Origin of the sequence: Nocardioides sp. YIM B13467, assembly GCF_042788075.1 — a bacterium.
Lineage (GTDB): Bacteria > Actinomycetota > Actinomycetes > Propionibacteriales > Nocardioidaceae > Nocardioides.
In genome coordinates, this window is sequence record NZ_JBHZPJ010000046.1 from 3,672,596 (window position 1) to 3,898,448 (window position 225,853).

The window sequence follows — 225,853 nt, forward strand, 5'->3', positions numbered from 1 at the left end:
ACGCCTTCCCTGCCAGGAACCCCGCCGCGTACGGAAGCGCTTCACGTCTGAACCACGTCTCGGGAAGTGCGGTATCGAGGTCCTCGATGCGATCGAAGCCCACCGAGACCTCGGCGTAGACGATTGGATTGATGACCACCTCGCCGGCATCCGCCGCTTGGGCGAGTTGTTCCTCGGACCAACTCGCCCACTTCTCGTCCTCGGTGACGATGTCGAGAATCACGTTGGTGTCCACCAACGTCACCGTGCCGCTGTTACTCCCCACGAAGAAGTTCCATCAGTTCATCCGTGCTCTTCGTGGTCGTCGCGGCCCCTCGCATCCGGCTCACCAGCCGCTGCCCTCGGGTCTGGCCTCCCGCACGAGGCACGATCCGAAGCGTGTTGCCATCCTCGACGATGTCGACCTCGTCGCCTTCGGTGAATCCGTGCTTCTGGCGCAGGTCGGCCGGGATGGTGACTTGTCCTTTGCTGTTCAGCCTCATGACACCTCCTGACACGTAATACGTGTATTACACGATACGCCGTGATCCTGGGGATGTCACGGGCACGGCTCTCTGCGTTACCGCTCGTGTTGGGGCTCATGGTCTTCACATGGGCCCAGCCATTTCGAGGGCCATCATGCTCGATATCGTCACGGCATGTCTGATGCTCTCGAGGTGGCGGCCGAGGTTCTCGGAGTGGACCGGGTAGAGCAGGTGGCAGAGCTCGGCGGAAGCCGTCGGAGTGTCGTACGCAGGGTGCGATCGGGGGCGCGCACCTTCATCGTCAAGGAGTACCTCCAGCCGGACGAGATGACGTGGTCGCGTGAGGCCGCCGGGTTGAAGGCCGCCGCCGGGGTCCGTGCGCCGCGGCTCATCGGGCTCAGCGCAGATCCGGCCGTGGTGGTGATGTCCGACCTCGGTTCGGGACCCAGCGTCGCCGACGCGCTCCTGGGTTCTGAGCCTGGCCTGGGACGTGACCAGATCCTGGCTTGGGCACAGGCGATCGGTGAGCTCCAGGCACACACGGCGGACCGGCTGGACGTCTTTCGAGAGGCGCTGGCCGATGGCGTACGAACCGACGTCACAGTGGGCCAGGTCGAGAACCTCGGCAGCACCCTCCGGACACTCTGCGTGGCGAACGGACTGCCGTGGGTCGAGACCGTTCCGGATGCGATTCAGGAGATGGTCGCCCCGCTGCGTACGGGCTCTGATCTGGCGTTGACTCCCAGCGATCCCTGCCCGGACAACAACCTGAACGGCCCGGACGGACTGTTGCTGCTGGACTTCGAGCACGCCGAGATCCGACACCGTGCTTGGGAGGCGGCCTACCTAAGAGTGCCTTGGCCGTCGTGCTGGTGCGCGTGGCAGGTTCCCGACGGCGTGTCTGCGCTGGCTCTGAAGGCATATCTCGATGCGGCGTACGGCAGTGATGGTCCTCCTGTGACGTTCGAGGCTGACCTGGATGCGGCGACGCTGCTGTGGTGCATCCTCTCGGTGAGTTGGTTCCTTCCCGCCGCACTCGACGCGAACAGCGCCCACAACGCAGATGACGATCGGATGCCTGGGCGGTGGACGTTGATCCTCGCCCGTCTCACTCTTGCCGCCCGCGTCTCCGGCTCGGAGTCCGTGACGACTTGGGCGGAGTCTCTGAGAGCAGCGCTTCTCGCGCGATGGGGATATCGCGCCCTTCCCCTGGCGCCAGCGTTCCGCTGACTGCCGGAGGCGGTAGGACGCCGTCCAGCGCGTGGCGCTGTGTAAGAACACCCGTGTCAACGGGTCTAGCCTTCTGCTATGCCCACTCTTCGCTCCGCAACCTCGACCTCGGGCCGCAACATGGCGGGTGCCCGCGCGCTGTGGCGCGCCACCGGCATGACCGATGACGACTTCGGCAAGCCGATCATCGCGATCGCCAACTCGTTCACCGAGTTCGTGCCCGGCCATGTCCACCTCCGTGACCTCGGCAAGATCGTCGCCGAGAAGATCCAGGAGGCCGGGGGAGTAGCGAAGGAGTTCAACACGATCGCCGTCGACGACGGCATCGCGATGGGCCACGCCGGGATGCTCTACTCGCTGCCGAGCCGCGAGCTGATCGCGGACGCGGTCGAATACATGGTCGAGGCGCACCGCGCCGACGCGATCGTGTGCATCTCCAACTGCGACAAGATCACCCCCGGGATGCTGCTCGCCAGCCTGCGCCTCAACATCCCCGTCGTCTTCGTCTCCGGCGGCCCGATGGAGGCCGGCAAGACGGTCGCCGTCGAGGGCCTGGTCCACGACAAGCTCGACCTGGTCGACGCGATGGTGCTCTCGGTCAACGAGGCGGTCAGCGACGAGCTGCTCGACACCGTCGAGCGCTCCGCTTGTCCGACCTGCGGCTCCTGTAGCGGCATGTTCACCGCCAACTCGATGAACTGCCTCACCGAGGCCATCGGCCTCAGCCTGCCGGGCAACGGGTCGACCCTGGCCACCCACGCGAAGCGCCGCGCGCTCTTCGAGGAGGCGGGACGTACGATCGTCGAGCTGTGCCGCCGCTATTACGAGGAGGGCGACGAGTCCGTCCTGCCACGGAACATCGCCAGCCGCAGCGCCTTCGAGAACGCGGTCGCCCTCGACGTGGCCATGGGCGGCTCGACCAACACCGTGCTGCACCTGCTCGCGGCCGCGCGTGAGGCCGAGCTCGACTTCAACGTGCACGACATCGACGCGATCTCGCGTCGGGTGCCGTGCCTGAGCAAGGTCGCGCCCAACAGCCCGAAGTACCACATGGAGGACGTCCACCGCGCCGGCGGCATCCCGGCCCTGCTCGGCGAGCTGCGCCGCGGTGGCGCGCTCAACGAGGACGTCCACACCATCCACTCCGACACCATCGACGAGTGGCTGGGCACCTGGGACATCCGCGCCGAGAACCCCAGCCAGGAGGCGCTCGACCTCTTCCTCGCCGCGCCGGGCGGGGTGCGTACGACCGAGGCGTTCTCCACCGAGAACCTCTGGGCGAGCTTGGACACCGATGCCGCCGAGGGCTGCATCCGCGACTTCGAGCACGCCTATTCCGAAGACGGCGGACTGGCGATCCTGTCGGGCAACATCGCCCCCGACGGCTGCGTCGTGAAGACCGCGGGTGTTCCCGACGACTGCCTGACTTTCACCGGCACCGCGATCGTCTTCGAGTCCCAGGACGCCGCGGTCGAGGGCATCCTCGCCAAGAAGGTCGAGGCCGGCCACGTCGTGGTGATCCGCTACGAGGGCCCGAAGGGCGGGCCGGGCATGCAGGAGATGCTCTACCCGACCTCGTTCCTCAAGGGCCGCGGTCTGGGCCAGAAGTGCGCGCTGATCACCGACGGCCGTTTCTCCGGCGGCACCAGCGGCCTCTCGATCGGCCACGTCTCCCCGGAGGCGGCCGGCGGCGGTCTGATCGCCCTGGTCGAGGACGGCGACCAGATCTCCATCGACATCCCGAACCGCTCGATCTCCCTCGACGTCGACGGCCTCGTCCTCGACCAGCGTCGCGCCGCTCAGGAGAAGCGGGACAAGCCCTACACCCCGGCCAACCGGGACCGGAAGGTCTCCGCGGCGCTGCGGGCGTACGCCTCGATGGCCACCTCCGCCTCCGACGGCGCCTACCGCCTCGTGCCCGAGTAAACGGGCGTGGGAAAGGTTCATGCCCGCGTCGAGGGCCGGCTGCGGGAGTTCGTCGATCGCCAGGTCGTCTTCTTCGTAGCCACCGCAGCGCTCTCCGAGGAGGGCCACGTCAACCTGTCGCCGCGGGGGATCCCGGGCACCTTCGGGATGCTCGACGAGCTCACCTTCGCGTGGGTCGACGGCACCGGGAGCGGCAGCGAGACGATCGCGCACCTGCGTGAGAACGGCCGGATCACGGTGATGTTCTGTGCCTTCGACGGGGCGCCGAACATCGTCCGCTTCCACGGGCGTGGCCGGGTCGTGACCCGCTACGACGAGGAGTACGCCGACCTGGCCGGTCGCTTCACGGACCTTCCCGGTGCCCGGGCGGTCGTCGTCGTGGACATCGAGCGGGTCTCGGACTCCTGTGGCTTCGCCGTCCCGCTGATGTCGTACGTCGGCGAGCGCGACCTGCTCCCGGCGTACTTCGAGCGCAAGGGGGTCGAGGGGTCGGCCGAGTATCGGCGCCGGAAGAACCTCGCCAGTCTCGACGGGCTCCCGGCGTTCGACTTCGACCCGGAACCTGAATAGCCGTCTTCGCGACTGTCGAAACCGGCGGCAACCGTTCGTGGCATGGGTGAGGGGCCGACACGGCGGCCCACCTGATGCGGGAGTGGTTGCGATGTCGGATCAGAAGTCGGATCGATGGAAGCGGAATCTGCTGGTCTTCCTCGGCGGCCAGACGGTGTCGTCGTTGGGATCGATGATCGTCGGGTACGCGGTGATGTGGCACCTCACCGTCGAGACCGGATCGGCCGCGGTGCTGACCCTGAGCGTCGCGGCCGGGATGCTGCCGCAGGCGGTCGTGTCGGTCTTCGGCGGCGTATGGGCCGACCGGCACTCGCGCAAGCTGTTGATCGTCGGGGCCGACTCGGCGATCGCGGTGGCGACCTTGGTGCTCGCGCTGCTGATGCTGAGCGGCGTCGGTGACCTGTGGATGATCTTCGTCGCGATGGCGGTCCGCTCGGCGCTGGCCGGGATCCAGGGGCCGGCGGTCAACGCCATGCTCCCGCAGATCGTCCCGGCCGAGCACCTGATGCGGGTCAACGGCGCCCAGCAGACGATCCAGTCGGGGATGATGCTGTTCGCGCCCGCGGTCGCCGCCGCGGTCTACGCGAGCACCGGCATCGTCGCGGTCTTCTTCATCGACGTGGTGACGGCCGTGGCCGGCGTACTCCTGCTGCTTCTGGTGCCGGTGGCGCGGATGGTCCGCTCGCCAGGCTCGTCAGGACCGGTGAGCTACTTCGGTGACCTCCTCGCCGGGGTGCGGTACGTCAAGGGGAACGCCTCCGTGCGCTGGGTGATGGGGCTCGTGGCCGTCGTCATGTTCATGGCCGGCGCCCCGGCGCACCTCACGCCGCTGATGATCACGCGCAGCTTCGGCGACGAGGTCTGGATGCTGAGCGTCAACGAGCTGTTCTGGAGCGTCGGGATGGTCCTCGGCGGCGCGATGATGGCCGTCTTCGGGCCCCGGGTGAAGCGCCGGGTGCGGCTGATGGTGGCCGCCTCGGTCGGTGTCGGGGTGCTCGTCATCGGTCTGGGCGTCTCGACCGACTTCTGGATGTTCTCGGTCGCCGGCCTGGTGATCTGCATCCTCTTCCAGACGCTGCTGGTGCCCGCCGCGACGGTCCTGCAGGAGCAGGTCGAGGATTCGATGCGCGGCCGGGTGTTCGGGTTCTACGGGATCGTGATGTCGGTGTCGATGCCGGTCTCGATGATCGTCTTCGGGCCGCTCGCGGACAGGTTCGCGGTGGAGTCGGTGATGGTCCTCGCAGGCGTGCTGCTCCTGGGCTGCCTGGTCGGGATGCTCGCCCTCGGCAGCGCTCGGCGCTCGCTCGCCACGGTGGACGCGGCCGCTTCCTGAGCGCAGCCTCCTGAGGAACGGTCACGGCGGTCGGAGACAATGACCGCCGTGACCGATTTCTCCTATCCCGTGGGCAGCGTCGTCGAAGCCTGGGAGCCGCGGCCGTGGCCCGAGCCGGTGACCCTCGAGGGGAGCTACGTCCGGGTCGCGCCGCTCTCGTCGGCGCAGTACTCGGACCTCTACGCCGCGGTCTGCGGCCCCGACGATGCCGACCTGTGGACCTACCGGCCGATCGCGATGCCGACCTCGCTGCAGGACCTGTGGATGCACCTGGCCGGGCTCGTCGACGCGGCCGACGTCGTGCCGTTCGCGTTCGCCCCGTTGGAGGGGGAGCGGGAGGGCAGGGCGAGCGGGGTCGCGGGCTACCACGCGATCAACCCGGCGAACGGGAGCATCGAGGTGGGCGGGGTGCTCTTCGGGTCCGCGTTGGCCCGCACCAGGGCGGCGACCGAGGCGATCCACCTGCTCATGCGGCACGCGTTCGACACGCTGGGCTACCGGCGCTTCGAGTGGAAGCTCGACTCGCTCAACGAACCGTCCCGGCGGGCCGCGGAGCGGCTCGGGTTCAGCTACGAGGGCCGGTTCCGCAGCCACATGGTGGTGAAGGGCCGCAACCGGGACACCGACTGGTTCTCGGTGACCGCCGAGGAGTGGCCAAAGGTTCGGGAGCGCCACGAGCGCTGGCTCGATCCCGCGAACTTCGACGTGCAGGGGCGCCAGCGCACCCGGCTCCGGGCCGGCTAGGAGCTGCGTACGCACGATTGCGTACGCGGCCCCCGCTCCTGAGCCGATGTGCGGGCGGCTCGCGCGCAGCAGTCTGGAGGGCATCGAGAAGCCCTACAGACAGGACACGAGCAATGAGCATCAACGAGACGGTGGCAACCCTCGCCGTGACCGGCGACAACTGGGGCCCGTGGCGCGAGAACGGGCCATGGCAGGACGGGGGAGGGCCGCCGGCGTTCTGGCCGATCTTCCCGATCCTGTGGTTCCTGGTGATCGCGGCGATCATCACCGCGGTCGTTCTCTTCAACCGCAAGCGGGTGGCCGAAGGGCCGCGGCGTGCGGGCGAGGCGAGGCTCGCCGAGAGGTACGCCGCGGGCGAGATCGACGAGAACGAGTACCGCGCTCGCCGTGACGTCCTGCGTGAGAAGCCGGGCCGGCCCAAGGAAGCCTGACAGTGGAGGCCTGACGCCCTCGCTGGTCCATGGCAGTGTGGCTGCCATGGACCAGCGCATCAGCTTCATCACCCTGGCCGTCGCCGACGTGGCGGCGAGCCGTGCGTTCTATGTCGACGGCCTCGGCTGGACTCCCGAGATGGAGGCGGACGGCGTGCTCATGATCCGCGTCGGTGGGCACGTCATCCTCTCGCTGTGGGACCGGGGCGAGTTCGAGGAGGAGGTCGGCACGATCGCCGTCGCCGACGGCGTGGCGCCGTTCACCCTGGCTCACAACGTCGCCACCCGCGAGGAGGTCGACGGCGTCCTCGAGCTCGCCCGGTCGCTCGGGCGGCACGCTTCGGCCGCCGAGGAGCGGGTCTGGGGCGGCTACACCGGCTACTTCGCCGACCCCGACGGCGTGCGCTGGGAGATCGCCTACAACCCCGGCCCGGTGGGGCAGACCGTGCTGCCCTGACCGCGGACCCTCAGTCCGCGAACCCGGGCAGGTACTCCTCGAGGATCTCCCGGAACGGCGCCTCCGCGTTGAGCTGCGCCAGCACCCCGAGACCACCGAGCCAGACCCGGTGGATGAGCAGGTAGGACGGCGGCAGGTTGAGCTTGAGGCCGACCGTGTAGGCGGGATCCTTGGGGTCGTTGATCCGCTTGAACTCCTCGCGCATCCACTCCCGGGTGAACCGGAAGCGCTCCTCCAGCGCCGGGGTCACGAACGGCGCCAGGTAGTCGAGCACGTGCTGCGGCTCGACCTTGATGCCCTCGCGGATGAAGCCCACCTCGCGCAGGCCTGCGACCAGGGCGTCCGCGTCGCCGGTCGCGGCGATCCGGATCAGCCGCCCCATCGGCTCGGGGAAGCCCCGCTCCGGGAGCCGCGCGGCGAGCCCGAAGTCGAGCACGGCCATGCGGCCGTCGGGAAGGACCCGGAAGTTGCCCGGATGCGGGTCGGCGTGAAGCATCCCGGTCAGCCCGGGCGCGGAGAACCAGAACCGGGCGAGCAGCTCGCCGTAGTGGTCGCGCTCCTCGGGAGTGCCCTCGGCGATCACCTTCGCGATCGAGCCCTCCGACTCCACCCACTCGGTGACGAGCACGCTCGGCCCGACGGCGACGACGTCGGGGACGTCGATGAGGGGGTGGGATGCGTAAGCCTCGGCGAAGACGTGCTGGGCCTCGGCCTCCTTCGGGTAGTCGAGCTCCTCGACGACCCGCTCCTGCAGCTCGGCGACCAGCGCCTTGACGTCCATCCCGGGAACCACCGCGTTGCCGATCGCCGCCACCCGGCCGATCTGGCGCAGGTCGGCGCGCAGCGCCTCATCGGCGCCCGGATACTGCACCTTCACCGCGACCTCGCGACCGTCGGCCCACCGGCCCCGGTGCACCTGCCCGATCGAGGCAGAGGCGGCCGGCTCCTCGGACAGCTCGACCAGCTTCGAGGCCCAGTCCGGTCCGAGGTCGCGGGCTAGCAGGCCGCGTACGATCCCGGTCGGCATCGGGGGAGCGGAGTCCTGGAGCCGGGTGAGCTGGGCGCGGTAGTGGGCCGCCTGCGACTCCGGCAGCGCCGCCTCCATCACCGAGAGCATCTGCCCGAACTTCATCGCGCCGCCCTTGAGCTCGCCCAGGGTGCGGAACAGCTGGTCGGCCGTACGCTGGTGCACATCGGCCAGCACCGCCTCGGCGGGCTTGCCCCCGATCCGCTTCCCGAGCCCGAGCGCCTTCCGTCCGGCGTACCCCATCGGCAGTGCGGCCAGCTTCGCCGTCCGTGTCGCCGCTCGCCGCGGCAGACCCTTCGACGACCCCTCCGCGTCACTCATGAGGCTAGTGTGCCTGTCGGCTGCAACTTGCACATCGCGAAGTAGCCTTCCCGCATGACCTCTGAGCTGACGATCGTGACCCCGCTCGACCCCTCCGGGGAGGACCCGTTCGGCTGGTTGGAGGAGGTCGAAGGGGTCGAGGCGCTGGCCTGGGTCCGGGCCCGCAACGAGGAGGCTCACGCGAGCGTCGGCGCCGATCCCGTCTTCGCCAAGATCGAGGCGCAGATCCTCGAGGTGCTCGACTCCGACGACCGGGTGCCCGAGGTCTCGCGCCTCGGCGAGCATCTCTACAACTTCTGGCGCGACGCCGACCACGAGCGCGGCGTCTGGCGGCGCACGACGCCGGAGTCCTACCGCACCGAGGACCCCGAGTGGGAGATCCTGCTCGACCTCGACGCGCTCGCCGAGGAGGAGGGCGAGAGCTGGGTCTGGCACGGCGCCTCGGTGCTCCGGCCCGAGGCCGGCGAGCCGTGGCGCAAGGTGCTCGTCGACCTCTCCCCGGGCGGCTCCGACGCCGACGTGACGAGGGAGTTCGACCTGGTCACCAAGGCTTTCGTGAGCCCTGCCGACGGGGGCTTCACCCGCGCCGTCGAGCAGGGCGGCGCCAAGGGCGCGCTCTCCTGGTGCGGACCCGACGCGGTCTACGTCTACACCGACTTCGGCCCGGGCTCACTGACCCCGAGCGGCTACCCGCGGATCGTGAAGCTGTGGCGCCGTGGCACCCCGTTCGAGGACGCGGCGGTGGTCTACGAGGGCACCGACGAGGACATGTACATCTCCGCCCGCCGCATCCACACCCCCGGCTTCGAGCGCGACCTGGTCAGCCGCTCGATCGCGTTCTACAAGTCCGAGACCTACGTCGCCACCGATCCCGGCACCCCCGAGCAGACCCTCACCAAGCTCGACATCCCCGACTCCGCCGAGGCCGGCTTCCACCGCGAGTGGCTCGTCATCGAGCTCCGCGACGAGTGGACGGTTGCCGGGACGTCGTACGCCGCCGGCTCGCTGCTCGTGACCGACGCGGAGCGGTTCCTGGCCGGTGAGCGCGACCTCACCGTGCTCTTCGAGCCCACTCCCCAGACCTCGCTCGCCGGGGCGACCTGGACCCGCAACCACCTCGTCCTCAACGTGTTCGAGGACGTCAAGAACCGGCTCCATGTGATGACGCCGTCGGCGACGGGGGAGTGGACGCGCTCGGACTTCCCCGCGACAGACCCGGTGGCCGCGGTCGGCACTCGTGCCGTCGACGCGGTCGAGTCCGACGAGGTCTGGGTCGTCTCCAGCGGCTACCTGACCCCGGCGACATACGGGCTGACCGAGATCGGCGCGGAGACGATCGAGCCGCTCAAGTCGGCGCCGGCCTGGTTCGACACCGAGGGGCTCCGCGCCGAGCAGCGCTTCGCGACCTCGGCGGACGGCACCCGGATCCCCTACTTCATCGTCGGTGCCGTTGCCGCCCTCGACGGCGGCAACGGTCCGGCCCCGACGCTGCTCTACGGCTACGGCGGCTTCGAGATCCCGATGACGCCGGGCTACTCCGCCGGTGTCGGCCGGTCCTGGCTCAGCGAGGGCGGCGTCTACGTCGTCGCCAACATCCGCGGGGGAGGGGAGTACGGTCCAGCCTGGCACCAGGCGGCGCTGAAGGAGAACCGGCACAAGGCGTACGAGGACTTCGCCGCCGTCGCCCGTCACCTCGTCGAGACCGGTGTGACCGACGCCCAGCACCTCGGGATCCAGGGCGGCTCCAACGGCGGGCTGCTGACCGGCAACATGCTCACCCTCTACCCCGAGCTGTTCGGAGCGGTCGTGATCCAGGTGCCGCTGCTGGACATGAAGCGCTACTCGCATCTTCTCGCCGGAGCCAGCTGGATGGCCGAGTACGGCGACCCGGACGTGCCGGAGGAGTGGGAGTACATCAGGACCTTCTCGCCCTACCACCTGCTCGACGGCGCCAGGACCTACCCGCCCGTCCTGCTCACCACGTCCACGAAGGACGACCGGGTCCACCCCGGCCATGCCCGCAAGATGGCCGCGCTCCTGGCCGCCACCGGCAAGGACGTCACCTACTACGAGAACATCGAGGGCGGACACGGCGGCGCCGCCAACAACGCCCAGTCAGCCCACCTCTCGGCCTTCGCCTGGTCCTTCCTCCGCGAGCGTCTCGGACTCGGCTGAGAGCTCGAGGACCACGACCGGGGTGGGGTGCGAGCGGCGGGCGGCGAAGTCGTCCAGCTCGCCCCACCCGTCATCGGTGGCGGCGAGCAGGTCCCACAGCCGCTCCCGGTCGGGCCCGGTGGCCTCGCGGGCACGCACCCGCTGCCGGCCGTCGACGGTCTCGACGACGGCATCGGGGTGGGCCAGCAGGTTGAGCCACCAGGCGGGTGCCGGGTCGGCCCAGCCGTTCATCGCCAGCGTGACGTAGCTGGACCCGTCGGGGATGTAGGACACGATCACCGAGCGCTCCTGCCCGGTGCGGCGCCCGACCGTGGTCAGCCGGAGCATGCCGGCTCGGTCGGGGCGCGGGCGGCGCAGGAAGCGCGCCCCGCCCGCGGCGTACAGGCGGCGGTGGATCCACCACGCGCTGCGGATGAACCAGCGGGGCGGCAGCCATCCTGATCTGGGTTTCTCGTCGGTCGACATCGGTGCCTCCATGGGGCAGTCGGACCCGAGAACCACGTGTCCGGCCAGCGTATCGACCGTCGCGGGCCGGTCGCCTCGGTGAGAACCCTGAGATCCGCCCCAACCGAACGACTGACAGATACTGGGACGGTGATCTCAGATCATGGGACGCGCGATAGGGTGAGGTGACACGGCGCGACACATGGGGTTAACGTGTGGGCATGCTGAACAGCATTCTCGTACTTATCAGGCGCGTCGCCTAGGAGCCACTGGCCCCAGACGACGCGTCTCCCTCCGTTGCCCGCCGGGCCGGAGGGTTTTTTGTTGCACAAGCAACCCGTGCACAAGCAGCCCACGAGATCCCATGAGAAGAAGCTCCGATGAGTAGGACGGCGGACATGAGCGAGCAGATGACAGGCGCACAGAGCCTGATCAAGTCGCTGGAAGCAGCGGGGGCCGAGAACATCTTCGGCATTCCGGGAGGAGCGATCCTTCCGGCGTACGACCCGCTGATGGACTCGAAGATCCGCCACATCCTCGTACGTCACGAGCAGGGCGCCGGCCACGCCGCCCAGGGCTACGCCGCCGCGACCGGCAAGGTCGGGGTCTGCATGGCCACCAGCGGCCCGGGCGCGACCAACCTGGTCACCCCGCTCGCCGACGCCAACATGGACTCCGTGCCGATGGTGGCCATCACCGGCCAGGTCGGCGCGGCGATGATCGGCACCGACGCCTTCCAGGAGGCGGACATCCGCGGCATCACGATGCCGGTCACCAAGCACAGCTTCCTCATCACCGACCCCGCGGAGATCCCGCTGCGGGTCGCTGAGGCCTTCCACCTCGCCTCCTCCGGGAGGCCGGGTCCGGTCCTCGTCGACGTCACCAAGTCGGCGTTGCAGGCCACCACCACCTACCGGTGGCCGACCGAGCTCCACCTGCCGGGCTACCGCCCGGTGACCAGGCCGCACGCCAAGCAGATCCGCGAGGCGGCGCGCCTGATGCTGGAGGCCAAGAAGCCGGTCCTGTACGTCGGTGGCGGCACCATCCGCTCCGGCGCTCACCGCGAGCTGCTGCAGCTGGCCACGCTCACCGGGATCCCGGTCGTGACCACCCTGATGGCGCGGGGCGCCTTCCCCGACTCCCACCCGCAGCACCTCGGCATGCCGGGCATGCACGGCACCGTCCCCGCCGTCGCCGGACTGCAGAAGTCGGACCTGATCATCAGCCTCGGCGCCCGCTTCGACGACCGCGTCACCGGCAACCTGGACTCCTTCGCCCCCAACGCCAAGGTGATCCACGCCGACATCGACCCGGCCGAGATCGGCAAGAACCGCTACGCCGACGTCCCGATCGTGGGTGACGTGCGTGAGGTCCTCACCGACCTGATCGCGGTGCTCACCGCCGAGAAGGAAGCTGGCAAGGAGGGCGACTACGAGGGTTGGGTCGCGTTCATGGCCGGGATCAAGAAGGCGTACCCGCTCGGCTACGACCTCCCCGCCGAGGGCCTCTCGCCGCAGTACGTCATCGAGCGGCTCGGCAAGATCTCCGGCGAGGAGACGATCTTCACCGCCGGTGTCGGCCAGCACCAGATGTGGGCCGCGCAGTTCATCGGCTACGAGCACCCCAACACCTGGATCAACTCCGGCGGTCTCGGCACGATGGGCTACTCCGTGCCGGCCGCGATGGGCGCGAAGGTCGGCTGCCCGAACTCCACGGTGTGGTCGATCGACGGCGACGGCTGCTTCCAGATGACCAACCAGGAGCTGGCCACCTGCGCGATCGAGGGCATCCCGATCAAGGTCGCGATCATCAACAATGACAACCTCGGCATGGTGCGCCAGTGGCAGACGCTCTTCTACGGCGAGCGCTACTCCAACACCAACCTGCAGTCCCACGGCCAGCCCAAGCGCATCCCTGACTTCCCCAAGCTGGCCGAGGCCATGGGCTGCGTCGGCCTGGCCTGCGACTCCGCCGACGACGTCGACGCCACCATCGAGAAGGCCATGGAGATCAACGACATGCCCGTCGTCGTCGACTTCCGGGTCAACAAGGACGCCATGGTGTGGCCGATGGTCGCCGCCGGCTCCTCCAACGACGAGATCCAGTACGCGCGCGACCTCGCGCCCGAGTTCGACGAGGACGACCTCTGATGAGCATCCAGCCCGTGAAGACCGGGGGCAAGCACACGCTGAGCGTCCTGGTCGAGAACAAGCCCGGCGTCCTGGCCCGCGTGGCCGCGCTCTTCTCGCGCCGCGGCTTCAACATCGAATCCCTTGCGGTGGGGCCGACCGAGCACGACGAGCTCTCCCGCATGACGGTCGTGGTCAATCTCGAGAACACCCCCCTCGAGCAGGTCACCAAGCAGCTCAACAAGCTGGTCGAGGTGATCAAGATCGTCGAGCTCGAGCCTGAGACGCGCGTTCAGCGCGCCCTCATGCTGGTCAAGATCACCGCCACCACGGAGACCCGCAGCCAGGTGCTCGACACCATCCAGCTCTTCCGGGCAAAGGTCGTCGACGTGTCCACCGACACCGTCATCGTGCAGCTCGCCGGCAACACCGGGAAGCTCAACGACTTCCTCCGGGTCATCGAGCCCTTCGGCATCCGTGAGCTTTCCCAGTCCGGCATGGTCGGCATGGGCCGCGGCTCCCGGTCGATCTCCGAGCGCAGCCTGCGATCCGTGGCAGTGCCCGCTCCGCCTTCCGCGGTCTGAACCCCAACAAACACAACCTCTAAGGAGAAGCCCTCGTGGCTGAGATTTTCTACGACGACGACGCCGACCTCTCGCTGATCCAGGCGAAGAAGGTTGCCGTCATCGGTTACGGCAGCCAGGGCCACGCCCACGCGCTCAACCTGCGCGACTCCGGTGTGGACGTGCGCATCGGCCTGCAGCCCGGTTCGAAGTCGACCCCCAAGGCCGAGGAGGAGGGCTTCAAGGTCCTCGCGCCGGCCGACGCCGCCGCCGAGGCCGACGTGATCGTCATCCTCGCCCCCGACCAGCACCAGCGTGGTCTCTACAACGACCAGCTCGCGCCCCACGTGACCGCCGGCAAGACCCTCGTCTTCGGCCACGGCTTCAACGTGCGCTTCGGCTACATCAAGGCGCCCGAGGGCGTCGACGTGATCCTGGTCGCCCCGAAGGCCCCGGGCCACACCGTCCGTCGTGAGTACGTCGCCGGCCGCGGTATCCCGGACATCATCGCGGTGGAGCAGGACGCCTCCGGCTCCGCGTGGGACCTCGCGAAGTCGTACGCCAAGGGCATCGGCGGCACCCGCGCCGGTGTCATCAAGACGACCTTCACCGAGGAGACCGAGACCGACCTCTTCGGCGAGCAGGCCGTGCTCTGCGGCGGCGTGTCCCACCTGGTCCAGGCCGGGTTCGAGACGCTGACCGAGGCCGGCTACCAGCCCGAGATCGCCTACTTCGAGGTGCTCCACGAGCTCAAGCTCATCGTGGACCTGATGTGGGAGGGCGGCATCGCCAAGCAGCGCTGGTCGATCTCCGACACCGCCGAGTACGGCGACTACGTCTCCGGCCCGCGCGTCATCGGCCCGCAGGTCAAGGAGACCATGCAGCAGGTGCTCGCCGAGATCCAGGACGGCTCCTTCGCCGCCCGCTTCATCGCCGACCAGGACAACGGTGCGGCTGAGTTCCAGAAGCTGCGCGAGGAGGAGGCCGGTCACCCGATCGAGGCCACCGGCAAGGCCCTGCGCGCCCACTTCTCGTGGAGCCAGTCCGACGACGACTACACCGAAGGCTCAGCCGCCCGCTGACCCGCTGTTCGTCAAACCCAAGCCGAGTCGGCGCGTTCTAACGCGCCGACTCGGCTGGATTTGTGGTCAGCTTGCGCCGACTCGGCGGGTTACTTGACCTCGGACTTCAGCACGAGGCGGAGGCCGACGAGTGTCGGGATCACGAGCCAGATCAGGCTGGCGACCCCCAGCTGCGCCCACATCTTGGCGGTCGTCTCGGAGTAGAGGTTCATGGTCGCCCAGTTGAGGTCGAACCAGTTGGCGTGCTCGGCCCACCAGGTGTTGGTCGACGCCAGGGCCGAGGAGACGGTGGGGAGGACGAGTGAGTAGACGAAGAAGGCGACGATGGCTCCGGGGGAACTGCGGAAGACCATGCCGAGCATGAAGCCCATGAACATCCCGATCTCTTGGACCAGGGTGACTCGCGCGAGCTCGCCGAAGGAGAGGTTCCAGACCGCGTCGAGGTCCAGGACGGCTGCGGCGCCGAGGTAGCCGAGCGCACCGACGACCGCCGCGACCGCGATGGAGACGACGCCGACCACGGCGGTGACCAGCGCCTTCGCGGCGATGACGCGGCCTCGTCCGGGGACCAGGGTGAAGGTGGTCAGGGAAGTGCGGGCGCTCCACTCGCTGGTGACGGCGAGCACCGCGATCATCGGCAGGATCACCGACATCGGGATTCCCCAGGCGGTGGCGAAGCTCTCGTAGTCGAGGTCGCCGGCATCCACGAAGATGATCATCGCGGCCGTCGCGGCCAGGGCGAGCACGACCAGGCTTGCCATCAGCCAGAACCCGGATCGGGTGTCGAACATCTTGCGCAGCTCGATGCCGGCGATGCGACCGAAGGGGATCGGGGCGGGCACGGCCCGCTCGCGGCGTACCGCGGCTGGGGTGGCCGGCTCAGGGGCGAGGGTCGTGGTGGTCACGCTGCTTTCCCTTCCGGGTTCTCGAGGTGGTCGCGCTGGGTCTCGGCGGTGAGCTGGAGGAACATCTCCTCCAAGCCGGTGCCGTCGGCGGCGCGGAGCTCGGTCAGCACGAGCCCGGTGTCGAAGGCGATCTGCCCGACGGTGGCGAGGTCGGCGTCGCTGCGGACGGCGCCCTCGGTGGTGATCTCGGCGGTGTGGCCGGCCCGCTGGAGGGCCCGGCCGAGCGAGGTGGGATCACTTGAACGGGCGTACGTCTCGCCGCTGGCGAGCAGCTCCTGCTTGGTGCCCTGCGCCACGATCCGGCCGTTGCCGATGACCACGATGTCGTCGGCGATCACCTCGATCTCGTGCAGCAGGTGCGAGGAGAGCAGCACGGTGCCGCCGTCGTCGGCGAAGCCTCGCAGCAGGTCGCGCATCCAGCGGATGCCGGCCGGGTCGAGGCCGTTGGCCGGCTCGTCGAGGATGAGCACCTCGGGGTCGCCGATCAGGGCTGTCGCGATGCCGAGCCGCTGCCGCATCCCGAGGGAGTAGTTGCGTACGCGACGCCCGGCCTCCTCCTCGGTCAGGCTCACCCGGTCGAGGGTCTCGGCGACGCTGGACTTCGGCAGCCCCATGGTGCGGGCGGCCAGGGTGAGGATCTCGCGGCCGGTGCGGCCGCCGTGCTGGGCGGAGGCGTCCAGCAGCACCCCGACCTCGCGACCGGGGTTGGGCAGCTGGGAGAAGTGGCGGCCCAGCAGGTGGGCGCTGCCGGAGGACGGATCGGTGAGTCCGACCAGGATGCGCATGGTCGTGGACTTACCGGCGCCGTTGGGGCCGAGGAAGCCGGTCACCCGACCGGGCTCGGCGGTGAAGGTCACGTTGTCGACGGCCGTGAACCTGCCGTACCTCTTGGAGAGGGCATCGATCTGGATCATGCTCCGAGCCTGGTGCCAGGCGCCCCTCGGGCGCGTCGGGCAGATCCCTGGCGGGTGCCTGGACCTTCCCCTGATCTCCCCTGAGACCGCCTCGGGGTAGATCAGTCCGCTGCGGAATGTTTCGTACCGAACGAAACGTTCTGAGGGCATGCGTATTGATGTCTGGTCCGACGTTGTCTGTCCCTGGTGCTACATCGGCAAGCGCCACCTCGAGGAAGCCCTGGAACGCTTCGAGCACAGCGACGACGTCGAGATCGTCTACCACTCCTTCGAGCTCGACCCGAGCGCGCCGCAGGTGCCCGTCGAGACCACGGTCGAGGCCCTGGCGAAGAAGTTCGGGGCCTCAGTCGACCAGGCCCGCGAGATGATGAAGCAGGCCAACGTGCCCGCCGCCGCGGCCGGGCTCGAGTTCCGTCACGAGGACACCCCGCACGCGCGCACCATCGATGCCCACCGGCTGCTCCACCTGGCCAAGGCCGAGGGCAAGCAGGCCGTGCTCAAGGAGGAGCTGCTCGCTGCGTACTTCACCCGCGGTGAGTCGATGGGCGACCACGCCGTCCTGAAGCAGGCCGCGGTGAACGTCGGCCTCGACGCCGGCCGGGTGGACGAGGTGCTCGCGAGCGACGAGTTCGCCGGCGACGTGCAGGCCGACATCGACCAGGCCCGCGCCTACGGCGCGACCGGGGTGCCGTTCTACGTCGTCGAAGGGAAGTACGGCGTCTCCGGCGCCCAGCCGACCGACCTGTTCAGCCAGCTCCTGGAGAAGGTGCACGCCGAGACCAAGACGGCGCTCACCATCGTCGGCGACGGCGACGCCTGCGGTCCCGACGGCTGCGCGATCTGAGCCGCCGGGCCGGAAGGACCTAGCGCTTGGTGGCGAGCAGGACGCTGGTGTCGGCGGCGACCATGACCTCGACGGTGGTGAAGCGCTCGTCGGTGAGCCAGGACTCACGCAGGCTGTCGACCCGGCCGTACACGATCGGCGGCCACAGGTCGGTGGGGATGAGGTCGTCGATGACGACGATGCCGCCCTCCTCGACGAGGTCGGAGAGCTGGTCGGGGGAGACCCCGCCGGGGGTCTCGGCGTCGAGGAAGAGCAGCGCGAACGGGCCGCGGTCGCGCAGGATGCCCCAGTCGGCGGCGATCACCTCGACCTGCGAGTCGTCGGCGAAGATCTCGGCGGCCTCCTTGGCGAGGTGCTCGTCGAGCTCGGCGGAGACGATGTGGGCGGCCTCGCCACGTACGCCGCTTCGCAGCCAGGCGGTGCCGACGCCGCACCCGGTGCCGAACTCCGCCATCGTGCCGCTCCGGGTGGCCGCCAGAGTCGCCAGCAGCCGCCCGGTCTCGTTGCGGCAGAACGACACATAGCCCGCGCGGCGGGAGACATCGAAGGCGCGGGTCACGATGTCGGGAAGCTCTGGGGGTGCACTCACAAGGGCCAGTCTTCCCGATATCGCGTGTGAGCGCGCGCACGGGTGTCTCGGATGGCGGACCATTCGTCCAGATCTGCTCTCTGGAAGCGTCTGCCGGGTTAACGTCAGAACACCATGCGGAGCATTTTTCTCGTACTCGAGTGCCGCGACGGGGCCCGGCGGTAACGACCGCAGGAGAAGCCACCTCGTCGCGGTGGCTTCCGTCTTCTAAAGACCCCGGCTTCTCTCCCACACCCTCTGTTACCCGAAGTGTGAAGGAAGAAGTCATGTACGCGATGTATCCGGAGAGCCCCGCCGATCACAACAAGTGGGGCCGCGAGTGGGGCCCGGCGAGCCACGACCCCGACAACCCGCACAGCGTCGAGAACACCATCGCTGCGGTGCAGCAGGCGCTCGACCTGCGGGACAACGGCGGCCAGCTGCCCGACGACAACTAGTCTCGCCGTATGTCTACGACCAACCTCGCAGTGATCCCCGGCGACGGCATCGGACCGGAGGTGACCGCCGAGGCGCTGAAGGTGCTCGAGATCGCCTCTCCGGTGAAGTTCGAGCAGACCCGCTACGACCTCGGCGCCGAGCGCTATCTCGCCACCGGTGAGGTGCTCCCCGAGTCCGTTCTCGCCGAGATCAAGGAGCAGGACGCCATCCTGCTCGGCGCGATCGGCGGCAAGCCGAACGACCCGAACCTGCCTCCCGGCATCCTGGAGCGCGGGCTGCTGCTCAAGCTCCGTTTCGAGCTCGACCACTATGTCAACCTGCGCCCGTCGCGACTCTTCCCGGGGGCGATCTCCCCGCTGTCGCCGGCCGTGCTCGACAAGGGCGAGATCGACTTCGTCGTGGTGCGCGAGGGCACCGAGGGGCTCTACGTCGGCAACGGTGGCGCGATGCGGGTCGGAACCCCGCACGAGGTCGCCACCGAGACCTCGGTCAACACCGCCTACGGCGTGGAGCGGGTCGTACGCGACGCCTTCGCCCGCGCCCAGGCGCGCCCGCGCAAGAAGCTGACCCTGGTCCACAAGACCAACGTGCTCGTCAACGCCGGCTCGCTGTGGTGGCGGATCACCCAGCAGGTCGCCGAGGAGTTCCCCGACGTCACCGTGGACTACCTCCACATCGACGCGGTGATGATCTTCCTCGCCACCGACCCGGCCCGCTTCGACGTGATCGTCACCGACAACATCTTCGGCGACATCATCACCGACCTCGCCGCTGCCATCACCGGCGGCATCGGCCTGGCCGCCTCCGGCAACATCAACTCCTCCCGGGAGTTCCCCTCGATGTTCGAGCCGGTCCACGGCTCCGCCCCCGACATCGCCGGCCAGCAGAAGGCGGACCCCACCGCGGCCATCCTGTCCGGGGCCCTTCTGCTCGAGCACCTCGGTCACCCCGAGGCTGCCGCCACCATCGACGCCGCCGTGCTCGCCGACCTCTCCGAGCGCGGTTCCGAGCCACGTACGACCTCCGAGGTCGGCGACGCGATCGCCGCCCGCGTAGCCGGCTAGACGCTCATCCCCAAGGGGCCGGGCGCAGAGTTTCTGCGCCCGGCCCTTCGTCTGTCCTCATCACTTACGTCTCTCTCGCAGAACAGGACTAATCTCATGGTCATGGAGATCAGCACCACATTGTCGACCCAACCGGCCACCGACAAGCAGCTCGCGGAGGTCCTGGCGAACCCAGGCTTCGGCAACCATTTCACCGATCACATGCTCACCGTCGAGTGGACGCCCGAACAGGGCTGGCACAACGGTCGCATCGAGGCGTACGCCCCGATCAGCCTGGACCCGTCTGCAGCCGTGCTGCACTACGCCCAGGAGATCTTCGAGGGCATGAAGGCCTACCGGCACGCCGACGGCTCGATCTGGTCGTTCCGGCCAGAGGCCAACGCCGCCCGGATGGCCCGCTCCAGCGAGCGGCTCGCGCTGCCCGTCCTCGAGATCGAGGACTTCGTGCAGACCGTCTTCGACCTCGTCAAGGTCGACCAGCGCTGGGTGCCCGAGGCGTCCGAGACCGACGAGAAGAGCCTCTACCTGCGGCCCTTCATGTTCGCCTCGGAGGCGTTCCTCGGCGTGCGCCCGGCCCAGCACGTGACCTACATGGTCATCGCCTCGCCCGCCGGCTCCTACTTCAAGGGTGGCGTGAAGCCGGTGCGGATCTGGCTCACCGAGGACTACACCCGCGCCGGCCGCGGCGGCATGGGCGCGGCCAAGACCGGCGGCAACTACGCCTCCTCCCTGGTCGCCCAGGCCGAGGCCTCGGCCAACGGCTGCGACCAGGTGGTCTTCCTGGACGCGCAGGAGGGCAAGTACGTCGAGGAGCTCGGCGGCATGAACCTCTACTTCGTCCACGCCGACGGCCGGATCGTCACCCCCGAGACCGGCACGATCCTCGAGGGGATCACCCGCGCCTCCATCATCGAGCTCGCGGGCAAGCTCGGCTACACCGTCGAGGAGCGCAAGTTCGCCATCGACGAGTGGAAGGCCGGCGTCGAGTCCGGCGAGATCACCGAGGTCTTCGCCTGCGGCACCGCCGCCGTCGTCACCCCCGTCGGTGAGCTCGTCTACAACGGCGGCTCCATCGCCTCCGCCGGCGAGGGCGAGGTCTGGAAGACCATCCGCAAGCAGCTCGTCGACATCCAGTTCGGCCGGGCCGAGGACACCTTCGGCTGGATGCGCAAGATCGTCTAGCGAAGACGTCGGCCGAGAGGTCACGTACGCAGGTCGAGGCGTCACTCCCGCGAATCGACATGGCAGATCGGTGCCATGTCGGCCGACGGGAGAGACGTCTCGGCCGACGGGGGTGACGCCTCGGCCGGTGTCGGCTGCGGCCGATAAGGTTTGTCTCGTGACGACAGCCCCTCGCCGTCTGCCGGCGACCCAACGGGACACCGTTGGTGACTACGACCTGCTCTCTCTGCTGGGGCAGGGCGGGATGGGGCGGGTCCATCTGGCCAGCCACCGCACGAGCGGTGAGCGGGTGGCGCTGAAGGTGCTGCGTACCCAGTTCGTGGGGGATGAGGAGGGCCGCCATCGGCTCGCGCGCGAGGTCTCCTCGCTGCAGCGGGTGCGGAGCAGGTGGGTGGCCGGCGTGGTCGGCGCCGACCCGTGGGGTGAGGTGCCGTGGCTGGCGACCCGCTACGTCCCTGGGCCGACGCTGCACGACAAGATCGTCAACGAGGGCGTGCTTTCGCGCGAGGAGGTCGAGCAGCTGGCCAGCGACCTGGCCGAGGGCATCGCCGACTGCCACGCCGTCGGCGTCCTCCACCGCGACATCAAGCCGGCCAACATCATCATGGAGGGGCGCACCCCGATCCTGATCGACTTCGGGCTCGCCCGCGTCGCCGACGATCCGAAGATCACCGTGACCGGCCTGTTGATCGGCACGCCCGGCTACCTTCCGCCCGAGATCGCCGTCGGCGACCCGGCCACCCCGGCCTCGGACGTGCACTCGTGGGCCTCCGTGGTGGCGTACGCAGCGACCGGCCGCCCGCCCTTCGGCGAGGGCAACTCGATGAAGCTGATGGACCGCGCCCGGCGCGGTGAGCACGACCTCGAGGGGGTGCCGCAGCCGCTGCGCGGGCTGCTCGGCCAGGCGCTCTCACCCGACCCCGCCGACCGGCCGACGCTGGACGAGGTGCGCGAGTGGCTGCGTACGCCGCGCCGGCCGTTCGTGCACCGGCCGGTCGAGCAGCTCTCGCTGAGCGACCGGGCCGAGCGCGAGAAGGCCACCACTCCGGCCGCACCGTTCCCCCCGGTCCGTCAGCTCGGGCCGCGCAAGGACAGCGGCCTGGAGAAGCTGCGCCGTGGGGCGATCTGGCTCGGTCTGCTCGCCTTCGCCGTCGGCCTGATCGCCGCCTTCCCGAGCGTTGGCTTCTGGACAGTGCTCGGCGCGGCGTGGGTGATCCGCGCGGGCACGCTGGCTGCCGGTGATCTGCGTCGATGGCGGTGGTATCGCGGTCGTAAGTGGCATGACGCGCCCCGGCTCCTGATCGGCGCCCCGTGGCGGCTGGTCCGCTCGCTCCCGAAGACGTTCGTCGTCGGGGTGTGGGGCTTCGGGTTCGTGGTGGCGGCGGTGCTGATCGGCTTCGCCCTGCAGCTCTCCCTCGAGGCGGCGCTGGGGCTCGCCGGCCTGGCGTTCGTCGTCGCGCTGTGGACCGGCTCCGGGCGCGACCGGCTGCGGGACCCGGTGACCAAGGCGGTCCACCGGATCTCGGCGCGATGGGTGCCGTGGATCCTCGGGTTCGCCGTGGTCATCACCCTGGCGCTCTTCCCGATCCAGACCCTCGCCGAGGAGGGCTCGCAGTTCTCCGGTGGCGACGAGCCGTGGTGGGTCGAGCTCCTCGGCTGGTGAGACGCCCGTCCCATGGAGAAAGATTTCGTGGCAGTATCAGGGCTATGACGACGTACGTCATCATCATTCGCTAGCGCGTCGAGCCTTGCCCGACGCGCCACCCTCTCGTTCCCGAGAGGGTTTTTTGTTGCCCAGCCCAGCCCAGCCCGAGGACCCGAGGACACAGAGCCATGGAATTCCACGTCTACGACACCACCCTGCGCGACGGTGCGCAGCAGGAGGGCCTGAACCTCAGCGTCGCCGACAAGCTCGCGATCGCCCGGCACCTCGACGGTCTGGGCGTCGGGTTCATCGAGGGCGGCTGGCCAGGTGCGAACCCGAAGGACACCGAGTTCTTCAAGCGGGCCGTCTCCGAGCTCGACCTCAAGCACGCGCGGCTGGCGGCGTTCGGGTCCACCCGCCGGGCCGGCGTGAGGGCTGCTGACGACCCCCAGGTCGCCGCGCTCCGCGACTCCGGGGCGTCGGTCGTCACCCTCGTCGCCAAGTCCCACGACCGACATGTCGAGCTCGCGCTGCGCACCACGCTCGAGGAGAACATCGCGATGATCCGCGACACGGTCTCCCACCTGCGCGAGGAGGGCCAGCAGGTCTTCCTCGACGCCGAACACTTCTTCGACGGCTATCGGGCCAACCGCGACTACGCGCTGGAGGTCCTGAAGACCGCCTACGAGGCGGGTGCCGACGTGGTCGCGCTGTGCGACACCAACGGCGGGATGCTGCCGGGCTGGGTGGCCGACGTCGTCCACGACGTCCGCGGCGCCACCCAGGGTGCGGTGGGGATCCACTGTCACAACGACACCGGGTGCGCGGTCGCCAACTCGCTGGCCGCCGTGGACGCCGGCGCGATGCACGTCCAGGGCTGCATCAACGGCTACGGGGAGCGTACGGGCAACGCCGACCTCGTCTCGGTGGTCGCCAACCTGCAGCTGAAGCTGGGCCGCGAGGTGCTGCCGACGGGCCTGCTCGGCGAGGCGACCCGCGTCGCCCACGCGGTGGCCGAGGTGACCAACGTGCCGCCCGCGGGCCGGCAGCCCTACGTCGGTGCCTCCGCGTTCACCCACAAGGCCGGGCTGCACGCCTCCGCGATCAAGGTGGACCCCAACCTCTACCAGCACATGGACCCGGCCGGCGTCGGCAACGACATGCGGCTGCTGGTCTCGGACATGGCCGGGCGGGCCTCGATCGAACTGAAGGGGCGCGAGCTCGGCTACGACCTCTCCGACGACCGCGACCTGGTGACCCGGGTGACCGAGCGGGTCAAGGAGGCCGAGCAGCGTGGCTACACCTTCGAGGCCGCCGATGCCTCCTTCGAGCTGCTCCTGATCGAGGAGGTCGAGGGCGCCCGGCCGTCCTTCTTCGACGTCGAGTCCTGGCGGGTCATCTCCGAGGCCCGCGGTGGCGGCCCGGAGACCAGCTCGACCACAGAGGCGATCGTGAAGATCCACGCCGACGGCGTACGGCATGTCGAGACCGGCGAAGGCAACGGCCCGGTCAACGCGCTCGACCAGGCGCTGCGGGCCGCGATCACGCGTGCCTTCCCGGTGGTCGCCGACTTCGATCTGATCGACTTCAAGGTACGGCTCTTCGACCAGGGACACGGCACCGACGCGAGGACGCGGGTGCTGATCGAGACCTCTGACGGCTCGACGTCGTGGACGACGGTGGGGGTCGGGTCGAACGTGATCGAGGCGTCGTGGGAGGCGCTGGTCGACGGGCTCACCTTCGGTCTGCGCCGGCATGTGGGCGAGACCACACCTTCGGAGGCCGCTGTCACGGAATGAATCCCCCGGACGCGGGCGTTGAACACTTCAACATTGAACTATCCGCGTCCTACGAGGAGAACCCGTGACCGACACCCGTATCGCCGTACTCGTTGGCAGCCTGCGCGCCGACTCCATCAACCGCAAGCTCGCCGAGAAGCTGGTCGCCGAGGCGCCTGATGGTGTCGTCCTGGAGATCGTCGACGGGCTGGCGGACGTGCCGTTCTTCAACGAGGACCTCGAGGCCGACCCGGGCGAGGCCGTGAGCCAGCTCCGCAAGGTGATCGACGAGGCCGACCGCGTCCTCATCGTGACCCCGGAGTACAACGGCACGATGCCCGCCGTCATCAACAACGCGATCGACTGGCTCTCGCGCCCCTACGCCGCCGGCGTGCTCAAGGGCAAGATCCTCTCGGTCGTCGGTGTCGCCCCGACCCCCTACGGCGCCAAGTGGTCCCACGCCGACGCCGCCCGCTCGGCCGGCATCGGCGGCGCCATCGTCGTCGAGGACGCCATCGTCTCCCAGCCGGTCCACGAGATCGACGTCTTCACCGACGCCGAGGCCCAGGCCCGCTTCCGCGAGGCCGTCGAGAAGCTCGCGGGCTTCCAGGCGTAACGAGCGAGGCCGAGCGCCGAGCTTGCTCGTGTGCTCGTGCCGAGCGAGCGAGCGAGGCGCGCAGCGCCAGCCCGCCGCTGCCTGAGCCCCAACCTGCAGCACCACGAGGGCAGGTCTCTGCGGGGGGAGACCTGCGCTTGGTGATTTATCGCGTGCGTGATGGGCGATTCGGCCGTACGTTGCCCGCATGAGTGGACCCGTGAAGCAGCTCCGTCTGGTGGTCGAGGCGAAGGACTACGAGGAGGCGGTGGCCTTCTACCGCGACACCCTCGGCCTTCCCGAGCAGGCCGCGATCGAAGGTCCGGGCGGCGCCCAGGTGACGATCCTCGATGCCGGCCGGGCGACGCTCGAGCTCGCCAACCCCGCCCAGCACGCCTACATCGACGAGGTCGAGGTCGGGCGCCCGGTGGCCGGGCATGTGCGCGTGGCGTTCGAGGTCGACGACTCCGCCGGTGTCGCTTCCCGGCTCGTGGAGGGTGGTGCCGCGCTCGTCTCGCCACCGACCCGCACTCCGTGGGAGTCGCTCAACGCGCGCCTCGACGGCCCCGCCGACCTGCACCTGAGCGTCTTCCAGGAGCTGGGTGAGCCCGTCCTGGCGCCGGACTACCCGATCACCACCGAGCGGCTGTCACTGCGGCCGATCGACGTCGAGCGCGACCTCGACGACCTGCACGCCTATCTCTCGCTCGAGGAGGTGTGCCGCTACATCCCGCCGGTTCCGCGTGACCGCGAGCAGCTGCGAAAGGCGTACGCACCCGAGAGGCGTCTCTCCGTCCTGCGCCGCGAGGGTGAGGTGCTCTGTCTCGCCGTCGAGCACGAGGGCCGGCTGATCGGCGACGTGGTGCTCTTCTGGCACAGCAAGGAGCAGCGGTCGGGGGAGATCGGCTATGCCTTCAACCCCGAGTTCAGTGGCCGCGGCTTCGCCACCGAGACCGCACGGGCGCTTCTGGGCCTGGCGTTCGACGGGCTCGGCCTGCACCGGGTGACCGCCAGGGTCGACGACCGCAACACCGCCTCGGCGCGGGTGATCGAGCGGCTCGGGATGCGGAAGGAAGCGGTCGAGCGTGAGGCCGAGTGGTTCAAGGGCGAGTGGACGACACTGGTGCACTACGCGATGCTCGAGGACGAGTGGCGCTCGGGCCACTAGTCTGCAGGGGTGGCCGAGCTTCATGATCTGACCGCCCTGGAACAGGGAGAGCTGCTCCATCGATGCGAGGTCTCCCCGGGAGAGCTCGCCGAGCACTACCTCGACAGGATCGCCAGGCTCGACGACGTCGGCGCCTTCGTCACCGTGGCCGAGGAGCGGATCTCGACCTGCGCTCGTGAGCTCGCGGTCAAGCCGGTCGGCGCCTCACCGCTGTGGGGCGTACCCACCGCGATCAAGGACCTCAACCTCACCCGCGGGGTGCGTACGACCTTCGGGTCGGCGGCCTTCGCCTCGTTCGTCCCTGACGTGTCCGACAACGTCACCTTGTCCATCGAGGCTGCGGGGATGATCTCGCTAGGGAAGACCAACACCCCCGAGTTCGGCTCGCCCTGCTACACCGAGCCGGACGTGGCACCGCCCGCCGTCACCCCCTGGGACCGTACGCGGATCGCCGGCGGCTCCTCCGGAGGTGCTGCCGCGGCGGTCGCCGCCGGGCTGGTGCCGGTCGCGCAGGGCTCCGACGGTGGCGGCTCGATCCGGATCCCGGCCTCGTGCTGCGGGCTGGTCGGGCTGAAGCCCACGCGCGGGCGAATCTCTCCGGCGCCGATGTACGGCGACGCTGCCGGACTCGCCACCGCCGGTCCGATCGCTCGCTCGGTGCGGGACGCGGCGGCCTTCCTCGACGTGCTCGCGGGGCGGCGTACGGGTGATCCGTTCTGGGCTCCTGACGAGCCGCTTCCGTTCCTGGACGCGTGCGAGCGGCCGCCGGGTCGGCTGCGCATCGCCCGCTTCATCGAGCCGTTGATCGCCCCGACCTCGGTCGACCCGGAGTGCGTCGCCGCCTGGGAGAACGCCTCGTCGCTGCTGGAGTCGCTGGGCCACGAGATCGTCGACATCCCGCGGCCGCTGCCGGTCGAGGCGGTCGCGGTGTTCGAGACGGTCTGGGCCGTCGGGACCGCCATGTCGGTGGTCAACCTCACCCCGGACCAGCGGGCTCAGATCCGTCCGCTGACCCGCTGGCTCACCGAGCGGGGGGAGGCGGTCAGCGGGCCGGAGTTCGGGCTGGCGATCGCCGAGCTGCGCCGGTTCGCCGCCGGGGCGCTGGAGGCGCTGGCGCCCTACGACGCCGTGCTCACCCCGACCCTGGCGACCCCGCCGCCGAAGGTCGGCGAGATCCGCGATGACGCCGACCCCGCGGGCGACTTCCAGGCGCAGAAGGAGTTCACCCCCTGGACCTCCGCCTGGAACGTCACCGGCATGCCCGCCATCTCCCTGCCTCTCCACTGGACCCCGTCCGGGCTTCCGGTCGGAGTCATGCTCGCCGCCCGCCCCGCCGAGGAGTCCCTCCTGCTCTCCCTCTCTGCCCAGATCGAGGACGCCGCCCTCTGGGACCACCGCCTCCCGCCCGGCTGGTGACTCCTGGCCGAAACCGCACAAATGGCGTGGGGGGGGGGGGGGGGGGGGGGGGGGGGGGGGGGGGGGGGGGGGGGGGGGGGGGGGGGGGGGGGGGGGGGGGGGGGGGGGGGGGGNACCCGCTCGATCTTCTCCGCTGCGAGCGGAGTGCCGTCGGCGACGCACACCTGACCGGCGTGGATGGAGCGGCCGATGCCGACGCCGCCGCCGTGGTGGATGCTCACCCAGCTCGCGCCGGAGGCGGTGTTGAGCAGCGCGTTGAGCAGCGGCCAGTCGGCGATCGCGTCGGACCCGTCCTTCATCGCCTCCGTCTCGCGGTAGGGCGAGGCCACGGAGCCGGAGTCGAGGTGGTCGCGACCGATCACGACCGGCGCCGAGAGCTCCCCGGAGGCGACCATCTCGTTGAACTTCAACCCGGCGAGGTGGCGCTCCTTGTAGCCCAACCAGCAGATCCGCGCCGGCAGGCCCTCGAAGTGCACCTTCTCGCCCGCCTGGGTGATCCAGCGCTTGAGGCCCTCGTTCTCGGGGAAGAGCTCGACGATCGCCCGGTCGGTCTTGGCGATGTCCTCGGGGTCACCCGAGAGCGCCGCCCAGCGGAACGGGCCCAGACCCTCCTCGAAGAGCGGGCGGATGTAGGCGGGGACGAAGCCGGGGAAGGCGAACGCGTTCGCGAACCCGCCCAGACGGGCGCCCTCGCGCAGCGAGTTGCCGTAGTCGAACACCTCGGCGTCACGGCTCATGAAGCCGACCATCGCCTCGACGTGCTTGGCCATCGAGGCCTGCGCCTTCTCCGTGAAGTCGTCGGGGTCCTCCGCGGCACGCTCCGCCCACTCCGAGACCGTGTACTCCAGCGGGAGGTAGGAGAGCGGGTCGTGCGCCGAGGTCTGGTCGGTGACGATGTCGACCTCGACCCCCCGCGCCAGGACCTCCGGGAAGACCGCGGCACAGTTGCCGACGAGACCGATGGAGCGCGGCGTACGCGACTTCTTGGCCTCCTCGGCCTGGGCCAACGCGTCGTCGAGGGAGGCGGCGACGGTGTCCATGTAGCCGTGGTCGACACGGCGCTGGAGGCGGGACGCGTCGACGTCGACGACGATCACGACCCCCTCGTTGAGCGTGACTGCGAGCGGCTGGGCGCCGCCCATGCCGCCGGCGCCGCCGGTCAGGGTCAAGGTGCCGGCCAGTGTGCCGCCGAAGCGCTTCCGCGCGATGGCGGCGAAGCACTCGTAGGTGCCCTGGAGGATGCCCTGGGTGCCGATGTAGATCCACGAGCCGGCGGTCATCTGGCCGTACATCGTCAGGCCGAGCGACTCCAGCCGCCGGAACTCCGGCCACGTCGCCCAGTCGCCGACGAGGTTGGAGTTGGCGATCAGGACCCGGGGTGCCCACTCGTGGGTGCGGAAGACGCCTACCGGCTTGCCGGACTGCACCAGCAGCGTCTCGTCGGCCTCGAGCTCGTCGAGGGTGCGGACGATGGCGTCGTACGCCTCCCAGGACCGCGCGGCGCGGCCGGTGCCGCCGTAGACGACCAGGTCGTCGGGGCGCTCGGCCACCTCCGGGTCGAGGTTGTTCATCAGCATGCGCTTGGCGGCCTCGGTCTGCCAGTTCTTGGCGGTGATCTCGGGGCCGCGCGGTGCGCGGACAGTGCGTGGTTCGCTCATGTCGCTCATCACATCACTGAAGTGAGCGAGCGCGCACGGGAAAGAAGGGTGCCGTCGGCGACGAGGCCGACGACCGACCTGATGTCCGGGGCCAGGAACCGGTCCGGGCCGGGCGTGGGGACCAGCTTGCGGACCTCCTCGACCAGCGCGGCGCCCACCGGGCCGGGACGCTCGGGTGCGCGCATGTCGATCGCTCGGGCGGCGGTGAGGATCTCGATGGCGACGACCTGCTGAGCCCCGGTGATCGCGCGGCGGAGCTTGCGGGCGGCGTTCCAGCCCATCGAGACGTGGTCCTCCTGCATCGCGGAGGTGGGGATGGAGTCGACCGACGCCGGGACGGCGAGCCGCTTGAGGTCGGAGACGATGCCGGCCTGTGTGTACTGCGCGATCATGTGCCCGGAGTCGACGCCTGGGTCGTGAGCCAGGAACGGCGGCAGCCCGTGGTTGCGCGACTTGTCGAGGAAGCGGTCGGTGCGGCGCTCGGAGATCGAGGCGAGGTCGGCGGTGGCGATCGCCAGGAAGTCGAGTACGTAGCCGATCGGTGCGCCGTGGAAGTTGCCGTTGGACTCGACCCGGCCGTCGAGCGTGACCACCGGGTTGTCGACGGCGCTGGCGAGCTCGGTCTCGGCCACCCGGGCGGCGTGGGCCATGGTGTCGCGCACCGCGCCGTGGACCTGGGGCGCGCAGCGTAACGAGTAGGCGTCCTGCACCCGGGTGAACCCGGTGCCGCGGTGGTCGGCGACGATGCCGCTGCCCGCAAGGACGGCACGGATGTTGGCTGCCGAGGTCGCCTGGCCGGCGTGCGGCCGCAGGGCCTGGAGGTCCTCGGCGAAGACGCTGTCGGTGCCCTGGAGGCCCTCGATGCTGAGCGCTCCGGCGATGTCGGCGGTGGCGACCAGATCGTCGAGGTCGGCGAGCGCCAGGACGAGCATCGCCAGCATCCCGTCGGTGCCGTTGATCAGCGCCAGCCCCTCCTTCTCGCGCAGCTGCACCGGGGTGATCCCGGCGGCCGCCAGCGCGTCGGCGCCGGAGACGAGGTCGCCGTCGGCGTTGCGTACGTCTCCTTCGCCCATCGCCGCGAGCGCGCAGTGCGCCAGCGGGGCCAGGTCGCCGGAGCAGCCGAGCGAGCCGTACTCACCGATCACCGGCGTGATCTGGGCGTTCAGGAGCGCGGCGTAGGTCTGGGCGACCTCGGGGCGCACACCGGTCCGCCCGGTGGCGAGGGTCGAGAGGCGCAGCAGCATGAGGCCGCGTACGACCTCCTTCTCGATCTCCGCTCCCGATGAGGCCGCGTGCGAGCGGACCAGCGAGGCCTGCAGCTGCGCGCGGTGCTCAGGCGGGATCGAGGTGTTGGCCAGGGCGCCGAACCCGGTCGAGATGCCGTAGTGGGGCCGGGTGTCGTGAGCCAGCGACTCGATGAGCTCGCGGCTCGTGGCCATCGCGGTCAGCGACTCGTCGGTGAGGGTGATGGGGGTGTTGTGACGGGCGACGGCGACTACCTGATCGAAGGTGAGGGCACCGACCCCGACGGGAACCGTGGTGTAGGTCATGACCAGAGTGGATCACATCACATTCAGGCGGGTGAGCACAGGCCGTTGTCGGCGGCGTCCTTCTCCTGGTCCTCGGGGCTCACCGAGTCGGCCGGAACCTCGTCCGGTGAGGCGCTGACCTCGGGATTTCCCGGTGTGGCAGAGGTCGTGGGCGAAGGGGCGGCGGAGGCCGTCGCATCATGGAGCGGACGGTCCTCGAGCATCCGCTCCCACAGCTCGTCGGCCTCCGGGAGGATCTCGAGACGGCCCCAGTTGGGGTCGCCGGCGGGGTAGGCCCGGTTGGGTACGGTCTCGAACTCGATGCCCGACGGATCCAGGTCGCGCATCTCGCCGGCCAGGTCGGCCAGCCCGGCGACGGAGCCGATGTCGGTGGTGATGCTCTTGGAGAGCTCGGTCGCGAACGTGGCCAGGCGACGCGGGCGGGTCAGGGTGCCGGCGGAGAGGACCTTGGTTGCGAGGGCTGTGAGGAAGTACTGCTGACGTCGCATCCGGCCCAGGTCGGCGTTGGGGGTCGAGGAGCGGTTGCGTACGTAGTCGAGGGCCTGCTTGCCGCGCAGGTTGTGGGTGCCGGCGGGCAGGAAGATGTTGTGCTCCTCGTCGTCGATCGCCTCCGGGATGCAGATCGTGACCCCGCCGACGGCGTCGACCATCCCGCGGAACCCGGCGAAGTCGAGCGCGAGGTAGTGGTCGATCGGGATCCCGGTGAGCAGCTCGGTCTGGCGGGCGGCGCAGATCGGGCCGCCCAGGGAGTAGGCCTCGTTCCACATCACGCCGCTCGCCTCGGGGATCGTGGTGCCGTCCGGGGCGGTGCACTCCGGCCGATCGACGAGCGCGTCGCGGGGGATCGAGACGCCGTAGGCCGAGGTCCGGTCGGCGGAGACGTGCAGCAGGATGGTGCTGTCGGAGCCGCCGGAGCCACCCTCGCCGTCGATCGAGCAGCCCTCGCAGTCACGTCCATCGGTGCCGAGGATCAAGATGTTGAGCGGCTGCTTGGGGCCCTCGTCCTTGTTCTCCGGCTCGTCGACGAGGTGGTGGATGTCGCCGCCCGAGCCGAGGTTGCGGTTGAGGTGGTCGTAGAACGCCCAGGTGCCGATCCCGGTGCCGACCGCCAGGAACAGCATCGTGACCACCACGGTGAGCACGACCGTACGTGTCCCCGACCTCGTTTCGGTCCTCATCACCCTCCCTCGCCCGTCCGCCTGAGCGGACCGTCTGCGTGTGCAGCCCACACAGGTTGTACGCGCCAGTGAGCCGAGAGGTTGCTGCTTCAGGTAACGGCATTGTGAAACCATGAGGAAGGCACTGTCCGAAAACCGCGCGTAATTTCGTTCCGAACGCGGCAACATGGTGGACATGGATGGGACGATGAGCGTGAACGGACTCGACTTCGAATCGTGCTACCGCGCTGTTCGTTCGCGCGACCGGCGCTTCGACGGCATCTTCTACACGGCGGTCGCCTCGACCGGGATCTACTGCCGGCCCTCGTGCCCGGCGCGGACCCCGGCGCTGGTGAACGTCTCCTTCCACCGGACCGCCGCGGCTGCTCAGGCGGCCGGCTACCGGGCCTGCAAGCGCTGTCGCCCCGATGCCACCCCGGGCAGCCCGGAGTGGGACGTGGCGGCGACCCTGGCCGGGCGCGCGATGCGGCTGATCGCCGATGGCGTCGTCGACCGGGAAGGCGTCGAGGGGCTGGCTCGCCGGGTCGGCTACTCGCCGCGCCACCTGACCCGGCTGCTGACCACCGAGCTCGGCGCCGGTCCGTTGGCGCTGGCCAGAGCACGCCGAGCGCAGACCGCCCGGACGCTGGTCGAGACCACCGAGCTCGGCTTCGCGGACATCGCCTTCGCGGCCGGCTTCTCGAGCGTACGTCAGTTCAACGACACCGTCCGCGAGGTCTACGCGGCCTCGCCGACCGAGCTCCGCGGTCGCCGCGGATCGCGGCGCCGGGCCGACGGGACGATCGCGCTGCGGCTCGCCGTCCGGACCCCGTTCGCGGGTCGGGCGCTACATGCCTTCCTGCGCGACCACATGGTGCCGGGGGTCGAGGTCGCCGGGGTCGACGGCGGGCGGCGATGGTTCGCCCGCACGCTCGACCTGCCGAACGGGCCCGGCACGCTGCGTCTCGAGCTCGCCGACATCCCCGAGGGCGAGACCGGCTTCGTCCACGCGACCTTCAAGCTCGCCGACCTGCGCGACACCACCGCCGCCGTCGAGCGTGCCCGCCGGCTGCTCGACGCCGACTGCGACCCGCGTGCGGTCGGCGACGTCTTCGTCGGGGACGAGGTGATCGGCCCGCTGGCCCTGGCCCTGCCGGGGCTGAGGGTGCCGGGCACCGTCGACGGGGGCGAGCTCGCGCTGCGTACGATCGTGGGGCAGCAGGTCTCGGTCGCCGGCGCGCGCACCGTGCTGGCGGGGATCGTCGCCGAGCACGGCCGCCCGATCGCGACCGACATCGACGGCCTCACCCATCTGTTCCCGTCCGCTGATTCCTTGGCCGCCGCCGACCCGGCCGGTATGCCGATGCCGCGCTCGCGTGGGCGCGCGGTCACCGGTCTGGCCGCGGCGCTCGCCTCCGGCGAGCTCCAGCTGGACCGCGGCACCGACCGCGACGTCGTACACGAGCAGCTGATCAGCCTGCCCGGGGTCGGTCCCTGGACCGCCGACTACGTCGCGCTGCGTGCTCTCGGCCATCCCGATGTCTTCCTGCCGACCGATGTCGGCATCAAACGAGCGCTGGAAGTGCTCGGTGCGCCCGCGGCGGATGTCGCCGCGTGGCGGCCGTGGCGCTCGTACGCCCTGCTCTACCTGTGGACCTCACTGACTGCTTTGGAGAAACTGTGATGTGGACTCTCATCGACTCACCCGTCGGCGAGCTCCGGCTTGTCGCGCACGACGGCGCGATCACCGCGATCGACTTCATGCCGGCCGACTATGCAAAGGGCCGGGTGCTCGGGGACCGGTCCGACTCGGATCCGCTGTTGCTGGAGTGTGCCCGGCAGCTCGCCGAGTACTTCAAGGGTGACCGGACGACCTTCGACCTCCCGCTGGCGCCCTCGGGCACCGCGTTCCAGACGCGGGTCTGGGAGCAGCTGCAGCAGATCGAGTACGGCACGACCGCCTCCTACGGCCAGATCGCCGGCCGGCTGTCGCTGACCGGCCACGGCGCCCGCGCCGTCGGGCTCGCCAACGGCAGGAACCCCATCCCGATCGTGATCCCGTGTCACCGTGTCGTCGGCGCGGACGGCTCCCTGACCGGCTACGCCGGTGGCCTGGACCGCAAGACGACCCTGCTGGGCCTGGAGAGCGGCGTCCTCTTCTGATGCCGAGACTGCAGTTGTGGGGTCCGAGACCGCAGTTGTGGCGTACGTCGGTGGCGGCTGCCGCGCTCGTGGCTGCCCTGGCCGCGTGCGGCGCAGGGGAGCTTGCCGAACCCGCGGAGCCCGCAACCAGGGAGAGCCGGAGCGAGGCCGAGAACGCGCTGCTGGTCAACGGCCAGGCCAGGTGTGACCACGACGTGTCGAGCGACGAGGCGAAGGACACGATCGAACGCGTCGGCGGGCTCCAGCAGCCGACCTGGTCGGTGCGGTTCGCCGAGAGCACCGCGGCCGGAGTCGTCGTGCTGGTCACCGGCGACCTCGAGGACGCCCAGCCCCCGCTCTTCGACGACTACCGCGTGGCGGTGATCGTCGCCTCGGCCGAGGACCAGACGCGTACGGAGGACTTCAAGGCCGTGCGGGACGCGGTGCGGGAGATCTGTGGCTGAGGTGTTGCAGGGATACCCGGTTAACCGGTGAAACCTGCACTTCTCCGGCGTTGCAACACCTGAGAAGTGCAGGAATACCCGGTTAACCGGGTATTCCTGGGGCTGGAGTGACAGTCGTTACTCCGCAGCCGCGCGCCGCAGCGACTCCGAGAGCCGATCGGCGGCGGCGAGGACGGCGGGCGCGTGCATCTTGCCGGGCTGGCGGGTGAGGCGCTCGAGGGGGCCGGAGACGGAGACGGCGGCGATGACCTTGCCGCCGGGGGAGCGGACGGGAGCGGAGACCGAGGCGACGCCGGCCTCGCGCTCGCCGATCGACTGAGCCCAGCCGCGGCGGCGGATGCCGGAGAGGGCGGCGGCGGAGAAGGCGGCGTTCTGCAGGCCGCGGTGAAGGCGCTCCGGGTCCTCCCACGCGATCAGTATTTGAGCGGCCGACCCGGCACGCATCGTCAGCTGCGAGCCGACGGGGATGGTGTCGCGGAGACCGGAGGGGCGCTCGGCGGCGGCGACGCAGACACGGAAGTCGCCCTGGCGCCGCCACAGCTGCGCCGACTCACCGGTGATGTCGCGCAGACGTGCCAGGACGGGCCCGGCGGTGGCCAGCAACCGGTCCTCGCCGGCGGCGGCGGAGAGCTCGGCCAGTCGCGGACCGAGAACGAAGCGGCCCTGCATGTCACGGGCGACCAGACGGTGGTGCTCGAGGGCGACCGCCAGACGGTGTGCGGTCGGGCGGGCGAGACCCGTCCCGGCCACCAGGCCGGCCAGGGTCGCCGGGCCGGATTCGAGAGCTGTGAGCACAAGGGCGGCCTTGTCGAGCACGCCCACACCGCTGGAACTGTCCATATCGCAAGACTAACTTCTCAGAACCTGAGATGCAACGTTACGCTCGGAGAAGCAGACTGGAAGTGGCGGATCTGACATTGCGATTCAACGCTCGAACCGCCACCGGCCACTACAGACCAAAGATGCCAGATGGAGAACGTGTCATGGGCAGGACCTTGTCGGAGAAGGTGTGGGACGAGCATGTCGTCCGGTCGACCGCGGGAGAGCCCGATCTCCTTTACATCGACCTTCACCTCATCCACGAGGTGACGAGTCCGCAGGCCTTCGAGGGCCTGCGCCTGTCCAACCGCAAGGTGCGCCGCCCCGACCTCACCATCGCCACCGAGGACCACAACGTACCGACCCTCGACTGGGACAAGCCGATCGCCGACCCGGTCAGCCGCACCCAGGTCGAGACGCTGCGGAAGAACGCCGAGGAGTTCGGCGTACGTCTTCACCCGCTCGGCGACGCCGAGCAGGGGATCGTGCACGTGGTCGGGCCGCAGCTGGGGCTCACCCAGCCGGGCATGACCATCGTCTGCGGTGACTCGCACACCTCGACGCACGGTGCGTTCGGTGCGATCGCCTTCGGCATCGGCACCTCCGAGGTCGAGCACGTGCTGGCGACCCAGACGCTGATGCAGGACAAGCCGAAGACCATGGCTGTCACGGTCAACGGCACGCTGCCCGACGGCGTCAGCGCCAAGGACCTGATCCTCACCCTGATCTCCAAGACCGGCACCGGCGGTGGCCAGGGCTACATCGTGGAGTATCGCGGCGAGGCCATCCGTGAGCTCTCCATGGAGGCTCGGATGACGATCTGCAACATGTCGATCGAGTGGGGCGCCAAGGCCGGCATGATCGCCCCCGACGAGACGACATTCGCCTACATCAAGGACAAGCCCGAGGCTCCGAAGGGCGCCGACTGGGACCAGGCCGTCGCGCACTGGGAGTCCCTGGTCACCGACGAGGACGCCGTCTTCGACAAGGAGATCGTCCTCGACGCAGCCGAGGTCACCCCGTTCGTCACCTGGGGCACCAACCCGGGCCAGGGCGTCCCGCTGGGTGCCGCCGTTCCGAGCCCCGACGACTTCGAGGACGCCGACGAGAAGATCGCGGCCGAGAAGGCCCTGACCTACATGGGTCTCGAGGCCGGCACGCCGATGCGCGAGGTTCACATCGACACCGTCTTCCTCGGTTCCTGCACCAACGGGCGCATGGAGGACCTGCGTACGGCCGCCGACATCATCCAGGGCCACCATGTCGCGGAGGGGACCCGCTTCCTGGTCGTACCCGGCTCGGCCAAGGTGCGCCTCCAGGCCGAGGAGGAGGGTCTGCACAAGATCTTCCTCGACGCCGGCGCCGAGTGGCGCGGCGCGGGCTGCTCGATGTGCCTGGGCATGAACCCCGACACCCTCGCCCCCGGCGAGCGCTCGGCCTCCACGTCCAACCGCAACTTCGAGGGTCGCCAGGGCAAGGGCGGTCGCACCCACCTGGTCTCGCCGGAGGTGGCCGCCGCCACCGCCGTACGCGGCACCCTCTCCTCGCCCGCCGACCTGACTCTCGTGGAGGCCTGACATGGACAAGTTCACCACCCACACCGGCGCCGGTGTGCCGCTGCGCCGCAGCAACGTCGACACCGACCAGATCATCCCCGCGGTCTACCTCAAGCGGGTGACCCGCACCGGCTTCGAGGACGGCCTCTTCGCCGCCTGGCGCAACGACCCGACGTTCGTCCTCAACAACGAGGCGTACGCCGGGGCCTCGGTCCTCGTCGCCGGCCCCGACTTCGGCACCGGCTCCTCGCGTGAGCACGCCGTGTGGGCCCTGATGGACTACGGCTTCCGCGTGGTCATCTCGAGCCGCTTCGGTGACATCTTCCGCGGCAACTCCGGCAAGGCCGGACTGCTCGCGGCGAAGGTCGACGAGAAGGTCGTCCAGAAGCTGTGGGACTACCTCGACGACAACCCCGGCGCCCAGATCACCGTCGACCTGGAGTCGCGCACCGTCCGTGCCGGCGAGGGCCCCGACGCCATCGAGGACTCCTTCGACATCGACGACTACACCCGCTGGCGCCTCCTCGAGGGCCTCGACGACATCGGCATCACCCTCTCCCACGAGGACGACATCGCCACGTACGAGGCGACCCGGCACTCCTTCAAGCCGGTCACNTCGCGGCTCGACCGACGCGGGTCTGGCTCAGCTGAGCCCTGCGCGCCGCAGCGCATCTGCCATGGCGCTGTTGGCCGGGGCGGAGGAGCCGCGCCCGGCACCCTGGCCGCCACGGTTGCCACCGGGACGCCCGCCGCCCTTGCCGCCGCCGTTGCCCTTGGGGCCGCCCTTGCCCTGGCCACGCTGGCCACCGCCGGGGCGGCCGGAGCGGCCGCCGGACTCGCCCTTGGCGGGAGCTTCCGCGGGGGCGTCGTCGTTGAGCCGGAGCGTGAGCGAGATCCGCTTGCGGGCCTCGTCGACCTCCTGGACCTTGACGCGCACCACGTCACCGGAGCGGACCACGTCGCGCGGGTCCTCGACGAACTTGTCCGACATCGCGGAGATGTGGACGAGGCCGTCCTGGTGGACGCCGATGTCGACGAAGGCGCCGAAGGCGGCCACGTTGGTGACGGTGCCTTCCAGGACCATGCCGGGACGCAGGTCGGCGATCACGTGCACCGACTCGGAGAAGGTCGCCGTGCGGAACTCCGGACGCGGGTCGCGCCCGGGCTTCTCGAGCTCGGCGAGGATGTCGGTGACCGTCGGCAGGCCGAACTTCTCGTCGACGAACTCCGACGGCTTCAGCGACTTCAGCGCAGAGGTGTTGCCGATCAGCGACCCGATGTCCGCCGACGCCTTGTCCAGGATGCGGTTGACCACCGGATAGGCCTCCGGGTGCACGCCGGACATGTCGAGCGGGTCGTCGCCGCCACGGATCCGCAGGAACCCGGCCGCCTGCTCGAACGCCTTCGGGCCGAGCCGCGCCACCTTGGTGAGCTCGCGGCGGGTGCGGAAGGGGCCGTTGGTGTCCCGGTGCGCGACGATCGCCGAGGCGAGCGACTCGGTGATCCCCGAGACCCGGCGCAGCAGGGGAGCCGAGGCGGTGTTGAGGTCGACGCCGACGCCGTTCACGCAGTCCTCGACGACGGCGTCCAGGGACTTGGAGAGGCCGTATTCGGGCAGGTCGTGCTGGTACTGCCCGACGCCGATCGACTTCGGCTCGATCTTCACCAGCTCGGCCAGCGGGTCCTGGAGACGGCGCGCGATCGACACCGCCCCACGCAGGGACACGTCGAGATCCGGAAGCTCGGCGGAGGCGTAGGCCGAGGCGGAGTAGACCGAGGCGCCCGCCTCGGAGACCATCACCTTGGTCATCTTCAGGTCCGGCAGCAGCTTGAGCAGGTCGGCGGCGAGCTTGTCGGTCTCGCGCGAGGCGGTGCCGTTGCCGATCGCGATCAGGTCGACGGAGTGCTTCTTCGCCAGCTTCGCCAGGGTCGCCAGCGATCCGTCCCAGTCGCGCCGCGGCTCGTGCGGGTAGACCGTCGAGGTGTCGACCACCTTGCCGGTCGCGTCCACGACGGCCACCTTCACGCCCGTCCGGATGCCGGGGTCGAGGCCCATCGTCGCCCGGGTGCCGGCCGGCGCGGCCAGCAGCAGGTCGCGCAGGTTGTCGGCGAAGACCGCGATCGCGGCCTCCTCGGCGGCGGTGCGGATCCGGGTGCGCATGTCGAGCTCGAGGCGGAAGAGGATGCGCGTACGCCACGCCCACCGCACCGTCTCGGCCAGCCACTTGTCTGCCGGACGGCCGGAGTCCGTGATCCCGAAACGAGAGGCGATCGAGCGCTCGTAGTCGGTCACCTCGCCCGGCTGCGGCTCCTCGGCGTAGGGGGAGAGGGTGACGTCGAGAACCTCCTCCTTCTCCGCACGGAGAACGGCCAGGGTGCGGTGCGAAGGCAGCGACGCGTACGCCTCCGAGAACTCGAAGTAGTCGGAGAACTTCGCCGCCGCCGGGTCGTTCTCGCGGCCCTCGCGGACGCGGGTCACCAGGCGACCCTGCTTCCACATCCGCTCCCGCAGCGTGCCGATCAGGTCGGCGTCCTCGCCGAACCGCTCGACCAGGATCGCGCGGGCGCCGTCGAGCGCGGCCTTGGTGTCCACGACCTGCTCCCCGAGGTACTTCTCCGCCTCGACGACCGGGTCCAGCGACGGGTCGGCCAGCAGAGCGTCGGCCAGCGGCTCGAGCCCGTTCTCGCGGGCGATCATCGCCTTGGTGCGACGCTTCGGCTTGAACGGCAGGTAGATGTCCTCCAGCCGCGCCTTGGTGTCGGCGGCGAGGATCGAGGCCTGCAGTTCGGGAGTGAGCTTGTCCTGCTTCGCGATCTCGGCGAGCACGGCGGCACGCCGCTCCTCCAGGTCGCGCAGGTAGCCGAGTCGCTCCTCCAACGTACGCAGCTGGGCGTCGTCGAGGCCGCCGGTCACCTCCTTGCGGTAGCGCGCGATGAACGGCACCGTCGAGCCCTCGTCGAGCAGGGCGACCGCTGCGGTCACCTGCGCCGGGCGCACCCCGAGATCTTCGGCGATGCGGGCCGGGATGGCGGCCATCGAGTCTGCGAGCGTCGGAGCTGATGGGGTTGTCGTCACGGAGCGCCATCCTGCCGCATCCCACCGACATGGTTTCAACAAGGCCGACGAGGCACAGGCGCGACCGGCCCGAACGTGCCCGGCCGGCCCCTCCCCGATACGCTCGGCCCCATGACGCAGCGCACGTTCGTGATCCTGAAGCCCGACGCCGTCCGCCGGGGCCTGGTGGGGGAGATCCTGTCCCGCTACGAGGCCAAGGGCCTCTCGATCGTGAAACTGGAGCACCGCACCATCGACGCGGGCATGGCCGACGAGCACTACGCCGAGCACGTCGAGCAGCCGTGGTACCCGCCGCTGCGTGACTTCGTCACCTCCGGCCCGCTCGTCGCCGCCGTCCTCGAGGGCGACGAGGCGATCGAGGTCGTCCGCGCGCTCAACGGTGCCACCGACGGTCGCAAGGCCGCCCCGGGCACCATCCGCGGCGACTTCTCCCTCTCCAACCGCGAGAACCTCGTCCACGGCTCCGACTCGCCCGAGTCGGCCGACCGCGAGATCAAGCTCTGGTTCGGCGCCTGAGACGACCGGAGAGCCTGACCCGAGATCGCGCCGGTGGCCCCACCGGCGCGATCTCTCATTTTGCCCTGAAGGCCGCTTTCGCGGGCCTCTGTCAGCCGTTCCGCAACACCCGGTGAACACAGGCATCCCCTGGTTCGGCGACGTGGATGCACCCCGTATCGTTGCGGTTTCGGCGAGCCTCTCCGGATTGAGGCTCGGACCTTCGTAGCCTCGTCGGGAGGCCCGCATCCTGCAGCACAGATCCCCGACGCGGCGCCCCGGGAACGCGAGGACGCATGGCGAGCATCATTGGACGTGACATGGCGGTGGACCTCGGCACCGCAAACACACTCGTCTACGTCCGCGGCAAGGGTGTCCTTGTCGATGAGCCGAGTGTGGTCGCGCTCAACAAGAACACCGGCGAGATGGTCGCCGTCGGCCATGAGGCCAAGAAGATGCTGGGACGTACGCCTGACGACATCGTCGCGCTGCGACCACTGAAGGACGGCGTGATCGCCGACTTCGAGGCGACCGAGCAGATGCTCCGCTACTTCATCCATCAGGTCCACCGCCGCCGCTACTTCGCCAAGCCGCGGATGGTCATCTGCGTCCCGTCCGGGATCACCGCGGTCGAGATCCGCGCGGTGAAGGAGGCCGGCTACCAGTCCGGCGCTCGGATGGTGAACATCATCGAGGAACCGATGGCGGCCGCGATCGGCGCCGGGCTCCCGGTGCATCTGCCGACCGGTAACATGGTCGTCGACATCGGCGGCGGCACCACCGAGGTCGCGGTGATCAGCCTCGGCGGCATCGTCACCTCGCAGTCGATCCGCACCGCCGGCCATCAGCTCGACAACGCGATCATGACCTGGCTGAAGAAGGAGCACGCGCTGCTCCTGGGCGAACGCACGGCCGAGGAGGTCAAGATGACCCTCGGCTCGGTCTGGCCGCTGCCCAACGAGCCCGAGGCCGAGATCAGGGGACGAGACCTGGTCAGCGGCCTGCCGCGCACCGTGACCGTCTCGAGCGCCGAGGTGCGCAAGGCGATCGAGGAGCCGCTCCACGACATCTTCGACGCGGTCCGCTCCACTCTCGACCAGACGCCGCCCGAGCTGGCCGGCGACATCATGGACCGAGGCATCGTGCTGACCGGCGGCGGTGCCCTCCTGCGCGGGCTCGACGAGCGCCTGCGCCACGAGACCGGCATGCCCGTCCACGTCGCCGAGTCTCCGCTGACCTCGGTCGCGATGGGCGCCGGTCGCTGCGTCGAGGACTACGACGTGCTCCGCCCCGTCCTGGTGAACGAGAACAGGAGATGGTGACGTGTCGTTGCTGAGCCCCCGCCCCAGCGAACGTCTGCGCAAAGGGCTGGAACAACGCAAAGGCCCCAAACCCATGGCCCGTACGCCGCGGGAGCGGCTCAACCGCCGCGGCAGCCTCGAGACCAAGGCCGGTGGGGGTGGTCCGAAGCGCTCCTGGCTGATCGCGCTCGTCCTGTGCTGCGCGACGCTGGCCACGCTCGACCAGACCCCCGTCCTGGAGCCGGCCCGCGCCGCGGTCGGCGAGGTGATCTCCCCGCTCGAGACCGGCGCGGCGATGGTGGCCCGCCCGTTCACCGACATCCCGGAGTGGTTCGACACCCGCGACGATCTGCGCAACCGGGTCGCGAAGCTCGAGGCCGAGAACTCCACGCTGCGCCGCCAGGTCGAGGTCACCGACTACGGCCGCGCCAAGCTCGCCGAGTACGAGTCGATCACCCGTGCCGCCGAGGACCTCGGCTACGCCATGGTGCCGGCTCGGGTCACCGCCTACGGCCCCGCCCAGACCTTCAACCGCACCGTCACCATCGACGCCGGCAGCGCCGCCGGGATCAGGTCCGACATGTCGGTCGTGACCGGCGACGGCCTGGTCGGCAGGGTCCTGCGGGTCACCAAGACCTCGGCGACGGTCCTGCTGATCGTCGATGCCGCCTCTGTCGTCGGTGGCCGCGTCGGCGGTGCGGACCGCAGCGGCAAGAAGTCCGGTCAGGTCGGCATGGTCCGGGGCTCCGGCGCGGTCGCCGGAGGCGCCAACGCCGGACTGCTGACCCTCGACCTCGTCGACCAGTCCACCACGCCGCTCAAGGGCGACACGGTCATCACCTGGGGTGACGGCCGGGCCGCTCCGTACGTCTCCGGGCTGCCGATCGGCGAGGTGACCGACAGCTTCGAGAGCGTGCGTGACTCCTCGCAGACGGTCCGGATCAAGCCGTACGTCGACTTCGGCTCGCTCGACGTCGTCGGTGTGGTGGTGCCCAACGACACCATGAGCGACCGCGCCGTCATCACACCGGAAGGAGAGTTGCGATGAGCGAGATGGAACGTCGTGCCTCCGGCGCCGCTCCGGTGCTGCGCAACGTCCTGGTCGGCATGCTGGTCGTCATCGCCGTCGTCCTCCAGTTGAGCGTGGCGCCGGCCTTCGCCATCCGCGGGATCACCCCTGACCTGGCGCTCCTGGTCGTCCTCGCGGTCGCGCTCACCCGTGGCGGGCAGGCCGGTCTGGTGACCGGGTTCGCCGCCGGCGTACTCCTCGATCTGGCCCCGCCCGCCGACCACACCGCGGGCCGCTGGGCACTGGCGCTGCTCATCGTCGGCTACGTCGCCGGCCGGGTCCGCGAAGGCAGCATCGACGAGGGCAGCATCCACGGTGGCCCGGGCCGTCCCAACGCGATGACCGTGATGGCCACGGTGGCCACCTGCGCGTTCATCGGGGTCAGCATCTTCGCGGTCAGCGGCCTGATCCTCGGTGAGGCGCCGCTGACACTGCTGCCGACCGTGGCGATCAGCGTGGGCTACGACCTCCTGCTGGCGCCGTTGCTGATCCCGGCGCTGCTGTGGCTGATCGGCAAGGGAGATCTCTAGTGCCGAGTCGACTCTCCACCGCGCAGGTCAGCCGGCTGCGGCTGATCGTGATCCAGGCGCTCGTCTTCTCGCTGCTGGCCACGCTCGGGGTCAGGCTCTTCTACCTGCAGGTACGCCACGGCGACGCCTATCAGGCCGCCGCGGCCTCGCAGTCCAAGCGTGAGATCGTGCGCCAGCCGGTGCGCGGCATCATCGTCGACGCCCAGGGCCGGCCGATGGTGACCAACCGCTCCGCCTGGGTGGTCAGCCTCGACCTGGGCGTGCTCGACGGGCTCGATGACGACGACAGGAAGACGCTGATGGCTCGCGTCGCCAAGGCCGTCGACGTGTCCCCGAAGAAGCAGAACGAGGCGATCGCCAACTGGTCCGGCACCCGCTACCAGCCGGTCCCGATCGCCACCGACGTCTCCGAGTCGACCGCGCTGCGCATCCTCGAGCAGCCCGAGGACTTCCCCGGGGTGGTCGCGGAGAAGCAGACCCTGCGCTCCTACCCGAGCCCCTTCGGCATCAACGCCGCCGGCGTGCTCGGCTATCTCTCCCCGATCACCGAGGACGAGAACGACAACGCCAAGGAGCGCGGCGACGAGTCGCTCAACATCACCTCGATGGTCGGTCGCTCCGGTGTCGAGAAGGAGTACGACCAGTGGCTGCGCGGGATGCCCGGCTACGACACCGTCACCGTCGACTCGCTCGGCCGAGAGATCGGGCGCGGCGACTCGGTCGCCTCCCAGCCCGGCGACACGCTGGTGACCAGCATCGACGCCAAGGTGCAGGGCCGTGCCGAGAAACTGCTCGCCGAGTCGATCGAGACCGCGCGCAACACCTTCGACAAGATCTCCGGCCGCAACTTCGAGGCCGACTCCGGCTCGGTCGTGGTCATGGAGGCGCAGACCGGCCGACTGGTCGCGATGGCCAACCAGCCGACGTACGACCCCGAGGAGTGGGTCGGCGGGATCACCCAGAAGCAGCTCGACAGGCTCTACTCCGAGAAGGCGGGCTACCCGCTGTTGCCACGGGCGACGCAGGGTCAGTTCGCGCCGGGTTCGACGTGGAAGCCGTTCATGACGGTCGGTGCGCTCAACAACGGCTACAGCCGCGACACCCTGCTCAACTGCTCCAGCGGGCTCCAGGTGGGCAACCGGGTGTTCAAGAACTACGAGTCGGGCGCCTACGGGTTCATCGACTTCGCCAAGGCGCTCCAGGTCTCCTGCAACACGTTCTTCTACCAGGTCGGCGTCCACTACTGGCAGAAGTACGGCTCCAACCCCGCCGACGTCAACGCCAAGGACCCGCTGGTGGAGACCGCCAAGGCGTTCGGCTTCGGCAAGCGCACCGGCATCGACCTGCCGGGGGAGTCGACGGGCCGGATCGCGGACCGGAAGTGGAAGGCCGAGTACTACCAGGCCATGAAGGGCTACTACTGCCGGATGGACGAGAAGAAGAACGCCCCCACCGACTTCCTGCAGCTCTTCGCCCACGAGTTCTGCATCGAGGGCAACTACTACCGCACCGGCGACGCGGTGAACTTCTCCATCGGCCAGGGCGACACCATGGTCACCCCGATCCAGCTCGCTCGGGCCTACGCGTCCCTGGCCAACGGCGGCACCCTCTACGAGCCCAGGATCGGGAAGGCGGTCGTCAGCGGCGACGGGACGGTGGTCGAGAAGATCGATCCCAAGGTCGCCGGCAAGGTGAAGATGTCGGCCAAGAGCATCGACTACGTCAACGAGGCGCTGCTCGGCACTCCCCAGTCGGGCTCCCTGGCCTGGAAGTTCGGCGGGTTCCCGCTCGACGAGGTGAAGGTGCGCGGCAAGACCGGCACCGCCGAGGTCACCGGCAAGCAGACGACCGGCTGGGTCGCGACGTACAACAAGAAGTACGTCGTCATCATGACGATCTCCCAGGGTGGCACCGGCTCAGGCTCGGTGGGCGATGCCGTACGCAAGCTGTGGGAGACGCTCTACGGGATCGAGGAGGGCGGTGCCGAGGTGCGGCCCGACAAGGCCGCGATCCGGGGCATCGACCCACCCAGGAACCTGCCCGCATTCGGCGCCGACGGCTCGATCGTCGCCCCGAAGGACTGAGGGGTTGAGGGGCAGAGCATGAAGAACGACGTGATGGCCTTCGTACGCCGCATCGACCTGGTCCTCCTGGGCGCGGTGCTGGTCCTGGTGTCGCTCTCGGTGCTGCTGGTCTGGTCCGCGACCATCCACCGGGACGCGATCACGGGTGGTGACACCACCGCCTACCTGCGCAAACAGGCGATCAACGTGGCCGCCGGGCTGGTGCTGATGGTGGGCGTTGTCGCGACCAACCACCGCTGGGTCCGGCTCCTGACGCCCGTCGTCTACCTGGGCGCGGTGGTGGGCCTGGTGCTGGTGCTCGTGATGGGCTCCACGGTCAACGGGTCGAAGTCGTGGGTGGTCCTCGGGCCGGTGCAGGTCCAGCCCTCGGAGCTGGCCAAGCTGGCCGTCGTCATCGCGATGGCGCTGGTCCTGGCCGAGCGTAGCGAGGGCCGCTGGCGGGCACGGGTGTCGCTGGGCGACGTGGTTGCGATGATCCTGGTCGCGGCGGTGCCGATCGTCCTGGTCCTGCTGCAGCCCGACCTCGGCACCACGCTGGTTCTCGGTGTGACGGTCTTCTGCGTGCTCGCGGCCGCGGGCACACCGCGGCGATGGCTCGCGCTGCTGGCGTTGACCGGCGTGGCGGGTGCCACGACGGTGGTCGCGACCGGGGTGCTGAAGCAGTACCAGATCAACCGGTTCATGGCGTTCACCGATCCGTCGCTGGATCCTCGCGGGGCCGGCTACAACGTCCAGCAGGCGCGGATCGCGATCGGCGACGGCGGCATCTTCGGGCAGGGCCTGTTCCAGGGCTCGCAGGCCCGTGCGGGCTTCGTCCCCGAGCAGCACACCGACTTCATCTTCACGGTCGTGGGGGAGGAGCTCGGGCTGGTCGGCTCGCTGCTGGTGATTGGGCTGATCGGTGTCGTGCTGTGGCGCGGACTGCGGATCGCGGCGCGTACCGACGACCTCTTCGGGCGGGTGGCGGCGGCCGGGATCGTGTGCTGGCTCGGCATCCAGAGCTTCCAGAACATCGGCATGTGCCTGGGCATCATGCCGGTCACCGGGGTCCCGCTGCCCCTGGTTTCCTACGGCGGTTCCTCGATGATCGCGGCGCTGCTGGCGGTGGGTCTGCTGCTCGGCATCTCGGCCCGTTCGCGGCGCACCGGTCTGGACCGGTCCGGACCACTTCAGGACCTCCGCTCGCGTGATCGCCTGCAGGTTGCTGCAGTGCGAAAAGATGTCGCGTTTCATCGAAATTAAACTCGATTACGTTCCCTCCCGGTTGCCCTACAGGGCATCTGTTACCCCTTGCAGCCCTCATCCCGAGGCTGCTTGACGACGGGAGCAGTAATCGTGAACCGACCCCACAGAATCCAGCGCCTCGGCGCACTGGCAGCAGCGACGGTCACCGCCGTCGGTGCCGCTACCACCATCCTGGCCATGTCCGGTCCCGCCGGCGCAGCCGACAGTCCGGCACCGCTGATCGGTGCCGAGAAGTCGACGGCCATCGACAACTCCTACATCGTCGTGATGAAGGGCAGCGGTGCGGCGGCCAAGGCCAACGCCGCCGACGCCCGGGCGCTCGCCAAGGAGAAGGGTGGCTCGGTGAAGTACGCCTACGACAAGGCGATCACCGGATTCTCCGCCACGCTCGACGCCGATGCGCTCGACGCGCTCCGCAGCAACCCCGATGTCGACTACATCGAGGCCAACCAGGTCGTGAAGGCCAGCGGCGACCAGGCCAACCCCACCTGGGGGCTCAACCGGATCGACCAGCGCAACCTGCCGCTGAACTCGAACTACCACTACGACTACACCGGCTCGGGTGTGAAGGCGTACATCATCGACACCGGCATCCGTTCCGCGCACGCGGACTTCGGCGGCCGGGTGACCTCCGGCTACACCGCCATCGGGTCCAGCACCGAGGACGAGAACGGCCACGGCACCCACGTCGCCGGCACCGTCGGCGGGTCGACGTACGGTGTCGCCAAGAACGTCACCCTCGTGCCCGTCCGCGTGCTCGACGCCTCCGGGTCCGGCACGACCGCCGGTGTGATCGCGGGTGTGAACTGGGTGACCTCCAACCACACCTCCGGTCCGGCGGTCGCCAACATGTCGCTCGGCGGCGGAGTCTCCTCGACCCTCGACTCCGCGGTCTCCAGCTCGATGGCGGACGGCGTCACCTACGCCGTGGCCGCGGGCAACGACTCCGGTGCGAACGCGTGCAACGGCTCGCCCGCCCGGGTGGCCGGAGCCCTGACCGTCGGCTCGACGACCAACACCGACGCCCGGTCGAGCTTCTCCAACATCGGCTCGTGCGTCGACCTGTTCGCCCCGGGCTCCTCGATCACCTCGGCGTGGCACACCTCCAACACGGCGACCAACACGATCTCCGGTACGTCGATGGCGACCCCGCACGTTGCCGGAGTGGCAGCTCTCTACCTGCAGGCGAACCCGACGGCATCGGCCTCCGCCGTCGCCTCGGCGATCAACTCCAACGCCACCACCGGCGTGGTCACCTCGCCCGGGACCGGTTCACCCAACCGCCTCCTCTACTCGCTGTGGAGCGGTGGCACGGACCCGACGGACCCGCCGACCACGGGCAACCTGCTGACCAACCCGGGTTTCGAGTCGGGCGCGACCGGCTGGAGCGCCTCCTCGGGCGTGATCGACAGCTCGAGCAGCGCCCCGGCGCGTTCGGGCTCCTACAAGGCGTGGCTGAACGGCTACGGCTCCACCCACACCGACAACCTGTCGCAGTCGGTCACCCTGCCCACGACCGGCAAGACCCTGTCGTTCTACCTGCGGGTGATCACCAACGAGACGACCACCTCGACGGCCTACGACAAGCTGACCGTCAAGGTCGGGTCGACGACGCTGGCGACGTACTCCAACCTGAACGCGAGCTCGTCGTACTCGTTGAAGTCGTTCTCGCTCGGGTCCTTCGCCGGCAGCACCGTCACGCTGACGTTCACCGGCACCGAGGACTCCTCGCTCGGGACCAGCTTCCTGATCGACGACACCTCCATCGCCTGATCTCGGGCGCTCATCTGAGGGCCTGACCTGAGGCCTGACCACGCCGGGTCGCTCGCGTAACGCGGGCGGCCCGGTGTGTTGGTTACAAGCCATTTTCCTGGCTTGTTTATGGCCTGTTTATAGGCGTTCACCTTTGGTATCTGCACGTTGCTGCAATGCGAAGAGTTGGGTCGTTACGGGTCCTACGTAACGTGATTACGTGGTTGACCGAACGCTTCGGGTTGCGGCCGTAGGGAGGGCGCAGGGCGTTCGGCCGGCACGTGCGACGTCTGCGCGTGGGACCACCTACAGGCGGTTCCCAAGTCCGGTGCAATGAATGGTTGTGGCCCCATCGGGCCGCACGATGACGGGAGTCAGTTCGTGAACCGAACCATCAAGAACCGGGCCTTCAAGGCACCGGCAGTCATCTCCGCCGTAGCTGTTGGAGCAGCAGCCTCGGCGATCGCCTTCACCGTCCCGGCCGGTGCCGCGGACAGTCCGGCACCGCTGCGCGGCGCGGACGCCTCGACCGCAATCGAGGGTGAGTACATCGTCGTGATGGAGAAGCAGGGTCGCAGCGACGTGGCCAGGTCCGAGGCCAAGTCGGTACGCAGCGACGCCCGCGAGGCCGGGGGAGACGTGCGGGAGGTCTTCAACACGGCGTTCAACGGCTTCTCGGCCTCGCTCGACAAGGACGCGCTCGAAGAGGTCCGCTCCAACCCGGACGTCGCCTACGTGCAGGCCAACCACCGCTACACCACCCAGGGCGACCAGGCGGACCCGACCTGGGGCCTGGACCGGGTCGACCAGACCGCGCTGCCGCTCGACAAGAACTACCACTACGAGCAGACCGGTGCCGGCGTGACCGCCTACATCATCGACACCGGCGTCGCGACCGACCACTCGGAGTTCAGCGGCCGGATCGGTGAGGGTTTCGACGCGGTCGACGGCGACACCGACCCGACCGACGGCAACGGCCACGGCACCCACGTCGCGGGCACCGTCGCCGGCACCACCTACGGCCTGGCCAAGGAGGCCACGATCGTTCCGGTCCGCGTCCTCGACGACCAGGGCTCCGGCACCACCGAGGGTGTCGTCGCGGGCATCGAGTGGGTCACCGAGAACCACACCGACGGCCCGGCCGTCGCCAACATGTCGCTCGGTGGCGGCAACGACGCCGCTCTCGACGCGGCCGTCCAGGCCTCGATCGCCGATGGCGTGACCTACGCCGTCGCGGCCGGCAACGAGAGCTCCGACGCCTGCGGTTCCTCGCCGGCGGCCGTTCCGGAGGCGATCACCGTCGGTGCCACCGACGACACCGACGCCGCCGCGGACTTCTCCAACATCGGTGAGTGCCTCGACATCTTCGCCCCCGGCGTCGACATCACCTCGGCCTGGAACGACGGCGCGACCAACACCATCTCCGGTACGTCGATGGCGACCCCCCACGTCGCCGGTGCCGCCGCGCTCTTCCTCGAGGCGAACCCCTCGGCCACCCCGGCCGACGTCGCCACGGGCCTGACCGGCGCCGCCACCCCCGACGTGGTCACCAACCCGGGCACCGGTTCGCCGAACCTGCTCCTCACCACGCTGTTCTGAGCCACCGGCTCTGAGCTCAGGGTGTTGGGGCCGTCCGGGAGGGGCGGCCCCAACACCTATTTTGTTTCCGCTCCGATCGCCTCGATGCTGTGTGAGACTCCAGCCTCGTGTCTGATTCGATGAGCGGGCTCAGTTCCCGTCGCGTGTGGTTCGGGTGGCTGGCGGTCCTCGCGGCAGTCGTCGCGCCGCTCGTCACCTACCAGCTCGGGCAGCATCACGCCCAGGCCCAGCCGGAGCCGGCGAACTGTGTGGCCGGAGATCCGGTCATTTCGTGCGAGCTCGACGACGGCTGGACCGTGGGGGTTCCTCCGGACGTGTTGTGGGGTGACTCCGCAGGCGTAGACATGGACGGCCGTCCGGCCTGCCTTCAACCCGGCGACCGTATCCGGACGACGCTCTGGGTGGTGCCGGTCGAGGTCGATGGCATGGAGTGGCGACAGGTTCTGCGCGTGGAGTGCTGATCCGCAACCGGTGAGGGTTGCGGGCATCCCGTCCTCGCGACGCCAGGTTTGGTGGGGGAGTCAGGGAGCGGCGTACGCTTGGGGTTGATCGTTCCCGAGCTTTGAGGTGCCCATCGTGACCGTCGCCCAGAGCGACCTCGTTCCTGAGTCTGTCTTCCCTCGGCTGGAGCCGCGCCTCGCGCTGGTGTCCAAGCCGATCCAGTACGTCGGTGGGGAGCTCAACTCGACCGTCAAGAAGTGGGACGAGGTCGAGGTGCGGTGGGCGCTGATGTACCCCGACGCCTACGAGGTCGGCCTGCCCAACCAGGGTGTCCAGATCCTCTACGAGGTGCTCAACGAGCGCGACTGGATCGCCGCCGAGCGCACCTACGCCGTGTGGCCCGACCTCGAGAAGATCATGCGCGAGGGCGACGAGCAGGGGCCGATCCCGCAGTTCACCGTCGACGCCCACCGTCCGGTGAAAGCGTTCGACGTGTTCGGGCTCTCGTTCTCGACCGAGCTCGGCTACACCAACATGCTCAACGCGCTCGACCTCGCCGGGATCCCGCTGCACGCGGTCGACCGCGGCGACGACGACCCGGTGGTGCTCGCCGGCGGCCACGCCGCGTTCAACCCCGAGCCGATCGCTGACTTCCTCGACGCTGCCGTGCTCGGTGACGGCGAGGAGGTCGTGCTCAAGATCTCCGAGGTCGTGCGCGAGTGGAAGAAGGACGGTCGCCCCGGCGGCCGCGACGAGCTGCTGCGGCGGCTGGCCGTCTCCGGTGCCGTCTACGTGCCGAAGTTCTACGACGTGAACTACGCCGCCGACGGCCAGATCGAGGCCGTGGTCCCCAACCGCCCCGACATCCCGTGGCGGGTGCGCAAGCACACCCTGATGGACCTCGACGCCTGGCCCTACCCGCGGAATCCCTTGGTGCCCTTGGCTGAGACCGTCCACGAGCGGTTCTCGGTGGAGATCTTCCGTGGCTGCACGCGTGGCTGCCGCTTCTGCCAGGCCGGGATGATCACCCGCCCGGTGCGCGAGCGCTCGATCACGACCATCGGCGACATGGTCGAGAACGGGATCCGGAAGTCCGGTTTCGAGGAGGTCGGCCTGCTCTCGCTGAGCTCGGCGGACCACACCGAGATCGGTGACGTCGCGACCGGCCTGGCCGACCGCTACGAGGGCACCAACGTGTCGCTCTCGCTGCCCTCGACCCGTGTCGACGCCTTCAACATCACCCTGGCCAACGAGTTCTCCCGCAACGGCCGTCGCTCCGGTCTGACCTTCGCCCCCGAGGGTGGCTCGGAGCGGATGCGCAAGGTGATCAACAAGATGGTCACCGAGGAGGACCTGATCCGCACCGTCGGTGCCGCCTACTCCCACGGCTGGCGCCAGGTGAAGCTCTACTTCATGTGCGGCCTGCCGACAGAGACCGACGAGGACGTCCTCCAGATCGCCGAGCTCGCGAAGAAGGTCATCGCCAAGGGCCGCGAGGTGTCGGGCCGCAACGACATCCGCTGCACTGTCTCGATCGGTGGCTTCGTACCCAAGCCCCACACCCCCTTCCAGTGGGCCTCCCAGCTCGACCACGAGACGACCGACGAGCGGCTGCAGAAGCTGCGCGACGTGGTCCGCGCCGACAAGAAGTTCGGCCGCGCGATCGGTTTCCGCTACCACGACGGCAAGCCCGGCATCGTCGAGGGCCTGCTGTCGCGCGGTGACCGTCGGGTCGGCCGGATCATCGAGCACGTCTGGCGCGACGGCGGCCGCTTCGACGGCTGGAGCGAGCACTTCTCCTACGACCGCTGGATGACCGCCGCCGAGACCGGTCTCGCCGGCACCGGCGTCGACCTCGACTGGTACACCACCCGCGAGCGTGAGTACGACGAGATCCTCCCGTGGGACCACCTCGACTCGGGCCTCGACAAGGACTGGCTCTGGGCCGACTGGGAGGACGCCCTCGCCGTCGCCGACGGCGAGGACATCGAGGTCGAGGACTGCCGCTGGACCCCCTGCTACGACTGTGGCGTCTGCCCGGAGATGAACACCGACATCCAGATCGGCCCCACCGGCAAGAAGCTGCTGCCACTCTCGGTCGTGTAGTCGGATTCCTGTCGGATCAGTCGCTGATTGAACCGGTGGAGGGAAAGACGTTGCCGGCTATGCAGGTCCGACTCATGAAGCTCACCTCGGTGGCGTCAGACTCCCGGGTCGAGGCACGCCGCTACGGTGAGGGGATGGCGGCGGTGGCCTCCACCTCGATGAGTACGTCGGGGCGGAAGAGGCCGGCGACCTGCACCAGCGAGCTGGCCGGCGGGTGTGCGAGGTCGACGAACTCGTCGCGTACCGACCGGATCAGCGGCAGCTCGGTGGTGTCGACGACGAAGTAGGTCAGCTTCACCACATCCGCCCAGGCTGCGCCCGCGGCGGCCAGGGCCACGCCGAGGTTGACGAAGGTCTGCCGGGTCTGCGCCTCCCAGCCGTCGGCCACGGCGCCCTCGTCGGTGACGCCGACCTGGCCCGAGGTCACGACCAGCCGGGCGCCGGGGTCGGTGATCACCGCGTGGCTGTAGCCGGCGGGTGCGGGAAGGTCTTCGGGGGTCAGGAACTCCATCCGCTGAAGGTAGACCCGACTCGGTCTCTTTGGCGACCGGTTACCCGCCGCTCAGCCGACCGGGTGGACCCAGCGGCGCCACTCGGCCTGCGACTCGTATCCCGAGCTCTTCCACAGCGACTGCCCCAGGTCGTTGCCCTCCAGGACCATCGCGTCGATCCGGCCCGCGCCGAGCGCCACGAGCCGGGTCTCGGCGTGGGCCAGGAGGCGGCGGGCCAGCCCCTGGCGGCGTACGTCGGGATGAACCGCCAGCCGGTAGAGGTGGGCGCGCCAGCCGTCCCAGCCGGAGATCAACGAACCGACGACCCGGCCCGCCTCGGTGACCGCGACCGTGCAGGCCTCCGGGTCGCGCAAGATCAGCGTCTCGACCTTCACCGCAGAGTCCGTCGGCCGCGAGTCGTTCTCCGCAGCCACCTCCCACAGCTCGAGAAGTGCGGGGACGTCAGCAGCAACGGCTGGGCGCAACTCGATCACGGCGGGAAGTCTCCCACGCCCTCGCTCGAGCACCGGTAGGTTGCCGCCATGTCGGACAACAGCGCACTGGCACGTAGATATCTCCAGCTCCTCGATGCTCGGGACTGGGGCGCCTTGGCGGCGGTGCTGGACGAGGACGTCGTCTACGACATGCCGCAGACCCGCGAGCTGATCGTCGGGCGCCAGTCGTTTCTCGAGTTCAACCAGACCTACCCCGGCGAGTGGCGCCTCAGCCCGAAGATCGTGATCGCCGACGACGATCGGGCCGTGGTCTGGTTCGACTGGAGGATGGGGGAGGAATCGGGTGAGTCGCAGACGTTCCTCGAGGTCCGTGGCGGCCGGATCACCCGAGTGACCGACTTCTGGCCGGAGGCGTACGACCCGCCGGAACGCGCCGTATCGGTCGAGCGCTACTGACGCGCCGGCCCGGCCGTCCTACCCCGAGGCTGGAGCCTCAGCAGTCCGCGGCGCCGCGCATGGCGAAGTCGATGCTGACGGCGTGGTGGTCGGAGAGGCCGGTGGGGGTGACGTTGCCGTCGCCGGCGGAGAGCCAGGAGTTGGGGAGCAGGTAGTCGACGCGGCCGCCGCCGTCGTGGCTGGCGCCGAGAGAGGCGCCGGCATCGGAGAGCGTGGCCAGTGCGGCGCCCAGGACGCTGGAGCCGTCGCCTGCGTTCAGGTCGCCGCCGAGGAGCTTGGCGCCGTCGTAGGCGTTCACCTTGGACATCACCGCACCGATCTGGGCCTGCCGCAGCGAGTCGGAGGTGTGGTCGAGGTGGGTGTTGAAGACGACCAGGCGCTGGCCCTCGACGATGATGTTCGCCCGGAGCACGCCGCGCTGCTCCTTGCCGTCGCGGTTGGGCAGGTGGGTATTGCCGGACTCCGCGATGGGGTAGCGCGACAGGATCGCGGTGCCGTAGCCACCGCGGTCGGTGATGTACGCGTTGGCGCCGAAGACCGACTGCATCCCCAGGTGCGAGGCGATGATCGCCGGCTGGTCGACGTTGCCGGAGCGGCGGCGGTTCTGGTCGACCTCCTGGAGGAGTACGACGTCGGCGCCAGAGGCCCGGATCACGCTCGCGATGCCGCCGAGCTCGCCGGGGGAGACCCGGCCACCCTTGATGTTGAAGGTCATCACGGTGAGGTTGCGCGGGACCGCGCACGGGTCGATCTTCGGCTTCTTCGGGGCCTTGTCGATCGCCGGCGGTGCGTCCAGCGTCTTGAACTTCGGCAGCGGCTCCGACAGCGCCGAGGCGGAGGCCGACGGGCTGGGCACATCGGGATCGGCGCTCGGCGAGGAGGAGGTGTCCGCGGAGGCCTGCCTGGAGTCGCTCAACCGGGGCGCGAGGACGGTCAGCGCGGCGATGGCGCCGACCGTGAGGACCACCGCGAAGATCGGCAAAAGCTCCTTGAGGCGTACCGAGAACTTCCTGGCTCTGTGGTGGGTCACCGCGCGAGTCTCCCATTTTTCGTGCGCGAACCGTTACAAAGCGTTCGCCTTCCATTCGCCGGATGGGTGATCGCGCCCGAGGACCGACATAATCGACCTCGTGCGTCAACAGCCCGAACAGCAGGCCCCGCCGGTCCAGCGTCTCCGCATCCGCTACGCGAAGCGCGGCCGGCTCCGGTTCACCAGCCACCGCGACTTCAGCCGCGCCTTCGAGCGCGCGGTCGCCCGGGCTCGGATCCCGGTGGCCTACTCCTCGGGCTTCAACCCGCACCCGCGGATCTCCTACGCCGGTGCGGCCCCGACGGGTGCGGCGAGCGAGGCCGAGTACGTCGAGCTGGGACTGCGGGAGACGGTCGACCCGGCCGCGACCAAGGCTGCCCTGGACGAGGTCATGCCCGACGGTCTCGACCTGCTCGACGTCGTGGACACCGCCACCTCGCCCAAGGGCGCTCTGGCCGACCTGCTCACCGGCAGCGAGTGGATCATCGACCTCCCGACGGCGCCGGAGGCGGCGGCTGCGGCTGTCGAGGCGTTCCTCGGGGCCGAGGAGGTCATCGTGTCCCGGATGACCAAGAAGGGTCTGCGTGAGTTCGATGCCCGAAGCGCGGTCGTTCGCCTCGGCTCGGCGCCTCGTGAGGGTGGCTCCCGGCTGGAGCTCCTGCTCAAGCACGGCACCCCGACCGTACGTCCCGACGACGTCGTCACCGGCCTGGAGCGCATCGGCGGCCTGAAGGTCGGACCCGAGCACGGCGGACTGCCGCTCCTGACCCGGCTCAGCCAGGGAGTCTTCGACGAGGCTTCCGGCACGATCGGCGACCCGCTCCACTAACGTGCCTTGGATGAGGCTCTGCCGATGAGAATGGTCACCGACCGTGAGCGCCGGGCGAGACTGGTCCGCCGGCACGGGATCGCCCCCGACCACAGGTACGCCGACGTGGCGACCGCGACGCAGGCGATGACCGCCTGGCACGCGACCGAGGCCGCGACCGTCCACCTCGCCCTGCACGCCCGGGTCCACGACCTCCGCGTCGAGGACGTCGAGCGGGCGCTCTACGAGGAGCGCTCGCTGGTCAAGCAGCTGGCGATGCGGCGTACGCTCTTCGCCTTCCCGCGCGACCTGCTGCCGGCCGCGCTGGGGAGCGCCTCGGCCCGAGTGGCCGCCCAGGAGGAGAAGAACCTCTACAAGTGGCTGACCTCCGGTGGTATTCACGAGGACCAGGACGGCTGGATCGAGAAGGCGTACGCGGCGACGCTGGCCGCGCTGGCCGACGGAGAGCCGCGGACCACGACGCAGCTGCGTGAGCTGGTACCGGAGCTCGACGCCCGCTTCCGGATGGGCACGCCCGGCAAGAAGTGGGGCGGTGAGTTCGCGATCGGCCGCTGGGTTATCGGCACCCTCGCTGCGCAGGGTCGGCTGATGCGGGCGACCAACCTCGGTCACTGGCGGCTGAACAAGCCTGCCTGGACGCTGACCGAGTCGTGGCTCGACGAGGTGCCGGTCCCGCTCGCGCCCGCCGAAGGCTATGCCGAGCTCGTCCGCCGCTGGCTGGGGACCTTCGGTCCGGGCACCGAGGCCGACATGGTCTGGTGGCTCGGGTCCACGAAGTCGGCCGTGCGGGCCGCGCTCGCCGCGGTCGGTGCCGTGGAGGTCGGGCTCGAGGGCGGTGGCACGGGATGGGTCCTTCCGGACGACCCGATCGCCACCTCACCCGAGCCCGAGATCGAGCCCTCGGCCGCGCTGCTACCCACGCTCGACCCCACCGTCATGGGTTGGAAGGAGCGCGGGTTCTATCTGGACGCCGAGGATGTGGCCTACCTCTTCGACTCCAACGGCAACGCCGGCAACACCGCCTGGTGGGACGGCCGGATCGTGGGGGCCTGGGCGCAGGACGACGATGGCCGGGTGCACCCGATCGTGCGCCACGACATCGGCGGGGCCGGTCAGAAGGCACTGGTGGCCGAGGCCGAGCGGCTCACCGAGTGGCTCGACGGTGTCGTGATCGTCAACGTCTACAAGTCGCGCCAGATGAAGGAAGCGACCCTCCCCTGAGTCTGGTTCGTGTCCGGATATCGATCTGTTGACAGGGTGTATGCGATACTCCGAGACGACTGCTCAAACAATCGGGCCCGCCCCGAGGAATGGACAGTCCGACGACGCCTCGCCGGCGTGGGTCCTCCGGGGCCGCACTCCGGCACACAGGAGGTAGGGCGTCACCAGACCGCGACGCAGGCCTAGCAGGTCAGTGAGAGCGACTCGCCCGGGAAGGTCCCGGACGGCCGAGCGACCGCGGCAGGTGACGAACCGCTGCCTGTGACGCACCGCTGCGGAGGATGCCGCCGCCCTGACAAGCTTTGCGCCGCGACGCGGCTGCTACGTGGAAAAAGTTCGATACTGCGCAGCGCCCGTTTCCCGGCACCTGACTATCCGGCACCTGTGAAGGTCCTGGATGAGGAGAACGGCATGGCCGACGAGACCACTGTCGAGAACACCGAGAACGACGCTGAAACAGCGCAGGCTCTGGTGACCGACACCCCCACGACCGACGCGGAAGCGACCGGCGAGACCACTCCCGCGAAGAAGACCGCGGCGAAGAAGACCACGCGAAAGCGCACCACCAAGAAGGCCGCAGCTGCGGCCCCGGCCGAGGCTGTCGAGGCCCCCGCCGAGGAGACCGCCGAGTCTGCTGAGGCAGCCGAGGCCCCCGCCAAGAAGACGGCGGCGAAGAAGACGACCCGGAAGCGTACGACCAAGAAGGCTGCCGCCCCCGTGCCGGCCGAGGTCGAGACCCCCGAGGCCACCACCGCACCGGAGGGCGAGTCCTCCGAGACCCCCGAGGCTCCCGCCGAGACCGTCGAGGCTCCGGCCAAGAAGACGGCGGCGAAGAAGACCGCCGCCAAGCGGACCACCGCGAAGAAGACGGCCGCCAAGAAGGCCGCCGCGCCCGTCGTCGAGCCCGTCGAGACCCCCGCCGAGGAGGCTGCCGACGAGACCCTCGAGGAGACCGAGGCCGAGCAGGCCGGTCCGCCGGCCCCCGCGGTGCTGTTCCAGGCGCCGACCAAGACGACCACCCGCCGGCGTACGCGCAAGACGGCCGAGCCGAAGGCCGTCGCGGAGCCGGTCGAGACGACCGGAGCGAGGTCGAGCGGCGAGCTTGCTCGTCCGCTCGCGCCGAGCGAGGGAGTAATCGCGCGAAGCGCGAAGGCCGCTGTCGAGACGCCCGCCGAGGACGAGCCGGCAGCCAAGCCCGCCATCGAGCCTGCCGCCGAGGCTGCGAAGGAGGAGGCCCCGACCCGGACCCGCAAGCGCAGTTCGCGCGGCGCGGCCCCGGTCGAGGAGAAGGCCGCCGACGAGGAGCCCGAGGCCACCGACACCGAGCCCGAGCCCGAGCCCGAGATCGAGATCGAGTCTGAGAGCGGCAACGAGTCCGACGAGAGCTCGGCCGACGACGGTGAGGGCGGCGGCAACGGCCGTCGTCGCCGCCGCCGTGGCGGCCGCCGTCGTCGCAAGGGTGCCAACGGTGACACCGACGGCTCCGACGCGTCCGACACCGAGGACAGGTCCGAGGACGCCGAGGCCGAGAACGACGACGCCGGCAAGGACGCCGACGCCGACCAGGGCGAGGGCAGCACCTCCTCGCGCCGTCGCCGTCGCCGTCGCCGGGCCGGCGAGGCCTCGGGCGACGCCGCCACCGGGGACGACCCGGAGAACACCGTCACCAAGGTTCGCCAGAGCCGCACCGGTGATGACCAGATCACCGCGCTGGCGGGCTCGACCCGCCTGGAGGCCAAGAAGCAGCGCCGCCGCGAGGGCCGCGAGGCCGGTCGTCGTCGCGCCCCGATCGTGAGCGAGGCCGAGTTCCTGGCCCGCCGCGAGTCGGTCGAGCGGGTCATGGTGATCCGTGAGCGCGAGGACCTCACCCAGATCGCGGTGCTCGAGGACAAGGTGCTCGTCGAGCACTACGTCGCCCGCGAGAGCCAGACCAGCCTGATCGGCAACGTCTACCTGGGCCGTGTCCAGAACGTGCTGCCGAGCATGGAGGCCGCGTTCATCGACATCGGCAAGGGCCGCAACGCGGTGCTCTACGCCGGTGAGGTCAACTGGGCCTCGCTCGGCTGGAAGGAGGGCCAGCCCCGCAAGATCGAGTCGGTGCTGACCTCCGGCCAGAAGGTGCTCGTCCAGGTGACGAAGGACCCGATCGGCCACAAGGGCGCCCGCCTGACCTCGCAGATCTCGCTGGCCGGCCGCTTCCTGGTCTACGTGCCCGACGGCACCACCTCCGGCATCTCCCGCAAGCTGCCCGACACCGAGCGCAACCGCCTCAAGACCCTCCTGAAGGAGATCGTCCCCGACACGGCCGGCGTGATCGTACGCACCGCTGCTGAGGGCGCTGCCGAGGACGAGCTCACGCGTGACGTCGAGCGGCTCAAGGCGCGCTGGGAGGACATCGAGAAGAAGGCCAACGGCAACGCCCCGCAGCTGCTCTACGGCGAGCCCGACCTGACCCTCAAGGTCGTGCGCGACCTGTTCACCGAGGACTTCGCCAAGCTGGTCATCTCCGGCGACTCGTCGTGGGAGACCGTCAAGGACTACGTCCAGTCGGTGGCCCCCGACCTCGAGGAGCGCGTGGAGAAGTACGACGGTGAGGCCGACGCCTTCGCCGCGTACCGGATCGACGAGCAGATCGCGAAGGGCCTGGACCGCAAGGTCTGGCTGCCCTCGGGTGGCTCGCTGATCATCGACCGCACCGAGGCGATGACCGTCGTCGACGTCAACACCGGCAAGTTCACCGGCTCCGGGGGCAACCTGGAGGAGACGGTCACCAAGAACAACCTCGAGGCGGCCGAGGAGATCGTGCGCCAGCTCCGGCTGCGCGACATCGGCGGCATCATCGTCGTCGACTTCATCGACATGGTCCTCGAGTCCAACCGTGACCTGGTGCTTCGTCGCCTGGTCGAGTGCCTGGGCCGCGACCGGACCCGTCACCAGGTCGCCGAGGTCACCTCGCTGGGTCTGGTGCAGATGACCCGTAAGCGGATCGGCACCGGCCTGCTCGAGGCCTTCTCCGAGAACTGCGACGCCTGTGGCGGCCGTGGCCTGGTGATCCACGAGCACCCGGTCGAGGCCGGCAAGTCCTCCGGTGTCGCCCCCGACGAGCCGCGTTCGCGCCGTCGCGGTGGTCGCGGTGGCCGCGGCAAGGGCAAGGACGAGGCCGGCTTCGAGCAGCGCGCCGAGCCCGCGGAGGAGTCCGCCAAGACGCCCACGCCCGCCGAGTTCGCCGCCATGGCCGGACAGAGCGACGGCGTGGAGAAGACCGACGAGCCGGCTGCCCAGGTCGTCGAGCCCGTCGAGACCCCCGCTGAGCCCGCCGAGGCTCCCAAGGTCACGACCCGCACCCGTTCGCGTCGGTCCAAGGCGTCGGCCCCGGTGGCCGAGCCGGTCGAGACCCCTGCTGAGTCCCCGGTGGCCGAGCCCGTCGAGGCCGCGTCCGAGCCGGCGGCGGTCGAGGCTCCGAAGGTCACGACCCGCACCCGCTCGCGCCGGTCCAAGGCGTCGGCCCCGGTGACCGAGCCGGTCGAGACGCCCGCCGAGACCCCGGCCGCCGAGACTCCGGCCGAGCCGAAGACCCCGGCCGAGCCGGAGGCCCCGAAGGTCACCACGCGTACGCGCACCCGTCGTGCCGCCACCACCGGCCGTCCGGTCCTGGCCGCCGTCGTCGGCAGCTCGACCGCGTCGAAGCCGGAGCCGGCGCCGTCCGAGCCGGTTGTGTCCGAGCCGGTTGCGATCGAGCCGGTCGCCGAGGAGGAGCCCGCTCCCGTGGCCCCGGCCGTCGAGCCCGAGGCGACCGAGCCCGAGTCGAAGCCGGAGCCGATCGTGGCCGAGCCGGTTGCGGCCGAGCCGGTCGACTCCAAGCCCAAGGTGGTCACCCGGCAGCGCCGCGGCGCCCGCCGCGAGGTCGTGAGCACCGGTGAGGGCGCGGTGATGACCGCGACCAAGTCCGAGGCGCCGGTCGTCAGCAACGGCGCCGCCTCGACCCCGGCGCCGAAGGTCGTGACCCGCACCCGCGGTGGCGCCAGCCGAAACACCGCGCAGTCCGAGACGAGCGAGTAACCGCCCGAAGGGCGGACGACAGCTGATCCAGCGACGACGCCCCGGTATCCGCGAGAGCGGGCACCGGGGCGTCGTGCTGTCTGCTCAGTCCTCCCAGATCTCGAGAGTCTTCCGCGCGCCGACCGCGTGCAACGACGCCAGCGCCTCGGCGTACGGCTCGGTGAACTCAGGGGAGTCGACGAGGTCGCCGAAGAGGTCGGGGTCGCGGAGGAAGGCGAGCGGGTCCTCGCGCTGCGCGATCGCGCGGGCCGTCACGTCGGCCCGGCGCCGGTCGACGATGTCGATCGGCGCGCCCTGCTCGTCGACGCCCTCGGCGTAGCGGGCCCAGGAGGCGACGACGAGCGCCGATCGGCGGACGGATCCTCCCGAGGCGAGCTGGGCCGAGATGACGGGTACGAGCCACTTGGGGATCCGGTCGGAGCTCTCCGCGCACAGCCGCGCCAGGGTGTCGCGGATGTAGGGGTTGGCGAAGCGGGAGATCAGCTCCTGCTGGTAGCCCGGCAGGTCCACCCCAGGCACCTGCGGCAGGGTCGGGGTGCCCTCCTGCGACATGTAGCCGAGCAGGAAGTCGACGAACAGCGGGTCCGTGCAGACCTCGTGGGCGTAGCGGTAGCCGGACAGATAGCCGAGGTAGCACAGCGCCTGGTGGCTGGCGTTGAGGAGCCGCAGCTTCATCAGCTCGTACGGCTCGACATCGGGCACCATCTCGACCCCGGCCAGCTCGAACGGCGGCCGTCCCTGGGGGAAGCGATCCTCGAGCACCCACTGGGAGAACGGCTCGCTGACCACCGGCCAGGCGTCCCCGATCCCGAACCGCCAGCCGACCTCCTCGACGTCGGCGTCGGTGGTGGCCGGGGTGATCCGGTCCACCATCGAGCTCGGGAAGGCCACCTCGGACCCGATCCAGTCGCCCAGGGCCGGGTCGCGCAGGGACGCGAACGCCGACAGCATCGCCCGGGCGACCTCCCCGTTGCCAGCGATGTTGTCGCACGACATGACCGTGAACGGAGCCACCCCGGCGGCACGACGGCGCGCCAGCGCCTCCACGACATACCCGAATGCCGTGGTCGGCACGGCACCTGGCTTCAGGTCCGCCTGGATGGCGGGGTCGGAGGCGTCGAAGCCGCCGGTCGCCTGGTTGACGTGATAGCCGCCCTCGGTGATGGTCAGCGACACGATCCGGATCCGCGGGTCGGCGAGGAGCTCCAGCACGTCCGCGGGGGAGTCGGGCGCGAAGAGGTAGTCGATGATCGAGCCGATCACCCGCCCCCGCACGCTCCCGTCCGGCGCCCGCTCGACGAGGGTGTAGAGATGGTCCTGCACGGCGAGAGCATCCCGCATGCGTACGTCCTGGGGCATCAGCCCCACCCCGACGATGCCCCAGTCGCGGACGCCCGATGCGAGCAGGTCGTCGACGTAGCGCGCCTGGTGGGCGCGGTGGAAGCCACCGACCCCGAGATGCACGATCCCGGGGGTGACGGCGGTCCGGTCGTAGGCAGGGACCGCAACGGCCGCCGAGAGCTCGCCGAGCCGGGCTGTCGTGAGTCGCGGGTAGGTCACTTGATGGTGCTCGCTCACTTGACCGCCCCGAGGGAGAGTCCCTGCACCAGCTTGTCCTGAGCCGCGAACCCGGCGATGAGCACGGGCAGCGAGATCAGCGTCGCCCCGGCGGCCAGCTCGGCGAGGTAGGCGTGCTCGGTCTGGATCAGGGTGTTCACGTAGACCGGTCCGGTCTGCGCGGCGACGCTGGTGAGCACCTTGGCGTAGAGCTGCTCGTTCCAGGCGAAGATGAAGCAGATCAGCGAGGTGGCCGCGACGCCGGGCATGGCGATCGGGGCCACGATGCGGGTCAGGATGCGGAACGTGCCGGCGCCGTCGATCGAGGCCGCCTCGATGATCGCGGGCGGCACCTCGACCAGGAACGAGCGCATCATCCAGACCGCGATCGGCAGGTTCATCGCGGTGTAGATCAGGATCAGGACGATCACGTTGTCGGGCATGTTGATGACCTTCGTCGTGAACAGGTAGAGCGGCAGGATGCCCGCGACCATCGGCAGCATCTTGGTCGAGAGGAAGAAGAACATCACGTCCGACCACTTCTTCACCGGCCTGATCGCCAGGGCGTACGCGGCGGGGATGGCCAGGGCGAGCACGAGCAGCGTCGAGATCACGCTGGTGATCACGGAGTTGATCAGTGCCGGGGTGATCGGGTTCGCGGAGGTGAACAGGCCGGTGTAGTTGTCCAGCGTCAGCGGCGCACCCCAGCTGGGCGGGTACGTCTGGGCGTCCTGCGGTGCGTGCAGCGAGGTCAGGACCATGTAGAGGATCGGGATCACGAAGATGATGCCGATCAGCCAGGCTGCTAGCGGGATGGCGATCTTCGCCACCCGTTGCCGGTTCCAGGTGTTCATCAGCTCTCCTCCTCGAGCAGGGACGACACCACGCGCAGCGCGAAGGTCGCGATGATCAGTGAGCCGATGACCACGACGACGCCCAGCGCGGAGGCGACCCCGTAGTCCTTGGCCGAGTAGAACGTCTCGTAGACGGCGTAGGGGATGTTGGTGGAGTTCAGCCCACCGGTCATACCCAGGACCGAGTCGAAGTTCTGGACGATGAAGATCGTGCCGAGCACGATCGAGAGCTCGAGGTAGCGGCGTACGTGGGGGAGCGTCATGTGCACGAAGGTCTGCCACCCGTTGCAGCCGTCGATGCTCGCCGCCTCCAGCACCTCGGGGTCCTGCGACTGCAGGCCGGCGAGCAGGATCAGCATCATGAACGGCGTCCACTGCCAGATCAGCTCGATCTCGATGGCGAGCTTCGGATGGTCGGTGAGGAACGCGATGTCCTGGGCACCTGGCACCCCGAGCTGACCGAGCACACCGTCGACCAAGCCGAACCCGGTCATCAGGATGCCGTTGCCCCAGAAGACCGCGGCCGCGATCGGCACGATCAGGAACGGCGCGATCATCATCGTGCGGACCAGACCGCGGCCGATGAAGGCGTGGTTGAGCAGCAGCGCGATCCCGAGGGCGAGCACGGCGCTGACCCCGACGACGACCACCGTCATCTCGATCGTGTTCAGGACGGCCGTACGGTAGGCCGGCGTCGTGAACACGGTCTTGAAGTTGTCGAAGCCGGCGAAGCTGCGCCCCGGCGCGTCGGGCTGAGCGCTCCAGTTCATGAACGACATCACCAGTGTCGCCACGAACGGCAGCTGCGTCACCACGATCAGGAAGACCAGTGCGGGCAGCAGCGGCGCGCGAAGCTTCCAGGACTCCCGGCCCCATTTCCTGTACGCCGCGGGCGGCCGGGTCGCCGTCGGCTCGGTCGTTTCGCGGAGTGGTGCGGTCACGGTGGCCATCACTGCTTCTCCTTCTGGACGTCGCCGTACGCCTGGGCGAGCGACTGACAGCGGTCGAGTGCCGCGTCGGTGGTCTTCGAGCCCGAGATGGCGCTGCTGAGCTGTTTGGCGCACTCGGTGCCGAAGTCGGTGAAGCTCGGAACCCCGACGAACTGGATGCCGTTGTAGGGCCGCTTCTGGACGCCGGGGTTGTCGGCCTGGGCGTTCTTGATCGCATTCATGGTGGGGGTCGCGAAGGAGCCGGCCACCTCGAGGTAATCGGGGTCCTCATAGGTCGAGGCCCGCTTGCCCGCGGGAACGTTGGTCGGCCCGCCGGTGTCGTTCTCGGTGTCGGCCATCACCAGCTGCTCGTACTCCTTGCTGGAGGCCCAGGCGACGAACTTCTTGGCGTCCTCCTGGTGCCGAGACGCCTTCTGGATCGCCCAGGCCCACGTGTAGAGCCAGCCGGCGTTCTCGGTCTGGTCGTGCGGGGCGGCGACGTAGCCGACCTTGCCCTTGACCGGCGACTCCTCGGCCTCCAGCGACCCGGCACCGGAGGTGGCGTCGTACCACATCGCGACCTTGCCCTGCTGCATGGCGTTGAGGCACTGCGGGAAGCTGAAGGTCGCGGCGCCGGCCTCGCCGTGCTCGCGGACCAGGTCCACGTAGAAGTTGGCCGCCTTCTTGAAGCCGCCCTTGTTGACCTGGGCGTTCCAGTCCTCGTCGAACCAGGTGCCGCCCATGGTGTTGACCACCGTCGTGATCGAGGCGAGGTTGTCGCCCCAGCCGGCCAGGCCACGCAGGCAGATGCCGCGCATGTCCGCCTCGGCCTCGTCCATCTGGGCGGCGAAGCCGGCGACCTGCTCCCAGGTCGGGTTGGCCGGCATCTCGATGCCGTGCTTCTCGAACAGGTCCTTGCGGTACATCAGGAACGAGGACTCGCCGTAGAAGGGCTGGCCGTAGACCTTGCCGTTGGCCGAGAGCGCCTCGGTCATGGGCGGCAGGATGTCGTCCTGGTCGAACTCCGGGTCGTTCGCGATGCTCTCCATGTCCGAGATCCAGCCGGCCTCGGCGTAGTAGGGGATCTCGAAGTTGGACAGCGTCGCCACGTCATAGATCCCGGACTGGTTGGCGAACTCGGTGCTCGCGGTGTCGCGCATGTCCTGCTCGACCTTGACCACGAAGTTCACCTCGATCCCGGTCTCCTCGGTGAAGTGCTCCGCGGTGAGCTCCTGGAGCTCGAGCATCTGGGGGTTGTTGACCATCAGCACCGTGATGCTGTGCTCACCCGCGCTCGTCCCGCCGGCGCCCAGTCCGCCGGTCCCGCATGCCGTCAACAACACGGTGGTCAATGAGAGCGCTGTCAGCGCTGCGGAGGTCCGTCTCCGTACCCGCATCGATCTGCCTCCTCGCAGTGTGACTGTCGTCACGGACCACGATGGCGTAATTCTCGCCGGACCCCCTAGCCCGGTCGCTGCGCCCGAAGCGCCCGGTTGCTGCCCGTTCTCAGGCCCGTACGACCCGCGGTCCGAGCGCCGAGAACCGGCGGGCCTCGGAGGCCGACAGCTCGGTGCCGGTGATGAGCAGCTCGAAGTCGCGTACGCCCGCGAAACGGCACAGACTGGAGGCCCCGAACTTGGTGTGGGCGCCGAAGAAGATCCGCCGCCTCGATCGTTCGATGGCGGTGCGCTTGACCGCGGCCACCGACGGGTCCTGGGTGGTCAGGCCCTGCTCGCGGGAGATCCCGTTGGCGCCGATGTAGGCCAGGTCGATCACCAGGTCGGCGAGCATCCGGGTCGCCCACTGGTCGACGACGCCTCGGGTGATGGTGCGGACCCGCCCGCCCAGGATGATCACGGTGAGGTCCGGGTCCGCGGAGAGACGGGTGGCCACCGGGAGCGAGGGGGTGATGATCGTCGCGGGCCCCTGGCCGAGGAGCTCCTCGGCGAGGAACTGCGGCATCGTGCCCTCGTCGATGTAGATCGTCTCCGCGCCGTGCCGGTGCTGGAGAGCGGCGCGAGCGATCCGGTGCTTCTCGTCGACGTCACGGCCCGCGCGGAACTCGAGGGAGGTCTCGAAGCTGCCGCTCTCCAGGGCGACCGCGCCACCGTAGACCCGCTCCACGACGCCGCGGTCGGCGAGCACCTTGAGGTCGCGCCGGATCGTCTCGACGCTCACCCCGAGATCGGGCGCGAGATCGGTCACCGACACCCGGCCGGTCGTGCGTGCGCGCGCCAGGATCTCCTCCTGCCGGGCCTGGTTCGCGAGCGACGGTTCGGTCGACGTCATGGGCGCCATCATGCCCGGAATCGTGCCCGGTTCGTAGGGGTTGCCGCCGAACCGGGCGCCCGGTTGGTGCGATCGGGGCCCTCTGGGGCACCATGTCGCAGGCATCCATCGCGACCCTGTCAGGTAGACGGTGTCGCGGCGTTTTGCGGCTACCTCGCCGCGTACGTAAGATTGAATCTCGGCGTGCGCAGTGCGCCGTTCCTGCAGGCATCTGCTGGCACCTATCGCTTCGGGGTCCGGTCTGCCTTGCCGCGGGTCGACACAAGACTTTGAGTTCGGAGCAATGAAGGAGACCGCGGTGTACGCGATCGTGAAGGCTGGCAGCAAGCAGCAGAAGGTCGTTGTCGGCGACGTCATCGAGATCGACCGCCTCGACGGTGAGAACGGCTCGGCCGTCTCGCTGCCCGTGGTCCTCCTGGTCGACGGCGAGAACGTGACCTCGACCGGCCTCGACAAGGCTTCGGTTGCTGCTGAGATCGTCGGTGCCTCCAAGGGCCCGAAGATCATCATCCAGAAGTACAAGAACAAGACCGGCTACAAGAAGCGCCAGGGTCACCGTCAGAAGTACACCCAGGTCAAGGTCACCGCGATCAACGCCTGATTCCGGCGTTCTAGAGACACTTAAAGGACTGAGAAGATGGCACACAAGAAGGGTGCGGCAAGCACCAAGAACGGTCGCGACTCCAACGCTCAGCGCCTCGGCGTGAAGCGCTTCGGCGGCCAGGTCGTCAGCGCCGGCGAGATCATCGTCCGCCAGCGTGGCACTCACTTCCACCCCGGCACCAACGTCGGCCGTGGCGGCGACGACACCCTGTTCGCCCTGCAGCCGGGCGCGGTCGAGTTCGGCAAGCGCCGCGGCCGCCGCGTGATCAACATCGTTCCGGCTGACGCCTGATTCGATAGCACTTCTGCGAAAGGGCGCTCCCCGCTGGGGGAGCGCCCTTTCGGGTTTTGGTCGTCTCAGAGCTCCGTCGCGCGCTGTGCGATCGCCTCGAAGGTGTCCCACGGGACCTCCCAGCGGGTCCCGGCACGCGGCCAGTGGATCGCGATGTCGGTGATCCCGATCTCGGCGTAGGAGCCGGCGAGGTCCTCGAACGCGTCGGCCGACTCGGTCCACGGCTCGTCGGTGAAGCCGGACATGAAGAGCTTCGGCATGGCGTCGTAGTCCCGGCCGGCCTTCTCGCAGGCCGTACGGAGCATCTCGAGCCGCTGGGCGACGTACGCCTTCGGGTCGTCGCTCTGTGGATTGGCGATCCACCCGTCGCCGACCTCGGCGGCGAGCCGGATCCCGCGCGGGCCGTTGCCGGCCAGCCACAGCGGGGTGCGGGGCTGCTGCACCTGGCCGGGGGAGACGGTGACCTCGTGGGTCTGCCAGTGCTCACCGTCGATCGTCACCGGCGAGTCGCGCAGCAGCTGGTCGACGGTGCGGGTCCACTCCGCGAACCGGTCCGCGCGCTCGCGAGGCGTGAACTCCCGCCCGAGCACGTCCCCGTCGGAGGTGTGGTCGTCGCCGCCCGCACCGATGCCGATCGTCACCCGCCCACCGGAGATCCGGTCGAGGCTACGGATCGCCGCGGCGGTCGGGATCGGCGTACGGAAGTTCGGGGTGGTCACCAGCGTGCCCAGCCGGATCGTGGAGGTCAGGGCGGCCGCGGCCGCCATCGACGTGAACGCCTCCTCCCACGGGCTGTGCCCGCGCCAGGCCAGGTGGTCATAGACCCACGCCGTCTCGAACCCGAGCTGCTCGGCCTGCACCCAACGCTCGCCCATCGTCGGCCAGTCCTCGATCGGCCACATCACTGTTCCCACACGCATGCGCACAGTCTGCACCCGAGGCCGCGACGCGTCGCGCGGATAACAGGTGTGGGGCGTGCCGTCGGTAGGCTGGAGCCATGGCTGTACCCACCTTCGTCGACCGCGTCACCCTCCACGTCGAGGCCGGTCGCGGCGGACACGGGGTGGCGTCGGTTCACCGCGAGAAGTTCAAGCCGCTCGGCGGTCCCGACGGCGGCAACGGCGGCCCGGGCGGATCGATCATCCTGCGCGTCGACCCTGACGTGACCACCCTGATCGACTACCACCACAGTCCCAAGCGCAAGGCCCCCAACGGCGGCCAGGGCGCCGGTGACCACAAGAACGGCGCCCACGGTGAGGACATGGTGCTTCCGGTCCCCGACGGCACCGTGGTGACCGACATGAACGGCAACGTCCTGGCCGACCTGGTCGGCCCGGGCTCCGAGCTGGTCATCGCCGAGGGCGGCCGTGGCGGGCTCGGCAACGCGGCACTGGCCTCCTCCAAGCGCAAGGCCCCCGGCTTCGCGCTCCTCGGTGAGCCGGGCGAGGCCCGAGAGATCGGGCTGGAGCTCAAGGTCGTCGCCGACATCGGCCTGGTCGGGTTCCCGAGCGCCGGCAAGTCGTCCCTGATCGCGGCGATCTCGCGCGCCAGGCCGAAGATCGCCGACTACCCGTTCACGACCCTGGTGCCCAACCTCGGCGTCGTGAAGGGCGGCGAGATCACGTTCACCGTCGCCGACGTACCGGGCCTGATCGAGGGTGCCGCCGACGGTCGCGGCCTCGGCCACGAGTTCCTGCGCCACATCGAGCGCTGTGCCGCGCTCGTCCACGTCATCGACACTGCGAGCATCGAGCCGGGCCGCAACCCGATCGACGACCTCGACGTCATCGAGAACGAGCTCTCCCGCCACGGCGGCCTCGAGGACCGGCCCCGGCTGGTCGCGTTGAACAAGGTCGACGTCCCCGACGGCCGCGAGATCGCCGAGATGACCATCGGCGAGTTCGAGAAGCGCGGGATGAAGGTCTTCGAGATCTCCGCGGCCTCCGGCGAAGGCACCCAGCAGCTGATCTACGCGATGGCCGAGCTGGTCGCCGCCTCCCGCAAGGACGTCCCCGTGGTTCCGCCGACCCGGATCGTGCTGCGCCCCGAGGGTGCCGAGGGCAAGAACGGCTTCACGGTCAAGGTGTCGAAGAACGGCGAATACCTCGTCCGTGGCCCGCAGCCCGAGCGCTGGGTGCGCCAGACCGACTTCGAGAACGAGGAGGCCGTCGGCTACCTCGCCGACCGCCTCAACCGGCTCGGCGTCGAGATGCGCCTGGTCGAGCTCGGCGCCCAGGAGGGCGACACCGTCATCATCGGCGACCCGGCGAACGCGGTCGTCTTCGACTTCCGCCCCTCGATCGAGACCGGCGCAGAGATGCTCGGCCGCCGCGGCGAGGACCAGCGCTTCTACGAGGAGCGCCCCGCTGCCGCCCGGCGACGCGAGATCGACGCCGGGATGGAGACCAAGGAAGAGTACGAGGCCCGCGCCGACGTCGCCCGCCGGCTGCGCGACGGGGCCGGGCCGGTGGCGTACGAGATCGGCGGGGACGAGGATCCGGACGCGGACTGGGCCGAGGACGACCCGTCGGCGGAGTCGGGACGGTAGCGCCCGCTCGACCAGCGGAAACGTGCGGTTCGACCGGTGCGGGCGCAGGTAGGATCCGGCGCAGCGGAGAGTAAGGCTGACGTACGAGGGGGATCGGTGCAGCGCGAGGTCGTGACCGGGGCACGCCGGATCGTGGTCAAGGTCGGGTCGTCCTCGCTGACGACTGCCGCAGGAGGCATCGACCCGGCCCGTCTCAGCGGGCTCGTGGACGTACTCGCCAAGACGCGGGCCGCCGGACAGGAGGTCGTCCTGGTCTCCTCGGGGGCGATCGCGGCAGGGCTGTCGCCGTTGGGGTTGGCCAAGCGTCCGCGGGCGCTGGCCAAGCAGCAGGCGGCGGCGAGCGTGGGGCAGGGGCTGCTCGTTCACCGCTACACCGACGAGCTCGCCCGGCACGGCATCATCGCAGGTCAGGTGCTGCTCACGGTCGATGACCTGAACCGGCGGGCCCACTATCGCAATGCCGACGCGACGCTGTCGAAGCTGCTCGACCTGGGTGTGCTCCCGATCGTCAACGAGAACGACACCGTGGCCACCTCCGAGATCCGGTTCGGCGACAACGACCGGCTCGCGGCGCTGGTGGCCCACTTGGTCAAGGCCGACCTGCTGGTGCTGCTCAGCGACGTCGACGCGCTCTACGACGCGCCGCCCTCCCAGCCTGGCTCGGAGCGGATCGACGAGGTCGCCTCGCTTGCCGACCTCGCCGGGGTGACCATCGGCAAGGCGGGCGCCGCCGGCGTGGGCACCGGTGGCATGGTGACCAAGCTGGAGGCCGCCCGGATCGCTGTCGACGACGGTGTCCCGGTCGTGCTGACCTCGGCCGCTCAGGCAGAGTCCGCGCTCGCGGGCGAGCCGGTCGGCACCCTGTTCCATGCCGTCGGCAAGCGGCGCCCGGCGCGGCTGCTGTGGCTCCAGCACGCCACCGAGCCGGTCGGCTCGATCACCGTCGACGCCGGTGCGGTCGCCGCGATCAGTCGCCGCGGTGCCTCGTTGCTCGCCGCGGGGGTCACCGGCTCCTCCGGGGCGTTCCATGCCGGTGACCCGGTCGACGTCATCGACCCGTCGGGCGTGGCCGTCGCGCGCGGCCTGGTGAACTATGACGCCGACGAGATCCCGCGGCTGGCCGGACGTTCCTCCGGCTATCTCGAGGCCAATCTGGGCGCTGCGTACGCTCGGGAGGTCATCCACCGCGACGACCTGGTGGTGCTGTGAGCGAGCGCCGGCGAGCGAACCAGATGATCAACACGGGGCCGGCGCCGTACTCTGGCGCTTGCGCTACGGCGGTGGCCCCGTGAGCAGAGCCCGGTGGGTGCCCCTGGCGCTGGCATGGGGAGTGCTGGTCCTCTGTGGCCTGCCTGCGCTGGCGATCACGTTCTCCCGGGCGCTGGCGAGCACGGACCTGCGTGCGGTGCGCCTGGCCGCGTTCGCGCCCTTCGGCGTCGGGTTGTACGCCCTGTGTCTGGTCGCGGTCCTGGTGCTGGTCTGGCTGGCCACTGGTCCCGGGCGGGTCCGGCTCGCGGTCGTCGCCGGGGTCGTCGCGCTGTTGCTGGCGGTGCACCTGGCCTGGCAGGCGCCGCTCTACGCGGGATCCCGCGCGACCAGTGCCGGCGAGCCGCTGACCGTGATGACCACCAACCTTCTCGAGGGCAAGGGCGACACCGACGCCGTGGTCGAGGCGGTGCGCGCGCACAAGGTCAACGTGCTCGCGATCCAGGAGATCACCCCGGAGGCGTTCGCGAAGCTGTCGAGGACGCTGCGCGACCAGCTGCCCTACCGGATCGGCGAAGCCGCCCCCGGCACCATGGGCACGATGATCTTCGCCGACCAGCCGATCACCAAGTCGCGCCGGATCGAGACGGCGATGGGGTCGTGGGTCGCCGACGTGGGGGAGCGGCGGGTCGTCGTCGCGCATCCGGCGCCGCCCACGCTCGCATCCTGGCCGGCCGAGCAGGAACTGATGATCGAGGAAGCGGCCGCGGAGAAGCCCGACCTCGTCCTGGGCGACCTGAACGCCTCGCTCGACCACCACACCGTCCGGCGGCTGCTCGACGACGCAGACCTGCAGGACGCGGCCCGGGCCAGCAACGCCGGATGGCAGCCCACCTGGCCGACCGAGGGGTTCGCCGGCGTACCTCTTCCGCCTTCGACCGCGATCGACCACGTCCTGATCGGGGATGACCTCGTCGCGCTGGCGACGAAGACGGTCGAGGTGCCGGGCTCCGACCACCTGGCGCTGGTCGCCTACCTCGGTACTCCCGAGGAGTGACCGCTCGGCCGTTCCGCTAGTTTGTGCGGATGCGTGAATCGGGTTCCCCTGCCTGGCAGGAGTGGGAGCAGGAGCTCGCCAGAAACGGGCGGGTGGAACTCAAGGTAGGCAGGCGCCAAACCTGGCTGCTCTTGCTCGGGGCGATCGGATTCACGGTCATTGGCCTCGTGATAGCTCTGAACGCGACCGCACTTGACGAACAGCTGGCTGGGTGGATGAGCGTTGCGTTCTTCGGAGTCATCGGCATTCCGTTGTTCGTGGTGCAGCTCCTGCGGACGATTGCGATCGTTGTCGATGAGACGGGCATACATCCGGTGCCCGGAAGGCTCCACGGCAGTCTGATCCGCTGGCCGGAGTTGGTGCCGTGGTCAGAGATCCGGCACGCGTCGGTGTTCGAGATGGCCAGTACGAAGGTCGTGATCCTGCATGTCACCGAGGCGTTCGAAGCAGAGTATCTGGCTCAACTCGGCCCCCTGGCGAGGAGGATGATGGCCGCACAACGGCGGTTGCGAGCTGGGCCGAGCCTGGCATTGCCAGGGCCGCTCCAGGCCGGCGCCGAGAACGTCGCGGCATGGATAGTGCATGGTGCCTCCCGCCGGTCGGCGGGATAGGCGATGGTTCCCACCGCTGTCGACGCGTCATCACTGCGGAGACCCGGTTCCGGTCAAGCCAGAGTCGGTCTCGCTAGGGGTGGGCAGGTGACGGGTCCAGGGCATGTCGGCCGACGACCTCGCTGACGCCGGACTGCGAACGGCCAACATGTTCGAGAACGACGACTAACCGCCGCGGCGGTGACCGAACCATTGCTCCGCGCCGAAGGCCTCGAATCGCTCCACCTCGACGAACCCGAGCCTGCGGGCCAGGCGTAGGGAGCGTTCGTTGGCCACCTGGGTGGTGAGCACGACCGGCTCGCCCGGGAGCGTGGCCTCGATCCAGCCGAGGGCCGCCCGGGTCGCTTCGGTCGCGATGCCCGCGCCCCACGATGTCGGAAGAAACTCGTAGCCGAGCTCGACCTCGTCGCCGTCCTCGCGTACGTGGTGCGCCCACGCCCGGTCGCGGCGCTGGATCGTGATCCTTCCGATGAACTCGCCCGCGTGCTCGACGGCGAAGATTCCGGGCCTGGTGTTCGGATCCTCGGGGATCAGCTGCTCCAGCTCTTCTCGGGTGTGCTGCGGGCCGCCGAGGTACGCCTGCACGGTCTCGTCCGAGAGGAGGCTGGCCAGTCCTGGTCTGTCTTCGGGCTTGGTGTGCCGGAGGATCAGGCGCTCGGTGACGATCGGGTCTGGGGGCCAGGGGACGTCGCCGAGGGGTTTCATGCTCGTGGACGGTAGCTGGGTTCGGGGTTGGTCAGGGGCTTTTGGTCGTACGTGGGTGGTGGTTCAGTTTTGTCGCGTGCTGTGCTTCTTGGTTGGGGTGGGCCGCCGACCCGTTCTTTGAGGGTCTTCTCGATCTGGTCCGGCGTCAAGGACGCCCTTCGGGCGCCGGCTTCGCCGGCCGCTTCGCGGTCCTGGACTCCGGACCAGATCGAGAAAAGATTTGGCTGGCTATCGGGGCGGCNAGCTGCTCCGTGAGATCGCCGAGATCGGCCGCGACCCCGTTCGCGGCGGCTACTCCCGGCATGTCTACGAGCCGGCAGAGCTGGAGCTGCGCGAGTGGTTCCGGCGTACGTCCGCAGACCTCGGGCTCGAGGTCGAGACCGACCGCAACGGCAACATCTGGGCCCATTGGGGCCGCGGGGACGGGGCGATCGCGATCGGCTCCCACCTCGACTCGGTGCCGGGCGGGGGCGCCTACGACGGCCCGCTCGGGGTCGCCTCCTCCCTGGCCGCGGTCTCGGCGCTGATGGAGGAGGGCTACGTGCCTGCTCGGCCGGTGACGATCGCGGCGTTCGGCGAGGAGGAGGGCTCACGGTTCGGCATCGCGTGCCTGGGCTCGAAGCTGATGACCGGTGCGCTTCCCGGCGCGACGGTGGCCGCGCTCACCGACGAAGCCGGGGTGACGTACGCCGGGGCCTGCCGGGCCGACGGGATCGACCCGGCCGGGCTCGGCCGCGACGAAGAGCGGCTGGCGAGCCTGGCGGCGTTCGTCGAGCTCCACGTGGAGCAGGGGATCGGGCTCGCCGATCTGGACGCTCCGGTCGCGGTGGCCTCCTCGATCCTGGCTCATGGCCGCTGGAAGCTGGTCTTCTCCGGTGAGGGCAACCACGCCGGCGCGACCCGGATGCGCGACCGGCGCGACCCGGTCGCCGCGATGGCTGCCGCGGTCCTGGCCGCCCAGCGCATCGCGTCGGCCCATGACGGTGCCGACGCCGCCCGGGCCACGATCGGCCGCCTCACCCCGATCCCGGGCGGCACCAACGTCATCGCCTCCCGGGTGGATGCCTGGCTCGACGTACGCGGCGACACCGACCCGCAGACCCGAGCCCTTCTCGAGGAGATCCTGACGGCCTCCCACGCCTCCGCGGAGGAGCACGGCTGCACCCTGGAGGTGACCGAGGAGTCCTACGTCTCCACCGTCCACTTCGATGCTGACCTGCAGCAACGCCTGGTCGGCGCGCTCGGCGGGGTTCCGGTGCTCGCCACCGGCGCCGGCCACGACGCCGGCATCCTCGCCGCCGAGATCCCCACCGCGATGCTCTTCACCCGCAACCCCACCGGCGTCTCCCACTCCCCCTACGAGACCGCCACCGACGAGGACTGCCGCGCCGGCGCGAGGGCGCTGACCGAGGTCGTCCGGCTGCTGGCGAGCGAGCCCCGCGGATGACCCGGATACATGCCGAGCGGGCGCTGGTCGAGGGCCGCGAGCTCATCGATGTCGTGATCGAGGTGTCCGACGGCCGGATCACCGCGATCACCCCGGGCGGGAGCACCGAGGCCGCCGACCTCCGCCTCGGCACCGTGCTCGCCGGCTCCGGCAACGCCCACTCCCACGCGTTCCACCGCGCACTGCGCGGCCGGACGCACGACCAGGGTGGTGACTTCTGGCGCTGGCGCGAGCAGATGTACGCCGTCGCCGACCGCCTCGCTCCCGAATCCTACGAGCGCCTGGCCGAGGCCGTCTTCGCCGAGATGCTGGTGACCGGCTGGACCACCGTCGCGGAGTTCCACTACGTCCACCACCGCCCCGACGGGACGCCCTACGAGGACCCCAACGCGTTCGGGACCGCACTCACCAGGGCCGCGAGCACCGTCGGCATCCGGCTGACCCTCCTCGACACGCTCTACCTGACCAGCGCCCCGGGCAATCCGCTCCTCCCCGAGCAGCGCCGCTTCGGCGACGGCTCGGCAGAAGGGTGGCTGGGTCGCTGGCACGACCTCCGAGCGGGGTGCGGCATTTTCCCGCCATGGCGGGAAAATGCGTGCGCCAGCGCGCCGGAGACCGAGCAGAACCCCGCCATGGCGGGAATTTGCCCGATCACGATCGGCGCAGCGATTCATTCGGTGCGAGCCGCCTCGCCCGATGACATCGCTCATGTCGCCGCTCACCTCCCACCCGATGTGCCCCTGCACATCCATCTCTCCGAACAGCCCGCGGAGAACGAGCAGTCGCTCGCGACGTACGGGCGGACGCCCACGCAGGTCCTCGCCGACGCCGGCGCCCTCTCCCCGCGCACGTGGCTGGTCCACGCCACACACCTGACCGACGCCGACATCGCCCTCATCGCCGAGAGCGGCGCCGGGGTGGTGATGTGCCCGACCACCGAGGCCGACCTCGGCGACGGCATCGGACCCGCCCGCGACCTGGCCGACGCAGGAGTACGCATCGCGCTCGGCTCCGACCAGAACGCCGTCATCGACCCCTGGCTGGAGGTGCGCGGCCTGGAGGCCGGCGAGCGGCTCCGCAGCCGGCAGCGCGGACGCTTCTCCCCCGCCGACCTCGAGACCGCCCGCGCCGGCTCCGGCTACGCCGCCTCCGGCCTCCCGGGCGGCCTCCGGATCGGAGCCTGCGCCGACCTGGTGGAGGTCGACCCCGATTCGGTACGCACCGCCGGAGCCGCCCTCGACCAGCTCGCCCTGGTGGCGACCGCCACCGACGTACGTCGCGTCGTGGTCGGCGGGCGCCTGGTGGCCGAGGACGGCCGCCTGGCGGACGGTCGCGACCCGGCTGTCATGTTCACAGAAGCCTTGAAGGAGCTCGGATGAGCGAGCGTCAGCGAGCGACCAGTCGGCCTTTCATCGGGCCGCGTCCGTATTCTGGCGCTTGCGCGACGGAGGTGGCCCGATGAGCCTGTTGCTGACCAACATCGGCGAGCTGACCACCCACACCGAGGAGCACGGCACCCTCCACGACGCCGCCGTGGTGATCGAGGAGGGCCGCATCGCGTGGATCGGCCCCGCCGACCGCGCCCCGGCCGCCGACACGGCGGATGACCTCGACGGTCGCGCGGTGCTCCCGGGCTGGGTCGACTCCCACACCCACCTGGTCTCGATGGGCGACCGCGCCGAGGAGTTCATCGACCGGATGGCCGGCCGACCCTACGAGGCCGGCGGGATCATGCGTACCGTCGAAGCCACCCGAGCCGCCACCGACGACGACCTCCGCGCCCGGGCGCGCTGGCTGCGGGAGGAGGCGTACCGCGGCGGCACCACGACGATCGAGGCCAAGACCGGCTACGGCCTCGACCTCGAGACCGAGCAACGGCTGGCGCGGATCAGCGCCGAGCACGCCGAGGTGGTCACCTACCTCGGCGCTCACGTCGTCCCCGCGGGCGTGGACCGTCGCGCCTACATCGACCTCGTGACCGGCCCGATGCTCGCCGCCGTCGCGCCCTATGCGACCTACATCGACGTCTTCTGCGAGCAGGGCGCCTTCGACGTCGAGGAGTCCCGCGAGATCCTCGAGGCGGGCCGCGCCGCCGGCCTCGGCATCAAGCTCCACGGCAACCAGCTCGGCGAGTCCGGCGGCGTCCGGCTGGCCGTCGAGATGGGCGCGAGGAGCGTCGACCACTGCAACCACCTGAGCCCGACGGACGTCGATGCGCTCGCCGGGTCGGACACCGTGGCCACGCTCCTTCCCGCCTGCGACCTCTCCACCCGCGAGCCCTTCCCCCCGGCGCGCGAGCTGGTCGACGCCGGCGTCACGATCGCGATCGCGTCCAACTGCAACCCCGGCTCGTCCTTCACGACCTCGATGGGGTTCTGCGTCGCCACCGCCGTCCTCCAGCAGCGCCTGACCTTCGAGGAGGCCCTCTGGGCGGCGACGGTCGGCGGCGCCACCGCGCTCGGCCTCGACGACTCGGCGGGACGGATCAGCGAAGGCGGCCGCGCCGATCTGCAGGCGCTCGACGCCCCCTCCGCCAAGCATCTGGCCTACCGGCCCGGGGTTCCCCTCACCCACAAGGTCTGGAGCAGCGGCAACCCGGTCTGACTCACCCGCGCCGCTTGCCGATCACGACCAGGTAGCGGCAGGGCTCGTCGGTCGGGTTGACGAAGACGCAGTCGGCGGGCGGCCCCAGTTGCAGGCAGTCACCCGCGTCGAGCTCGTGGACGAGGTCACCCTCGACGAACCGCAGGTGCCCCGAGAGTACCCAGATCTGCTGCTCCTTGAAGTGGTACGCCGAGGCGGGCGAGGCCACCGACGCACCGGCCGGGAACTCCACCTCGACCAGCTCCAGGATCCCGCGCGCGGGCGGCGAGACGGCGCGGCGTACGTAGCCGGTCTCGGGGTCCGTCCACTCGGTCTGCTCCGAGCGCCGGGCCACGCGCACGGCATCCCCCTCGGCCCGCGCGATCAGCTCCGACAGGGTCAGCTCCAGCGCCCCGGAGAGCCGGGTGAGCAGGACCGCCGTCGGCTGTGCCTCGCCCCGCTCGATCTTCGAGATCATCGCCCGGGAGACCCCTGACGCCTCCGCGAGCCCCGCGACGGTCATCCCGAGCGACTCCCGCGCCGACCTGATGTTGGACGCCAGGGCCTCACCGAACTTGTCACTATCGTCAGCCACGTGACTACTATAGGAGACATGCCTCCTGCCTGGACCATCCGCCACGCGACGCCGGCGGATGCCGCCGCCTGCGCGGCGATCTACGAGCCGTACGTCCGTGACACCGTCATCTCCTTCGAGACCGAGCCGCCGACGGCCGAGGAGATGGCGCGTCGCATCGAGTCGTCCCTTGCCGAGCATGCCTGGCTGGTGCTGGAGACCGAGGGCGAGGCCGGGCCGGAGGTGCTCGGCTATGCGTACGCCACCCAGCACCGCACCCGCGCCGCCTACCGCTGGGCCTGCGACGTGTCCATCTACCTCGACCGGGACCGGCGTGGCAACGGCGCCGGCAAGGCCCTGTACGCAGCCCTCTTCCCATACCTGAAGGAGCGAGGCTTCCGTCGCGCGCTCGCCGGGATCGCCATCCCGAACGAGGCCAGCCTCGGGATCCACCGCTCGTTCGGCTTCACCGAGGTGGGGACGTACAGAGGGATCGGCTGGAAGTTCGACGCCTGGCACGACGTCACCTGGATGCAGCTCGACTTGGACCCGGAGAACCAAGAAGCCCCGAGTCTGTGACTCGGGGCTTCCCGTGCGTTGTACCCCCGACCGGATTTGAACCGGCGTTACCGCCGTGAGAGGGCGACGTCCTAGGCCGCTAGACGACGGGGGCTTGCACCTCCTGCGATGACCTTTCGGCCTCGCGGGCAGGAGAAACATTACCGGATGACCTGGCGATCCCCCACATCGGGAGCCCCTCCAGCAACAGTCACAACCACACCCACAGCAGAAATGGCGAAGAGCCCCGAGTCAGTGACTCGGGGCTCTTCCTGCGTTGTACCCCCGACCGGATTTGAACCGGCGTTACCGCCGTGAGAGGGCGACGTCCTAGGCCGCTAGACGACGGGGGCTTGCAGCGGGTGAAACCTTAGCGAACCGCTTCGGTCACTCCCAAATCCTCCGGAGAGGATCCGCTGGGCTACTAGGACTCGAACCTAGAATAACTGGACCAGAACCAGTCGTGTTGCCAATTACACCATAGCCCATCGTCTTGGTTGACTTAGCCTGAGAGGCCGCCAACAAGAGCGATCCGGCCCTCGGGATTTCTCCCTCGAACCGAGAGGAAACATTACCGGCGAGGGCCCCAGGCTACGAAATCGGCACGCCCGCTGGGCCCGATCACGGGCTCTTCGTCGTGGTCGAGAGGCCGGCTGACCGCGCAGCCCACACGGTGAGCGCCAGGAAGACACCCGACTGGACCAGGGTGACCGGGATCCGCCACCACGAACCCTCGCTGGTGTTGAGCACCGTCGAGATGTCGCCGAAGGCCACGGCCATTCCGAGGCTGACGAAGTTGTTGAGGACATGCATCGCGATGCCTGCCTCGATGCCCCCGGTGGCGATGACGCAGATGCCGGCGACGATGCCGAAGGCGAACCGGTCCAGGAAGAGCGGCAGATCCTGGGACCCGTGGGCGAACGCGAACAGCAGCGCGGTGATCGTCACCGAGACCGTCCGGGCGCCCAGCATCCCGCCGAAGAGCGATCCGAAGGTCTGGAAGATGTAGCCGCGGAAGAGGTATTCCTCCCCCGCCGCCTGCAGCGGGGTGAGGAGCACGATCACGAGCACAAAGTCGCGCATCGTGCTCGTCCAGGGGTTGAGGGTGCTGGCGCCGAGATCCTCTCCCGGGATCGGCAGCCGGGAGGCGATGACGACGGTGACCACCATCGTGATCGCCGCGATCCCGAGGCACTGCAGCAGCCATCGCCAGCGGATCCGTCGTTCCACCGAGGCCAGCCACCCCGGTCGCAGCCCGTGCAGCGCCCAGCACAGCAGCATGGCCGCCGGGATCGCTCCGGCCAGAGACAGCAGCAGGAACGCCAATGACTCCGGCGTGACGTTCTCCACGTCGGCCACACGGACCATCCCGTTGGAGACGTCGTCGCCGGCGAGGACGAAGAAGACCTCGAACGCGGCCAGCACCACCGCCGGCGAGACGAAGAAGACACACAGTCCGATCAGGATGAGTCCGATCAAGGGTCGCCCCCAGCCACTGCGCCCGCTTCGCTGTACCTGGTAGTACGCCAATCCCGAGGGCGGCTCCACGACCGTGCTCATCCTGCCCGTCCCGCCACGCTCAGCTCCTCCCGAGAACCGCCTTCAGGCGCCCCAGCGTACGCTCCCGACCGAGCAGCTCCATGGATTCGAACAGTGGCGGGCTGATCCGCTTGCCCGTCACCGCGACCCGCACCGGGCCGTAGGCCTTGCGCGGCTTGAGCCCGAGACCGTCGATCAGGGCCGCAGTCAACGCGTCCTGGATCTCGGCCGTCGACCACGCGTGGAGCCCCACGAGCGCGTCGTACGAAGCCCGGACGACACCCAGGCCCTCCTCGTCGAGCAGCTTGGCGGCGTCCTCCTTGTCGAGCGCGAAGTCGGCCTCAGGGACGAAGAGGAAGCGCAGCATGTCGGAGGCCTCGCCCAGCTTGTTGATCCGCTCGGCGACCAGCGGCATCGCGGCCTCGAGCATCTGCGCGTCGGCATCGTTGACCGGGTCGCTGATGATCCCGTCGGCCTTGAGGTAGGGAATCACCCGGTGGGTGATCTCCTCGACGGGCAGCAGCCGCATGTGGGAGGCGTTGATCGCCTCCGCCTTCTTGATGTCGAAGCGGGCCGGGTTCTTGACCACGTCGTGGATCTCGAAGGCCTCGACCATCTCCTCCATGGTGAAGATGTCGCGGTCGGCCGCGATCGCCCAGCCGAGCAGCGCCACGTAGTTGAGAAGCCCCTCGGGCAGGAACCCCTCCTCGCGGTACTTCAGCGCGTGCGCCTCCGGGTCGCGCTTGGAGAGCTTCTTGTTGCCCTGGCCCATGACGTACGGCAGGTGGCCGAACTCCGGTGCACGCTCGGCCAGGCCGACCTCGACGAACGCGTCGAAGAGCGCGATCTGCCGGGGGGTCGAGGACAGCAGGTCCTCGCCGCGGAAGACGTGGGTGATGTTCATGGTGGCGTCGTCGACCGGCGCGGTGAGCGTGTAGAGCGGGTCGCCGTTGGCACGCGCGAGCGCGTAGTCGGGGACGTGCTTGGTCTCGAAGGTCACCTCACCGCGGACGAGGTCGTTGAAGGTGATCGATCCGTCGGGCATGCGGAACCGCGGGACCGAGGAACGGCCCTCGGCCTCGTACGCCTTGATCTGGTCCTCGCTCAGGTCACGGCAGTGGTTGTCGTACCCCTGGGCCGGGGCCTCGCCCTTGATCCCCTCGGCCTTCGCGGCCTTATAGGCGGCCAGGCGCTGCTCGTAGCGGGCGGTGGTCTCCTCGCCGGTGCAGTAGCACTCGTAGACGTGGGAGGAGGCGCGCAGCCGGCCGAGCGCGTCGGCGTAGATCTCCGAGCGCTCCGACTGGCGGTAGGGGCCGTAGGGGCCGCCGACCTCGACGCCCTCGTCCCAGTCGAGGCCGAGCCAGCGCATCAGGTCGATGAGCCCGTCGTAGGACTCCTGGGTGTTGCGCGCCTTGTCGGTGTCCTCGATGCGGAAGACGAAGGTGCCGCCGTGGTGGCGGGCGAAGGCCCAGTTGAACAGGGCGGTACGGACCAGGCCGACGTGGGGCGAGCCGGTCGGCGAAGGTGCCATCCGGACGCGGTAGTCCTTCGGCTCGAGTGTCTTGTTCAACGCTGTGCCACCTTGTTGGTCAGAGCTCCGAGCCCCTCGACGAAGATCTCGATCTCGTCGCCGGGCTCCATGGGGCCGACACCCTCGGGGGTGCCGGTGAGGATCACATCGCCCGGCAGCAGCGTCATGACGCTGCTGATGTGGGCGATCAGCTTCGGGATGTCGTGGACGAGGTCCTTCGTGGACCCGTCCTGGACGACGTCACCGTTGAGGAAGGTCTGGATGCGTACGCCGGCAGCGAGCTGCTCCGGCTCGACGTCGGTCTCGATCCAGGGGCCGAGCGGACAGAAGGTGTCGTAGCCCTTCGCCTGGGAGAAGTGCTTGAGCCGCCGCTGGATGTCACGCGCGGTGACGTCGTTGGCGACCGTCATCCCGTAGATGACGTCCTTCACCTTCTCCACCGGGACATCGCGGCAGATCCGGCCGATCACGATCGCGAGCTCACCCTCGAAGTGGAGGTCCTCGACGTTGCTCGGTCGCTGGATCGCGTCACCCGGACCGCAGACCGCGGTGTTGGGCTTGATGAAGAAGAGCGGCTCCTCCGGGACCTCGTTGCCCAGCTCGGCCGCGTGCTTGGCGTAGTTGCGGGCGACCGCGACCACCTTGCTGCGCGGGATAACCGGCGCGAGCAGCTTGACGTCTTCGAACTTGTGGACCTGATCGGTGATGTTGACACCCGAGAACAGCGGGTCGCCCTGGAGCGCGACGACGGTCGCGTCCTCGCTGAGCTGGCCGTAGCCGTCGAGGTCCCCCATGACGACGCCGAACTGGGGCTCGCCACCCTTGGTCGTGAATCTGGCGATGCGCACGTGCTGAGCCTATCCGGACCCGTCGCCACGATTCACTTCACTATGCGCCGCCTTCGTAGGCTTGTACGTCGTGGAGGTGCTGTCGCGTTCGGAGTGGACCGCTCGCGCGGCCGCTCACCGGGCGCGCCTGGCGCCCTATGTCGAGCCGCATCTCGCCCGCCGTGGCGCCCGGGTCAAGCACCCGGTCAACGACTTCCTCTTCACCTACTACTCCTACCGGCCGGCCCAACTGCTGCGCTGGCACCCGGGGTTCGGAGTGAGCCTGTCGGACGCTGCGGAGTACTCCTCGCTGCGCGGTTATGCCGACGGCACCGTCTCTCCCGACTTCCTCGCCGACAAGCGCCTGCTCGTCGAGACCCTCCTGAAGCTCCTGCGTGCCACCGCCTCCCGAGACGCCAACTTCGGCTGCTTCGGCCTCCACGAGTGGGCGATGGTCTACCAGTTGACCCCCGAACAGGTACGCCACGCCGACTGGCCGCTGCGGCTCGGGACCACCGGCACCGACCGCGTGGTCGAGTCCCACCGCATCGCCTGCAGCCACTTCGACGCGTACCGCTTCTTCACTCCCCCGGCCGCACCTCTCAACACCCTCTCGCCGCGATCCGACGACCGAGCGGCCTTCGAGCAGCCGGGGTGCCTGCACGGCAACATGGACCTCTACAAGCACGCCTTCCGGCTCTCGCCGCTGGTCTCCTCCGACCTCATCGCCGACTGCTTCGAGCTCGCCTGGGACATCCGCACGATGGACATGAAGGCCGCCCCGTACGACCTCTCCGAGCTCGACCTCGACCCGATCCGCATCGAGACCGCCGCCGGGAAGCAGGAGTACGCCGCCGCCCAGCGCGCCTTCGCCGAGCGGGCCGCCCCGCTCCGTGAGCGCCTGATCGCCGAGTGCGAGCGGCTCATCGACGCGTAACGGACGTCACACACGGTGCGAGCCTGCTCCCGCCGTGACCTCGAAGGACGGGTTACGTTAAGCCCACAATGGCCATCCTCCCCCACCCCCGACAAGCTGCCGCCTCGATCGCCACCACGGTCGGCGCCGCCGCGGGGAACGTCGCGCACTCGCTGCTCTACGGCGGGCTCGCCGACCTCCGGCCGATGCCGCGCACGTTGATCGACGACGGCAACCGACGCGAGCTCTACCACTACCGACCCGTGGCAGGGACGACGCCGGAGGGCGACCCGGTGCTGCTGGTGACGCCGCTGGCGGCGCCGGCGATCTGCTACGACCTGCGGCGTGGCTGCTCGGTCGTCGAGCACCTGGTGGGGACGAACCGGCCGACCTATCTGGTCGAGTACGGCGAGGTGAACTTCGCCGACCGCAGTCTCGGGATCGAGCACTGGATCGCGCACGTCGTGCCGGAGGCGATCCGGTCGGTCTCCGAGCACGCGGGCGGGCGGCCGGTGCACGTGGTCGGCTGGTCGCTGGGCGGCATCTTCACGATGCTCGCCGCCGCCGACGCCCCCGACCTCCCGATCGCCTCGCTGGCGGTGCTCGGCTCGCCCTGCGACGTACGTCAGGTGCCGTTGATCGCGCCGCTGCGGCCGCTGCTCAACCTGCCGCCTGGCAACCTGGTCACCACCGCCTACCAGGCCTTCGGAGGCGCCCCGAAGCCGCTGGTCCGGTGGGCTTTTCAGATCTCCTCGGTCGACAAGATGTTCACCAAGCCGGTCGCGAAGCTCTCCAACCTGGCCGACCGCGAGTTCCTCGCCCAGCTCGAGGCGGTCGACCGGTTCACCGACAACATCATCGCCTACCCGGGGCGTACGTTCGGGCAGCTCTACCACCACTTCTTCCGCACCAACGCGCTGTTCAGCGGGCAGATCGACATCAGCGACGACCACTCCGTCTACCTGCGCGACGTCAAGCAGCCCACCCTCGTCGTCGCCGGCGCCAACGACGGCATCGGTCCCGTCGCCTCGGTCCGGCCGCTGGTCGACCTGCTCACCGGCGCCGAGGAGCTCCGCTTCGAGATCGTCCCCGGCGGCCATCTCGGCCTGCTCACCGGCCGCGCCGCCCGGGACAACACCTGGCCCCTCCTCGACGAGTGGTTCACCCAGCACGACTGATCCGGACCGTCTGAGTGTCGGTGGCGGGTGGCAGGGTGTGCGCCATGCCGAACCCACCCGCCGAGGCGACCGAAGAGCACTTCCGCAACGAGGACTGGTACGCAGCCGACCTCACCGGCGCGCGGTTCGTCGACTGTGTCTTCACCGATGTCGACCTGACCGAGGCGACGACGTCGGCGGCGCTCTTCGAGAACTGCACGTTCCACGGCGGCCGGTTCAACGCCTCGACCCACGTCGGCTCGGCATTCGTCGGGTGTGACTTCCGGCGGACGAACTTCTTCGACTCGACGTTCGAGGGGTGCAAGCTCAGCGGGAGCGAGTTCTCGAACTGCACCCTGCGGCCGCTGAAGGTCACCGGCGGCGTGTGGCGCGGGGTCTCACTGCGGGGCGCGAACCTCGCTCGGCTCGACCTGTCCGGAGTGGACCTGCGCGACGCCGACCTGTCGCTGGCCGACCTCACCGACGCGGTCCTGCGAGACACCCGGCTCGACGGAGCCACGCTCCAGGAGACGACACTGCACGGTGCCGACCTCCGCGGGGCCGGGCTCGACCGCGTCGACCTCACCGCCGCATCGCTGCGCGGCACCAAGCTCGACCTCGCCGGCGCCGTGATGCTCGCCGAGCTGCACGGCGCGGAGGTCGAGACAGCGTGAGCACCGATAGGTTGTCCACCATGTCTCGTGGAGCGATTCGCGTCGCGTTGGTCGCGCTCATCGCCGGCCTGCTGCTGGTCCCCGGTGCCGCGCGTGCATGCGCGTGCGGAGCGGCGTACGTCCCGGAGGGGCACACCGTCGAGGCCGGGGAGGAGATCGCGTTCCTGAGCTGGGCGGACGAGGGCGAGCGGGAACGGCTCGAGATGCTGCTCGGAATCACCACGGAGACGCCCGACCTCGCGGTCCTGGTGCCGACGCCGACCGTCCCAGACGTCACCCAGGGAGACCCGGAGCGGTTCGACGAGCTGGCGCGGCTCACCACCCCGCCGCCGGAGAAGGACTGGTCGCTCTTCGACGAAGACGGAGCCGGGGCGCCGCCCGGAGCCGCTCCCGACGTCATCTCACGGACGGTGCTCGAGGACGTCGTCGCGACGGTCATCGAGGGCGGCGACGCGAGCGGGGTGGCTGCCTGGCTGCGTACGAACGGGTATGCGGCCAAGCCGGAGCTCGAACCGGTCATCGCCGACTATCTCGAGGACGGCTGGCGGTTCACGGCGGTCAAGATGCGCGGCGACCAGCCGTTCGACGGGTACGCGGACCCGATCGTGCTCACCTTCGACACCCCGACCCTCGTCTATCCGATGCGGCTCAGCTCGGTCGCCGACGACATCGGTGAGGTCACGGTCTTCACCCTCGACCGCACGTTCCGGTCGCCGGTCGCCGCCTGGGCCACCTCGGATGAGCCCGAGGCCGCGGTGGAGCTGGTCGAGGAGGGTGTACACGACGACGTACTCGACAACCTGGTCGAGCGGGGCGAGAACCGGCTGTCCAAGTGGACGTTCTCGATCGAGGACCCGGCTGCGTTGACCAGCGACCTCGAGCTCGCCCGGGAGCCGGAGATGGCGGAGACCTTCGCGCCGGCGGCGACCGAGTCGGCGCGAGACGCCGAACGGAACCTCTCCCCGTGGGTGGCCGTGCTCAGCGGAGCGCTCGGCCTCGTCGTCGGGGCCGGGGCGGTCCTGCTGCTGCGCAGGCGCCGGTCCTCAGCGATCGGCTGAGGCCTCGCGGACGGCCTTGGCCATCGAGATGCCGGCTGCGATCAGGCCGAGGCCGGTGACGAAGTCGTCGGTGTCGCGTACGTCGTCCTCGATGGCGCCCGCGGCGGCGGCCTGGAGATGGGTCTGCTCGTCGACGGCGTGGCCGTAGACGAAGTGGAGCAGGGTGCGGGCGGCGACGGGGGCGAGATCGCCGAGGCCGCCGTCGTTCAGCGCGGCGACGAGGTCGTCGTGGGGCTGGGTCGCGCCCAGCCCGAAGGCCCAGACGGTGGCGACGACCTCGGCGCCGTCGCGGTAGGCGAGNGATGCAGGGTCACTGGGTTCGCGAGCTGCGCCCCGATCCCAACCGTCCGTACGACACGGTTTGCAGTCGCGAAACCATCGAGAAGGCTGCCGCCCAGGTCGGGACGGGTCCGGTCGAGTGGGCGATCCAGGTCGGCCGGGAGATGGCGATCCGAGTCGTCGACGAGATGTCGGTCCTCGGAACCGGCGAGAGCGCGATCCACTCGATGCGCTTGGGGACCGAGTCGTCCACCATCCGTACGCTCGTCTGCATCGACGCAGGGCAGGTCGCCGAACAGGGAGCGACTCCCGAAGTCGTCGAGCAGATGCGCGACTACGTCCACCGCCGAATCCCGCTTCCCGCCGTGTGGGCTGCCATACGAGACGGCCACTCTTGGCTCGCCGACTACTACATGGCGGCTTGCCGTGACCTGGTGCCTCCCGACGAGCAGGCGGTCCAGTTCGAACTCATCTCCCGCGTGCTCTTCGACTTTGTGAACCCGTTTGCGAACGGGGTCGGCGACGCCTACACAGAGGAGTACGAGCGTTGGGTCAGCAGCGCCAACGCGGCGCGCGACGAGGCAGTCCGCGCCGTGCTCGACGGAGACGAGGTCGACCTACGCAAGTCCTCGCGGCTCTTGAGCTATGAGATCGAACATCGCTATCACCTGGCGCTGGTGATGTGGGTACGCGATCCGGATCCGCACGACACCACGGCGTTGCAGACCCTGGGTCACCAGGTGATGGACCGGATCGACGCCTCGCAGAATGTGCTGATTCCGGTCGGACAGAGCGAGGTGTGGGCATGGGCAGGGAGCGCGACCAGACTCATTGACCTCAACGAAATCGTCGAATCGCTGGGCGTCCCCGGGCTCGGGGTGGCAGTGGGCCGCGTCGGCCACGGGGCCGACGGTTTCCGGGCGAGCCATCGGCAGGCACAAGAGGCGGCGCGCGTCATGCGCATACGAGACGGCGACCTGGGCGAAGCCGTCGCCTTCGACGACGTGAGCCTGGTGGCCCTGCTCACGCGCGATCCCATCAACGCTCGGGCCTTCATGCACGATGAGCTTGCCGGCCTGATTGCCGACGAAGCACACGTCGCAGACCTTCGCGAGACCGTTCTCGCCTACTTCGAATGCAAGCGCAGCCCACAGTCGACCGCTGCGAGACTGTTCGTCGCGCGCAACACCGTGGTCTACCGCCTCAAGAGGGCCGAGGAGTTGTTGGGCCGGCCGATCGATCACCGCGAGGCCGAGCTCTGGACCGCCCTCCTCCTCGCCAGAGTCTACGGCCCGGACACCGCTCGACATTGAGCAGCGTCTCGGCCGCAACGCCCAACTCGTCGACCTTGTCGACACCGCGAGGCGCTGCTCAGCGCGCGGAACAGCTGTCAACGGCGCAAGCGCGTTGCACTCTGCGTCCTACCCGATCGAATCACTTTGGGACTTCCGAGCAAGAGACATCCGTCACACCTGAGGTGAACTCGATGTGTGAACAACTACTCGAACTTCGCACAGCAGCCCGCCGGCTCCCCCTCGCCCTCGGTCGCATCGGCGCCCGGGAACGACCTCGCAACGCGCGACGCACTCATCGCGAACAACGGCGATCGCGCCGTTCTCATCAAGGGCGGAACGATCCTCACCCAGGACGCGAGCCACGGGAACCTCGAGTCAGCGGACGTGCTCATCCGCGACGGGAAGATCGCTGAGCTCGGGGTCGGCCTCGACGATGCCGACGCGATCGTCGTCGACGCCTCGGCGATGATCGTCCTGCCCGGGTTCGTCGACTCCCACGTGCACGCGTGGGAGGGGCAGCTGCGAGGTTCGGCGCCCACGCTCGACTTCGGGTCGTACCTGGGCTACACCGCATTCGGATACGGGCCTCTGTACCGGCCCCACGACAGCTACGTGGGGAACCTGATCACGTCGCTCGTCGCACTCGACTCCGGCATCACGACGATCATCGACAACTCGCACAACTCGCTCACCCCCGATCACTCCAGCGCCGCGGTGGAAGGCCTGCGTGACGCTGGGATCAGGGCGGTCCACGCCGTCGGCGCACCGGTTGCAGGCCCGCCCGAGAACTGGCCGAAGGATGTCCTGCGGCTCCGCTCGGAGTACTTCAGCTCCAACGACCAGCTCCTCACCCTTCGACTGTTCGACCTCTACCCCTCCGCCGAGCTCTGGGAGTTCGCCCGGTCCGAAGGCCTGTGGGTCTCTCACGAGATGGGCGCCCACATCGAGAACGTCGACGACGTGTTCGCCGAGCTGAGCGCACGGGGACTGCTCACCGCCCAGCACACCTACAACCACTGCTTCGATCTCTCGGACAAGGTCTGGGAGATGCTGCGAGAATCCGGCGCCAGCGTCAACCTCGCGCCGCGCTCCGACGCCGCTTTCGGGCTGGGCACCTCGACGCCGCCGATCGACAAGGTCCGCGAGATGGGCATCATTCCGGGACTGAGTGGTGACAACGAGGTCAGCTACGGCCTCAGCATGTTCGCCGAGATGCAGATCCTCCTCAACGGCCACCGTGGCCGGACCTTCCGCACTGCGCTGGTCGACGGCGCGGATGCTGCTCCCGAACACCTCACCCCGGAAGAGGTTCTCACCTACGCGACCATGGGCGGTGCGGCGAACGCCGGCCTCGCAGACCGCGTGGGGTCACTCACGCCGGGCAAGGCCGCCGACGTGGTACTCGTCAGGGCGACTGACGTCAACACCGCTCCGCTGTCCAACCCGGTCGCGACCGTCACGGCGTTTACGCACGCAGGCAACGTGGACACCGTCTTCGTCGCCGGCTCGGCGCGCAAGTTCCGCGGCGAGCTGCTCCATCACGACTTCGCCCAGGTCCGCGCCCTCGTCGAGGCATCGAGGGACTTCCTGTTCGAGGCCAACGCAGGCGCCAGCGAGGCGTCCGCATGACGCAACACTGACGAGACGGGCTACCGATCACGAAACGATCGGTAGCCGGCGTGTATCCCATCGACACAAAGCTGGACACACCCTCTCCGAGAGCCGTAGGGAGGCTCACCATGGCATGGCACACATCAACGACGCCGGTGGATCGGCTCACCGACCTTCTGAGCAAGATCCGCCACCAAGGCGGCACCGTCGTCCGATGCCAACGCATGCTCCACTGGGATGCTCATCACCTGGGTCACCCGAACGTGACGCCGTGGTCCCGGCTCGCTCGATCGCCCAGACCGGGCGGCAACATCGCCATTACCAAGGGACAAGGGCTCCGTGCGGGTCGTGCGGGTCGGGCGGGTCATCAACCGTACTGGGACGATTCGGTCCGGCTTCCTCGTTCGTGCTGGGCCGCGAGCCCTCAGATGGGGGCAACCTTGGTGCCGCGCGCGAGAGCGTCCTCCAAGATGACGTTGGCCGCGGCAAGTCCCTCTGGGTCGATGCCGGTCTCCGCGCCGAGCTGATGGAACAGACTGACGAGCCGTTCGGTGGCGACGTTGCCGTGTGCTCCCGGCGCAAACGGGCAGCCGCCGTAGCCGCCGAGCGCGCTGTCGAAATGGCGGACTCCTGCCGCGAGCGCGGCCTCCGCGGTTCGCAGGGCCTGGCCTTGGGCGTCGTGCAGGTGGAGTCCGATCTCCGTGTCGGGGTGCTCAGTTCGCACCGCATGGACGGCGGTGATCACCTGGTCGGTTGTCGCGATGCCGATGGTGTCGGCCATCGAGATCCGCTCCACGCCCATCGCTGCCATCTGGTTGGCCACCCTCATCAGCTGATCCAGCGGCACTGGGCCGTCGAAGGGGCAGACGAAGGCGGTGGACACCCCGGCGATGATGGGAATGCCCGGAAACTCGGCCACAGCTTCGTGAAGCTGCTCGAGCGCAGCCTCCGAGCTGCGACCGGCGTTGGCTCTGCTGTGGGCGTTGCTCGCCGAGGCCGCGATCTGGATCGCATCGACACCGCTTGCGGCCGCGCGGCGCACACCCTGAGCGTTGAGCGCAAGCGCGATCCGACGCACTGGAATGTCGGCGGTCTGGGCGACGACCTCGGCCGCGTCGGCCATCTGCGGAACCCGCGCCCCGTTGACGAACGAGGTGATCTCGAGCTGAGAAACGCCAGCACCGTGGAGGGCCCGGGCGATGCGAGCCTTGTCGCCGGTACTCACGATGACGTCTTCGTCCTGCAGGCCGTCACGGAGGACTACGTCGGTGATGGTGACCACCATGTCAGATCACTCCTCGTGCGCGAAGTTCTTCGATTTGCTCACTGTTTCGCCCCAGCGCGGCGAGGATGTCCTCGGTGTGCTGGCCGAGGGAGGGGCCGGGACTGTTCACCGATCCAGGCGTGGCCGTCAGGTGCGGTACGACAGCCGGCATGGTGACCGTTCCGAGTGCCGGGTGCGCGATCTCGACAAGAGATCCACGCTCCTGCACGTGGGAGTCAGCGAAGACGTCGGCCATGCTGTTCACACGGCTGACGGGAACACCTGCTTGATCGCAGAGCTTCTGGATCTCGTCCCCGGTTCGTTCGCCGAACCACTGCTCGACCACGGCGTTGACCTCCCTGCGGTTCTCCACCCGTGCCCGGTTCGTGTGGAATCGGGGGTCAAACGGCATCTCGGCCCTGCCCATCAGCTCCGCCAGCCGATTGAAGGTCCGGTCGCTGCTGGTCGAGAGCACCATCCAGACATCGTCGCTGCCCTTGAACAGTCCGCACGGGACACTGGCGGGGAACTGATTTCCCTGCCTCTCGGTCAATGTTCCGAGACGGTCGTACTGCGCGATCATCCCCTCGAGGAAGCGCAGCAGCGACTCGTAGAGCGCAACGTCCACCTCCTGAGCAGGCCCGCCGGCGACATCGCGATGGTGCAGCGCCACCAAGGTCCCGAAGGCGGCGAACAGTCCGGCGACGTAGTCCACCAGCGAGATCGGCGGCAGGACCGGCTCCCTGTCGGGGAAGCCCGTGCCGTAGACATAGCCCGTGAACGCAGTGGCTGGAGTGCCGTAGCCCGCCATCTGCGCATTCGGGCCTGTCTGCCCGAAGCCGCTGACGCGGGTGATGACCAGATCGGGGTTCGCGGCACGCAGATCCTCGACGGCGAGCCCCCACCGATCGAGCGTTCCCGGACGAAAGTTCTCGATCAGGACGTCGTGCTCGGCGACCAGCTCGAGAAAGATGTCTCGGCCCGTCTCGGTACGAAGGTCCAAGGTCATGGACCTCTTGTTGCGGCCCATCGAGGCCCACATCAGCGGCTCGTCGCCGTCGAAGGGATTCATCATCCTGAGCGGGTCGCCCACACCCGGCATCTCGACCTTGAGCACCTCCGCACCGAAGTCTCCGAGCAAGGTTGAAGCGAACGGGCCGGCAAAGACGTTGGCAGCCTCGAGAACGCGTAGACCAGCCAGCGGACCGTGGGCGGCGGAAGGCTCCGTCGGGAGAATCGACATCGGCGCTCCTATCATTATATGAGAGTGACCTGTCAGATATTGACAGGCTACGCGCGCAAAGGACCTCCTGCAAGCCTTGCCCGACCCCGAGGCATCCACTCACCACTTGCCTTCGCATCGCTTGCCAGCGTGTGGCGCGCGCCATAGAGTGACCCACGTCACTCCACATGGTGACTGATCGCTCTCATTATATGAGACTCTCACCCAGTCCGGAGGTACGCATGGTCTACTTCGTCTCCATCGCCGTCCTGGCGGCGCTCTTCGCCATAGCGACGACGCGGCCCATCAATATGGGACTCCTCGGGTTCGCAGCCGCCTTCATCGTCGGCGGGGCTGCATCTGGCTTCTCGGCCGAGGAGGTGATCTCGTACTTCCCGGGCGACCTGTTCGTCATCGTTGTCGGGCTGACGCTGCTATTCGGTATCGCCCGCGCGAACGGAACAGTTGACTTGATCATGAGGAGTTCGCTGCGTCTCGTGCGGAGCAGACCGTGGGCCATCGTGTGGCTGATGTTCTTTCTCGCCGCCGTGCTGATGGCGCTCGGCTCGCCGATGGCTGTGGCGATGCTGGCACCGATCGCGATGCCGTTGGCCCGGCGGTACAAGATCGACCCACTGCTGATGGGCATGATGATCAGTCACGGAGCCCTCAGCACGGCGTTCTCCCCGATCACCGTCTATTCGGCTGGTGTCGGCACGGTCGCAGGCGACCTGGGTATCGACGTGCCACCGTTGACGCTCTTCTTCGTTCCGTTCACTCTGAACGTGGTGTTCGCCGTTGCTCTTTTCGCCGTACGAGGCAGGGACCTGCTCCGCAGCAGACCTTCCGCCGACCCTACGAACGGCAGCCACGACGACGGCAGCAGCCCTCTGGCACGGGGGCGTGGCGCCGCAGGTGGCGACCTCGAGGATGCAGCCGGAAGCGATCGAAGTTCCGCTCAGCTCGTTGCGACCTTGCAGCCGACGGTCACAACGGAGCCAGCTCCCACCTCTTCGAGCACGAGGTGGGAGCCGGTGGTCACACTTCTCAGCATCGGCGTCCTCTTGGTCGCGGTGCTGAGCGGACTGGACGTGGGCGTCACATCCATGTGCCTGAGCGCCTTCCTCCTGCTCATCGCGCCACGTCGCGCCGAGGCAGCCATGGGATCGATCGCGTGGCCGGCGACACTCCTCGTCTGCGGAGTGGTGACCTATATGGGCGTCCTGACCGCCAACGGGACGATCAACTTCGCCGGCGAGAAGGCGACCGAGCTTCCTTGGCCGCTGCTCACCGCGCTCGTTCTGTTCCTGGCCGTCGGCATCATCTCCGCGGTTGGCTCCTCGATCGGCATCATCCTCATCTCGCTGCCGATAGCCGCGCCCTTGCTCGCGACCGGGGACCTCCCCGCAGTCAGCTTCATCGCAGCGCTCGCGTTCTGCGCAACCGTGGTGGACGTCAGCCCGTTCTCGACCAACGGTGTCATCGTGCTCTCGAGCGCGGAGGTGGAAGATCGTCGCCGCCTGCAGCGCCGGATGCTCTGCTACACCGGATACGTGGTCGTCGCCGCCCCGATACTTGCGCTGCTCGGCGTGGTCGTGCCGACCTCACTGTGAGTAAGTCCCGCCAGCGGTTCGACACGCCGTCCCCAGGCCTCCGCCCCCGAAACACACAAGCGATGCGCGAGAGCGCTTACCCCAACCGGTAACCTCCCCGGTGTGGATGAGGCAAGGCAGGAAAGGCGAGTGGGGGTCCTCGACAAGGGGGTCGCCATTCTCGACCTGTGCGAGTTCAACCCCTCGACAGCCACAGAGATCGCCAAGGCCCTCGGTATGAGCCTTCCCACGGCGGCGCGGCTCGCCAATGCACTCCTGGGCCATGGGCTGCTTCAGCGCTCGCCCGACGGTCGCTTCCATCTGGGGCCCAGATTCTTGACCACGCGCATGGTCGAGGTCGCTACTCCGTTGCTCGAGCACCTCTCACATCGGATCAACGAGACCTCGATGCTCTGGGTCGCCCGAGGCGACCAGCGCGTGTGCAGCGCCGAGGTCAACGCCAGCCATGAACTACGGGCACACTTCCAGCCGGGTACGGCCATCCCGCTCGCCCACGGCGGGTCGGCTGCGCGGGCCCTCCAGGGCGACATCAACAGCGAGGGCTGGGCCGAGTCCGTCCAAGAGCGCGCGGCCGGACTCAGCAGCGTCAGCGCTCCAGTGATCAGTGACGGCGCCTATCTCGCGGCAGTCTGCGTCGTCGTGCCGGTGTCGCGTATCGATTCCTCGCCTGGCCAGATGTACGGCGCCGAAGTCGTCGAATGCGCCAATCGGATCACCGCCCTTCTCACCTGAGGTCAGCTGGCGTGGGGTCGCCGGCCGAGGCGACACGGGCCGGATCCCCGGGCGGGGTCACGGTCGCAGCCCGCGCTCGAAGACCTCGAGCGCGGTCGCGATCGCGGTCCTGACCTCGTCGACGCTGAGCCGGCTCTCCGGCGGACCGAGAGCGAGGGCCACGGCACCGGGCCACGCGCCGAACAGGAAGTAGGACAGCAGGCGCGAGTCGAGCCGGCGCATCTCTCCCGCGTCGACGGCCGACTGGATCTGGACCTCGAACTCCGCCCGCAGGGCTTCGATCAGATCCTCGACGCGTTGATCGATCGGCGACGTCGAGGTGCGCAGGGTCCGCGCGACGAGGTAGCGCAGCATCGCCGGATGCTCGACGAGGATCTCCAGGTAGGCCGACCCCGAGGCCATGACGCGATCGAAGGCCGACCCATCGGCCTCGTACGCCTGCTGCATCCCCTCGATCGCGTAGCCGGCGATGCGCTCGACGGCGGCCGCGACCAGCTCGTCCTTGGTGCCGAAGTGGCCGAAGACCGACGCGCGCGACACTCCCGCGCGGCGGGCGATCTCCGCCATAGAGACGGCGTCTATGGAGCTGGTCGCAAGGACGGTCTCCGTCGCCTCGAGGATCGCCGAGCGGGTCCGTTCCTGGCGTGCTGCACCTCGGCGCGCCGAGGTCTGGGTGCCGGGATCACCTGCCATGCCCCCATCGTAGGGGAGGCGTCGAACCTATTTTGGACCCACAGTCCAAATTGGACATATGATGCCGATATGTCCATCACTCGCAGGGATCTGTGTGCGCGCTCGGCCTGGATCGCGACAGCAGTCGTGGTGCTCCTCTACGCCCCCATGGCGCTGGAGTTCACGGCGCGTCTGTTCACCGACGACGCGCCCCGGCTCTGGGACCACACGTTCGCGGGCGTCGTCGGCGAGCGACAGGCGCTCGGGCCGGGCTCGATCCACGAGGTCCAGCACGAGAACTACGGGCAGCACCGCACGGTCCTTCTGGCACACACCACCGTCGGCGCGCTCGCGATCTCGCTCTCCGTCTTCCAGCTCTCACGCCGCAGCCGGACCAAGATCGCCGTCCACCGGCAGGTCGGCCGCGTACAGTGCTCGCTGGCTGTCGTCTCGATGATCGGCGCGATCACCTACCTGCTCCTCGTCGGCCCGGACGGGACCTTCGACGGCCCGGCGTTCTACCTGCAACTGTGGGCACTGGCGATCGGCACTTTGGTGGCCACGCTGCTCGGCTGGCTCGCCATCCGGCGTGGCCACCTGTCCAGCCACCGGATCCTGATGACGTACGCCTTCGCCCTGCTCTGCACGGCGCCGTTCCTCCGCGTCCTCTACCTGCTGTTCGGCCTTGCCTGGCCGGACTCGACCCAGCTGGTCACGAACCTCGCCGGCGCCAGCGTCCTGGCCGTATGGGCTCCGATGGCGGCGGCCTTCGCGTCACGCCGAGTGCCGGTCGCCCGCAGGCGCGAGCAACTCACCCCGCTGCCGGGGCCGGCGCTCGAACGGGGTGCGCTGGTTGTGTCCACGATCGGTGCCGCCGCCCTGACCGTCGGGTACGCCGCGGCCTTCGACGGCCTCGACCGGATCACGATCACGGCCATCGTTGCGAACGCCCTGGGCATCGCGCTCACCGCCCTCAACCTGCGGGAGGCGGACGACCGCACCGCACGCGAGGAATGGCGCATCCATCACACCGCGATGCTGGCGGGCCTACCGCTGACCGCCTTGCTGTGGCTGACGTACACGGTGCCCTTCACCACGGAGCAAGCCTTCTACGGCGCGATCCTGACCGGACCGGCGGTGGCACTGTCCGCCGCCGTCGGCCTGGTCGCTTGGCGTCGCCGCATCCCCGCCCGCCGACCCGCCGCGGCGGTCACAGCGTGAACGAGCGCCGCTGACGTCACCTCACTCCCCCGCCGGATAGGGCGACTCGGCCAGCAGGCCGGCGAGGTGGGCCAGGTTGCGGGCCAGGGTCCTTGTCGTTCCCGCGGTGGTCTCCGGTGTCGGCTTCTTGTCCTTGTAGTCCACACCCTGCATGGCCTCGCCGACCCAGTAGGTCGCCGCGCCGGCGGGGATGGTGAAGCCGACGTCGCTGAGGGCTTGGCAGAGCTCGGCGGTGACGTGGTGGGCGCCGTCCTCGTTGCCGACGACGCCGATCCCGGCGACCTTGTCGTAGGTCAGCATACGGCCGGCGTCGTCGGTCTCGCCGAGCTCGGCGTCGAGGCGCTCGAGCACCATCTTGCACACCGAGGACGGCTGGCCCAGCCAGATCGGGGTGACCAGCACGAGCACGTCAGCGGCGAGCATCCGCTCGCGCAGCTGGGGCCACGCATCACCATCACCCTCGTCGGTGGTCACTCCGAAGCGGACGTCGTGGTCGACGACCCGGACCACCTCGCCCTTCACCCCGTGGTCCGTGAGCGCCGAGAGGATCTGGGACCCGAGCAGCTCGGAGCTGGACTCGTCGGGCGAGCGTTTGAGGGTGCAGTTCAGGATCAGACAGGTCGGTGACGTCATGACACCAGGTAACCCGCGGGCTCGATCGTCATGCGCTGATCACGGTACGCCCCACCCGCAGGTGCGGGTCCTGATCCGGGCGAGCTGGTCGAGACGTCCGTCGTCCTCGATGACGGCACGCTGCGCTGCCACCCGGCCGGCTGACCTCGTCGTCGCCGCCGTGGAGAACGGTGAGGATGACTGGTCCTTCGGTGGTGGCGAGGCCCAGTTCCTCACCGCAGCCCCGTGAGGGCCCGACGAGGTGCAGCGCGGTGACGGAGTGTGTCGTTCAGTGGCCGCGAGCGGCCGGGTCGTTCGGATGTGATGCCACCGCGGTGACGTCGAAGGTCATCCACGGGGACAGCGGCAATGTTTCCAGGACGTTCGCACGCAGGTCCGCCTCGTCGTCGGCGACCCACAGGCCGATGCTCCGCATCTCGCCGATCGGCCGCCAGAGCCGAACGAGGTGGCCACTCAGCGCCAGCTCCGCAGCCCGGGCCGCCTCAGCGGCCCGACGTCGATCGACTTCCGCCTGCGGGGTCCCGTCAGGGACCACGGTCGTGATCTCAACGATGAACTCAACCATCGGTCGTCTCCTTTCTCAGGCTGCCCGTCCGGACTTGAGAAGCCGGGCGATCTCGACCACTCGCTGGGCCTGGTGCTTGGCCGATGCCCGGGTGACGTCACCGACCGGATTGGTCCCCTGGGCATCCACGTGGGACGTTCCGTACGGGTTGCCGTCGTCGTACTTGACCGGGTCGGTGAAGCCGGGCGCGACGAGGATCCCTCCGAAGTGATGCACCGAGGTGTAGAGCGACTGCAGCGTCGTCTCCTGGCCTCCATGGAGGCTGGAGGACGAGACGAACCCGCTGTAGACCTTGTCGACCAGCTTGCCCTCGGCCCACAGCCCACCGAGCGTGTCGATGAACTGCTTGAGCTGTGCGGAGACGTTTCCGAACCGGGTCGGCGTGCCGAAGAGGACGACGTCGGCCCACGCGACGTCTTCCGGTGACGCCTCCGGGACATCCGACGTGGTGGCGTGGTTCGCTGCCCACGCTGGATTCGACTCGATGGCCGAGAGCGGGGCAAGCTCCGGGGCCTTGGTGAGGCGCACCTCGGCGCCGGTGGCCAGCAGTCCCTTCTCCAGCTCGCGTGCGACCTCGGCCGTGGTACCGGTCGAGGAGTAGTAGACGATCGTGACCTTCACGTTTTCAGACATGGGGTGAGTCCCTTCTCTCAGGGCCGGCTCATAGTTGACCGACCGTCTACTAAACGTAGAGGACACGGCCCTATTCCCGCCGCCGCCGATTTCAGTGCACGCCGCGCGCCGTCGCGCTCCCCCGCTCGGCAGTCGGAGCGCAGGTCAGCGGCGTCCGCCCTACAGCTGAGCCGACTGCCCTGCAGGCAGGGCGATGCCCATCAGTCGCAGACTGTTGCCCCAGAGGGCGTCGAGCTCACCAGGGTCGTTGAACAGCTTGGCGAAGAGCACGAGCCCCTCGAGCTGGGCCACGATCGACTTCGCAGCCAGCCGCGCGTCCACGAGCTCGATCTCGCCGGCGTCCACCGCAGCGGCCAGGTGCTCGGCGATGATCTGGACCTGCTCGTCGAAGATCTCCTGGAGCCTCTTCTGCAACGAGGGGTTGATCGCGCTGACTTCGAGGGCGAGATTGCCGAACAGGCAACCCGTGACCGCTCCAGTCCCGCGCAGTGCCGACGCCTGCATCTGTGCGGTTGCATCGAAGATCCCCCGAAGACGCTCCAGCGCCGTGCCCGATCCCGCCAGGATCGCGGTCCACTCTCCACGCTGCCACACCCAGTGAGCGTCGACGACGGCCAGCGCCAAGGCCTCCTTCGACGGAAAGAAGTAGTAGAACGAGCCCTTCTGCACACCGGCGCGGGCGGCGATCTCCGCCACGCCGACGGAACTGTAGGGCCGCTCGCCGAACAACTCGGTGGCTGCAGCGACGAGCCGCTCGCCCGCATCAGAAGTCCGTCCCACGCTGCCGATTGTAGACCGACCGCCTAGCGGAATAGTTGACCGACCGTCTATGTTCTTGTCGCCATGAGCACACGAAAGGTCGCCATCATCACCGGCGCTTCACAAGGAATCGGAGCCGCGCTCGTCGCGGCCTATCAGGACCTCGGCTACGCAGTCGTCGCCAACTCTCGATCCATCGAGTCGGCCTCGACCGACGACATCCAGACCGTCGCCGGCGACATCGGCGACATCACGGTCGCGCAGCGCGTGATCGCGACGGCAATCGAGCGGTTCGGTCGGGTCGACACGCTGATCAACAATGCGGGCATCTTCGTCGCCAAGCCGTTCACCGACTACACCGTCGAGGACTACGAGGCGATCAAGCGCACCAACTTGGACGGCTTCTTCCACATCACGCAGGCGGCGCTCGGACAACTCCTCGAGCAGGAAGAGGGCGGGCATGTGGTCAGTGTGACCACCACCCTGGTCGAGAGCGCATCCGCAGCGGTGCCCTCGGTCCTGGCGTCCCTCAGCAAGGGTGGGGTCGCGGCCGCGACCAAGTCGCTCGCCATCGAGTACGCCGGCCGAGGCATCCGGGTGAACGCGGTCTCGCCCGGCATCATCAAGACACCCATGCACTCACCCGAGACCCATGGCTTCCTCGCCGCACTCCACCCTGTTGGAGCGTTGGGCGAGATCGACGACGTGACCCGCGGCGTGCTCTACCTGGAGCAGTCTCCGTTCGTCACGGGCGAGTTCCTCCACATCGACGGCGGCCAGAGCGCCGGCCACTGAGCGTCCCACCTCACCCGAAGGAGAACCTCCATGACCAGCGAGACCCTCAGCGCGGAGCACGAACTGCGCACCGTGCTCGACCAGTGGGCCACAGCTGTCGCCGAACACCGGCCGACCGATGTCGCCGCCCTCTTCACCGAGAACGCGCTCTTCCAGGGCTTCGACCCCGCTCCCGGTGTCGGGCGCGACTACATCAGCCACTACTACGCCAAGCAGCCGGTCGGTCTACGAGCGGCGTACGAGCTACTCTCCACACGCGAGATCGCCCCGGACGCCCTCGCCGGGTATGCCCGAGTGCTGTTCACGCGGCCCGATGGGGACGTGACGGTTTACCTCACCGTCATCGCACAACGTGGACAAACCGGCTGGACGTTGAGCCACTACCACGTCTCCAAGCTGATTCCAGGCTGATCTACTGGCGCTCCCCACATCGGCTGCCGCGGCGAGGTCGCCTGCCAGGAGGACACGGCGGGTGTGGGGTTCACTGGCCTCGTCGAGGGCTGCCGCTGATCGCCGTCAGGCCCTGATGACGGTACGCCCCACCCGCAGGTGCAGGTCCTCGAGCCGGGCGAGCTGGTCGTCGGCGCGGCGGATGAGCTCGTCCAGCCGCAGCGGGTCGACACGTACGTCGTCCTCGGTTGCGGCGCGCAGCAGCTGCCACCCGGCCCGCTTCGCGGTCACTGCGTCACGCAGTGCCTCGATCTCGAACAGGTCCGAGAGCGGCGAGCGACGCACCAGTCGGCCGTTCGGCTTGAACCGGCCGGCGAACTCCACCGCCCGACCCGTCGTCGCGGCGATGCGCGACGGGGTCGCTCCGGTCGCCTCGATGATCTGCCGCAGGTACTCCCGGTCCTCGTTGATCTCGGTCGCCAGCTGTCGTACTCGGGCGGCGACGTCGGTATCGGAGTGCGAGCGGGCGACCCGCTCGAACATCGCGACCCCAGCGCTGGACCCTGCCCAGTGGTGCTGCAGGTAGGCGTGCAACATGTCGTCGTTCATGGCTGCTCCTTCTCTGGACGTCAGGGACGTAAGGGCGGGAGCTGGCTGCCCGCCTTCGTCGGGATCCCGGAGAGGACAGCCTCGAGCGCGTCCATGGCCGAGTGGCGCGGTCGCCAATCGAGCTCCAGCTCAGCGCGGGCGGTCGACATCAGGGGCAACTGCATGACCGCGCCCAGCAGGCTGCCGGGGACCTGCGCCAGCCGTGCGTGCCAGGCCGCATCCAGGCCGTGACGCATGGCCGCTGAGGGGACCTCGACCGTTCGAGCACCGAGCAGCTCACCGATCTCGTCGCGGCGGATCACCCCCGCACCAGCCAGGTTGAACGCGCCCGTCACATCGGTGGTCGCCGCGGTGGCCAGAGCCCGGCCGATGTCGCCGGCGTGGACCGCCTGAAACCGCAGGCCTGCGGGTACCGGCACCATCGGGATCCGCCGACGGTCCATAAGCGCGGGCCTGGCCAGGGCGCCGCCGAAGATGCGCCGTTGCTCGCTGGCCGCGGAGCGCTGGAAGACGAACGCGGGCCGAACCCTGACCAGACGGACCTCGGGGTGGTTGCAGGAGAAGGCGTCCAGAGCCCGTTCGACGTACGCCTTCTCCCGGCAGTATGCGGCGGCAGACGCCCCGTCGGTCTCCCAGGTCTCGTCGATCGGATCGTCGTGGTAGACCGGTGAGTAGGCAGCTACCGATGAGGCACACACGAGCGCCGGGACACCTGCCCGGGCGACGGCCTCGAGAACCCGGCGGGTGCCGACGGCGTTGGTGGCCCAGGTCTCTTCGGGGCGGTGCGTCGGCTGGAACTTCCAGGCGAGGTGCACGACCGCGTCGGCACCCTCCACCACCGGCTCCAGGTTGGCCGTCGACACATCGGCAACACGCCATTCGACGGAGGCATGGGGACTGGACCGAGGGCCGTCCGGAGCGCGGCGCGCGACGGCCACGACCTCGGCGGCCCCGTCCGCGGTGAGTGCCCGGATGGCGGCGCTGCCGAGGTTTCCCGACGCACCGATGACGACCACCTTCATGTTGTCCACGACCTCCCTGCGGTCGGCCCGACCGCGGTGTGAATCTCACCGGTACCCACCCCGGGCAGGTTCAGCACTCCCCTCCTGCCCGGCTCGAACCGCCGGATCCGGGTGACGCGCAGGCAGATCGATCCGACGGAGGCATCTCCACCTACCAGCCGAGCGTGCGTAGAGCCGCCGACCTGCATCCGATGAGCTCAGGTGAGGCCCGGGAAGACCGCCGCTGCGGTGGACACTCGGATGACGTCGCGGAGGAACCGGGGGCCGACGCGGCGGTCGCCGGCGGAGCGGATGCGCTTGATGAGCTTGCTCTGGAAGCGGTCGATCTCCTTCTGCTCCAGCGCCATCCAGTGGTCGCTCGTACGCCGGTGGGGATCGACGTCGAAGCGCTCGTCGATGGACTCGGCGACGGTGGACAGGGTGGTCGGGAAGACGTCGAGGAGGCGCACCGGTTCGCCGTCGACGAGCGGAAGGCACTTCAGCGGCCGTGGTCGCGAGAAGGCCGGGTGGGTCACGGTCGCGGGGACGACCAGGCCGGGCTGGGCGAGCTCGAGATCGATGAAGTCGTCGCTGCACCACTCCAGCCAATTGGGCACCACGACCGTCACCGTGACGTCCCGTGCCGATCTCGAGCAGCGCGTTGGCGACGGATGTCGGCCCATTGACTCACAACGCCAACGCGACTGCTACGACATCGGAAACGTGCTCCAACGTGGTCGCAATCTTTGCTGCCGCCCTACCTCAAGCGGGCCAAATGCAGCGAGCTCATCGGTACGCTGCGACGCCGACAGGCGGGTGCGGAACGCCTGTTCCGGTCGGTCCTGACAACGGCGGGCGGGGGACGATGCCCAGTGGCAAGGCTTGCGATCGCCTTGTTCGCGGCAACCGCCAGCGGCGCATTCGGCTACGGACTCTGGCAGAGGCACCGCCGTCGGTTCGAGGCGCGCAGGACGAGCGAAACGCGAGCATGGGCTCAAGAGCTCGAAGTCGAAATCAGCAAGCTCAAGGGGCAGATTGACGCGTCGCGCCGTGACAGCCTGACCGGCCTCTTGACGCGCGATCAGTGGGAAGCCGACACCACCGCGCTGCTGGCCAGTGGACATGCACGGGCGGTGCTCTGGATCGACCTCGATCGGTTCAAGGAAGTGAACTCGACGTTCGGCCATCTCGCCGGAAACGCCGCGCTTGCGGAGATCGGCAAGCGCCTGCGCAGCCGGGACGACGGCAGCCTGGCGGGACGGTTCGGAGGTGATGAGTTCGTCCTCGTTCTCCCCTATCCGCCGCCGGACGCGCAACTCGAACGACTTGCAATGGAGCTAGGCAAGCCGATCACCGTAACAACGCCCCTGGACCAGACCCCGAGGACGGTGATCCTGACGGCGTCAATCGGTGTCGCGGTGTGGACCTCCGCGGTGCCTCCTGGGGTACCGCTCCTGTTGGACCTCTCAGACCGCGCCATGCGCGAGGCAAAGGAAACGGGCAGCTGCGTGACGATGGTCCATGAGGCCTGATCCGCCACCAGGGTGGCATCGCAGGCTAGCCGGCGGCGAGGTAGTCGCGGAGGCTCAGAGGATCACGCCCGGTGAGAGTGGCTACGGCGGTGCTGACTCCGTCGAGCTGCCCTGCGGCGATCGCGGTGTAGGTGGAGACCCAGGCGTCGTACTGCCAGTCGGGCGCCTCCCAACGGCGACGCGACGTGTAGGCCTCCTCGATCGTCTCGTCGTGATAGCGCACCTCACTCCCACGATGCTCGGTGAGGATGTCGGCGACCTCGCTCATGGTGAGCGCCTCGGGGCCAGTGAGGTCGTAGGTGAGCCCTCGGTGATGCTGCGGCGCCGTGAGCGTGGCCACCGCGGAGCGCGCCACGTCGGCTCGTGCGACCGCCGCGAAGCGCCCGTTGCCGGCCGGACCCCGGATGACGCCGTCCTCGCCGACCAACGACGGGAGGAAGTCGAGGTAGAAGTTGTCGCGCAGCAGGGTGTAGCCCATCCCGCTCGCCTTGATCCGCTCCTCGGTCGCGAAGTGGTCGCGCGCGAGCGTGAAGACGGCATCCGGCGCGGCACCGAAGAAGGAGGTGTAGACGATGTGCTCGACCCCGGCCGACGCGGCGGCGTCGACGAAGGTGAGGTGCTGTTCCAGGCGGTCGGCCGACTCGGCGGCCGAGACCATGAGCACGGTCTGTACGCCCTCGAGAGCCCTCACCGCGGCCTCTCTGTCGCCGTAGGTGACCGCGAACGCGTCGGCTCCGGGGATGTCGGGGGCTCTGGCGGTGTCCCGTACGAGAAGTCGGAGTGTCGCGTCTGAGCCGCCGAGCGCACGGGCGACGGCACCGCCGACGTAGCCGGTGGCCCCGGTGACGGCGATGGTGGTCGTCATTCCACGTCGTCCCTGAGCGCGGCGAGGGCCTCGTCGGCGTGGATCTCGGCCTTGAGCATCCCCTCGACGACCGTCTTGATCCGTCCGTCGGTGCCGATGGCGAAGGTCGTACGCTGCAGCGGCCCGAGCTTGCCGAGGAGGCTGGGCTTCACCCCGTAGAGCTCGGCGACCGCCCCGGCGGGATCGGAGAGGACCGGATAGTCGAGGTCGTGGTTGGCGGCGAAGCCGGCCTGCTTCTCCACGCTGTCCTTGCTGATCCCGAGCCGGTGGGCGCCGAGCGCCTCGAACTCCCCGGCGAGATCACGGAAGTGGCAGGCCTCCTTGGTGCACACCGCCGTCTCGGCGGCCGGGTAGAAGAAGATCACCACCGGGCCCTTCTCGAGCAGCGGGGAGAGCGTGACGGACGTACCGTCCTGGGCGGGGAGCGTGAAGTCGGGCGCGACGGCACCGGTCTCGAGCGGCATGGCGCCAACCTACCCGGCCGGACCTGCCGGTGACGCGGCTCAGCGGATTGACGCGAGGGACAGCACCCGGATAGGTTGATGAACATGTTCAGTGAACATGTTCATCAACGGCGGCCTGCCGCATGAAACGCCAGGAACGGCGGGCGGCCACACGTCAGCACGTGCTCGCGGTGGCTGCGCAGATGTTCGAGGAGCGCGGGTTCGACTCGACCACTGTCCGCGACATCGCCCAGGCCGCAGGCGTCAGCGTGGGCACCGTGATGGCTGTCGGAGACAAGTCGGCGCTCTTGGTCGAGGTCTTCGACGGTCGCATCGGCGAGGTGCACGAGAAACGCGACACAAAGGCCTCCGTGGCCCCCGACGGGGACGCCGTCGGCGCGTTGCTCGACATCTTCGCCCCCTTCGTGGAGATGTTCGCCGCCAACCCCACCCTCGCGCAGGACTACGCCGCTGCACTCGTCAGCGGCAAGCATCGGGCAGGCGTGTTCCACGACCTCGCAGCGACGTTGCGGCGCGAGATCTCCCAGACCCTGCAGCAGACCGGCCTCAATCCCGAGGTCGCGGATCAGACAGCCATCGCCGTGCACCTCGCGTATCTCGGCACGCTCTTCATGAGTGCCGGGACGGGCGACCCGAACGACCCGAAACCCGGCGAGGACTTCGTCGCCGTCCTGCAGCACCTCGCCAGCGAAAGGCCGAACCGTGACCCTCATTCCTGATCCCGACTGGCCACAGCTGCTGCTCGCCGGGCTGCTGGCTTTCGACGTGGCCCTGTCCCTGCGGCCTGCCGGATTCATCCGGACCTGTCTCAACGGCGTCGCGTTCCCCGAGGACTACTGGTGGGCGCTCATCGCCATCAAGTCGCTCGCCGTGACCGGTCTGCTCGCCGGCATCTGGCACGAGGGCATCGGCTTGGCCGCGAACGTCGGCGTCGTCGCGTACTTCCTCGCCGCGGTCGTCGCGCACGTTCGGGCACGGTTCCTCGGCTTCGAGCTCTGGATCAACTGCCTGGGCTTCCTCGGCATCGCCATCGGCGTGCTCGTGCTGTCCTACACCACCGTCGTGTGACGCGGTGACGCGCTCGTTGCCCGTCCCCCGACGGTCTGCCACTCCCCTTGGCCTCGAGGTCGAGGCGACCGCCGGGAAAGGGATCCTGGGAGTCCTGAGGTCACCAGGTGACCTAAGGACTCCCAGGTCGCGTCGTCCGCTAGCGGTTTCGGAGCCAGAACGCCCCGGACGCGTCGGCGTACGTGTAGGCGTCACCCGCGTAGTACAGGCGGTAGTTGCGCGAGCTGGGCGGGTTCCACACGATCGCGACGGTGCCGCGCTTCCCTGCCTGCCCCGACGTCTTCGCCGACTTCACCGTGCGCCAGACGCCGTCCTTCTTCACCTGCAGCTTCACGGTCTTCCCGACCTGCCGGACGCCGTTCCTGGTGAGCGTGCCGGTGACCTTCCACGAATGGTCGCCGGACTTCGTCTTGCCGGTGTAGGCGATCTGCGAGGCACGGCGGGTGTTCGAGACGGTGAATGTCTTCGTGGCGGTCCGCTTCGTTTCGGCGAACGTCGCCCAGTCCGTGACCGTCACGATGGCCTGCGCGGTGTAGGTGCCTCGTTTGTCGAGGTAGTGGCAGAACATGGACCCGTCGAGGGTGAACGTGTACGTGCCGTTGGCCGTCACCGACCTGTAGTCGAAGTTCATGTCGACGATGGGCCTGTCGGGGGCGGTGACGCGCAGCTCGACGTCGATGTCACCACCTTCGGCACCGAGGCCGCTGACGGGAACGGTGACCTTGTAGTCGTTGCCGTAGTAGCAACCGGTCCCGTACGAGGGGAACTTGAACGACGGGGCCGACACCGTGACCGTTCCGATCGAAGCGGATCGCCGAGTGCGTCGGCCGGCATCAGACCGGCCATCGACCGTGGGCCCTTTCTTTACCCAGCGCGCCGGGACGGCGGCGTTCGGCAAAGATGTACCCAACGCGGGGTACGAGTCGGCACTGCACCAGCCCGCGGCCGTACCGGGGGAATTCCGACGTTCCCTGACACCGAGGGTCCGGCCACGGCACTATGTCGGGCATGCCCGCCAGCCCGACCCTCCCGCTCGGCGTACGGATCGGCTACGGCTCCGGCTCCGTGGCGACCGGCACTTTCGGCACGATCCCGGGCCTGATGCTGCTCCCCTACCTGACCGACAGCCTCGGCATCGCCGCCCTGGCCGCGGGGTTCATCGTGTTCGCGCCGAAGGCGTGGGATGTCGTGCTGAACCCGATCGCGGGCCGGATCAGCGACCGGACGGTGGACCCACGAGGGCCGCGGCGGCCGTGGCTGCGCCGGGCCGGGATCGCGCTGGCGGTGACGTTCGCGCTGCTGTTCGCGGCACCGTCGATGGCGACCGGCCTCGAGGCGCTGTGGGTGCTGGCCCTGTTCCTGGCCTGCGCGACGGCGTACGCGTTCTTCCAGGTGCCCTACGTCGCCATGCCCGCCGAGCTGACCGAGTCCTATGACGAACGCACCCGGCTGATGACCTGGCGGGTCGCGATCCTGGCGCTCACCATCCTGCTCGCCGGCGCGACCGCGCCGATGATCCGGGACGCCGTCGGTGGCCGCGACGGGTACCGGGTGATGGGCGTGGTGATGGCTGTGCTCATCCTGGCCGGGGTGTTCAGTGCGTACGTCGGCACCCGCCGGGCGCCGGTCCACACCGTCCAGCCGGGGGCGGGCAGCCTGCGCGACCAGCTGAGGATCGTCGCGGCGGCGCCCGACTTCCGCCGGCTGCTCATCACGTTCGTGATCCAGGCCGTCGCGTTCGGCGCGATGCTCGCCGGCGTCGACTACCTGGCCGGCGATGTGATCGGCCGCGACGGCGCGGCGACGATCCTGTTCGTCTGCTTCGTCGGCCCCGCGCTGCTGCTCACCCCCGCGTGGGCGGCGCTCGGCGCCCGGATCGGCAAGAAGAACGGGTACGTCGCCGCCTCGGTCGTCCTCGCCGCCGGCGCCTTGCTCGCCTCCACCGCGCAGACCGCCCCGGTGGCGCTGGTCTATGCCGCGGTGGTGCTGGTCGGGACCGGGTACGCCGGGTGCCAGGTGTTCCCGATGGCGATGCTCCCCGACGCGGCCGCTGTCGACGCCAGGCGCAGCGGGTCGAGCCGGATCGGCGTCTACACCGGCGTCTGGACCGCCGGCGAGACCCTCGGGCTCGCGCTCGGGCCCGGGGTCTACGCCGCGGTGCTCGCGCTCGGCGGCTACCGCTCCTCGACCGGGAGCGACGTCGCCCAGCCGGACTCGGCGCTGACCGCGATCACGCTCGGTTTCTCGGTGCTGCCGGCCTGCCTGGCTCTGCTCAGCCTGCTGTGGCTGCGGCGCTACTCGCTCACCGCCGCCGACGTGGACGGAGACGTCGACGGCGACAAGGATGGGACCGTGACCGTATGACCGACGCCTTGACCCAGCTCCGCTCGATGCAGGCCGCCGACCTGCCGGTGCACGGCGGCCGCACGCTCGCCTACGTCTACGACTCCGGCCTGCCCGACATCGACCGGATCGGCCGCGAGGCGGTGGCGGCCTACGCCGGTTCGAACGGCCTGGACCCGACCGCGTTCCCGAGCCTGCTCCGGATGGAGACCGAGGTGGTCGGCATGGCCGCCGACCTCCTCGACGCACCCGAGACCGTGGTCGGCACGGTCACCTCCGGTGGCACCGAGTCGGTGCTGCTCGCGGTGCAGGCCGCGCGCGACGCCCATCCCGGGATCGAGCGGCCGCGGATGGTGCTGCCCGCGACCGCGCACGCCGCCTTCCACAAGGCGGCGCACTACTTCGGGGTTGAGCCGGTGCTGGTGCCGGTCGGGCCTGATTTCCGGGCGGATCCGGCGGCGATGGCCGCGGCGATGGACGAGCGCACCGTGCTGGTCGTCGCCTCGGCGCCGTCCTATGCGCACGGGGTCGTCGACCCGGTCACCGCGATCGCGGCCGCCGCGGCCGAGCGCGGGATCCGCTGCCACGTCGACGCGTGCATCGGTGGCTGGGTGCTGCCCTACGCGACGCGGCTGGGGCGGGACGTACCGGTCTGGACCTTCGCGGTCGAGGGTGTCACCTCGATCTCCGTCGACCTGCACAAGTACGCCTACGCCCCCAAGGGCACCTCGGTGCTGCTGCACCGCACCCCGGAGCTGAGGCGGCCGCAGTTCTTCGCCTCGGCCGCCTGGCCGGGCTACACCATGCTCAACTCCACGATGCAGTCGACGAAGTCGGGCGGACCGCTGGCCGGCGCCTGGGCTGTGCTGCGCTCGTTGGGCGATGAGGGGTACGAGCGGCTCGCCCGAGACGTCTTCGAGGCGGTGGACCGGATCCGCGACGGGGTCGGCGACATGCCCGAGCTCGCCGTGGTCAGCACTCCCGACTCGACGCTTCTCGCGCTCACCACCGACGGCAGCTGCGACCCGTTCACGGTCTGCGACGAGATGGCGGCGCGTGGCTGGTACGTCCAGCCGCAGATGTCCTTCGCCGGCTCCCCCGCCACGATCCACCTGTCGGTGAGCGCGGCGACGCTACCCCACGTACCGGAGCTTCTCGCCGCTCTCGGCGAGGCGGTCGCGGCCGCCGTGGCGGCGGGCCCGGTCACCGTCGACCCGGCCGTCGCCGCGTTCATCGGCGATCTCGACCCGTTCTCCTTGTCCGAGGAGGACTTCGACGGCCTGCTGCTCGCCGCCGGGCTCGTCGGCGCCGACGGCGCAGAGGGCGACCTCGCGCTGCCGCAGCGGATGGCCGAGGTCAACGCGATGCTCGACCTGGCCTCCGCCGCGATGCGCGAGGCGCTGCTCGTCGCCTTTCTCGACCGGCTGACCCGGCCTACTCGGCGTCGCTGAGCCGGCGCTTCCTCCGGGCCAGCATCAGGATCAGGCTGAGCACGATCGCGGCGACGATGCCGCTTCGAATCTGTACGTCTCGGGACCTGACGGCCACCTGCGCACGCTGCTTCACCTCGTGAGCCTTCTCCTTCCCGCGCGTCTTCACATCCAGCCGCGCGGCGAGCTCGTCGAGGGTGTCGGCCATCTCGTGTCGGGTGGTGTCCAGCTCGGCCTCGAGGGCGGCGATGCTGTCGTCGCCGCCTTCGACGGGCCGGGGCACATGGTGCTGCGTCATGGCGTACTCCTCGGGGTGTGGTCCTCGGCGTGGCGGTGCTTGACGGCCTCCACGTCCCACCTGAGGTTCTCGGTGGCGCGTTCGGGCTTCATCGGGGTTCCCTCGGAGACCTGCTTCTTCCCGAACAGGGCGACGCCGCCGGCGATGACCAGGAGCACGACTCCGACCAGCACCGCGGCCAGCCAGGCGTCCATGACCAGCGCCAGGGCGAGGATCGTCGCGGCGATCAGGACCCCGACGCCGTAGAGAGCCACCAGGCCGGCGGCGCCGAACGCCCCGGCCCCCTTGCCGGCGTGCTTGGCCTTCTCGGTCAGCTCGACGCGGGCGAGCTCGAGCTCGCCTCGCACGAGGCTGGACATCTCCGTGGAGAGTCGCGAGACCAGCTCACCCATCGATGCGTCGGTCTGATGATCGGTCTGCGTCACGACTCCCACCCCCGCGGCATGTCGGTCACCGGATCCGTGGTGGTGTGGGGACGCGGGGCGCTCGGCGTCGTCTGGGGAGTCGAGGTCGATGCCGAGGACGACGGGGTGTCGCCAGGCATCTTGTCCTGGATGGTGTGCCGGACGGACTCCGTCCTCTCCTCGGCCACGACTCGGGCGCGGTGCGCCGTCTCCTGGACCCGCGGGTCGTGCCACAGCTGCTGCGCCTTGGCGGCGATGGTGTCGTAGCGCTCACGTCCAGCGCGGGCGCCGAGGACGTAGCCGATACCGAAGGCAGCCAGCAATCCTGTTTTCTTGAACATGTGTTCCTCCTCATCGCTGTACACCTGGCCGGTACCCAGGTGGCGAGGAGATACGCGGACGGCCCTAGCCCGGCGGGTCGAAGGTGAGCAGGACGAGTGCGAGCCGGGCCAGCTGGGTCTCCAGCGGCTCGCGGCTCGAGTTCGGCTGATGCAGCGCCCAGTCGTAGACGATGGCGGTCACCGCTCCCACGAGTGCCAGCGCGGCGAAGCGCCAGTCACGATCGAGGATCTCGCCCCGGCCGACGGAAGCGGAGCACTCGGTGCCCACGATCTCGACCAGGGTCTCGCGGTAGTCGAGCCGAAGCTTCTCGATGCGTGGGCTCGCGCCCATGATCTCCACGAACGCGATCCGGGCGACGCGCGGGTCCTTGAGCATCGGGTCGAGATAGGCCAGCACCGCTGCCGGCACCCGCTCGAAGATCTGCTCGCCGGCGGTCGCCGCCAACGACGCGGCCACTCGGGCGTAGGAGTCGGCGGTGATCCGGTCGTAGAGGTCGACGAAAAGATCCTCCTTGCCGGGATAGATCTCGTAGAAGTGCCTCGTCGACACCTTCGAGGCGGCACAGACACCAGGGATCGTGGTCGCCGCGTAGCCCTGCGTGCCGATGATCTCCTTGGCGGTCTCCAGAAGCCGCTGGCGGCGCTGGGCGTCACGCTCCTCGCGGGTCAGCCCGCCGTACGAACGGCCCTCCTGCGCCATCAGCCGGGCGACCCGACCGAGCAGACGAAGGGGGCGGCATCGGCCGGGTCGAGCGCGTTCTCGACCAGGTGCCAGACGTTGGTGTCGTAGGCCTCGCCGATGTGGCCGACCGGGTCGTGCGGGCAGACGTCCTGCACATAGGTGTTGGTGACGCCCGGCTCACGCACGAACGCGGTCTCGGTGGGCGTGACGAGCTCGTCGTACCTCGACTGGATGATCGTGTACGTCACGCCGGGCTGCGCGATCGGACCGCTCGTCAGGGTGCGCACGGCACTGCCGTCGGTGACCAGCTGGGTGCAGGCGATGCAGCCGAAGGTGGTCAGGACCTGTCCGGCCAGCTCGTCTGCGCCCAGGGCCATGCCGAGCCGGTAGAGGCCGGCGAAGGTGGTGCCGTGGGTCGGCGGCGCGATGGCGACGACCTTGTCGATCCGGTCGGAGATCCCCTGGGTCTTGGTGACGTAGAGCGTCTGGAAGCCTCCTTCGGAGTGGCCGACCAGGTCGGCCTTCGCAGCGCCGGTCTGTGCCAGCACCTCCAGGACGAAGGCCTTGATCTGAGCCGCCGACCTGGCGATGTCCCCCACCCCGCCGACGAACGGGCCGTACGCACCGGTGCCGTAGGTCAGGCTGTAGGTGCAGTAGCCCTGCGCTGCCACGTCGGCCTGGAGGAAGTTGAGGTCCTCGTCCTTGTTGGCTCCCAGGCCGTGCAGGAAGACGACCGGGTTGGGGTGGTCGGCCGATGGCCGGCACGCGGCGTCGTTGACGCCTCCCGCCGCCTGCGCCGGTGGGGCGATCAGCAGGGTCGAGGCCGCGAGCAGCACCACGACGGCACGGATGACAGCAGAACGCTTGACCATGACAGACCACTTCTCTCCAGGCGAACCGGACAACGCCGACCCTAAGACGACCCAGCGAATTTGACAATGCTCATTTTCAGATGGATCGGCGACGAGGTGTCACAGACGGCGACCCTGCCCGGTCAACTGGGTGTGCACACTTCGATATCGCGACGCCGGGCATGGTCCTCGACCATCACGCTGAAGCTCGTCATGGCCATCAGCGGCCTGATGTTCATCGCGTTCGTTCTCGGTCACGTCTACGGCAACCTGAAGGCGTTCAGCGGCCACGATGCGTACAACGAGTACGCCGAGCACCTGCGCACCCTGGGCGAGCCGATCTTCCCCCGCTCCGGACTGCTCTGGATCATGCGCGTCGGGCTGATCGGCGCGCTGGTGGCGCATGTCTCCAGCGCGATCGTCCTCGCGCGACGCGCCCGCCGCGCAGGGGGCCGCTACGCCGCCCGGCCGCCGCGGCGCGCCTCGTCGCTCGCCTCGCGCACGATGCTCACCGGTGGCCTGGTCATCTTCCTCTTCCTCGGGTGGCACCTGGCCAACTTCACGATCGGCAAGGTCAACGTACGCGGCGGCCCGACGAACGACCCGTTCAACCTGGTGGTCGACACGTTCAGCGTCTGGTGGTCCACCGCCCTCTACCTCGCCGCGATGCTCGTCCTCGGGATGCACCTGTGGCACGGCACCTGGAGTTCCCTGCAGACCCTCGGCTGGACGCTGACCGCCGAGCGGCGTCAGGCGGCGAAGGCGGCCGCCATGGCCGTCGCCGTCCTCGTCGCCGGCGGCTTCTCGCTCTCTCCCATCGCCATCCAGCTCGGCCTCATCGGGCCGTGAACGTGGCTCGGTCCGAGGTCTCTCGACCTGCGAGTCGATCGGTCCACTCCCGCATCACCGCGGGGTCGGTCGGGCGGGTGAGCAGGCTGACCACGACGTACGCCACGGCGCTGACCGCGAGGCCCGCGTAGACCGGCTCGTTGGCGAGCACGTCGCCGACGATCGCCATCGTCCCCAGGGTCGCGGCGGTGCCGGCGGCCATCGCCACCACCGCCGCAGCACCCGTCGCGCGGCGCCACACGAACCCACCCAGGATCGGCACCAGCAGACCGCCGACGAGGATGTCGTAGGCGATCGTCAGAGCCGAGACGACGTCGTCGAGCAGCGAGGCGATCACGACGACGACGGCGCCGATCGCGACGACGTAGATCCGGTTGGCGAGCACGTCGTGCTCGGGGTTCTCCGCGTCGTCCTGGACCCGCGCCGGGGTGCGTCCGACCAGCCGGGCGAGCAATGGCTGCACGTCGGCGCGGGCCACCGTCGCGGTCGCGATCAGGGCACCCGAGGCGGTCGACATCATCGCGGCCACGGCGGCTGCGAGCACCAGGCCGGTGACGCCGACCGGGAGGATCGACTCGGCGATGGTGGCGTAGACGTCATTGCGGTCCTCGACCGTGACGAACGTGGAGGCCGCGGTGCCGATCAGCGCGCCGGCCACACCGTAGAGCAGGCAGTAGACACCAGCCGCGGTGCCGCCCCAGCGCGCCACCTGCGGCGAACGGGCGGTGAAGACCCGCTGCCAGATGTCCTGCCCGATCAGCATCCCGAAGGTGTAGACGACGATGTAGGTGATCACGGTGCCGGTGCCGATCGCGCCGAGGTCGAAGACGGAGTCCGTCGCCCGGGCCTTGATCCCGTCGAGACCGCCGGCGTGGTTCCAGGTGAAGGGCAGCAGCAGGACGAAGATGCCGACGGTCTGCAGGACGAACTGCACCATGTCGGTCAGCGTGATCGACCACATCCCGCCGATGCTGGAGTAGATCACCACGATGACGCCGCCGATCAGCACGGAGACGACCCGGTCGGTGCCGAACAGGAGGTTGAACACCGTCGCGTACGCCATCGTGGAGGTGACCGCCAGCATCAGGGTGTAGGCCACCATGACCACGCCCGAGGCCGCGGTCGCCCCGACCCCGTAGCGCAACGCCAGCATCTGAGCCACGGTGAAGATCCGCAGGCGCTGGATCTTCCCGGCGAAGAACAGGCTGAGCGCCAGGACACCGAGGGCGATCGCCGCCACCAGCCACGCCCCGGAGAGGCCGAACTCGTAGCCGAGCGCGACCCCGCCGACGGTGGAGGCTCCGCCGAGGACGAGCGCCGACAGGGTGCCGGTGTAGAGCACCGGACCCAGTCGGCGGCCGGCGACGAGGAAGTCGGAGCTGTCCTTGGTCCGGGACTTGCCCCACCAGCCGAAGGCGACCATGGCGGCGAGGTAGATGACGATGATGGCGAGATCCATGAGAGGTCCGATCAGCTGGGGGCGAACATACGGAGGACGGTCGGAAGAACCACGACAGCGGGGCCGCTGGTCGTGTAGGTGCCGGCGACGATCTCGCCGACGGTCTCGGGGGTCGCGGCGTGGACGGGGATGCCGAACGCCTCGGCGAGGAGGACGAAGTCGGGCCGGGCGAGCTCCGTGGCGGTGGCGGCGCCGAAGGCCCCGGTCATGTACTCGCGCAGGATCCCGTAGCCGCCGTCGTCGATGATCAGCCAGGTGACCTCGGCGTCGTGCTGGCGGGCGGTGGCGAGCTCGGCGATGGAGTACATCGCGCCGCCGTCGCCGGTGACCGCGAACGTACGCCTTCCGGTTCCGACCGCTGCGCCGATCGCTGCGGGGAAAGCGAGGCCGAGACCGCCGGAGGCCTGTGCGGTGTGGAAGCCGCCGGTGCGTGGGTCCCAGGCCGACCAGGCCCAGTACGCCGCGATGGTCATGTCCCAGAAGGTGTCGGTGTCCTCGGGCACGGCCGCCCGCAGGTCGGCGAGCAGCCGCTGCTCGGCGGCGAGGTCCTGGGCGTCGAGCCGAGCCTGGACCCGGGTACGCAGATCCTGGGCGACCCGGGCACCGGACCGCTTCGGTCCCGGCTCGGAACCGGCGCCGGGAAGCGCCGCGGCCAAGTCGGTGAGGGCCGCGACGGCGTCGGCGTGGACGCCGAGCACGTCGTGGTTGGAGCCGAGCACGCGAGCTTCGGCGTCCACCTGGATCACCCGGCCCCGTGGGGCGAAGGTGCCGTAGTTGCTGGTCACCTCGCCGAAGGAGGTGCCGATCGCGAGCAGGACATCCGCGTCGTCGAGCAGGTCGGTGGTGAACCGGTCCTCGATCCACGCGCCAGCGCTCAGCGGGTGCGTGAGCGGGATCGAGCCGTTGCCCCCGGAGGTCGAGACCACCGGCGCGTCCAGGGACTCGGCGAGAGCGACCAGCGCCCGCGGGGCTCCGGCGGAGCGGCGTACGCCTCCCCCGGCGAGGATCACCGGGCGCTGGGCCGCGGCCAGCAGCCGGGCGGCCTCGGCAGCGACCTCAGGCCGGGGCCGGCGCGGCACGGGCACCGCTGCGGTCAGACCGGTCACCGGCGGCACCGTGACGTCCTCGAGGAGGACGTCCTGCGGGATCTCGACCCACACCGGTCCGGCTGGTGCCGCCTGGGCGGTGGCCCACGCATCGGCGAGCACGCCGGGAATGGCGGCCGCGTCCCGGACGACGGCCGTGGTCTTGGTGACGTTGCGGGCGCTGGCCTGTTGGTCGTCGAGCTGGTGCAGGTAGCCCTTGCGAGCACCGCCGAGCCCGTCGCGCGGGATCTGGCTGGTGATCATCAGGATCGGGACGCACGCGGCGTACGCCTCCTGGAGCGCGCCCAGCGCGGTGAGCGCCCCAGGTCCGGTGGAGCAGAACACCACGCCGACCTCGTCGGTCGTACGAGCGTATCCGTCAGCAGCGAAGACCGAGTTGTTCTCCACTCGGGAGGAGACGAAGGACAGGTCGCTGCGGCGGATGGCGTCGAAGAGACCCAGAGCGTGCTGGCCCGGGATGCCGAACACGTGCGTCGCGCCGAGAGCGGTCAGGCTCTCGACGGTCACGTCGCCGCCGTTGCGTCTCGTCATGCCTGACCCGCTGTACCAATTGCCTTGGGCTCCGCGGCGGCCTTACGCATCGCGAGCAGCGAGACCAGGTCGTAGGCCACGTGCGAGGCCGCGACGCCGGTCAGCTCGGCATGGTCGTACGCCGGGGCGACCTCGACCACGTCGGCGCCGATCAGGTTCAGGCCGACGAAGCCGCGCAGGATCTCCAGCAGCTCACGGGAGGTGAGCCCGCCGGCCTCGGGGGTGCCGGTGCCCGGGGCGTGCGCCGGGTCGAGGACGTCGATGTCGACCGAGACGTAGACGGGCCGGTTGCCGACCCGCTGCTTGATCTTCTCGACGACCTCGTCGACGCCCTGCCGGAAGACGTCCGAGGAGGTGACGATCCCGAAGCCGAAGCGGCGGTCGTCCTCGAGGTCCTTCTTGCCGTAGAGCGGTCCTCGGGTGCCGACGTGGCACAGCGCCTCGGTGTCGAGGATGCCCTCCTCCACGGCCCGCCGGAAGGGGGTGCCGTGGGTGTACTCGGCACCGAAGTAGGTGTCCCAGGTGTCCAGGTGGGCGTCGAAGTGCACCAGCGCGACGGGTCCGTGGCGCTCGGCGGCGGCACGCAGCAGCGGCAGCGCGATGGTGTGGTCGCCACCGATCGTCACCAGCCGGGTGCCGCCGGCGGTGAGCTCGAGCGCCGATGCCTGCACGGTGTCGAGCGCCTCGTCGATGTGGAACGGGTTGGCCGCGATGTCCCCCGCGTCGACCACCTGGGCCGAGGCGAACGGCGAGACGTCCAGCGCCGGGTTGTAGGGACGCAGCAGGCGCGAGGACTCCCGCACGTGCGAGGGGCCGAAGCGCGCACCCGGCCGGTAGGAGACGCCGGTGTCGAACGGCACTCCGACGACCGCGATGTCGGCGTGCTCCACCTGGTCGAGGCGGGGTAGCCGCGCGAACGTCGCGAAGCCGGCGTAGCGGGGGTTCTTGGAGGCGTCGACGGGCCCGATGGGCATGGGTGGTTCTCCTTGCGTGGTGCGGTGTGGCGGGGTGGTTCGGGTCAGCGGTCAGCTGACGACGGTGGCGGCCGGTGCCGGCCCGTCGTCGACCGAGATGACCGGGGTGTTCGCGGGCGGTCCGGTCGGGACGAGCCGGGATCCCTCGGGGCCGTAGGCGTCCCGCGGCTCGGGGAAGGCGAAGAGCAGGCCCAGGTAGAGGAGCGCGCCGAGCCCCATGCCGAGCGGGATGGAGATGTCGACCCCGCCGGGGATCAGGGGCGCAGCCGGCCCGACGAACTGGCCGGGCAGGTTCACGAAGGTGAGCGCGACGGCGGCCGCGATCAGCCAGGCGGCCAGGCCGCGCCAGTTCCAACCGTGGGCGAACCAGTAGCGGCCCCCGCGCTGACGGCGGTTGAAGACCTGCAGCGAGTCGGAGTCGTACCAGCCGCGCCGGACGTACCAGCCGATCATCATCACCATCATCCAGGGCACCGTGCAGCTGACGATGAGGACGGCGAAGGCGGAGATGCTGGAGACCACGTCGAAGACGAACCGGCCGATGAAGATCACCCCGATCGCGAAGACCCCGATCAGCACCGTCGACTGGACGCGGCTGAAGCGCGGGAAGACGCTGGAGAAGTCCAGCCCGGTGCCGTAGAGCGCGGTGGTGCCGGTCGACATGCCACCGATCAGGGCGATCAGGGCGACCGGAACGAAGTACCAGCCCGGCGCGATCGCGAGCAGGCCGGAGGCGTACGCACCGGAGGCGAAGATCTCGGGCTCGCGGGCGGCGATGATCGTCATGGTGACCAGCCCGAAGCAGAACGGTACGAGGGTGGCGATCTGCGCCAGGAACGCGGCGGCCATCGAGGACCGTCCAGAGGTCTCGCGCGGGATGTAGCGGGCCCAGTCGCCCAGGAAGGCGCCGAAGCTGACCGGGTTGGACATCACGATCAGCGCTGAGCCGACGAACGCCGCCCAGAAGCCGGGCTCGCCGAACGCCTCCGAACCGGAGCCGAACGCACCGGCGTAGCCGGGGTCGAAGTCGCCGGCGAAGGCGACGATGCCGAGCAGGAAGAGCAGCGTCGCGGCGATCACGGCGACCTTGTTGACCAGCAGCATGAACCGGAAGCCGTAGATGCACACGACCAGGACGAGCACGGCGAAGAGGCCGTACGCCAGCGCCAGGGTCAAGTCGTTCTCCGGCAGCCCGACCGCGCGGTTGGCGCCGCCGACGAGCACGTCGCCCGAGCTCCACACCGAGATCGAGAAGAACGCGAGCGCGGTGAGCAGGGAGAGGAACGAGCCGACGATCCGGCCGTGCACGCCGAGGTGGGCCGAGGAGCTGACCGAGTTGCTGGTGCCGTTGCGCGGGCCGAACAGCGCCATCGGGGCGAGGACGACGGCACCGAGCAGCAGTCCGAGCAGCGTGGCCAGCAGGCCGTGCGCGAAGGAGAGCCCGAAGAGGATCGGGAAGCTGCCGAGCACCACGGTGGCGATCGTGTTGGCGCCGCCGAAGGTGAGCCGGAACAGGTCGAGCGGGCGGGCGCTGCGCTCGGGGTCTGGAATCGGCTCGACGCCGTGCTGCTCGACCTCGGTGACCTTGGGCGGCTGCTGGTGCGGGGTGCTGGTGATCGGGTCCATGGTCACCGGGTCTCCTGGGATGCGGGTCGAGTGGGCCGAGACCTGCGTCACTGTAGGAGCACCCGGAACGCCGCCGCAATCGTTTCGTTCTTAACCTGGCTGTAATAGCTGTCGATATGCCGGTCAGAGTCGGAGGATCCGTCATAATGGCATCAGATCCATCTCCCAGAGGATCGATCCGACCCTGGAGACGCTCTCAAAAAATGTCGAACGAAATCACGCCCGGCGTCCTCGACAGCACCGATGAGGCGATCCTCGTCCTGCTCGAGGAGGACGGTCGCCTCACTCACCGCGAGATCGCCGCCCAGATCGGCCTCTCCCGATCGGCCGCGGCCACCCGCGTCCAGCGGCTGCTGTCCGAGGGGCACATAGACGTCCGCGGCGTCGTTCACCCGGCGGTTCTCGGGCATGACGTGCTCGCCCACGTCTCGGTCACCGTGGACGGCTCCGCGTCCCAGGTCGCACAGGCCGCCGCGGCGCGCGAGGACACCACCCTGGTCTCGATGACCAGCGGCCAGCACGCCCTGGTCCTGGAGCTACGGGCGAAAGACATCGGCCGCATCGACGACGCCCTTGCCGAGGTGCGCGCGATCGACGGCATCGTCACCACCGAGACCCTGCTCTACACCGAGGTCATCCGCGACGTGGCCGCTCCGGTCGGCCCCGCGCCCGCGGCCGGGTCGCTCGACGAGACCGACTACGCCCTGCTGCGCGCCCTGCAGACCAACGGCCGCGCCTCCTACGTCGACATGGCCGCGGCCGTCGGCCTCTCCCCCGCCGGCACCCGCCGGCGCGTGGTCCGGCTGCTCGACGGCAACGTCGTCCGGGTCGGCGCCGTCGTACGCCACTCGGGTCAGGAGCGGCGTACGGCGACCGGGATCGGCCTCCGTCTCGACGGCGCCGCCCACCGTCCGATCGCCGAGCAGCTCGGCCGGCTCCCCTCGGTCACCTTCGTGGCCCGCACCCTGGGTCGCTACGACGCCCTGCTCACGGTCCACACCGCCACCTCCGGCGACCTCGTCGTGGTCCTCGACCACATCCGCGAGCTCGACGGCGTCCGCGAGGTCCAGACCTGGAGCCATCTCCGCTTCGTCAAGGAGACGTATGCGTCCCTGAACCTCGGCGCTGGCGCTCCCCGGTCGGGACCATGAGTACGACGCCCGCCTGGGCGGCCTCTCAGCTGGTTCGGTAGCGGCCCGGAGTGGTTCCGATGATGCTGGTGAACGCGGCGATGAAGCTGCTGGGGTTGGCCCATCCACAGGCGTGGGCAGTATGAGTGGCATCGTGGCCCTCGGCGAGGAGCACGAGCGCGTGGTAGATGCGTAGCTGCGTACGCCACTCATAGAAGGTCATTCCGAGCTCGTCGCGGAACAGGCGGCTGAGGGTACGAGTGCTGGCGCCGATCGCCGTCCCGAGCTCGGCCAACGTGGCGTTGTCCGCCGGCGTCTCGTTCAGCATCCGGGTGATCGCCTGCAGTCGGTCGTCCCGCGGCTCCGGCAGTTGCAGCGGCTGTTCGCCCGTCTCCCGGAGCTCGTCGACGAGTACGCGAAGGAGACGGGCTCGTGCGGAACGGCTGTACGCCGACGCGGAGTCGTCGTAGCTGCGTGGACCGGTCAGGGCGAGCAGGACCTCGCGAGCGAGGTCGGAGGCCAGGAACACGGCCGGACGATCCTGCACGAGCTGTGCAAGGGACGGCGTGAGAAAGACGATCCGCATATCGGTGTCGCCGTGGGCGCGGTGGTAGTGGGTGAACTCAGCAGGTGTCCACGCGACCCGGTTGGCGGGAACAATCGATGTCCCGCGCTCGGTGTGAACCGTCAGGACGCCGCTGGCCGCGTACACGAGATGTCCCTGCGCGTGCGATTGGACTGCACTCGTTCCGCCGGACGGCCAGAGGTGACGCCCGGCGGACGGCCACACGTGCGACGTCGCTCCGGCGGTTGGGCGAGGTTGGCGGGGAACGGGCATCGACTGGCATTCTACCGGTGGCAGGCCACGCATCGAACTGACGAGACTTTCTCCATACCGAGTTCATCTCAGAGATGGAGAGACCCATGACGACATTCGTCCTCGTACCCGGCGCCTGGAAGGGTTCCTGGTCGTTCGAGGCGGTGGTCCCGCTGCTGGAGCGTGCCGGCCATACCGTGCACGCCCTGACCTTGACCGGCCTGCGGCCGGACGACGACGACGCAACGGTCGCGACCGCCAACCTCGACACCCACGCCGACGACGTGCTGCGGCGGCTCGATCGCGCCCACATCACCGACGCGACGCTCGTCGGCCACAGCTACGGCGGGATGGTGACCGCCGCCGCGGCCGATCGCGCGGGCAGCCGGATCTCACGGCTGGTGCAGCTCGACGCCTACGTCCCGCGCGACGGCGAGTCGTGCTGGTCGTCCACGAACGAGCACTTCCGGGAAGTGTTCGCCGCCGGCGCGGCGGCCACCGGCTATGCCGTCCGACCGCCGGACGGCGGCGATCCGCGTCGCCGCCCCCATCCCCTCGCCTCGTTCCTGCAGACGATTCGGCACACCGGCACGCTCGCCCAGGTCCCCCGCCGGGAGTTCATCTACTGCTCGGGATGGGAAGACCGCACGCCGTTCGCTGAGCTCCGCACCCGGCTCCAGGCCGATCCCGACTGGACGATCCATGACCTCCCCACCGGTCACGACGCGATGCATGAGGCCCCGGAGGCCGTTGCCGCACTCCTACTCGGCGGGTGAGTCCAAGGTGTCTAGTCAGCCTCGGAGATCTGGCGCAACGTGGCGACGATCTTGCACTCCGGCCAGTACGTCGCGTGCAGCTGCGCGAACTCCCGCTGCCCGGCGATCGCCTCCTCGAGGGTGTCGTAGCGCGTCAGCGCCCAGCCGCCGACGACCTCCTTGGCCTCGGCGTACGGGCCGTCGACCCGGGTGACCTCGCCCTTCTCCACCAGGAAGTTCACCGCGTCCTCACTGCCGTAGAGACCTCCACCGTCGAGGAAGTGGCCAGCCGCCGCCTGCTCGCCGATGTAGTCGTCCATCGCCTTGTACAGGGCCTCCGGCGCCGGGCCGACTCCCTCTTCCATCCTCACGAAACCCATGAAACGGGGCATGATCTGCTCCTCAATTCGGGGCCAACCGCTTCTCGGTGGCCGACACATGTGCGTCGAACCACATCGTTCTCCTTCGACATGGACATCGGAAGAACTTTCCACCGGCCTCGAGGCCGCCGACATGCCGGCGCTCAGGCGTTGGCGGTCTCGGACTCGGGCGCCGGCTCCTGCGTCGGGGCGATCTTGCCACCGGCCTTGCGCACCGCGATGGCGACGATGACGGCGGCGACGGCGAAGAGCAGGCCGTAGGCGAGGACCGACTCGGCGTCGAAGTTGCGCAGCAGCGTACGTCCGTTGGTGATCAGGATGATGCTGCCGACCAGGCCTCCGAGGATGGGCAGCGAGAGGTGCTTGACGAGGTAGGCGGCGAACGGGGCCGCGATCACGCCACCGGCCAGGAGGCCGGCGATGACGCGCCAGTCGAGCGCCTCTCCAGCCAGACCGATGAGAAACCCGACACTCGCCGAGAGAGTTGTGACGAACTCGGCGGTCGAGACCGAGCCGATCACCTTGCGCGGGTGCAGGGTGCCGCTGGAGATCAGGGTGGGCGTGGTCACCGGACCCCAGCCGCCACCACCGGTCGCGTCGATGAACCCGCCGAAGAGACCCAGCGGCGCGAGCAGACCGAGCCCCGGCCGACGGCCCGGGATGAAGACCGGCGGCTTGCCGAAGACGAAGCGGGCGATGATGTAGATGCCCAGAACGAGCAGCAGGCCGGCCACCCAGGGCGTGGCGCTCTCGGTGGAGATGCTGGAGAGGACGGTCGCGCCGGCGAAGGCTCCGATGCCGCCCGGGATCGCGATCTTGGCCACGACCTTCCAGTCGACGTTGCCGAGCCGCCAGTGTGAGACCCCCGAGACGAACGTCGTGCCGACCTCGGCCAGGTGCACCGACGCCGAGGCCACCGCAGGCGCGACACCTGTCGCGACCAGCAGCGTGCTGGAGGTGACGCCGTACGCCATGCCCAGCGAGCCGTCGACCGCCTGGGCCGCGAGACCGACGAGAGCGAAAATGATGAGCCGCTCCATGCGGACCTCCTCTTTGTGATCGAAAATGGCGAGGTAGTAATGTAACGCTATTTACTACACATAATTGGATCGGGGTGCTGAGGCGTTTCGATGGGCGGACGGGCGGAACCGCCTTGCCTCGCTGGTCGAGCCGCCGGAGCCGCTAGGCGGAGGCGTGTCGAGACCAACACGGTCCGCTTCTCGGGGAAACCTCGCTTACACGACCGTGTTTTCGTTCCAAGGTTCGCCGCCGACCCTTGCTTTGAGTGTTTCTCGATCGCGCACCGCGTCAAGGACGGGCCTCCGGCCCGCCGCTTCGCGGTGGCCTTCGGCCATCCTTGACTCGGCACTCGATCGAGAAAGATTTCGCCTATAACGGGGCGGCGGCGAGAGAGTGGCGCGGAGTTCACGTTGCTTGTTCACTGACCGCGTAACTGTCATCTGACCTGCTTAAATAGGTCGCGGCGGGGTGCCAGTTCGCATATAATAAGGCGCATGTACGAGACCATCGACCACCTCCTCGCCGGGCCGCCTTCGGGTGCGTCCGAGGCTGAGTTGGTCGACTGGATTGCTGGTCTCGAAGCGGTCAAGTGCACTGCTGAGGCGGTGCAGGCAGAAGCGGCGGTACGTTTGGAGGAGGCCGTCCGGGCACGCCAATTAGAGGCCGGGGTGCCCGCCCGCAAACTCGGCGAGGGCGTGGCTTCCCAGGTTGCGCTGGCGCGGCGGGTCTCGCCCGAGAAGGGCGCCAAGCTGCTCGGGCTGGCGAACGTCCTGATCGCCGAGATGCCGCACACCTTCGCCCTGATGAAGGCCGGGCTGTTCTCGCAATGGCAGGCCACCATCCTCGCCCGCGAGACTGCCTGCCTCTCGGTGGAGGACCGTCGGGTCATCGACCACCAGCTTTGTGCCACCGGTCCGGGCGGGGAACCGGCTCGTGCGGTGTCGATGGGGTTGCGGCAACTCGAGAACGCCGCCAAGAAACTCGCCATCACCCTCGACCAGGAATCCGTCGTCGCCCGCGCCGCCAACGCAGTGGAAGACCGCCGCGTCAGCCTCCGCCCGGCACCCGACACGATGACCTGGCTCGGTGCCCTGCTCCCGGTCAAGGACGGTGTCGCCGTCTTCGCCGCGCTGGACCAGGCGGCGAAGGCTGCACACGCAGCCGGCGATGAACGGACCCGTGGCCAGGTCATGGCCGACACCCTGGTCGATCGGATCACCGGCCGCGAGGCCGGCGGGAAGCCTCGCATCGAGGTCAAGATCGTGATGACCGCCGACGCCCTCACCGGCGACGCCGATCAACCCGCCCTGGTCGAGGGCTACAGACCCGTCCCCGCCGCCTGGGCTCGTGACGCGCTGAACGATGCCGAGGTGTTCGTCCGGCGCCTGTTCACCGACCCCGCCGGGCGGCTGGTCGCGATGGAATCACGCGCCCGCAAAGCACCCGACGGACTGGCCGACTTCATCGCAACTCGTGACGGCGGGATCTGCCGCACCAACGGCTGCGACGCCCCGATCCGCAACATCGACCACGTCGAGCGCTATGCCGACGGCGGCACTACCAGCGCCGAGAACCTGCAGGGTCTCTGCGAAAGATGCAACCAAGCCAAGGAAGCCCTCGGCTGGCAAGCCAGACCAGGACCCGACGGCACCATCATCACCATCACACCCACGGGCCATACCTACACGAGCCCGCCACCCGACGCCTGGCCACCGGATCCACCATCCTTGTCGCCGGCGGAGTTCAGGCTGCGCAACGTACTTCGCGACCACACCCTCGCGGCCTGACCCAATGTCGCGCTCAGGCGAGGGGGAGGAGGTCGCGTTCGGCGAAGACCTTCTTGGCGGTGAAGGTGGCGTTCAGGGCGCGGGGGAAGCCGCAGTAGACCGCGGAGTGGAGGAACGCCTCGATGATCTGTTCGGGGGTCAGGCCTACGTTGAGGGCGGCGTTGATGTGCACCTCGAGCTGGGGCTCGCAGCCACCGAGGGCGGTGAGCATGCCGAGGGTGACGAGCTGTCGGTCCCGCGGCTCGAGGCCGGGGCGGGCGTAGATCTCGCCGAAGCCCCAGGCGACGACCTGGTGGCCGAGCTCCGGGGCGATGTCGGCGAGGGAGTCGATGACTCGGGCACCGGCCTCGCCGTCGATCGCGTCGAGGATCTGGCGGCCGTGGTCGTTGCGGGCGGCGCGGGAGATGGGGTCCTGGGCAGGGTTCTCGAAGGTCATGCCGCGCACGCTAGGAGTTGGAGCGCACTCGAAGTCAACGGACCGACGCGGGCCTCAGGAGGCGTACGCGATCTGCTCCTGGATCTCGAAGCGGAGGCCGTCGGCGGCGGCGATGTAGACGTCCTGGTCCACGAGGTTGCCGTGCATGCGCATCAGGCCGCGGGGGCTGGAGTAGCTGTGGTGGTCGGTGAGGCGCAGCGCGGGCTCGACCTCGAGCCCGCCGCAGGCGTCGCCGATCTGGCGCAGGAACATCAGCGACTCGTAGCAGGACTCGCCCACTGCGTTGAGGGAGGGCGCGTACTCGCCGAAGCGACGGTGGTAGCGATCGGCCAGGCCGGCCGATTCGGGGGTGTTGAGGCCGTCGAAGTAGGCAGCGGCGGCGAAGACGTTGGCATTCGCGCCGAGGCCACCGGCGAGCAGAGTGTTCTCCTCGACCGCGGGGCTCAGGCGCGTCAACGACGAGCTCATCCCGGCGGCGGCGAACTGGCGGTTGAAGTGAACCGCGTCCTGCCCCATCAGCAGCATGATCACCCCGTCCTGCTCGCCGCCGTCGAGGCCACGCAGCACGCCGGTGAAGTCGCGGGTGCCCAGCGGGACGTACGTCTCGCTCACCACCTCCGAGGGCGACCCGCGCAGCGCGGCCCGGGCCGTCGATCCGGTGACGCGTGGGAAGACGTAGTCGTTGCCGACCACCGCCCAGCGGGAGACGCCGTGGTTGGCGCGCATCCAGGCGGTGGCGGGGAGCAGCTGGTTGACCGGTCGCTCGCCGATCATGAAGACCCCAGGAGTGTCGTCGCCGCCCTCGTGCATGGCCGCGAAGGCGTACAGCACCCGGCCGCCGACGCGGGCGGTGATCGCTTGGCGTACTGCGGAGATGTGCCAGCCAGCGATCGCGTCGACCCGGCCGAGCTCGACGAGCCGAGCAACCTCGGCGGCGACCTCGTGGGGAGCTCGCCCCGCATCGATCGCGACCAGCTCGACCGGCTTCCCGGCGATCCCGCCGCCGGCGTTGAGCTCCTCGGCGGCCAGCTCGCCGCAGGCCAGGCAGCCGGGACCGTAGATTCCGGTCGGACCCTGCATCGGCACCACGAACGCGATCGAAAGGGCCCCAGGCGGACGCGGTGCGAGGCCCAGCAGGGCATGGGACGCCGGGGTGAACGACGGCGGAGACATCGGCACCTGCTCCCAGACGAACCAGACCAGCTGAAGCGGACGGATGACTCACCATTGAGCCGATGGTTAGGGTACGGGAGTCGGGCCCTCGGCGCAGCGGGCATCCAGCAGACATTCGTGGGAGGACGCCATGGAGGTGGCCGAGACGGCCGTCACGGATCTGCGTTGCTCGGATCTGGCGGTGCTGCTCGCCCAGGCACAGCGCCGGATCGAGCGAGCGCTCGCCGAGGCGTACGCCGAGTTCGACATCACCGCGGAACAGTGGCGCATCCTCAGCGTGCTGCTCGACGATCCGGGCCAGACGATGACGCGTCTCGCCGACGGTGCCGCACTCCCGGCCGGCACGCTGACCAGGCACGTCGACCGGCTGGTCGAGCGCGGGCTGGTGCTGCGAAAGGTCCATGCCGAGGACAAGCGCCGCGCCGTGGTCGCGCTCTCTCCGGTGGGCGCCTCGGCGGCCCGGGAGATCCGCTCTCGACAGCAGTCCGAGGCCGTCGCGCAGGTCGTCCGCGACCTCCGGACGGTCCTCGACGGCCTCGCCTGAGTAGACGTTTCCGTCTGGAAACAAATCCTCACAGGGTCCGATACATCCGCGAAACAACCCGTCCCTAGATTCCTTCCATTCGAGAGCAATTGTCCGATGGAAGGACCCCCATCCCGTGCGTACGAAATTCTCGAGCCGCCTCCTCGCGGCCAGCTCGGTGCTCGCCCTGGGCATGACCGCGACCGCCTGCGGCGGCGCCAAGACCGGTGACACCGCGACCAGCGAGAGCTGCGTCGACACCAGCGGCGACACCATCAAGATCGGCTTCCTCAACTCCCTGTCGGGGACGATGGCGATCAGCGAGACGACCGTCTTCAAGTCCCTGTCCATGGCGGCCGAGGAGATCAACGCCGACGGTGGCGTGCTCGGCAAGAAGCTCGAGATCGTCAGCGAGGACGGCCAGTCCGAGCCGACCGTCTTCGCCGAGAAGGCGACCAAGCTGATCCAGGACGACTGCGTCGCGGCAGTCTTCGGCGGCTGGACCTCCAGCTCGCGCAAGGCGATGCTGCCGGTCTTCGAGGGCAACGACGCGCTGCTCTTCTACCCGGTGCAGTACGAGGGCCTGGAGTCCTCGCACAACATCTTCTACGCCGGCGCGACCACCAACCAGCAGATCATCCCCGCCCTCGACTTCCTCAAGCAGGAGAAGAAGATCGAGTCGATCTTCCTGGTCGGCTCCGACTACGTCTTCCCGCGCACGGCGAACAAGATCATCAAGCAGTACGCAGCAGCCAACGGCATCGAGGTCCTCGGCGAGGAGTACCAGCCCCTGGGCTCGACCGACTTCGGCACCGTCGTCGACAAGGTCAAGGCCGCCGGCGCGGACGCGGTCTTCAACACCCTCAACGGCGACTCCAACGTGGCCTTCTTCAAGGAGTACAAGGGCAAGGGCCTGACCGCCTCGGCGATGCCGGTGCTCTCGGTCTCGATCGCTGAGGAGGAGGTCCCGGGCGTCGGCGTGGGCAACCTCGAGGGGCAGTACACCGCCTGGAACTACTACCAGACCATCGACAGCCCGGCGAACCAGAAGTTCGTGACCGACTTCAAGGCGGCCAACGGCGCCAAGGCGGTGACCTCCGACCCGATGGAGGCGGCCTACACCTCGCTGCACCTGTGGAAGGGCATGGTCGAGAAGGCGGACTCGTTCGCGGTCGAGGACGTCATCGACGCCTCCGACGGCGTCACCTACGACGCTCCGGAGGGCACCGTCGAGGTCGACGGCGAGAACCACCACATCGCCAAGACCGCGCTCATCGGCCAGGTGAACTCCGAAGGGCTGATCGACACGGTCTGGTCGAGCGACAAGCCGATCGAGCCGGACCCCTACCTGAAGTCCTACGACTGGTGGAAGAACTAGCCCGTTGGACGCGCTCCTCGCCCAGGTCTTCACCGGCATCTCCGCCGGTGCGGTCCTGCTCCTCATCGCCCTCGGGCTCACCCTGACCTTCGGTCAGATGGGCGTGATCAACATGGCCCACGGCGAGTTCATCATGGCCGGCGCGTACACCGCCTATGTCGTCTCGACCATCGTCGCCAGCACCGAGCTGAGTCTGCTGATCGCGCTCCCCGTGGGGTTCGTGATCGGCGGGCTGCTCGGGCTGGCGCTCGAGGCGAGCGTGCTGCGGTGGATGTACGCCCGACCACTGGACACGCTGCTGGTCACCTACGGCGTCGGCCTCGTCCTGCAGCAGGTGGCACGGGACATCTTCGGGGCTCCGGCCAAGGAGGTGCCCGCGCCGAGCTGGCTGGACGGGTCCATCCCGATCCTGGGCTACGACTTCCCGCTGACCAGGCTCTTCATCATCGTCCTGGCCGCGGCGTGCGTGGCCGCGCTGCTGGCGGTGCTCCGGTTCACCGCCCTCGGGCGGCAGATCCGGGCGACCGTCGGCAACCGCGACCTCGCCGAGACCATCGGCATCTCGACCCGCCGCACCGACCGGGCCACCTTCTTCATCGGGTCCGGCCTGGCCGGTGTGGCCGGGGTGGCGCTCACGCTGCTCGGGTCGACCGGCCCCAACCTCGGCACGTCCTACATCGTGCAGGCGTTCCTGGTGGTCGTGGTCGGCGGCATCGGGCACCTCAAGGGCACCATCGTCGCGGCTCTCGGGATCGGCCTGCTGCAGGCGTTCCTCGCCCACGCCCTGACCGGCTCGGTCGCCCAGGTGATCGTCTTCCTGGCGATCGTCGCGTTCCTGCAGCTGCGCCCGCAGGGCATCCTCTCGGTCCGGACCAGGAGCCTGGCATGAAGACCCCGAAGATCAAGCACAGTTATCCGTACGTCGGCTGGCTGCTGCTCGCGGTCGCCCTGCTCGTCCTCGCCCCCGCGGTCCTGTCGGACTTCCGCCTCGGGCTGCTCGCGAAGTACTGCTGCTACGCCATCGCGGCGGTCGGCATCGGTCTGGCCTGGGGCCGTGGCGGGATGCTGGTGCTCGGCCAGGGGCTCTACTTCGGTATCGGTGCCTACGCGATGGCGATGCACCTCAAGCTCGCCGACGCCGGTCCCGGCGGGGTGCCGGACTTCATGGCGCTCTACGGCGACGCCACGGTGCCGGGATGGTGGGAGCCGCTGCGCAACGGCGGGCTCGCGCTGGTTGTCATCCTCGTCCTCCCGGCGCTGGTGGCGGGCCTGCTGGGGCTCGCGGTCTTCAAGCGACGGATCAAGGGGGCGTACTTCGCCATCCTGAGCCAAGCGCTCGCCGCCGCCTTCGCGATCCTGCTCGTCGGCCAGGTGAAGACCACCGGCGGTGCCAACGGCCTCAACAACTTCCAGGGCTTCTTCGGGTACGCCCTGTTCGACCCGGCCAACAAACGGATGCTCTACTTCATCGCCGCCGGGATCCTGCTGATCTCGATCCTGGTGATGGCCTGGCTCTACAGCACCCGCTTCGGTGAGCTGCTGGTCGCCGTCCGTGACGGCGAGGAGCGGGTGCGGTTCCTCGGCACCGACCCGGCCAACGTCAAGCTCGCGGCGTACGTCATCGCCGCCGTCCTGGCCTCGATCGGCGGTGCGCTCTTCGTCCCGATCGCCGGGATCGTCTCGCCCGACGACGTCGGCGTGGTCGCCTCCATCGGGCTGCTGGCCGGGGTCGCGCTGGGCGGGCGGGCCTCGCTGCTCGGTCCGGCGGTCGGCGCGCTCCTGATCGGGTACGCCGAGACCTCGCTCTCCGAGGCCTTCCCGGGGTCGTGGTCGTACTTCCAGGGTGCGCTGTTCGTGCTGGTCATCCTGCTGTTGCCGGGTGGGCTGGCTCAGCTGCTGGGGCTGGTGAAAGGCCTGTTCTCGCGGCGTTCGGAGCCCGAGAGGTCCGAGGAACCCGAGTCGCGAGTGGCTGAGGAGGTCACGGCATGAGCACGGAGACGCTGGAGGTCAGCGACCTGCGGGTGGAGTTCGACGGGTTCGTGGCGATCGACGGGGTCTCCCTGACCCTGGAGCCGGGCCGGCTGCACTTCCTGATCGGCCCCAACGGCGCCGGGAAGACGACGCTCGTGGACGCCCTGACCGGGCTCGCGAGCGGAAGTGGTGAGGCGCGCTATCGCACACGCGACCTGCTTTCGCTGGCATCGCACCGGATCACCCGCCTCGGGGTGGGACGTACGTTCCAGACCGCCACGGTCTTCGAGGAGCTCAGCGTGCTGCAGAACCTCGACATCGCCGCCGGCGTGCACCGGGCGCGGTGGCGACTGATGCTGCCGCGGCGGGGGACACCGGAGCAGGTCGCCGGGGTGCTGGAGACCGTGGGGCTCACGGACCTGGCGGACCGGCCCGCGGGCGTGCTCTCGCACGGGCAGAAGCAGTGGCTGGAGATCGGCATGCTGCTGGTGCAGGACTCCTCGGTGATGCTGCTCGACGAGCCCGTCGCCGGGATGTCGGCCGAGGAGCGGGAGGCGACCGGGGAGCTGCTGCGCCGGATCAGTCCGGAGCGGACGGTCGTGGTCATCGAGCACGACATGGACTTCGTCCGCCGGTTCGCTGACATCGTGACCGTGCTGCACGCGGGGAAGGTGATCGCTGAGGGAACCGCCGCCGATATCAGGGAGGACGCCGAGGTGCAGCGGGTCTATCTGGGTGACACCGTCGCCGCGGTCACCGAAACGACAGGGGAGGACGCCTGATGCTGAGGATCGAGTCGGTCACCGGCGGCTACGGCCGCACCACGGTGCTCCACGAGGTCAGCCTCGAGGTTCCGACCGGCGCCGCGGTAGCGCTGATGGGACACAACGGCGCCGGCAAGACGACCCTGCTCAAGGCGGCGGTCGGGCTGGTCCGGGCCAAGAGCGGCCGGGTGCTGCTCGACGGCGAGGACGTCACCGCGCTGAGGCCGAGCGCACGCGTCAAGCGGGGCCTGGGCTACGTCCCGCAGGGCCAGCAGAGCTTCGGCGACATGACCGCGCTGGAGAACCTCCAGCTCGTCGGCGACCGCGCCGGGATCAGCGAGATGCTCGACCTGTTCCCCGCACTGAAGGACCTGCTCGGCAGGCGCGCCGGGCTGCTCTCCGGCGGTCAGCGCCAGCAGCTCTCGATCGCGCGTACGCTGCTGACCAGGCCGCGGCTGCTCATCCTCGACGAGCCGACCGAGGGCATCCAGCCCAACGTCGTCGCCGAGATCGAGCGGGTGATCGCCGAGCTCACCGGTCGCGGCGACCTCACCGTGCTGCTGGTCGAGCAGCATGTCGGGTTCGCGCTGCGTACGGCCTCTGCCTACTACATCCTCGAGTCCGGCCGGATCACCGCGCGCGGTGACGGCGGCTCCGAGGCGCACGATCACGTCCGATCCCAGCTGGCCGTCTAGGCCGGCCGTCCAGAGAGTTGGCGAGATGCATCTGACCCCGTCCGACACCGAGAAGCTGCTGCTGTCCGTGGCCGGCATGGTCGCTCGCGACCGGCTCGCACGTGGCGTGCTCCTCAACTACCCCGAGTCCGTCGCCCTGCTCTCCACCTGGGTGATCGAGCGCGCGCGTGAGGGCGCCCTGGTCTCCGACCTGATGACCCAGGGCCGCGCCGTGCTGACCCGCGAGCAGGTCATGCCCGACGTGGTCGACATGCTCGTCGAGGTGCAGGTCGAGGCGACCTTCCCCGACGGCCGCAAGCTCGTCACCATCCACCAGCCCATCGCCTGAAGCGGAGACCTCCATGCAGTCCAGCGGTCCCGGAGCCGTACGCGTCGCCGACGGCACCATCCGGCTCAACACCGACCGGAGCGAGGCGAAGCGGCGTACGTTGGTCGTCCTCAACACCGGCGACCGGCCGGTCCAGATCGGCTCCCACATCCATCTCGCCGAGGTGAACTCCGCTCTCGACTTCGACCGCGAGGCGGCCGAGGGGTTTCGGCTCGACATCCCCGCCGGCACCTCGCGCCGGTTCGAGCCGGGTGCGTCGCGTGAGGTCGCGATCGTCGCGTTCAAAGGCGCTCGCGTCGTGCCCGGCATCCAGATCAAGCCCAGTCAGATCAAGGAGGCGTGATGGTGGAGATCAGCAGGACCGAGTACGCCGCGCTCTACGGCCCCACGACCGGCGACCAGGTGCGGCTCGGTGACACCGACCTGTGGATCGAGGTCGAGGACGACCTGACCGCCGGCGGCGAGGAGTCGGTGTTCGGCGGCGGCAAGTCGATCCGTGAATCGATGAACCAGTCCACGGTGCCGTCGTCCGAGGGTGCGCTCGACACGGTGATCACCAACGCGCTCGTGCTCGACCACTGGGGCATCGTCCGCGCCGACGTCGGGATCCGCGGCGGGAGGATCGTCGCCCTGGGCCGCTCCGGCAACCCCGACATCGCCGACGGCGTCCACCCCGACCTGATCATCGGACCGGGCACCGACGTGGTCAGCGGCGAGGGCAAGATCCTCACCGCCGGAGCGATCGACGTCCACGTACACCTCCTCTCACGGTCCCAGATCGTCGAGGCGATCTCGACCGGGACCACCACCATCGGCGGCGGAGGCACCGGGCCGTCGGAGGGGTCCAAGGCCACCACGGTCACGGGCGGGCCCTGGCATCTGGAGACCGTCCACCGCGCGCTGGACGACATGCCGGTCAACCTGCTGCTGATGGGCAAGGGCAACACCGTCTCCGCGGCCGGGCTGGCCGAGCAGGCGCTGGCCGGAGCCGCCGCCTACAAGGTCCACGAGGACTGGGGATCGACCCCGGCCGCGATCGATGCTGCCCTCAAGGCCGCCGACGAGCACGGGCTGCAGGTCGCGCTGCACTCGGACTCGCTCAACGAGGCGGGCTACCTGGAGTCGACGGTCGCCGCGATCGCCGGCCGCTCCATCCACGCCTTCCACGCCGAGGGCGCCGGGGGAGGGCACGCGCCCGACATCCTCTCGGTCGCCTCGCTGCCGTACGTCATCCCCGGCTCCACCAACCCGACCCTGCCGCACACCGTCAACACCGTCGCCGAGCACCTCGACATGCTGATGGTCTGCCATCACCTCAACCCGCGGGTGCCCGAGGACCTGGCCTTCGCCGAGTCCCGGATCCGGGCGACCACGATCGCCGCCGAGGACGTACTGCACGACCTCGGCGCGCTCTCGATCACCTCCTCGGACGCGCAGGCGATGGGCCGCATCGGCGAGGTCGTCTGCCGCACCTGGCAGGTCGCCCACGCGATGAAGGCCCGGCTCGGCTCGCTGGGTGGGAAGGCGGACAACATCAGGGCCAAGAGGTACGTCGCGAAGTACACGATCAACCCCGCCATCGCCCACGGGATCGCCGCCGAGGTCGGCTCCGTGGAGCCCGGCAAGATGGCCGACTTGGTCCTCTGGGACCCGCGGTTCTTCGGCATCCGGCCCGAGGTCGTGATGAAGTCCGGCGCCCTGATCTGGGGCGCCCTCGGCGACCCGAACGCCTCGATCCCGACCCCGCAGCCGGTGCTCATGCGACCGACGCTGGTGGGCCCGGGTGCGGACCACGCGGTCTCGTTCGTCGCGCCGTCCGCGCTGGACGCCGGGCTCACCGAGCGCCTCGGCCTGCGCCGCCGCCTCGTCGGGATCGAGCCGACCCGGGAGATCGGGAAGGCGCAGATGATCAACAACTCCGCGACCCCCGAGATCCGGGTCGAGCCGGAGACGTTCCGCATCCACGTCGACGGCGAGCTGATCGAGCCCGCCCCCGCGACAGAGCTGCCGCTGACCCAGCTCTACTCGATGTTCTGAGCGCGATGTCAGACGATCTGCTCACGATGCTGTTGGCCGACGCCCGCCTCCCGGTCGCCGGCCACACCCAGTCCGGCCAGCTGGAGGCAGCCGTACGCTCCGGGCTCACGGGCGAGCAGGTGCCGGTCTTCATGCGGTCGCGACTGGCCAGCGTCGTGCGCGTCGAGGCGGGCACGGCGGTGGTGGCGCTGCACCGGCTGCGCGCCGGTCTGCCGCTGGAGCCGGTCCTGGACGCCTGGGCCGCGCGCACCCCTGCAGCCCCGATGCGAGACACCTCCCGCACCCTCGGCCGCGCGCTGTTGCGGCTGGTCAGGCGCCTCTTTCCAGACTCGCCGCACGTCGCCGAGGTGGTCGGCCTCGAGCGGCCCTGCCGCCCGATCGCCCTGGCCGCGGCTGCCGCCAGCGGCGGCATCGCGCCTGCCTCGCTGGGCCGGCTGGTGGCGTACGACGACCTGCAGACGGTCGCCTCGGCATCCCTCAAGCTGCTGCCCCTCGACCCGCTCGACGCCACCTCGTGGGTGCACGAGCTGCTCCCCGAGGCCGAGCGGCTCGCGACCGAGGTCGCTCCGCTCACCGAGCCCCACCACATCCCGGCGCCCAGCGCGCCCCAGCTAGACCAGTGGGCCCAGACCCACGCCCACACGACCAGGAGGTTGTTCAGTGCCTGAAAACGCGAAGAAGGACGACAGGGGACTGCGGATCGGAGTGTGCGGTCCCGTCGGGACCGGCAAGAGCTCGCTCATCGCGCTGCTGTGCCGTGAGCTGTCCGCCGATCTGGAGATCGGTGTGGTCACCAACGACATCTACACCGACGAGGACGCCCGCTTCCTCCGCTCCGCCGGCGTGCTCGACCCGGCCCGCATCCGGGCCGTCGAGACCGGCGCCTGCCCGCACACCGCGATCCGCGACGACGTCACCGCCAACCTGATCGCCGTCGAGGAGCTCGAGGAGGAGTTCGCGCCGCTGGACGTGGTCCTCGTCGAGTCCGGCGGCGACAACCTCACCGCCACCTTCTCCCCGGCGCTGGTCGACACCCAGATCTTCCTGATCGACGTCGCCGGTGGTGGCGATGTCGCCCGCAAGGGAGGCCCCGGCATCGAGCGCGCCGACCTGCTCGTGGTCAACAAGACCGACCTGGCCCCGTACGTCGGTGTCGACCCGGTCGCGATGGTCTCCGACGCGGGCTCGGTCCGCGAGGGCCGTCCGGTCATCGCGCTCTCCCGCACCGACCCGGCATCCGTCGAGGCGCTGGTGACGTGGGTGAGATCCGAGCTGGCCCGGCACCGCGGTGGCGCCCTGGTCCCGGCCGACCCGGGCCCGATGGCGCCCCACTTCCACGCGGACGGGACCAGCCACGTCCATGACCATGACCACCAGCACGCCTGACCTGGCCAGCGGCTCCCTGACCCGGGTGCGGGTCGGGGCGGTCGACGGCGGCCGGGTGCGCGTGGAGACCGACATCACCGGACCCTCGACGGCGCCGGCCCTGCGGCCGATGCTGCTCTCCAGCGACGCCCGCTCGGCGCGGATCTCGCTGGTCCCCGACGGGGCGATGCTCCTCGCCGGCGACCAGGTCATGGTCGAGGTCGAGGTGGGGGAGGGCGCCAGCCTGACCCTGGTCGAGCCGGCCGGGACGGTCGCCTACGACATGGACGGCGGCCACGCGTCCTGGACGGTCGCGATCACCCTCGCCGCGAACGCCAGCCTGGTCTGGGCCGGGGAGCCCTTCGTGGTCTCCGCCGGCGCCGACGTCACCCGCGACACCCGGGTCACCCTCGCTCCCACGGCGAGGCTCGCCCTGCGCGAGACCCTCGTCCTCGGCCGCCACGGCGAGCGCCCGGGCCGGGTGGCCACCACCTGGTCGGCCCATCAGGACGACGGGCGCCCGCTCCTGGTCGAGTCCCTCGACCTGGACGCGAGCTCGTTGACCCCCGGAATCCTCGGCCCCCACCGAGTGCTCGCCTCGGTCACTGCGCTCGGCCGAGACGTACGGCCCGACGCCTGCCCGGACGGCAGGCTCGACCTGGAATGCGGCGGCACCCTGTGGCGCCACCTGGCCGGGGAGACCCACGAGGTTCCGGCGGGGCCCTGGGAATGCGTCACGACTGGTTGATGTTTCAACGGGCGTGACTGACATCGAGTTCGGCCTGGACACCTTCGGCGGGGTCACCCGCGACGCCGAGGGCAAGCCGCAGCACCACGCGCAGGTGATCCGGAACATCGTCGAGGAGGGCGTGCTCGCCGACCAGGTCGGTCTCGACTTCTTCGGAGTGGGCGAGCACCACCGCCGTGACTTCGCCGTCTCCAGCCCGGAGATGGTGCTCGCCGCGGTCGCCTCCCGCACCGAGCGACTTCGGCTCGGGTCCGCGGTGACCGTGCTCAGCTCGGACGACCCGGTGCGGGTCTTCGAGCGGTTCGCCACCCTCGACGCGGTCTCCCAGGGCCGCGCGGAGATCGTCGCCGGTCGCGGGTCGTTCACCGAGTCGTTCCCGCTGTTCGGCTTCGACCTGGCCGACTACGAGGAGCTCTTCGAGGAGCGGCTCGAGCTGCTCTCCGCCCTGCTCAAGGAGGAGAAGGTCACCTGGGAGGGCCGCACCCGCGCGGCACTCACCGACCAGGAGGTCTTCCCGCGCACCGAGAACGGCTTGACCGCGTGGGTCGGTGTGGGCGGGAGCCCGGAGTCTGTCGTACGCACCGCCCGCCACGGCTTCGGCCTCTTCCTGGCGATCATCGGCGGCCCGGCCGACCGGTTCGCGCCCTACATCGACCTCTTCGAGCGTGCCCAGGACGAGTTCGGGGTGTCGCGGCAGCGCGTCGCCGTCCACTCGCCCGGGTTCGTCGCGGCGACCGACGAGCAGGCCCGCGAGACGGTCTACGAGGGCTGGCTGGCCATGCGCACCCAGATCGGTCGCGAGCGCGGCTGGCCGCCGCCCTCGCCCGGCGACTTCGAGCGCGAGATCGAGGGCGGGTCCCTCTACGTCGGCTCGCCGGAGACGGTCGCGCGGAAGCTGGCCGGCACCATCAAGGTGCTCGGCGTCGACCGGTTCGACCTGAAGTACGACCAGGGTCAGGTGCGCCACGAGGACCTGATGGGCTCGATCGAGCTCTACGGCACCCAGGTCGTGCCGCTCGTCAAGGACATGCTGGGCTGACCTCGACGGTCTCGACGCGCGTCGCCACCACCTCGCCGGCATGCAGGACGGTCCGCGAGGTGGGGCTGGCGGCGATGGCCGCAGCAGGAGCCGGCACGTCGAGGACCAGCAGGTCCGCCGGAGCGCCGACGACGATGCCGTACGCATCGAGCCCGAGCGCCCGCGCGGCCGCATCGGTGACCAGGTCGAGCGCCACCGTCAGGGTCTCGTCGGTCCGGAACCCGGACTGGTAGGCGACCTGGCGTGCGATGGCGAGCATGTCGCCGTCGCCGTAGGGCCACCAGGCGTCGCGGATGTTGTCCGAGCCGGCGAGCACCGTGGTGCCCTCCTCGCGCAGCGCCAGCACCGGCGGCATCGGCCCGGCCGGGCCGTTGGTGAGCACCGAGACGCCCGCCTCGGCGAAGAGCCCACCGACCCGGCGAGCCTCCTCGAGCGGGATCGAGCCGAGGCCGTACGCGTGGCTGAGGTTCACCTTTCCGCCCAGTCCCTCGGTGCGGGTGCGGGCGGCGATCAGCTCGTACTGGCGTACGGCGCTCGCGCCCAGGTCGTGGAGGTGGATGTCGACGCCGGCGCCGTGCCGGGCGGCGAGACCGAAGACGACGTCGAGGTGGGCGCCGGCGTCGCCGTCGAAGCCGTCCGGGTCGAGCCCGCCGACGAGGTCGGCGCCCGCGGTCAGCGCCTCGTCGAGAAGCTTCTCGGTGCCGGGCGAGGTGGTGATCCCGCTCTGCGGGAAGGCGACGATCTCGATGCGCAGCCGGTCACGGAGCGCCTCGCGCACCTCCAGGACAGCCTCCAGCCCGGCCAGGCCGACCTCGGGGTCGATGTCCACGTGCGTACGCACCGTCCCGGTGCCGAACGAGATCATCTGCTCCGCGAGCGCGCGAGCACGCTCCACCACGGGCACGCCGACCTCGCCGCGCAGGGTGTGCTCGGCCGCGACCCGCTCGCGGACGGTCGTGCCGGGGCGGTGCGGCTGCCAGCCGGAGCCGACCAGGGTCTTGTCCAGATGGGCGTGACCGTTGACGAGGGCGGGCAGGAGCAGCCCGCCACCCAGGTCCAGGTCTCCCTCGGCCACGGTGGAGGAGACGGGCGAGACCGCCGAGATCCTGCCGTCCGTCACCGCGACGTCGACCCGGGAGCCATCCGCCAGGGTGGCGTTGCGAAGTGTCCTGCTGCCGGTCATGAGGTGACCTCCATGGTCTGCGTACGGATGCTTCGTTGCTCGTGCACGAGCGCCCCCGACCGGATCGAGGCCAGGACCGAGGGCACCTGCAGTGCGACGAGACGGGGGTCCTCGGTGTCCAGGACCACCAGGTCGGCGACGTCGCCCACGGTGGTTCCGTGCGGGGCTCGTCCGAGGATCCCGGCCGGGTGCTCGGTGATCGAGGCGACGAGCAGGTCCAGCATCTCAGGACCGACCAGCTGCCGGGTCAGCCCGGCGGTCCACGCGGCCTGGAGCAGGTTGCCGTTGCCGTAGGGCGAGAAGGCGTTGTGCAGGTTGTTGTTCGAGACCGCGACCCGCACTCCGGCGACGTGGGCACGCTCCAGCGGAGCCAGGCTGCGGCTGCCGGGCTCGCCGGCTCCGCCGAGGTAGAGGTCGGTCGCCGGCATGACGACCAGCGAGATCCCGGCCTCCGCCATCAGGGCGTACGCCACCTCCTGCTCGTCCACGGGCATCGCCGCCAGCTTGGTGACGTGCCCGATGGTGACCTGGCCCTGCATGCCGAGGGCGCGGGTGCGCTCGGCGACGGCCGCGACCATCGACCCGGACGGGTCGTCGTCGAAGTCGAGGTGCAGGTCGACGGGGAGCCCGAACCGCTCGGCCAGGCCGAAGACGGTGTCGAGGTGGGCCTCCTGGTCGTCGTCGACGTAGGGACAGCCGCCGACGACGCCCCCGCCATGCCGCAGCGCGGCGCTCATCAGCGCGGTCACCTCGCGGGTGAGCCCGTTCTGCGGGAAGACCGAGAGCTGCAGGTCGATCCGCTCGGCGTTCTCCTCGCGCAGCGCGATGTGCAGGTCGAGCATGTCGAGCCGGATGTCGGCGTCGATCTCGACGTGCGCCCGCGCCGCCACGACCCCGTGGCGCACCAGCGACTCCACGCCCCGCCGGGCGCCGACCTCGACGATCCCCGCGGGCTGCGTACGCCGCACCTCCTGCATCAGCGCGATCGCCGGGCCCACGCCCGGGCCGGCGGGCTCGAGCCCACCGGCGCCGAGCAGATGGGCCTTGTCGAGGTGGACGTGGGCGTCGACGAAGGCGGGCATCACGACCGCCCCGGCGGCGTCCAGCACGGTCTCCGGCCCGATGGGGGACGGGCCGGAGACCGTCGAGACGGTCCCGCCGTCGATCCTGAGATCGACCAGGCCGGCGGGCGTACGGGCCCCGAGAATGCGAGCGATCACAGTGCTTGCTCGATCTGGGGTCAACGCTTGATCTCGGGGTCGATGTAGTCGTTGGTGACCAGCTCGTCGCCGGTGATCTCCGGGACGTCCTTGCCGCCGTCCTTCAGCACCGCGGTCATCGTCTCGATCACGCTGTCGACGCGCGCGACGTCGAAGCTGCCGTACGCGCCGTCCGGGCCGTTCGCGACGAGTCCCGCCTCGACCTGGACCTTCACCGAGTTCTCGTTGCCGCCGGGGGTGATCGGGGGACCGTCCTTGATGGCGTCGGCGATCTCGATCAGGGTGTCGTTGACCGGCTTCGGGTCCTTCAGGTAGTCGATCTCCGACTGCTGCAGCAGCGGCACCAGCTCCTTCAGGCACGGGCTCAGCGTCTCCTCGTCGTCCGCCCGGACCGCGTACGCCTGCTGGTAGACCTGGTAGCCGGCGTCGTCGAGCATCAGGTGGGCGGTCGGCTTCGCCCACTCGGCGACGTCGTGCTCCCAGCGGTAGGGCTCGTTGCTGACGTAGCCCTGCTGGAACAGCGCGCCGCCGTCGGCGACGAACCGGCTCGGGCTGCCGTCGAAGGAGCCGTCGAGCTGCTTCTCGTCGACGAGGCCCTCGTGCACCAGGTAGTCGACCCAGCTGACGCCCTGGGCGTGCAGGACCGGCGCGCCGGTTGCCTTCACGTCGTCCCAGGTCTTGACCTCGGGGAACTTGGCCGGGTCGAACATCACCATGAACGGCGACTTCTGCATCATCGTGAACACCCCGCGGGTGGGGAACTTCTCGTAGTCGCGGATCGCGATGTCGGTGGCGACCACGCCGAGGTCGATGGTGTCGTCGGTGTACATCTGCGCGGTCACCGGCTGGCCGCCGATGAACGGCCCACCGAGCCGGATCTCGGCGGTGACGCCGGTGTCGCCGATCTCGCCGACGTAGGCGCCCAAGTCGTCGTCGATCTCGCCGTCGGGGCCGATCAGGTTGTAGGCGGGGGAGCGCTCGGGGGTGGCGTACCAGTCGGTCTGGATGACCACGGTCGCCGGGCAGACTGCGGCGAGCGATCCCTTCGGGGCGTCGGGGTCGCCGATCGCCTCCTCGCTGCCACCGCAACCGGTGAGCGCGAGCGCGGCGAGGGCGGTGGTTGCGGTGATCCGGGTCCAGCGGGCGTACGTCATGGGGTTCTCTCCAGTGTGGGGGTCAGCGGCGAGGTGAACGGTGGGCCTCGACGGCGCGCAGGACGGCGCCGAAGAGCAGGAAGAGGGCGATCCCGACCAGCGAGGAGGCGGCCAGGGCGGCCATCATCAGATCGGTGTCGAGACTCTGCCGGTAGGTGTCGATCAGCCGGCCGATGCCGGGCTGTCCCTGCCGGAAGAAGAAGTCGGCGATGATCGAGCCGACCACGGCCATCCCGGCCGAGATCCGGAAGCCGGCGAGCGCGGCCGGAAGCGCGGCGGGCAGCTGCAGGTGGATGAGCCGCTGCCACCGCGAGGCGCGGAAGAGCGAGAACTGGTCGTGCAGGTTGTCGTCGACCGAGGCGATGCCGAACATCGTGTTGGTGATGATCGGGAACAGCGAGTGCAGCACGCACACGACCAGCCGCGAGGTGAACTCGTAGCCGAACCAGAAGCCGAGCAGCGGCACCATCGCCAGGATCGGGATGGTCTGCAGGATGACGGCATAGGGGTAGAACGACGCCTCCGCCCAGCGGGCCTGGCTCATCACGATCGCGAAGAAGACACCGATCGCCATCGCCAGCAGCAGACCCACCAGGGCGACCTTCGTGGTCGACCACAGCGCGGTGAAGATCTCGGTGCGGCCGGCCTGCTCCAGGAAGCCCGCCTCGAGCACCTCCCAGGGAGAGGGCAGCAGGAACTGGCGGGTGGGGGAGAGGAGCTGGGTGCTGACCAGCGTCCACACTCCGAGGACGACCACCAGGGTGAGGACCGGGGCGACCCAGCGTACGGTCCGGCTGCCGTGGCCCGGATCGAAGCGGAGGAACGGGACGGTCGCCAGCCGGCGGGTCTCCGGCTGGGTCTGGACCAGCGTGGTCATGCCGCCTCCTCGGTGCTGCGGTGGGCGCCGGCGAGCGCGTCGGAGACCTGGCGGCACAGTTCGGCGTACTCGCTGCTGAAGCGCAGCCCCTCGGGGCGGGGCCGCGGCAGGTCGATGCGTAGGTCGGCGACGATCCGTCCCGGTTGGGAGGAGAAGACCAGCACCCGGTCGGAGAGGAAGACCGCCTCGGGGACCGAGTGGGTCACGAAGATCCCGGTGAACGGGTCGGTCGCCATCAGGGTGTCGAGCTGGCTGTTGAGGTCCTGGCGAGTGATCTCGTCGAGGGCGCCGAACGGCTCGTCGAAGAGGAACAGCTCCGGCCGCTGGACCAGCGAGCGAGCGATCGAGACCCGCATCCGCATCCCACCCGACAGCTGCGCCGGCCGATGGTCCGCGTACGCAGCCAGCCCGACGACCTCGAGCGCCGCGCGTGCCCGCTCCTCGGCCTCCGCCCTCTTGGTCCCGGCCAGCCGCAGCGGGAGGACCACGTTGCCCAGTGCCGTACGCCACGGCAGCAGCGTCGCGTCCTGGAAGACGTAGCCGACCTCGCCGTCGCCACGCTCGACGCTGCCGCTGGTGGGCAGGTCGAGGCCGGCGACCATGCGGAGCATCGTCGACTTGCCGCAGCCCGAGGGCCCGACGAAGGAGACGAACTCGCCGGCGCGGATCTCGAAGCTCGCCTCGGCGAGCGCGGTGGTGCCGTTGGGGAACGACCTGGTGACGCTGTTGCCGGCCACCAGCACGGGCGGCTCCGTATACCGTTCGATCATTCTTGTATACAAACAGCGGGTGGTTTCGTCCCCGTTTCAGATGACGGCCGGTCTGGTTACGCCAGCTTCAAGGCGAGGTCAGGGGCGCTGGCGCTCCGCGCGGGCCACCAGCAGGTCGACGAGCAGGTCGGCGTCACGGGTGACATCGGCGCGCATCGACGACTCGGCCCGCTCCTGGTCGCCGGCCAGGATCGCCTCGGCGATCTCCTGGTGGTGCTTCCACGACTGGTCCGAGCGCTCCTCGAGCTGCATCTCGAAGACCCAGCGCACCTGCATCCGCAGCGACCGGGTCATCTTGGCGAGCTCGTCGTTGCCCGAGGCGATCCCGACGGCGTCGTGGAACCGCGCGATCAGCTCCGGCAGCGCGGCGTAGTCGCCGGTGGCGGTCGCCCGGGTGCCGAGCTCGAGCACCTCGGTCAGCTCCGCGCCCTGGTCGCCCCCGCGGCGCCGGGCCGCGAGCCCGGCCGCGAGGACCTCGAGGTTCTCCCGGATGACCATGAGCTGCCGGGTCCGCTGCGCCGAGGGGAACGCCACCGTCGCGCCGCGTCGCGGGACGGTGTCGACGAACCCCTCCTGGGCCAGCACGTGCAGGGCCTCCCGCGCTGGGACGCGGGAGACGCCGTACTCCGTGGCGAGCGCCTGTTCACGCAGCCTGTCGCCGGGAGCCAGCTCGCCGGCCATGATCTTGCGACGGATGTCGCGGGCGACCACCTCGCGCAGCGGCTGCCGGGTGGCCGGGTCCGGCGCCAGCTCGTCCATCAGCCGATCCAGCTCGAGATCGGGTGGATCGCGAAGTAGATGGCGAACATGGCCGCGACCAGCCACATCAGCGGGTGCACCTTCTTGGCCTTGCCGCGGACGACCTGGATGAGCACGTAGGCCAGGAAGCCGGCGCCGATGCCGACCGAGATCGAGTAGGTGAACGGCATCAGCGCGATCGTCAGGAACGCGGGGATGGCGATGTCCGGGTCGGCCCAGTTGATGTCCTTGACCTGCTGCATCATCAGGAAGCCGACCAGCACCAGGGCAGGCACCGCCGCCTCCGACGGGATCACCGTGACCAGCGGAGCCAGGAAGGTGGTGAGCAGGAAGAGCACGCCGGTGACGACCGCGGCCAGACCGGTGCGGGCGCCCTCGCCGACGCCGGAGGCGGACTCGACGTAGGAGGTGTTGGAGGAGACACCGCCGGCGCCACCCGCGGCGGCGGCCAGCGAGTCGACGACCAGGATCGAGCGCGTACGCGGCGGGGTGCCGTCCTTGCGCAGCAGCCCGGCCTCGGAGCCGATCGCGGTCATCGTGCCCATGGTGTCGAAGAAGTCGGCGAGCATGAGCGTGAAGATCAGCAGCACCGCGGTCACGATGCCGACGCTCTCGAAGGAGCCGAGGAGGTTGAACTCGCCCAGCGTCGCGAACGAGGGCCAGTCGACGATCTTGTCCGGCATCGCCGGCACGTTGAGCGACCAGCCGGTCGGGTTCTCGGCGCTGCTCGCGCCGAGGTCCGCGATGGCCTCGACGATGATGGCCAGCACCGTGGTCGCCGCGATCGAGATCAGGATCGCGCCCCGCACCTTGCGCACCCACAGGGTGATCACCAGGGCCAGGCCGATCACGAAGACCAGCACCGGCCAGCCTGCGAGCTGCCCGGTCGGGCCCAGCTGAACCGGGACGGTGGTGTTCGCGGCGTCGGGGATGCGGCGTACGAACCCGGCGTCGACGAACGCGATCACCGCGATGAACAGGCCGATCCCGACCGAGATCGCGGTCTTGAGCTCGCGTGGGACGGCGTGGAAGACGGCCTCCCGGAACCCCGTCAGGACCAGCACGAGGATCACCAGACCCTCGATCACCACCAGCCCCATCGCGTCTGCCCAGGTCATCTGGCCGGCGATCGAGAACGCCACGAACGCGTTGAGCCCGAGCCCGGTCGCCAGGGCGAGGGGGTAGTTGGCGACGACGCCCATCAGGATCGTCATCACGCCCGCCACCAGCGCGGTTCCGGCCGCGATCGCGGCCAGGTTGTCGCCGCTGGTGCCGCCGAGGAGGTTGCCGTTCACGTCCTCCGCGAACCCGAGGATCAGCGGGTTCAGCGCGACGATGTAGGCCATCGTGAAGAACGTGACCACGCCACCACGGACCTCCCGACCGACCGTGGAGCCGCGGGCGCTGATCTGGAAGAACCGGTCAAGAGCGTTGGAATGTGTCGGGGTCGAGATGCTCACAACCGCATCTTCGCAGATGTGGGCCGCTGGGCTTTGACCTCCCGGCGACGGGCAGCCCCGCGGCATTAAGGTGAGCGGCTCAGGGTCCGCTTCTGCGTTCGGACGCGAGCGGCCGGTGCGCAACCTTCGACCGAGACGGAAGGAACCCGACGTGAGGACCGGCCAGAGAATGACCGTCGAGGAGATCGACTCCAAGGAGCCTGACTCCTTCGGCAACGGTGTGCTGACCCGACGTCACCCCGAGTTGATCGCGAAGGTGCGATCGAGCATCCCGTACCCGCCGGCGGTCCAGCGCAATCTCGACCAGCTTGGTGTGGCGATCCGGGACGTTGTGCCGCCCTTCACCGAGCCTTCCGCGGACCGACTCGCATGGGAGGCCTGGGCGGCCCCGTACGTCGGTCGCCCCTGGCTTGAGGTCCCGTTCCTGTGGGCGGAGTCGTACTTCTACCGGCTTCTGTTGCAGGCCACCGGCTACTTCGGCGACGGTCCCTGGGCTGGTGTCGACCCGTTCAAGTCGCAGAAGGATGCTGAACTCGTCTCGGGCGAGCTGGTTCGAGACCTGGACCAGCTCGCGGGCATCGTCACAGCCCCGGAAGAGGAGGGGCTGCACCTCGCTCTGCTCGCGTCGTTGTGGGGAAATCGATCCGACCTCGGGTTCCGGCTCTCCAAGCCGCGATCGGCCGACGCCGCGCAGGTCGACGATCTCATCGTCGACGACGCCAACGAGGTCTGGTCCCATCTGAGTGAGCACGACGCGGGCAGGGTGGACCTGATCGCAGACAACGCCGGCCGCGAGCTTGTCTCCGACCTGCTGCTCATCGACCGCCTCTTGAGCACACGTCGGGCGTCGCGGGTGGTCCTGCACCTGAAGCCGCAGCCCTACTTCGTCTCCGACGCCACCGTCCATGATCTGCTCACGATCCTTGGCCACCTCAGCCGCCACACAGGCGCGGTGGCCGCCATGACAGCACGACTCACGGCTGCGATCACCGACGGGCGGATCGCGATCCAAGCCCACGCGTTCTGGTGTAGCCCGCTGACCTTCCACGACATCCCCGACGGCCTCGCTGGTGCGCTCGAGGAATCCGAGCTCGTGATCATCAAGGGCGACCTCAACTATCGTCGACTTGTCGGCGATCGACACTGGCCGCCCACCTCGAGCTTCTCCGACCTCGTCGAGCACTTCCCAGCGCCGCTGGTGGCGCTACGGACACTGAAGTCCGACCTGGCTGTGGGTATCCCGGACGATCGGCTCGCGCTCCTGGAAGCGCACGAACCTGGCTGGCGCACCGACGGGACCCACGCGGTGATCCAGGCACGTCTCTCGTAAACCATCGATGGCCCATCACGGCGTGGTCGAGCTTGCCTTCGAGAAGGAGTCCCCGGAAGACTGGTCAGTCGGTGTGGTAGATCGGGAGGTCTGCCTCCGTGGTTCCCCAGGAGTGGTTGGGGTCGGGACCGACGTCGATGCGAACGGTGCCGCCGCGGTTCATCACCGACTCGGGCAGCCACGACAGCGTGCGCGGCGTGCCGTCGAGGGTGACGGACTGGACGTAGATGTTCTCGGCACCGGCGCCGGGGGACTCGATGGTGATGTCGACGCCGTTCCCGCGGTGGACCACCACCCGCTCGAAGACCGGGCTGGAGAGCAGCATCTCGGCTCGGGCGGGGTCCTGCGGGTAGATGCCCATCGCGGAGAAGACGTACCACGCCGACATGGTGCCGAGGTCGTCGTTGCCGGGCAGGCCCCGTGGGCCGCTGCCGTAGGCGAGGTCGGCCATCGCCCGCACCGTCTCCTGGGTCTTCCAGGGAGCGCCGAGCGCGTTGTACATCCACGGGACGTGGATGCCGGGCTCGTTGGTCGGGTCGTAGCGCAGCGCGTCGCCGCCGGTGTACTGCCAGGAGCCGTCGGCCTTGTGGAAGAACGCGTCCAGCCGCTGGATCGCCCGCTCCCGCCCACCGACGGCCTCGGCCAGCCGGCCGACGTCGTGCGGCACCATCCAGGTGTACGTCGCGCTGCTCCCTTGCGCGAAACCGGTCTGGGTCGACGGGGTGAAGCCGGGCACCCAGCTCCCGTCGGCGTTGCGGGCCTGCTGGTAGCCGTCCGTGGGCGTCGCGACCGGATTGAAGGTGTGCTGCCACCAGCCGGCCCGTTCCATCAGCGAGTCGGTCTCGGCTCGGTCGGCATCGAGGCGGCGGCCCCAGTCGGCGAGAGAGTAGTCGGCGACGGCGTCTTCGAGTGTCTCCGCGGCGCCGCCCCAGCAGCGGCAGGTGTCCTGGGGCGCGTAGCCCTTGGCGAGGTAGTCGGCCAGGTTCGGCCGCTGGCCGATGCACTGCCCGGGGCAGCCGTAGCTGGACAGCCCGTCGGGATGCGGCACCGTGGCCTGGCGGACCAGGGAGTCGTAGGCGCCTCGAGCGTCGAAGTTGCGCACCCCGAGCGAGTAGAAGCCGGCCAGCGTGGGCGCGCTCGGGTCGCCGGTCATCACGTGGGTCCAGCCGCTCAGGTGGACCCAGCGGTCCCAGACGCCGCCGTGCTGGCGGGAGTAGGCGTGCAGGGAGCGGGCGAAGTCACCGGCCACCCGCGGCTCCAGGAGCGCGAGCAGCTGGGTGTGGGCCCGGTACTGGTCCCAGCCGGAGAAGTTGCCGTACTGCGCCTGCTGGCCGCGCTCGATCCGGTGGACCTCCTGGTCGCTGCCCCAGTAGGTGCCAGCCACGTCGGAGATGACGTTGGGCTGCAGGTAGGAGTGGTAGAGGCCGGTGTAGAACGCCGTCCGCTCGTCCGCGGTGCCGCCGGCGACCTCGATCGAGGAGAGCGCCCGGCGCCACTCCGCCCTGGCATCGGAGGCGACGGAAGAGACGGTGTCGCGCCGGCCGATCTCGGAGGCCAGGTTCTTCTCGGCCGCCGCCAGGCTGGTGTAGGAGATCCCGATCCGCATCCGCACGCTCTGGTCGCGGCTGGGGTCGAACGAGACGTAGCCGCCGGAACCCTGCCCCTGGCGGGCGGCGCCGGTCTCGTAGCCCTCGCCGCCGCGCGCCTCGGTGCTGCCCGGCTGGAGCTCGCCGTTGACCCAGGTGCCGTGGCCGGTGAAACCGCGGTCGAACTGCGCGGTGAAGTAGAGCCGGTAGTAGGAGCGCTTGTTGCTGCCGCCGCCGTTGCCGCGTCGCCCGCAGAAGGCGCCGGTCAGCACCGAGCCGCTCACGGTCCGCTTCGCCTCGTCGATCCGCGTCACCGCGGTCTCGCTGCCGTTGAGCGAGTTGGACGTGCGGAAGAGCAGGTTGGCCGGCTTGTCTGCCGGGAAGGTCAGGTCGCTGACCGCCGCCCGGGTGGTCGCGGCGGTGTCGACCTCGGCTCCGTTGGCCAGCCCCAGCCGGTAGCGGCCCGGCTCGGCCAGCTCGTCGGCGTGGCTGAAGTCCGAGGCGTACGTCGCATCGGTCACGTCCGCGGTGGGCGAGCCGGTCATCTCGCCGGTGTGCGGGAAGATCGGCACATCGCCCGCGGCGCCGGGGTGGCAGCCCGCGCCGTTGACATGGGTCAGCGAGAAGCCGCGCAGCCGCGTGGTGTCGTAGGAGTAGCCGTTCGACGCGGCGGTGTTGGTCTGATCGCCCGCCGTGGAGGTCGGGCTGAAGGAGAGCATCCCGAAGGGGCGTACGGCTCCGGGGTAGGTGTTGCCGCCGTTCGACGACCCGATCAGCGGGTCGACGAGCGCCACCGGATCACCGGCGGGCGGCGCAGCGGCCCGCGCCGCCGAGAACGGAGCGAACGCGCCGCCGAGCAGCGCGAGGGACAAGGCACACGTCGCGAGAACCCGCATGGCGGAGAACGATTCCAGAGGAACGTCCTCCGCCATGCGGGTTCAGGTGAGCCCGGAATGAACTCAGGCGGTCCACTCGGGGTAGTCGGTGTAGCCGGCCTCGGCGCCGCCGTAGAAGGTCGACAGGTCGGGCTCGTTGAGCGGAAGGCTCTCCGCCAGGCGCCGGGGCAGGTCCGGGTTGGCGATGAACGTACGTCCGAACGCGGCTCCGTCGATCAGGTCGGCCTCGAGCAGGCGGGAGGCCTTCTCCGGGGTGTAGGCGCCGGCGGCCACGATCGGGCCGGGGTGCGCGGCGCGCAGCTGCTTGCGGTAGTCGTCGGTCAGCTCCGGACCGCCGGCCCAGTCGGGCTCGGACAGATGCAGGAAGGCGATGCCGCGCTTGCCGATCTCGGCGGCCAGGTAGAGCCCCATCTCGGCACCCTCGGGGTCCTCGAGGCCGTTGAAGGGGCCGATCGGGGAGATCCGGATGGCGACGTGCTCGGCGTCCCACTCGGCGATCACCGCGTCGAGAACCTCGAGGGTGAGGCGGGCGCGGTTGGCCAGCGAGCCGCCGTAGGAGTCGGTGCGCTCGTTGCTGCTCGCGCTGGAGAACTGGTGCAGGAGGTAGCCGTGTGCGGCGTGGATCTCAACGAGGTCGAAGCCGGCCTCGCGGGCGTTGCGGGTGGCGCGGCGGTAGTCGTCGATCAGATCAGCGATCTCGGAGGTCTCCAGGGCGCGGGGCGTGGGGCAGTTGACCCGGATCGGGGAGCCGTCCTCGCCGCGTACGGTGGTGCGGTTGCGGTAGGGGAGCGCGGAGGCGCTGACCGGGAGGTCGCCGTCGTGGAAGGACTCGTGGGAGACCCGGCCCACGTGCCACAGCTGCGCCGCGATCCGGCCGCCGGCCTCGTGGACGGTGTCGGTGACGTGCCGCCAGCCCTCGACCTGCTCGGCCGAGTAGATGCCCGGGGTGTCCATGTAGCCCTTGCCCTGCGGCGAGATCTGGGTGCCCTCGGAGATGATCAGCCCGGCCGAGGCGCGCTGCCGGTAGTAGTCGGCCATCAGCGGGTTGGGTACGTCGCCGGGCCGGCTGGCGCGCATCCGGGTCAGTGGCGCCATCAGGACGCGGTTGGGGAGGGTTGTCGAACCCAAGCTCAGCTGCGAGAAGAGTGAAGTCACATCGCGCCTAACTGAGCGGTTGCTCATATTGTTCCCGACGACGCCGGAGCGGCCGACCCGGCGATCACCAGCGCGCCCATGACGCCCGCGTTGTCGCCGAGCTCGCTGGGGACCACGTCGAGCGCCGCGGCGGTGTCGGGCTGGGTGAAGCGGTCGATCGAGTCCTTGATCCCCATCACGAAGGACTCCGACTGGCGCATCGTGTCGCCCACCACGATCAGCGCCGGGTTGAGGTGGTTGCAGAGGTCGGCCAGGACGCGCCCGACCGCGCGGCCGGCGTCGTCGAGGATCCGGTTGACCCGGATGTCGCCCTCCTGGGCGAGCTCGAGCAGGCGCTCGACGGTGAGCGTCTCGTCATAGGCGGGCTGCAGCAGCTCGACCAGCCGGGAACCGCCGAAGGCCTTCTCCAGGCAGCCACGGTTGCCGCAGCGGCAGATCGGGCCGTTGTCCTCGAAACGTACGTGGCCGATCTCGCCGGCGATCCCGGTGATCCCTCGGTAGAGCTTGCCGGCGAGGACCAGGCCGGCGCCGATGCCGCTGGACGCCTTGACGTAGATGACGTCGTCGACGTCTCGGGCGGCGCCGTACTCGATCTCGGCGAGCGCGCCGAGGTTGGCGTCGTTCTCGATCTGGACGGGCAGGCCGATGCGACGGGCTAGCTCCTCGCCCGGGGCCAGGTCCATCCAGTTCCCGAGGATGGGAGAGACGACGATGCCGCTGTGCGGGTCGACGGGGCCGGGGATCCCCATGCCGACGCCGAGGACGCGGTCCTTCCTCGGGTCGATGCCCACCTCGGCCAGGCACTCGCGCACGAGGGCTGCGGCACGGTCGATGGTCTCGACCGCGGAGTTGTCGACGTCGAGCCGGATCTCGTGGTCGATCAGCGGCTTCGCGGTGAGGTCGGCGACCGCGACCCGGACGTGGCGATGGCCGATGTCGACACCGATGAGCGTGCCGGGTGAGCCGCTGATGGTGAGGAGCGACGGCGGTCGCCCGCCGCCCCGGGCCAGTGCGGCACCGGTGGTCTCGACGATCTGCTCGGAGGCGAGCAGCTCCTGGACGATGCTCGACACGGTGCTGCGGGAGAGTCCGGTGCGCTGGGCGAGCTCGGCGCGGCTGACCGGCGCCGAACGTCCCAGCAGGTCCAGAACCTGGGAACGGTTGGCGACGCGCAGCCGCGATTCCGGAGTGGTCATGGGCGTGACTGTAGGTGATTCTGTCGATTTGCGACAGATCTCAGGTTGAAAACGTCCTGCGTTATGCGTTGACTGGACAGAACGGAGAGGCGTACGTTTGCCCGGCACGCGACCGCGAGTAACCCAGATCACACACCGACGTGGCGGTCGCGCAACCGGAGGATCAAAGATGAACGCAACGCGTAAGGCCCTGGCCGCCGGCCTGGCCGCCCTGAGCCTGCTGGCGGTCTCCGCCTGCGGCAGCGACAACGAGAGCGGCAGCACCGATGAGGTGGAGGTCTTCACCTGGTGGGCCGAGGGCAGTGAGAAGGCCGGGCTCGACGCCTTGGTCAAGGTGTTCGACGAGCAGAACCCCGACCTGAAGTTCGTCAACGGCGCCGTCGCCGGTGGCGCCGGCAGCGACGCCAAGAACGTGCTCCAGTCCCGCCTGCAGAACGGTGAGCCGCCGGCCACGTTCCAGGCGCACGCGGGTGCCGAGCTGACCGACTACATCAACGCCGGCCAGATCGAGGACCTCACCGACCTCTACGAGGAGAAGGGCTGGAACGAGCAGTTCCCGGAGGGCCTGCTCGAGCGCCTGACCCAGGACGGCGGCATCTACTCCGTCCCCTCGAACATCCACCGCGCCAACGTGCTCTGGGCCAACCCGGCCGTCCTGGAGAAGGCTGGCATCGAGGCCAACAAGACGTACGACTCGCTCGACGCGTGGATCGCCGACCTGAAGAAGATCAAGGCCAAGGGCATCATCCCGCTCTCGATCGCGACCGACTGGACCCAGGTCCACCTGCTCGAGACCGTGCTCCTCGCCGATCTGGGCGTCGAGGCGTACAACGGTCTGTGGGACGGCACGACCGACTGGGCCGGCAGCGAGGTCGAGGCCGCACTGGCGGACTACAACACGCTCCTCTCGCTGACCAACACCGACCGCCAGGGTCTCGACTGGCCGGACGCGACCCAGCTGGTCATCGACGGCGAGGCCGCGTTCAACGTCATGGGTGACTGGGCCGAGGCCGCCTTCCAGGAGCAGAAGAAGACGCTCGGCACCGACTACACCGCGGTCCCGGTCCCCGGCACCGAGGGCGTCTTCGACTTCCTGGCCGACTCGTTCACCATGCCGGTGGACGGCCCCAACCCCGAGGGCACCGAGGCCTGGCTGGACACCATCGCCAGCGACGAGGGCCAGGTGGCCTTCAACAAGGCGAAGGGCTCGATCCCGGCCAGCACCACGGCCGACACCGCGGACTTCGGTGAGTACCAGCAGACCGCGATCAAGTCGTGGGGTGAGGACGAGATCGTGTCCTCGCTCGCCCACGGCGCTGCGACCTCCGTCAACTGGCTGACCGACGTCACCGCCGCCGTCGCGAAGTTCGGCAGCAACAAGGATGTCGCCGAGCTCCAGGAGGGCCTCGTCGAGGCTGCCGAGGACAACAAGCCCGAGTGACCGAGGCTCTCCCGAGCCTGACGAGATCATCTGGTCCGAGGGGCTGCGGCCGCACCATCTGCCGTGGCCCCTCGGCCGCCCCTTGTGAAAGGACGGACACATGTCCTCCACGGTGCCCAGCGCCGTCAAGCGGCCACGACGGCCCAAGGGCCGCATCGGCGGCCACGGGTGGGTCGCACCCGTACTCCTGATCCTGCCGACCGTCATCGTCATCGGTGTCTTCGTCTACGGCCTGATCGGGTCCAACATCAACACGTCCCTGCAGGACCGCCACAGCATCGGGCCGTCCCAGGGCTTTGCCGGTCTGGACAACTATCGCGACCTGTTCGCCGACGACGACTTCATCTACTCGCTGCGCAACCTGCTGCTCTACACCGCGACGTTCCTCGTCGGCACCCTGTGCCTGGGGTTCCTGTGGGCGTGGCTGCTCGAGCGCAAGGCTCGCGGCGAGTCGCTGTTCCGGGCCATCTATCTGTTCCCGATGGCGGTCTCGTTCGTCGCCTCCGGTGTGGTCTGGCGCTGGCTGCTCAACAACGCCGAGGGTGACCGTGCCTCCGGCCTGAACCGGCTCTTCGACACCCTCCACCTCGACTTCCTGCAGAACCCGTGGTGGACCCACGAGCGGTGGGGTATCCTCGCGATCGCGGTCCCCGCGATCTGGCAGCTCAGCGGCTACGTGATGGCGCTCTTCCTGGCCGGCTTCCGCGGCATTCCCGAGGAGCTGCGCGAGGCGGCCCGGATGGACGGTGCCTCGGAGTGGCAGCTCTACCGCCACGTCATCTTCCCGCAGCTGAGCCCGGTCGCCCTCTCGGCGATCATCATCATCGGCCACATGTCGCTGAAGGTCTTCGACCTGATCATGGCCATCGCGGGCCAGACCAACTACACGACCCAGGTGCCGGCCACCCAGATGTGGATCGAGTTCACTCGCGGCGACTACGCGAAGTCGGCCGCCATCGGCACGATCCTGCTGGTGATCGTGGCCATCCTGATCGTTCCCTACCTCGTCTCGACCTACCGTCAGGAGCGCCGCCGATGACTACTGATGCCATCCCGGCAGCCGTCGCGAGCAAGATCCCGGGCGAGCGTTCGCGCGGGATCTGGCGCGCCGTCAAGTACGTCCTGCTGATCACCTTCGCGCTGATCGTCCTGCTCCCGGCGTACGTGCTGCTCGTCACCAGCTTCAAGGGGCTGGGCGACGCGACCCCCGCCAACGCCTGGAAGCTCCCCGAGTCCTGGGAGACGGCCGGCTGGGCGCGCGCCTGGGAGCAGCTCGGGCCGGCCCTGGGACGTACCTTCGCCATGGTCATCCCGGCCTCGATCATCTCCTCGGTGCTCGGCTCGATGAACGGTTTCGTGCTCTCGAAGTGGCGCTTCCCGGGCGCCGACGTGGTGTTCACCCTGATCCTGTTCGGGATGTTCATCCCCTACCAGGCCGTGATGGTTCCGCTGGTCCAGCTGATGAGCAACCTCGGTGTCCCCTCGGGCGTCCCGAGCCTGATCGTGCTGCACGTGGTCTACGGCCTGCCGATCACCACGTTGATCTTCCGCAACTACTACGCGGGGGTCCCGGTCGAGCTCGTCGAGGCTGCTCGGGTCGACGGCGCCGGCATGCTCCGGACGTACGCCTCGATCATCCTGCCGATCTCCGCGCCGGCGTTCGTGGTGGTGCTGATGTGGCAGTTCACCTCGGCGTGGAACGACTACCTGTTCGCGCTCTTCTTCTCCACCTCGCGCAACGGGCCGGTGACGATCGCGCTCAACTTCCTGGCGAGCGGTCAGCTGCAGGACTACTCCGCCAGCATGGCGGGCGCGCTGATCGCGTCGGTCCCGACCCTGATCATCTACATCCTGCTCGGCCGCTACTTCGTGGGCGGGCTGATGGCAGGCTCGGTCAAGGGATGATCGATGCGGACGCCGAGTGCCGCCGGCTGGCCGGGTTCGCCCGGCCGTCGGCGGCCTCGCCGGCCGGCTTCTGGTGGCTGGACGAGTCGGGTCGCCCGGACCCGGCCGAGCCGGTGCACACCTGGATCACCGCCCGGATGACCCACGTCTTCGCCCTTGCCCACCTGCGCGGGGAGGTCGACGACGCCGCCGACGTCGCCGCCCACGGCATCCGGGCGCTGTCGGGCGCGCTGCGCGACGACGAGCTCGGTGGCTGGTACGCCTCGGTCTCGGCCGAGGGCGAACCGGTCGGCACCTTGAAGGAGGCCTACGCCCACGCCTTCGTGATCCTGGCCGCGAGCAGCGGCGTCGCGGCGGGCGTACCCGGTGCGGACGCGCTGCTCGATGAGGCGCTCGGGGTGATGCAGCAGCACTTCCTCGACGACTCCGGCCGGGTGGTCGACAGTCTCGAGCGCGACCTTCGTTCGGGGGAGGCCTACCGGGGTGCCAACTCCAGCATGCACACCGTGGAGGCGTTCCTGGCCGCGGGCGACGTCACCGGCGACGCGGCCTGGCACCACCGGGCGCTCGCGATCGCCGAGCACCTGATCCATGGGGTCGCCCGCTCCCACGCCTACGACCTTCCCGAGCACTTCGACCTCTCCTGGTCACCGCTGCTCGACTACAACGCCGACCGTCCCGGCGACCCGTTCCGACCCTACGGCTGCACGCCCGGGCATCTGCTGGAGTGGTCCCGGCTGCTCCTGCACCTGGACGCCTCGTTGCCGGATCCGCCCTCGTGGCTGGTCGAGGACGCGCGGGCGCTCTTCGCGCGCGCGGTCGAGGTCGGCTGGGTCGACTCCGGCGACGGGCCCGGATTCGTCTACACGACCTCGTGGGACGGGACGCCGGTGACCCAGCTCCGACTGCACTGGGTGGCCGCGGAGGCGCTCGCCGCCGCCGGCGCCCTGCACACCCGCACCGGCGAGGCCGGCTATGACGAGTGGCGCAAGCGGTTCGAGGCGTACATCGAGACCCACCTGATCGACCGCGAGCTCGGCAGCTGGCACCACGAGCTGGACGAGCACAACCGTCCCTCGCACGTGATCTGGCATGGCAAGCCCGACGTCTACCACGCCTACCAGGCCCTGCTGCTCGCCCGGATGCCGCTGGCGCCGGTGCTGTCGGTGCAGCTGGCTCGGCTGGGTGAGGGTCAGGCAGCCTGGAACGAGCGCCGGGAGAGCCCGAGCCCGTAGCCGTCCAGGGTCGTGGTGACCGGGGCGGTCGGGTCCGTGGCCGCGCCCAGGGTGACGAAGAGCGGGGTGAAGTGCTCGACGGTCGGGTGGGCGTACGGCATGCCGGGGGCGGCGGTGCGGAACCTGGCCAGCTCGGCGACGTCGCCGCGGTCGAGGGCGTCGGCGGCCCAGGAGTCGAAGTCGGAGGACCAGCCGGCGGGCTTGTTCTCGGTCATCATCTCGCGGGTGATGAAGGGCAGCCCGTGGGTCATGTGGCCCGAGCCCACGACGAGCACGCCCTCCTCGCGCAGCGGCCGGAGGCGCTCGCCGAGGGCGAGCAGCTTGTCGGGGTCCTCGGTGGGCAGCGAGAGCTGCACGACCGGGATGTCGGCGGCCGGGTACATGATCTTCAGCGGCACCCAGGCGCCGTGGTCGAGGCCGCGGCGGGTGTGCTGGTGGGCGGTCTCGGCGTCGGGCATCAGCGCCGCGGTGGTGCGGGCGAGCTCGCTCGCGTCCGGGGTGTCGTAGCGCACCGAGTGGTAGATCGGGTCGAAGCCTCCGAAGTCGTAGACCAGCTCGTCGGGGCGGGTCGCGCTGATCGAGAGCGGCGCCGACTCCCAGTGGGCGGAGATGACCAGGATGGCCTTCGGTCGGGGTAGCGACCGCGCCCAGGCGTGCAGCGGGTCGAGCCACTCCGGGCTCTGCAGCGGCAGCGGGCCACCGCCGTGGGACAGGTAGAGGCTCGGCAGCGGCCCGTCGGCCGGCGTCCAGACGCGATGCGGGTCGGCCGCCTCGCGTGCCTGGACCGTCCGCAGGTGCTGGGCGAACGGATGCGTCTGGGGGAGGCGGGCATCCGCGGCGGCGGTCGTGCTCTCGGGTGCGGTGGTCATGGCGGGCTCCTGCGGTTCGACCAATAGTTGTTGCTTGAACTAACTCTAGGCGACCGTTGTTTGTTCCGGGCAACTTTCTGCGGCACACTCCCTGGCGTGGAGGGCAACTGGCTGTCGCCGGCGGAGCGGGTGGCATGGGTTCGCCTCATCGCCGTGCTCGAGCTGCTCCCGGGGGCTCTCGACTCCCAGCTGCGTCGGGATGCAGGCCTGACCCATTTCGACTACGGCGTGCTGGCCATGCTCTCCGAGGTGCCCGACCGGACCCTGCGGATGACCGAGCTGGCCGGCTACACCAACTCGACGCTGCCGCGGCTCTCCAACGTCGTCAAGCGCCTGGTCGACCGCGGCCTCATCGAGCGCCACACCTGCCCGGGCGACCGCCGCGCGACCAACGTACGTCTCACCGAGGCCGGCCACGAGAAGATGGTCGCCTCCGCCCCCGGTCACGTGGACGCGGTGCGCGAGTACGTCTTCGACTCGCTGAGTCCTGAGCAGGTGGGCCAGCTGGCCGAGATCGCCGGGACCATCCTCGATCGTCTGGATCCGACCGGTGCGAGGAGACCGCCCATCGACCCCGAGGCGGGTTGAGGATCCGCGGAGGGGTGGGCGTCCGCGCGTCGGGTCAGTTTAGGCTACCCTAACCTTGTGAACCGTCGTTTCCGCATGGCCCCGCTCGCGGCCGTCGCCGCCTCCGCCGCTCTCGTACTCACCGCGTGCGGCGCCTCCACCGACGCCTCCGAGGGAGACGGGGCCGGCTCCGGTTTCGTCCATGAGGACGCTCGCGGCAAGACGGTCGAGATCGACGGCAGCCCGAAGACCGTCGTGGCCCAGGCGAGCGCCGCGGCGGCGCTGTGGGACAACGGCTACCAGGTGGCCGGCGTCTACGGCGACCTGCCCGAGCCGCCGAACTACCTGACCGGCAACCTCGACGTCTCGAAGACGAAGGTCCTCGGCAAGGCCTGGGGTGAGTTCAACGTCGAGGAGTACGCGGCGATGAACCCCGACCTGCTGATCGACATGACCTTCGACGGCAAGACCCTCTGGTACGCCGGTGAGGTCGAGAAGCAGGTCGACAAGCTCGCCCCCACGCTGGCTATGCCGCTGACCGGGCTCTCGGTGACCGAGCAGATCGAGGCGTTCCACGCGCTGGCCGAGGACCTCGGCGCCGAGCCGGAGATCGAGGAGGCCAAGGCCGAGTTCGAGGACGCCGTCGCGCGGATCAAGGCGGCGGTGAAGAAGAACCCCGACCTCACCGTGGTCGCGGCTTCGACCTACGGCGAGGAGATCTACTTCGCCAACGCGCCCGAGCACCCCGACCTCGCCTACCTCGCCGAGCTCGGTGTGAAGTTCCCGAAGGTGAGCCCCGACGAGCAGGGCATCTTCGAGCCGGTCAGCCTGGAGAACATCAGCAAATACCACGCCGACGTGCTCCTGGTCGACGCTCGCGACCCCGGTGGTCTCGAGGAGCTGAAGACGAAGGACATCTTCAAGCGGCTGCCTGCCGTCGCCGGTGGCCAGCAGGACCTCTGGTACCCCGCTGCGCCCTACAGCTACCAGGCCTACGCCGAGGTCTTCAGCGGCTACGCCGACCAGCTCGAGGCCGCCCAGGTCCTCGAGCAGAGCTGACGGGCACGACGTGCGTCTCAGTGACCTCGCCTCGGGCGAGGCCGTCACGGCGCGCGCGGACCACACCAGGGTGCAGGTTCCGCGTGGACCCGCGCCCCTCGCCCTCCGGGTGACCGCGGCGGTCGTGGATCTCGGCCTCGTGGCCCTCCCGCTGGTCCTCGGAGCGCTGGTCGTGCACTCGCTGCGTGACGCGAACGGCGGCGGCACCGTGGATCGGGTGGTCTTCGGCGGCTTCGCTCTCGCCGTCGCGGCAGCCGTCATCGTGTGGAACCGCGGGTTCGCCCAGGGCCGGCGGGGAGCCTCGACCGGCAAGACCTGGCTCGGGCTGATCGCCCGAGGCCACGACGGCCGTCCCCTCGGCGTACGCCGCAGCCTCCTGTTCGCGCCGCGAGAGATCGTGCGCCGGGTCACGGCGATGGACGAGGGCTTCGCCGAGATCGAGGTCGACCTCACCCCGGCGAAGCTGCGGTTGCGCCGGATGACCGGCCTCCTCGCGCTGCTGGTGATCCTGGCGGTCCTGCTCCTGGCGAGCGTCGCCGTCGGTTCCCGGCCGCTGGGCTTCGGCGAGATCTGGCACGGTCTCCTCCCGCCCTACGCCACCACCCCGACCGAGGCCGACCTGATCGTCCGCGACCTGCGTACGCCCCGCACCCTCCTCGGCCTCGTCACAGGCATCGCGCTCGGCCTCGCCGGAGGGCTCATCCAGGGGCACACCCGCAACCCGCTCGCCGACCCCGGCATCCTCGGCGTCAGCGCCGGCGCCGCCTGCGCGGTGGTTCTGGCGATCACGTTCCTCGGCGTGACGAGCCCGGTCGGCTACATCTGGTTCGCGCTCGCGGGCGCCCTGATCACCAGCCTCGCCGTCTTCGGACTCTCCGCTGTCGGGAGCGGCAGCCCTTCACCGGTCTCCCTCGTGCTCGGCGGCGCTGCGGTGGCGGCCTTCCTCTCCGCCGTCACCTCCGCCGTGGTGCTCCTCGACCAGACCACCCTCGACGCCTACCGCTTCTGGATCGTCGGCTCGGTCGCCGGCCGAGGGCTCGAGATCCTGGTGCCGCTGCTGCCGTTCTTCGCCCTCGGCTTCGTGCTCGCCATGGTCAACGCGCCCGGGCTCAACGTGCTCAGCCTCGGTGAGGAGGTCGCCCGCTCGCTCGGCACCAACGTCGCGCTGAACCGCACCCTCGGGATCACCGCGATCACCCTGCTCGCCGGCGCGGCCACCGCGGCCTGCGGGCCGATCGCGTTCATCGGCCTCGCGGTGCCTCACATCGCGCGGGCGTTCACCGGGCCGGACTACCGATGGCTTCTGCCGTGCTCCGCCCTGATCGGCGCCATCATGCTCATCACCTGCGACATCCTCGGCCGGGTCGCCGCGCGTCCCGGAGAGCTCCAGGTCGGCATCGTCCTCGCGCTGGTGGGCTCGCCGTTCTTCATCGCTCTCGTACGCCGTCGGAAGCTGGTGACCCTGTGACGACGACGCTCGTGCCCGGTCGTCCGCGCTTCGGGTGGGGGCCGGTGACGATGGTCTGGCGCCCCCGCCTGGTCGCGGTGAACCTCGGCCTCCTCGTGCTGGTCTTCCTGCTGGTGTGCTTCAACGTCGGCCAGGGCGACTACCCGATCAGCGTGCCGGACACGGCCAAGGTGATCCTCGGCGGCGGGAACGACGCCGAGCGCTTCATCGTCTGGGACCTGCGCCTGCCGCGCTCTGTGGTCGGCCTCCTCGTGGGCGCCGGCTTCGCGATGTCGGGGGCGATCTGGCAGTCGATCACCCGGAACCCGCTGGCGAGCCCGGACCTGCTCGGCATCACCGCGGGCGCCAGCGCCGGTGCGGTCGCTGTGATCGTCTTCGGCGGCACCGCCTTCCTGGGCACCACCATCGGGGTGCCGGCGGCAGCCATGGCGGGCGGACTGCTGACCGGGGTCGTGATCTACCTGCTCGCCTGGCGCCGGGGGATCGAAGGTTTCCGGCTGGTCCTGATCGGGGTGGCCGTCAACGGCATCCTGCTCGCCCTGACCAACTGGATGCTCGTCATCGGCGAGGTCTGGGACGCCCAGGAGGCGACCGTCTGGCTCAACGGGTCGCTCAACGGCAGAGGCTGGGACGACGCCGTGCCCGCCGCCATCGCGGTCGGGGCCATCGGCACGGTCGCCCTGGCCTCGACCTTCCAGCTCTCCGCGCTCAAGCTGGGCGACGACACCGCCCGCGCCCTCGGCGTACGGGTGCAGCTCAGCCAGTCGGTCCTGCTGATCGCCTCGGTCCTGCTGGCCGCCATGTGCGTCACCGCGGCCGGCCCGATCGGGTTCATCGCCTTCGTCGCACCCCAGGTCGCGCTCCGCATCGCGCGCACCCCGGGGCCGCCGCTGCTCGCCTCGGCGCTCACCGGCGCCGCCCTGGTCGTCGGCAGCGACTACGTCGCGCGCGTGCTCCTGCCCGTCGAGCTCCCGGTCGGGATCGTCACCACCGCCATCGGAGGCCCCTTCCTGATGTATCTGATCATCCGCACCAACCGGAGGCTGTCGCGATGACGAACCACCAGATCACGGCCGAGGACCTGGTGCTCGCCTACGGCGACCGGGTCGTCGCCGACGGTCTCACCACCGAGATCCCGTCCGGCAAGGTCACCACGATCATCGGCCCCAACGGCTGCGGCAAGTCGACCTTCCTGCGGGCCGTCGCGCGGCTGCTCAAGCCCCGCTCCGGGCAGGTGCTGCTCGACGGCAAGGCGATCACCTCGATGCGTACCCGTGAGGTCGCGAAGGTGCTCGGCATGCTGCCGCAGTCGCCCACCGCGCCCGAGGGCCTGACCGTCGCCGACCTGGTGGCCAAGGGGCGTCACCCGCACCAGTCGTGGCTACGCCAGTGGTCCAGCGACGATGAGACCGAGGTCGACGCGGCGCTTCGGCTGACCGGGATGCAGGAGCTCGCTGCCCGCCCCGTGGACGAGCTCTCCGGCGGGCAGCGCCAGCGGGCGTGGATCTCGATGGCTCTGGCGCAGGAGACCGACATCCTGCTGCTCGACGAGCCCACCACGTACCTCGATCTGGCTCATCAGGTCGAGGTGCTCGACCTCGTGGACAAGCTCCACGCCGACCTGCAGCGCACCGTCGTCATGGTCCTCCACGACCTCAACCTGGCGGTCCGCTACAGCGATCACCTGATCGTCATGCGCGAGGGGCGCATCGTCACCTCCGGCCCGCCCGACGAACTCATCACCGCAGAGCTGCTCCGCGACGTCTTCGGGCTCGACAGCCAGGTGCTCGCCGACCCGGTCTCGGGCCGCCCGATGATCGTCCCGATCGGCGTACGTCGCGCCGCGCCCAGCGTCCAGCACTGAACGTGCCCCGGAAGACCGGGGAATGATGAAAGGAAACCACGTGCGCAAGCACCTGTCCGGCGTAGCTGCCATGCTCGCCGCCGCCCTCGTCCTCACCGCCTGCGGCAGCAGCTCCTCGGGAGAGGAGGCCGCCGCCGAGACCCGCGAGGTCAAGCACGCCAAGGGCGTGGCCGAGGTGCCCGTGGCCCCGAAGCGGGTCGTGGTCCTGGACACCGGGGAGCTCGACGACGCACTTGCGCTCGGCGTGAAGCCGGTCGGTGCCGTACGCGTCGACGTGGCCACCGGCTTCCTCAGCTACCTCGGCGACCAGACCGAGGGGATCGAGGAGGTGGGCACCATCTCCGAGCCCAACCTCGAGAAGATCGCGGCCCTCGACCCCGATCTCATCCTCTCCAGCACGGTCCGTCACGAGGCGATCTACGAGCAGCTGAACGCGATCGCCCCGACCGTGCTCGCGCCCGACCTCGGCGACACCTGGAAGGACAACTTCCTGCTGTACGCCGACGCGCTCAACAAGACCGCTGAGGCGAAGAAGATGCTCGCCGACTTCGAGAGCGACGCCGCCGCGCTCGGCGATACCGTCGGCACCGGCGAGACCGTGTCGATCGTCCGGTTCCTCCCCGGCCAGATCCGGCTCTACTCCGACAAGTCCTTCTCCGGCGTCATCCTCGACGACATGGGCCTGACCGTTCCGGAGCAGGCGGTGGGCGAGGACACCTACCTCGAGATCTCGCCCGAGCAGGTCACCACCGCCCAGGCCGACCATCTCTACGTCAGCACCTACGGGCCGGAGGGCGACACCGACAAGGCCAAGGTGCTCGGCGGGCCGCTGTGGCAGCGGATCCCCGCGGTCGAGTCCGGTCAGGTCCACGACATCAACGACGACCTGCTCAGCGGCATCGGCATCCAGGCCGCGCAGCAGATCCTCGCCCAGTTCGAGAAGGAGCTCGGCTGAGCTGACCACGCGGACGCCGGTATCGAGTCGCAGTGAGCTGCGCTCCATACTGGCGTCCATGCGGTTCGATGAACGCTATATCGCCCGGGTAACCCTCGATCCCCGCCATGACACCGGGCGGTATCCGTTCACCCTGCCGGTGGTCCGCGAGCTGGCCGGCGGCGACGGGATCGACTTCGACGAGCGGGTCACCTTCCTCGTCGGCGACAACGGCACCGGCAAGTCCACGATCATCGAGGCGATCGCGGTCGCGTCGGGGTTCAACGCCGAGGGCGGCTCCACCTCGTTCCGCTTCGCCACCCGCGCGAGCGAGTCTTCCCTCGCCGACTACATCATGATCCAGCGCGGGCTCAAGCGGCCGCGCACCGGCTACTTCCTGCGTGCGGAGTCGTTCTACAACGTGGCCACCGAGATCGAGCGCCTCGACCTGGATACCTCGGACGCCTACGGCGGGGTCTCGCTGCACGAGCGCTCCCACGGCGAGTCGTTCCTCGACCTGGTGATGCACCGGTTCGGGCCCGGCGGGCTCTACATCCTCGACGAACCCGAGGCCGCGCTCTCGGTCAAGGGCTGCCTGGCGCTGGTCGCGCGCATCATCGAGCTCGCCGACGAGAGGTCCCAGTTCATCATCGCCACCCATTCCCCGGTCCTGCTCTCGGTGCCCGGAGCGAGGATCCTGCAGTTCGACGAGGACGGGCGTATCGGGCAGGTCTCCTATGACGACGCCGAACCGGTCAACCTGACTCGTCGGTTCTTGTCGGACCCGTCGCGGTATCTGCGGTACGTCCTGGAGGACTAATGGCATGGCCGCGGTTTCTGTGGTGCTGGTGCCTTGTGCCTGAGTTCCAGCGTGGGTGGGGCCAATACGTGTTTGGGTTGGGAGATTTAGAAGCAGGGTGTCTGGGTGGGGTGCCATTTGGCTGTCTTGCGGGCTTCCAGCAGCGGTCTGGCTTCGGCTTGGGATACCTGTCCCTGATTGGGTTCATTGGGTTTGGGTTGTGTGGTAGGCTCGGCGCAGGCGTAAACGTGAAGGCCGACCACCTCGAAAGAGGCGTGCCCTATCCATCCGAGACACAACGGGTGCGGGGTAATCCAGGGGAACCAGGGGCGTGAACGCTGAGCTGCGAGGGTAAGTAATAGCCCGTACTGCCGGGCCTCCGAGACCAGCGAACCAACCGGGATTCTGCACAGGCAGAAACCCTTGAGTTCGTACGTCGGGAGGTGACCGTGATGACCACGCTGCAACAACCCCAACACCCTGTGCTCGAGGCCGTGGTCGCAGTCACCACTTCGCTTGGTCTGGTTGCGGACGCGAATCCGGCGTTCATGGCCACCGATCAGAAGGCCGCCACGCTACTCGAGATCGCCCGCGCGAAAGCGCAGTTGGCTGAGCTCGAGCTCCGGGTGCTCGCGGCCGCCGATGATGTGGCCGCCGAGTCCGCGGCACGGGATGTGGCGGCGTGGCTGCATCACCACACCCATCAACGCCCCGAGACCCTGCGCGCCGACCTCCGGCTCGCCCAGGCCCTGGACCGTTCCTACGGGCTGGTCGCGGCCGCGATGCGCGCCGGCGCCTGCAACCCCGCCCAGGCCCACGTCATCGTCGACGCCCTCGACGACCTCCCCGCCGACCTTGATCCGGAGATCAAGACCAAGGCCGAAGAGACCCTGGTCGGCTACGCGACCCGGTTCGACCCCACCCAGCTGCGCCGCCTCGGACGCCGGATCCTCGATGTGATCGCCCCCGAGATCGCCGAGGCCGAGGAAGCCAAACGGCTCGCTGCGGAGGAGGCCCACGCCCGGAAGAAGACCCGGCTGGCGATGCGGCGGCTCGGGGACGGCACCACCCGGATCTCCGCGGTCATCCCCGATGCGGCCGCGGACCGGCTGGCCACCAACCTGGAAGCCTTCGCATCACCCCGCCGTGATGACGGCACCCGCACCGAGACCGGTGAGTACCTGCCCTACGACCGGCGCCTGGGCCGGGCGTTCTGCCAACTCCTCGAGACCCTCGACCCGGCCCGGCTCCCGATCCACGGCGGGGATGCGACCACCGTGATCGTCACGATCGATATCGACCAACTGCGCAAGGAAGCCGGCATCGCCCAGATCCTCGGCGGCACCCCGATCACCGCGGCCGAAGCCCGCCGGCTCGCGTGCACCGCGAACGTCATCCCGGCCGTCCTCGGTGGTGACTCGGAGGTCCTCGACTTCGGACGCAAGGAACGCTTCTTCACCGCCGCCCAACGCCGAGCCCTGCTCCTGCGGTCGGCGACCTGTGAGGCCGAGGGCTGCGACATCCCCGGCACCTGGGCCGAAGCCCACCACCGGATCGAATGGGCCCAAGGCGGCCTGACAGACCTCGACAACGCCGCCCTGCTCTGTGCCCATCACCACCACCGCGCCCACGACACCGCATATCTCCACGAACGCCTACCCAACGGCGATGTTCGCTTCACCAGACGCAGATAGGCCGACTCATCGAGCAGAATCATCGCGACCCGTCGGCTTCGAAGCGGCGTGGCTCCAGCATGCCTTCGCGACGCGGTAATGCCGAAGCGCCCTTTGTCCGCGCCCTCGCCTCGCGGCGGCGCCATTGTTCAGCAGCCTCCTAGGGCGCGCTGATCAAGTCCGATCCGTCCAGATCAGCGATGAGCGGAGCGCTGCGAGTCTCAACGTCGGTGGCGCAGCGTAACCTCCGCCCAGTGGCAGTGAACAGGACTCCAGGACCCCGCGTCGTGATGATGTGCGGGCCAGGTGGTGCAGGAAAGACCACATACGCCAAGCGCCTGGAGCGCGAGAGTTGGACGCGTTTGTCGTTCGAGGTGGAGTTCTGGGATCGCGGAATCACGACGATGCCCTCCGCCGAAGTGGTCGCCGAGGTGGCAGCAGACCTGAAGGCGCGCTTGCTGCGCCATGTCGCGGTGGGGAACGATGTCGTGCTCGACTTCGGATTCTGGTTCCGGCGACAACGCGATGAGTACCGTGCACTGCTCGCACCCCAAGGCATCGTGCCGGAGACTGTTTACATCGCGACGAGTCTCGAGACCATCCTGAGCCGAGTCGGTGACCGACTCGGCAGGTCGGCGGACGATTGGCCGCTCACCGAGAAGACGGCGACTGAATACTTCGAGAGGTTCGAGCCGCCGACGCCCGAGGAGGGACCGCTCAAGGTGGTCCGCCAGGCAGTGTGAGTGCGGTTCGCACGCTGGGCTGAGGACGGCACCTGGTTGAAGGCTCGGACCCACGAGGTCGGTCCGAGCCTTCAACGTTTCCACACCCGCCCAATCGCGCGCCCGGCGTCAGGCCAGCTGGGTCACCTCGCGCCGGAACGGCACCTCGTCGTTGGAGGGCAGGACGGCGTCGAACTCCTCGGCCGCGCGCCGGCCGGACCAGACGGCGGCCGCGATGGTGCCGGGGCCCCAGGAGTCGCCGATGCCGCGTACGGAGGCGAGATCGCCGGCGTCGCGACGAGCGACGAGGTCGAGGTAGAGCTCCTCGCGCGGAAGGCGGGCGGTCACCATGACGACGGCGTCGCAGTCGAGGTCACGCTCGACGCCGGCGTAGACGTCCTGCACCCGGACACCGCCGGCCCCGACGGACATGACCGCGTGGTCGGTCACCCGGGTGATGCCGTTCTCGATGAGGCGTCGCTGGATCCGGTTGATCTCGAAGGTGTTGTTGGTCCACGACGACACCTGCGCACCGGTGGTGACGATCGAGACGTCGTAGCCCTTCTGCGCGAGCAGTTCGGCGAGGACACCTCCCAGGTAGTAGTGGTCGTCGTCGTAGACGACGACCTTCTTGCCGTCGGGCAGCCGGCCGGCGAAGAGGTCGTCGGGCCCGAGCACCTGCATGCCCTCGGCGATCGGCATCGCGGTGGTGTGGAAGCGGGCGACGCCGTCGGTACGCCAGGTAGCACCGGTCGCGGTGATGACGTGCTCGAAGCCGAACTCGACGATGTCTTCGCCGGTCATCGGACTCTCGCGGTAGATCTCGACGTTGGGGAGGTCGGCGAGGACGGCCTCGCGGTACTCCTTGACCCGGCCCCAGGCCGACAGACCCGGCAGCTTCGACTCCGCCGTCACCCGGCCGCCGAGGTCGCGGCCGGCCTCGGCCAGCACGACGTCGTAGCCGCGTACGCCGAGCGCCCGGGCCGCCTCCAGGCCGGACGGACCGGCGCCGACGACGAGGATGCGGGAGTCGCTCTCCTTGGCGCGGATCCGCTCCGGGTGCCAGCCGCGGCGCCACTCCTCCCCCATGCTCGGGTTCTGGGTGCAGCGGATCGGCGACATGGTGAGGTCGCCGGAGACGCAGATGTTGCAGCCGATGCACTCGCGGATCAGGTTGAGCCGGCCGTCGCGGATCTTGTTCGGCAGGAACGGGTCCGCGATCGACGGGCGCGCGGCGCCGATCAGGTCGAGGATGCCGGCCTTGACCTGTCGCACCATCGCGTCCGGCGAGGTGAACCGGCCGACGCCGACGACGGGCTTGGAGGTGAGCTTCTTCAGCCCGGCGACAAACTGCTCCTGGCGGCCCTCGGGAGCGAACCGCGAGGTGACCGAGTCGCCCTCCCAGCTGCCCATCGCGAAGTCCCACAGATCCGGCAGCTCGCCGAGCTCGCCCAGCACGCCCTCGATGTCCTCGCGGGTGATGCCGCCGTCGATCTCCTCCTCGACCGTGATCCGGCAGGCCACCGCGGCCCGGCCGGCGACCTCGTCGATCGTGTCCTCGAGGAGCTCGCGCAGCAGTCGCATCCGGTTCTCGAGCGAGCCGCCGTACGCGTCGGTGCGGTTGTTGTAGCGCCGCGAGAGGAAGTGGTGCGGGGTGCCGTAGCCGTGGGCGCCGTAGACGTAGACGACGTCGTAGCCGGCCTCGAGGGAGCGGCGTACGGCATTGCGGTGCCAGCGCCGCAGGTCCTCGATGTCCTGCAGCGACATGGCCCGGGCCTGGACCGGCGCGATGGTGTCGGGAGCGACCGGGAGGTGCGCGGGCCCGAGCGGGGTCTCGCGGCTGAGCTGGTTCGGCGCGTTCATGCCGTTGTGCGCCAGCTCGATGCCGGCCAGCCCGCCGCCCTCGTGGATCGCGTCGGCGATCCGGGTGAGCGCGGGCAGGTCCTGGTCGTCCCAGATCCGCAGCTCGATGAACGGAGCGATGTCGGAGGTCGCGTGGATCTCCACCTGCTCGGTGCACACCACAGACCAGCCGCCCTCGGCCTTGATCTTGCGCATCGCCGCCTGGGCGCTGGGGTCGCGGTAGCCCATGCCGTTGCAGTGGGGCACCTGGTAGAAGCGGTTCTTCGTGGTGAACGGCCCGATCTGCACGGGCTCGAACAGGATGTCGTACGGGGCGGCCACGGGCTTCTGCCCAGCGGTCTGCTCGGTCATCGGGTGGGCTCCTCGCTGGGAACGGACGGGACGGGGGCGCCGACCTCGGCGCGGACGCGGGCACCGCGGACGTACCCGATGCCGCACAGCAGAAGCAGGCAGCCGAGGGTGCCGAGCGTGAAGACCTCGAAGGTCAGCTGGCTCACGCCCCAGATCTCCTTGAACGGGTACGCCTCGCCGAACAGCCGCTCGAGGGTGCCCGGGAACACCGCGACCCACGAGCCGAGCAGGACCCAGGCGAAGGCCAGCCAGCCGAGCATCGCGAAGCCGCGGTCGGAGACCGGGACCCGGAAGGGACGCGGGCGGTCGGGGTAGCGGGTACGCAGCCGGATCGCGGCCGGGATGACCAGCAGGTAGCTGAGCAGGAAGGTGGAGATCGAGATGGTGAGGACGACGCCGAAGATCGACGCCCCCGAGCCGGTCACCTGCATCGCGACGAGCAGGAACACCGTGGCCACGACACCGGAGAGCATGTTGACCCGCACCGGCGTACCGAGGCCCTCGTGGAACCGGCCGAAGAACCCGCCGAAGAAGGCACCGTCGGCAGCGGTCATCGCCTGCATGCGGTCGGAGATGATCATCCACGCCGCACCCTGGCTCATCAGGATGTAGACGAAGACGACGGCGGTGAGCGTGAGCAGCGGCTCGGCCGCGGCGCCGTAGACGGAGTAGACGGTGCCGACGGCGTCGAGGAGGCCGCCGATGCCGGTGATGTCGTCGCTGGGGACGACGAGCAGGATCGCGAAGATCGGCACCAGGTAGCAGACCGCGGCGGTCGCGCAGGAGCGGAAGATCGAGACCGGTACGTCGCGGGCCGGGTTCTCCATCTCACCGGCGGCGCTGTTGGAGGACTCGAAGCCGAGGTAGGCGAAGAGCAGGATCGGGACCGACCCGAACAGGCCGAGCAGGGTCGGGCTGAAGGCGCCGCCGCTGAGGTCGACGACGCCGTTCTTCGCGGCGTAGATGATCGTGGTCAGCACGAAGAAGGCGAGCAGGCCGACCTTGAGGATCGCGCCGCTGGTCGGCAGCCACTTGCCCTTGGCCAGGCTGGCGATCGCGGCGACCACGGTGATCCAGATGAACACGATCTTGAAGAGATAGTCGCCGAGCGAGCCGTGCTCGAGCGGGGTGATGTAGACGCTCACGGTCTCCGCGGCCAGGAAGGCCATCGAGCCACCGACCCACACCGGCTGGGTGATCCAGGTCAGGATCGCGGCCACCGCGGCAGCCGGGCGGCCGAAGGCGTCCCGGACCCAGGTGTAGGCCCCACCCTCCTCGCTGAACGCCGCCCCGGTCTCGGCGAAGATCAGGCCGTACGGCACGAGGAAGAACACCGCGAGCACGAGGGCCCAGGTGAACGCCTCGGCGCCGTAGAGCGAGACCTGCCCGAGGGTCTCGAGGCCGACGACGGCGGCGATGAGCAGGAAGACGATGTCGAAGCGTCGCAGCGTCTTGCGTAGATGTGACTGTTGCTCGGCCGCTAGGGCGGTCGGCTGGTTGGTCTGCGTCATGGTGTGTCCCTGGCTGGTCGGGCTGGAGGTCAGTGGTTGATCCAGACGGTCTTGAGACCGACGTACTTGTCGAGGGCGTGCAGCGAGAGGTCGCGCCCGAAGCCGGAGCCCTTGAACCCGCCGAACGGGGTCCAGGCGCTGAAGGCGTCGACGCCGTTCACGGTCACGGTGCCGGCGTGGATCCGCTCGGCGAGCCGGTGCGCCCGGCTCAGGTTGCTGGTCGCGACCGAGGCAGCCAGGCCGTACGGGGTGTCGTTGGCGAGCGCGACGGCCTCGTCCTCGGTGTCGAAGGCGGTGACCGCCAGAACCGGCCCGAAGACCTCCTCGCGAGCGAGGGTGGAGGACGGGTCGACGTCGTCGAAGACGGTGGACTGGACGTAGCAGTCGCTGCCGTCGCGGGTGACCCGCTCACCGCCGGTGACCAGACGCGCCGTCGAGCCCTTGGCCTCGTCGACGAAGCCCATGATCCGGTCGGTCTGCTCCGGCGAGACGATCGCGCCCATCCCGGCGGCCGGGTCGAGCGGGTCGCCGGGGGCGTACGCGGCGGCCTCCTTCGCGACGAGGTCGACGAACTCCTCGTGGACCTCGCGCTGGACCAGGACGCGGGAGTGCGCCGAGCAGACCGCGCCCTGGTTGAACCAGATGCCGAAGGCGCTCTGCTTGGCCGTGGTGGCGAGGTCCTCGGCGTCGGCGAAGACGACGTGCGGGCTCTTGCCGCCGCACTCGAGCCAGACCTGCTTGAGGTTGGACTGGCCGGCGTACTGCAGGAAGTACGCGCCGACCTCGGTCGAACCGGTGAACGCGAGCACGTCGACGTCGGGGTGGAGGCCGAGCGCCTTGCCGGTGGTCTCCCCCAGTCCGGGAACGACGTTGAGGACGCCGTCAGGGATCCCGGCCTCGGCGGCGAGCTCGGCGATCCGCAGCGCCGAGGACGGCGACTGCTCGGCGGGCTTGAGCACGACGCTGTTGCCCGCGGCCATCGCCGGGGCGACCTTCCAGGCGAGCATGTCGACCGGGTAGTTCCACGGCACGACCGCGCCGACGACGCCGAGCGGCACGCGGCGGATCAGGCCGAGGGTGCCCGGCGGGGTCGGCGCGACCTCGTCGTTGATCTTGTCGATCGCCTCGGCGTAGTAGCGGAACAGGTTCACCGAGAACGGCAGGTCGAGGTCGTACGCATCCACCACCCGCTTGCCCATGTCGAGCGAGTCCAGGACCGCGAGCTCGGCGGCTTGCTCGGCGAGGAGGTCGGCGAAGCGGAGCATCCGCTCCCGGCGGAAGGCGACACCCGCCCGCGACCAGCCCCCGTCGTCGTACGCCGCCCGTGCCGCGCGCACGGCCGCGTCGACACCGGCGGTGCCGGCGTCGGCGACCTCGGCGAGCAGCGCGCCGGTGGCGGGGTTGCGGTTCTCGAAGGAGCCCTCCGCGGTGTCGACGGAACGGCCGCCGATGAACGGTCGGGTCCGGAGTCGGACCTCGGCGGCAACCTGTCGCCAGTCCTGGTGGGTACGCACAAGCAAATCCTTTCTTTGCGCTTCACCGCAAATATGAGCCCCGCCACATCAGGTGTCAATCATTCGCCCGCAGATTTCACATACGCGTTACGGTTGAGCATGGCTCGACGCAAGGACCAGGCCGCACGGCGCGAACATCTGACCGCGGCAACACTCACCGTGATCGCGGCCCACGGCTTGGCCGGCGCCACGATGAAGAACATCGCCGCGGAGGCCGGGATCTCACCGCGCCTGATCGCCTACTACTACCCCGAGCTCGACGGCCTCATCGAGGCCGCTCACCAGGCCGCGACCGACCGTTACTACTGGTCCCGGCAGCGGGCGATCGAGGGCGACCTGTCCCCCGCCGAGAAGCTCGGCCGCCTGATGTACTCGGGTCTTCCCCGAGGTGAGGACCTTCTCCTGAGCCAGGTCCTCGACGAGATCTCGGTCAACGCGAGCCGCAGCCCGATGCATGCGACCCTGATGACGTTGCTCTTCGACCGCGAGGTGTCGCTCTACACCGCCGTCCTCGAGGTCGGGCGCGCGACTGGCGTCTTCACGCTGACCGACTCGGCCGAGGCGATCGCCCGCAACTTCGTCGCCCTCGAGGACGCCTTCGGCCTCCACCTGCTCGCCCACAACTCGTCGCTGACCCTCGAGCGCGCCGAGCAGCAGCTGGCCAGCTACGCGCACTCAGCACTCGGCGTCCGGGTCGCCCCGATCGACCCCGAATTGCCTAATGGCGCAAAAAATCCGGGCGTACGACCCTGACCTCAGGCAGGCTCGACCGTCTTCACCATGACGCAGTTCTTCAGGCCCTTGGGCCGGTCGTAGGTGAAGCCGAGCCGCTCGTAGAGCCGGCGGGTGCCGTTGTAGAGGAACGACGACGACATCTTCTTGGTCTGGTCGGTCAGGTCGTGCGGATAGCTCTCGACCCGCCCGCCACCGGCCCGGGCGATCTGCTCGAGCGCACCAGTGATGGCCAGCTCCGTCACGCCCTGTCGCCGGTAGCGCTTGTCGACGAAGACGCAGGTGATCCGGTAGTCGGGGTCCACGGTCTTCGTGGCGTCATACTGCTTGAGGTGGTGGAGCGTCGGCAGCTCGGCCGGCGTGCCGTACTCGGCCCAGGCGACAGCCTCGTCCCCGTCCATCACCAGCGCGGCGTGCGCCTCGCCCTTCTCGACGTAGGCCTTCTTCAACGCCCGGTTCGCCTCCGCGCCCTGACCCCTCTCGGGTCCGTCCGGATGGAACCAGATGCACCAGCAGCCGCCGAAGATCCCGTTGTGCCGCTGCACCAGCGCATCGAACGCCGGCCAGGTCTCAGGACTGAGCGGCGCGATGGTGAACGACGACAGCTCGGCAGCCATGCCGTCCACGGTATTCGATCCCGCGAGCCGAGGTGGGTCTACGACCCTTTTCGCGTGATCCCAGCGGTCATTCCTCAGCTAGCACTCGGCGGATCGCAGCAGCGGCAGGATCGCCAACGCATCGCGCCAGCGTGGCGAGAAGGTCGTTCTCATCCTTCTTCGAGTGCTGCAGCGTCATGTCATGCGCTGAACGGAGCTTTCCGGGCACCGACTCGGCCAGGCGGATGAGCAGGTCTCCGGAGCCGATCAGCTCGATTCCACGACCGTCCATCCATGCCCTCGGAAAGTGCCGAATGTTGTCGGTGAGCAGGATGTCGGCTTCCGCCGAGACCGCGGCAGCGAGAACATGTCGATCCTTTGCATCCATCTCGACATCGGCGACCTCGTTCGTCGCTTCGTCACTGACCTCGACGAGGGCGTACTCCAGATAAGCGTTCATCAGCTGTTCGAGCCGATCAGTGTGCTCGCTGTCGAGCCCGAGACCGGCGCGCAGGTTGCGCGACATCTCATCCAGGATCTCCTGGGACCAGTGGAGCTCGATGGCGCCGGCGTCAGCGGCGTACAGGAAGTAGTCCCGAAGCGTGCGGGAGTAAAGGATGTTGGCGTCCGCGAGAACAACGCTGAGGGTCAATCGACGAAGCCGATCTCGTTCGAGAACTCGGCGAGCGCCTCCGCGGCCTTCGCTCGCCGGGCTCGCCTCGCCCGCTCGAACGCCACCAAAGGCTCAGCGGGAATCCGATGGTGAGATCCCACCATGATGTGCTCGATGTCGCCGGCGGCGATCATCTTCATCAAGGTCGGGCGGGAGACACCGAGGAAGCTGGCTGCCTCCGTCGTCGTGAACGCCTCCTTGATCGGCACGACAACCGCACCCGACGTACGCTCCGCATCCAGGAGGGCCAGCACCTTCTCGGCGCTCGCTCGCGGCAGGCTCAACGAGACGTGCACCGTCTCGTCCGCGTCGTCGAGTGCCGCACGGAGCATCCGCACATCGTCGTTCAGCATCTCTGACATCACGGACCCCTTACATCCATCTGAAACCAACTGATGCAAGTGTAACCCAGACCCGAAGCGTCCACCGAGGATTTCAGTCCTCGGCACGGGCTCCGATGACGACCGGGCGGCCGGCGACGTACCCGGCGAAGATCTGGACGAGCGCAAGCCCCAGCAGGAGCGCGATGGGGACCGACCACGAGCCGGTGGCCTCGCGCAGCAGGCCGACGAGGAACGGGCCGGCGGCAGCGAGCAGGTAGCCGATGCTCTGCGCCATCGAGGACAGCGCGGTGGTGCCGGCGGTCGTCGCGGTGCGGATGCTGAACAGGGTCAGGGCCACCGGGAAGACCGCGCCGCCGATGCCGATCAGCACCGCCCAGACCCAGGCGCCGGCGACGGGAGCGAGCCAGAGGCCGGCGAACCCGATCGCGAGCAGCGCGGTCAGAACCGCGATCAGGTGGCCCTGCGAGGCTGCCCGGATCGCGAGGGTCGGAGCCAGGAAGAACACGGGTACGCCGACCAGGATGCTCACCGCGAGCAGCAGCCCTGCCGTCGCGTGACCGAAGCCGGCGTCGGCGTAGATGCTCGGCAGCCAGCTCATCACGACGTACGCGAACAGCGACTGGGTGCCGAAGACGACGGTCACGGCCCACGCCACCGGCTCACGCCACAGCGGGACCCGGACCGCGCCGTCTCGGCGCAGGCCGCGGTCGCGCAGGTGCGGCAGCCACGCCAGCAGTGCCAGGGCGGCGAGCAGAGCCCAGACGCCGAGGCCGATCCGCCAGCTTCCGGCCGCATGCGCGATCGGCACCGTGACCCCGGCTGCGATCGCCGCGCCGAGCGACATCACCGCGCTGTAGGCACCGGTGACCGCGCCGACCCGGTTCGGGAAGCCCTCCTTGACCACGGCGGGAAGAAGTACGTTGGCAAGCGCGATGCCGGCACACGCGACGAACGTGCCGGCGAGCAGGAGCCAAGGGTCGCCGATCACCCGGACCAGCAGCCCGGCGACCAGGAGGCCGAGCGCGACGCCGATGCCACGATGCACGCCGAGCCGGCGCGCGAGCGTCATCCCCGTCGCACCGACGACCGCGAAGCAGAGCACCGGCAGCGAGGTCAGGAATGCCCGGGTGCCGGCCGAGAGCCCGTCGAGACTGTCGAGCAGGGCACCGAGGGACGTGATGCCCCCACGCAGGTTGGCAGCGACCAGCAGGACCGCGATCAGCAGCCACACCGTCGACCGAACGGCTCTGTTCGACGGCGGAGAATCCGGGCGGGACTGGATGCGGGAGTTCACGCCCTCTAGGATGCCAGACATCGGATGATTGGATGAAAGGACGGCACGTGCCGCTCTCCACCACCACGCCCCGCTCCCTGGTCGACCAGGCGATCGACGGCATGCGCGCTCTGCTCGCCGACGGCGAGTGGGCCGTCGGCGCCCGCATCCCGCCCGAGCCCGAGCTCGCCGCGGCGCTCGGCGTCAGCCGCAACACGGTGCGCGAGGCCGTACGCGCACTGGCCCACACCGGTGTGCTGGAGGTGAGACGCGGGGACGGGACGTACGTCGCCGCCTCCAACGAGGTGGCCGCGATGATGCGGCGTCAGGTCAGCAGGGTCGACTTGGCGCACGTCCTCGAGGTCCGCCACGCGATCGAGACCCGCGCCGCGGCATTGGCCGCCGAGCGCCGCTCCGAGGACGACCTGCGATCCCTGACCGCCATCATGGAACGCCGCGCCGCCGCCGTCGCGGCCGGGGACGCCGACGCCTTCGCCGAGGCCGACGCGGAGTTCCATCTCGGCGTGGTCACCGCGACCCACAACCCGCTCCTCATCGAGCTCTACGCCGGCTTCGAGGACATCCTGCGCGCGACCATCCACCTCGACGACGAGACCGCCGAGATCGCCGACGAGCACCACGCCGTCTTCGACGCCATCCGCGCCCAGGACGCCGATGCCGCCGCGGCTGCCGTCACGGGTCTGCTCCACACGCTGGCCCGATAGCCCACCAGCCCGCGTCGGGGCGCCCTACCATCGCCGCATGATCGAGTTCGTCAAGCTGATCGTCGACGTGGTCCTCAAGGCCGTTCCGGGCATCGTGAGCAGAAACGAACGCGACAAGGCGGCCTATCTCGGAGCGGATCTGTTCCTCCTCTACGTACAGATCAACGACGTGCTCGTGCGGGCCGAGGAGATCGTGACCCAGATGGAGCGCTATGACCGGGCGTCGGACATCGAGCTCGCGACAGCCCGGGGCGCGCTGCTCGAGCTGGTGCCGCGGCAGATCTCCGACATCCGGGTGATCACCGAGCGTCTTCAGGAGCCGGACTGGGAGCTCAAGGTGCTCGACGGCCAGTCGTACGTCGCCCTCGAATTCCTCCTCGGCATCAAGAGCTCCGCGTTGGACGTGCTCTCATCCGCGCTCACCGTCGACCAGCTTCCGCTCGGGACGACGAGCGTCGAGGTCGACGAGGACGGAATCCGGTGGCCGGAGATCCGGCCGGCATGGGATGCGCGCTGGATGGTGCTCCGCAACCTGCGCGACGAGCTCGGCGGGGACACCCCCACCCGAGACGACGAGGTACGCCGCATCCGGGCCTATCTCCAACACCGGCAGCCGCGAGAGGAGATGCGGGCGATCCGCGAGAGCCTGGAGACGCTGCGCGAGGCGATCGCGGCCAACTTCACCATCCAGGACATCCTGATCCGAGCCGGCGACCCACGTCTCGGCCGCAGGCGCAGGCTCCCTTAGCCGTCCGGGAGGTCGACCCGGATGAACTTCGGCCGATACAGGAGCGGGTTGCGCAGGACCGCGCCGAAGTCGGTGCTGTTGCGGCTGTAGGAGACGATCACCGAGCCGGGCTGCTCGAGGATGTCGGGATGGGCCAGCGGCATGTAGCGGAGCTCGCCGCGTGCCACTCCGGAGGGAAGGGTGCCGACCGGTGGTTGCGCTTGGAACGGGCCGGTGGGCGATGACGACGTCCAGAAGACCAGGTCGTCTCCCAGGAACTCGTCGCTCTTGCTGAACGCGTACCAGCGCCCGTCGCGCTCGAAGACGCTCAGCGTCTGGGAGACGCCGTCGTCCGCGGGGATCAGCTCGCTCGAGGAGCGGGCACGCTTGCTCCAGCCGGTTCCGTCCCAGTAGGTCCAGCGGTCGGGGTCGGCGACGTGGTCGGGTGCGACGCGGGCGACGTGCAGGGCGAAGCCGGTGCCGAGCTGCGGGTCGGGCTCGCGGGCGGTGCCGTAGAGGTAGAGCCACTCCCCCGATACCGCCGCCGCGGCGCCCCACATCGGCCGGCGCGTGTCGGCGTCGTCGGCACCGATGTCGGTCACCGCGATCAGCTGCGGGACTCCCCCGTCCGGGACCACGAACTGGGCGATGGCCGGTCCGAGGGCCTCGAAGCCGAACGCGTCGTCGGAGTCGGTCGTACGCACCCGCTGCGCGGCCACCACGACCAGCGTGTATCCCGGCTTGTCGAGCGAGGTCACCGACATCGGCCAGTAGCCGACGCCGTCGCCCCGGTCGGGGATGATGGCGCCGCCGGACTCCGGGAGGACGACCTGCAGGCAGTCGGGCTCGACGAGCAGCATCGAGTTGCGTACGAAGCCGGCGCCGGAGAACTTTTCGTCCCGCAGGGTGTCACCGAACATCCAGATGCTCCGCCCATCATTCAGCTGGGCGCTCACCCCCACGTCGCCGCCCTGGAGAGCCGGCTCGGCGCGAAGCCTGGTGATCCGGTTGAGGTCGTCGACGTCCTCGACCGGTCCCGCCGGGATGCACTGGGTCGTCGAGGCGAGGCTGACCAGCGGGCGCGGTACGGCCTCGCTGTGCAGTGCGGAGGTCAACGCGGTCGCGAGGATCGTCAGGCAGGTGGCGGAGGCCAGGACCAGGCCGAGGTTTCGCCGCCATGACCGCACCTCCGCGAGAGCGCCATGGCGTTCGACGTCGATCCGGACCAGCCACCGGATCGCCACCAGCACGGCCAGACCGAGCAGCGCCGAACCGGCGATGGTCACGACCGGTTGAACGATCCCGGTGCCACCGTCCCCGGAAGCCGCCCACAACAGCGACTCGCCGGCCCCGGTGATCGTCCATCCGGAGCCGATCGCCCACGCATCCGCGAGCAGCAGTCGGTCCCCGGCGAGGAGTAGAGGAACCGGCCCGGCGACGATCACCGTCGCCGCGAACAGCAGCCCCGGCAACCCGCCGATGATCTCGCAGGCGAAGGTCAACGCACCCGCGGCGAGCACCGTGGCCGCGAGGACCGATGCCACCAGCATCCGCTCCCCCGCCGGCGCCGGCCCGGCGAGCAGCCAGCCGAAGACGCCCGCTCCCACCGCCAGCCCGGCGAGTGCGGTCAGCCGCGCGAGAAGTCGAGGCAGCGTACGCGCGAACAGGCCCCACACGAGCGAGACGACGCACACCAGCAGGAAGCCCGCCAGCGCGGTCGCGAAGGTGACCCAGGACAGCGGCCGCCCCTGGAGCCGATCTGGCGATGCGGCGAGCACGACCGTACGTCCGCGGGTCTTCTCGATCCGCTCCACTTCGGCCCGGACCGCGCGAGCGAGCGCCGGCCGGTGTGCCGTGGCCAGGCGCAGCTCGTCCTGGGTGCCGGACAGGTCGATGTCGAGCTCGGCGACGACGTCACCGCGCTCCAGCAGCTCTGCCGCCTCGGCCCGGTTGTCGACCGCTCCGGCCGAGAACGGACGCCCCGGGACGGCGTTCACCTGCTTCACCAGCGGAACCGTGACGACATCGGGACCCACCAGGACCACCGGAGCCTCGTGCAGCTCTCCGGAATCGGCTCGGAGCCCGGTGACGATCCAGCCGAGGGCGATCAGCACGAAGACGGCGCAGAGCACCACCTCACGACGACTCCCTGGTCGCACTGCTCACCACCGTCCTCCGTCACCGCGGCGCGCGGTTCATGAGGCCATGTAAGAGCAGTGCGACCGGGTGGGTCTAGTTCGGGGTGGCGCGCCAGCGTTGCGACGCGGTCGCGGTGTCGGTCTGCTGCACGACCAGCCCGTTGGCGCCGGCCGCCAGGCTGAGACCGCTGTGCTTCGCCGAGAACTTCAGCGACGCGCCGTCGGCCGCGATCACCCAACGTTGGTTGGGCGTGCCCGTGCAGGTGTACTCCACGACCGGGTCGCCGCTCGTCTTCGAGCTGTAGGCGACGTCGGCGCACAGACCGGTGCCGGCGTTCTTCAGCTGGTAGCTGCCGTCGTCCTCGTTGCGGGTGACCACCCACTTCTGCGACGCCGCCGCTCCGACGGCCGACGTGGTCAGCTGGCCGTTGCTGGTCGCACCGGCGGCATCGAGCGCGAGCCCGGAGGCGACGTTGCCGAGCGAGTACTGGCCGTCCGCCAGGGCCGGCGGAACGATCTCCTCGTCACCGATCGTCATCGCGAACACGTGCACGGCGGCGTTGGCGGGCAAGGTGACCGCGGCGATCTCCTTGGCCGGATCGGTGCGCAGGGTCTTGGTGAACAGGCGGTAGGAGACCGTCGGGTACGCCGGTCCGTTCGGCGTGTTCTTCCCCAGCGTGGTCACGGCGATCTTGGCGCCATAGCTGTCGGTCGCCGCGCAGCACCAGTTGGGGAAGCCGAGCGTCCCCGTGGAGGAGGTGCCGTCGGTGTAGTGCGCGGTCGCCTTCGCGGAGGCCGACAGGCTGGTGCCGGTCCCCAGGAACGCCAGCGCGTTGCCCTTGCCGCTGATCCGGATGGTCTCGCCGCCCGAGGCGACGTTGTCCTGGGTGCCCGGTTCCGAGTCCGGCCAGGTGAAGTCGAAGCCGTTCGCGCTCACCGTCGCTCCTGGTGTGACGCCCTTCTCGGCGAGCTTGTCGGCGAGGAAGCTGCTGCCGCCGCCGTCGATGTCACCCGGCTCGGGATCCTCGGCCCTGGTGACACCCACGTTGTTGAACGCCGAGGCCAGGTCCGGGTGGGCGAGGGTGGTCGTGGCCGAGTCCGTCACGGCGTACGTCCGGTCGTGGGCCACGTAGGTCGCGGTCGCGTCGATCTTCACCCGGCCGGGCGAGGCGTCCGCCGGCGGCGTGACGCTGAACGTCGCGGTGCGGGAGGCACCGGGCGCGAGGGACCCCGACACCGCACCACCCGGCCGTACGTCCCAGCCCTCGGGCGCGGCGGCCGTGATCGAGTCGAGCTGGACGCGGGAGCCGGTGTCGTTGGTGAAGGTGGCGCTGACCTCCGCTGCCTCCCCGGCGACCGCGATCGCGGAGGTGGCGGCATCGAGGCTGACGTTGCGGTCGCCCGGGTGGCCGCCGCCGACCGCCGAGGACCCGTTCAGGGCGACCACGGCACCGGCGGAGGTGGAGAGCTTCCCGGTCTTCACGTGGGTGATGCCGGTCGCGGAGTCGTGGAACCATCCGGTCGCCGCGCCCTCCAGCTCGTCCTTCGAGGCCCGCTGCGGCAGCTCGTCTCCGCCAAGCTCCACGCTGCCCGGTTCGGCATCGGCGTGCACGCTGAGCCCGTACTCGCGCGAGGCGGGCTTGCCGGCGTACGAGCCGTCCACCTCGCCCAGCCGCACCACGACCCGGCCGCGGCCCTGCTCGGGGGCGTCGACCTCGAACACCTGGGTGGCGGACTCGCCCGAGGCGTGCGCCTGGCTGCGCCCGTCGTCCTCGTAGTTCACGAACGACGAGGACCCCTGCGGGTAGATGTCCAGGTCCAGGCGGCCCGACTTCTTGCCCTGCTGCCAGTCGAGCGTGCCCTCGGGGAACTGCGGCACGACCGCGCCGGCGCGTACGAAGAGCGGCAGCGTGTCCAGCGGAGCCTTGTAGCCGTCGATCGTGGTCGGTCCCTGGTGGACCCGGCCGCTCCAGTAGTCGACCCAGGTGCCTTCGGGGAGGTAGATCCCGTCGCGGGTCGTGGCGTCCTCGTAGACCGGGGCGACCAGGAAGTCGTCACCGGCGAGGAACTCGTACTTGACCGCGTCGCCCCAGGTCTTCGGGTCCTCGGGGTAGTTGAGGTAGAGCGGCTTGACCGCTCCCACGCCGTTGCGGTTGGCCCGCATCGTGTGCGTGTAGAAGTAGGGAAGCAGCCGCTCGTGCAGGCTCAGGTACTTCCGGTTGATCGAGGTGTACGGCTCGCCGTAGCGCCACGGCTGCTTGTCGGAGGCCGCCCACCCGCTCATCAGGTAGGTCATCGGCAGGAACATCTTCCACTGCATGTCGCGGACGTACGTCTCGGCGCTGCCGCCGAAGATGCCGTCGACGTCGCCGGTGGCGAGGTGCTGGCCGGACATCGTGGAACCGGCGTACGTCGGGATCTGCCAGCGGATGTAGTCCCAGCTCCCGGACTGGTCGCCGCTCCACACCGCGGCACAGCGCTGGGTCCCGGCCCAGCCCTCGACCGTGAGGACGGTCGAGCGGTCGGTGCTGTTGGTCTCGATGCCGTCGCGGGCCTGCTCGCAGGCGTCGAGCGCGAATCGGTAGCCCGGGCCGACCCAGGCGACGTCGGTCTTGCGGACGCGTACGCCGGCCTGGACCTCGGTCTCCTGCTCGGTCAGGTCGTCCTCGGTCCACAGGCCGAGCTCGGCGCCGTGGTCCTGCAGCATGTCGCCCGTCTCGGCGAGGTCCTCGTAGCCGCAGCCGTAGCCGTCGTTGACCAGCATCCAGCCCAGCGGCATGTCGTGCTCGGCGTAGCCCTCGGCGATCGCTTTCGAGTCACGCAGGGTCTCGCGCTCGCCGCGGTTGGCGTTGTGGAGGTAGCAGTCGGCGTCGCCGACCTCCAGGGCGTACATCGGCACCGCAACCGGGCGGCCGGTCAGCTCGGTGTAGGAGTCGATGACGCGCTCGGCGTCGCCGACGAAGTAGTAGGCGTCGAAGCGCTGCTCGTCGTGGGTGGTCGTGGTCGGCGCACCGAAGTCGTAGCTGCCGGCCGCGAAGGTGTTGCGCAGCACGCCGTAGCCGCGGGAGGAGACGTAGAACGGCACGGCGTTCGGGTTGCCGCCGTCGTTCCAGTTGAAGTCGCGCGAGATCTTGATCGTCTCGCCGCGGTGGCTGAACCGGCCGTTCTGCATGCCGCCGCCGAAGAACTGCTCCTCGGCGCCTCGCTGCAGGTGCTGCGCGGTGCTCTTGTCGTCCCAGGTCAGCGGCGAGGCCTCGGCCATCAGCACCTTCCCGTCCGGATCGGTGAGCCGCAGGGTGATCGGCTGCTTGGTGACGGTGAGCACGGCCTCGTCGGTGCTGATGACGTACGCCGCACCGGTCTCCTTCACCGCCGACCGCCCGCCGGGGTAGTCACGCTTGACGACGATGTCGGCGTCCGGGGCGCCGGGCTCGGCGGGGTCGTCGTTGGCCGGGTCGTCGAACTCGCCGTTCGGGGCCAGGCGTACGCGCACCATGTCGGCGTCCTCGAAGGTCACGCGCAGCGCGGCCTCGCCGGACTCGAAGGTGTAGCTGTCGCCCTCGTGCTCGAAGCCGGTGACATCGCCGAGCTCGCTCGTGCCCTCGGCCGCCACGGAGCTCACCGGGCTGAGCGCGACCAGTGCGGCTGCCAGAGCTGTCCCGGAGACCAACAAGCGTCGGATTGAGTGATTGAACATGATCGCCTCACGCCCTAAAGAGTCAGAATCAATCGCAAGTTGGAGGCGACTGTAACGCAGGTCACACTGCGCGGTCCACCCTCGGTCCGCCGATCAGCGCGAGCAGACGGGCAGCCTCCCCGGCCACCGCATCGCGACCGGCGCCGAGGTACTTGCGGGGGTCGACCTTGCCCTCGTCCGCGATCGCCGCGCGGACGGCGCGGGTGAAGGTCGCGTTGAGGTGGGTGGCGATGTTGACCTTGGTCATCCCGGCGGCGATGGCCGCGACGATGCCCTCGTCGGGGACCCCGGAGGAGCCGTGCAGCACGAGCGGCACGTCGACGGCGGCGGCGAGCCGGGTGATGAGCTCGTTGTCGAGGCTGGCTGTACGCGTCGTCATCGCGTGCGAGGAGCCGACCGCGACCGCGAGCGCGTCGACCCCGGTGGCCTCGACGTACGCCGCGGCCTCGGCCGGCTGGGTGCGGACCCCGGGCGCGTGCACGCCGTCCTTGCCGCCCACCTCGCCGAGCTCGGACTCGACGGAGGCGCCACGCTCGTGACACCAGGCCGCGACCTTGGCGGTGGCGGCCACGTTCGAGTCGTAGTCGAGCTTCGAGGCGTCGAACATCACCGAGGGACATCCCAGCTCGACGGCCTCCTCGACGAGCTCGACCCGGGTCGCATGGTCGAGATGTACGCAGACCGGGACCGTGGCGCGCTCCGCGATCGCGATGCTCGCCCGCAGCAGGGGCGCCACGGCGCCGCGGTAGTCGACGGTGTTCTCGGAGATCTGCAGCACGACCGGACGCCCGGCCTGCTCGGCGCCGGCGACGATCGCCTCGGCGAGCTCGAGCTGGATGACGTTCATCGCGCCCAGCCCGCGTCCGGTGCCGCGGGCGTTGTCGAGCAGCAGCGACATCGGTACCAGGGGCATGTCAGTCTTCCTCGTGGTCGATTCGGCTGACCCTGACGTCGGCCAGGAACGATGCGTACGCGTCGGGGTCGATCTCGCCGGCGATCGGGGTGACCACCGCGGCGGCGCCCAAGGCAGCGGCGTCGCGAAGGATCTCCGGCCACGGCCTGCCGTTGGCGAGACCGCGGGCGAGCCCGGCGGCGGCCGCGTCCCCGGCGCCGGTCGGGTTCCCGCTCACCCCGGGGGGCGGGCGCACCTCCCAGGTGCTGCCGTCGGCATGTGCGAGCAGCCCGTGGTGGCCGCGGGTCAGCACGACCGGGCCACCGTGGCGGGTGGCGAGCTCTGCGACAGCGGCGGCCGGGTCGTCGAGGGCGTTCCCGAGCAGGCGCGCGGCTTCGTCCTCGTTGGGAGTCAGGACGGCGCCGGTGCCGACCGCGGCGGCCAGCGCCGCGTCGTCGAGATCGAGGAGCACCGGTACGCCGGCGGCGGCCGCGAGCCGCGCGATCCGTGCCGGGAGGTCGGTGGGCACTCCGGGTGCCAGGCTGCCGGAGACGACGACGGCCGTCGCGTCTGGGATCCGATCGGCCAGGAGGTCGAGCAGTCTGAGATCGGCACCGGCGGCCGCCTGTCGGCCCGGCTCCCACAACGAGGTCGTCGACTCGGCGACGACGACCACGGTGCGGCGTACCTCCTCCAGCTCGGGCAGGAAGGTCGCGGGCAGCTCCCGCGCGAGGGCCTCGCCGAAGTCGTGGTCGGCGAGGCCGACGGCATGGGTCGGCTCGCCCAGCTGGCGCAGGACCCGGGCGACGTTCACGCCTTTGCCCCCGAGTCGGCTGGTCACCTCGGCGACCCGGTGGACCTCTCCGACGGTCAACCGAGGCAGCCGGTAGGTCACGTCGATCGCCGGGTTGAGCGTGACGGTGAGGATCATCTGCCCGTCCCCGTCGAGGCCAGGGCCAGGCGGGCGGCGCCGACCAGGCCGGCCCGGCCGCCGAGAGCGGAGAGACGTACGGGCGGGACCGCGGTCACGCCGGCGCGCTCGCGCATCCGGACCTGTAGCGGTTCGAGCAGGTAGCCCCTGGCCTCGGCGACGCCGCCGCCCAGGATGATCTCGCCGGGCGCGAGCAGCGCACCCACCGCGAGGAATCCGTCGGCGAGGGCGGTGATCGCCTCGGACCAGACCCGGGCGGCGCGCGGATCGTGCTCGACCCGCGCGACGAGCTCGGCGACGCCGGCGACCCCGGAACCCCCCAGCGACGCGTATCGCCGCAGCATGCTCCGAGCGCCCGCGCGCGTCTCCACGCAGCCGTGGAGCCCGCAGGTGCACAGCGGCCCGGCCGGGTCCACCACGAGGTGGCCGAGCTCACCAGCCTGACCCGAGACGCCGACGATCGGCCTGCCCTCGACGTACGTCACCGCAGCGACACCCGTCCCGAGGACGGCGACGAACGCCGAGGCCGGCGAGCCGGCGTCGGCCCAGATCGCACCCGCGGCGGCCGCCGTGTCGTGCGAGACCGAGACAGGAAGACCCAGCCGCTCAGCCAGCGGGGCTGCCACAGGCGTGTCGACGAGACCGAGGTTGACCGCCTTGAGGGAGGTCCCGGACTCGGTGTCGACGAGGCCGGGGAAGGCGACCCCGACACCGGCGACCTGCGCCCGAGCCGCGGGACTCAGGCCGGCGAGCAGCTGCTCGCCCAGCTGCGCGATGTCCTCGAGCACGGCCGGACCGGTGCGGGTGGCCACCCTCGACTCCGCCAACGACACGTCGCCGGCGCCGACCACGGCACCGCGTACAGAGGTGCCGCCGACGTCGAACGCGAGGGCGAGAGCTCGCTCCGCGACTGGCGGCGTAGGAGACTCGCTCATCGCTTCACTCGGGAGGAGCAGCCGGGCTCAGGATGATCGAGCGGGTGAGGTTGCGCGGCGCGTCGGGGTCGAGACCGGCCCGACGGGCCCGCTCCACGCAGAGCAGGTGCACGCGCACCAACTCGGCGAGCGGATCGATCTCGTGGTGCACCAGGTCGGCGCCGGTGACGGCGACGTCCTCGGCGAAGCCCGGCACCAGGTCACCGAGGGCCCACACGACGCGGCCGGGGGCGCTGATCGAGACCGGACCGTGGCGGTACTCCATCATCGGGTAGGACTCGGTCCACAGCTGCGCGGACTCCCGGAGCTTGAGCGCCGCCTCCTGCGCGGGGCCGTTGGTCCAGCCCCGACCGACGAAGGTGACCTGGTCGGCGGTCAGCGCCGGACCGTACGCGCTCTCGCCGGCGTCGATGATCTGCTGGGCCTGCTCCGCGGCCCGGCTCAGGTCCTCACCGAGGTGCCAGCGGAGCATGGCGAGGGTGGTGGTCGCGAAGCGGGTCTGGACCACCGACTTCTCGTCCACCTCGGGCATGAGGATCGGCTCGGCCAGCTCGAGAGCCGGAGTGCCGGGCGAGGACGAGATCACGGTCGCCGGGATCTTGCCTCCGACCCGAGCGAGCAGGTCGATGACCTCGGTCGTGGTCCCGGACCGGGTGATCGCCAGCACCCGGTCGTAGTTCCGGTCGAGACGGGCCTCGGTCGGGGTCCAGGCGTCGGTGATGCCGTGACCCTGCTCCTCGCGCAGCGCGGCGTAGGCCTGCGCCATGTAGAGCGAGGTGCCGCAGCCGACGACCGCGACCTTCTCCCCCGCCTTCGGCAGGGCATCGGCAGATCGTTCGGCGGTGCTCCTGGCCGCTATCCAGTTGGCAGGCTGCGTCGCTATCTCGGCTGCGAGATGCGTCGTCGGTGCGGATGCGGTCATGGCGTCGGGTCACCCTCCGTTGTGTTTCCGGCTGGACTCGAATCATCCAACGCGTTGCGCGTTTCTGTCAATAAATCGCGTCAAATGATCATTATCGCTCACTCGCGACGATGATCTCCGTCCCGCCTTCGGCCAGTGCCTTCGCGAGCGCCTCGGGCACGGGTCGATCGGTGACGAGCATGGAGACGCCGGAGAGGTCGCCGATGCGCGCGAAGGTCGGATGCTCGAGCTTGGTGCTGTCGGCCACGACGATGGTGCGCTGGGCAGCCGCGATGAAGTCGGCGCTGATCTTGGCCTCGGCCGGGTGGATCGTGGTGAGTCCGGCCCGCGTGCTGATGCCGTCGACGCCGAGGATCGCGGTGTCGATGTGGATCTTCGACAGCACCCCCTCGCTCAGCGGGCCGACCAGCTCGTAGGACTGCGTTCGGGCGGCCCCGCCGGTCACCACGATGTTGACGTTGGGCCGGATCGAGAGCTCGTAGGCGATGTTGAGCGCGTTGGTGACGACGGTGATGCTGTCGTCCTCGGCCAGGTCGGGGTGGCGCCCGATCGCGCGTGCCACCTCGCTGGTGGTCGTGCCGCCGTTGAGCGCGACCGTCTCGCCGGGCACGAGCAGGTCGGCGACCGCGGTCGCGATCGCCCGCTTCGCGTCGGCCTGGCGACCGATCTTGTACTGCAGCGGCAGCTCGTACGCCGAGCCGAGCGCGGTCGCGCCGCCATGTGTCCGGGTGACCAGCCGCTGGTCGGCGAGGTGCCCGATGTCGCGGCGGGCGGTCGCCGCCGAGACGCCGAGCGCGCTCTCCACCTCCGCGATCGACACGTGCCCGTGCTCGCTGATCAGCTCGAGCAGCTGGTTGAGTCGCTGTTGTCTCATGGGCCCCCTTCCTGGGTCCCGGACAGCCTACGCAGATCTCAGCCCCCGCAGTGGAAGGTCGCGTCGGCCCAGTCGGCGTGGTCGTTGCCGTTCCCGTCGCCGGCATCGCCGGCCACCAGATCGACATAGGTAGCACCGGTGATGTCGGCGGTGATCGTCTCGGTGGCGCTGGCCGGCCCCAGGGTGCCGGTCTCGGTGACCGTCGTCCCGTCCGCGACGACGGAGAACCTCACCGAGCCCCGCGACGTCTGTACGTCGTCCACCCCGACGTCGGCGGTGAAGCTGGTGCAGTTGCCGGCCAGGTAGTAGCGGACCTTGGAGACCGCATGCGTGCCCAGCCCCTTGGCGTAGACCTTGCCGGCGAGCGTGATCGGCCCGCCGTCACCGGCAGCGTTCTCCCCCACACTGGTGTCGCGCTCCACCGGTCCCCAGCCGTTGGTGGCCGAGATCCAGCCGAGATCGCTGGCGTAGGTGTCCGCGGTCGGCGGAGGCGGCGCGGTCTGCACCGTGGCCGCGCGGGTCACCGTGCGCGTCTCGCCACCGAAGTCGTACGTCGCAGACCCGGTGAGCTGATAGCTCGACTCGGCCGCGTCGGCCGGCGGCGTGACCTTCCAGGTGACCGAGTGGCTCTCCCCGGGAGCCAGCGAGTCGAAGTCCGGCGGCGTGGTGGCCTCCGCCGTCCAGCCCTCCGGCACCTCGAGACCGACCGTCCCGGCGCCCGTCTCCGAGGCCTCGTCGCTGGTCAGCGTGGTGGTCACCTCGCCGGCCGCGCCCGGCAGCAGCTTCTCGTCGCCGGCGTCGACGGCGAGGGTCGCGCAGGCCGGCAGGTCACCGGCCGCACCGAGGTCCTCGACGGTGAAGTCGTCGATGCTGATGTCGCCGTTCGCGCCGTTGTCGTCGGCGGTCCGCAGACCGACCCAGTAGTCGCCGCAGCCGCCGGCGACGAACTCATCGCTGAACCGAGCCGTCTCGACCTGCTTGCCGATCGGTCGAGCACCGACCTCGACCGTGCGCGGGTCGCCGCTCGCGACCGAGTCGTAGCCGGTGACCCACTCGTAGTCGTCGGCCCGCTCGGTCTGGTGGTCGAAGGAGACCCGGTAGCGGTGGCCGGGCTCGAGACGTACGGTCTGCGGGACCGTGCGGTAGACGAGGCCGCCGTTCTCGGCGTGCGACTTGAGCGACCAGTCACCGCTGATCACGTCGTCGGTGACCTTGCCGTTCCAGCCGCTCTGCGTGTACGGCTCGTGCCGCTCGGCCAGGTGGGTGCGCGGGTCGGTGACGCCGCCCGAGGAGCCCTTGACGAACGGCGACCAGCCCTGGACGACCTCCTCGAAGTCCTCCTTCACGATGACCTTCGCGCCGGGCGCGGCCGGCAGGTCGCGCTTGACCGCGACGACACGTACGTCATCGAGGCGGACGCGGCCGGAGCCCGCCGCCGCGGAGATCTTGACGGTCGCCGTGCCGTCACGGCCGGCGTCGAAGGGGACCTCGACACGCTGGAAGTAGGTGCTGTGCAGCTCGTCGGCGGCGACCAGGTTCTTCGCCGTCGATCGCTCGACGCTGTTGGTGTAGGTCTTCCCGCCGGAGGTGACGCTGACCGAGGTGGCGCGGCTGTGGCCGGGCTCGACCTCCACCCAGACACCCAGGGCGTTGCGCCCGCTCCGCAGGCCCTGGAGGCGCTGGCTGATCGTGGCCCGCTCACCGGCGCCCAGGACGGCGACCTGCTGACCGGTCGAGGTCCGTCCGGTCGTGGCGGGGCCGCTGGGGTGCCAGGCATCGAGGTCGCCGGCGTTGAAGCCGGGGTCGGCGACGTGGCTGCCCTGGCCCCACTGCGGGTCGGGCGAGCTGTCGGGAGACTTCGTCAGGACGTACGCCGTGCCTGCCTTCGCCTCCAAGGTGACCTTGCCACCGCGAACCGGCACGCTGCCGGCCGCGACCCGGCCGTGCTCGGTGAGCTCGTAGACGTTGAGCCGGCCGCTCCGGCTCCACGCGTCGGTCAGGTCCCAGGTGGTCCGCCCGCCGTCGGCGTTGTAGTGGTAGAGCTTCGCCCCGTCCTGCTGGCTGTCCTTCCACGGCAGGAGGTAGGCGTCGCCGTCGAGCACGAGGTCGCCGCCCTGATAGATCTTCCGGGTCGCCTCGGTCTTCCCTGAGTTGACCACGCGCACGCCGCCGTCCTGGACGATCTCGTCCGGGCTCCAGCGCAGGATCGGGTTCTTCTGCAGATACTTGGTCGGCAGGTTCGTCTGCCAGATGTTGTCGTAGAAGGCGTCGACGTCGTTCTCGCCGGTCCAGCCCTCGAACTCGACGATCTCGGTGTGCCCGAGCAGCTTGTCGGGGTTCCAGGTGTCCTTCTGCCCGTTGCGTACGAACCGGATCATCTGGCTGTTCAGACCCTTGTTGGTGGCGCCGCCGTAGGACTCGTCGTTGGCCCAGTGGGACCAGAGCGCGTCCTCCTCGAAGTGGTAGGACCACTCGGTGCCGATGTTCCAGCCCTGCCCGCGCAGCTCCTGTGCGAGCCGCTCCTGGAGCCAGCCGAAGGAGTAGTAGACGTCGATGTAGAGGAAGTCGAGGTTCGGGTGCGTCTCGCGGCGCAGCTGGGCGAAGCGGTCGACGATGTTCTTGGTCGCGAGGTCGGTGCGCTGGTCGATGTAGTAGGACTGGTCGATCCAGTCCCAGCCGGGGCTGTTCTCGTCGACGAGCGTCTCGTCGAAGGTCTTGGCCTCGGGGTAGGCCTCGGTCGCGTTGACGTGGACGCCGAAGTCGGCGCCCCACTTCTCGCCCGCACGGACCAGGGTGTTGAGGTCGTCGAGCCCGCCGGCGCGGGTGTTGTAGTTGCCGCCGTAGTCGGGGTGGGCGGAATCATGGCCCTCCGAGCCGTACCCCTTCAGCACCGCCAGCTGACCCAGCCCGTCGGTGGCCAGCGAGACCCGCTTGACGTCGTCGAGCGTACGCAGGAACGGATGCGTCGCCTGGCTGGCGAAGTTGAACGGGATGTGGGTGACCACCCGCTCGGGGGTCTCGTCCGCGCCGTTCATCGGCCGCTGGATGTCGCGCAGCGCGATCGCGCCGTCCTGCCAGTCGACTGCCTGGTCACCGTTGGCGTCGGGGGTGATGGTGACCTTCGCCCACGGGAGCTCCTCGGTGTAGGGCGAGCCGGTCGCCCGGTAGGTCCACTGGCCGCTCCACAGCCCGACCCGGCGGCCGCTGTCGGTGGCGCTCACGCTGCGCCAGATCCGGCCGCGCTCCCGGGTCGCGTCGCCGCTGCTCTGGTCGTAGACCGAGTTGGTCTCGATCGCGGCGGCGAGTTGGTCGGTGTCGACGATGGCGTACGCGGATCCGACCGGCTTCTCGGTCGTGGGCAGGTCCGCGGTGACCTCGGTGTGGGTGTCGCCGTTGGTGGTGCGATCCGCGCTCACGACGGCGGTGTTCACGGTCGCACCGGCCTGGTCCGAGCTGACCGAGAGGAGATCGTGTCCGGGGATGTCGAGGGTGCCGACCCGGTGCTCGGCGGTGTCGGTCACCTTGGTGACCGCGAAAGTGACGACGTCGCCGGCCACCTCGAGCTTCGCGTCGAGCTCGACGCCGGGCAGGTCGGCGAAGGTCAGCCGGTAGGTCGCGGTGTCGGCGTCGACCTGGGTGCCGGCCACAGTCGCTGTGTGCGCCGTGCCGTTGATCCGCACGGCCGTGGGCGTTGTCGCGGCGCCGCCGATCTCGCCGCCGGCGGTGTGCCGGTAGCCGAGCACGGCCGGGAAGTCGTCGGCCACCCGCACGCTCAGCACGGGCGAGGTCAGCGTGAAGCCTCCCGCGGGGGCGGCATGGCTTTCGGGCGCGATGGCGACCACGCCGGCGAAGGCCGTCACGGACGCGAGGAGGGCTGTGGGGAAACGCTTCGGCATCGTGACTCCCGAGGGTGGGGGTGGGCCTGACAAGGTCCGTCCATCATGCAGAGTTTTGCGCGGATTGGCTACGTTCTGAGCAAAAGTTGTCATAGCCTCGGGCAGGTGGCCCCCACCTTGACCTGGCGCGACGGCGAGTTCCAGAAGCACGGCGTCCCCCACCGGATCCTGTCCGGCTCCATCCACTACTTCCGCATCCACCCGGACCTTTGGGAGGACCGGCTGCGCCGGGTCGCGGCCATCGGGTTCAACACCGTCGACACCTACGTCGCCTGGAACTTCCACGAGCAGGACGAGGGCTCCCCGGACTTCACCGGTCCCCGCGATCTGGCCCGCTTCGTCACGATCGCCGGCGACCTCGGGCTCGACGTGATCGTGCGCCCCGGCCCCTACATCTGCGCCGAGTGGACCAACGGCGGGCTGCCCTCGTGGCTCACCGCACGCACCCGGGCACCGCGCAGCACCGATCCGGTCTACCAGGACGCGGTCTCGCGCTGGTTCGACGTCCTGCTCCCCCACCTCGTCCCGCTCCAGGCCGGCCACGGCGGTCCGGTCGTGGCCGTGCAGGTGGAGAACGAGTACGGCTCCTACGGCGACGACGCCGCTCACCTCGCCTGGCTCCGGCAGGGGCTCTGTGACCGTGGCGTCACCGAGCTGCTCTACACCGCCGACGGCCCGACCGAGGTCATGCTCGACGCCGGCATGGTCGAGGACACGCTCGCCGCCGCGACCTTCGGAAGTCGCGCCGAGGAGGCCCACGCGATGCTGCGGTCGCGACGCCCCGGCGAGCCCTTCCTGTGCGCCGAGTTCTGGAACGGCTGGTTCGACCACTGGGGCGAGAACCACCACGTACGCTCCCCCGAGAGCGCCGCTGCGACGCTGCGCGAGATCGTCGATCTCGGCGGCTCGGTCAGCGTCTACATGGCGCACGGCGGCACGAACTTCGGGCTCTGGGCTGGTGCCAACCACGACGGGCGCCGCATCCAGCCCACGGTCACCAGCTACGACTCCGACGCCCCGGTCGGCGAGGACGGCCGGGCCTCGGAGAAGTTCCGGCTCTACCGCGATATCCTGGCGCCCGCCACCGGGCGCACGGTCGACGCGCTGCCCGCGCTGCCGCCGACCGGTCCACGTCACGCGTTCTCGTCTGCGCCGGTCTCGCGCGGCACCGACCTGCTGTCACTGGTGACCCGTGGGCCGGCAACGCGCGCGGCGGGGCCGCTCAGCTTCGAAGAGCTCGGGGTCGACGCGGGCCTCGTGACGTACCGCGCCTCGGTCACGCTCCCCAGCCACGAAGTCCATCTCACCGTGCGCGGGCTGCACGACCGGGCGTACGTCTTCCTGGACGGGCGCGCGCTCGGCCTGCTCGAGCGCGACGACGCCGAGGCCGCGGTGCTGACACTTCCCGGCCTCGGCACGGTCGCCGAGCTGACCCTGGTCGTGGAGGCGCTCGGCCGCGTCAACTACGGCCCGCTGCTCGGCGAGCCCAAAGGGATCCTCGGCGGTGTCCAGGTCGACCGGCGCCTCGTCCACGGCTGGGACCACCACCCCGCACCCCTCGACCGCTGGGACCACGACCACCTCGACGGCCTCGCATATGCCGTCATCGAGGTCGACGGACCCGCTGACGGCTGGCTCGCCATCCCCGGTGACGGCGACCGCTTCGTCTGGCTCAACGGCACCCTGCTCGGCCGCTTGTGGAGCCGTGGCCCCCAACGCCGCCTCTACGCCCCCGCTCCCCTGTGGCGTGCCGGCGCCAACCAGATCTCCATCCTCGACCTCACCCACCCCGCGACGTACGTCGAGGTCCACCCGGACCCGGACTTCGGGCCGACCGAGGAATACATCGAGTCCCTGCCGACCGGCGTCTAGGACACGAGCCGGCGATGCCCACCTCGTCAAGGTCATCACGCGGTTAACCTCGTACGTGTGAACCAACTCAGCCCCGACACACCTGACATCAAGCCCAGGTCGCGCGCCGTCACCGATGGCCTGGAAGCCACGGCAGCCCGAGGCATGTTGCGGGCCGTCGGACTCGGAGACGACGACTTCGCGAAGCCGCAGATCGGCGTCGCATCGTCGTGGAACGAGATCACCCCCTGCAACCTGTCTCTCGACCGGCTCGCAAAGGCGGTGAAGAACGGCGTTCACGCGGCCGCCGGTTATCCGCTGGAGTTCGGCACCATCTCCGTCTCCGACGGAATCTCGATGGGCCACGAGGGCATGCACTTCTCGCTGGTGTCGCGCGAGATCATCGCCGACTCGGTCGAGACCGTGATGAGCGCCGAGCGGCTCGACGGCTCCGTGCTGCTCGCGGGCTGTGACAAGTCGTTGCCCGGCATGTTGATGGCGGCTGCTCGGCTGGATCTCGCATCGGTCTTCCTCTACGCCGGCTCGACCATGCCCGGGCAGGTCGACGGCCGCGACGTCACGATCATCGACGCCTTCGAGGCGGTCGGGGCCTGTATCGCGGGGAAGATGAGTCGCGATGAGGTCACCCGCATCGAGAAGGCGATCTGTCCTGGCGAGGGCGCCTGCGGGGGTATGTACACGGCCAACACGATGGCTGCTGTCGCTGAGGCGCTCGGCATGTCGTTGCCCGGCTCGGCCGCGCCGCCCGCAGTCGACCGACGCCGCGACGGCTTCGCCCACCGCTCGGGCCAGGCGGTGGTCGGGCTGCTGCGCAAGGGCATCACCGCGCGCCAGATCATGACCAAGGATGCCTTCGAGAACGCCATCGCCGTCGTGATGGCGCTCGGCGGTTCGACCAACGCCGTACTGCACCTGTTGGCCATCGCCAACGAGGCTGAGGTCGACCTGACTCTTGACGACTTCACCCGGATCGGAGAAAAGGTCCCCCACCTCGCCGACCTCAAGCCTTACGGCAAGTACGTCATGAACGACGTCGACAAGATCGGCGGGATCCCGGTCGTGATGAAGGCGCTCCTGGACGCGGGCCTGCTCCACGGCGACTGCCTCACGGTGACCGGGAAGACCATGGCGCAGAACCTCGCGGAGCTGAGCCCGCCCGCGCTCGACGACGACGTGATCCACTCCTTCGAGCGGCCGATCCACCGCACCGGTGGTCTCACCATCCTGAAGGGCTCGCTCGCCCCTGAGGGGGCTGTCGTCAAGACAGCCGGCTTCGACGACACGGTCTTCCGCGGCACTGCCCGGGTCTTCGACGGGGAGCGGGCCGCGATGGACGCCCTTGAAGCGGGGCTCATCGTCGCGGGCGACGTCGTGGTCATTCGCAACGAGGGCCCGAAGGGCGGCCCGGGCATGCGGGAGATGCTCGCCATCACGGGAGCCATCAAGGGCGCCGGTCTCGGGAAGGATGTCCTGCTGATCACCGACGGCCGGTTCTCAGGGGGAACCACGGGTCTCTGCGTCGGTCACATTGCCCCAGAGGCCGTCGACGCCGGCCCGATCGCCTTCGTCCGCGACGGCGACGCCATCGTCCTCGACGTCGTCAACCGCACCCTCGAGGTCGGGGTGGAACCCGAGGAGCTGGAGCGGCGGAAGGTCGGCTGGGAGCCACTTCCCTCGAAGTATCAGCGCGGAGTGCTCGGCAAGTACCGGCGCACGGTGCAGTCGGCCGCGGTCGGCGCAGTCACGAGCTAGTCAGGGTTTCGTCGACCGCGCGGTGCTCCATCACCACGATCCGGAGCTGGTTGGAGAGCAGCTGCGTGGCGGTGAGTCCGAACGTCGCCCGGAAGGTGTCGCTGAAGTGGCTCGGCGAGGCGAACCCCGCGTCGCTGGCGGCCGTCGAGAGGTCCGCGCCCTGGCTGACGGCCGCTGCCGCGTACCGCATCCTGGCCCAGAGGCGGTAGCGGCGAAAGCTCGTGCCCGAGTGGGCCGAGAACAGGTGCAGGAAGCGGGACTGGGACAGGTTGACCGCGGCGGCGATCTCCGCCGCGCTAAACCGATCACCGGGCCGGTCGCGTAACAGATGCATGGCGACGCGGATCCGCTCGTCGGTCGGGTTCGCCTCGCCGGCATCGAGCAGCCGTCGCCGCAGCATCTCGGGATCCGTGACCGGCCCCTGCCTCCAGTCGGCGATCAACGCCGCCTCGTCGCGATGGTCGTACGCGATCGTGCCCCTCCGGTCCGTCATCGCCCCCAACAGGTGCGCCGTCCCCGATGCGCCGGGGTCGACGTAGAAGAACAGCATCGTCTGCTCCTCCCCCACGACGATCTGATGGGACGTACGCGCAGGGATCAGCGCGCTCCGCGCCCGCCGCGGCTCCGCCTGACCGGACCGCAGCAGGAAGGGAGCGTCCAGGCCCAGCGCGAAGCAGGTGACCGACCCGGAATGAGTGCCCAGCCGCAGCGATGGGCCGCGGTACGCCGCATGTCCCGACCAGAGCCACACCGTCGGCCGCGCGTCGTCGCAGCACGAATCCGGAAGCGGCTCGGTCGCCATGCGCGTCATGATCCCACGGTGAACACCGTGGCCAGCCTGACCATCGCCGTCATCGGCGTCTTCTTCCTCGCGATGGGGACGTACGCCCTGGTCACCCCGGGCGCACTCGCCGCCCCGTTCCACCTCGCGGCGAAGACGCCTGAGTCCCGCTCCGAGATCCGCGCGGTCTACGGCGGGTTCGGCATCGCCATGGCCACCGTGCTCGGCGCCGCCGCCCTCGACATCGGCGACATCCGGACCGGCGCCGTGACCACCGTCGGCCTCGCCCTGATCGGGATGGCTGGCGGCCGACTCATCTCGCGCCTGCTCGATACCCCCGTACGTTTCTACCCCATCTGGTTCTACTTCGGAGTCGAACTTGTGGCCGGCACGGCCCTGCTTGTGTGCGTTTGACCTCGGCAAATTCGGCTATGCTCGGCGCCGTGGGATCTCGGCCGACATTAGACACTTCTGTACAACCGCCACGTCCTCGCGCCCCCAGGCACTTGGGCCAACGAGTCGACTGGCACAACGATCCCTCGGCCCCCGAGGTGAACAGCATCCGACCCAGCGCCGGCGCCTTCGTGCTCGACGACCCGGGCAGGATCCTGTTGATCCGCCGCAACGACACCGGCAACTGGACGATGCCCGGCGGGGCGATGGAGCCCGGCGAGTCGCTGACCGCGGCCGCGGTCCGCGAGACGTTCGAGGAGACCGGCATCACCATCGAGGTGACCGGCCTGGTCGGGATCTGGACCGACCCGCGCCACCGCATCGAGAACACCACCAACGGCGAGGTACGCCAGGAGTGCTCCATCATCTACGCTGGCCGCTACCTCGCCGGCGAGCCCACTCCTTCGGCTGAGAACACCCACGCCGAATGGGTGAATCCCACGATCGTCCCCAGCCTTCAGATGGACCGGAGCCAGCGCGTACGGATCGACTGGGCCCTCAACCGCAACTTCCCGCACCTCGATCCCAACCCCTGACAGGATCCGACCTCAAACCGCGTGGGCCGGCTCGATCAGCGGAGGCCTCACGGGGCCGGGTTCTCCCACCAATCGAGGACCCGGAGGGCGCGAAGGGTGTTCCACCTCGAGGGGCGTCCGACAGTCTCCATCTGGAACCAGTCACGCGCCTTGTAGCGGTGCTCCAGCGTCCACCGGCCGTCGGAGCCACGCTTCGAGTGGACCAGGTCGATGCCGTCAACGAGACGCGGGTCCCGATCGGCCCCGACATCGCGAAAGTAGTCGAGGCCACGCAGCACGTCGAAGTGCCACTGCGGGGGGAAAGCGAATCGCACATAGTTGCGTTGGATCACCTCGCCCGTGCGATGCGAGCGGTACAGGTGGTGGACCAGCAGGAACTCCCGGCCGCGACGCTGAGCCTCCCGCACCGCGGCCAGCGTTCCCGTCTTCTCGGCCCGGTGCCGTTCGTACCGGACCAGGGCCTCCAAGGCGAGGATGGTGGTGTTCATCGAGGCGTGGTGCGCGCCACGGCGGTATCGGCAGTTCCATCCCCCGTCGTCCATCTGCTCGCCGAAGAGGTGATCCACGAAGCGCTCGAGCCGATCGTCGTCGAACTCGAACGCGGACAGGATCGAGAGGACCATTCCGGTGATACACGTCTCGGACGCCCAACCGATCCCATCCCGGCTCTGGGGTCCCACGGCACTGTCCAGCAGGACGGCGCACGCGCGGTGGGCCTGCGGATCGTCGGCCGGCAGGCCGAGCTCGCGCAGCAACAGCATCGTGTAGGTGGTCGACACCCACTTGGGCGAATAGAGGCCCTGTGCCCAGGTGCCCTCGGGATCCTGGTGAGCCAGAAGGCGGGCTCCCCAGCCTTCCGTGGTCACAGCGGACCGTGCCGCGTCCACATCGGCTGCGGGCGCTTCGACCAGGGAATCCAAGGTCTGCCAGCGGATCGCAGGGTCGCCGGCAAGAAGCCATTCGACGGCGCGGCACCGGTTGCCACCCACGGTTGCAGGGTCCATCTGCTTCGCTTCCTCAGTGCGGGTTCACGGCCGTGCTGGTCCCGGCTCGACGCACCGCCGAGTCAGACCCCGGCAGGCTCGAGCGGCCAGTGCACCACAGTGGTGATCTCATCGGGCGGGGAGTCGGGGCCGGTGAGGTACTCCTCCCACATGATCGCGGACGCGTCGAGGTGGCGCTCCTTCGCCTCAGCACCTTCCTTCAACGCCTCATAGGCCATGCCCAACTGGTCGTAGGGACCGATGTGTGTCGTGCTGGCGACATCGACGTCAGGGAGCTGGAGCGACTCGACACCGTCACCGGACGCGATGGGCCCGCCCACGACGAATCCCGAGGACACGTGGAAGGTGTCATCGGACATCTCGTAGCAGGACACGGCAGCCCCCTCGATCGGGACACCGATGGCAGCCAGATGCTCAGCAACCGTCCCGAAGGCCTGTCCCTGCATCTCGGCCATCTCATCCGGTCGGCCCTCGAAGGCATGCACGGCCAGGAACCGACCGTTCTCGTGCTCGATCGTGACGTCGTACTTCATTCGACCTCCTCGGTTTTCTTCACGCTAGGAAGCCCGCCACCGCCGCAGCAGGGCCAACCGACTCTCCCTGCCTGGTCGAAAGACCTTGCTACGCCAAATGCTTCTCGACAGACGCCGCCGCGCGGGCAATCCTCTCCTCGGGCACGCCGCACATCCGCAGGCAGGTCGCCGCGATCGCCTGCGTCTGGCCACGGGTGACCTCCTCACCGCGGGAGCGGATCCGGATCACCACCTCGACTGCCTGGACCAGCAGCCCACCCAACTGGTCCCGCCCACCGTGGCCGCGACGGGGCCGCTGACGATGCCGGCACCCAACCGACCGTACGCCGCGGTCAGCTCCCGAAACGCAGGCTGGAACTCCTCGAAGACCTCGCTGCTCCTGACATCGGATAACGATGCGCTCAGCCAAACTCGCCCGCAACTACCACGCTGGTGTCTGTCTTGCCGCGACTCTCCACTGGGTGGCGAGCAGACCCGACTGTGGTCAGCCGGAAACCGCGGCAATGGCCTCGATCTCGACCAGCTGATCCTCATAGCCCAGCACTGTCACGCCCATCAGGGTGCTGGGCACGTCATGATCCCCGAACGCGTCCCGCACGATTTCCCACACCACGCCGAGATCCGACCGCTGCGAAGATGCGACCAGAATCCGGGTGTTCACCACGTTCTCCAGCGTTGCGCCCACTGCCCGGAGAGCCTCTCTCAGAGTCTCAATGCATTTCGCAGCCTGGCCTACATAGTCACCCACGGCTGCCGTCGTACCGTCCTTCTCAAGAGGGCACGCCCCGGCGAGGAAGACCAGGCGCACGCCACTATCCACGACCGACGCGTACGCATAGGGTGCGGCGCTGAGTTCGGCAGATCGAATGAGACGGATTGCGGGATTCACCGGACGATCCTCCCACCTGCGGTTTAGCAACATGACCCAGTTCGCCACAGGATCAGGCCGTACGTAGCAGCCTGAACTCGTGCTTCTGCAGCACCTGCAGGACCAGTTTCGCCGGATAGCCGAAAGCGTCCCGCCCCGCCTCGGACGAATAGGGCTCGATCGCAGAGACCTGGTGCCACTTCCCGTCCACGAACAGCTCGCAGCCTCCGGCCGCGACGATGTTGCGGTACCAGTTGACGTCCTCGCCGTACGTCAGCTCCGCGATGAAACCTTCCGGCACCCGGGCGACGACGATCGGCGTCTCGTACGTCTTCCCCGACTTCCGCCCCACGTGACGCACGAGCGAGAACGGGCCGTGTCCGGTACGAGCCACCCGCATCGTCACCTTGTTGAGCGTGTTCTTGATCAACCACAGCCACTTGCGACGCATCTCAGTCTCCAATGAGTCTCAGGTTCACCATCGGCAGTCCCTCGACGTCGTGACCGACCGCCGTCTCGATCGCACCGCGCAGGCGCCGCCAGGCCTTCGGGTGTGCCTTCTGATAGCGACCGAGCACCGCAGCGGACTCCTGCTCCGAGAGTAACGTCGCCTGCGCCGCGACGCTCGTACGCTTCCCGATGCTGACGCGACATGCAGGCTCGGCCATGAGGTTCCGATACCACTGCGCCCCGGTGCCGAAGCCGCTCACCACCACGATCTCGTCCACGCTCGGCCGCTCGACGACCTCGAGGCAGACATACCGCGGCACCCCTGATCGGCGTCCGATGTGTTCGAGCATCAACATCCGCGATCCGAGGAGCCACCCGGCCCGGTGTCGATAGAGCCAGATCGGCGCACGTACGACAGCGCGGGTCCGCAACAGCCGGGACACGACCGAATCGACCATGGACGTCACCGACCCGACCTTACCCACCGGCTCGGTCGATCCAGCCCGATCGAGCAACGCCACGAACTACGCTCCAGGCATGGCAACGCTCCAAGACGTCGCTCGGATCATCGGTGGGCTGCCCGAGGTGACCGAGGGCGAGCGCTACGGGCACCCGACCTGGTCCGTACGCGGCAAGGGCTTCGCCTGGCTACGCCCGTTCAGCAAGGCCGACCTCAAGCGCTTCGGCGACCAGACCCCGCCCGACCCGCCGATCCTCGCGGTCAACACCGCCGACCTGCACGAGAAGGAAGGCGTCCTCGCCGCCGGCATCGACGGGGTCTTCACCATCGAGCACTTCAACAACTACCCCGCCGTGCTCATCGAGCTCAGCGTCATCGCCCCAGGAGACCTCCGCGACCTGCTGGTCGACGCCTGGCTCGCCGCCGCCCCAGCTGAGCTGGTCGAAGGATTCGACGGCTGAAGCTCTGACTCGCCGAGATCGTGTGCGTGACCGGGCGAGACATACCGCCCACAAGATGCGCCACCTCGCTTGGGCGTTTGCTGGTTTACTCCCAACATGGCATACGAGGAGCTCCCGCCGTTCGCTGCGTGGCAGTTCGTCGACGCCGTCGACGGGTTCGAGGTCGTCTATCGAGACGCCTCCGGCGTCCGTGGATACACCTCAGCCGTCGAGGCGGGCCAGGCCTACGCGGTCCACTATGAGATCTCGGTTGATGCCCTCTGGCGTACGCGCGAAGTCCACGTCCACAATGACACCGCTCGCGGGCGACGGTCCACTGTACTTGTCTCCGACGGCAAAGGTTCCTGGACCGTCGATGGCCGGTCGGCGCCCCAGCTCGACGGGCTCTACGACGTCGACCTCGAGGCCTCTGCCTGCACCAACACCCTTCCCGTCCACCGGCTGGACCTGCCGCTAGACGACGTCGTCACCGCGCCAGCCGCCTACGTCCAGGCACTTGACCTTCAGGTCAGACGCCTCGACCAGTCCTACCGACGCCTCGACGACCACCGGTTCGACTACCACTCCGAAGGCGGTTTCAACGCCGTGTTGGTGTACGACAAGTATGGGCTCGTCCTCGACTACCCCGGGATCGCGACGCGCTTCGCCTGAGAGACGAACCGTCCTGGGCGCACGGGCCGAGCACACAGCTCCAGACTGCTCTCTCGTTCCGCACAGGTCGCGTCGCGAGGACCTACCCGCGCAGTCGCTGACAGACTTGCGGCATGTCCCGGCCGCCGCGCATCGAGCCCGCCGCCGACGTAGTCGCCAAGGTTGCGTCGACCGCGTTGTCGCTTCTCGACGCCTACGAGGAGGATGCCTGGACCGGCGTCAGGTGGCGAGTCAGGAAGAAGACCTTCGCTCACGTCCTGGTCGCCCAAGAGGGGTACACGTCGGCGTACCGCGATATGACCGGGGTGACCAAGCCCACCACGGTGCTGACCTTCCGATCCTCCGGCGACGAACTGCTGGCCCTGGTCCACGCCGGGCCACCGTTCTACCAGCCTCCGTGGTCGCCCACCGTCGTCGGCATGGTGCTCGACGGCGATACAGACTGGGAAGAGGTGGCCGAGCTGGTGACCGAGAGTTACCGGTTCTGCGCTCCTAAGAAGCTGAGGCACCGGCTGGATCGATGATCGTGCGGTCCGTAGGGCGGTCACTGTGGCAGAGCGGGGTCGTGCCTGAGCGTCCACTCGACGCGCTTCGTAGAGTGAACACTGATGAGTCGACAGCTGCTGGTCCGCGCGGCTGCCGCGACCGCCGCCATTGGAGGCTGTGCCAGATCGGCATCGCTGCACGCCCCCAGCAGGAACGTACCCCGGAGATGCTGATCGCGCGTGCCAGGCGCATCGAGCCCGTCGGTCGGCCGGGCGAGCGTCAGCGCCACTCCTCCCCCGGCTACTTCCTCCAGGGCCGCGTGCCCGATCACCCAAGTTGAGGGTCAGCCACGGCCGCGCGATCGCCGTGCCGCCCCGGCCGACGGCCGATGCATAGAGCCCCGGCCCGCCGTCTGTGCGGTCGGGGCCATGCGACACCTGCGTCATGGCGCCACCAACGAGTCCTCGCGCTAGTCCGGTAGGTGCTCCCCGAGCCAGGTCGCTCTTCGGCGAGCTGACGCGCGCGAAAGCCAAGCCTCCTGTACGACCTCAGCGAGCTCGTCATAGCTGATCTCCCCAAGCCGGCTTGCTCGGACTAGAACCGACAGGTGGCCGTCGAAATGCGGAGTGGTGAAGAACGGCGAGGACTCGTCCTGCACCATCGCCAGCTTGTCACCCTCGCTAGGCACCCAGAAGACGATGACGTCGTCGTAACGCTGGCCGGTGTGCGGGTCGAACGCGTCAGGACGCGGATTCCGGAAGAAGACGAACGACTTTCCACCCACCTGATAGATGGGCCTGTTCTGGGTGCCCGCGCAGACGCGAACGTGGGGCATGCCAAGGGCAAGCTCATCCACGTCCCCCACCCGCGCCGACCGGCCGCCCGTTCTCCTCACACAGTCAGGTTAGGTGTCACGTCGACGCCCGGGCGACCTCCGAGTGCGTCAATGCGCCCAGAATGACGCGAGCAGCTCGAGAGCGTCACACGGCGAGAGGACGAGACCCGCCGCGCCGAACCATCTGAGCGCCGACTCCGCACCCACGCTGCGGCTATTCGTCGCCGATTCCGGCCGAGCGCCGACGAATGGACAGGCATCGCTTTCAACACGTCATGCCCCGCCGTGGCGATCGGACATCGAGCTGCCATCTGCACCAGACTGCATGCAGGACGGCCGCATGACGCATAACGTCAGGGCCATAGGGAGGGGACAGCGGTGGCCACCAACTCTTCGATCGAGTGGACTGAGGTGACGTGGAACCCCGTCACCGGCTGCGATCGTGTGGCGGCAGGGTGTGACCACTGCTACGCCCTCACTCTCGCCAAGCGGCTGAAGGCGATGGGCGTGGACAAGTACCAACACGACGGAGATCCGCGAACCTCAGGGCCTGGCTTTGGAGTCACGATCCACCCGGCGGCCTTGACGCAGCCCTACCAGTGGCGGAACTCCAAGGTGGTGTTTGTGAACTCGATGAGCGACCTATTCCACGCGAAAGTGCCGATCGGGTTCGTCCGCGACATCTTGGACGTCATCAGGGAGACGCCACAGCACACGTATCAGGTGCTGACCAAACGCGCTCGTCGTATGGCGCGCCTCGCCGACGCTCTCGACTGGCCCGACAATCTGTGGATGGGCGTCTCAGTCGAATCTTTCGACGCCGTTGACCGCATCGACCATCTTCGCGCTGTACCGGCGTCGACCCGTTTCCTCTCATGCGAACCGCTCTTGAGCGCGTTACCCGCACTTGACCTCGGTGGCTTGGATTGGGTGATCGTCGGAGGAGAGTCCGGTCCCGAGGCCCGATACATGGACCCTCAGTGGCCAATCGATATCCGCGACCAATGCATCGACGCAAATGTCGCGTTCTTTTTCAAGCAGTGGGGCGGCCGCACACCCAAAGCCAATGGGCGCGAACTCGATGGCCGAACCTGGGACCAGATGCCCCCAACGGCACTCCGGGGGTCGACGCCGCCGCCCAAACCTGCCCGTCGGGTGTAGGAGCGCGAGCGAGTAGGCAGTTGCCGCTACGGCTGAGGTACGGCCACCGCGCCATCTGCCGGGGTGACGACCAGGCACGTCTATGCCAGCTCCACGAAGGAGGCTCGCAGCAGGCGTCCAGGAGGGTCGGAGGTAACACGCCCGGCTTCGATTAGAGGCTTGAGGGCGGCGATTACGTGCTCGGGCCGGTAGACGGTCTCGAAGAGCGTTGCGTCTCTCAGAGCCTCGACTCGTACCTTGCCGGTGGTCTGAAGTCTCTGCTCCAGCAGTCGCGTCAACGGACCCAGTTGCGGCTCGTCGAGATCGAATAGTGCTTCGGCCTGTTCGTCGCGAGGGTCTCGGAATCCGACTCCTTGGGTCGGGTCGACCTCCCACAGGGAGTCTTTCATCTTCTCCAGTCCCCGACGATGTCCGGTTGCGAAGATCAGATAAAGCGGCTGCCCGTGGCGAGGCACTAGCTCGAAGTCCAGCAGATACTCAAACCCCGCCGCCCGAAGGGCGCGGCGATAGCATGTCAGGATGTGTCGGCTCTTTGCTGCCGGCTCCATGCCGGTGATTGCCCGCCAGGTGGGGTCGCCACCGAAGACGTCGTCGGCAGCGGCACCAAGATCGCTGACAAAGCGCACGAAGTGCTGCGGGTGCAAGGTGACGATGACCTCGCTTGACACGTTGGACGCAAGGCGTTGAAGGAGGCGGTAGGGGACGGGGGCGTTGCCCCACGAATCCAAGTTCGCGAAGATCGGCTGACCCCACGCTCCGACACGGTCCAGTGCCCTCTCCAACTCCTCAACGCACGAGCCCCTGACGATCTCCAGCGGCATGCTCTCGCTGTTTCGGGGCCGATGTGGGAATGAACGGCGCAATTGCTCAGGAAGCATGGCGACACAACGCGGCTCGTCGTCCACAAAGACAAACCGCGCTACGCCCTTGCTTGTCGGCACCTTGTCAATCAACGCCTTCATCGCAATCACCGGCGACCCCGGCTCGCCACCGCTGTAGACGCCAGGGCCTGCGAACCCTTCGGCATACGTGACGGAGGGGAATGCGGTCGCGCCAGCCAACAAGATTGGAAACCAGCGCTCGAGGTATCGCCTATAGATGTCGTGTTTGGCACCAGTGTGCTCTACACAGGCCCACGGAACCGGCCCATCGACTGGCATCGCCTCACCTCCGGCGCATCTTCTGACACTCAGTCCATCTCCGTGATAGACCTGCTCGCTGTGGATGCTAGCGGTTCAGGGATCTCCAGATGGCGATTCCTTGCTTGTCCTTTGAAAGGATGGAGCCGCGAGCGCGAGCATCAAGTAGCACGTAAGCCAAGGCGGTGCAGCGATCGTCCCTTAACCATCGCTCTTCCGGAAGCAGGACCGGCACGAACCCGTTGGGCGCACCGCCCCGATCGTGATGATCGGGCAGGCACGAAGAACCTGAACACAGGCGACATGCGTCATCGCGCAGCCAGCAGGCGGCGAGTTGCTCACGCAAGCCGGGTTATAACCTTGAAGCATCGTCGCTATGCGTCGGAGGCGGTGAGGCGTTGCTAGCCCGGAGCTAGCTGGCTGCCGGTTGCGTCCTTCGCCGCGTCTCCGCGCACCTCCTGCCAGGTCGATTCCGCCCGAAATGGCGACGCTATGGCCAGCCTTCGGGTAAAACGTCGGGTGGACGTGCCCGCTGCGCGCCTGCCCTAACGACCGACCTCGCCACCTTGCTCGGGCCGAATGGAGTTCGATTGAAGTCCCCAGACGACGACGCTCGCAACCCAATTGCGAACTCAGCGACTACGTCGAGCTCGCCCGAACGACCGGCCGCCGGTGAGGATCGCCGGAGCTCGCCGACCACCGTGATCGACAAATTTCTTGCCGGTTACGAGCGGCAGTTCGACTACTGGGAGGCCGTCGCGCGCCGAGCTCACGCTCTGATCGAGTCCGAGCTGGCCACCTCCGGTCTGCGCGCGATCGTCACGAGTCGCGCGAAATCCGTGGACCGCTTGCGTGACAAGCTTGAGCAGCGGAACCGCAAGAAGCAGTATCGGACAGTGACGCAGGTCGGCAGCGACATTGTGGACCTCGCCGGAGTCCGTGTCGCGCTGTACTTCCCGAGCCAGATCGAGGAAGTTGCGAAGATCATCACTGCCCTGTTCGAACTCGACGAGGTCAAGACGTTCCCGCTGGCCCATGCGGTTAGACCTGGTGATCCACGTTTCAGCGGCTACCGGGCTCAGCACTTCCGTGTCCGTATCCCAGTTGGGCGTCTGGCTGACGACGAGGCTCGATACAGTACGGCACCCGTCGAGATCCAGGTCGCATCCGTACTCATGCACGCTTGGTCGGAAGTCGAGCACGACCTGGTCTATAAGCCGCTCGAGGGGAACCTGTCGGCCGCCGAGTATGCGCTCCTGGATCAGCTCAACGGCCTCGTGCTATCAGGGGAGATTGCCCTTGAGCAACTAAAGATCGCCGGCGACCAGCGGCTCTCCGAGACTGAGTCCTCCTTCCGTGACCACTATGAACTCGCCGAGTTCCTACGAAGTCAGCCCCGGATGAGAGACAGGCTTCTCACCGACTCTGCGCTCGGCAGCGTGGAAGTGCTGTACAACGTGCTCGCTCGCCATGACCGTGCTACCGCAGCCGAGCTTGGACCCCTTGCCCGCAGAGTTGGCGATGATTTCGAAGCGAGACCCGTCGCCGACCAAGTTTTGGATCTCCTGCTGCTCGAGAACCCCACGTTCTACGAAGATCTGAGGCGCGCCTCGTCCAAGACCCGCCATCCATCACAACGTCACCGTCAAACTGGGAGCGACACAGTCACAAACGCACACGTCGGCGAGTTCATTAGCCTGTGGGCCGAATTAGAACAAGAGATGACGCGCCTCCTCGGCCCGGATGCGCGTATCACCAGCCGCAACAACTTTCGCTCTGCTCTCGCGCGAGGCTTTATCGATGACGTAACCGCGCACCAACTCGAGGACCTCCGTGTTCTGCGGAACAACGTTGTACACGGGCGCGACGTCTCGAGCGGCAGAAGAGAAGAGACACGGAAGAATCTTCCAGTCGCTATTGACCTTCTTCGCCGCACCATACGTTTGCTGCGTCAAGTTGAGACTCCCAGCGCTAGTCAGCCCGCAAGCTGAAATTCGAGGAACCTGGGTCAGCGGCGCGGAGGCGCACCCACCCCGAGTGTCAACTTCGAGTTGGCAAAGCCCGACCTGACCTCTCCGCAGGATGCCCCGATACTTCCGCTCAGGAGGGATGCTCGGAGCCACGTCTTTCCGCCGCCAGCGGCGCTAGCCCCAACGTCGTTAGCGTTGATCTGTTCGAGCGCCTCGCCGTGTTGGCGGCGGGCATGGCCTAGGTGTGATGCCCAGGGAGGTTGTACCGCCCTGGGACGGTGAGTCTGCTGACAGGTGAAGGCCTCCGGTTGTGAAGTGGAGCTGTCTAGTTCACACACTTCACCTCACCGGAGGCCTTCGTGTCCCACGCTAACGCTGCCCTGACCCCACGCGCCCGTTTACGACTCGCCCGACTCGTCGTCGAGCGCAAATGGACCTACGCGGCGGCAGCCAAGATGTTCATGGTCACCCCACGCACCGCGAAGAAGTGGGCCGACCGGTACCGGGCCGAAGGACCGGCCGGCATGAGCGATCGAACCTCACGACCCCACACCAGCCCGACCAAGACCAGCCCGGACCTGGTCCGGCAGATCGTGCGCCTGCGGTGGCGCCACCGCCTCGGCCCGGTCCAGATCGCCGGCCGGCTCGCGATGCCNCGTTGGTGGAGCCTAGCGGGATCGAACCGCTGACCTCCTGCGTGCAAAGCAGGCGCTCTCCCAGCTGAGCTAAGGCCCCGTATTGGGTAAAGATGGTGGGCCTGAGTGGACTCGAACCACCGACCTCACGCTTATCAGGCGTGCGCTCTAACCAGCTGAGCTACAGGCCCATCTACCATATGAAAGAATCAAAGTTCCTTCAAAACTAAACAAGACAGGGAACGTTCTGTTTATAAGACCCAAGGTCTTATATTCCGTTAAAATCCTTAGAAAGGAGGTGATCCAGCCGCACCTTCCNGCGGCCGAGCGGCGGTCACCGGACGGCGCCGCGTTCGGGCTGGGCTTGGGCGCGGCCGGAGCAGCGGACGCCGCGGGGGCGACCGGCGGAGCCTCGGCCTTCTTGGCCGGGGGCTTCGGGCCGGGCTTGGGCGCAGCCGGCTTGGACGCCTCAGGCGCCTCGGCAGGCTTCTCGGGCGCCGTGTCCGCAGCCTTCTTGGGGGCCGCGGGCCTGGGAGCTGCCGGCTTGGGGCCGGGCTTGGGGGCGGCCTTCTCGTCCGAGGACGCGGAACCACCCTTGCCGCCGGCCTTCAGGCCGGGGCCGATCTCCTTGCGGAAACGCATCTCCGCAGGGAGCTCGACGGTCGAGCTCGCCGACTTGACGAACTCACCCATCTCCTTGAACTTCTCGAGAACGAACTTGCTCTCGACTCCGAACTCTTTGGCGAGTTCGTGGACTCGGGTCTTAGCCACGTTTCTCCTTCTGGCCACAGACCCAAATCCGGGTTAAACCTGCGACCACTAATGGTTGTAGAACACGCTCATCGCGAAGTACTCATCGAGTGCTCATGAGCTTTTGCTCCAGTTCCTGGTCAGTTGACCGTCGGCGACGGTCGTGGATGTCGGGCGCGTGTCGAGGTAGTCCTCCACCGGTGCGCTGGAAAGCCCGCCCTCGACCTGTAAGGCCCGGGTGAACGCCTTCCGGCGCACCGCGAGTTCGTAGCACTCACGCGTGGGATGCACATGCGCCCCTCGCCCGGGTGCGGTGGCTGTCGGATCGGGCACCACGGCCGGCTGGCCGTTGCGGTCCGAGCCGGCGGTCACCCGCAACAACTCGCGCTTGGCGGCTCGCTTCCGGCAACCCACGCACGTACGGACGGGTCCGTTCTGCGTAGTTTCTTCGAGGCGTGCCACCGATCCTTAACACTACCGCTTCCGGGGTTCGGTAGACGAAACCGGGGCACAGGTCGTTCTTATTCCGTGACCCGTCCTCACCACATGGCGGCGATCACAAGATCGCGGCGATCTCCGGCCAGGCCTGCAGGCCGAGCTCGCGGTCGGCGGCCTCCGAACCACCCCAGGCGAGCCGCTGGCTGAGCGGGAGCACCGGCTCGCCGGGCAGTACGACCCGGTGGCCGGCGTCGGGATGGGTGACCACGACCGTCTCCAGATCGTGGGCCGTACGCCTCCGCCGGACCGCCTCGGCGGCGAGGACCGAGGGCCACAGCGCGTCGCCTCCCCCGGCGACCAGGACGACATCACCGGCGATGCGCTCGACCGGGATGGTCGCGGCGGGCACCCGGTCGGCGTACTTCTCCAGGGCCGAGAGGTAGGCCTCGCAGAACGACGGGAGCTCCCCGTGCGCGCTTCGCGCGCTTGCTCCCTCGCTCTCCTTCAGCGCGTCCTCGATCGCCTCGTCGTCGAACGGCAGGAACGGCACCTGCTCCCCGCGCAGTGTCCACGAGGACCGCTGCGGGCGCTCGTCGCTTAGGCCCGCCCAGGAGACGTACGTCGGGGAGATCCCGACCACCGCGTCGATCTCGGGGTGCAGGGTGCCGAGCAGGAGCGCGGCCTGGGCGCCCCAGGACGTCCCCAGCACCACCAGCCGCTGATAGCGGGAATGGAGGTCAGCGAGGACGTCGTCGAACGTCTCCAGCGGTATCAGCCGAGCCTCACCCGGCTGTCCGGGACCGCCGAAGTAGCGGATCGACGCCGCCGCCACCCCGTGCGAGGCGAGCATCCGACACCGGTCGGTCTCGATCCGCCCCGACGACCCCGACAGCACGAGTACGCCGGTGGTGGCCCCGTCCGGCTCCAGAAGGACGCCCTCGGAGTCGGTCAGAGTGGTCTCACGCACGCTCGCCATGCCGCACAGGCTAGCGACCTGGCGAGCCGTGATGTTCAGGCGACCGGGGTCTCCTCGTCGGAGCGGATGTCGATGCGCCAGCCGGTCAGGCGAGCGGCCAGGCGGGCGTTCTGCCCCTCCTTGCCGATGGCCAGGGAGAGCTGATAGTCGGGCACCACGACACGGGCGGACTTGGTCGCCTCGTCGATGATCGTGACCGAGGAGACCCGGGCCGGCGAGAGCGCCGAGGCGACGAGCACCTTCGGGTCCTCGGACCAGTCGACGATGTCGATCTTCTCGCCCTGCAGCTCGGACATGACCTGGCGGACCCGCTGGCCCATCGGGCCGATGCAGGCGCCCTTGGCGTTGACGCCGGGGACGGTCGACTTGACCGCGATCTTGGTGCGGTGGCCGGCCTCGCGGGCGATCGCGGAGATCTCGACGGTGCCGTCGGCGATCTCGGGCACCTCGAAGGAGAAGAGCTTCTTGACCAGGTTGGGGTGGGAGCGCGAGAGGGTGATCTGCGGACCGCGCATGCCCTTGCGCACGCTGACCACGAGAGCCTTGATCCGGGTGCCGTGGCTGTAGTCCTCGCCCGGCACTCGCTCGGAGAGCGGGATGACGCCCTCGAGCCGGCCCAGGTCGACGAGCACGTCGTCGGGGTTGCGGCCCTGCTGGATGACGCCGGAGAGGATGTCGCCCTCCTTGCCGGAGAACTCGCCGAACTTCACGTCGTCCTCGGCGTCGCGCAGCCGCTGCAGCACGATCTGCTTGGCGGTGGTGGCGGCGATCCGGCCGAAGCCCTCGGGCGTGTCGTCGTACTCCCCGACGACGTTGCCCTCGTCGTCGACCTCGGCGGCCAGGACGCGTACGTGCCCGGTCTTGCGGTCCAGGTCGACCCGCGCCTTCGTCTGGGCGCCCGTGGTCTTGTGGTAGGCGGTCAGCAGCCCCTGCTCGATCGCCTCGACGAGCACATCGAGCGAGATCTCCCGCTCCCGCTCCAGCATCCGCAGGATGCTCATATCGATGTCCATGGCCTACTCCCCCTCGTCGATCCGCTTGAACTCGATCTGCACAAGCGCCTTCTTCACGTCCGCGTACGCCACGTCGCGGCGCTTGCCGCTCACCTCGAGGCTCACCCGCTCGTCGTCGGACTCCTTCACCCGTCCGGTGAACGCGGAGCCGTCGGCGGTGGTGACCTTGACCAGGCGACCCTTGTTGCGGCGCCAGTGGCGCGGCAGGGTCAGCGGCCGGTCGACCCCGGGAGAGGTCACCTCGAGCGTGTAGGGCTGCTCGCCCATGACGTCGGACTCGTCGAGGACCCGGTTGACCTCACGGGTTGCCTCGGTGACCTCCTCGTGGGTGATCCCGCCGTCCTTGTCGACGGCGATCCGCAGGATCCGGCGCTTGCCGGCCGGCGTGATCTCCACGGCCTCGATGTCGAAGCCCAGGACTTGAAGCGGGTCTGCGAGGGCCTTTTCGATGGCACTCGCGATCGCGTCCTTCCGCACAGCACTCAACGCGATCTCCCCCTGCATCCTGTTGTCCGGTCCTGTTGTATGCGCCTCTGAGCACGCAGCACTTCTGGTGACACCATACCTGTACGCCTCGGGCGTCTCGAACAGCGCGCGGCTGTGTTGGAAAGCCGCTGACGCGACTCCCGCCGGGTGTGGTTAGGGTTCCTCACGTGACCAGCGCACGTGCCCTCCGGATGCTCTCGCGGCGCACCGCTGTGGGTGTCGCCGTGGTTGCCCCGCTGGCCGCCTCGGCGTGTTCGGCCTCGGAGACGCTGGATCCTGTCAAAGCCCCTCCACCGAGCACTCCCCCGGCCCCCGCCAACCCCGACCAGAGTGTGATCGACGCCACGGTCGCGGAGATCCTCGGCGCCGACGAGGGCGCCCCGTCCGCGTTCGTGCAGCTCCATCGTGTGCACATCGAGGCGCTGGCGCCGACCAAGGGTGTGACCGCGGCGCCGGCGACCGGGCGCTGGCAGGAGCGTCAGCTCGCCCTGGTCACGACGCTCACCGCCGCGGCCGGGCGCGCGGCCGACCCGCAGCTGATCACGCTGCTCGCCTCGGCCGCCGCCGGCCAGCAGCAGCTCCTGCACGGACGAGGTCTGGCATGACGACCGCGACCTCGGCCTCGACCGAGGCGGTCCAGGCGGCGCTCGCGGTCGAGCACTCCGCGATCTACGTCCTGGGCGCCCTGGGCGGGCGCACCTCGGCGGCGTCCTCGCCGGCTCTGGCGCGGGCGCTCACGGACGCGTACGACGACCACGTGAACGCCCGGGAGGCGCTGGCCGCGCACGTGGTGGCCGCCGGGATCGAGCCGGTCGCGCCCTCCGCCGTCTACGACCTGCCCGGCCGGATCGGGTCGGAGGCCGGCATCCGCGCCGCGGCGCTGCAGCTGGAGCAGGACACCACCGCGACCTATCTCTCGCTGGCCCCGAAGGCGACCGGCACCGACCGGACCCTGCTCATCCAGCTGCTCTGCCGGGCGGCCGCGCGCCAGCTCGATCTGGGCGCGAAACCGCGGGCGTTCCCGGGGACCTGATCCCCAAAAGCCGAGATGGCCCGCGAACCGTCCGGCGCGGGAGACTCCCGAGATGTCTCCCGAGACCGGGCGGCTCGCGGGCCAGGTTTTGGCCTGGACACGAGGCCTGAGAAGTCGCCTGGGGCTGAACCTCTCTTGCAGAAGTATGCAATCCCCGCTCAGGATGGCCCAGACCCGCAAAAGCGCATTGCAAGAACTTGCAACTTTTCCTGGCGTCATTCCCAGGAGCGAACGATCTGGTGTATGTCGCTCAGTCGCTGCGCGACGGCGTCCGGAGAGCCCTCGCTGTGGCCCACCTGGCTGCTCGGGATGTTGCTGTGCGGGATGTGGATCGCCCGCAGACCGGCCTTCTGAGCACCGTACACATCGTCGAAGAGCCTGTCGCCCACGTAGACGCATCGAGACGGATCCGAGACCATCACCGCCTCCATCGCCGCGTGGAACGCCTCTTCGGCGGGCTTCGTCCAGGGAACCTCGGAGGTGTAGACGTCGCCGTCGAGCAGGTCGAGCACCCCGTCGCGCTCGAAGAACCCGCGGTGCCACGCGCGCGGCCAGATCGTGTTGGACAGCACCCCGACACGTACGCCGTCGGCGCGGAGCGCCTCCCACAGCGGCCCGACCTCGGGGTCGGTCAGGGTGTGCGGCTCCCAGAACTCGTAGTAAGCGTCGAGCAGGTCCGGATCGTGCTCGAGGCCGGCCTCGTCGAAGAGGTCGCCGATCGCCGAGCTCTGCTGGTGGTCGCGGCTGCGGGCCCAGATCGTCTCTCCCGCCTGGTGGAGCCTGGTCGCGTTGACCGGGTGGTCGTCGTCGCAGGCTCCGCTCACCGCCTGCGCGAGCGCCAGCGACTCCGCGTGGAAGTCGATGTCGTGCCACTTCGTCAGCGTGCCGCCCCAGTCGAAGATCACCGCGTCGATCGCCATGCCACGACCCTAGCGGTGCGACACCCGCCGACTCATCGTGATTTTTTCAGTGGGACAGCTGCGTCGAGTCGACCAGATCGGTGAGCTGCGCGCGGAAGTCGGGGTGAGCGCAGTGATCGATGATCCGCCGGGCGCGGGCGGCGGGAGAGATGCCGCGCAGGTCGGCCACACCCTGCTCGGTGATGATGACCTGCACGTCGTGCGCGGTGTGGTCGACATGGCCGACGAACGGCACGATGCGCGAGACGGTGCCGCGCTCGGTGGTGGAGGGGGCGGCGAAGACGTTGAGGTGGGCGTTGCTCGCGAAGTCACCCGATCCACCGACGGCGTTCACGTTGCCGTGGATGTCGGCCTCGGCCATCGAGTCGATCGCGATGAGGCCGAGCCGCCGGATGACCTCGGGGTGGTTCGATATCTCCTGCGGGCGCAGCAGGACCCGGCCCTTGTAGTGGTGGACGTCGTCGTAGAACCGGCGAGCGCCCGCCTCGGAGAGGCCGAAGGACGTGGCCGAGACTCCGATCAGCTTCCCGGAGTCGAGCAGGTCGAGGAGACCGTCCCGGACGGTGTCGGTGTAGGCCGTCAGGTGCTCGAACTCGGCGTCCTGGAGCCCGGCGAGGACCGCGTCGGCGACAGGCCCCGCACCGGCGTGGAGCGGGAGCAGGCTGTGGTGCAGGCGGCCGTGGCGTACCTCGTGGCGGAGGAAGTCCACGACGAGCTCGGCTATCGCGCGGCTCTCGTCGTCGATCACGCGCGGCGGTGAGCCTCGGTCGGGGCGATCGGTCTCGACGACGGCGACGACCTTGGCCGGATCGACGAGGAGGAAGGGGTCACCGATCCTCTGCATCGGCGTCGTCAGCTGGATCGGCGCCCGCGCCGGCGGCAGCTGGGAGCCGTGATGGATGTCGTGGAATCCCTCGAACCCGCGCGGATGCCAGCTGTTGACCTCGAGGATCACGGCGTCGGCGACGTCGAGCCACGTCTGGTTGTTGCCGACGCTGCTCCCCGGGACGAGCAGCCCGTTGGGCAGGATCGCGGCCACCTCGACCACCGCGACGTCGAGAGTGCCGTAGAACCCGGAGGCCGCATACTGGGCGACCCGCGAGTGACGTACGTCGACACCCTCCGGCCACTCCCGGACCAGCCCCAGGGCCTCAGGCACCGCCTTCGGTCGCCCGATTCCGGCGAAACCCGAGAACGCCACCGTCTTCCCCGGCCCGATCCCCGCAGCCGCCTCCGCGGCGCTCACCACCCGCCGGGCGAGCGTACGGTCAAGAATCCTGTCCCCCGTCATGGGGTCGATCTTGCCGCATTCGCGGCGGTTGGAATCCCCGGTTAACCGGGTATTCCTGCGCTTCTCAGGCGTTGCAACACCCGAGAAGCGCAGGAAACACCGGAGAAGTTCCAGTTATGTCAGCCGCGGACGACCTCGGTGAGGTGGGCGACGGCGGCGTCGAGGGCGATCTCGGTCTTCTCGCCGCTCCGGCGGTCCTTGACCTCGACCTTGCCCTCGACCAGGCCCTTGCCGACGGTGACGATGGTCGGGACGCCGATGAGCTCGGCGTCCTTGAACTTCACGCCCGGCGAGACCTTGGGACGGTCGTCGTAGAGCACGTCGATGCCGGCGGCCTCGAGCTCACCGGCCAGCTTCGCTGCAGCCTCGAAGACGGCGGCGTCCTTGCCGGTCGCGACGAGGTGGATGTCGTACGGAGCGACGTTGCGGGGCCAGGCGAGGCCGATGTCGTCGAGGGTGCCCTCGGCGATGGCAGCCACGGCGCGGGTGACGCCGATGCCGTAGGAGCCCATGGTGACGGTGACGAGCTTGCCGTTCTCGTCGAGCACCTGCAGCCCCAGCGCGTCGGCGTACTTGCGGCCGAGCTGGAAGACGTGGCCCATCTCGATGCCGCGGGCCAGGGTCAGCGGGCCGGAGCCGTCAGGAGCCGGGTCGCCCTCACGGACCTCGGCGGCCTCGATGGTGCCGTCGGGGGTGAAGTCGCGGCCGGCGACCAGGTCGATGACGTGCTTGCCCTCGACGTTGGCGCCGGTGACCCAGCGGGTGCCGGTGACCACGCGGGGGTCGACCAGGTAGCGGATGCCGGAGGCCGACTCCTCCCCCAGCACCTCGGGACCGATGTAGCCCTTGACCAGCTCGGGGTGCTTCTTCAGCTCGACGTCGTCCATCGGCTCGACCTCGATCGGCTCCAGCTGGCCCTCGAGGCGCTTGATGTCGACCTCGCGGTCACCGGGCAGGCCGATGGCGAGCGGCTCGACGGTGCCGTCGGGGTGACGCAGCGTCACGAGCACGTTCTTCAGCGTGTCGCCGGCCTCCCAGGGACGGTCCTCGCGCGGGAACGCCTCGTTGAGGTGGTCGACGAGTGTCTGGATCGTCGGGGTGTCGGGAGTGTCCTCGGCGTGGGCGGCCGGCACGTCCTCGTAGGAGAGTGGCTCGGGGGCCAGCGTCGTGACCGCCTCGACGTTGGCTGCGTAGCCGCCGGGCGAGCGTACGAAGGTGTCCTCGCCGGCCTCGGAGACGGCCAGGAACTCCTCGGAGGCCGAGCCGCCCATCGCACCGGAGGTGGCCTTGACGATGACGTACTCGAACCCGAGGCGGTCGAAGACCTGGACGTACGCCGCGCGGTGGGCGTCGTAGGCCGCCGACAGCCCCTCGTCGGTGTAGTCGAAGGAGTAGGAGTCCTTCATGATGAACTCGCGGCCGCGCAGCAGCCCCGCACGGGGGCGCGCCTCGTCGCGGTACTTCGTCTGGATCTGGTAGATCGCCAGCGGCAGGTCCTTGTAGGAGCCGTAGAGGTCCTTGACCAGGAGCGTGAACATCTCCTCGTGCGTGGGCCCGAGCAGGTAGTCGGCCTCCTTACGGTCCTTGAGCCGGAAGATGCCGTCGCCGTACTCCGTCCAGCGGCCGGTCGCCTCGTAGGGCTCGCGCGGCAGCAGCGCCGGGAAGTGCACCTCCTGGGCGCCGATCGCGGCCATCTCCTCGCGGATGATCCCCTCGACCTTGCCGAGCACCCGCAGGCCCAACGGCAGCCACGAGTAGATCCCCGGAGCGGCGCGGCGGATGTAGCCGGCACGGACAAGCAGCTTGTGGCTCGCGACCTCGGCGTCGGCGGGATCCTCACGCAGGGTCCGCACGAACAGGGTCGACATACGGGCGATCATGCGGGCAAGCGTACGGCGCACCGGACCGGTCCCGCGAACCGGTTAGGAGCGTGTTGCAACCGACCCCTGCCCGCGCACGTCATCCCTCCATGAGACGTATCCGAATCCCGGCACTGGCCACGGCCATCCTCGTTGCTCTCATGCTCCCGGTCTCCCTGACGACACCGGCTTCTGCGGCGGCCCCCACCGTCGACGTACGTCCCCTTCCGCTGCCCGTCGGCGACAGCCCGAGCGTTCCCTACCTGCACCGTCCGTCGTCCGAGTCGGTCTCGGTGGTCGACCCGGCGACCGGCATGAAGACGCCGGTCGCCCTCGTCGGCGACGACCTCGACGAGTTCACCCTTCTGGGCCGCTCAGGCAGCGGGTTCGTGCTGCGGGTCCGCAACCGCAACATCGACCGGATCGTCCGGGTCCAGCTCGATGTCGCGCAGAGGTCCCTCACCGACATGTACTACGCGGACAAGGCCAGGCTGTCTGCCGACGGCCGCTACCTGCTCAAGACGGCCACCCTGAGCAGCGGCGGAATCCAGGCCCAGGTTCGCAGCGCCACCACCGGCGCGGTCGTCGCCCGCCACACCTTCAGGGCAGCGACCAGGCCCGATCCGATCGACGTGAGCGGCACCCGCGTGCTCCTGGGCGCCTACAGCACCCCGCGCACGCTGGTGTGGGACTGGAAGGCCGGCACGGTCAAGACGATCGCCTCCCGGGCAGCGTACGCGGGCAGCTTCGCCACCAACCGGCTGGCGACGTACACGAAGGACCCGTCGAACCTCGACGCCTGTTCGGTGGTCTCGACCGTCACCGCGCCCGCGACGACGCTCTGGCGCGGGTGCTTGGAGGCGTTCGCGTCGTTCTCGCCCGACGGCGCCCGCTTCGCGACCAACGCGATCGAGCACGAGAACCACGCCGACGTGGTCCGCCGCCGCAGCCTCCGCGGCACGTTGCTCACCACCTACCGCAACCCCAACGGGCTGTGGATGTACGCCTGGGAGACCAACACCCGGATCCTGATGCGGTCCCACCCGAGCAGCGGCACACCATGGCTGGTGCGCTGCGAGGCCACCGACTGCGAACGAGCCTGGCGGGCGTACTCCTAGGACACAGCCGAATCAGAACATGATGGTGGAGAAGCGGGCCGTCTCGAGGAAGCCGGCCCGCTCGTAGGCGCGGCGCGCGGGGGCGTTCCACTCGTTGACGTAGAGCGAGACGCGTGGGGCGATCTCGCTGCGGACGATGTCGCAGACCGCGGCCATCCCGCGGGCAGCGAGGCCCTCGCCGCGGCGGTGCTCGGGCACCCAGACCCCCTGGATCTGGGCAGCCTCGGGAGTCGCGCAGGCGACCTCGGCCTTGAAGACGACCTCACCGTCCTCGATCCGGGCGAAGGACCACCCGCGCGAGATCAGCTGGAGCACCCGGGCACGGTAGAGGTCGCGGCCGCCGCCGGTCTCCGGCGAGATCCCGACCTCCTCGGTGTACATCGCCACGCACGCCGGATAGAGGGCGTCCATGTCGGCGCGCACGGTGCGGCGTACGAACGGGTCCGGCTCGACGAGACTCTGCAGCTGCTGCTCGAGATGGGGCTGCTCCCAGCGCTGGTCACGCGGTGTCCCCCAGGACTCGCCGATCGATCCCCACAGCGCCCGCACCGCGGCCTGCCGCCCGACGATCGTCGAGACGGTGCGGACCCGGTTGCGGGCCCGCTCACCGAAGGCGTACGCATCCTCCTCGGTGGCCTGGATGGGGACCAGGTTGGCGCCGACGTGACAGGCCGCGACCAGGTCGCCCCCGTCCCATCGGCCCCAGATCTCGCCGCCGAGCCAGCGCGGCTCGAGGTTGGTGGTGCGCGCCCGGTACTCCGCGAACACGTTGACCACCGGATCCTGCGCGGTCAGGTCGAGGAACGCGCTGAGATCGCCCGCGTGCAGCGGGCGGATCCCCTGGCGCGTCGTCAGCATGTCACCGAGCCTAGAGCCAATCCGGTTGTACGTCGCCCTGCGGCTCGCGGACCGGATCAGGCAAAGATGCGTTCGATCGTGTGCATTCGCTCGCGGATGGTCTTGAGGCGTACGTCCTGGCCGGCCTCGCCGGTGTCCCCCCAGACCGCCCGGCCCACCATCACACCGCTTGCGCCGAGCGCTCGGACCCGCGGTAGGCGCTCGCTGAAGTCGTCCCAGCCCATCCCGTCGGACCGCGCGACCCAGGAGGCTCTCCCGAGGTCGGCACGCTCGATGCTCTCGAGGCCCTCGTCGTTGACCTTGAGCTTGAGCACGATCCCGCCGCACCGTGACCGCGTGGCGAGGGTGGCCAGATCCTCGAGGCAGCCCGGCGTCGTGCAGTAGGGCTCGAGGAAGACCCGGTCATAGCCGGGGAGACGCTCCAGGATGTCGAGCGCCATCGGCGCGCACTCGGTCCGGTGGTCGTCGAACCCGACCTTCACCGAGTCCGTCGATCTCAGCGGGACGACGAGCTCATCGACGGTCTCGATGTCCGGGAGCCCGGCGCAGGCGAGCTCGCGGCGTACGTCGCCGTGGCCCTGCGTGGGACGCACGACGATGCCCCAACCGGGGGTGTCGGCCACCAGATCGAGGATGTCGGGCCGGATGTCGGAGGAGTCCGGGGTGCGGAACAGCGCATCGTCTGCGTGATCGATGGCAAGCCAGAAATTGGTCAACGTTGTCGCCAGTCTGAAGAGGGGAAACAAAGACGTGTGGAGGCGCTAGGCGAAGCCTAGACAGCCCGGCGGCGCATCAGTGGCATCTCGGGTAAATTGCAGATTGCGCGCCGCCGGTCAGTACTCGCCGCCGTCTGCGACGACACACTGCCCGTTGATGGCGCTGGCCATGTCGGAGGCGAGGAAGACGCAGACCTTCGCGACGGCGTCGGCGGTGACGAACCGGTGTCCGGGGATGCGCGCGGCCCGGTAGGAGATGTACTGGTCGACGGTCACCCCCTCCTTGCGAGCGTGCTTGACGAAGACCTGCCGGGAGGACTCGCTCCACATCGGTCCGGGGGCGACGACGTTGGCCCGGACGATGCCCTCCTCCTCCTGCGCGATCGCCTGGGCGAGCCCGGTCAGCGCGTGCTTGGACACGCCGTAGGCGGCCCGTCGTGACGGCGTACGGATCCCGAAGACGGAGCTGACCAGGACGACCGCACCGGACCTGGCCGCCCGGAGCTTCGGCAGCGCGAGCGAGGCCGTGCGCCACACCGAGGTCAGGTTGAGGTCGAGGGTGAGCTGCCACTCGGACCGGTCGATCTCGGCGACCGTGTCGGGACTGGGGTTGATCCCGGAGCAGTTGATGAGCCCCGACAGCGTCTCGAACCCGGTGAGCGTCTCGGCCAGGGCGTCCACGCCGTCGTCGGTGGTCAGGTCACCCTCCACCCGCGCGACCGCACCGGTCTCGTCGGCGAGATACGCCAGCTCGGTGGTGCGGCTGTAGGCGTGCAGGATCACCGGAGTGCCCTCCGCGCTGAGCCGGCGCGCGACCGCGCTGCCGAGGTCGCCGGTCGCGCCGAGGACGAGCACGGGAGCCCGCTGCGGGGTGCCTGACTCAGACGCTGTGCTCATGGCGCTCCTTGATCCGGTGGATCGCCGACCTCACCACGTCCTGATGGGCGGGCGGCAGACCAGTGAGACCCTCGAGATGGCTCACGCAAGTGATATCACCCATTTGCCCGAGCCGGTACGCGGTAATCGGAATCGCCGGGGCGAGGACCGGATGATGCAGCCGATGGACCAGGGCGTCGGTGATGTCGGTGCCCCAGCCGAGCACGTCGCGCTCGCGGGCGACCGCCCCTGGATCCTCCTCGCGGTCCAGGATCTCGAGGTAGCCGTCGACCGGCACCCGGCCACGCAGGATCAGCTGGAACATCGCCGCCTTCCGCAGGAACAGCGACCGGAACGCCTCCAGCACGAACTCCAGCTCGTCCCAGTAGCGCTCCGGCGCCTGGTCGAGGAGCTCGCCGTAGTCCTCGCGCTCCTCGGTCAGGTAGAGGCAGATCAGCCGGTCCATCCAGGACAGGCTCTCGCGTACGCTCAGCCGGGCCACCGCGTCCAGGTCACCCGGCTGGAACCCGGCCTTGAGGAACGTCATCACCAGCGGTCCCATGTGCATGTCCGCGAAGCGGGCGCCGTCCAGGGCCATCCCGTGCCCGTCGCGCAGCCGGTCGCGGATCCCCTCGGCGACGAAGTACTGGTAGAAGGTCTCGTGGGCGAACTCCGCCGACTCCACCGAGTCCTTGGTCCGGCCGGTCACGCCGAAGACCTCGGAGTGGTCGAGCAGGTCCGCGATCCATTCGTACGTCAGGAAGTCCCGCTGCCGGGTGATGTCGAGGTCGCGCTGCAGGTTGGCGAAGAGCCACTCCGAGACGCGCGGGACCGGGATCAGGTCCTGCTCCTGCGAGGTCGGCTCGTCCATCCCGGTGAAAAGGTCCCAGGCGATGTCGCGGTAGGTCTGGAACCGAACCCGGCTGGGGATGCGTGAGCTCTTCCGATCCCACGGCTGCCCGCAGACGTGCTTGAGATGGACGGTGTAGCCGTCCCACTGGGTCCGGGGCGCCGGAGCGCCCTCCTCGAGCGAGGCGTAGAGCTGCTTGAGGACCATCGGGGTCGCGGGGAAGAACCCGCCCCCACGCTCCATCTCCGCGGCCAGGTTGCGCAGCCTGTCGTCACCGCCGCGCTCCTCACCGAGAGCGCGCACCTCGACGGGGGAGATCGGCTCGACGCGTACGACCATCGCCGACTCGACCCCGAGATCCTCCAGCCGGGCCGGGCTGCGCAGCTGTTCGGCGAGCTCGTCGCGCTCGGTCTGCAGGTTGCGCTTGCTGATCACCACGAACCTTCCGCCGCGGCCGAAGGCCGAGCGCAGCTCGCTCAGGTCGGGGCGGGTGACGCCGTGCTCCTCGGCGCTGGAGGAGATCAGGTCGAAGTCGTCGATGACGATCGGCGAACGGTCCTCGTCGACCAGGGCGGTGTAGTCGACCGCGCCGTCGCGCAGGCTGATGTAGCGCACCTGCTCCTTCGAGGCGGTCCACTCCCTGGTCTCCACCGTCTTTCCCGAGCCGGAGGGGCCGGTGAGGAAGAAGAGGTTGGACTCGGGATCCTCCAGCCACCGGCCCAGCGCCTCGAAGAGCGGGATCGTGGGCTGCTCCGTCGTCAGTCCGCTCAGCGCCGCCACCCGTGCCCGCGGGAAGGTCAGCCGGGAGCTGGTGGCGGGCACCGGTGCCGCCGCTGTGGCTGGGGCCAGCACGGGTCCGGGCACCGCGGTGTTCTCGCCACGCCAGGCGTACGCCTTCCACCACTTCGCCTGCCAGATGCCGGTGTTCTTCCGGATCCACTCGCCCCGATGAGCCGGGTCGAGGGTGCGGGGCACCGCGCCACCGACCACGCGGATGAGCTCGTCGAGCGGCATCAGCTTCGAGCCGGACGTACGCCGGTAGAAGGTGCTCCGGGCCATCGCCACACCGGCGCCACCGTCAGCTTTTCCGGTCACCTGCCGGACCCAGGCGCGCAATTCGCTGTTGAACTGCTCGGGTGAGAGAGATTCGTCGGTCATTTCCCCTCGCCGAGTCGTCGCGAACGCGGTTGAGAGTATCTCGCAGGCGTCCCAATTCTGTCCCAGAAACGTCCCAACTCACCTGGGACTGTCTTCACATCGTCCCCACTCCCACCCGCCCTCTGGCGAGACGGATGTGGCCTCCGCCACCGTTGAGATGTCCCCACCGGGACAGCGCCGGCCCCACCTACGGGCCCCACCGCTGAAGGAGATGATGACCATGAGGAACCACAAGTTCAGCATCGCCACCTTCGCCGTCACGCTTCTTGTCGTGTTCGGCTTCAACCAGCTGCTCAGCGCCGAGCCGCCAACGTGCCAGGCAGCCGCCGGCACCTCGTCCATGTCCGTCGTCCTCACGGAAGGAGTGCTGTCATGATCAGCAACTTCATGCGCCCCGGCGAAACCGTCCGGGCCCGCGGCGGCACCCGCTCCGGAAAGCGCGGTGTCGTCGTCGCCACCGCCGCAGGCCGCACCAAGGTCCGCTTCAACGGCAGCAGCGGCACCCGCTGGGTGCGCACCGGCAATCTGAGCTCCACCGGCAGCGGCTCGCTGTCCTGGATCCTGCCGGTCAAGGCCGCACTCGTCCTGTTCCTGGTCGTGCCGGGCATCCGGTTCGTCGTCGTCCACCTGTGGACCCACGGCGGCCTGGACGGATTCGCCACGGCCCTCGGAAACCAGATGGGCCAGGCGGCGCTCGCCTGGGGCCACCTGATCACCACGGACCCACTCGGAGCACTGCTCCACCTCGGGTTCCTCGGCCTGGTCTCCAGGCTGATGCACTGGTGAGACCACAAGATCTTCGAGACGTACGCAGGGGGACGTCTCGGAGCACAAGAAAGAAGCCCGGTCCGACTGTCGGACCGGGCTTCCTGCGTATGCGGGTCGGCCTGACGACTTCTACCGAAACGAATGCTCGGCCGAGACTCCGACGGTAGATTTGCTGGACTCCGGCGGGCCTGGATCGGGACTCATCCAGGACGCGAACGTGAAGACGCGACTTCAGGGGAGGACGAGATGGCCCTCGACCCTGAATACAGTCCGGCCACCCTCAATCGCGAACTCCGTACGTGGGTGAAGAACTGGACCGGCAGGGGCATCGGGCAGGTCGCACGAGACGCCAACATCAGCAACAGCCGCGCGTACGCCGTCACCGCCAACTCCAACCTCGTCCCCCGTGACATCTTGCTCGCGATCGTGCGCGCCTCGGTGCCGCCCACCTATGTCATCGAGGAGCGCACACGGTGGATCCTTCGGTGGTCCCGTGAATGGGAACGGCGCTGGGAGATCGCCGAAGCCACGAGCCGCGGCGAGAGCCTGAAACTGCCACCACCCGAGCCGGCCCTCGTGCATTCATCGGAACCGCCCCCGCAACCCAACACTGTCGTAAAGCTCGACCCGGAGATCGTCCTTCCCGCACTCGAGGAACGAATCACCGACAGGGCCGTCCGCCGTATCACCTCGAAGCATGTCTACGTCGCCAGGCAGCCGCTCCCGGTCGGCTATCACAAACGCAGCCCCATCAGCGTCTACATCGACCTGCACTCCGCGTCGTGCTCCCCTCGCTACCGCGAGGATCTCGCGCAGTTCCTCGCCGACCGGGTACGCCGCGCGGTCGGTGGCCTCGATCCCGCGCGGACAGTCATCGCAACCGCCCGCGAGGGAAACATCCTGGTCGGAAGCCGGGTCGCCGAACTCTGCGGCGTGTCCTTCCTGATGGTTCGCACCACCGATCTCCCACCCCGCTTCGGTTATCCCATCGAGCGCAACGTCGGCAAAGAGATCGCGGCGGTCATCGGCACCGACATCGAGGCGATCATCGTCGATGACATTGTCATGGGCGGGCTTGTCCCGAGCGTGGCCAGCCTTCTGCGCATCCACGAAGGCATCACGACCACGCGATGCTTCAGCATCTTCCACCGCGCCGACCTCGGCAGCACCGACAAACTCGAGGACGTCGAGATCACACTCGACTCTGCGTTCCCGATCGACGACGATCTAGTCGCGGTGTTTCGACACCTGGCCAGCGAATCCATGTGAAGACAGCGATCCTTGACAAGAGGGCAAGATGGCCAAGAATGCCGACACCCCAGCAATGCTAAATCAGGACTTCCGGAAGTGGGTCAAGCATTGGACCGGCAAGGGCATTGGCCAGGTCGCGCTGAGCGCGAACATCAGCCACAGTCGCGCGTACGCCGCCACCGCAGAATCCAACCTGGTCCCCCGCGACCTGCTCCTGCAGATCGTTCGCGCCGCCGTACCGAAGTCAAAGAGTGCAGACGATCAGGACGCATGGGTCCGGCATTGGACCAAGGAATGGGAGCAACGCTGGGAGCGGATCGAGGCCTCTAGCCGCAACGAGAAACACCCTCTCGAGCCGGTAGAGCCCGTCGATACCGCTGGTGAGCTGGTCGATACCGCTACTGAGAGCCCACTCCTTCCAGACACGCGGCATCGTCCCGTCGCGCGACTCCCCCGAGCGGTCGCCATCACCGCACTGGGACCAATAACCGACCCGATAGTGCGTGAGATAACTGCCGAGCACGTGTACGTCGCACCGGAGCCCATTCCGGTCGGATACCACAACCGATCGCCGATCAGCGTGTACATCGACCTTCACTCAGCATCCTGCCTGCCCGAGCATCGCGAAGCGCTTTCTCAGTTCCTCGCAGTGCGAGTCCGCCGGACTCTCGCGGACTCGAATCCGGACCGAGCGGCCATCGCAACACCCCGCGAGGGGAACCTGCTTATCGGCAGCCGGGTCGCGGAAATTTGCGGACTTCCCTTTCTCATCGTCCGCACCAAACGCGCCCCACGATTCGGATTTCCTGTCGAAGGCACCTTCACCGAAGGGACGGAGGCCATCATCGTTGACGACCTCGTCATGGGCACTTTGACGCGATATGTAGCCGAGATCCTGCGCCACGTGGGCGTCACGACCCGCCGCTGCGTCAGCATCTTCGAACGCACCGACAGCGTCGCCCGAGAACAACTCGACAGCATCGGCGTCACACTCGACTCGGCGTACAGGATCGACGACGACCTGTTGTAGCCGCCGACCGTAACCGACCCGATCGGCGCTCAGCCGCTGACCGATACCTCGGCGTCGGCGCCCTCGACGGACTCCATGCCGCGGCGGACCTTCATCACCTCCTCGATCAGGGTCTAGGTTGCTCCGGTAACCGACGTCGAGATGGCGGTCAACGTCCAAGTGACCGAGCGGTGCAATTACCGGTGCACCTACTGTTTCGGCACGTGGGGGTTGCTCCAGGAGCCCAACTCTGAGACAAGCGCGTGGGGGCCCATGATGGCGCTGAGTCTTACCGCATCATGTGGCGCCTCGCCGACATGTTCCGGCGCGACCGCGGAGCCGACAGCCCCATCCGCTTCAACTTCGTGGGAGGCGAACCCGCGCTGCTCCCGAACATCGGGGATCTCATCGAGTTCGCCCTCGAGAACCTGCGCGCCCGTGTCTCGTACGTCACCAACGGCCTCATGCTTCGAAAGTTCAACGCTGAACGCACTGTTCAGAACGTGGACATCGTCGGGATCAGCATCGACTCCCTGCGTCAGATCACCAACCAACTGATCGGTCGCGCCACACACAGCGACAAGGTCTTGGACCTCGCCGACGTCGGCATTCGAGTTCAGGCAATCCGGGAGACGGCCGATCGGCTAGGGGTCAGGCGGCCCGAGATCAAGGTGAACACCGTCGTCAGCGGGCTGAATGCCGACGAGGACTTCGGCGCTGTCCTCGAGACGGTCAAGCCGGACCGATGACGGAGGTGCCAGCAGACGACGCCTGGGCGATTGCGGGCGCCCACTGGGACGAGCAGAAGTACGGCGCACGCTATACCGAGCTTCATGGGCTACGTGGACAAACCGGAGCTTGAGGCCGCCGCTGCCGGCGTTTCATCGCCAACTGCGGTGCCTCAGCCTATTGCCGAACCGACGGTGTCCTGCAAGCCAGTCCCTGCTTGAAGACACGCCCGTCCATAGACGGTCTGGCGATAGACCGGGATCCGTCCCGGAACCGACTCGGTTGTCCTGACCTGATCCGTTCTTCGTCCTGCCCTCTCGTGCCCCTGAGTGGACGAGCGCCACCCTGGAACTGTCTCCTTTCGAGGCAGCGTAGAAACCAGCCAGGGGGTCCGCGATGAACCACAAGTCCAGCTTCGTCGTCTTCGCCATCACGCTGACGATCGTCTTCGGGATCAGCCAACTACTCACTCCAGATCAGGGCGTCTGCTCGGCAGTCGCCCGCGCCACATACGTCTCCGGCGTTCCCGTGGAAGTGAGGCACTGATGGCCGCCAGGCGACTGCGGCCCGGAGACGTGGTCCGGGCGCAGCGTCCAATCCCGCTTCGACTCAGCGACCGGCTCGCCGGTCGCGGAGTCCGGAGCGGCAGGCACGGAGTCGTAATCGCGACCGATGGGCGCAAGGCCAGGGTGACTTTCGAGGGCCGCCGGTACGGCGGCACGGGCTGGGTTCGCAGCCGCAGCCTCGGAATCGTCTCCCGAGCGCCGCGACCGCTGGCCTGGATTGTGCCGGTCAAGGCTGCGCTCGTCGTGTTTCTGGGCGCACCTGCCGTCCGGTTCATCGTCGTCCACGTCTGGACCCACAGCGGATTCGACGGGTTCGGCGCCGCCGTCGGGAACCAGGTGGGCGAGCGGATACTCGCTTGGGGCCAGCTGGCCGCCGCCGACCCACACCGAGCACTGCTCTACCTCGGGTTCTTCGGCGACGTCTCTCGGCTGATGCACTGGTGATACAAGAACGCCCGGTCCGACGGTTCGGACCGGGCTTCTCGTACGGGCGGGTCAGCTGCTGACGGACACCTGAGCGCCAGCACCCTCGACGGGCTCCATGCCCTCGGCGATCTTCATCGCCTCCTCGATCAGGGTCTCGACGATGGCGGCCTCGGGGACGGTCTTGATGACCTCGCCCTTGACGAAGATCTGGCCCTTGCCGTTGCCGGAGGCGACGCCGAGGTCGGCCTCGCGGGCCTCACCGGGGCCGTTGACGACGCAGCCCATGACCGCGACGCGCAGCGGGACCTCGAGGCCGTCGAGACCGGCCGTGACCTGCTCGGCGAGCGTGTAGACGTCCACCTGGGCGCGGCCGCAGGAGGGGCAGGAGACGATCTCGAGGCGGCGCGGCTTGAGGTTGAGCGACTCCAGGATCTGGATGCCGACCTTGACCTCCTCGACCGGCGGCGCGGAGAGCGAGACGCGGATGGTGTCTCCGATGCCCTGGCTGAGCAGGTGGCCGAAGGCGACCGAGGACTTGATCGTGCCCTGGAAGGCCGGGCCCGCCTCGGTGACGCCGAGGTGGAGCGGCCAGTCGCCGGCTTCGGCGAGCAGTTCGTAGGCACGCACCATCACGACCGGGTCGTTGTGCTTGACCGAGATCTTGAAGTCGTTGAAGCCGTGCTCCTCGAAGAGCGAGGCCTCCCAGATCGCCGACTCGACCAGCGCCTCGGGGGTGGCCTTGCCGTACTTCTCCAGCAGCCGCTTGTCGAGCGAGCCCGCGTTGACGCCGATCCGGATCGAGGTGCCGTGGTCCTTGGCGGCCGCGGCGATCTCCTTGACCTGGTCGTCGAACTTGCGGATGTTGCCCGGGTTGACCCGGACCGCCGCGCAGCCGGCCTCGATGGCGGCGAAGACGTACTTCGGCTGGAAGTGGATGTCGGCGATCACCGGGATCTGCGACTTCCGCGCGATCGCGGGCAGCGCGTCGGCGTCGTCCTGGCT

The 225,853-nt window shown here is 69.3% G+C and carries 217 protein-coding genes, 5 tRNA genes and 4 pseudogenes (2 of these 226 cut by a window edge); 119 read left to right on the forward strand and 107 right to left on the reverse strand.

From position 1 onward, the window contains the following. Positions 1-235 carry the 5' portion of a type II toxin-antitoxin system VapC family toxin gene (locus tag ACFX43_RS24745; protein ID WP_378836879.1) on the reverse strand. Its footprint begins 161 nt before the window's first position, so 235 of the gene's 396 nt are visible here — the first part of the coding sequence; its start codon is at positions 233-235; the stop codon falls past the left edge of the window. A 19-nt stretch (positions 236-254) separates the two neighbouring features. Beyond that, on the reverse strand, positions 255-482 hold the full coding sequence (locus tag ACFX43_RS24750) for an AbrB/MazE/SpoVT family DNA-binding domain-containing protein (RefSeq protein WP_378836883.1): 228 nt from the start codon (positions 480-482) through the stop codon (positions 255-257). A 156-nt stretch (positions 483-638) separates the two neighbouring features. Between ACFX43_RS24750 and ACFX43_RS24755 the strand changes: the two genes are divergently transcribed. The 7 genes from ACFX43_RS24755 (at position 639) to ACFX43_RS24785 (ending at position 7,155) form a co-directional block, all read left to right on the forward strand. Then, positions 639-1,694, forward strand: coding sequence for a hypothetical protein (locus tag ACFX43_RS24755; RefSeq protein WP_378836887.1), 1,056 nt, complete (start codon positions 639-641; stop codon positions 1,692-1,694). A 78-nt stretch (positions 1,695-1,772) separates the two neighbouring features. Beyond that, positions 1,773-3,620, forward strand: a complete 1,848-nt coding sequence (ilvD, locus tag ACFX43_RS24760) for a dihydroxy-acid dehydratase (protein WP_378836891.1) — start codon at positions 1,773-1,775, stop codon at positions 3,618-3,620. Positions 3,621-3,626: 6 nt separating this feature from the next. Next, positions 3,627-4,190, forward strand: coding sequence for a pyridoxamine 5'-phosphate oxidase family protein (locus ACFX43_RS24765; RefSeq protein WP_378836896.1), 564 nt, complete (start codon positions 3,627-3,629; stop codon positions 4,188-4,190). A gap of 91 nt (positions 4,191-4,281) precedes the next feature. Beyond that, on the forward strand, positions 4,282-5,523 hold the full coding sequence (locus ACFX43_RS24770) for an MFS transporter (RefSeq protein WP_378836907.1): 1,242 nt from the start codon (positions 4,282-4,284) through the stop codon (positions 5,521-5,523). A 48-nt stretch (positions 5,524-5,571) separates the two neighbouring features. Continuing rightward, positions 5,572-6,267 carry a GNAT family N-acetyltransferase gene (locus tag ACFX43_RS24775; protein WP_378836917.1) on the forward strand — a complete coding sequence of 232 codons (696 nt, stop codon included), beginning with the start codon at positions 5,572-5,574 and terminating at the stop codon, positions 6,265-6,267. A gap of 113 nt (positions 6,268-6,380) precedes the next feature. Continuing rightward, positions 6,381-6,698, forward strand: coding sequence for an SHOCT domain-containing protein (locus tag ACFX43_RS24780; RefSeq protein WP_378836921.1), 318 nt, complete (start codon positions 6,381-6,383; stop codon positions 6,696-6,698). A gap of 46 nt (positions 6,699-6,744) precedes the next feature. Beyond that, positions 6,745-7,155, forward strand: coding sequence for a VOC family protein (locus ACFX43_RS24785; RefSeq protein ID WP_378836926.1), 411 nt, complete (start codon positions 6,745-6,747; stop codon positions 7,153-7,155). A 10-nt stretch (positions 7,156-7,165) separates the two neighbouring features. On the opposite strand, the gene ACFX43_RS24790 is transcribed toward ACFX43_RS24785, so the two are convergent. Then, on the reverse strand, positions 7,166-8,503 hold the full coding sequence (locus tag ACFX43_RS24790) for an ABC1 kinase family protein (protein WP_378836930.1): 1,338 nt from the start codon (positions 8,501-8,503) through the stop codon (positions 7,166-7,168). Between the two features lie 54 nt (positions 8,504-8,557). On the opposite strand from ACFX43_RS24790, the gene ACFX43_RS24795 reads away from it, so the two are divergent. After that, the gene (locus ACFX43_RS24795; protein WP_378836935.1) at positions 8,558-10,678 is read left to right on the forward strand and encodes a prolyl oligopeptidase family protein; all 2,121 of its coding nucleotides are present in this window, start codon (positions 8,558-8,560) and stop codon (positions 10,676-10,678) included. Here the strand turns inward: ACFX43_RS24795 and ACFX43_RS24800 are convergent. Beyond that, positions 10,619-11,143: a nitroreductase/quinone reductase family protein gene (locus ACFX43_RS24800; protein ID WP_378836944.1), complete on the reverse strand. Its 525-nt coding sequence runs from the start codon at positions 11,141-11,143 to the stop codon at positions 10,619-10,621. The genes ACFX43_RS24795 and ACFX43_RS24800 overlap by 60 nt on opposite strands. Before the next feature lie 377 nt (positions 11,144-11,520). On the opposite strand from ACFX43_RS24800, the gene ACFX43_RS24805 reads away from it, so the two are divergent. The 3 genes from ACFX43_RS24805 to ilvC are packed head-to-tail and all read left to right on the forward strand — an operon-like array spanning position 11,521 to position 14,896. Beyond that, positions 11,521-13,272, forward strand: a complete 1,752-nt coding sequence (locus ACFX43_RS24805; RefSeq protein ID WP_378836949.1) for an acetolactate synthase large subunit — start codon at positions 11,521-11,523, stop codon at positions 13,270-13,272. Continuing rightward, positions 13,272-13,835, forward strand: a complete 564-nt coding sequence (gene ilvN / locus ACFX43_RS24810) for an acetolactate synthase small subunit (protein ID WP_141792540.1) — start codon at positions 13,272-13,274, stop codon at positions 13,833-13,835. The genes ACFX43_RS24805 and ilvN overlap by 1 nt, the downstream gene beginning before the upstream one ends. Positions 13,836-13,870: 35 nt before the next feature. Further along, positions 13,871-14,896, forward strand: coding sequence for a ketol-acid reductoisomerase (gene ilvC / locus ACFX43_RS24815; protein ID WP_378836956.1), 1,026 nt, complete (start codon positions 13,871-13,873; stop codon positions 14,894-14,896). Positions 14,897-14,985: 89 nt separating this feature from the next. Here the strand turns inward: ilvC and ACFX43_RS24820 are convergent, their stop codons facing one another. Both ACFX43_RS24820 and ACFX43_RS24825 read right to left on the reverse strand, forming a co-directional pair. Then, the gene (locus ACFX43_RS24820) at positions 14,986-15,801 is read right to left on the reverse strand and encodes an ABC transporter permease (RefSeq protein ID WP_378836962.1); all 816 of its coding nucleotides are present in this window, start codon (positions 15,799-15,801) and stop codon (positions 14,986-14,988) included. Beyond that, complete coding sequence (locus ACFX43_RS24825; protein WP_378836968.1) at positions 15,798-16,715, reverse strand: ABC transporter ATP-binding protein; 918 nt, start codon at positions 16,713-16,715, stop codon at positions 15,798-15,800. The genes ACFX43_RS24820 and ACFX43_RS24825 overlap by 4 nt, the downstream gene beginning before the upstream one ends. A 148-nt stretch (positions 16,716-16,863) precedes the next feature. Between ACFX43_RS24825 and ACFX43_RS24830 the strand changes: the two genes are divergently transcribed. Beyond that, positions 16,864-17,559, forward strand: coding sequence for a DsbA family oxidoreductase (locus ACFX43_RS24830; RefSeq protein WP_378836971.1), 696 nt, complete (start codon positions 16,864-16,866; stop codon positions 17,557-17,559). 19 nt (positions 17,560-17,578) lie between these two features. On the opposite strand, the gene ACFX43_RS24835 is transcribed toward ACFX43_RS24830, so the two are convergent. Further along, the gene (locus ACFX43_RS24835) at positions 17,579-18,148 is read right to left on the reverse strand and encodes a class I SAM-dependent methyltransferase (protein WP_355021027.1); all 570 of its coding nucleotides are present in this window, start codon (positions 18,146-18,148) and stop codon (positions 17,579-17,581) included. Positions 18,149-18,414: 266 nt separating this feature from the next. Between ACFX43_RS24835 and ACFX43_RS24840 the strand changes: the two genes are divergently transcribed. The 8 genes from ACFX43_RS24840 to ACFX43_RS24875 all read left to right on the forward strand — a co-directional run bounded on the left by ACFX43_RS24840 (position 18,415) and on the right by ACFX43_RS24875 (position 27,434). Beyond that, entirely contained in the window at positions 18,415-18,585 is a 171-nt protein-coding gene (locus ACFX43_RS24840; RefSeq protein WP_355230687.1) for a hypothetical protein, read from the forward strand. A 9-nt stretch (positions 18,586-18,594) separates the two neighbouring features. Further along, entirely contained in the window at positions 18,595-19,650 is a 1,056-nt protein-coding gene (locus ACFX43_RS24845; RefSeq protein ID WP_378836979.1) for a 3-isopropylmalate dehydrogenase, read from the forward strand. Positions 19,651-19,752: 102 nt separating this feature from the next. Next, complete coding sequence (locus ACFX43_RS24850) at positions 19,753-20,832, forward strand: branched-chain amino acid aminotransferase (protein ID WP_378836993.1); 1,080 nt, start codon at positions 19,753-19,755, stop codon at positions 20,830-20,832. 157 nt (positions 20,833-20,989) lie between these two features. After that, complete coding sequence (locus ACFX43_RS24855; protein ID WP_378837005.1) at positions 20,990-22,495, forward strand: protein kinase; 1,506 nt, start codon at positions 20,990-20,992, stop codon at positions 22,493-22,495. Between the two features lie 170 nt (positions 22,496-22,665). Further along, a complete protein-coding gene (cimA, locus tag ACFX43_RS24860) occupies positions 22,666-24,276 on the forward strand; it encodes a citramalate synthase (protein ID WP_378837009.1) in 1,611 nt (536 codons plus the stop codon). Between the two features lie 64 nt (positions 24,277-24,340). Continuing rightward, positions 24,341-24,871, forward strand: a complete 531-nt coding sequence (locus ACFX43_RS24865; protein WP_378837014.1) for an NADPH-dependent FMN reductase — start codon at positions 24,341-24,343, stop codon at positions 24,869-24,871. Positions 24,872-25,058: 187 nt separating this feature from the next. Beyond that, a complete protein-coding gene (locus ACFX43_RS24870) occupies positions 25,059-26,018 on the forward strand; it encodes a GNAT family N-acetyltransferase (protein WP_378837020.1) in 960 nt (319 codons plus the stop codon). A gap of 9 nt (positions 26,019-26,027) precedes the next feature. Continuing rightward, complete coding sequence (locus tag ACFX43_RS24875; protein WP_378837024.1) at positions 26,028-27,434, forward strand: amidase; 1,407 nt, start codon at positions 26,028-26,030, stop codon at positions 27,432-27,434. Between the two features lie 116 nt (positions 27,435-27,550). Here ACFX43_RS24875 and ACFX43_RS24880 read toward each other — a convergent pair. The 3 genes and pseudogenes from ACFX43_RS24880 to ACFX43_RS24890 form a co-directional block, all read right to left on the reverse strand. Further along, positions 27,551-29,092: pseudogene (locus ACFX43_RS24880) on the reverse strand (urocanate hydratase); the annotation flags it as partial. An 8-nt stretch (positions 29,093-29,100) separates the two neighbouring features. Next, positions 29,101-30,648: a histidine ammonia-lyase gene (gene hutH / locus ACFX43_RS24885; RefSeq protein ID WP_378841118.1), complete on the reverse strand. Its 1,548-nt coding sequence runs from the start codon at positions 30,646-30,648 to the stop codon at positions 29,101-29,103. A 17-nt stretch (positions 30,649-30,665) separates the two neighbouring features. Then, complete coding sequence (locus ACFX43_RS24890) at positions 30,666-31,820, reverse strand: LCP family protein (RefSeq protein ID WP_378837029.1); 1,155 nt, start codon at positions 31,818-31,820, stop codon at positions 30,666-30,668. A gap of 187 nt (positions 31,821-32,007) precedes the next feature. On the opposite strand from ACFX43_RS24890, the gene ACFX43_RS24895 reads away from it, so the two are divergent. The 3 genes from ACFX43_RS24895 to ACFX43_RS24905 are packed head-to-tail and all read left to right on the forward strand — an operon-like array spanning position 32,008 to position 34,405. Continuing rightward, entirely contained in the window at positions 32,008-33,483 is a 1,476-nt protein-coding gene (locus tag ACFX43_RS24895; protein ID WP_378837034.1) for an Ada metal-binding domain-containing protein, read from the forward strand. Continuing rightward, on the forward strand, positions 33,483-33,962 hold the full coding sequence (locus ACFX43_RS24900) for a methylated-DNA--[protein]-cysteine S-methyltransferase (RefSeq protein ID WP_378837039.1): 480 nt from the start codon (positions 33,483-33,485) through the stop codon (positions 33,960-33,962). Before ACFX43_RS24895 ends, ACFX43_RS24900 begins: the two co-directional genes overlap by 1 nt. After that, complete coding sequence (locus ACFX43_RS24905; protein WP_378837045.1) at positions 33,962-34,405, forward strand: hypothetical protein; 444 nt, start codon at positions 33,962-33,964, stop codon at positions 34,403-34,405. The genes ACFX43_RS24900 and ACFX43_RS24905 overlap by 1 nt, the downstream gene beginning before the upstream one ends. A 117-nt stretch (positions 34,406-34,522) precedes the next feature. Here ACFX43_RS24905 and ACFX43_RS24910 read toward each other — a convergent pair whose 3' ends face one another. Next, the gene (locus tag ACFX43_RS24910; protein WP_008358359.1) at positions 34,523-35,245 is read right to left on the reverse strand and encodes an IclR family transcriptional regulator; all 723 of its coding nucleotides are present in this window, start codon (positions 35,243-35,245) and stop codon (positions 34,523-34,525) included. A 143-nt stretch (positions 35,246-35,388) separates the two neighbouring features. Between ACFX43_RS24910 and leuC the strand changes: the two genes are divergently transcribed. Together leuC and leuD are read left to right on the forward strand one after the other, a co-directional pair. Beyond that, positions 35,389-36,801: a 3-isopropylmalate dehydratase large subunit gene (gene leuC, locus ACFX43_RS24915; protein ID WP_378837050.1), complete on the forward strand. Its 1,413-nt coding sequence runs from the start codon at positions 35,389-35,391 to the stop codon at positions 36,799-36,801. 1 nt (position 36,802) lies between these two features. Then, positions 36,803-37,390: pseudogene (leuD, locus tag ACFX43_RS24920) on the forward strand (3-isopropylmalate dehydratase small subunit); the annotation flags it as partial. A 33-nt stretch (positions 37,391-37,423) separates the two neighbouring features. Here the strand turns inward: leuD and ACFX43_RS24925 are convergent. Next, positions 37,424-39,856 (reverse strand): Tex family protein, encoded by a 2,433-nt coding sequence (locus ACFX43_RS24925; protein WP_378837053.1) that lies wholly within the window; start codon positions 39,854-39,856, stop codon positions 37,424-37,426. 111 nt (positions 39,857-39,967) lie between these two features. Here ACFX43_RS24925 and ndk point away from each other — a divergent pair, with 111 nt between their 5' ends. The 10 genes from ndk (at position 39,968) to ACFX43_RS24975 (ending at position 52,478) form a co-directional block, all read left to right on the forward strand. Further along, positions 39,968-40,372, forward strand: coding sequence for a nucleoside-diphosphate kinase (gene ndk, locus ACFX43_RS24930; RefSeq protein ID WP_008358543.1), 405 nt, complete (start codon positions 39,968-39,970; stop codon positions 40,370-40,372). Positions 40,373-40,647: 275 nt separating this feature from the next. Then, positions 40,648-41,673 carry a rod shape-determining protein gene (locus tag ACFX43_RS24935; protein ID WP_160024659.1) on the forward strand — a complete coding sequence of 342 codons (1,026 nt, stop codon included), beginning with the start codon at positions 40,648-40,650 and terminating at the stop codon, positions 41,671-41,673. A gap of 73 nt (positions 41,674-41,746) precedes the next feature. Then, positions 41,747-42,700: a rod shape-determining protein MreC gene (mreC, locus tag ACFX43_RS24940; protein WP_378837066.1), complete on the forward strand. Its 954-nt coding sequence runs from the start codon at positions 41,747-41,749 to the stop codon at positions 42,698-42,700. Next, complete coding sequence (mreD, locus tag ACFX43_RS24945) at positions 42,697-43,251, forward strand: rod shape-determining protein MreD (RefSeq protein WP_378837070.1); 555 nt, start codon at positions 42,697-42,699, stop codon at positions 43,249-43,251. Before mreC ends, mreD begins: the two co-directional genes overlap by 4 nt. Beyond that, complete coding sequence (gene mrdA, locus ACFX43_RS24950) at positions 43,251-45,335, forward strand: penicillin-binding protein 2 (protein WP_378837075.1); 2,085 nt, start codon at positions 43,251-43,253, stop codon at positions 45,333-45,335. The genes mreD and mrdA overlap by 1 nt, the downstream gene beginning before the upstream one ends. Positions 45,336-45,353: 18 nt before the next feature. Further along, the gene (rodA, locus tag ACFX43_RS24955) at positions 45,354-46,577 is read left to right on the forward strand and encodes a rod shape-determining protein RodA (RefSeq protein ID WP_378837080.1); all 1,224 of its coding nucleotides are present in this window, start codon (positions 45,354-45,356) and stop codon (positions 46,575-46,577) included. Positions 46,578-46,670: 93 nt separating this feature from the next. Further along, a complete protein-coding gene (locus ACFX43_RS24960) occupies positions 46,671-48,353 on the forward strand; it encodes a S8 family peptidase (protein WP_378837088.1) in 1,683 nt (560 codons plus the stop codon). 360 nt (positions 48,354-48,713) lie between these two features. Then, positions 48,714-49,931, forward strand: coding sequence for a S8 family peptidase (locus tag ACFX43_RS24965; protein ID WP_378837092.1), 1,218 nt, complete (start codon positions 48,714-48,716; stop codon positions 49,929-49,931). Between the two features lie 119 nt (positions 49,932-50,050). Then, positions 50,051-50,392, forward strand: a complete 342-nt coding sequence (locus ACFX43_RS24970) for a hypothetical protein (RefSeq protein WP_378837099.1) — start codon at positions 50,051-50,053, stop codon at positions 50,390-50,392. Positions 50,393-50,507: 115 nt separating this feature from the next. Further along, on the forward strand, positions 50,508-52,478 hold the full coding sequence (locus ACFX43_RS24975; protein ID WP_378837103.1) for a TIGR03960 family B12-binding radical SAM protein: 1,971 nt from the start codon (positions 50,508-50,510) through the stop codon (positions 52,476-52,478). A gap of 121 nt (positions 52,479-52,599) precedes the next feature. On the opposite strand, the gene ACFX43_RS24980 is transcribed toward ACFX43_RS24975, so the two are convergent. After that, the gene (locus ACFX43_RS24980) at positions 52,600-52,989 is read right to left on the reverse strand and encodes a RidA family protein (RefSeq protein ID WP_378837108.1); all 390 of its coding nucleotides are present in this window, start codon (positions 52,987-52,989) and stop codon (positions 52,600-52,602) included. A gap of 51 nt (positions 52,990-53,040) precedes the next feature. Beyond that, a complete protein-coding gene (locus ACFX43_RS24985; RefSeq protein ID WP_378837116.1) occupies positions 53,041-53,463 on the reverse strand; it encodes a GNAT family N-acetyltransferase in 423 nt (140 codons plus the stop codon). 48 nt (positions 53,464-53,511) lie between these two features. On the opposite strand from ACFX43_RS24985, the gene ACFX43_RS24990 reads away from it, so the two are divergent. Continuing rightward, positions 53,512-53,880 (forward strand): nuclear transport factor 2 family protein, encoded by a 369-nt coding sequence (locus tag ACFX43_RS24990; protein ID WP_378837120.1) that lies wholly within the window; start codon positions 53,512-53,514, stop codon positions 53,878-53,880. Positions 53,881-53,917: 37 nt separating this feature from the next. On the opposite strand, the gene ACFX43_RS24995 is transcribed toward ACFX43_RS24990, so the two are convergent. Next, the gene (locus tag ACFX43_RS24995; protein ID WP_378837125.1) at positions 53,918-54,910 is read right to left on the reverse strand and encodes an endonuclease/exonuclease/phosphatase family protein; all 993 of its coding nucleotides are present in this window, start codon (positions 54,908-54,910) and stop codon (positions 53,918-53,920) included. 100 nt (positions 54,911-55,010) lie between these two features. Between ACFX43_RS24995 and ACFX43_RS25000 the strand changes: the two genes are divergently transcribed. The 3 genes from ACFX43_RS25000 to ACFX43_RS25010 all read left to right on the forward strand — a co-directional run bounded on the left by ACFX43_RS25000 (position 55,011) and on the right by ACFX43_RS25010 (position 61,019). After that, on the forward strand, positions 55,011-55,739 hold the full coding sequence (locus ACFX43_RS25000; RefSeq protein WP_378837129.1) for a TIGR03936 family radical SAM-associated protein: 729 nt from the start codon (positions 55,011-55,013) through the stop codon (positions 55,737-55,739). 24 nt (positions 55,740-55,763) lie between these two features. After that, positions 55,764-56,960, forward strand: a complete 1,197-nt coding sequence (locus ACFX43_RS25005; protein WP_378837133.1) for a winged helix DNA-binding domain-containing protein — start codon at positions 55,764-55,766, stop codon at positions 56,958-56,960. Between the two features lie 411 nt (positions 56,961-57,371). Beyond that, a complete protein-coding gene (locus tag ACFX43_RS25010; RefSeq protein WP_378837138.1) occupies positions 57,372-61,019 on the forward strand; it encodes an Rne/Rng family ribonuclease in 3,648 nt (1,215 codons plus the stop codon). An 84-nt stretch (positions 61,020-61,103) separates the two neighbouring features. Here ACFX43_RS25010 and ACFX43_RS25015 read toward each other — a convergent pair whose 3' ends face one another. From ACFX43_RS25015 to ACFX43_RS25035, 5 genes are all read right to left on the reverse strand, one after another. Continuing rightward, a complete protein-coding gene (locus ACFX43_RS25015) occupies positions 61,104-62,597 on the reverse strand; it encodes a mannitol dehydrogenase family protein (protein ID WP_378837146.1) in 1,494 nt (497 codons plus the stop codon). Continuing rightward, positions 62,594-63,430 (reverse strand): carbohydrate ABC transporter permease, encoded by an 837-nt coding sequence (locus tag ACFX43_RS25020; RefSeq protein ID WP_378837151.1) that lies wholly within the window; start codon positions 63,428-63,430, stop codon positions 62,594-62,596. Before ACFX43_RS25020 ends, ACFX43_RS25015 begins: the two co-directional genes overlap by 4 nt. Then, complete coding sequence (locus ACFX43_RS25025; RefSeq protein ID WP_378837157.1) at positions 63,430-64,380, reverse strand: carbohydrate ABC transporter permease; 951 nt, start codon at positions 64,378-64,380, stop codon at positions 63,430-63,432. The genes ACFX43_RS25020 and ACFX43_RS25025 overlap by 1 nt, the downstream gene beginning before the upstream one ends. Then, a complete protein-coding gene (locus ACFX43_RS25030; RefSeq protein WP_378837163.1) occupies positions 64,380-65,756 on the reverse strand; it encodes an ABC transporter substrate-binding protein in 1,377 nt (458 codons plus the stop codon). Before ACFX43_RS25030 ends, ACFX43_RS25025 begins: the two co-directional genes overlap by 1 nt. Before the next feature lie 109 nt (positions 65,757-65,865). Next, complete coding sequence (locus ACFX43_RS25035) at positions 65,866-66,648, reverse strand: DeoR/GlpR family DNA-binding transcription regulator (protein WP_378837170.1); 783 nt, start codon at positions 66,646-66,648, stop codon at positions 65,866-65,868. 298 nt (positions 66,649-66,946) lie between these two features. Between ACFX43_RS25035 and rplU the strand changes: the two genes are divergently transcribed. Both rplU and rpmA read left to right on the forward strand, forming a co-directional pair. Next, positions 66,947-67,249: a 50S ribosomal protein L21 gene (rplU, locus tag ACFX43_RS25040; protein ID WP_160024636.1), complete on the forward strand. Its 303-nt coding sequence runs from the start codon at positions 66,947-66,949 to the stop codon at positions 67,247-67,249. Positions 67,250-67,285: 36 nt separating this feature from the next. Beyond that, positions 67,286-67,543, forward strand: coding sequence for a 50S ribosomal protein L27 (rpmA, locus tag ACFX43_RS25045; protein WP_141803598.1), 258 nt, complete (start codon positions 67,286-67,288; stop codon positions 67,541-67,543). Between the two features lie 65 nt (positions 67,544-67,608). Here the strand turns inward: rpmA and ACFX43_RS25050 are convergent, their stop codons facing one another. Beyond that, positions 67,609-68,463, reverse strand: coding sequence for an LLM class flavin-dependent oxidoreductase (locus ACFX43_RS25050; RefSeq protein ID WP_378837176.1), 855 nt, complete (start codon positions 68,461-68,463; stop codon positions 67,609-67,611). A gap of 77 nt (positions 68,464-68,540) precedes the next feature. Here ACFX43_RS25050 and obgE point away from each other — a divergent pair, with 77 nt between their 5' ends. From obgE to ACFX43_RS25070, 4 genes are all read left to right on the forward strand, one after another. Further along, positions 68,541-70,091 (forward strand): GTPase ObgE, encoded by a 1,551-nt coding sequence (gene obgE, locus ACFX43_RS25055; RefSeq protein ID WP_378837205.1) that lies wholly within the window; start codon positions 68,541-68,543, stop codon positions 70,089-70,091. A gap of 96 nt (positions 70,092-70,187) precedes the next feature. Beyond that, positions 70,188-71,300 carry a glutamate 5-kinase gene (proB, locus tag ACFX43_RS25060; protein ID WP_378837210.1) on the forward strand — a complete coding sequence of 371 codons (1,113 nt, stop codon included), beginning with the start codon at positions 70,188-70,190 and terminating at the stop codon, positions 71,298-71,300. A 79-nt stretch (positions 71,301-71,379) separates the two neighbouring features. Then, positions 71,380-72,354 carry an endonuclease/exonuclease/phosphatase family protein gene (locus ACFX43_RS25065; protein WP_378837218.1) on the forward strand — a complete coding sequence of 325 codons (975 nt, stop codon included), beginning with the start codon at positions 71,380-71,382 and terminating at the stop codon, positions 72,352-72,354. Positions 72,355-72,383: 29 nt separating this feature from the next. After that, positions 72,384-72,965, forward strand: a complete 582-nt coding sequence (locus ACFX43_RS25070; protein ID WP_378837222.1) for an STM3941 family protein — start codon at positions 72,384-72,386, stop codon at positions 72,963-72,965. 165 nt (positions 72,966-73,130) lie between these two features. Here ACFX43_RS25070 and ACFX43_RS25075 read toward each other — a convergent pair whose 3' ends face one another. Beyond that, entirely contained in the window at positions 73,131-73,670 is a 540-nt protein-coding gene (locus tag ACFX43_RS25075) for a GNAT family N-acetyltransferase (RefSeq protein WP_378837229.1), read from the reverse strand. A gap of 220 nt (positions 73,671-73,890) precedes the next feature. On the opposite strand from ACFX43_RS25075, the gene ACFX43_RS25080 reads away from it, so the two are divergent. The 3 genes from ACFX43_RS25080 to hutI all read left to right on the forward strand — a co-directional run bounded on the left by ACFX43_RS25080 (position 73,891) and on the right by hutI (position 77,721). Then, positions 73,891-75,117, forward strand: a complete 1,227-nt coding sequence (locus ACFX43_RS25080) for an allantoate amidohydrolase (RefSeq protein ID WP_378837234.1) — start codon at positions 73,891-73,893, stop codon at positions 75,115-75,117. Beyond that, a complete protein-coding gene (locus ACFX43_RS25085) occupies positions 75,114-76,496 on the forward strand; it encodes a formimidoylglutamate deiminase (protein ID WP_378837238.1) in 1,383 nt (460 codons plus the stop codon). Before ACFX43_RS25080 ends, ACFX43_RS25085 begins: the two co-directional genes overlap by 4 nt. Before the next feature lie 79 nt (positions 76,497-76,575). Continuing rightward, the gene (gene hutI / locus ACFX43_RS25090; protein WP_378837243.1) at positions 76,576-77,721 is read left to right on the forward strand and encodes an imidazolonepropionase; all 1,146 of its coding nucleotides are present in this window, start codon (positions 76,576-76,578) and stop codon (positions 77,719-77,721) included. 1 nt (position 77,722) lies between these two features. Here the strand turns inward: hutI and ACFX43_RS25095 are convergent, their stop codons facing one another. Continuing rightward, positions 77,723-78,295, reverse strand: a complete 573-nt coding sequence (locus ACFX43_RS25095; RefSeq protein WP_141803670.1) for a helix-turn-helix domain-containing protein — start codon at positions 78,293-78,295, stop codon at positions 77,723-77,725. A gap of 18 nt (positions 78,296-78,313) precedes the next feature. Here ACFX43_RS25095 and ACFX43_RS25100 point away from each other — a divergent pair, with 18 nt between their 5' ends. Continuing rightward, the gene (locus tag ACFX43_RS25100; RefSeq protein ID WP_378837248.1) at positions 78,314-78,853 is read left to right on the forward strand and encodes an arsinothricin resistance N-acetyltransferase ArsN1 family B; all 540 of its coding nucleotides are present in this window, start codon (positions 78,314-78,316) and stop codon (positions 78,851-78,853) included. 21 nt (positions 78,854-78,874) lie between these two features. Here the strand turns inward: ACFX43_RS25100 and ACFX43_RS25105 are convergent. The 6 genes from ACFX43_RS25105 to ACFX43_RS25130 all read right to left on the reverse strand — a co-directional run bounded on the left by ACFX43_RS25105 (position 78,875) and on the right by ACFX43_RS25130 (position 82,750). Further along, a tRNA-Glu gene (locus ACFX43_RS25105) sits at positions 78,875-78,947 on the reverse strand. Positions 78,948-79,112: 165 nt separating this feature from the next. Further along, positions 79,113-79,185: transfer RNA gene (locus tag ACFX43_RS25110), tRNA-Glu, on the reverse strand. A 63-nt stretch (positions 79,186-79,248) separates the two neighbouring features. After that, a tRNA-Gln gene (locus tag ACFX43_RS25115) sits at positions 79,249-79,320 on the reverse strand. A 133-nt stretch (positions 79,321-79,453) separates the two neighbouring features. Then, positions 79,454-80,311 (reverse strand): CPBP family intramembrane glutamic endopeptidase, encoded by an 858-nt coding sequence (locus tag ACFX43_RS25120; RefSeq protein WP_378837252.1) that lies wholly within the window; start codon positions 80,309-80,311, stop codon positions 79,454-79,456. Between the two features lie 100 nt (positions 80,312-80,411). Beyond that, a complete protein-coding gene (gene gltX, locus ACFX43_RS25125; protein ID WP_378841126.1) occupies positions 80,412-81,902 on the reverse strand; it encodes a glutamate--tRNA ligase in 1,491 nt (496 codons plus the stop codon). Positions 81,903-81,937: 35 nt separating this feature from the next. Then, complete coding sequence (locus ACFX43_RS25130) at positions 81,938-82,750, reverse strand: fumarylacetoacetate hydrolase family protein (RefSeq protein ID WP_378837259.1); 813 nt, start codon at positions 82,748-82,750, stop codon at positions 81,938-81,940. A gap of 70 nt (positions 82,751-82,820) precedes the next feature. Between ACFX43_RS25130 and ACFX43_RS25135 the strand changes: the two genes are divergently transcribed. The 4 genes from ACFX43_RS25135 to ACFX43_RS25150 all read left to right on the forward strand — a co-directional run bounded on the left by ACFX43_RS25135 (position 82,821) and on the right by ACFX43_RS25150 (position 86,534). Beyond that, complete coding sequence (locus ACFX43_RS25135) at positions 82,821-83,666, forward strand: 3-methyladenine DNA glycosylase (RefSeq protein WP_378837262.1); 846 nt, start codon at positions 82,821-82,823, stop codon at positions 83,664-83,666. 68 nt (positions 83,667-83,734) lie between these two features. After that, the gene (locus tag ACFX43_RS25140; protein WP_378837271.1) at positions 83,735-84,823 is read left to right on the forward strand and encodes an alpha/beta fold hydrolase; all 1,089 of its coding nucleotides are present in this window, start codon (positions 83,735-83,737) and stop codon (positions 84,821-84,823) included. Positions 84,824-84,867: 44 nt separating this feature from the next. Continuing rightward, positions 84,868-85,476, forward strand: a complete 609-nt coding sequence (locus tag ACFX43_RS25145) for a pentapeptide repeat-containing protein (protein WP_378837275.1) — start codon at positions 84,868-84,870, stop codon at positions 85,474-85,476. Between the two features lie 20 nt (positions 85,477-85,496). Continuing rightward, positions 85,497-86,534, forward strand: a complete 1,038-nt coding sequence (locus ACFX43_RS25150; RefSeq protein WP_378837278.1) for a DUF2330 domain-containing protein — start codon at positions 85,497-85,499, stop codon at positions 86,532-86,534. Here ACFX43_RS25150 and ACFX43_RS25155 read toward each other — a convergent pair. Further along, positions 86,520-86,822 (reverse strand): annotated as a pseudogene (locus tag ACFX43_RS25155) (TetR family transcriptional regulator); the annotation flags it as partial. The gene ACFX43_RS25150 and the pseudogene ACFX43_RS25155 sit on opposite strands and share 15 nt — an antisense overlap. Before the next feature lie 14 nt (positions 86,823-86,836). On the opposite strand from ACFX43_RS25155, the gene ACFX43_RS25160 reads away from it, so the two are divergent. Further along, positions 86,837-88,126 carry a PucR family transcriptional regulator gene (locus ACFX43_RS25160; RefSeq protein ID WP_378837281.1) on the forward strand — a complete coding sequence of 430 codons (1,290 nt, stop codon included), beginning with the start codon at positions 86,837-86,839 and terminating at the stop codon, positions 88,124-88,126. Between the two features lie 177 nt (positions 88,127-88,303). Further along, the gene (locus ACFX43_RS25165) at positions 88,304-89,737 is read left to right on the forward strand and encodes an amidohydrolase family protein (protein WP_378837289.1); all 1,434 of its coding nucleotides are present in this window, start codon (positions 88,304-88,306) and stop codon (positions 89,735-89,737) included. Positions 89,738-90,143: 406 nt separating this feature from the next. Here ACFX43_RS25165 and ACFX43_RS25170 read toward each other — a convergent pair whose 3' ends face one another. Further along, positions 90,144-91,004 (reverse strand): hydroxymethylglutaryl-CoA lyase, encoded by an 861-nt coding sequence (locus ACFX43_RS25170; RefSeq protein WP_378837292.1) that lies wholly within the window; start codon positions 91,002-91,004, stop codon positions 90,144-90,146. Between the two features lies 1 nt (position 91,005). Beyond that, a complete protein-coding gene (locus ACFX43_RS25175; RefSeq protein WP_378837297.1) occupies positions 91,006-92,226 on the reverse strand; it encodes a CaiB/BaiF CoA transferase family protein in 1,221 nt (406 codons plus the stop codon). A gap of 221 nt (positions 92,227-92,447) precedes the next feature. Here ACFX43_RS25175 and ACFX43_RS25180 point away from each other — a divergent pair, with 221 nt between their 5' ends. Next, a complete protein-coding gene (locus tag ACFX43_RS25180; RefSeq protein ID WP_378837302.1) occupies positions 92,448-93,818 on the forward strand; it encodes an SLC13 family permease in 1,371 nt (456 codons plus the stop codon). 129 nt (positions 93,819-93,947) lie between these two features. Beyond that, entirely contained in the window at positions 93,948-94,550 is a 603-nt protein-coding gene (locus ACFX43_RS25185) for an IclR family transcriptional regulator (RefSeq protein WP_378837315.1), read from the forward strand. Between the two features lie 57 nt (positions 94,551-94,607). Here ACFX43_RS25185 and ACFX43_RS25190 read toward each other — a convergent pair whose 3' ends face one another. Continuing rightward, positions 94,608-95,243: a TetR/AcrR family transcriptional regulator gene (locus ACFX43_RS25190; RefSeq protein ID WP_378837321.1), complete on the reverse strand. Its 636-nt coding sequence runs from the start codon at positions 95,241-95,243 to the stop codon at positions 94,608-94,610. Positions 95,244-95,312: 69 nt separating this feature from the next. On the opposite strand from ACFX43_RS25190, the gene ACFX43_RS25195 reads away from it, so the two are divergent. Next, the gene (locus tag ACFX43_RS25195) at positions 95,313-96,443 is read left to right on the forward strand and encodes a DUF2306 domain-containing protein (RefSeq protein WP_378837325.1); all 1,131 of its coding nucleotides are present in this window, start codon (positions 95,313-95,315) and stop codon (positions 96,441-96,443) included. A 21-nt stretch (positions 96,444-96,464) separates the two neighbouring features. Here the strand turns inward: ACFX43_RS25195 and ACFX43_RS25200 are convergent, their stop codons facing one another. From ACFX43_RS25200 to ACFX43_RS25215, 4 genes are all read right to left on the reverse strand, one after another. Further along, the gene (locus ACFX43_RS25200; protein WP_378837329.1) at positions 96,465-97,076 is read right to left on the reverse strand and encodes a flavodoxin family protein; all 612 of its coding nucleotides are present in this window, start codon (positions 97,074-97,076) and stop codon (positions 96,465-96,467) included. A 268-nt stretch (positions 97,077-97,344) separates the two neighbouring features. After that, entirely contained in the window at positions 97,345-97,641 is a 297-nt protein-coding gene (locus ACFX43_RS25205; protein WP_378837333.1) for a muconolactone Delta-isomerase family protein, read from the reverse strand. Positions 97,642-97,656: 15 nt separating this feature from the next. Then, positions 97,657-98,274 carry an NAD(P)H:quinone oxidoreductase gene (gene wrbA / locus ACFX43_RS25210; protein ID WP_378837340.1) on the reverse strand — a complete coding sequence of 206 codons (618 nt, stop codon included), beginning with the start codon at positions 98,272-98,274 and terminating at the stop codon, positions 97,657-97,659. A 159-nt stretch (positions 98,275-98,433) separates the two neighbouring features. After that, on the reverse strand, positions 98,434-99,054 hold the full coding sequence (locus ACFX43_RS25215; RefSeq protein WP_378837347.1) for a TetR/AcrR family transcriptional regulator: 621 nt from the start codon (positions 99,052-99,054) through the stop codon (positions 98,434-98,436). 63 nt (positions 99,055-99,117) lie between these two features. On the opposite strand from ACFX43_RS25215, the gene ACFX43_RS25220 reads away from it, so the two are divergent. Continuing rightward, entirely contained in the window at positions 99,118-99,828 is a 711-nt protein-coding gene (locus tag ACFX43_RS25220) for an SDR family NAD(P)-dependent oxidoreductase (protein ID WP_378837355.1), read from the forward strand. Between the two features lie 30 nt (positions 99,829-99,858). After that, complete coding sequence (locus ACFX43_RS25225; protein WP_378837360.1) at positions 99,859-100,239, forward strand: YybH family protein; 381 nt, start codon at positions 99,859-99,861, stop codon at positions 100,237-100,239. Between the two features lie 105 nt (positions 100,240-100,344). Here ACFX43_RS25225 and ACFX43_RS25230 read toward each other — a convergent pair whose 3' ends face one another. The 3 genes from ACFX43_RS25230 to ACFX43_RS25240 all read right to left on the reverse strand — a co-directional run bounded on the left by ACFX43_RS25230 (position 100,345) and on the right by ACFX43_RS25240 (position 102,511). Continuing rightward, the gene (locus ACFX43_RS25230; protein ID WP_378837365.1) at positions 100,345-100,827 is read right to left on the reverse strand and encodes a hypothetical protein; all 483 of its coding nucleotides are present in this window, start codon (positions 100,825-100,827) and stop codon (positions 100,345-100,347) included. Positions 100,828-100,847: 20 nt separating this feature from the next. Beyond that, entirely contained in the window at positions 100,848-101,849 is a 1,002-nt protein-coding gene (locus ACFX43_RS25235; protein WP_378841133.1) for an NAD-dependent epimerase/dehydratase family protein, read from the reverse strand. A 197-nt stretch (positions 101,850-102,046) separates the two neighbouring features. After that, on the reverse strand, positions 102,047-102,511 hold the full coding sequence (locus tag ACFX43_RS25240; RefSeq protein ID WP_378837370.1) for an STING domain-containing protein: 465 nt from the start codon (positions 102,509-102,511) through the stop codon (positions 102,047-102,049). Between the two features lie 189 nt (positions 102,512-102,700). On the opposite strand from ACFX43_RS25240, the gene ACFX43_RS25245 reads away from it, so the two are divergent. After that, positions 102,701-103,360, forward strand: coding sequence for a GGDEF domain-containing protein (locus tag ACFX43_RS25245; RefSeq protein ID WP_378837377.1), 660 nt, complete (start codon positions 102,701-102,703; stop codon positions 103,358-103,360). Between the two features lie 25 nt (positions 103,361-103,385). Here ACFX43_RS25245 and ACFX43_RS25250 read toward each other — a convergent pair whose 3' ends face one another. Together ACFX43_RS25250 and ACFX43_RS25255 are read right to left on the reverse strand one after the other, a co-directional pair. Then, positions 103,386-104,225 (reverse strand): SDR family oxidoreductase, encoded by an 840-nt coding sequence (locus ACFX43_RS25250; protein WP_378837380.1) that lies wholly within the window; start codon positions 104,223-104,225, stop codon positions 103,386-103,388. Beyond that, the gene (locus tag ACFX43_RS25255; protein ID WP_378837384.1) at positions 104,222-104,689 is read right to left on the reverse strand and encodes a peroxiredoxin; all 468 of its coding nucleotides are present in this window, start codon (positions 104,687-104,689) and stop codon (positions 104,222-104,224) included. The genes ACFX43_RS25250 and ACFX43_RS25255 overlap by 4 nt, the downstream gene beginning before the upstream one ends. A gap of 122 nt (positions 104,690-104,811) precedes the next feature. On the opposite strand from ACFX43_RS25255, the gene ACFX43_RS25260 reads away from it, so the two are divergent. Together ACFX43_RS25260 and ACFX43_RS25265 are read left to right on the forward strand one after the other, a co-directional pair. Next, complete coding sequence (locus ACFX43_RS25260) at positions 104,812-105,408, forward strand: TetR/AcrR family transcriptional regulator (RefSeq protein WP_378837387.1); 597 nt, start codon at positions 104,812-104,814, stop codon at positions 105,406-105,408. Next, positions 105,392-105,757 carry a DoxX family protein gene (locus ACFX43_RS25265; RefSeq protein ID WP_378837390.1) on the forward strand — a complete coding sequence of 122 codons (366 nt, stop codon included), beginning with the start codon at positions 105,392-105,394 and terminating at the stop codon, positions 105,755-105,757. Before ACFX43_RS25260 ends, ACFX43_RS25265 begins: the two co-directional genes overlap by 17 nt. A 139-nt stretch (positions 105,758-105,896) precedes the next feature. Here the strand turns inward: ACFX43_RS25265 and ACFX43_RS25270 are convergent, their stop codons facing one another. Next, positions 105,897-106,544 (reverse strand): hypothetical protein, encoded by a 648-nt coding sequence (locus tag ACFX43_RS25270; RefSeq protein ID WP_378837394.1) that lies wholly within the window; start codon positions 106,542-106,544, stop codon positions 105,897-105,899. A 221-nt stretch (positions 106,545-106,765) separates the two neighbouring features. Between ACFX43_RS25270 and ACFX43_RS25275 the strand changes: the two genes are divergently transcribed. Beyond that, a complete protein-coding gene (locus ACFX43_RS25275) occupies positions 106,766-108,121 on the forward strand; it encodes an MFS transporter (protein ID WP_378837397.1) in 1,356 nt (451 codons plus the stop codon). Then, positions 108,118-109,551, forward strand: a complete 1,434-nt coding sequence (locus tag ACFX43_RS25280; RefSeq protein WP_378837400.1) for a pyridoxal phosphate-dependent decarboxylase family protein — start codon at positions 108,118-108,120, stop codon at positions 109,549-109,551. The genes ACFX43_RS25275 and ACFX43_RS25280 overlap by 4 nt, the downstream gene beginning before the upstream one ends. Here the strand turns inward: ACFX43_RS25280 and ACFX43_RS25285 are convergent. The 5 genes from ACFX43_RS25285 to ACFX43_RS25305 form a co-directional block, all read right to left on the reverse strand. Then, a complete protein-coding gene (locus ACFX43_RS25285; protein WP_378837405.1) occupies positions 109,535-109,828 on the reverse strand; it encodes a DUF3618 domain-containing protein in 294 nt (97 codons plus the stop codon). The genes ACFX43_RS25280 and ACFX43_RS25285 overlap by 17 nt on opposite strands. Then, the gene (locus ACFX43_RS25290; RefSeq protein WP_378837411.1) at positions 109,825-110,253 is read right to left on the reverse strand and encodes a phage holin family protein; all 429 of its coding nucleotides are present in this window, start codon (positions 110,251-110,253) and stop codon (positions 109,825-109,827) included. The genes ACFX43_RS25285 and ACFX43_RS25290 overlap by 4 nt, the downstream gene beginning before the upstream one ends. Continuing rightward, positions 110,250-110,573 (reverse strand): hypothetical protein, encoded by a 324-nt coding sequence (locus ACFX43_RS25295; RefSeq protein WP_378837418.1) that lies wholly within the window; start codon positions 110,571-110,573, stop codon positions 110,250-110,252. The genes ACFX43_RS25290 and ACFX43_RS25295 overlap by 4 nt, the downstream gene beginning before the upstream one ends. A 64-nt stretch (positions 110,574-110,637) precedes the next feature. Next, on the reverse strand, positions 110,638-111,273 hold the full coding sequence (locus tag ACFX43_RS25300; RefSeq protein WP_378837423.1) for a TetR/AcrR family transcriptional regulator: 636 nt from the start codon (positions 111,271-111,273) through the stop codon (positions 110,638-110,640). After that, positions 111,273-112,127 carry an esterase/lipase family protein gene (locus ACFX43_RS25305; protein WP_378837429.1) on the reverse strand — a complete coding sequence of 285 codons (855 nt, stop codon included), beginning with the start codon at positions 112,125-112,127 and terminating at the stop codon, positions 111,273-111,275. The genes ACFX43_RS25300 and ACFX43_RS25305 overlap by 1 nt, the downstream gene beginning before the upstream one ends. Positions 112,128-112,193: 66 nt before the next feature. Here ACFX43_RS25305 and ACFX43_RS25310 point away from each other — a divergent pair, with 66 nt between their 5' ends. Beyond that, positions 112,194-112,955 (forward strand): succinate dehydrogenase cytochrome b subunit, encoded by a 762-nt coding sequence (locus tag ACFX43_RS25310; protein WP_378837437.1) that lies wholly within the window; start codon positions 112,194-112,196, stop codon positions 112,953-112,955. Here the strand turns inward: ACFX43_RS25310 and ACFX43_RS25315 are convergent. Genes ACFX43_RS25315 through ACFX43_RS25330 form a run of 4 tightly spaced genes read right to left on the reverse strand, consistent with a single transcriptional unit; the run spans position 112,942 to position 118,651 of the window. Next, a complete protein-coding gene (locus tag ACFX43_RS25315; RefSeq protein ID WP_378837440.1) occupies positions 112,942-114,414 on the reverse strand; it encodes a sodium:solute symporter in 1,473 nt (490 codons plus the stop codon). The two genes, ACFX43_RS25310 and ACFX43_RS25315, sit on opposite strands and share 14 nt — an antisense overlap. An 11-nt stretch (positions 114,415-114,425) precedes the next feature. Next, positions 114,426-116,051: a thiamine pyrophosphate-binding protein gene (locus ACFX43_RS25320; RefSeq protein WP_378837443.1), complete on the reverse strand. Its 1,626-nt coding sequence runs from the start codon at positions 116,049-116,051 to the stop codon at positions 114,426-114,428. Further along, the gene (gene speB, locus ACFX43_RS25325; RefSeq protein ID WP_378837452.1) at positions 116,048-117,025 is read right to left on the reverse strand and encodes an agmatinase; all 978 of its coding nucleotides are present in this window, start codon (positions 117,023-117,025) and stop codon (positions 116,048-116,050) included. Before speB ends, ACFX43_RS25320 begins: the two co-directional genes overlap by 4 nt. A gap of 51 nt (positions 117,026-117,076) precedes the next feature. Continuing rightward, entirely contained in the window at positions 117,077-118,651 is a 1,575-nt protein-coding gene (locus ACFX43_RS25330) for a purine-cytosine permease family protein (RefSeq protein WP_378841136.1), read from the reverse strand. A 203-nt stretch (positions 118,652-118,854) separates the two neighbouring features. On the opposite strand from ACFX43_RS25330, the gene ACFX43_RS25335 reads away from it, so the two are divergent. Further along, positions 118,855-119,802, forward strand: a complete 948-nt coding sequence (locus ACFX43_RS25335) for an Lrp/AsnC family transcriptional regulator (RefSeq protein ID WP_378837457.1) — start codon at positions 118,855-118,857, stop codon at positions 119,800-119,802. Between the two features lie 25 nt (positions 119,803-119,827). Here the strand turns inward: ACFX43_RS25335 and ACFX43_RS25340 are convergent, their stop codons facing one another. Then, positions 119,828-120,493: an AraC family transcriptional regulator gene (locus ACFX43_RS25340; protein ID WP_378837461.1), complete on the reverse strand. Its 666-nt coding sequence runs from the start codon at positions 120,491-120,493 to the stop codon at positions 119,828-119,830. 212 nt (positions 120,494-120,705) lie between these two features. On the opposite strand from ACFX43_RS25340, the gene ACFX43_RS25345 reads away from it, so the two are divergent. Continuing rightward, positions 120,706-121,374, forward strand: a complete 669-nt coding sequence (locus tag ACFX43_RS25345; RefSeq protein WP_378837465.1) for an alpha/beta fold hydrolase — start codon at positions 120,706-120,708, stop codon at positions 121,372-121,374. An 11-nt stretch (positions 121,375-121,385) separates the two neighbouring features. Here ACFX43_RS25345 and ACFX43_RS25350 read toward each other — a convergent pair whose 3' ends face one another. Then, entirely contained in the window at positions 121,386-121,745 is a 360-nt protein-coding gene (locus ACFX43_RS25350; protein WP_378837470.1) for a YciI family protein, read from the reverse strand. Between the two features lie 131 nt (positions 121,746-121,876). Next, positions 121,877-122,773 (reverse strand): sulfite exporter TauE/SafE family protein, encoded by an 897-nt coding sequence (locus ACFX43_RS25355; RefSeq protein ID WP_378837473.1) that lies wholly within the window; start codon positions 122,771-122,773, stop codon positions 121,877-121,879. Positions 122,774-123,247: 474 nt separating this feature from the next. On the opposite strand from ACFX43_RS25355, the gene ACFX43_RS25360 reads away from it, so the two are divergent. Then, a complete protein-coding gene (locus tag ACFX43_RS25360; RefSeq protein ID WP_378837479.1) occupies positions 123,248-124,540 on the forward strand; it encodes a DUF222 domain-containing protein in 1,293 nt (430 codons plus the stop codon). A 13-nt stretch (positions 124,541-124,553) separates the two neighbouring features. Here ACFX43_RS25360 and ACFX43_RS25365 read toward each other — a convergent pair whose 3' ends face one another. Together ACFX43_RS25365 and ACFX43_RS25370 are read right to left on the reverse strand one after the other, a co-directional pair. Continuing rightward, positions 124,554-124,976: a carboxymuconolactone decarboxylase family protein gene (locus ACFX43_RS25365; RefSeq protein WP_378837482.1), complete on the reverse strand. Its 423-nt coding sequence runs from the start codon at positions 124,974-124,976 to the stop codon at positions 124,554-124,556. A 54-nt stretch (positions 124,977-125,030) separates the two neighbouring features. After that, entirely contained in the window at positions 125,031-126,149 is a 1,119-nt protein-coding gene (locus ACFX43_RS25370) for a substrate-binding domain-containing protein (RefSeq protein WP_378837487.1), read from the reverse strand. A gap of 130 nt (positions 126,150-126,279) precedes the next feature. Between ACFX43_RS25370 and ACFX43_RS25375 the strand changes: the two genes are divergently transcribed. The 13 genes from ACFX43_RS25375 to ACFX43_RS25435 all read left to right on the forward strand — a co-directional run bounded on the left by ACFX43_RS25375 (position 126,280) and on the right by ACFX43_RS25435 (position 136,997). After that, positions 126,280-126,693: a MarR family winged helix-turn-helix transcriptional regulator gene (locus ACFX43_RS25375; RefSeq protein WP_378837494.1), complete on the forward strand. Its 414-nt coding sequence runs from the start codon at positions 126,280-126,282 to the stop codon at positions 126,691-126,693. Between the two features lie 115 nt (positions 126,694-126,808). Beyond that, positions 126,809-128,050 (forward strand): urea ABC transporter substrate-binding protein, encoded by a 1,242-nt coding sequence (gene urtA, locus ACFX43_RS25380; protein ID WP_378837502.1) that lies wholly within the window; start codon positions 126,809-126,811, stop codon positions 128,048-128,050. Between the two features lie 4 nt (positions 128,051-128,054). After that, the gene (gene urtB / locus ACFX43_RS25385; protein WP_160022194.1) at positions 128,055-128,939 is read left to right on the forward strand and encodes an urea ABC transporter permease subunit UrtB; all 885 of its coding nucleotides are present in this window, start codon (positions 128,055-128,057) and stop codon (positions 128,937-128,939) included. Continuing rightward, positions 128,936-130,039: an urea ABC transporter permease subunit UrtC gene (gene urtC / locus ACFX43_RS25390; RefSeq protein WP_378837510.1), complete on the forward strand. Its 1,104-nt coding sequence runs from the start codon at positions 128,936-128,938 to the stop codon at positions 130,037-130,039. Before urtB ends, urtC begins: the two co-directional genes overlap by 4 nt. Further along, positions 130,036-130,803, forward strand: coding sequence for an urea ABC transporter ATP-binding protein UrtD (gene urtD / locus ACFX43_RS25395; protein WP_378837523.1), 768 nt, complete (start codon positions 130,036-130,038; stop codon positions 130,801-130,803). Before urtC ends, urtD begins: the two co-directional genes overlap by 4 nt. Beyond that, positions 130,803-131,480: an ATP-binding cassette domain-containing protein gene (locus tag ACFX43_RS25400; RefSeq protein ID WP_141805280.1), complete on the forward strand. Its 678-nt coding sequence runs from the start codon at positions 130,803-130,805 to the stop codon at positions 131,478-131,480. The genes urtD and ACFX43_RS25400 overlap by 1 nt, the downstream gene beginning before the upstream one ends. Before the next feature lie 25 nt (positions 131,481-131,505). Next, on the forward strand, positions 131,506-131,808 hold the full coding sequence (locus ACFX43_RS25405; RefSeq protein ID WP_008357715.1) for an urease subunit gamma: 303 nt from the start codon (positions 131,506-131,508) through the stop codon (positions 131,806-131,808). Positions 131,809-131,821: 13 nt separating this feature from the next. After that, on the forward strand, positions 131,822-132,151 hold the full coding sequence (ureB, locus tag ACFX43_RS25410) for an urease subunit beta (protein ID WP_378837535.1): 330 nt from the start codon (positions 131,822-131,824) through the stop codon (positions 132,149-132,151). Continuing rightward, positions 132,151-133,845, forward strand: coding sequence for an urease subunit alpha (locus ACFX43_RS25415; RefSeq protein ID WP_378837538.1), 1,695 nt, complete (start codon positions 132,151-132,153; stop codon positions 133,843-133,845). The genes ureB and ACFX43_RS25415 overlap by 1 nt, the downstream gene beginning before the upstream one ends. 5 nt (positions 133,846-133,850) lie before the next feature. Beyond that, positions 133,851-134,513: an urease accessory UreF family protein gene (locus ACFX43_RS25420; RefSeq protein ID WP_378837545.1), complete on the forward strand. Its 663-nt coding sequence runs from the start codon at positions 133,851-133,853 to the stop codon at positions 134,511-134,513. Beyond that, positions 134,506-135,231: an urease accessory protein UreG gene (gene ureG, locus ACFX43_RS25425; RefSeq protein ID WP_378837550.1), complete on the forward strand. Its 726-nt coding sequence runs from the start codon at positions 134,506-134,508 to the stop codon at positions 135,229-135,231. Before ACFX43_RS25420 ends, ureG begins: the two co-directional genes overlap by 8 nt. After that, on the forward strand, positions 135,212-135,958 hold the full coding sequence (locus tag ACFX43_RS25430; protein WP_378837553.1) for an urease accessory protein UreD: 747 nt from the start codon (positions 135,212-135,214) through the stop codon (positions 135,956-135,958). Before ureG ends, ACFX43_RS25430 begins: the two co-directional genes overlap by 20 nt. A gap of 13 nt (positions 135,959-135,971) precedes the next feature. Further along, a complete protein-coding gene (locus ACFX43_RS25435; RefSeq protein ID WP_378837560.1) occupies positions 135,972-136,997 on the forward strand; it encodes an LLM class flavin-dependent oxidoreductase in 1,026 nt (341 codons plus the stop codon). Here ACFX43_RS25435 and ACFX43_RS25440 read toward each other — a convergent pair. From ACFX43_RS25440 to ACFX43_RS25470, 7 genes are all read right to left on the reverse strand, one after another. Continuing rightward, positions 136,978-138,180 (reverse strand): amidohydrolase, encoded by a 1,203-nt coding sequence (locus ACFX43_RS25440; RefSeq protein ID WP_378837564.1) that lies wholly within the window; start codon positions 138,178-138,180, stop codon positions 136,978-136,980. The two genes, ACFX43_RS25435 and ACFX43_RS25440, sit on opposite strands and share 20 nt — an antisense overlap. After that, the gene (locus ACFX43_RS25445) at positions 138,177-139,400 is read right to left on the reverse strand and encodes an amidohydrolase family protein (protein ID WP_378837573.1); all 1,224 of its coding nucleotides are present in this window, start codon (positions 139,398-139,400) and stop codon (positions 138,177-138,179) included. Before ACFX43_RS25445 ends, ACFX43_RS25440 begins: the two co-directional genes overlap by 4 nt. 20 nt (positions 139,401-139,420) lie before the next feature. After that, positions 139,421-140,554 (reverse strand): hypothetical protein, encoded by a 1,134-nt coding sequence (locus ACFX43_RS25450; RefSeq protein ID WP_378837576.1) that lies wholly within the window; start codon positions 140,552-140,554, stop codon positions 139,421-139,423. Positions 140,555-140,576: 22 nt separating this feature from the next. Continuing rightward, positions 140,577-141,431 carry an ABC transporter permease gene (locus ACFX43_RS25455; RefSeq protein WP_378837581.1) on the reverse strand — a complete coding sequence of 285 codons (855 nt, stop codon included), beginning with the start codon at positions 141,429-141,431 and terminating at the stop codon, positions 140,577-140,579. Next, positions 141,428-142,201, reverse strand: coding sequence for an ABC transporter ATP-binding protein (locus ACFX43_RS25460; RefSeq protein ID WP_378837584.1), 774 nt, complete (start codon positions 142,199-142,201; stop codon positions 141,428-141,430). Before ACFX43_RS25460 ends, ACFX43_RS25455 begins: the two co-directional genes overlap by 4 nt. 78 nt (positions 142,202-142,279) lie before the next feature. Beyond that, positions 142,280-142,960: a GntR family transcriptional regulator gene (locus tag ACFX43_RS25465; protein ID WP_378837589.1), complete on the reverse strand. Its 681-nt coding sequence runs from the start codon at positions 142,958-142,960 to the stop codon at positions 142,280-142,282. After that, entirely contained in the window at positions 142,960-144,420 is a 1,461-nt protein-coding gene (locus tag ACFX43_RS25470; RefSeq protein ID WP_378837594.1) for an NCS2 family permease, read from the reverse strand. The genes ACFX43_RS25465 and ACFX43_RS25470 overlap by 1 nt, the downstream gene beginning before the upstream one ends. Positions 144,421-144,571: 151 nt before the next feature. Between ACFX43_RS25470 and ACFX43_RS25475 the strand changes: the two genes are divergently transcribed. Then, positions 144,572-145,750 (forward strand): damage-control phosphatase ARMT1 family protein, encoded by a 1,179-nt coding sequence (locus ACFX43_RS25475; protein ID WP_378837599.1) that lies wholly within the window; start codon positions 144,572-144,574, stop codon positions 145,748-145,750. A gap of 64 nt (positions 145,751-145,814) precedes the next feature. On the opposite strand, the gene ACFX43_RS25480 is transcribed toward ACFX43_RS25475, so the two are convergent. From ACFX43_RS25480 to ACFX43_RS25490, 3 genes are all read right to left on the reverse strand, one after another. After that, the gene (locus ACFX43_RS25480) at positions 145,815-148,232 is read right to left on the reverse strand and encodes a GH92 family glycosyl hydrolase (protein WP_378837606.1); all 2,418 of its coding nucleotides are present in this window, start codon (positions 148,230-148,232) and stop codon (positions 145,815-145,817) included. Between the two features lie 63 nt (positions 148,233-148,295). Beyond that, on the reverse strand, positions 148,296-149,387 hold the full coding sequence (nemA, locus tag ACFX43_RS25485; protein ID WP_378837611.1) for an N-ethylmaleimide reductase: 1,092 nt from the start codon (positions 149,385-149,387) through the stop codon (positions 148,296-148,298). Positions 149,388-149,410: 23 nt separating this feature from the next. Then, positions 149,411-150,583 carry an ROK family protein gene (locus ACFX43_RS25490; protein ID WP_378837615.1) on the reverse strand — a complete coding sequence of 391 codons (1,173 nt, stop codon included), beginning with the start codon at positions 150,581-150,583 and terminating at the stop codon, positions 149,411-149,413. Positions 150,584-150,752: 169 nt separating this feature from the next. Between ACFX43_RS25490 and ACFX43_RS25495 the strand changes: the two genes are divergently transcribed. The 4 genes from ACFX43_RS25495 to ACFX43_RS25510 all read left to right on the forward strand — a co-directional run bounded on the left by ACFX43_RS25495 (position 150,753) and on the right by ACFX43_RS25510 (position 155,164). Beyond that, a complete protein-coding gene (locus tag ACFX43_RS25495; protein WP_378837620.1) occupies positions 150,753-152,024 on the forward strand; it encodes an ABC transporter substrate-binding protein in 1,272 nt (423 codons plus the stop codon). A gap of 100 nt (positions 152,025-152,124) precedes the next feature. Further along, complete coding sequence (locus ACFX43_RS25500; protein ID WP_378837625.1) at positions 152,125-153,063, forward strand: carbohydrate ABC transporter permease; 939 nt, start codon at positions 152,125-152,127, stop codon at positions 153,061-153,063. Then, the gene (locus ACFX43_RS25505; RefSeq protein WP_378837630.1) at positions 153,060-153,929 is read left to right on the forward strand and encodes a carbohydrate ABC transporter permease; all 870 of its coding nucleotides are present in this window, start codon (positions 153,060-153,062) and stop codon (positions 153,927-153,929) included. The genes ACFX43_RS25500 and ACFX43_RS25505 overlap by 4 nt, the downstream gene beginning before the upstream one ends. After that, on the forward strand, positions 153,926-155,164 hold the full coding sequence (locus ACFX43_RS25510; protein WP_378837633.1) for an AGE family epimerase/isomerase: 1,239 nt from the start codon (positions 153,926-153,928) through the stop codon (positions 155,162-155,164). Before ACFX43_RS25505 ends, ACFX43_RS25510 begins: the two co-directional genes overlap by 4 nt. Here the strand turns inward: ACFX43_RS25510 and ACFX43_RS25515 are convergent. Beyond that, the gene (locus ACFX43_RS25515) at positions 155,122-156,033 is read right to left on the reverse strand and encodes a dioxygenase (RefSeq protein WP_378837638.1); all 912 of its coding nucleotides are present in this window, start codon (positions 156,031-156,033) and stop codon (positions 155,122-155,124) included. The two genes, ACFX43_RS25510 and ACFX43_RS25515, sit on opposite strands and share 43 nt — an antisense overlap. 96 nt (positions 156,034-156,129) lie before the next feature. On the opposite strand from ACFX43_RS25515, the gene ACFX43_RS25520 reads away from it, so the two are divergent. The 9 genes from ACFX43_RS25520 (at position 156,130) to ACFX43_RS25560 (ending at position 165,140) form a co-directional block, all read left to right on the forward strand. Next, complete coding sequence (locus ACFX43_RS25520) at positions 156,130-156,621, forward strand: MarR family transcriptional regulator (protein ID WP_355225136.1); 492 nt, start codon at positions 156,130-156,132, stop codon at positions 156,619-156,621. 57 nt (positions 156,622-156,678) lie between these two features. After that, positions 156,679-157,659, forward strand: a complete 981-nt coding sequence (locus ACFX43_RS25525) for an ABC transporter substrate-binding protein (protein WP_378837648.1) — start codon at positions 156,679-156,681, stop codon at positions 157,657-157,659. A gap of 10 nt (positions 157,660-157,669) precedes the next feature. Further along, positions 157,670-159,127 (forward strand): FecCD family ABC transporter permease, encoded by a 1,458-nt coding sequence (locus ACFX43_RS25530; RefSeq protein ID WP_378837658.1) that lies wholly within the window; start codon positions 157,670-157,672, stop codon positions 159,125-159,127. Then, complete coding sequence (locus ACFX43_RS25535; RefSeq protein WP_378837662.1) at positions 159,124-160,182, forward strand: FecCD family ABC transporter permease; 1,059 nt, start codon at positions 159,124-159,126, stop codon at positions 160,180-160,182. Before ACFX43_RS25530 ends, ACFX43_RS25535 begins: the two co-directional genes overlap by 4 nt. Beyond that, the gene (locus tag ACFX43_RS25540) at positions 160,179-160,991 is read left to right on the forward strand and encodes an ABC transporter ATP-binding protein (RefSeq protein WP_378837666.1); all 813 of its coding nucleotides are present in this window, start codon (positions 160,179-160,181) and stop codon (positions 160,989-160,991) included. The genes ACFX43_RS25535 and ACFX43_RS25540 overlap by 4 nt, the downstream gene beginning before the upstream one ends. 40 nt (positions 160,992-161,031) lie before the next feature. After that, complete coding sequence (locus tag ACFX43_RS25545; protein WP_378837674.1) at positions 161,032-161,946, forward strand: ABC transporter substrate-binding protein; 915 nt, start codon at positions 161,032-161,034, stop codon at positions 161,944-161,946. Positions 161,947-162,004: 58 nt separating this feature from the next. Then, the gene (locus ACFX43_RS25550; RefSeq protein ID WP_378837678.1) at positions 162,005-162,745 is read left to right on the forward strand and encodes an AAA family ATPase; all 741 of its coding nucleotides are present in this window, start codon (positions 162,005-162,007) and stop codon (positions 162,743-162,745) included. A gap of 431 nt (positions 162,746-163,176) precedes the next feature. Then, on the forward strand, positions 163,177-164,418 hold the full coding sequence (locus ACFX43_RS25555) for a DUF222 domain-containing protein (protein ID WP_378837683.1): 1,242 nt from the start codon (positions 163,177-163,179) through the stop codon (positions 164,416-164,418). Between the two features lie 269 nt (positions 164,419-164,687). After that, positions 164,688-165,140 (forward strand): AAA family ATPase, encoded by a 453-nt coding sequence (locus tag ACFX43_RS25560; protein ID WP_378841141.1) that lies wholly within the window; start codon positions 164,688-164,690, stop codon positions 165,138-165,140. A gap of 108 nt (positions 165,141-165,248) precedes the next feature. Here the strand turns inward: ACFX43_RS25560 and ACFX43_RS25565 are convergent, their stop codons facing one another. From ACFX43_RS25565 to ACFX43_RS25575, 3 genes are read right to left on the reverse strand one after another with little or no spacing between them, the layout of a single operon-like run. Continuing rightward, positions 165,249-167,333 (reverse strand): FAD-dependent oxidoreductase, encoded by a 2,085-nt coding sequence (locus ACFX43_RS25565; RefSeq protein WP_378837687.1) that lies wholly within the window; start codon positions 167,331-167,333, stop codon positions 165,249-165,251. Then, positions 167,330-168,844, reverse strand: coding sequence for an APC family permease (locus ACFX43_RS25570; RefSeq protein WP_378837692.1), 1,515 nt, complete (start codon positions 168,842-168,844; stop codon positions 167,330-167,332). Before ACFX43_RS25570 ends, ACFX43_RS25565 begins: the two co-directional genes overlap by 4 nt. A 29-nt stretch (positions 168,845-168,873) precedes the next feature. Continuing rightward, entirely contained in the window at positions 168,874-170,358 is a 1,485-nt protein-coding gene (locus tag ACFX43_RS25575; protein WP_378837704.1) for an aldehyde dehydrogenase, read from the reverse strand. Between the two features lie 99 nt (positions 170,359-170,457). Here ACFX43_RS25575 and ACFX43_RS25580 point away from each other — a divergent pair, with 99 nt between their 5' ends. Continuing rightward, on the forward strand, positions 170,458-171,111 hold the full coding sequence (locus ACFX43_RS25580) for a TetR/AcrR family transcriptional regulator (protein ID WP_378837707.1): 654 nt from the start codon (positions 170,458-170,460) through the stop codon (positions 171,109-171,111). A 2-nt stretch (positions 171,112-171,113) separates the two neighbouring features. On the opposite strand, the gene ACFX43_RS25585 is transcribed toward ACFX43_RS25580, so the two are convergent. From ACFX43_RS25585 to ACFX43_RS25600, 4 genes are all read right to left on the reverse strand, one after another. Continuing rightward, complete coding sequence (locus ACFX43_RS25585) at positions 171,114-171,707, reverse strand: GNAT family N-acetyltransferase (RefSeq protein ID WP_378837709.1); 594 nt, start codon at positions 171,705-171,707, stop codon at positions 171,114-171,116. Between the two features lie 67 nt (positions 171,708-171,774). Then, entirely contained in the window at positions 171,775-172,338 is a 564-nt protein-coding gene (locus tag ACFX43_RS25590) for a PIN domain-containing protein (protein ID WP_378837713.1), read from the reverse strand. Continuing rightward, a complete protein-coding gene (locus ACFX43_RS25595) occupies positions 172,335-172,721 on the reverse strand; it encodes an excisionase family DNA-binding protein (RefSeq protein ID WP_378837717.1) in 387 nt (128 codons plus the stop codon). The genes ACFX43_RS25590 and ACFX43_RS25595 overlap by 4 nt, the downstream gene beginning before the upstream one ends. Before the next feature lie 73 nt (positions 172,722-172,794). After that, on the reverse strand, positions 172,795-174,018 hold the full coding sequence (locus ACFX43_RS25600) for an MFS transporter (protein ID WP_378837722.1): 1,224 nt from the start codon (positions 174,016-174,018) through the stop codon (positions 172,795-172,797). Positions 174,019-174,029: 11 nt separating this feature from the next. Between ACFX43_RS25600 and ACFX43_RS25605 the strand changes: the two genes are divergently transcribed. Next, complete coding sequence (locus ACFX43_RS25605; RefSeq protein ID WP_378837727.1) at positions 174,030-174,701, forward strand: FadR/GntR family transcriptional regulator; 672 nt, start codon at positions 174,030-174,032, stop codon at positions 174,699-174,701. Between the two features lie 37 nt (positions 174,702-174,738). Further along, on the forward strand, positions 174,739-175,449 hold the full coding sequence (locus ACFX43_RS25610; protein WP_378837732.1) for a hypothetical protein: 711 nt from the start codon (positions 174,739-174,741) through the stop codon (positions 175,447-175,449). On the opposite strand, the gene ACFX43_RS25615 is transcribed toward ACFX43_RS25610, so the two are convergent. The 8 genes from ACFX43_RS25615 to ACFX43_RS25650 all read right to left on the reverse strand — a co-directional run bounded on the left by ACFX43_RS25615 (position 175,446) and on the right by ACFX43_RS25650 (position 189,713). Further along, complete coding sequence (locus tag ACFX43_RS25615) at positions 175,446-177,587, reverse strand: hypothetical protein (protein WP_378837735.1); 2,142 nt, start codon at positions 177,585-177,587, stop codon at positions 175,446-175,448. The two genes, ACFX43_RS25610 and ACFX43_RS25615, sit on opposite strands and share 4 nt — an antisense overlap. Before the next feature lie 73 nt (positions 177,588-177,660). Next, positions 177,661-181,239 carry a TIM-barrel domain-containing protein gene (locus ACFX43_RS25620; protein WP_378837744.1) on the reverse strand — a complete coding sequence of 1,193 codons (3,579 nt, stop codon included), beginning with the start codon at positions 181,237-181,239 and terminating at the stop codon, positions 177,661-177,663. An 85-nt stretch (positions 181,240-181,324) separates the two neighbouring features. Next, on the reverse strand, positions 181,325-182,176 hold the full coding sequence (locus ACFX43_RS25625) for a class II fructose-bisphosphate aldolase (protein ID WP_378837748.1): 852 nt from the start codon (positions 182,174-182,176) through the stop codon (positions 181,325-181,327). Position 182,177: 1 nt separating this feature from the next. Beyond that, entirely contained in the window at positions 182,178-183,086 is a 909-nt protein-coding gene (locus tag ACFX43_RS25630) for a hexose kinase (RefSeq protein ID WP_378837753.1), read from the reverse strand. Beyond that, a complete protein-coding gene (locus tag ACFX43_RS25635; protein ID WP_378837759.1) occupies positions 183,083-184,021 on the reverse strand; it encodes an ROK family protein in 939 nt (312 codons plus the stop codon). Before ACFX43_RS25635 ends, ACFX43_RS25630 begins: the two co-directional genes overlap by 4 nt. 4 nt (positions 184,022-184,025) lie before the next feature. Next, on the reverse strand, positions 184,026-184,943 hold the full coding sequence (locus ACFX43_RS25640) for an SIS domain-containing protein (protein ID WP_378837766.1): 918 nt from the start codon (positions 184,941-184,943) through the stop codon (positions 184,026-184,028). A gap of 91 nt (positions 184,944-185,034) precedes the next feature. Continuing rightward, a complete protein-coding gene (locus tag ACFX43_RS25645) occupies positions 185,035-185,817 on the reverse strand; it encodes a DeoR/GlpR family DNA-binding transcription regulator (protein ID WP_378837771.1) in 783 nt (260 codons plus the stop codon). A gap of 38 nt (positions 185,818-185,855) precedes the next feature. After that, complete coding sequence (locus ACFX43_RS25650; protein WP_378837774.1) at positions 185,856-189,713, reverse strand: endo-alpha-N-acetylgalactosaminidase family protein; 3,858 nt, start codon at positions 189,711-189,713, stop codon at positions 185,856-185,858. A 105-nt stretch (positions 189,714-189,818) separates the two neighbouring features. Between ACFX43_RS25650 and ACFX43_RS25655 the strand changes: the two genes are divergently transcribed. Then, positions 189,819-191,585, forward strand: a complete 1,767-nt coding sequence (locus tag ACFX43_RS25655) for a beta-galactosidase family protein (RefSeq protein ID WP_378837781.1) — start codon at positions 189,819-189,821, stop codon at positions 191,583-191,585. Between the two features lie 57 nt (positions 191,586-191,642). Then, positions 191,643-193,337, forward strand: coding sequence for a dihydroxy-acid dehydratase (gene ilvD / locus ACFX43_RS25660; protein ID WP_378837786.1), 1,695 nt, complete (start codon positions 191,643-191,645; stop codon positions 193,335-193,337). Here the strand turns inward: ilvD (ACFX43_RS25660) and ACFX43_RS25665 are convergent. Then, on the reverse strand, positions 193,327-194,148 hold the full coding sequence (locus ACFX43_RS25665; protein ID WP_378837792.1) for a helix-turn-helix transcriptional regulator: 822 nt from the start codon (positions 194,146-194,148) through the stop codon (positions 193,327-193,329). The two genes, ilvD (ACFX43_RS25660) and ACFX43_RS25665, sit on opposite strands and share 11 nt — an antisense overlap. A 9-nt stretch (positions 194,149-194,157) precedes the next feature. Between ACFX43_RS25665 and ACFX43_RS25670 the strand changes: the two genes are divergently transcribed. Together ACFX43_RS25670 and ACFX43_RS25675 are read left to right on the forward strand one after the other, a co-directional pair. After that, entirely contained in the window at positions 194,158-194,532 is a 375-nt protein-coding gene (locus ACFX43_RS25670) for a DUF4345 domain-containing protein (RefSeq protein ID WP_378837795.1), read from the forward strand. 137 nt (positions 194,533-194,669) lie between these two features. Continuing rightward, the gene (locus ACFX43_RS25675; RefSeq protein WP_378678457.1) at positions 194,670-195,107 is read left to right on the forward strand and encodes an NUDIX hydrolase; all 438 of its coding nucleotides are present in this window, start codon (positions 194,670-194,672) and stop codon (positions 195,105-195,107) included. Between the two features lie 47 nt (positions 195,108-195,154). On the opposite strand, the gene ACFX43_RS25680 is transcribed toward ACFX43_RS25675, so the two are convergent. The 6 genes from ACFX43_RS25680 to ACFX43_RS25705 form a co-directional block, all read right to left on the reverse strand. Continuing rightward, the gene (locus ACFX43_RS25680) at positions 195,155-196,111 is read right to left on the reverse strand and encodes a hypothetical protein (RefSeq protein WP_378837800.1); all 957 of its coding nucleotides are present in this window, start codon (positions 196,109-196,111) and stop codon (positions 195,155-195,157) included. 62 nt (positions 196,112-196,173) lie between these two features. Then, positions 196,174-196,644 (reverse strand): GyrI-like domain-containing protein, encoded by a 471-nt coding sequence (locus ACFX43_RS25685; protein ID WP_378837806.1) that lies wholly within the window; start codon positions 196,642-196,644, stop codon positions 196,174-196,176. Between the two features lie 88 nt (positions 196,645-196,732). Beyond that, a complete protein-coding gene (locus tag ACFX43_RS25690) occupies positions 196,733-196,906 on the reverse strand; it encodes a hypothetical protein (RefSeq protein WP_378837811.1) in 174 nt (57 codons plus the stop codon). A 222-nt stretch (positions 196,907-197,128) separates the two neighbouring features. Further along, entirely contained in the window at positions 197,129-197,533 is a 405-nt protein-coding gene (locus ACFX43_RS25695) for a RidA family protein (protein ID WP_378837815.1), read from the reverse strand. A 52-nt stretch (positions 197,534-197,585) separates the two neighbouring features. Continuing rightward, positions 197,586-197,963, reverse strand: coding sequence for a nitroreductase family deazaflavin-dependent oxidoreductase (locus ACFX43_RS25700; RefSeq protein WP_378837821.1), 378 nt, complete (start codon positions 197,961-197,963; stop codon positions 197,586-197,588). Position 197,964: 1 nt separating this feature from the next. Then, positions 197,965-198,420, reverse strand: coding sequence for a nitroreductase family deazaflavin-dependent oxidoreductase (locus tag ACFX43_RS25705; protein WP_378841147.1), 456 nt, complete (start codon positions 198,418-198,420; stop codon positions 197,965-197,967). 79 nt (positions 198,421-198,499) lie between these two features. Here ACFX43_RS25705 and ACFX43_RS25710 point away from each other — a divergent pair, with 79 nt between their 5' ends. The 3 genes from ACFX43_RS25710 (at position 198,500) to ACFX43_RS25720 (ending at position 200,058) form a co-directional block, all read left to right on the forward strand. Continuing rightward, on the forward strand, positions 198,500-198,883 hold the full coding sequence (locus tag ACFX43_RS25710; protein WP_378837825.1) for an MmcQ/YjbR family DNA-binding protein: 384 nt from the start codon (positions 198,500-198,502) through the stop codon (positions 198,881-198,883). A 96-nt stretch (positions 198,884-198,979) separates the two neighbouring features. Further along, entirely contained in the window at positions 198,980-199,534 is a 555-nt protein-coding gene (locus ACFX43_RS25715; RefSeq protein ID WP_378837829.1) for a putative glycolipid-binding domain-containing protein, read from the forward strand. Between the two features lie 113 nt (positions 199,535-199,647). Continuing rightward, positions 199,648-200,058 (forward strand): MmcQ/YjbR family DNA-binding protein, encoded by a 411-nt coding sequence (locus tag ACFX43_RS25720; protein WP_378837834.1) that lies wholly within the window; start codon positions 199,648-199,650, stop codon positions 200,056-200,058. A gap of 431 nt (positions 200,059-200,489) precedes the next feature. On the opposite strand, the gene ACFX43_RS25725 is transcribed toward ACFX43_RS25720, so the two are convergent. After that, a complete protein-coding gene (locus ACFX43_RS25725) occupies positions 200,490-200,876 on the reverse strand; it encodes an MmcQ/YjbR family DNA-binding protein (protein ID WP_378837837.1) in 387 nt (128 codons plus the stop codon). A gap of 357 nt (positions 200,877-201,233) precedes the next feature. Between ACFX43_RS25725 and ACFX43_RS25730 the strand changes: the two genes are divergently transcribed. Then, entirely contained in the window at positions 201,234-202,016 is a 783-nt protein-coding gene (locus tag ACFX43_RS25730) for a DUF5131 family protein (RefSeq protein WP_378837840.1), read from the forward strand. An 80-nt stretch (positions 202,017-202,096) separates the two neighbouring features. Here ACFX43_RS25730 and ACFX43_RS25735 read toward each other — a convergent pair whose 3' ends face one another. After that, complete coding sequence (locus tag ACFX43_RS25735; RefSeq protein ID WP_378837844.1) at positions 202,097-203,176, reverse strand: three-Cys-motif partner protein TcmP; 1,080 nt, start codon at positions 203,174-203,176, stop codon at positions 202,097-202,099. Positions 203,177-203,856: 680 nt separating this feature from the next. Here ACFX43_RS25735 and ACFX43_RS25740 point away from each other — a divergent pair. Both ACFX43_RS25740 and ACFX43_RS25745 read left to right on the forward strand, forming a co-directional pair. Continuing rightward, positions 203,857-205,146, forward strand: coding sequence for a GTP pyrophosphokinase family protein (locus tag ACFX43_RS25740; RefSeq protein ID WP_378837848.1), 1,290 nt, complete (start codon positions 203,857-203,859; stop codon positions 205,144-205,146). Positions 205,147-205,484: 338 nt separating this feature from the next. Next, positions 205,485-205,778, forward strand: a pseudogene (locus ACFX43_RS25745) (leucine zipper domain-containing protein); the annotation flags it as partial. A gap of 6 nt (positions 205,779-205,784) precedes the next feature. On the opposite strand, the gene ACFX43_RS25750 reads toward ACFX43_RS25745, so the two are convergent. From ACFX43_RS25750 to rimP, 7 genes are all read right to left on the reverse strand, one after another. Then, positions 205,785-205,860, reverse strand: a tRNA-Ala gene (locus ACFX43_RS25750). A gap of 14 nt (positions 205,861-205,874) precedes the next feature. Next, positions 205,875-205,951: transfer RNA gene (locus tag ACFX43_RS25755), tRNA-Ile, on the reverse strand. Continuing rightward, positions 205,929-206,531, reverse strand: a complete 603-nt coding sequence (locus tag ACFX43_RS25760; protein ID WP_378837852.1) for a translation initiation factor IF-2 N-terminal domain-containing protein — start codon at positions 206,529-206,531, stop codon at positions 205,929-205,931. Before ACFX43_RS25760 ends, ACFX43_RS25755 begins: the two co-directional genes overlap by 23 nt. A 93-nt stretch (positions 206,532-206,624) precedes the next feature. Further along, positions 206,625-206,972, reverse strand: coding sequence for a YlxR family protein (locus ACFX43_RS25765; protein ID WP_378837855.1), 348 nt, complete (start codon positions 206,970-206,972; stop codon positions 206,625-206,627). 94 nt (positions 206,973-207,066) lie between these two features. Further along, complete coding sequence (locus ACFX43_RS25770; RefSeq protein WP_378837858.1) at positions 207,067-207,924, reverse strand: alpha/beta fold hydrolase; 858 nt, start codon at positions 207,922-207,924, stop codon at positions 207,067-207,069. A gap of 35 nt (positions 207,925-207,959) precedes the next feature. Continuing rightward, entirely contained in the window at positions 207,960-208,937 is a 978-nt protein-coding gene (nusA, locus tag ACFX43_RS25775; RefSeq protein ID WP_378837863.1) for a transcription termination factor NusA, read from the reverse strand. 3 nt (positions 208,938-208,940) lie between these two features. After that, a complete protein-coding gene (gene rimP / locus ACFX43_RS25780; RefSeq protein ID WP_378841152.1) occupies positions 208,941-209,414 on the reverse strand; it encodes a ribosome maturation factor RimP in 474 nt (157 codons plus the stop codon). Positions 209,415-209,590: 176 nt separating this feature from the next. Here rimP and ACFX43_RS25785 point away from each other — a divergent pair, with 176 nt between their 5' ends. Beyond that, a complete protein-coding gene (locus ACFX43_RS25785) occupies positions 209,591-210,028 on the forward strand; it encodes a hypothetical protein (RefSeq protein ID WP_378837866.1) in 438 nt (145 codons plus the stop codon). Further along, complete coding sequence (locus ACFX43_RS25790; protein ID WP_378837869.1) at positions 210,025-210,456, forward strand: DUF4439 domain-containing protein; 432 nt, start codon at positions 210,025-210,027, stop codon at positions 210,454-210,456. Before ACFX43_RS25785 ends, ACFX43_RS25790 begins: the two co-directional genes overlap by 4 nt. A gap of 215 nt (positions 210,457-210,671) precedes the next feature. On the opposite strand, the gene ACFX43_RS25795 is transcribed toward ACFX43_RS25790, so the two are convergent. From ACFX43_RS25795 to ACFX43_RS25805, 3 genes are all read right to left on the reverse strand, one after another. Then, positions 210,672-211,376: an HAD family hydrolase gene (locus ACFX43_RS25795; RefSeq protein WP_378837874.1), complete on the reverse strand. Its 705-nt coding sequence runs from the start codon at positions 211,374-211,376 to the stop codon at positions 210,672-210,674. A 46-nt stretch (positions 211,377-211,422) separates the two neighbouring features. Further along, entirely contained in the window at positions 211,423-212,667 is a 1,245-nt protein-coding gene (locus tag ACFX43_RS25800; RefSeq protein WP_378837879.1) for an acetyl-CoA hydrolase/transferase C-terminal domain-containing protein, read from the reverse strand. Between the two features lie 119 nt (positions 212,668-212,786). After that, entirely contained in the window at positions 212,787-214,547 is a 1,761-nt protein-coding gene (locus ACFX43_RS25805; RefSeq protein ID WP_378837884.1) for a proline--tRNA ligase, read from the reverse strand. An 89-nt stretch (positions 214,548-214,636) separates the two neighbouring features. Between ACFX43_RS25805 and ACFX43_RS25810 the strand changes: the two genes are divergently transcribed. Next, on the forward strand, positions 214,637-215,644 hold the full coding sequence (locus ACFX43_RS25810; protein ID WP_378837888.1) for a hypothetical protein: 1,008 nt from the start codon (positions 214,637-214,639) through the stop codon (positions 215,642-215,644). Between the two features lie 12 nt (positions 215,645-215,656). On the opposite strand, the gene ACFX43_RS25815 is transcribed toward ACFX43_RS25810, so the two are convergent. From ACFX43_RS25815 to ACFX43_RS25830, 4 genes are all read right to left on the reverse strand, one after another. Further along, entirely contained in the window at positions 215,657-216,502 is an 846-nt protein-coding gene (locus ACFX43_RS25815) for a GNAT family N-acetyltransferase (RefSeq protein WP_350661650.1), read from the reverse strand. Positions 216,503-216,558: 56 nt separating this feature from the next. Further along, positions 216,559-217,218 (reverse strand): hypothetical protein, encoded by a 660-nt coding sequence (locus tag ACFX43_RS25820; RefSeq protein ID WP_378837894.1) that lies wholly within the window; start codon positions 217,216-217,218, stop codon positions 216,559-216,561. A gap of 117 nt (positions 217,219-217,335) precedes the next feature. Then, a complete protein-coding gene (locus ACFX43_RS25825) occupies positions 217,336-218,115 on the reverse strand; it encodes an SDR family NAD(P)-dependent oxidoreductase (RefSeq protein WP_378837903.1) in 780 nt (259 codons plus the stop codon). Beyond that, positions 218,099-220,102, reverse strand: a complete 2,004-nt coding sequence (locus tag ACFX43_RS25830; protein ID WP_378837908.1) for a hypothetical protein — start codon at positions 220,100-220,102, stop codon at positions 218,099-218,101. The genes ACFX43_RS25825 and ACFX43_RS25830 overlap by 17 nt, the downstream gene beginning before the upstream one ends. A 220-nt stretch (positions 220,103-220,322) precedes the next feature. Between ACFX43_RS25830 and ACFX43_RS25835 the strand changes: the two genes are divergently transcribed. The 7 genes from ACFX43_RS25835 to ACFX43_RS25865 all read left to right on the forward strand — a co-directional run bounded on the left by ACFX43_RS25835 (position 220,323) and on the right by ACFX43_RS25865 (position 224,869). Further along, complete coding sequence (locus ACFX43_RS25835) at positions 220,323-220,478, forward strand: hypothetical protein (RefSeq protein ID WP_378837911.1); 156 nt, start codon at positions 220,323-220,325, stop codon at positions 220,476-220,478. Continuing rightward, a complete protein-coding gene (locus ACFX43_RS25840; protein ID WP_378837914.1) occupies positions 220,475-220,888 on the forward strand; it encodes a hypothetical protein in 414 nt (137 codons plus the stop codon). The genes ACFX43_RS25835 and ACFX43_RS25840 overlap by 4 nt, the downstream gene beginning before the upstream one ends. 228 nt (positions 220,889-221,116) lie before the next feature. Beyond that, complete coding sequence (locus tag ACFX43_RS25845) at positions 221,117-222,139, forward strand: hypothetical protein (protein ID WP_378837919.1); 1,023 nt, start codon at positions 221,117-221,119, stop codon at positions 222,137-222,139. Between the two features lie 28 nt (positions 222,140-222,167). Next, a complete protein-coding gene (locus ACFX43_RS25850; protein ID WP_378837922.1) occupies positions 222,168-223,151 on the forward strand; it encodes a hypothetical protein in 984 nt (327 codons plus the stop codon). A 278-nt stretch (positions 223,152-223,429) separates the two neighbouring features. Continuing rightward, positions 223,430-223,879, forward strand: coding sequence for a radical SAM protein (locus tag ACFX43_RS25855; RefSeq protein WP_378837929.1), 450 nt, complete (start codon positions 223,430-223,432; stop codon positions 223,877-223,879). A 376-nt stretch (positions 223,880-224,255) separates the two neighbouring features. After that, positions 224,256-224,405 (forward strand): hypothetical protein, encoded by a 150-nt coding sequence (locus ACFX43_RS25860; RefSeq protein WP_378837932.1) that lies wholly within the window; start codon positions 224,256-224,258, stop codon positions 224,403-224,405. A gap of 143 nt (positions 224,406-224,548) precedes the next feature. Continuing rightward, on the forward strand, positions 224,549-224,869 hold the full coding sequence (locus ACFX43_RS25865) for a hypothetical protein (RefSeq protein ID WP_378837935.1): 321 nt from the start codon (positions 224,549-224,551) through the stop codon (positions 224,867-224,869). A 51-nt stretch (positions 224,870-224,920) separates the two neighbouring features. On the opposite strand, the gene ispG is transcribed toward ACFX43_RS25865, so the two are convergent. Then, on the reverse strand, positions 224,921-225,853 hold the 3' portion of the coding sequence (ispG, locus tag ACFX43_RS25870; RefSeq protein ID WP_378837940.1) for a flavodoxin-dependent (E)-4-hydroxy-3-methylbut-2-enyl-diphosphate synthase. It continues 234 nt past the right edge of the window; 933 of the gene's 1,167 nt are visible here — the last part of the coding sequence; its start codon lies beyond the right edge, outside the window; the stop codon is at positions 224,921-224,923.

Coding starts and splice junctions, on each gene's coding strand:
- ACFX43_RS24750 (WP_378836883.1), bottom strand. CDS start 482: ATGAGGCTGAACAGCAAAGGACAAGTCACCATCCCGGCCGACCTGCGC.
- ACFX43_RS24755 (WP_378836887.1), top strand. CDS start 639: ATGTCTGATGCTCTCGAGGTGGCGGCCGAGGTTCTCGGAGTGGACCGG.
- ilvD (WP_378836891.1), top strand. CDS start 1,773: ATGCCCACTCTTCGCTCCGCAACCTCGACCTCGGGCCGCAACATGGCG.
- ACFX43_RS24770 (WP_378836907.1), top strand. CDS start 4,282: ATGTCGGATCAGAAGTCGGATCGATGGAAGCGGAATCTGCTGGTCTTC.
- ACFX43_RS24780 (WP_378836921.1), top strand. CDS start 6,381: ATGAGCATCAACGAGACGGTGGCAACCCTCGCCGTGACCGGCGACAAC.
- ACFX43_RS24785 (WP_378836926.1), top strand. CDS start 6,745: ATGGACCAGCGCATCAGCTTCATCACCCTGGCCGTCGCCGACGTGGCG.
- ACFX43_RS24790 (WP_378836930.1), bottom strand. CDS start 8,503: ATGAGTGACGCGGAGGGGTCGTCGAAGGGTCTGCCGCGGCGAGCGGCG.
- ACFX43_RS24795 (WP_378836935.1), top strand. CDS start 8,558: ATGACCTCTGAGCTGACGATCGTGACCCCGCTCGACCCCTCCGGGGAG.
- ACFX43_RS24800 (WP_378836944.1), bottom strand. CDS start 11,143: ATGTCGACCGACGAGAAACCCAGATCAGGATGGCTGCCGCCCCGCTGG.
- ACFX43_RS24805 (WP_378836949.1), top strand. CDS start 11,521: ATGAGCGAGCAGATGACAGGCGCACAGAGCCTGATCAAGTCGCTGGAA.
- ilvN (WP_141792540.1), top strand. CDS start 13,272: ATGAGCATCCAGCCCGTGAAGACCGGGGGCAAGCACACGCTGAGCGTC.
- ACFX43_RS24825 (WP_378836968.1), bottom strand. CDS start 16,715: ATGATCCAGATCGATGCCCTCTCCAAGAGGTACGGCAGGTTCACGGCC.
- ACFX43_RS24830 (WP_378836971.1), top strand. CDS start 16,864: ATGCGTATTGATGTCTGGTCCGACGTTGTCTGTCCCTGGTGCTACATC.
- ACFX43_RS24840 (WP_355230687.1), top strand. CDS start 18,415: ATGTACGCGATGTATCCGGAGAGCCCCGCCGATCACAACAAGTGGGGC.
- ACFX43_RS24845 (WP_378836979.1), top strand. CDS start 18,595: ATGTCTACGACCAACCTCGCAGTGATCCCCGGCGACGGCATCGGACCG.
- ACFX43_RS24850 (WP_378836993.1), top strand. CDS start 19,753: ATGGAGATCAGCACCACATTGTCGACCCAACCGGCCACCGACAAGCAG.
- cimA (WP_378837009.1), top strand. CDS start 22,666: ATGGAATTCCACGTCTACGACACCACCCTGCGCGACGGTGCGCAGCAG.
- ACFX43_RS24870 (WP_378837020.1), top strand. CDS start 25,059: ATGAGTGGACCCGTGAAGCAGCTCCGTCTGGTGGTCGAGGCGAAGGAC.
- ACFX43_RS24890 (WP_378837029.1), bottom strand. CDS start 31,820: ATGAGGACCGAAACGAGGTCGGGGACACGTACGGTCGTGCTCACCGTG.
- ACFX43_RS24895 (WP_378837034.1), top strand. CDS start 32,008: ATGAGCGTGAACGGACTCGACTTCGAATCGTGCTACCGCGCTGTTCGT.
- ACFX43_RS24900 (WP_378837039.1), top strand. CDS start 33,483: ATGTGGACTCTCATCGACTCACCCGTCGGCGAGCTCCGGCTTGTCGCG.
- ACFX43_RS24905 (WP_378837045.1), top strand. CDS start 33,962: ATGCCGAGACTGCAGTTGTGGGGTCCGAGACCGCAGTTGTGGCGTACG.
- ACFX43_RS24910 (WP_008358359.1), bottom strand. CDS start 35,245: ATGGACAGTTCCAGCGGTGTGGGCGTGCTCGACAAGGCCGCCCTTGTG.
- leuC (WP_378837050.1), top strand. CDS start 35,389: ATGGGCAGGACCTTGTCGGAGAAGGTGTGGGACGAGCATGTCGTCCGG.
- ndk (WP_008358543.1), top strand. CDS start 39,968: ATGACGCAGCGCACGTTCGTGATCCTGAAGCCCGACGCCGTCCGCCGG.
- ACFX43_RS24935 (WP_160024659.1), top strand. CDS start 40,648: ATGGCGAGCATCATTGGACGTGACATGGCGGTGGACCTCGGCACCGCA.
- mreC (WP_378837066.1), top strand. CDS start 41,747: ATGGCCCGTACGCCGCGGGAGCGGCTCAACCGCCGCGGCAGCCTCGAG.
- mreD (WP_378837070.1), top strand. CDS start 42,697: ATGAGCGAGATGGAACGTCGTGCCTCCGGCGCCGCTCCGGTGCTGCGC.
- rodA (WP_378837080.1), top strand. CDS start 45,354: ATGAAGAACGACGTGATGGCCTTCGTACGCCGCATCGACCTGGTCCTC.
- ACFX43_RS24970 (WP_378837099.1), top strand. CDS start 50,051: ATGAGCGGGCTCAGTTCCCGTCGCGTGTGGTTCGGGTGGCTGGCGGTC.
- ACFX43_RS24980 (WP_378837108.1), bottom strand. CDS start 52,989: ATGGAGTTCCTGACCCCCGAAGACCTTCCCGCACCCGCCGGCTACAGC.
- ACFX43_RS24990 (WP_378837120.1), top strand. CDS start 53,512: ATGTCGGACAACAGCGCACTGGCACGTAGATATCTCCAGCTCCTCGAT.
- ACFX43_RS25005 (WP_378837133.1), top strand. CDS start 55,764: ATGAGAATGGTCACCGACCGTGAGCGCCGGGCGAGACTGGTCCGCCGG.
- ACFX43_RS25010 (WP_378837138.1), top strand. CDS start 57,372: ATGGCCGACGAGACCACTGTCGAGAACACCGAGAACGACGCTGAAACA.
- ACFX43_RS25020 (WP_378837151.1), bottom strand. CDS start 63,430: ATGAACACCTGGAACCGGCAACGGGTGGCGAAGATCGCCATCCCGCTA.
- ACFX43_RS25025 (WP_378837157.1), bottom strand. CDS start 64,380: ATGGCCACCGTGACCGCACCACTCCGCGAAACGACCGAGCCGACGGCG.
- ACFX43_RS25030 (WP_378837163.1), bottom strand. CDS start 65,756: ATGCGGGTACGGAGACGGACCTCCGCAGCGCTGACAGCGCTCTCATTG.
- ACFX43_RS25035 (WP_378837170.1), bottom strand. CDS start 66,648: ATGACGTCGACCGAACCGTCGCTCGCGAACCAGGCCCGGCAGGAGGAG.
- rpmA (WP_141803598.1), top strand. CDS start 67,286: ATGGCACACAAGAAGGGTGCGGCAAGCACCAAGAACGGTCGCGACTCC.
- ACFX43_RS25050 (WP_378837176.1), bottom strand. CDS start 68,463: ATGCGTGTGGGAACAGTGATGTGGCCGATCGAGGACTGGCCGACGATG.
- obgE (WP_378837205.1), top strand. CDS start 68,541: ATGGCTGTACCCACCTTCGTCGACCGCGTCACCCTCCACGTCGAGGCC.
- ACFX43_RS25070 (WP_378837222.1), top strand. CDS start 72,384: ATGCGTGAATCGGGTTCCCCTGCCTGGCAGGAGTGGGAGCAGGAGCTC.
- ACFX43_RS25075 (WP_378837229.1), bottom strand. CDS start 73,670: ATGAAACCCCTCGGCGACGTCCCCTGGCCCCCAGACCCGATCGTCACC.
- ACFX43_RS25085 (WP_378837238.1), top strand. CDS start 75,114: ATGACCCGGATACATGCCGAGCGGGCGCTGGTCGAGGGCCGCGAGCTC.
- hutI (WP_378837243.1), top strand. CDS start 76,576: ATGAGCCTGTTGCTGACCAACATCGGCGAGCTGACCACCCACACCGAG.
- ACFX43_RS25100 (WP_378837248.1), top strand. CDS start 78,314: ATGCCTCCTGCCTGGACCATCCGCCACGCGACGCCGGCGGATGCCGCC.
- gltX (WP_378841126.1), bottom strand. CDS start 81,902: ATGGCACCTTCGCCGACCGGCTCGCCCCACGTCGGCCTGGTCCGTACC.
- ACFX43_RS25140 (WP_378837271.1), top strand. CDS start 83,735: ATGGCCATCCTCCCCCACCCCCGACAAGCTGCCGCCTCGATCGCCACC.
- ACFX43_RS25145 (WP_378837275.1), top strand. CDS start 84,868: ATGCCGAACCCACCCGCCGAGGCGACCGAAGAGCACTTCCGCAACGAG.
- ACFX43_RS25150 (WP_378837278.1), top strand. CDS start 85,497: ATGTCTCGTGGAGCGATTCGCGTCGCGTTGGTCGCGCTCATCGCCGGC.
- ACFX43_RS25160 (WP_378837281.1), top strand. CDS start 86,837: ATGCAGGGTCACTGGGTTCGCGAGCTGCGCCCCGATCCCAACCGTCCG.
- ACFX43_RS25170 (WP_378837292.1), bottom strand. CDS start 91,004: ATGGTGGTCACCATCACCGACGTAGTCCTCCGTGACGGCCTGCAGGAC.
- ACFX43_RS25175 (WP_378837297.1), bottom strand. CDS start 92,226: ATGTCGATTCTCCCGACGGAGCCTTCCGCCGCCCACGGTCCGCTGGCT.
- ACFX43_RS25180 (WP_378837302.1), top strand. CDS start 92,448: ATGGTCTACTTCGTCTCCATCGCCGTCCTGGCGGCGCTCTTCGCCATA.
- ACFX43_RS25190 (WP_378837321.1), bottom strand. CDS start 95,243: ATGGCAGGTGATCCCGGCACCCAGACCTCGGCGCGCCGAGGTGCAGCA.
- ACFX43_RS25195 (WP_378837325.1), top strand. CDS start 95,313: ATGTCCATCACTCGCAGGGATCTGTGTGCGCGCTCGGCCTGGATCGCG.
- ACFX43_RS25200 (WP_378837329.1), bottom strand. CDS start 97,076: ATGACGTCACCGACCTGTCTGATCCTGAACTGCACCCTCAAACGCTCG.
- ACFX43_RS25205 (WP_378837333.1), bottom strand. CDS start 97,641: ATGGTTGAGTTCATCGTTGAGATCACGACCGTGGTCCCTGACGGGACC.
- wrbA (WP_378837340.1), bottom strand. CDS start 98,274: ATGTCTGAAAACGTGAAGGTCACGATCGTCTACTACTCCTCGACCGGT.
- ACFX43_RS25220 (WP_378837355.1), top strand. CDS start 99,118: ATGAGCACACGAAAGGTCGCCATCATCACCGGCGCTTCACAAGGAATC.
- ACFX43_RS25225 (WP_378837360.1), top strand. CDS start 99,859: ATGACCAGCGAGACCCTCAGCGCGGAGCACGAACTGCGCACCGTGCTC.
- ACFX43_RS25230 (WP_378837365.1), bottom strand. CDS start 100,827: ATGAACGACGACATGTTGCACGCCTACCTGCAGCACCACTGGGCAGGG.
- ACFX43_RS25235 (WP_378841133.1), bottom strand. CDS start 101,849: ATGAAGGTGGTCGTCATCGGTGCGTCGGGAAACCTCGGCAGCGCCGCC.
- ACFX43_RS25240 (WP_378837370.1), bottom strand. CDS start 102,511: ATGGGCCGACATCCGTCGCCAACGCGCTGCTCGAGATCGGCACGGGAC.
- ACFX43_RS25250 (WP_378837380.1), bottom strand. CDS start 104,225: ATGACGACCACCATCGCCGTCACCGGGGCCACCGGCTACGTCGGCGGT.
- ACFX43_RS25255 (WP_378837384.1), bottom strand. CDS start 104,689: ATGCCGCTCGAGACCGGTGCCGTCGCGCCCGACTTCACGCTCCCCGCC.
- ACFX43_RS25260 (WP_378837387.1), top strand. CDS start 104,812: ATGAAACGCCAGGAACGGCGGGCGGCCACACGTCAGCACGTGCTCGCG.
- ACFX43_RS25275 (WP_378837397.1), top strand. CDS start 106,766: ATGCCCGCCAGCCCGACCCTCCCGCTCGGCGTACGGATCGGCTACGGC.
- ACFX43_RS25280 (WP_378837400.1), top strand. CDS start 108,118: ATGACCGACGCCTTGACCCAGCTCCGCTCGATGCAGGCCGCCGACCTG.
- ACFX43_RS25285 (WP_378837405.1), bottom strand. CDS start 109,828: ATGACGCAGCACCATGTGCCCCGGCCCGTCGAAGGCGGCGACGACAGC.
- ACFX43_RS25295 (WP_378837418.1), bottom strand. CDS start 110,573: ATGTTCAAGAAAACAGGATTGCTGGCTGCCTTCGGTATCGGCTACGTC.
- ACFX43_RS25300 (WP_378837423.1), bottom strand. CDS start 111,273: ATGGCGCAGGAGGGCCGTTCGTACGGCGGGCTGACCCGCGAGGAGCGT.
- ACFX43_RS25305 (WP_378837429.1), bottom strand. CDS start 112,127: ATGGTCAAGCGTTCTGCTGTCATCCGTGCCGTCGTGGTGCTGCTCGCG.
- ACFX43_RS25310 (WP_378837437.1), top strand. CDS start 112,194: ATGCTCATTTTCAGATGGATCGGCGACGAGGTGTCACAGACGGCGACC.
- ACFX43_RS25315 (WP_378837440.1), bottom strand. CDS start 114,414: ATGGATCTCGCCATCATCGTCATCTACCTCGCCGCCATGGTCGCCTTC.
- ACFX43_RS25320 (WP_378837443.1), bottom strand. CDS start 116,051: ATGACGAGACGCAACGGCGGCGACGTGACCGTCGAGAGCCTGACCGCT.
- speB (WP_378837452.1), bottom strand. CDS start 117,025: ATGCCCATCGGGCCCGTCGACGCCTCCAAGAACCCCCGCTACGCCGGC.
- ACFX43_RS25330 (WP_378841136.1), bottom strand. CDS start 118,651: ATGGACCCGATCACCAGCACCCCGCACCAGCAGCCGCCCAAGGTCACC.
- ACFX43_RS25335 (WP_378837457.1), top strand. CDS start 118,855: ATGTCGAACGAAATCACGCCCGGCGTCCTCGACAGCACCGATGAGGCG.
- ACFX43_RS25345 (WP_378837465.1), top strand. CDS start 120,706: ATGACGACATTCGTCCTCGTACCCGGCGCCTGGAAGGGTTCCTGGTCG.
- ACFX43_RS25350 (WP_378837470.1), bottom strand. CDS start 121,745: ATGCCCCGTTTCATGGGTTTCGTGAGGATGGAAGAGGGAGTCGGCCCG.
- ACFX43_RS25355 (WP_378837473.1), bottom strand. CDS start 122,773: ATGGAGCGGCTCATCATTTTCGCTCTCGTCGGTCTCGCGGCCCAGGCG.
- ACFX43_RS25360 (WP_378837479.1), top strand. CDS start 123,248: ATGTACGAGACCATCGACCACCTCCTCGCCGGGCCGCCTTCGGGTGCG.
- ACFX43_RS25365 (WP_378837482.1), bottom strand. CDS start 124,976: ATGACCTTCGAGAACCCTGCCCAGGACCCCATCTCCCGCGCCGCCCGC.
- ACFX43_RS25370 (WP_378837487.1), bottom strand. CDS start 126,149: ATGTCTCCGCCGTCGTTCACCCCGGCGTCCCATGCCCTGCTGGGCCTC.
- ACFX43_RS25375 (WP_378837494.1), top strand. CDS start 126,280: ATGGAGGTGGCCGAGACGGCCGTCACGGATCTGCGTTGCTCGGATCTG.
- urtC (WP_378837510.1), top strand. CDS start 128,936: ATGAAGACCCCGAAGATCAAGCACAGTTATCCGTACGTCGGCTGGCTG.
- urtD (WP_378837523.1), top strand. CDS start 130,036: ATGAGCACGGAGACGCTGGAGGTCAGCGACCTGCGGGTGGAGTTCGAC.
- ACFX43_RS25400 (WP_141805280.1), top strand. CDS start 130,803: ATGCTGAGGATCGAGTCGGTCACCGGCGGCTACGGCCGCACCACGGTG.
- ACFX43_RS25405 (WP_008357715.1), top strand. CDS start 131,506: ATGCATCTGACCCCGTCCGACACCGAGAAGCTGCTGCTGTCCGTGGCC.
- ureB (WP_378837535.1), top strand. CDS start 131,822: ATGCAGTCCAGCGGTCCCGGAGCCGTACGCGTCGCCGACGGCACCATC.
- ACFX43_RS25415 (WP_378837538.1), top strand. CDS start 132,151: ATGGTGGAGATCAGCAGGACCGAGTACGCCGCGCTCTACGGCCCCACG.
- ACFX43_RS25420 (WP_378837545.1), top strand. CDS start 133,851: ATGTCAGACGATCTGCTCACGATGCTGTTGGCCGACGCCCGCCTCCCG.
- ACFX43_RS25430 (WP_378837553.1), top strand. CDS start 135,212: ATGACCACCAGCACGCCTGACCTGGCCAGCGGCTCCCTGACCCGGGTG.
- ACFX43_RS25440 (WP_378837564.1), bottom strand. CDS start 138,180: ATGACCGGCAGCAGGACACTTCGCAACGCCACCCTGGCGGATGGCTCC.
- ACFX43_RS25450 (WP_378837576.1), bottom strand. CDS start 140,554: ATGACGTACGCCCGCTGGACCCGGATCACCGCAACCACCGCCCTCGCC.
- ACFX43_RS25455 (WP_378837581.1), bottom strand. CDS start 141,431: ATGACCACGCTGGTCCAGACCCAGCCGGAGACCCGCCGGCTGGCGACC.
- ACFX43_RS25460 (WP_378837584.1), bottom strand. CDS start 142,201: ATGATCGAACGGTATACGGAGCCGCCCGTGCTGGTGGCCGGCAACAGC.
- ACFX43_RS25465 (WP_378837589.1), bottom strand. CDS start 142,960: ATGGACGAGCTGGCGCCGGACCCGGCCACCCGGCAGCCGCTGCGCGAG.
- ACFX43_RS25480 (WP_378837606.1), bottom strand. CDS start 148,232: ATGCGGGTTCTCGCGACGTGTGCCTTGTCCCTCGCGCTGCTCGGCGGC.
- ACFX43_RS25490 (WP_378837615.1), bottom strand. CDS start 150,583: ATGACCACTCCGGAATCGCGGCTGCGCGTCGCCAACCGTTCCCAGGTT.
- ACFX43_RS25495 (WP_378837620.1), top strand. CDS start 150,753: ATGAACGCAACGCGTAAGGCCCTGGCCGCCGGCCTGGCCGCCCTGAGC.
- ACFX43_RS25500 (WP_378837625.1), top strand. CDS start 152,125: ATGTCCTCCACGGTGCCCAGCGCCGTCAAGCGGCCACGACGGCCCAAG.
- ACFX43_RS25505 (WP_378837630.1), top strand. CDS start 153,060: ATGACTACTGATGCCATCCCGGCAGCCGTCGCGAGCAAGATCCCGGGC.
- ACFX43_RS25510 (WP_378837633.1), top strand. CDS start 153,926: ATGATCGATGCGGACGCCGAGTGCCGCCGGCTGGCCGGGTTCGCCCGG.
- ACFX43_RS25515 (WP_378837638.1), bottom strand. CDS start 156,033: ATGACCACCGCACCCGAGAGCACGACCGCCGCCGCGGATGCCCGCCTC.
- ACFX43_RS25540 (WP_378837666.1), top strand. CDS start 160,179: ATGACGAACCACCAGATCACGGCCGAGGACCTGGTGCTCGCCTACGGC.
- ACFX43_RS25550 (WP_378837678.1), top strand. CDS start 162,005: ATGCGGTTCGATGAACGCTATATCGCCCGGGTAACCCTCGATCCCCGC.
- ACFX43_RS25555 (WP_378837683.1), top strand. CDS start 163,177: ATGACCACGCTGCAACAACCCCAACACCCTGTGCTCGAGGCCGTGGTC.
- ACFX43_RS25560 (WP_378841141.1), top strand. CDS start 164,688: ATGATGTGCGGGCCAGGTGGTGCAGGAAAGACCACATACGCCAAGCGC.
- ACFX43_RS25565 (WP_378837687.1), bottom strand. CDS start 167,333: ATGACCGAGCAGACCGCTGGGCAGAAGCCCGTGGCCGCCCCGTACGAC.
- ACFX43_RS25570 (WP_378837692.1), bottom strand. CDS start 168,844: ATGACGCAGACCAACCAGCCGACCGCCCTAGCGGCCGAGCAACAGTCA.
- ACFX43_RS25580 (WP_378837707.1), top strand. CDS start 170,458: ATGGCTCGACGCAAGGACCAGGCCGCACGGCGCGAACATCTGACCGCG.
- ACFX43_RS25585 (WP_378837709.1), bottom strand. CDS start 171,707: ATGGCTGCCGAGCTGTCGTCGTTCACCATCGCGCCGCTCAGTCCTGAG.
- ACFX43_RS25595 (WP_378837717.1), bottom strand. CDS start 172,721: ATGTCAGAGATGCTGAACGACGATGTGCGGATGCTCCGTGCGGCACTC.
- ACFX43_RS25600 (WP_378837722.1), bottom strand. CDS start 174,018: ATGTCTGGCATCCTAGAGGGCGTGAACTCCCGCATCCAGTCCCGCCCG.
- ACFX43_RS25605 (WP_378837727.1), top strand. CDS start 174,030: ATGAAAGGACGGCACGTGCCGCTCTCCACCACCACGCCCCGCTCCCTG.
- ACFX43_RS25610 (WP_378837732.1), top strand. CDS start 174,739: ATGATCGAGTTCGTCAAGCTGATCGTCGACGTGGTCCTCAAGGCCGTT.
- ACFX43_RS25625 (WP_378837748.1), bottom strand. CDS start 182,176: ATGCCCCTGGTACCGATGTCGCTGCTGCTCGACAACGCCCGCGGCACC.
- ACFX43_RS25630 (WP_378837753.1), bottom strand. CDS start 183,086: ATGATCCTCACCGTCACGCTCAACCCGGCGATCGACGTGACCTACCGG.
- ACFX43_RS25635 (WP_378837759.1), bottom strand. CDS start 184,021: ATGAGCGAGTCTCCTACGCCGCCAGTCGCGGAGCGAGCTCTCGCCCTC.
- ACFX43_RS25640 (WP_378837766.1), bottom strand. CDS start 184,943: ATGACCGCATCCGCACCGACGACGCATCTCGCAGCCGAGATAGCGACG.
- ACFX43_RS25645 (WP_378837771.1), bottom strand. CDS start 185,817: ATGAGACAACAGCGACTCAACCAGCTGCTCGAGCTGATCAGCGAGCAC.
- ACFX43_RS25650 (WP_378837774.1), bottom strand. CDS start 189,713: ATGCCGAAGCGTTTCCCCACAGCCCTCCTCGCGTCCGTGACGGCCTTC.
- ACFX43_RS25665 (WP_378837792.1), bottom strand. CDS start 194,148: ATGACGCGCATGGCGACCGAGCCGCTTCCGGATTCGTGCTGCGACGAC.
- ACFX43_RS25680 (WP_378837800.1), bottom strand. CDS start 196,111: ATGGACCCTGCAACCGTGGGTGGCAACCGGTGCCGCGCCGTCGAATGG.
- ACFX43_RS25685 (WP_378837806.1), bottom strand. CDS start 196,644: ATGAAGTACGACGTCACGATCGAGCACGAGAACGGTCGGTTCCTGGCC.
- ACFX43_RS25700 (WP_378837821.1), bottom strand. CDS start 197,963: ATGCGTCGCAAGTGGCTGTGGTTGATCAAGAACACGCTCAACAAGGTG.
- ACFX43_RS25705 (WP_378841147.1), bottom strand. CDS start 198,420: ATGGTCGATTCGGTCGTGTCCCGGCTGTTGCGGACCCGCGCTGTCGTA.
- ACFX43_RS25710 (WP_378837825.1), top strand. CDS start 198,500: ATGGCAACGCTCCAAGACGTCGCTCGGATCATCGGTGGGCTGCCCGAG.
- ACFX43_RS25715 (WP_378837829.1), top strand. CDS start 198,980: ATGGCATACGAGGAGCTCCCGCCGTTCGCTGCGTGGCAGTTCGTCGAC.
- ACFX43_RS25720 (WP_378837834.1), top strand. CDS start 199,648: ATGTCCCGGCCGCCGCGCATCGAGCCCGCCGCCGACGTAGTCGCCAAG.
- ACFX43_RS25735 (WP_378837844.1), bottom strand. CDS start 203,176: ATGCCAGTCGATGGGCCGGTTCCGTGGGCCTGTGTAGAGCACACTGGT.
- ACFX43_RS25770 (WP_378837858.1), bottom strand. CDS start 207,924: ATGGCGAGCGTGCGTGAGACCACTCTGACCGACTCCGAGGGCGTCCTT.
- nusA (WP_378837863.1), bottom strand. CDS start 208,937: ATGGACATCGATATGAGCATCCTGCGGATGCTGGAGCGGGAGCGGGAG.
- ACFX43_RS25790 (WP_378837869.1), top strand. CDS start 210,025: ATGACGACCGCGACCTCGGCCTCGACCGAGGCGGTCCAGGCGGCGCTC.
- ACFX43_RS25795 (WP_378837874.1), bottom strand. CDS start 211,376: ATGGCGATCGACGCGGTGATCTTCGACTGGGGCGGCACGCTGACGAAG.
- ACFX43_RS25800 (WP_378837879.1), bottom strand. CDS start 212,667: ATGACGGGGGACAGGATTCTTGACCGTACGCTCGCCCGGCGGGTGGTG.
- ACFX43_RS25805 (WP_378837884.1), bottom strand. CDS start 214,547: ATGATCGCCCGTATGTCGACCCTGTTCGTGCGGACCCTGCGTGAGGAT.
- ACFX43_RS25810 (WP_378837888.1), top strand. CDS start 214,637: ATGAGACGTATCCGAATCCCGGCACTGGCCACGGCCATCCTCGTTGCT.
- ACFX43_RS25815 (WP_350661650.1), bottom strand. CDS start 216,502: ATGCTGACGACGCGCCAGGGGATCCGCCCGCTGCACGCGGGCGATCTC.
- ACFX43_RS25825 (WP_378837903.1), bottom strand. CDS start 218,115: ATGAGCACAGCGTCTGAGTCAGGCACCCCGCAGCGGGCTCCCGTGCTC.
- ACFX43_RS25830 (WP_378837908.1), bottom strand. CDS start 220,102: ATGACCGACGAATCTCTCTCACCCGAGCAGTTCAACAGCGAATTGCGC.
- ACFX43_RS25835 (WP_378837911.1), top strand. CDS start 220,323: ATGAGGAACCACAAGTTCAGCATCGCCACCTTCGCCGTCACGCTTCTT.
- ACFX43_RS25840 (WP_378837914.1), top strand. CDS start 220,475: ATGATCAGCAACTTCATGCGCCCCGGCGAAACCGTCCGGGCCCGCGGC.
- ACFX43_RS25845 (WP_378837919.1), top strand. CDS start 221,117: ATGGCCCTCGACCCTGAATACAGTCCGGCCACCCTCAATCGCGAACTC.
- ACFX43_RS25850 (WP_378837922.1), top strand. CDS start 222,168: ATGGCCAAGAATGCCGACACCCCAGCAATGCTAAATCAGGACTTCCGG.
- ACFX43_RS25855 (WP_378837929.1), top strand. CDS start 223,430: ATGTGGCGCCTCGCCGACATGTTCCGGCGCGACCGCGGAGCCGACAGC.
- ACFX43_RS25860 (WP_378837932.1), top strand. CDS start 224,256: ATGAACCACAAGTCCAGCTTCGTCGTCTTCGCCATCACGCTGACGATC.